A 226,201-nucleotide genomic window follows, 5' to 3' on the forward strand; every position below is an offset into this window, starting at 1 on the left:
CGGCCGGCCGTCGAGCAGGAAATCCGATTCGCCCACCGTGAAGTCGGTCATGCGCCCACCTTCACCCCTGGCGGCGGTCGGCACCATGGACAAAGATCGGCAGCACTTGGACGGAAGAGACGCAGAAGAGGGGGCGTGCAGTGCCGGGCGGAGCGCCGACCTTCCACACCTGGATGCGGTTCTTCACACCGGGCGCCGTCCATCACCGCCTCGGCCTGGTCTGCCTGGGCGTCGGCCTCCAGTACGGCGCCGTGCCCGCCGTCGGCCCGCGGCTGCTCGACGCCCACGTCGCCGTGGTGATCGGCTCAGGCCGGGGCTGGTACCGCACGCCGGACGGGCGCCGTACGACCGTCACCGCGCCCGCACTGGTGTGGCTCACGCCGGGCGTCCCGCACCACTACGGGCCCGACCCGGACAGCGGCTGGGACGAGGGCTTCGTGACCTTCACCGGCCCCGACACCGCGACCTACACGGAACTCGGCTACATCGAGCCCGAGCGGCCCGTGGTGCCCCTCGGGGACTCCGCCGGGCCCCGGGACGTCATCGCCCGTATCGCCCGCGCCGCCCGCCACGGGAACCCCCTTCTGGAGGTCGAGACCGGCGCCGCCGTGCACGAGCTGCTGGTCGCCCTGCGTCGCGCGCGTGCCGACCTCGCGCCCGACGGGGACCCGGTGCTGCAGGCGCTCGCCCGGGACGCCTGCACGGGCATGACCGTCCGCCGACCACCCGGCACGGCATGACGCCCGCCGAATTGCGTACCGCCGTCCGCCGGATCGCAGGGTGCAGCCCCAAGGACTATCTGATCGGCATCCGGCTCGGCCGCGCCCAGGAACTCCTCGCCACCACCGAACTGTCCGTCGCCGCCGTCGCCCGCCGTGTGGGCTACGACGATCCGGCCTACTTCTCCCGCCTGTTCACCCGCCGCGTCGGCATGGCCCCGGTACGGTTCCGCGCCCAGCAGAGCCGGGCCGTCCCCGACGACTGGAACTACGGCCTCGACCCGGACGGCCTCGACCCGGACGTCCTCGACCCGGACGGTCTCGACCCGGACGGTCTCGACCCGGACGGTCTCGACCCAGACGGTCTCGACGGTCTCGACCAGGACGGCCTCCAAAACGACGGCCTCCCCAAAGCCGCCCCTTAGTGATCACACGGCCATCCCCTTAGGGTTGATGCCCATGACCACCAGCAAAACCGGCACCGGTAACGTCGACCCCCCCGTCCGCGCCGAGCTCGGCCGGCTTCGCGACAGCATCGACAACATCGACGCGGCCGTCGTCCACATGCTCGCCGAACGCTTCAAGGCCACCCAGCAGGTCGGCCGCCTCAAGGCGGTCCACAAGCTGCCCCCGGCCGACCCGGCCCGTGAGGCCCGGCAGATCGCCCGGCTGCGCGCCCTCGCCGAGAACGCCAAGCTCGACCCCGCCTTCGCCGAGAAATTCCTGAACTTCATCATCGCCGAGGTGATCAGACACCACGAGTCCATCGCCGAGGACACCGTCGGCGGCCAGGCGGCGGACGGGCACTGACCCGCCGACCCACGGCACCACCGCCGTACGCCCCGAGAGCGCCCCGGCCCCGCCGGGCCACCAGCGGTGACGAGGCGCTCGAACAGGTGGTCAAGGGCCAGGCCGGCCGCACCGCGCCCACCAGCGCGGTCTCGTCCCGCCCCACGTCCGCGGACCGGACATAAGGCGCGTACCACTCCCGCCCCTGTGCGTTGTCGGTGTCATCGGGCAGCATGGCCCGCATGTCCGTACTGACTCGCGACGAAGCGCAGAGCCGCGCCGAGCTCCTCGACGTCCACCGCTATACGATCGACCTCGACCTGACCACCGGGGACGAGACCTTCGACTCCCGAACCGTCATCAGGTTCACGGCCCGATCCGACGGCGACACCTTCGTCGAGATGAAGCCCGTCGAACTGCGCGCCGTCAGCCTGGACGGACAGCCCCTCGACCCCGGGGCACTGGAACAGGACCGGCTGCCCCTGAAGAACCTCACCGCTGGTGAGCACGAGCTGCGCGTCGATGCCACGATGCGCTACTCCCGCACCGGCGAGGGCATGCACCGCTTCACCGATCCCACGGACGACGAGACGTACGTCTACACGCAGCTGTTCCTGGACGATGTGCAGCGCGTCTTCGCCGCCTTCGACCAGCCCGACCTGAAGGCCGTCTTCGAGCTGTCCGTCACCGCTCCCGAAGGCTGGACCGTCATTGCCAACGGGGTCACCGAGCACCTCGGCGAGGGCCGCTGGCGGGCCGCCGCCACCCCGCTGATCTCCACCTACCTGGTCGCCGTCGCCGCCGGCCCCTGGCACTCGGTGCGCACCGAGCACCGTGGCCTGCCGTTCGGCATCCACTGCCGCCGCTCGCTCGCGCCACACCTCGACGCCGACGCCGAGGAGATCCTCGACATCACGCGCGCGTGCTACGACCGCTACCACGAGAAGTTCGACGAGCCCTACCCCTTCGACTCCTACGACCAGGCGTTCGTCCCCGAGTTCAACGCCGGGGCTATGGAGAACCCCGGCCTGGTCACCTTCCGCGACGAGTTCGTCTACCGCTCCGCCGTCACCGACACCCAGCGGCAGACCCGCGCGATGGTCATCGCCCACGAGATGGCCCACATGTGGTTCGGCGACCTCGTCACCCTGAAGTGGTGGGACGACATCTGGCTGAACGAGTCCTTCGCCGAGTACATGGGCTACCAGACCCTCACCGAGGCCACTCGCTTCACCGACACCTGGGTCGACTTCGGCGTGGCCCGCAAGGCCTGGGGCTACGACGCCGACCAGCGCCCCTCCACCCACCCGGTCGCCCCCGACGCCGTCGACGACACCGCCGCCGCCCTGCTCAACTTCGACGGCATCTCCTACGCCAAGGGCGCCTCCGCCCTGCGCCAGCTCGTCGCCTGGATGGGCGAGAAGGACTTCCTCGCCGGCATCAACATCCACTTCCGGCGGCACCGGTTCGGCAACGCCACTCTCGCCGACTTCATCGACTCCCTCGCCGCCGCCACCGAACGCGACGTCCACGCCTGGGCCGACACCTGGCTGCGCACCACCGGCGTCGACATCCTCACCCCGGTCCTGGCCACCGCCCCCGACGGCACCCGCACGCTGACCGTCGAGCGCACCGGCAGCCGCCCGCACCGCGTCAGCGTCGGCGTCTACGACCGGGACCTCGCCGACGAGGGCCGGCTCACCCTGCGCGAGCGCATCGACCTCGACATCCCGCAGACCGCCCCGCATGTCCTCGGCAAGCGCCCCGCGCTGCTCCTGCTCAACGACGGCGACCTGAGCTACGCCAAGGTCCGCTTCGACACCGAGTCCGCCAGGACCGTCCGCGCCTACCTGTCGGGCCTGCCCGACCCGCTCACCCGCGCGGTGGTGTGGAACGCCCTGCGGGACGCGGTCCGCGACGGCGAACTCCCGCCCGCCGCCTACCTGGAGACAGCCCGCGCCCATCTCCCGCGCGAGACCGACCTCGCCCTCGTCCAGGGTGTACTGGCCTTCACCTCCGTGCATGTCGTCGACCGGTACCTCAGGCCGGAGGACCGCCCGGCCGCCCTCGCCACCGTCTCCGCCCTCTGCCGTGACTTCATCCGGCGCACCGAGGACGGCGACAACCCCGGCCTGCGCCTGATCGCCGTACGGCACTTCATCCGCGCGGCCGCCCATCCCGACACCATCGCCGCCTGGCTCGCCGAGGGCACCGTGCCGGGCGGGCCCGAACTCGACCCCGAGCTGCGCTGGCGCATCCTGACCCGGCTCGCCGTCCTCGGCGCCACCGACGAGGCGCAGATCGCCGCCGAGCTGGCCCGCGACCCCAGCGCCAGCGGCCAGGAGGGCGCCGCCCGCTGCCGGGCCGCGCTGCCCGACCCCGAGGCCAAGCGCAGGGCCTGGGAGGCGATGTTCACCTGCGACGACCTGTCCAACTACCTGTTCACCGCCACCGCCCAGGGCTTCTGGCACCCCGAGCAGGCCGACCTGGTCCGGGAGTACGTGCCGCGCTACTACCGGGACGCGGCCGCCGTCGCCGCCCGGCGCGGCCCCGCCATCGCCACCGGCGCCGGCCGCGAGGCCTTCCCCGCCCACGCCGTCGACGCCGAGAACCTCGCCCTGGGCCGGGCCTGCCTGCGCGACGCCGACCCGGTCACGGCGCTGCGCCGCCGCCTGACCGACGAACTCGACGACCTGGAGAGGGCATTGCGGGTCCGCAAGGCGTAGGGCCGCCGACGTAGGACGACACGGGTGCGGCTGGTCCCTGACGATGGTGCGGGGCGGCCCGCCGCGGACAACGTCTTCCTGTACGTCCAGGGCGCCGGCGGCCGGATGCCCGAGTTCCTGGGCGCGGCCCGCACGGCAGTACCCACTTTCGGGTTCTGATCGTTGAACTTTGGGGACGCGCAGACCCAATCCCGTACAAGCTGGAACTCCCCCCGCGGACAACCCCTTTCGGCCGGCGCCCCGAGGAGATCCCATGAGCACGCCGCCCCTCGCGTCCGGACCCCAGGGCCCCGACGCCCTGCGTCCCCTGCTCGACACCGTGCTCGACGCGCTGCGCGAGGGCGGCCGGGCCCGCGGCGGACCGCTGCCCGCGGGCGGACCGGAGGCGGTGGCCGAGCGCGTCGCGGACGCCGTCGGGGACGTACTCCCCGACGACGGCGACCCCGACGCCCTGCGCACGTTGGTGACCGCCCTCGCGGAAGGCGCGGCCGACCCGGCCGACCCGCTGTGCGCGGCGCATCTGCACTGCCCGCCGCTCGCCGTCGCCACCGCCGCCGACCTCGCCGCGAGCGCCCTCAACCCGTCCCTGGACTCCTGGGACCAGGCCCCGGCCGCCTCCGCCCTGGAAGCCATGGTCACCCGCGCCCTCGCCCACGCCATCGGCCTCTCCGACGCCGTGGTCACCACCGGCGGCACCGAGTCCAACCAGCTCGCCCTGCTCCTCGCCCGCGAGGCCCTCGGCGCCGGTGTCCGCCTGATCTGCGGCGCCAACGCCCACCACTCGCTGCCTCGCGCCGCCTGGCTGCTCGGCCTGCCCGACCCCGTCGTGATCCCGGCGCCGAACGGCACCCTCGACCCGGCCGCCCTCCACGACGCCCTCACCCACCTGCCGAAACCGTTCCTCGTGGCCGCGACCGCCGGCACCACCGACGCCGGTCTCATCGACCCCCTCCCCGAGATCGTGGGCCTGTGCGCAGCACACGGCGCCCGGCTGCACATCGACGCCGCCTACGGAGGCGGCCTCGCCTTCAGCGACCGGCACCGGGACAAACTCGCCGGCCTGGAGCGCGCCCACACCGTCACCATCGACCTGCACAAACTCGGCTGGCAGCCAGTCGCCGCCGGCCTGCTCGCCATCGCCCGCCCGGCCGAGTTCCGCGTACTCCACCACCGCGCCGACTACCTCAACGCCGACGACGACACCGAAGCCGGCTACCCCGACCTGCTCGGCCGCTCCCTGCGCACCACCCGGCGACCCGACGTCCTCAAGATCGCGGTCACCCTCAGGACCTTGGGCCGCTCCGGACTCGGCGCACTGGTCGACCAGGTGTGCGCACGGGCGCGTGAGTTCGCGGCGCTGGTCCGGGAGCACCCCGCTTTCGAGCTCTACGACCGGCCGAACATCAGCACGGTGCTGTTCCGCCCCGCCGGAGCCACCGACGACGACGTCGCCGACGCACGGCGCAAGCTGCTGCACGACGGCCGGGCCGTCCTGGGCCGGGCCCGGCTCGACGGCCGGCTCTGGCTCAAAGCCACCCTCCTCAACCCCCACACCCGGCCGGACGAACTGGCCGCCCTCCTCAAACTCGTGGAAGGAACGACGCCCCAATGAGCTCGATGCCCACCCCACCGCACCACGAGCCGGAAGCACCCCGCGACCTGGTCGGCATCGGCGTCGGACCGTTCAACCTCTCCCTCGCCGCACTCGCCCACCCGCTCGCCGAACTGGACGCCGTCTTCTACGAACAGCGCCCCGGCTTCGACTGGCACCCCGGGCTGCTGATCGACGGCGCCACCATCCAGGTCCCCTTCCTCGCCGACCTCGTGACCCTCGCCGACCCCGCCAGCCCCTGGTCGTTCCTCAACTACCTCAAGTCCCGCGACCGGCTCTTCCCGTTCTACTTCGCCGAGCGCTTCCACATCCAGCGCGCCGAGTACGACGCGTACTGCCGCTGGGTCGCCGAGAGCCTGCCAGGGCTGCGGTTCTCGCATCAGGTGGACGCGGTCCGCTGGAACTCCGAACGGGACCTGTTCGAGGTCGACTTCACCCAGCTCGACGCCGAGGGGGAGGCCGAAGCCCTGGGCCGTACGTACGCGAAGAACGTCGTGCTCGGGGTCGGCACGGTGCCCCACGTGCCCGACCCGCTCAAGCCTCTGGTGGAAGCCCCGGGCGTGCCCGTCGTGCACGCGGCCGACTACCTCGACCACCGCGAGGCCTTCCTCGCCGCCGAGCATGTCACCGTCGTCGGGTCCGGACAGTCCGGCGCCGAGGTCTTCCTCGACCTGCTGCGCCACCGCCCGGCGGGCCGGGAGAAGCTGCACTGGATCGGACGCAGCGAGGCCTTCGCGCCCATGGAGTACTCCAAGCTCGGCCTGGAGCACTTCACCCCCGACTACACCCGCTACTTCCACGCCCTCACCGAGCCCGTCCGCGACGGACTGGTCGCCTCCCAGTGGCAGCTGCACAAGGGCATCGACGCCGACACCATCGCCGCCATCCACGACGAGCTCTACCGCCGCACCCTGCACGGCGGCTGGCCCGACGCCGTCCTCACGCCCGGAGTCCAGGTCCGTACAGCCGGACGCATCGCCACCACCAAGATCGAACTCCACCTGGAACACATCCAGCAGGGCAGCCGCTCCCGGCTCGCCACCGACGCCGTCGTGCTGGCCACCGGCTACCGTGAGCGCCCCCTCGGCGGGCTGCTCGCCGGACTCGACCCTTATCTGCGCCGGGACAGCAGTGAACGCCCGTGCGTGGACGACCGGTTCCGCCTCGTCCTCGACTCGTCGGTGACCGGATCGGCGTACGTACAGAACGCCGAGCTCCACACCCATGGCATCGGCTCCCCCGACCTGGGCCTCGCCGCATGGCGCAGCGCCACCATCCTCAACTCCCTCACCGGCAAGGACCCCTACCCGCTGCCCGCCCGCACGGCCTTCACCAGCTTCGGTCTGGAGCGGCCGGAAGAGAGGGTTCCGACGCAGAACGGGCAGCGGCCGAAGCAGCTCACGCCGCTCGCCGACTGAACGAAGGGCGCCGGTCCCGGGACCGGCGCCCTTCGAACCCGTCAGAACACCGGCGTGCCGTCGCGGGTCAGCCTCCAGTCCACCGACGCGAAGTCCTTCGGGTCCAGAACGCCCTTGGCGGTCACCCACTCCGCGATCCGGGTGCGGATCTCCGTCGACTCCGACCACACCTCCTTGGCCGAGGCCACATAGGGGAACGCGCCGCCGCCGTTGGCACGGTAGTTGTTCACCGCGAGCACGAACTGCTGAGCGTCGTCGAGGGCGGCGCCGTCGTAGGTCAGGTTCCTGATCCGGGACCCGGCCGCCTGCGCGATGTCGATCTCGTACCGGAGCCCCGAGACATAGTCGTAGTTGTAGTCGGGACGACTGCCGGCGTTGGTCAGATTCTCCACGTCGACGGTCGCGCCGGCGGCCGTCTGCACGAAGTACTCCGCCGAATACTCCAGGTAGGCGCGGACCTGAGCGCCCGTCATCAGCTTGGCGACCAGCGTGTTGTCGTAGACGTACAGACTCGACAGGTCCCGGATGGTGACATTGCCGGCCGGGATCTCGGACGTCCGCGAGAACGGCGAGGCCTGGGCGATCACCGGGAGTGAGGCGTACTCGGTGCCCGCCAGGGCGGCCTTCACCACGTCCTCCTGGACCTTGGTGATCAGGTCGATGATCGGGGCGTCCTGATAGCGGGCCTCGACCGTGGTGAGCGTCTCGGTCGCGGTACCGACGACCTGGTTGACGTAGGCGACGACCTTGGCGTGCTCGTCCTCCAGCAGCCGGGCGATCCTGGGGTCGTCGGCGACCGTGTTGGAGTTCAGCAGCGAGGCCCCGACCGACTCCACCTCCCACCTGCCCCTGCTGAACACCAGCTCGATGTCGAAGAGGGTGAGGCGCTCCGCATAGCACAGCGGCTCGGAGAGGACGACGGTCTTGCCGGTGGCCTCGTTCGTGACCTTCAGCTCCGGGATCTCCACATGCGCGTGGCCGACCAGGATGGCGTCGATTCCCGGCACCTGCCTGGCCACGTTCGCGGCCGAATTCTCCACGTACGGCACCTGGTCGCCGTAGGACGACGTGCCCGAGGCGCCGGAGTGAGCCGAGACCACCACCACGTCCGCGCCCATCGCCCGCAGCCTGGGCACCCACTTCGCGGCCTGCTCCTCAAGCCCCGGGAAGGCAAGCTTGCCCTGGACAAAGGCCTTGTCCCAGATCGCGATGCCCGGGTTCGTCAGGCCGAGCACGGCCACCTTCACCGGCGGGGCACCCGGGACGTGGAACTTCTTCATCAAGTACGGGGGAAAGGCGGGCCTGAGGGTCTTCGCGTCGACCGCGTTGGCACCGAGCAGCGGGAAACGCAGCTGATCCTCGAACTTGCGCAGGATCTCGATGCCGTAATTGAACTCGTGGTTGCCGAGCGCCGCCGCGTCGTACCCGATCGCGTTCATGGCCTGCGCCATCGGGTGCACCGGACCGCCCTTGGCGGTGATCGGGTCCACCTTGGCGTAGTAGTACGTCAACGGGGTGCCCTGAATGGTGTCGCCGGCGTCCAGCAGCAGGGTGTTGCAGCGGCCCCTCTCCTCGCGCACCCTGTTGACCAGGGTGGAGATCCGCGCGAGGCCCATCGCGTTGCCGGCCTTGTCGGAGTACTCCGCGTCCTTGAAGTAGTCCCAGTTGAAGACGTGCCCATGCAGGTCGGTGGTGCCCATGACGGTGAGGGAGTACCGCTTGGGCTGCTTGGCGGGCTTCGGGGAAGCCTGGGCGGCCTGCGCCGGAGCCGCCGCCGCTCCGGCGATCGCCACTCCCGCCCCGGTGGCGGCGGACTTCTTCAGGAACTTCCGGCGATTCAAGGGCATGTCTTGATCTCCTCGGGAAACGGTCAACGACGCGCGTAGATTCTGTCTTGGACAAGACCGACGGCAACAGGTCCAGGAGGTTGCGATCTGGTGACCCGGCCTGTGAACTCCGCGGCGCACAAACGCGGATGACATGACAGAGTGGCACGTATGACCGCACCCTCACCCGAGGAACGCCGGCCGGCCGGCACGCCCGATGCCCCCCTCCTCGTCGTGTGCGGCGAGGCCGACCTGGAGGTCGAACCCGAACTGGCCCGGATCAGCGTCACGGTGAGCGCCCGAGGCCGCGACCGCCGCTCCACCCTGGACGACCTCACCCGCCGCAACACCGCCGCCCTCGACCTGATCAAGTCGTACGGCGAGGCGGTGGCAAGCCTGTCGACCGGAACCCTCTCCATCGCCCCCGAACTCTCCGAACACGGCCGCGGCGAGCGCGTCCGCAACTACCACGGCCGGGTCCACCTCACCGCCGAGTTCACCGACTTCACCGTCCTCGGCGAACTCACCACCAGACTCGCCGACTTGGAGCTGACCCGCGTCGACGGCCCCTGGTGGTCGCTGCGCCCCGACTCACCCGTGCACGGCGAGGCCCGGCGGCGGGCGGTCACCGAGGCGGTACAGCGCGCCCGTGAGTACGCCGGCGCCCTCGGCACCTCCCTCGCCGCCCTGGTCGAACTCGCCGACACCGGTGTGGAGGGCCCTCGGCCGTACCGGGCGACTTTCGACCGCGGGGTCCGCCGGATGGCGGCCGCCGCCGAAACCACCGAGCCCGCCGAACCCCTCGACCTCGAACCCCCGCAACTGCGCGTAACCGCTCAGGTCAGCGCGCAATTCACGATGGCGCCGCCGGAGCTGTGACCCCGACGCGGATGTTCGGTATATCGAATAGATGAGCGTCGGCATTCCCGCGTACAACAAATGCGAGATGCTCATCGGAGCGGACTCCCGCACAATTCAACACTTGTCAATAGGCCTTCACGCAAAGGTTGTTGGGTCGTCATGTGCGACCAATTCCCTACCCGCCGGTAAGGCCTAGGCTCGAAACATGCGCCGAGCAAAGATCGTTTGTACTCTGGGGCCCGCCACCGACTCGTACGACCAGATCAAGGCCCTGGTCGACGCCGGAATGGACGTCGCCCGATTCAACCTCAGTCACGGCACCTACGCCGAGCACGAGGAGCGCTACCAGCGCGTCCGCAAGGCCTCCGACGAAACCGGCCGCAGCGTCGGCATCCTCGCCGACCTTCAAGGCCCGAAGATCCGGCTCGGCCGCTTCACCGAGGGACCAGTACTCCTCGAACGCGGTGACACCTTCGTCATCACCGTGGAAGAGGACGCCGAGGGCGACCGCGGCCAGTGCGGAACGACCTACGCCAGCCTGGCCGACGACGTCACCCCCGGTGAGCGCATCCTCGTCGACGACGGCAAGGTCTGCCTGGAGGTCACCCACGTCGACGGCCCCCGCGTGCACACCACGGTCGTCGAAGGCGGCATGATCTCCGACCACAAGGGCCTCAACCTCCCCGGCGTCGCCGTCTCCGTCCCCGCCCTGTCCGACAAGGACGAGGCCGACCTGCGATGGGCACTGCGCACCGGCTTCGACGTGCTCGCCCTGTCCTTCGTACGCAGCGGCAAGGACATCGAGGACGTCCACCGCATCATGGACGAGGAGGGCCGCCGCCTCCCCGTCATCGCCAAGGTGGAGAAGCCGCAGGCCGTCGAGAACATCGACGGCATCGTCGCCGCCTTCGACGGCATCATGGTCGCACGCGGCGACCTGGGCGTGGAGATGCCGCTCGAGCAGGTGCCGATCGTCCAGAAGCGCGCCGTCAAGCTGGCCAAACGCAACGCCAAGCCGGTCATCGTCGCCACCCAGATGCTCGACTCGATGATCGACAACTCCCGGCCCACCCGCGCCGAGGCCTCCGACGTCGCCAACGCGGTGATCGACGGCACGGACGCGGTGATGCTCTCCGGCGAGACCAGCGTCGGCAAATACCCCATCGAGACCGTCCGGACGATGGCGAAGATCGTCGAGGCGGCCGAGGAGGACATCCTCGCCAAGGGCCTGCCCCCGCTGACCGAGAGCAACAAACCCCGCACCCAGGGCGGCGCGGTGGCCCGGGCCGCCGCCGAGATGGGCGACTTCCTCGGCGCGAAGTTCCTGGTCGCGTTCACCCAGTCGGGAGACACGGTCCGACGGCTCTCCCGCTACCGCTCGCCGATCCCGCTCCTCGCCTTCACCCCGGAGCCGGCCACCCGCTCCCAGCTCAACCTGACCTGGGGCGTCGAGACCTTCCTCGGCCCGCACGTCGACTCGACGGACAAGATGGTCGACCAGGTGGACGAGCTGCTGCTGAAGTACGGCCGCTGCGAGCAGGGCGACATCGTGGTCATCACGGCGGGCTCCCCGCCCGGAGTCTCCGGCTCCACCAACATGGTCCGCGTCCACCACATCGGGGAGGACGACAGTCCCAAGTAATACCGGTGGGTCCCTGTCAGTGCTTGGGGCCGACGTGGTTGTCCATGAGGGCCACGTCGGCTCTTCTGGCGACGGAGATGTTGTACGGGTTGCCGTGCGTCCACGTGACGCCGAGCCTATCGAGGGTGCTGGTGTAGAGGCCCGGATGTCGTCGGACTTGTTGGTGAAGAAGTAACGCGGATACTCGTACCGCTTGCGCTCTCCGGCGACCACGCGGGTCGTCCAGTTCGTGATCCGGCAGCCGTCGGAGTGGATGAGGCCCCGGATGAACTCCCAGGGGTGGGCGTCGACGATCGCCTGCTGCCAGGGTTCGAGGACGATGGGCCGCTCGTGCTTCTTGCCGGGGCCGTGCTGGGGGAAGAGGCTGGGCCAGTGCGGGTTGTAGCCGACCACCGACACATAGCCTTGGGCCTGTACGCGGTAGGCATGGGCCGAGGGGTTGATCGCGCGCATGGCGGTCTCGCAGGCGTCAATCAGCCCCGGCCACGAGTTTGCGCAGGCGATACGCAGATAGTGGCCGTTCCCGCGGGGATGGGCGCTGATGCAGCCATCTCCGAGATAGAGGCCTAGCAGATAGGCGTAGGCGGCTTCGTTCTCCGGCGGTCCCCGTGGCGGCGGAACCGCCATGCGAGGCAGGGGTTCCAGCCGTACGGTCCAGGAGCGGATTGCGGCTCGCGAGATACCGGTCTCTTGGCTCACGGAATTCAGGCTGCGTCCCTGTGCGACCAGGGAAAGTGCTCGCTCGCGTGTGCTGACGTCGTACATGTGACCACTGTGAGAGAGAGGTCGCGGCGACATGCAGCAAAAAGCGGATGTTCACGAGAACGGGAACATCCGCTTATGGGAGCTACCTTCGAAGCGAAGGAAAAGTGCCCCGGGTGGGACTCGAACCCACACTGTGCGGGTTTTGAATCCGCTGCCTGCTGCCAAATTGGGCTACCGGGGCTAATGAATCGAAGGTTTACCTCGACCCGCAGTGACCCCACCTTACCGCAGCTAGGTAGGCTCTTGTCAGCAGTACCCCTGCCCTGAACGAGGAGCCACCGTGAGCGCCGCCGAGTCGCCCCAGCCCGTCGACGTGCCCGACGACGACAAGTCGCACGTGCCTCCGCTGACGACCCGTGTCGTCATCGCCGAGGACGAGGCCCTGATCCGGCTCGACCTGAAGGAGATGCTGGAGGAGGAGGGGTACAGCGTCGTCGGCGAGGCCGGTGATGGTGAGCAGGCGATCGAGCTCGCCCGCGAGCACCGCCCGGACCTGGTGATCCTGGACGTGAAGATGCCCAAGCTGGACGGTATCTCGGCGGCCGAGAAGATCGCCGAGGAGTCCATCGCCCCGGTCCTGATGCTCACCGCGTTCTCGCAGCGTGACCTGGTCGAGCGGGCGCGTGACGCGGGTGCGATGGCGTACCTGGTGAAGCCGTTCAGCAAGAGTGACGTGGTCCCGGCGATCGAGATGGCGGTGTCCCGCTTCAACGAGCTGAAGCAGTTGGAGAAGGAGGTCGCCGACCTCAGCCAGCGCCTGGAGACCCGCAAGCTGGTCGACCGTGCGAAGTCTGTCCTCCAGACCGAGTACGGCCTGACCGAGCCGGCCGCGTTCCGCTGGATCCAGAAGACGTCGATGGACCGCCGTATGTCGATGCAGCAGGTCGCGGAGGCGGTCATCGCGGACAGCGACGAGAAGAAGTCCAGCAAGGGCTGACGCAGCGCCCGCGTACGACGAGGCCCGCGCCCCGGAGAAGGGGGCGCGGGCCTCGTCGTATCGGATCTGGGTGTCAGTCCTCGCCCAGGTAGGCCTTGCGGACCGACTCGTCGTGCAGCAGGTCCTGTCCGGTCCCCGACAGGACGATGTTGCCGACCTCCATGACGTGCCCCTGGTCGGCCAGTGAGAGCGCGGCCTGTGCGTTCTGCTCGACCAGGAGAATCGTGGTGCCCTGTGACTTCAGTTCCGCGATCGTGGCCATGATCTTCTGCATCATGATCGGCGACAGCCCCATGGACGGCTCGTCCAGCATCAGCAGCTTGGGCTGGGACATCAGCGCCCGCCCCATCGCGAGCATCTGCTGCTCACCGCCGGAGAGGGTGCCGGCGGCTTGCTTTCTGCGCTCACCGAGGATGGGGAAGATGTCGTAGGCGCGCTGGATGTCCTTCTCGATGCCTGTCTTGTCCTTGCGGAGGAAGGCACCGAGTTGGAGGTTCTCGGTGATGGTCAGGCGCGGGAAGATGTGGCGGCCTTCGGGGGAGTGGGCGAGTCCGAGGGCGACGATCTTGTGCGCCGGGACACCGCTCAGCGGCTTGCCCTCGAAGACGATCCGGCCGGAGGCGGGCTTGAGCAGACCCGAGAGGGTGCGCAGGGTCGTCGTTTTGCCGGCGCCGTTGGTGCCGATGAGAGTGACGACCTGGCCGGCTTCCACGCTGAACGAGATGCCCTTGACGGCTTCGATCTTGCCGTAGGCGACTCTGAGGTCCTCGACCTCCAGTAGTGCGGTCACCGGGCCTCTCCCTTGGTGGTGTCGGTGGTGCTGTCCACCTGGGGTTTCGCGTCGGACGGTGCGGCGCTCGCCGCTGCCGCTTCGGCGGCCTCTACCTCGGCGGCCTCCGCCTCGCCGGGGTCGCCCTCGAAGGGCTCGCCCAGGTAGGCGGCGACGACGCGCTCGTCGGCCTGAACGACGTCGGACGTGCCTTCGACGAGCTTCTCGCCCTGGACGAGCACGGCCACGCGGTCGCACAGGTTGAAGATGAACCGCATGTCGTGCTCGATGACGAGGACGGCGATGCCCTTGTCCCGGATGGCGAAGACCAGTTCCTCGGTGGTCCGGGTCTCCTGCGGGTTCATGCCGGCCGTCGGTTCGTCGAGCAGCAGCAGGCCCGGTTCGCTGGCCAGTGCCCGGGCGATCTCCAGCTTGCGCTGCTCGCCGTAGGGCAGGTTGCGCGCGAGGTGGTCGCGCTTGGCGGCGAGGCCGACGAACTCCAGGAGCTCCATGGCCTTCGCTTCGGACTCCCGCTCGGCCTTGCGGAAACCGGGGCCGCGCAGCAGCGCGGACCACAGGCCCTCCTTGGTCCGAGTGTGGCGGCCCACGAGGACGTTCTCCAGGACGGTCATGTTGGCGAAGAGCCGGATGTTCTGGAAGGTACGGGCGATGCCTGCCTGCGTCACCAGGTGCGGCTTGGGCGGCAGCACCTTGCCCTGGTAGGCGACTGTGCCCTCGGTGGGGACGTACAGACCGGTGAGGCAGTTGAAGAAGGTGGTCTTGCCGGCGCCGTTCGGGCCGATGAGGCCGACGATCTCGCCGGTGTTGACCGTGAAGTCGACGGACCGGACGGCGGTCAGGCCGCCGAAGCGCATCGTGACGTCACGGGCTTCGAGTACAGGTGTCGTCATGGTTGCTCACGCCCCTGCCTTGGTGACGGCCGGATCGTCGCTCAGCGTCGCCTGCGCCGGTACGTCGAGCTGGCCGGTCTCGTGGAACTCCAGCTGGCGGCGGCGGTTGGCGATGATGCCCTCCGGGCGGAACCGCATGAGCAGGATCAGCGCGATGCCGAAGGCGAACAGCTCGTAGTTCTGGAGGAACTGGAGTTTCTCCGGGACCAGGTAGAGGACGCTCGCGCCGAGCAGGGGGCCGCTGACGGTGCCCATGCCGCCGAGGACGACGGCGGCCAGCAGGAACGCCGAGTTGGGCGGGGCGGCGCCGGCGAATTGGTAGGGCTGCGGGTTCACGCTGTAGTTGACGTGTGCCATCACGGAGCCGGCGAGGCCCGCGAGGGACGCGCCTAGGGCGAAGGCGATCAGCTTGACGCGGAAGCCGTTGATGCCCATGGCGGTGGCGGCGGTCTCGTCCTCGCGGATGGCGATCCAGGATCGGCCGATGCGGGAGTCGGCGGCACGGGTGAAGACGAGCACGACGATCGCTGTGACGATGAGCATCAGGAACAGGTAGTTGGCGAACCGTCCCAGGGTGAACCCGCCGATGTCGTGTGCCTCACCCAGGTTGAACCCGAAGATGTTGAGGTCCGGGATCTGGGTGATGCCGTTGGGGCCGCGGGTGATGTTCGGTCCGGAGTCGCCGTCGAGGTTGTTCACGGTGATACGGAAGATCTCACCGAAGCCGAGTGTGACGATGGCCAGGTAGTCGCCGCGCAGTCGCAGGGTCGGCGCACCGATCAGCACACCGAAGATCAGCGAGGCGGCCATGCCGGTGAGGGCGGCGGCCCAGAACGGGAAGTGCACACCGGAGAACCGGGAGTACTCCGAGCCGGAGACCAGCGCGGCCGCGTAGGCGCCGACGCCGAGGAATGCGACGTAGCCGAGGTCGAGGAGGCCGGTGAGGCCGACCACGATGTTCAGACCGAGGGCGACGGTGGCGAAGATCAGGATGTTCACGCCGACGTTGGCGTTGTGATCGTCGCTCTGGGTGAAGGGGAAGATCACCGCGGCGACGAAGGCGAGGGCCGAGGCGAAACTCTTGTGCTGGGCCGAGATCGTGGCGTAGCGGTCGACCAGACCGGTGTGGATCAGAGCCCAGACGGCGAAGACGATCAGCAGCAGGAAGCCGATGAAGGTCTCGCTCGCGTCGTTGTCGATGCCGATGCCGTAGGTGAAGGCCACCAGGGCGATCGCAGTGCCGGCGGTGATGATGCCGCGCTCTGCCAGCGGGGACACCGTGGCGGGGCGGGGCTGCTGGGGCTTGGCGAGGTAACCGCGGAAGCCGGTGCCCGGGGCCGGGTGGGGCAGGGCGAGGGCGCCGACGACGGACAGCGCGGAGGCGGCCATCGCCACATAGGCGCCCGGGTCGAGGTTGGCGAGGCCGCCCAGGTCGACGGCGATGGCGATACCGGTGAACCAGCAGACGGTGAACGCCGACAGGGCGGTCAGTAGAACGGGGGAGGTGGCGTTCGCCGGGTTCAGCCAGCGCAGCCCCTTCAGGTTCCACAGGGTGAGCCCCATCAGCAGGGTGAGGGCGCCGCCGACGAGGGCGAGGATCTGCAGTCCCGCGGGGTAGCCGTAGACCGTCAGGTCGCCGGGGAACGCGGACGTCCAGGTCCAGCTGAGGAAGGCGCTGGCGATGGTGCCCACCGCGCCGACGACGATGAGCAGACGGGCGACGGCCTCGGGCAGCGGAACGAGCCCGGCCCCGGCCTTGGCGGTGGTGTCGGTCATGCCGCTCACGCCCTGTCCGCGACGCGTTCGCCCAGCAGACCTTGTGGTCTGAAGAGGAGTACGAGGATGAGGAGGACGAAGGCCCACACGGAGGCCCAGCCGCCGCCGCCGAGTTGCTGCATGCCGGGGACGTTTGCGATGTAGGCGGTGGCCATGGCTTCGGCCACGCCGAGGACGAGGCCGCCGAGCATGGCGCCGTAGATGTTGCCGATGCCGCCGAGGACGGCCGCGGTGAACGCCTTCAGGCCGGCGATGAAGCCCATGTCGTAGGAGACGGAGCCGTACTTGAGCCCGTACGAGACACCGGCGACGGCCGCGAAGAAGCCGCCGATGGCGAAGGCGATGACGATGATGCGGTTGGTGTCGATGCCCATCAGCTGGGCGGTGTCCGGGTCCTGGGCGGTGGCCTGCATGGCACGGCCGGTGCGGGAGAGCCGGACGAAGAGGGCCAGGACCGCCATGCACAGCGGGGCGGCGATGATCAGGAAGACGTCACCGCTCTGCACCGTCACGGAGCCGATGTGCAGCGGACCGAAGGGCAACTGTGGGAAGACCCGGGCGGTCTTGGCGTCGCCGTCGACGTGGTACCAGTTGAAGACCGCCTGCTGCAGAGCGAGCGAGAGGCCGATCGCGGTGATCAGCGGGGCGAGGCGTGGCGCGCCGCGCAGTGGGCGGTAGGCGAATCGCTCGGCGCCGACGGCGATGAGCACGGCGACCAGTGCGCCGCCGATGAGCATCGCCGGCAGGGCAATCCACATGGATATGCCGTCCGGTAGGACGAGGTAGACCGTGAGTGCGCCGAAGCCTCCGGTCATGAAGATCTCGCCGTGGGCGAAGTTGATGAGCTGGACGATGCCGTACACCATCGTGTAGCCGATGGCGATCAGCCCGTACATCGAGCCGAGGAACAGCCCGTTGGCCAGCTGCTGCGGCAGGGTGTTCACCGCGTGGCCTCCATGTGGTGGGGAGAGTCAAGGGGGGCGTAGAAGGCGGGCCGCGCGGTGACGGTGGTCTGCGCCGCGCGGCCCTGGTGGAGCGAGGTGTTCCGGTGGGTTACTTCGGGTTGGCCACGCCGCTCCGGACGGACTTCCACGCACCGTTCTTGACCTGGTAGACGGTCAGCTGCTTGTTCGTGGTGTCGCCGTACTGGTCGAACGCGATCTTGCCGGAGATGCCGTCGAAGGTGTTCTTCTGGACGGCGTCGACGATCTGGGAGCGGGCGTCGTCCGGGGTCTTGCCGTCCTTCACGACCTGGCCGACGGCCTTGATGATCGCGGTGGTGGCGTCGTAGGAGTACGAGCCGTAGGTGCCGTAGTCACCGGGGTACTTCTTCGCCTTGTAGGTGGCGACGAAGTCCTTGGCGGCGGGCAGGGTGTCGACCGGGACGCCGATCGACGTCACCAGGTCGCCCTCGGCGGACTTGCCGGCGGTCTTGATGTAGGTGTCGCTGAACATGCCGTCGCCGCCCAACAGCGGGATGTTGGCGCCCGCGGCCTTGAGCTGCTTGGTCAGCACCTCGGACTCGTCGTACTGGCCGCCGTAGTACAGGATGTCGGCGCCCGAGTTCTTGATCTTGGTGACCAGGGTGGAGAAGTCGCGGTCACCGGTGTTGACGTGGTCGGTGCCGATGACCTTGCCGCCCTGCTTGGCGAACTGCTCCTGGAAGATCTTCGCGAGACCCGCGCCGTAGGTCTGCTTGTCGTCGACGACGAAGGCCTTCTTCTTCTTGGCGACGTTGTAGGCGTAGTCCGCCGCGTAGGCGCCCTGCAGGGCGTCGGTGGTCGCGGTGCGGAAGTACGTCTTGAACGGGCGGGACTTGGTGGTCTGCCAGTTCTTGCCCTGGGTCAGCTCGGGGGCGGTGTTCGACGGGGAGATCTCCACCAGGTTGGCCGTGGCGAAGACCTGCTGCATCTGCGTGGCCACACCGGAGTTGAGCGGGCCGACGACGCCGAGCACGGTCTTGTCGGAGACGAGCTGGGTGGCATTCTGCTGGCCGGTGGCGGGAATCGCCTTGTCGTCCAGCGCCTTGATCTTGAAGGTGACGCCCGGAACGGTCTTGTTCTTGTTGGCGTCGTCGACGGCGATCTGGGCGCCGTACTGGATGCCGAGGCCCGTCGCGGAGTTCTGGCCGGTGAGCGGGGCGTCGACGCCGATCGTGACCGTCACATTGCCGCTGCCGCCGCCCTTGCTGTCGTTGCCGCGGGAGCCACAGGCGGTGAGGGTCAGAGCTCCGGTGGTCAGCACGGAGGTAAGAATCACCAGAGAACGCTGTCGCACAATCGATCCTTTCCACGGGCATGGTCGCTCCTTGAGAGGACGACAGATGCCGCGCCGGTACCGAACTCCCGATGGAGCGGTGACTGGCCGTGACTCTAGGCGCGTGCGTGGAACGTGGAGGAGAGCTTGACCAAGGCTGTGATGCTCTTGTTATGACACGAGGTAATGCAGAGCGGTACAACGTGGGGGGAAAGCAGGAATTCGGTCCGATTCGCCCCGTCCACATTCTGAGAACCCGCAGGACTCGCCATGATTCTTTCAGGCGTCTCGGCGTTTTTGGTCGTTACACGTTTCTGTTGCCGTGGGCGACTTTCGGGACGGTTGAGGCGGGTCGTGAACCAAGAGAACTGGGCGCTTAGGCGAATGCACATTACATGCGTATTACGCAGAGTTACAGCGAGGAAAGAAAGTCAAGGCTTCGGAACTTCTTCGCGTTTCCCGGCGCGGGCGAGGCGGAGAGGCGTCGCCCGCCGGGCCTCTGTCAGGCCTGCGCTGTCTGGACGTGGACCTCGTCGCCTGGGCGCGCGTCCCGCAGCAGGCAGGTGAGCCGGGCCGTGCACACCCGCCCGCCCTCCTCGTCGCTGATCACGATCTCGTACGTCGCCGTGGAACGCCCCCGGTGGACGGGCGTGGCCACGCCGGTGACGAGGCCGGAACGGACCCCGCGGTGATGCGTGCAGTTCAGGTCGACGCCGACCGCGATCTTCGAACTGCCGCCGTGCAGCATCGCCCCGACCGACCCCAGGGTCTCCGCCAGCACCGCGCTGGCCCCGCCGTGCAGCAGCCCGTACGGCTGGGTGTTGCCCTCCACGGGCATGGTGCCGACGACCCGGTCCGCCGAGGCCTCAAGGATCTGCACGCCCATACGCATGCCGAGGTGGCCCGCCGAGAACAGGGCCGGCAGGTCGACGCCGAGCGCGGCGTACTCGTCGATGACCTCCTGCGGGAACTTCACATGCTGCTGCTCGCCCATGGGCAGGCTCCGATCGTCGTACGGCTGTCTCTCCCCTGAGCAAACGCTCAGTCGGCCGTCGATTCTTCCAGACGCACTGAGCGTCTGCTCAGACGGCGGCCGTCGGCTGCTGAGCGCCGCTCTCCAGACGGACCACGACGGACTTGCTGGCCGGGGTGTTGCTGGTGTCGGCGGTCGCGTCGAGCGGCACCAGCACATTGGTCTCCGGGTAGTACGCGGCCGCGCAGCCCCGGGCCGTCGGGTAGTGCACCACACGGAAGCCCGGCGCCCGGCGCTCCACGCCGTCCTTCCACTCGCTCACCAGGTCGACGTACGACCCGTCGGCGAGGTCCAGCGCCCGCGCGTCCTCCGGGTTCACCAGGACCACCCGGCGGCCGTTCTTGATGCCCCGGTAGCGGTCGTCCAGGCCGTAGATCGTGGTGTTGTACTGGTCGTGCGAACGCAGCGTCTGCAACAGCAGCCGGCCCTCGGGCAGTTCGGGGTACTCGACGGGCGCCGCCGTGAAGTTCGCCTTGCCGGTGGCGGTCGGGAAGCGGCGCTCGTCGCGCGGGGCGTGCGGGAGGGCGAAGCCGCCGGGGCGACCAGCAGAATCCGTCACGCGCGCGTTGAAGTCCTCGAAACCGGGGATCACGCGCGCGATACGGTCGCGGACCGTCGCGTAGTCCTTCTCGAACTCCTCCCAGGGAGTGGCGCTGTTGTCACCGAGCACCCGGCGCGCGAGCCGGCACACGATCGCCGGCTCCGACAGCAGATGCGCGCTCGCGGGATCCAGACGGCCGCGCGAGGCGTGCACCATGCCCATCGAGTCCTCCACGGTGACGAACTGCTCGCCGCTGCCCTGGAGATCGCGCTCGGTGCGGCCGAGCGTCGGCAGGATCAGCGCCCGCGCTCCGGTCACGACGTGCGAGCGGTTGAGCTTCGTCGACACGTGCACGGTCAGCCGCGCCCGCCGCATCGCCGCCTCGGTGACCTCCGTGTCGGGTGTGGCGGAGACGAAGTTGCCGCCCATCGCGAAGAACACCTTCGCCTCGCCGTCGCGCAGCGCGCGGATGGCGCGGACGACGTCGAAGCCGTGCTCGCGCGGGGGCGCGAAGCCGAACTCCTTCTCCAGGGCGTCCAGGAAGTCCGGGGCCGGGCGCTCGAAGATGCCCATCGTGCGGTCGCCCTGCACGTTCGAGTGGCCTCGGACCGGGCACACGCCCGCGCCGGTGCGGCCGATGTTGCCGCGCAGCAGAAGGAAGTTGACCACCTCGCGGATGGTCGGGACCGAGTGCTTGTGCTGGGTCAGACCCATGGCCCAGCAGACGATCGTCCGCTCGGAGGCGAGCACCATGCGCAGCGCCTCCTCGATCTCCGTGCGGGTGAGGCCGGTCGCGGCGAGCGTCTCGTCCCAGTCGGCGGTGCGGGCGGCCGACGCGAACTCCTCGTATCCGTGGGTGTGTTCGCGCACGAACTCCTCGTCGACCGCGCCCTCGGTCTCCAGGATCAGCTTGTTGAGGAGCCGGAACAGCGCCTGGTCGCCGCCGAGACGGATCTGCAGGAACAGGTCGGTGAGCGCGGCGCCCTTGAGCATGCCCTGGGGGGTCTGCGGGTTCTTGAACCGCTCCAGGCCGGCTTCCGGGAGCGGATTGACACTGATGATCTTCGCGCCGTTGGCCTTGGCCTTCTCCAGCGCCGACAGCATCCGGGGGTGGTTGGTCCCCGGGTTCTGCCCGGCGACGACGATCAGGTCGGCCTTGTAGAGGTCCTCGAGCAGGACACTGCCCTTGCCGATGCCGATGGTCTCGCTCAGCGCCGAGCCCGAGGACTCGTGGCACATGTTGGAGCAGTCCGGCAGGTTGTTGGTGCCCAGTTCGCGCGCGAACAGCTGGTACAGGAACGCGGCCTCGTTGCTGGTCCGGCCCGAGGTGTAGAAGACGGCCTCGTCGGGGGAGCCGAGGGCGGCGATCTCCTCACCGATGATGTCGAAGGCGCGCTCCCAGCTGACCGGCTCGTAGTGCTCGGCGCCCTCGGCGAGATACATGGGGTGGGTGAGCCGCCCCTGCTGGCCGAGCCAGTAGCCGCTGCGGTGGTGCAGATCGGCGACGGAGTGCTCGGCGAAGAACTCGGGCGTCACCCGCCGCAGGGTGGCCTCCTCGGCCACGGCCTTGGCGCCGTTCTCGCAGAACTCGGCGGTGTGCCGGTGATCGGGGTCCGGCCAGGCGCAGCCGGGGCAGTCGAAGCCGTCCTTCTGATTGACCCGGAGCAGCGTCAGCGCGGTGCGCTTCACACCCATCTGCTGCTGGGCGATGCGCAGGGTGTGCCCGATGGCCGGCAGCCCCGCGGCCGCGTGCTTCGGCTCGGCGACGCGCGGCGCGTCCTGCACCGGATCCACCTGGGGCGGCTTCGTAGCCATCGCACGCTCTCCCTTTTTGCCAGTACTACTGTGCTGTACATCCGATACTCGCACGCGCCGCCGACAACGATGGAGGGCGGGCTCCTGGGAGGGACGGGAGCAATGCTTGCGTCTCCCTGTTGCCAAGCGGCGCCGCCCGGTGGTGCCGAACCGGCCGTACCCCTCCTCGGAGCTGTCCCGTCCTCGGACCTGTCCCGCGACGGCGCCGATCTCACGGCGACCCGAACCGTCGGCCCGCACTGTCAGTGCGGCGTGGCAGGATCGGGGGCGTGGCAGACACAGCATCGAAGAAGACCGACAAGACCCCCGGCGGTACCCGTCCCCGGCTGATGCTCATGGACGGGCACTCGCTGGCCTACCGCGCGTTCTTCGCGCTGCCCGCGGAGAACTTCACGACCGCGACGGGCCAGCCGACGAACGCGATCTACGGCTTCGCGTCGATGCTGGCGAACACCCTGCGTGACGAGGCGCCTACGCACTTCGCGGTGGCCTTCGACGTCTCCCGCAAGACCTGGCGCTCCGAGGAGTTCACCGAGTACAAGGCGAACCGTTCCAAGACCCCGGACGAGTTCAAGGGCCAGGTCGAGCTGATCGGCGAGCTCCTGGACGCGATGCACGCGCAGCGCTTCGCCGTCGAGGGCTTCGAGGCCGACGACGTCATCGCCACGCTCGCCACCCAGGCCGAGGCCGAGGGCTTCGAGGTCCTCATCGTCACCGGCGACCGCGACTCCTTCCAGCTGGTCACCGAGCACACCACGGTCCTCTACCCGACGAAGGGCGTCTCCGAGCTGACCCGGTTCACCCCGGAGAAGGTGTTCGAGAAGTACGGCTTGACGCCCGCCCAGTACCCCGACTTCGCGGCCCTGCGTGGCGACCCGTCCGACAACCTCCCCGGCATCCCCGGCGTCGGCGAGAAGACGGCCGCGAAGTGGATCAACCAGTTCGGTTCCTTCGCCGATCTGGTGGAGCGCGTCGACGAGGTGAAGGGCAAGGCCGGCCAGAACCTCCGCGACCACCTGGAGTCGGTGAAGCTCAACCGCCGGCTCACCGAGCTGGAGCGCCAGGTCGAGCTGCCGAAGGCGGTCGCCGACCTGGAGCGCGCGCCGTACGACCGCAAGACCGTCGCGATGGTCCTGGACACCCTGGAGATCCGCAACCCATCGCTGCGTGAGCGGCTCTTCGCCGTCGACCCGGGCGCCGAGGAGGCCGAGTCCACACCGGTCGCGACGCAGGGCGTGGAGGTGGACGGCACGGTCCTGGGCACCGGCGAGCTGGCCGGCTGGCTCGCCGAGCACGGCACGCTGCCGCTGGGCGTCGCCACCGTCGACACCTGGGCGCTGGGCACCGGCTCGGTCGCCGAGGTCGCGCTGGCCGCGGCCGGGGGAGCGGCGGCCTGGTTCGACCCCGCCGAGCTCGACGAGGCCGACGAGAACGCGTGGGCGGCCTGGCTCGCCGACGCCGCGAGGCCCAAGGTTTTCCACAACGCCAAGGGGGCCATGCGGGTCTTCGCCGAGCATGGCTGGAGCATCGACGGCGTCAGCATGGACACCGCGCTCGCCGCCTACCTGGTCAAGCCCGGCCGCCGCTCCTTCGACCTGGACGCGCTGTCCCTGGAGTACCTGCACCGCGAGCTGGCCCCGGCCGCCGCGGCCGACGGTCAGCTGGCCTTCGGCGCGGACGACGGCGCCGAGGCCGAGGCCCTGATGATCCAGGCCCGCGCGATCCTCGACCTCGGCGACGCCTTCGAGGGCCGGCTCCGGGAGGTCGGCGCGGCGGACCTGCTCCGTGACATGGAGCTGCCGACCTCCGCGCTCCTCGCCCGGATGGAGCGGCACGGCATCGCGGCCGACCGCGCGCACCTCGAAGCGATGGAGCAGATGTTCGCGGGCGCGGTCCAGCAGGCCGTGAAGGAGGCGCACGCCGCGGCCGGGCACGAGTTCAACCTGGGCTCGCCCAAGCAGCTCCAGGAGGTCCTCTTCGGCGAGCTGGCCCTGCCCAAGACCAAGAAGACCAAGACCGGCTACACCACCGACGCCGACGCGCTGGCCTGGCTGGCCGGCCAGACCGACAACGAACTGCCGGTGGTCATGCTCCGGCACCGTGAGCAGGCCAAGTTGCGCGTGACGGTCGAGGGCCTGATCAAGACGGTCGGTTCGGACGGCCGTATCCACACCACGTTCAACCAGACGGTGGCCGCGACCGGCCGCCTGTCCTCCACCGACCCGAACCTGCAGAACATCCCGGTCCGCACCGACGAGGGGCGGGCGATCCGCCGGGGCTTCGTGGTGGGCGAGGGCTTCGAGTCGCTGATGACGGCCGACTACAGCCAGATCGAACTGCGTGTGATGGCCCACCTCTCCGAGGACGAGGGCCTGATCGAGGCGTTCACCTCCGGGGAGGACCTGCACACCACGGTCGCCTCCCAGGTGTTCTCCGTCGGCCGCTCGGCCGTCGACGCGGAGATGCGCCGCAAGATCAAGGCGATGTCGTACGGCCTCGCGTACGGTCTGTCGGCGTTCGGCCTCTCCCAGCAGCTGAACATCGACGCGGGCGAGGCCCGTGCCCTGATGGACACGTACTTCGAGCGGTTCGGCGGAGTCCGCGACTATCTGCACCGCGTCGTCGACGAGGCACGGGCGACGGGCTACACGGCGACGCTCTTCGGCCGCCGCCGCTACCTCCCCGACCTCAACAGCGACAACCGCCAGCGCCGTGAGGCGGCCGAGCGGATGGCGCTCAACGCGCCCATCCAGGGCACCGCGGCGGACATCGTCAAGCTCGCCATGCTTAAGGTGGACGGCGCGCTGCGCGAGGCGGACCTGAAGTCCCGGATGCTCCTCCAGGTCCACGACGAGATCGTCCTGGAGATCGCCCCCGGCGAGCGCGCCGAGGTCGAGGCGATCCTCCGCCGCGAGATGCCCGCCGCGGTCCACCTCAGGGCTCCGCTGGACGTCTCGGTGGGCGTGGGCCCGGACTGGGAATCGGCAGCGCACTAGCCTGCGGCGAGAGCCGACACAGGCCACGTCCCCGGCAGCCGGCAGAGGGCGCGTTCTCTGTCCGGCAGCCGGGAGAGAACGCGCCCCCCGGGGCCCCGGGGGGCGCGCCGCTCCCCGACGCCGCTGACGTGGCGTCCTCTGCCGCCACCCGGCGTAGGTCGGCTCGCCCCGGCAGCCGGCAGGCGCGTCCCCCCGGCGGCCGGCAGGGGGCGCCGCTCCCCGATGCCGCTGACGTGGCGTCCTCTGCTGCCACCCGGCGCAGGTCGGCTCGCCCCGGCAGCTGGCAGGCGCGTCCCTCCGGCAGCCGGCAGAAGGCGCCGCTCCCCGACGCCGGTGAAGCGGCGCCCTCTGCTGCCACCCGGCGTAGGTCCCGTCGCCCCGGCAGCCGGCAGAGGGCGCCACTGCGCGAACACCGGTGGGGTGGCGCCCTCTGCCGCCACCCGGCGCAGGTCGGCTCGCCCCGGCAGCTGGCAGGCGCGTCCCTCCGGCAGCCGGCAGGGGGCGCCGCTCCCCGACGCCGGTGAAGCGGCGCCCTCTGCTGCCACCCGGCGTAGGTCCCGTCGCCCCGGCAGCCGGCAGAGGGCGCCACTGCGCGAACACCGGTGGGGTGGCGCCCTCTGCCGCCACCCCGGACCCTGTCCGCTTACGCCCGCGGCCGCGCTTCATCCCCTTCTCCCAGCGGCCCTCGTTCTTCGCCGCGACGGCGCTCCGCCACGACAGTGGTACCCGACGGTGCCGAACCCGTCGGTCCCGGGACGTCCGGCGCCGCCGGATGACGCCGACGTGGTCACACGCGTCGCGGCGGAAGAAGCGGGGGCCGCTGTCGTCACTCAGCTGGCCCCCGCCAGAACGCCCCGGCCCCCGCCACCGGCAAGGATGCGGGCATGGGTATACGCATGCTTCACGGCCGGACGCCCAAGACCAGGCCCCCGGTCAAGGCCCGCTCCGCCGCGGCCCAGGTAACGGGAGGCCCGTCGGCCCCGCCCCAGGCACCCGGCGCAAGCTCAGCCCGCATCCCCACCGACCTGGCAGTCACCATGCGCAGAGCGGCCACCCGCCTCCGGCGGAGACTCCGCACCCGCCCCGACCCGCGGCAGTGGCTCGACCTCGCTCGCAGCTATCTCGCGCTGCTCCTCAGCGCACTCCCCGGTCTCCGCCGCCCCCGCACCATGCCCGTGTTCGTGGCGAGCCTCACCGAACGGCCGAAGGATTCCGGCGCACGTCGCCGGCCACCGGAGCCGGACGCCACACCCTGACCGCCACGGCGTACCCCAGCACCCCGAGCAGCAGCCCCGCACCCGCTCCGAAGAGCACCGTGGGCAGCAGCTCCCAGGGCTTCGCCGTCGAACCCCAGTACGCCCACCACCGCGTGGCCCGCTGCACCGCGGCGACCAGGGCGCAGCCGGCCATCCCGACCCCGGCCGACCACCGCTCCCGTACGGACAGCAGCGGCACCCCCACCGGCTCCCGGGCCGGGGCCCGCCGTACGGCGCGGACCGCGAACACCGCGAGCACGGCCGCACCCACCGCCGAAGTGCCGTACTGGAGCAGGGTGTACAGCGGCATCCCCGCGACGTTCCGGCCGATCGCCGGGATCAGCCGCGTCCCCCAGCGGTCGTGGTGCGTGAACGCGTCCCAGACGACATGCGTGAGCGCGCCGAGCACGGCGGAGGCGTACCAACGGGCCGCGACCCAGAGGCCGGCACGCGCGCGTGGCGCCCCGCAGCGCAGCAGGGCCGCCGGCCGCCCCTGCCCGGCCAGGGGCACGAGGGCCACGAGCGGCTCCCGAACCAGCATCCACAGCGCCACCAGCACCCAGGAGAAGAGCACGTCCACGGTGAAGACACCGGTGAAGGAGTGCGTGAACTCGCCGAACTCCATCGCGTCCGGCACGGCACTCGCCGCGTAGTAGGTGAGGTCAGGGGCGAAGGACCCCGCGACGAGCACCGGCGGCATCAGCCGCCCGCGCCCGGTCCCGTCGCCGCGCACGGCGGGCAGCACGGCGGCGGCGTGGCTGAGAGTGAACGGCACCGGGCCCCTGGAGCAGTCGTCGGCCGGAGCGCCGAACCGCGATCGCGTACGACAAGTACCCGCGACGCCACCATCGTTCAACGCGGAATGGCCAACTGGTGAAAATCGGGCACTGTCGGGTGTGCGCGGAATGGAAGTTGTCGTAGTGTCGCCTGGGTCGCCACCCCGGTGTGCACCACCGGACGCGCTACCTCATCACTTGAACGAGGTAACAGGGGGCAACCACAGCACCGGGCCACCCGTCACACCAGGGGCGAGCAGACAGACGGAGACGGGCGCTCAGAAGGCGTCCACGGGAGGGGTTCACCTTATGGCGGCGCAATTCGGCAGGCGGCTGCGCAAGGGAGCGGCGACGACCGCCGCGGCCGCGTTGGCGGTAGCGGCTCTGTCCGCGTCCCAGGCACCTGGCGTGACGGCCGGCGACACCGGTCGGCAGTCCAACGCCGGCGCCAGCACCTCCGCACCCGACGAAGCCGGCGCGGTCGACGGCGCCACCGGCAACTCCCCGTACTACACGGACCTGCCGCCGCTCAACAGCCCGAACCCCAGCGCAAGTCCCACCGCCTCCTCGTCGAGCATCGGCACCGCCGTCTCCCGGGGCGCGGCCGAGGCGGGCATACCCGCCACCGTCCTGGACGCCTACAAGAAGGCCGAGGCGGAGCTGCGCGGCTCCGTGCCGGGCTGCAACCTGCCCTGGCAGCTGCTCGCCGCCATCGGCAAGGTGGAGTCAGGCCAGGCCCGCGGCGGCGACGTCGACGCCGAGGGCAACACCCTCCACCGGATCCTGGGCCCGCAGCTCGACGGCAACGGCTTCGCGCTCATCAAGGACACCGACGGCGGCCAGTACGACGGCAACAGCGCGTACGACCAGGCCGTCGGCCCCATGCAGTTCATCCCGTCGACCTGGGCGTGGGCGGGCCGCGACGGCAACGGCGACGGCGTCAAGGACCCCAACAACGTCTACGACGCGGCGCTCGCCGCCGGCCACTATCTGTGCCGCAACGGCTGGGACCTGTCCGTCCAGGCGGACATGAACCACGCGATCCTCAGCTACAACAGTTCCCAGGACTACCTCAACCTGGTGCTGTCCTGGTACGAGTTCTACCGCAAGGGCAGCCACTCGATCCCGAACGGCACCGGCACCCTGCCCAGGCACCGTAGCGACGGCAACAAGCCCGGCAGCGGTTCGGGCTCCGGCGACTCCCCGTCGCCCAGCGCGCCGGGTACGAACACTCCGAAGCCCAACCCGCCGAAGCCGGGCGGCCCGAGCGGGACCCCGTCCCTGCCGCCCACGGCCACCGACACCGTGGACCACCTGGAGGACGCGGGCACCGCCACGCTCACAGCGATGGCCGGCGACGCGTTCACCAAGAAGATCAGCACGCGCGCGGAGACGAAGGCCGGCCGGACCGTCGCCAAGGTCCGCGTCCGCTTCACCATCGTCGGGGACACGGACGCGACCTTCACCGGCGGCGAGAGCCTCGCCACGGTCACCACCGACAGCAAGGGCGTCGCCGTCGCACCGGCGCTCCAGGCGGGCGAGAAGACCGGCGACTTCACGGTCCGCGCCAGTGTGGTCGGCCGTTCGGTGAAGGGCGTCGACTACGCCGCGAGTGTCACCGCGCGCGCCGCCGACACCCTCGCCCTCGCCAGCACCACCGCGCCGACCTGCACCCCGGGCGGCGAGTTCGCCGACCAGGTGCAGGCGAAGGCCACCTACCAGGGCGCCGTCGCCGACCAGGTCGCCGCCACCGCCACGCTCATCAAGTCGGCGGACGACACCAGCGAGAACGACAAGGGCCCGTACTTCAAGGACGCGAACGGCAACGCCGTCCGGACCCTCACGGACCTCCAGACGGACGCGAACGGCCTGCTCACGCTGCCCAAGCTGTACGCGGACGACACCGCCGGCACGTTCCTTCTCCGCATCACCACCACCGGCGGAGCGAGCCTCACCGTCGAACTGACGGTCGCCGCGGCCGCCCCCTCGCCGAGCCCGTCCCCGTCCCCGTCCGACTCCGCGTCGGCCTCTGCCTCCCCGAGCGCTTCCGCCACCTCCTGATGCACGGTCCTACGACGCCGAGGGCGCCCTCCCGCCGACCCGGGACGGCGCCCTTCGCCGTCGTACGACCTGTTCTCATCTCACTCTCGCGTTGCTACGGTGCCCGGACCTGACGAACCATCAGGAAGTCGTTCGGTCGCTGGGAGGCCCCGTATGCCTGCCCTGATCGCCGCCGCGACCGGTCTCACCCTCGCGCTCGCCCTGGTCGTCACCATCGGTGCCCTGGGGTCGCCGGCCGTGGAGACGTCCCCCAAGCCGCTGCTCACGACGGTGCCTTCACATCCGTAACCGCCGCCCCGGGAGGCCGAGATGCGCCGCAAGGCCAGTCTGGTCCTGCTCGCCTGCGCCGTGTTCTTCGCGGCGCTGTCCCCGCTGCTGCGCTGGTACGCCTTCCCGCGCCTGGCCAAGATCCCCGCGAACCAGTACCAGGACATGGTCCTGGTGGCGAAGGACGCCACCCTCCTCTACTACGGCACCACGAAGGCGAAGAAGGCCCACAAGGAGAAACTGCGCGGCGGCACCCTGCTGGGCGGCCGCGCCAAGGTGACCGCCTTCGCCGACGACGTGAAGATGCGCGAGGACTACACCGAGCACACGGTCGCCCTGGTCAAGCACAACCGCACGCTCGTCCTGATGCTGACTTCCTGTCTCCCCTGGGGCTTCCTGTCCCTCGGCATCGCGCTGCTCGCCCTCTCCCTCTGCCTGGAGGCGCTCAGCCGCCGCCCCGCCGATCCGCAGCCCGCACAGTCCACCCCTGCCGAGCCGGTCAGCGCCTGAGCCTGGCGTTCGTGTGCCGGGTGGGCTCGGCGGCGGCGGGATCCTCGGGCCAGGGATGCTTCGGATACCGCCCCCGGAGTTCGGCCCGCACCCCCCTGTACCCCTCCCTCCAGAAGGAGGCGAGGTCGGCGGTGACGGCGACGGGCCGCCCGGCGGGCGACAGCAGATGCACGAGCAACGGCACCCCGGCCACGGCCGGCGACTCCTGCGCCCCGAACATCTCCTGCAACTTCACGGCGAGCACGGGCTGTTCCGGGTTCCCGTAGTCGATCCGGATCCGCGACCCACTGGGTACGACGATCCGCTCGGGCGCCAGGTCATCCAGCCGTCCTGCCTCCCCGATCGCCCACGGCAGCAGCCGCCGGAGCGCCTCCCCGGCGTCGATCCTCCCGAGATCGGCCCGGCGCCGGGCCCGGCCGAGCTCCGGTTCCAGCCACTCGTCCACGCGCGCGTGCAGCACGTCGTCGCAGACGTCGGGCCAGGGCTCCCCGAGGCGCAGCCGGAGGAACGCGAGCCGCTGCCGCAGTACGGCCGCGTCGGGCGTCCACCGCAACAGCCCGAGCCCTTCCTGCCGCAGCCCGTCGAGGAGCGCAGCGCGTACCAGGGCGGGGTCGGCGTCCCGCAGCGGCCGTACCACGAGTTCGATCGCGCCGAGGCGTTCCACGCGCCGCGCGACGACATCCCCGTCCGTCCAGCGGACCTCCTGCTCCTGCGAGTACAGCGAAGCCGCCGCCGACCTGGCCATGCCCTCGTCCACCACCGCGGCGAGCCGCACACGCGCGTGCCCCATGCCGACAGGACGGTCCGCGACGGCCACGGCCAGCCAAGGGGCACCACGCAGCGGGCTGCCGTCACCGAGCTCGGCCCGGGTGCCGGAGGCCATGAGATACGACCCGCCGTCGGCCTTGGCGACGCGCTCGGGGAAGGCGAGAGCGGCGACGGCTCCCACGGCGCGGTCGTCCACCGTGCCGGCCGAGGCGCCCTGGTGGTCCGCCCGGAGCCTGCGTACCTCCGCAAGCCACCGCCCGGCGTAGGCGTCGCCGCCGCGCCGGGCGGCCCGCAGCGCGCCCGCCAGGTCGTCCCCGTACTCCCGCGGAGGTTCCTCGCTCAGCAGTGCGACCACCTCGGCGCCCCCGCCGGGGCCGTCCAGCAACGCACGTCCCAGCCGCGGATGCACCCCCAGCCGGGCCAGCCGCAGCCCCCGTTCCGTGGCCCGTCCGGCGGAGTCGACCGCCCCGATCGCCGTCAGCACCTCCCGCGCCGCCGCCATCGCCCCGCCCGGCGGCGGATCCAGCAGCGCCAGCCCGGCGGCCTCGGGATCGCCCCAGCAGGCCGTCTGGAGCGCGAACGCGGTCAGGTCGGCCACCTTGATCTCCGGCGCCGGAAAGGCCGTCCGACGGGCGTCCTCGGCCTCGGACCAACAGCGGTACACCGCCCCCGGAGCCTCACGCCCGGCACGCCCCGCCCGCTGCCGCCCCGCCGCCCGTGACGCCCGTACCGTGGTCAGCGCGCTCAGCCCGCGCGCGTGGTCGACCCGCGGCTCCCGCGCGAGCCCGGAGTCGACGACCGTCCGGACCCCGGGGACGGTGAGCGACGATTCGGCGACCGCCGTGGCCAGGACCACCCGGCGCCGGTCGCCGGGCGCCAGTACCGCGTCCTGGACGGATGCCGGTGCCCGGCCGTGGACCTGGAGCACCGCCACGTCCCCCAGGTCACCCAACTGGCCGGCCACGCGCGCGATCTCGCCCACGCCCGGCAGGAAGCACAGCACGTCCCCCGGCCGCTCGGCCAGGGCCCGCCGCACCACGGACGCCACATGCGTCAGCAGCGCCGGGTCGACGCGCATCCCGTGCGGCGGCCGTACCGGACGCGCCGGCGGTGCCCACACCACCTCCACGGGGTACGACACGCCGTCCGCCTCGACCACCGGCGCGCCGCCGAGCAGCCGCGCCCACCCCTGCGCGTCCGTGGTCGCCGAGGCGGCCACCAGACGCAGCTCCGGGCGGAGCGTCTCCCGTACGTCCCAGAGGAAGGCCGCCACCGTGTCGGCGTCCAGATGCCGCTCGTGGCACTCGTCGAGGATGACGACGTCCACGCCCGACAGCTCCTGGTCGCGTTGCACGCGCTGCAACAGCACACCGGTCGTGACGACCTCCACGCGCGCGTGCCGGCCCACGACCCGTTCGCCGCGCACGGTGTAGCCGACGCTCCGCCCGACCTGCTCGCCGAGCAGCCAGGCCATCCGGCGGGCCGCCGCGCGGGCCGCGATCCGGCGTGGCTCGGCCACGACCACCCGCCGCGCGGGCCTCTCGTCCAGCAGCCCGGCCAGCGCCAGCGGCACCAGCGTCGTCTTGCCGGTGCCGGGCGGTGCCACGAGGACGGCGGTGCCGTGCCCCTCCAGGGCGTCGTTCAGGCCGGGCAGGGCCTGCCGTACGGGCAGCGCGTCCAGGGCGTCGTAACGGATCACGGCCCCAGTGTCGTACGGCCGGCGAAACATCCTCGCGCGCGTGCGCTCAGTCCCGCTCGCACACGAAGATGGCCGTCCCGGGAAGGAGACTGCCCCGCAGCGGCGACCAGCCGCCCCATTCGGCGGTGTTCCAGGCCGGCCACTCCGGCTCCACCAGGTCGTCGAGCCGGAAGCCCGAGGAGGCGATGTCGCGGACGCGGTCGCCGAGCGTGCGGTGGTGCTCGACGTACACCGCGTGGCCGTCCTCGTCCTGCTCGACGTAGGGCGTGCGGTCGAAGTAGGAGGCGGAGACCGAGAGGCCCTCGGGGCCCGGCTCGTCGGGGAACGCCCAGCGGATGGGGTGCGTCACGGAGAAGACGAAACGGCCTCCCGGGCGCAGGACCCGCCGCACCTCGCGCAGCACCTGCCGCGGGTCGGCGACGAAGGGGAGCGCGCCGTACGCCGAGCAGGCCAGGTCGAAGGAGGCGTCGGCGAAGGGCAGCGCGCCCGCGTCCGCACAGACAAGGGGAAACGATCCGCCTATACGCAGCGCGTGCTGGAGTTGGCGGTGCGAGAGGTCCAGGGCGACCGGGCGGGCGCCCTGGGCGGCCAGCCAGCGCGAGCACTGGGCCGCGCCGGCGCCGATCTCCAGGACGTCCTTGCCCTTGAGGTCCTCCGGCCGGCCGAGCAGCTCCGCCTCCACTTCGTCGAGGCCCTCGGGGCCCCACACGAAACGGTCGTCGCCCAGGAACGTGCCGTGCTCGACCTGGTACTCGTCGGCGTTGCGGTCCCACCAGCCCCGGTTGGCCCGGCTGCTCTCCGCGACCCCGGCGGCACGCCGGGTGGCTTCCGGTTCGGCCTCTGTCCCGCTCTCTGGTCCGGTCTCTGCCCCGGTCTCTTCGAGGTCGAACGAATCGGGCTCTTGGATGATCGGCTCCCTCGTCGTACTCTTCCGTGCAACCCCGTCACGGGTGTGTCACGGACGATGTCTTTCAGGCCTGCGTGGCCTCGTGGGACGGTTCTTCTGCCGGGAATGCGGCGATCCGCCCCGGGTGTGCGCCTTCGCGCATTGACCCTGTCCGGCTGCCCCCGTATGCTACAAGTTGCGCTGCGGGCCTGCGCACCTCAGACGTAGCAGGCTGCGCTCGCATCTGTTGTATGTCCCCTCGGTTTTCGAGGCGCCACCAGTGGTTTTGTGTGGCGCTTCCTTGGCTGTCCGGCTTCATCAGAGCGATACGGGCTCCCGGCGTAGCAGTACCTACGACTTCAATGTCCGTACCGGAGCCCTTTCCCACATGACGAGCAGCACCGAGACCACCGCCACCACCCCGCAGGTTGCGGTCAACGACATCGGTAACGAGGAAGCCTTCCTCGCCGCTATCGACGAGACGATCAAGTACTTCAACGATGGCGACATCGTCGACGGCGTCATCGTCAAGGTTGACCGGGACGAGGTTCTCCTCGACATCGGTTACAAGACCGAAGGTGTCATCCCGAGCCGTGAGCTCTCGATCAAGCACGACGTCGACCCGAACGAGGTCGTCGCCGTCGGTGACGAGATCGAAGCCCTTGTTCTCCAGAAGGAGGACAAGGAAGGCCGCCTGATCCTCTCGAAGAAGCGCGCCCAGTACGAGCGTGCCTGGGGCACCATCGAGAAGATCAAGGAAGAGGACGGCATCGTCACCGGTACCGTCATCGAGGTCGTCAAGGGTGGTCTCATCCTCGACATCGGCCTCCGTGGCTTCCTCCCGGCCTCCCTGGTCGAGATGCGCCGCGTCCGCGACCTCCAGCCCTACGTGGGCAAGGAGCTCGAGGCCAAGATCATCGAGCTGGACAAGAACCGCAACAACGTGGTCCTGTCCCGCCGTGCCTGGCTGGAGCAGACCCAGTCCGAGGTCCGCCAGACGTTCCTCACGACCCTCCAGAAGGGTCAGGTCCGTTCCGGTGTGGTCTCCTCGATCGTCAACTTCGGTGCCTTCGTGGACCTGGGTGGCGTCGACGGTCTGGTCCACGTCTCCGAGCTGTCCTGGAAGCACATCGACCACCCGTCCGAGGTTGTCGAGGTCGGCCAGGAAGTCACCGTCGAGGTCCTCGACGTCGACATGGACCGCGAGCGTGTCTCCCTGTCGCTGAAGGCGACCCAGGAAGACCCGTGGCAGCAGTTCGCCCGCACCCACCAGATCGGCCAGGTCGTGCCCGGCAAGGTCACGAAGCTGGTTCCGTTCGGTGCGTTCGTGCGCGTCGACGAGGGCATCGAGGGTCTGGTCCACATCTCCGAGCTGGCCGAGCGCCACGTGGAGATCCCGGAGCAGGTCGTCCAGGTCAACGACGAGATCTTCGTCAAGGTCATCGACATCGACCTGGAGCGCCGCCGGATCTCGCTGTCCCTGAAGCAGGCCAACGAGTCCTTCGGTGCCGACCCGGCCTCGGTCGAGTTCGACCCGACCCTGTACGGCATGGCTGCCTCGTACGACGACCAGGGCAACTACATCTACCCCGAGGGCTTCGACCCCGAGACCAACGACTGGCTCGAGGGCTACGAGACCCAGCGGGAGGCGTGGGAGCACCAGTACGCCGAGGCGCAGCAGCGCTTCGAGCAGCACCAGCAGCAGGTCATCAAGAGCCGCGAGGCCGACGCTGCCGCTGCCGCCGAGGGTGGCGAGGCTGCCGCTCCGGCCGCGTCGTCGGGTGGGGGTTCGTACTCCTCCGAGGGTGCGGACACCTCCGGTGCCCTGGCCTCGGACGAGGCGCTGGCCGCGCTGCGCGAGAAGCTGGCCGGTGGGCAGAGCTGAACGCTAGCCGCTGGGCTTAGCCGATAACTGAGGGGCCGTACCTTTCGAGGTACGGCCCCTTGGCGTTGGGGGGCTGCCGGGTGTCGTTTGGCTGCGGGCGGTGTGGGGTCGGTCGTGCCGTTCCCCGCGCCCCTTGGGGGGCACGGTGTGGGGCTGGTCGCGCAATTCCCCGCGCGCCTTGGGGGGTTGGCGCTGCCGTCGCTCCGGCGGTCCTGGAAACATGTGAGATACACGAGTAACTGCTGGGCCGTAACGCGGCGCTGGGAGGCTTCCCCGGTCTTCGTTCAAGATCGGAAGAGGAGCCCAGGCATGGCACAGCCTCAGCACAGGTCAGGGACGAGCCGGCGGGCGTTCCTGCGGAATGTCGGTCTCACCGGCGGCGCCGGCACCATGTTCGCCACGATGGGAGCCCTCGGTCTCGCTCCCACCGCCCAGGCCGCCCAGCGCGAACAGCCCTTCCGGGCACCCGGCGCAAGCGACTTCACCCTCACCGGGCGCGCCGCCGCCAGGGTCGTCATCCTCGGCGGCGGCATCGCCGGCCTCGCGACCGCGTACGAACTCGGCAAGGCCGGCTACGACTGTACGATCCTGGAGGCCAGGGACCGTACCGGCGGACGCAACTTCACCGTGCGCGGCGGTGACTCGACCACCGACCTCTACGGCCACACGCAGACCGCGAGATTCGCCGACGGCCACTACATGAACGCCGGGCCGGCCCGAATACCGCAGTGGATGATCACGCTCGACTACTGCCGTGAACTCTGTGTCCCCATCGAGGTCTTCACCAACACCAACGCCGACGCGTACCTCTACAACGAGTCCGCCGGCATGACGAAGCCCGCGCGCTACCGCACCGCCAAGGCCGATGTGTACGGCTATGTCTCGGAGTTGCTCGCCAAGGCCACGAACAAGGGAGCCCTGGACAAGGAGTTGACGGCCACCGACCAGGAACGGCTCGTCGAGTTCCTCAAGGACTGGGGTGAACTCGGCGACAAACTGACGTACGAGGGCGGTGAGCGGCGCGGATACACGACCGTACCGGCCGCCGCGGGCACGCCCGGGGTGCTCCTCGGCGATGTCCCGGCCGCCTCCCAGGTGTTCGCGAGCGGTGTCGGGCGCTACTTCTCCTTCGAGTTCGGCTTCGACCAGGCGATGCTGATGTTCCAGCCGGTCGGCGGCATGGACCGGATACCGAAGGCGCTCACCCGGGCGATCGGCGCCCACCGCGTCCGTACCGGAGCCGTCGTGTCCAAGATCACCGACAAGGGTGACGGCGTCACCGTGACCTACACCCAGGGCGGCCGCACCAAGGTCGTCGACGCCGACTACTGCGTGGCCGCCATGCCGCCCAACATCCTCGCCAAGGTGCCGCACAACCTGGGCTCCGGCGTACAGAGCGCCCTGGAGGCCGTCACACCGTCGTCCGCGGCCAAGATCGGCCTCGAATACCGCTCCCGCTGGTGGGAACTGGACCACCGCATCTACGGCGGCATCACCGAGACCGACCAGGACGTCACACACATCTGGCACCCCTCGTACGGCTTCCACGGCGAACGGGGCGTCCTCATCGGCTACTACAACTACGGCGACGACGCCGACTCCTACGCCGAACTCACCCCGGCCCGGCGCGAACAGCGGGCGGTGGCCGCCGGTGTGAAGATCTACGGCGACAAGTACCGCACCGAGCTGGTCTCCTCCTTCTCCCACCACTGGCGCCAGACCCCCCATCTGGAGGCCGCCTGGCACGACACCCCCGGCGGTCCCGACGACGTGCGCTACAAGCCGCTCAACGAGCCCACCGGCCGGGTCTACTTCGCCGGCGACTGGCTCAGCTACATGGACGCCTGGCAGCACGGCGCGTTCAGTTCCGCGCGGAAGGCGGTGACCGCGCTGCACGCGCGCGTGCTGTCCGCATAGGACGGCGTGCGAGCAGGGTAGGGCGGGTGCGAGCACGCGCACGTGGAAGCGTCATCCGGTGTCCTTGTGCGGAACGCCCGCACACGCGCGCGTGCCCGCTCTCCCGGCATGAGGGATGCGGTGAGTGTCCGCTTGACCAGAGCGTCGGCGGGAATGCCCGCGGCCTGTGCCGCGTTGTCCCGTACGAACACGAGGAGGAGCGGTCACAGTGCTTGATCCGCAGGGTTTGTACGCATGGGAGCCGAAGGGCCTCGCCGTCGTAGACATGGCGCTCGCCCAGGAGTCGGCCGGTCTTGTCATGCTCTACCACTTCGACGGATACATCGACGCGGGCGAGACCGGCGACCAGATCGTCGACCGGCTCCTCGACTCGCTGCCCCACCAGGTCGTCGCCCGCTTCGACCACGACCGGCTCGTGGACTACCGCGCCCGCCGCCCGCTGCTGACGTTCAAGCGGGACCGCTGGACAGAGTACGAGGAACCCACCATCGAGGTCCGGCTGGTCCAGGACGCCACGGGCGCGCCGTTCCTGCTGCTGTCCGGCCCCGAGCCCGACGTCGAGTGGGAGCGCTTCGCCGCGGCCGTACGGCAGGTCGTGGAGCGGCTCGGCGTCCGTCTGTCCGTGAACTTCCACGGCATTCCCATGGGCGTTCCGCACACCCGTCCCGTCGGCATCACGCCGCACGGCAACCGCACCGACCTGGTCCCGGGGCACAGCAGCCCCTTCGACGAGGCCCAGGTGCCCGGCAGCGCCGAGGCACTGCTCGAATACCGCCTCATGGAGTCCGGCCACGACGTCCTGGGCGTCGCCGCGCACGTCCCGCACTACATCGCCCGCTCTGCCTATCCCGACGCCGCCCTGACCGTCGTGGAGGCCATCACGGGCGCCACCGGCCTGGTGCTCCCGGGCATCGCGCACGCCCTGCGCACGGACGCACACCGCACCCAGACGGAGATCGACAGCCAGATCCAGGAGGGCGACGAGGAACTCACCGCCCTCGTGCAGGGCCTTGAACACCAGTACGATGCCGCCGCGGGCGCCGAGACCCGGGGCAACATGCTCGCCGAGCCGGTGGAGATCCCCTCGGCGGACGAGATCGGCCTGGAGTTCGAACGGTTCCTCGCGGAGCGGGAGGGCGACAACTAGGGCCTGTCCGGGCCGGTGTCGGTGGCAGGGCCTAAGCTTCGGGGCATGCTGAAAGTTGGCCTCACCGGCGGGATCGGCGCCGGCAAGAGCGAGGTGTCGCGGCTGCTCGTCGGGCATGGCGCGGTGCTGGTCGACGCGGACCGCATCGCGCGTGAGGTCGTCGAGCCGGGGACCCCCGGCCTGGCGGCCGTCGTCGAGGCCTTCGGGCCGGATGTGCTCGCCGCCGACGGCAGTCTGGACCGGCCGAAGCTGGGCTCGATCGTCTTCGCCGACCCCGAGAAGCTCGCCATACTGAACTCGATCGTGCACCCCCTGGTCGGGGCCCGTTCCCGAGAGCTGGAGAACGCGGCCGCCGCCGACGCGGTGGTGGTCAACGACGTCCCGCTCCTCGCGGAGAACGGCCTGGCGCCGCTGTACGACGCCGTGGTCGTCGTGGACGTCGCCCCCGAGACCCAGCTCGACCGGCTGACACGGCTGCGGGGGATGGCGGAGGAGGACGCACGCGCGCGCATGGCCGCGCAGGCGACGCGCGAGAAGCGCCTGGAGATCGCCGACATCGTGATCGACAACGATGTGCCCCTGGACGTGCTCGAACAGCGCGTCGCGGAGGTGTGGGCCGACCTCGTGCGCCGGGCGCGGGTGTCCGGTCCGAATTAGCGGTCATGCGTCTTCGAAATAGCGGGCACCCGTCCGGGCGTTGAACCGCTTCAGTGAGGGAAGGACTTTGCCGTGCCCGAGACCAGCGGTTCGACCGGACGTACTCCGGAGACGCACGTCATCGACTTCCGTGCCGCCGAGCATCTGCTCAACGCACGGGATCCGCGGGGCGCGGTGAAACTGCTCGACGGAGTGATCGCCGCGCACCCCGAGAACACCGCCGCCCGGCTGCTGCGCGCGCGTGCCTTCTTCGCGGCCGCGCAACTGCGCCCCGCCGAGCTGGAGTTCACCATCGTGCTGGAGCGCGAGCCGGACAACGCGTTCGCGCACTTCGCGCTCGCCCGCACCTACCAACGCCAGGGCCGCGCCGACCTCGCGATACGCCACTTCCGGCTGGCGGCCGCGCTGGACCCGAACCCGGAGTATCTGAAGGCGGCCCGCTTCGACGACGGCACGTGAGCGGACGCTCCTCAGCGCACCCCCGTTGCGACGGCGCGTGAGCGGACGCTTCCAGGGCAGCCCCGGTTCGACGGCGCCCAAGCGGACGCCTGCTCACGGGTGGCGGTGCTGCGGTGGGCGCCCCAGCCGCCGCGGGCGACTACTGTCCGCCGGCCGGTACGCAGGCACATCGCGGCCCGGCTGGTAGTGCGGGCCCTGCCTGATGTGCCTGAGGATCATGGCCATGTCGGCGGTGGCCACCAGCCACAGCACCCCGCAGGCGGCCGCCCAGCCGGGACGGCCGACGAGCGCGAACGCCGCCGTGCCGAAGATCGCCCAGGCCACGCCCCACACACTGAGCCACAACCGCGCCCGCAGCGCACTGCGCGCGGTCGCCGGTTCACTGCCCGTACGCATCGCGCATCACCACTTCCTCTTGCAACGTACTCTTCGACCAGGACGTTCACCAAGGGGGACCCCGCCGTGCTGCCGGACGCCGACGACCTGCCCGATCTGCTCCTCGACCTCGCCGTGCCGCACGAGGACATCAACGAGGTGGTGGCACTGCGGCGGACCGTGACCGCCGATCCCGGAGTACGGACGCTGCTCGCCGAATGCGTCGGCGAAGTGACCGGTGCCCCGGCCGCTACTGCGAGGGCCGGCGGCCCGTCCGGGCTCGGTGAGCTCGCCGCCGCCGCTCCGGCCGCACTGGACGGGTACTTCCTGGTCTACGTCTTCCTCGCCGCGCTGCCCCAAGCCCGCGCCTACCACCACGCGCGGGGCGTCCCCGCCGACGTGTCCCGGCACACGCTCGCCGACCTGGGGCGCGGGATGACGCTGCACCGCAGGCGCTACGGCAAGGGAGGGCTGTCGGCTTTCCAGGCTTCCTGGCTGATCCACCACTTCCGGGGCGAGCTGTACCAGCTGGGCCGGCTGCAGTACGAACGGGCCCGGCTCGGCGAGCACACGGCGCGGGCGGTCACGGCGACGGGAACGGACCAGACCGTGTCCGTGGCTCCGGGGCAGCCCTGTCTGAACCTGCACATACCGGACTATCTCGGGCCGCTGGCCCCGACCGCCTGCGATCGCTCACTGGCCCTGGCGCGGGAGTTCTTCCCCCGGCACTTTCCCGAGGAGGACCACACGATCGCGACCTGCCACTCCTGGCTGCTCGACCCGCAGCTGAGGCGGTACCTGCCGGCGCACTCGAACATCGTCCGCTTCCAGGACCGGTTCCGGCCCGGGTACGAGGACACGGAACCGGTCGACACCACGGCGGTCCGGTTCGTCTTCGGCGACCCGGACCTGCCCGTACGGGACCTGCCCCGGCGCACGTCGGTGGAGCGGGCGGTCGGCGACCATCTGCGGGCGGGCGGCCACTGGTATCTCGGGCACGGGTGGTTCCCGTGGGAACGGTGATGACGGCCGCCGGCCTCTACTGATGTGCCGCCAACTTCCCTTAGGCGGCGCAAAGTTGCCCTCAGACCATGGACTACTCGAACGAGTGAACCGTCGTCGTGCGGGAACGGCCGTGCGACGGCGGGCCGTTGTTCGGGCATGACGGTTGAAATGCGTGAGGGACACGAGGGAACAGGGCCAGGTGCGATCACCCCGGACGGCTGCGCGGTGCAGCTCTACTCGCGTCTGGCCGTGGCGGACGAGCCGGACATCATCCAGGCGGCGGTCCCGGCCGGTGCCCACATCCTGGAACTGGGCAGTGGCGTGGGGCGGATGACCCACGCGCTCCTGCAGCGCGGGTTCAGGGTCACGGCGGTGGACGAGTCGGCGGAGATGCTGGAGCGCGTCCGCGGGGCGCGCACGATACGCAGCACCATCGAAGGGCTCGACCTGGGCGAGAAGTTCGACGTGGTGATGCTCGCGTCGTTCCTGGTGAACACCGGGGACGTGGAGGTGCGCCAGGGCATGCTGCGCACCTGCGCGGCGCATGTGGCGGACGGTGGGTGCGTGCTCATCCAGCGGGAGGGCCCGGACTACCACTCGAACGTGCCGAGGGAGCGGGTCGACCCCAGCGGCTACACGGTGCGGATCGTGTCCGTGGAGCCGGCCGGGGACGGGGTGAACTCGGTGCGCGCGGAGTACGAGTTCACGGACGCGACCTGGACACAGACGTTCCTGGCCCGGCCACTCACCGAGGATCAGTTCAAGGAGGCGCTCGCGCAGGCGGGACTGGGGGTGACCGAGTATCTGACCGAGGACGGGGTGTGGGTGAGGGCGGTACCGGCGACATAGCGAGAGATGGCGAGCCGCCAGGCAATGCTGGCGGCAGTCGATGAGTTTTCCGTCGGCGGCCGGTCTACCTCTGTGACAGCAACAGGGACCGCTTCCCCAGGAGAACCCGATGACCAAGACCACCCCTTCCGTCGCCCTGGCCGCTTCCGCCGCCCCCGTCGTCGCCGAGTCGGCGACGGCCCGCGGCCGCCGTGCCCGCCTGGCCCTGCGTACGTTGCAGGTGCTGCTCGCTCTCTTCTACGGCATCGCGAGCGCGCTGCCCAAGCTGATCGCCCATCCGTCGGCCGTCGACTCCTTCGACAGGATCGGCTGGGGCAGTGCGGGCATGTACACCATCGGCGCACTCGAACTGGCCGGTGCCGTCGCCCTGTTGATACCGGTGCTGGAGTCGGTGGCGGCAATGGCGCTGAGTGCGCTCATGGTGGGCGCGTTCATCGTCCAGCTCACCGTCTTCGACGGCCAGTACGCGGCGACCCCACTGATCTTGATCGTGCCGCTGGCCCTGATCGCCTGGGCCCGGCGCGGACAGAACGCGCGCCTGTGGGGACTCGCGCGGTCACGTGTGTGACGGGCCGCGCCCGCCGAGGCGAGGGCGGAGCCGGGCCTGGCCCGGCCGAGCCCTGTGGAGTCGGCCCCGGTGGATCAGTGCCCGTCGGGGCGCCCGCCGCTCGGCCGGCCCGTCCCGCCCATGCCTCCCATCCCACCGAGGCCGCGCAGCCGTTCCAGCTCGCGGCGATCCCGCTTGGTGGGGCGGCCGGTGCCCCGGTCGCGCAGGCCGATGGGGACGAAGGCCTCGCGGGGCGGGGGCGGCGGGGAGTTGTCGATATAGCACTGGGCGGCCACCGGGGCGCCTACCCGCTTGCGGATCAGACGCTTCACGATCACGACACGCTCCCGCCCCTCGTGGCGCAGCCGTACCTCGTCGCCGACGCGTACGGAGTGGGCGGGCTTGACCCGGTCGCCGTTCACCTGGACGTGCCCGCCCCGGCAGGCGGTGGCTCCCATGGAGCGGGTCTTGATCAGGCGCACGGCCCAGATCCAGCTGTCGATCCGCACGTTCTCACCGGGAGCGGGCCCCGCGGCCTCGGCGGCGGCGATGGCAGCGGCGACGGCAGCGCGGTCGACAGCGGGTTCGGGGGCCTGGGCGGCAGGTGCCTCGGTGCCTTCGGCAGGCACGGCCGAGGCGGTGGTTTCGGTCCCACCGCTCTCGCGCGCCCTGCTCTCGCCCGCGTCCTCAGAAGCCATGTCCCGACCTTAGCCCCCCGAGCCCAGAGAAACGGAGCCGATTTCCCGGACGCCCACCCAGCCCATCGCATCGACCGAATCGATCCCGCACGGCCGGGCCGCCCGGCTCTACCGTGGACCTTGTGCACCGCTCCTCCTTCGACCCCCTCGCCCCGTTGGACCCCCTCACCCGCCTCGATCAGCGCGTCAGTGCCTGCCGCGCCTGCCCTCGCCTGGTCGCCTGGCGGGAGGACGTGGCACGTACCAAGCGTGCCGCGTTCGCCGACTGGACGTACTGGGGCCGGCCCGTGCCCGGCTTCGGGCCGGCCGACGCCCCGCTGCTGATCATCGGCCTCGCCCCGGCCGCGCACGGTGGCAACCGCACCGGCCGGATGTTCACCGGCGACCGCTCCGGCGACGTGCTGTACCAGGCGCTGTACGACGTCGGGCTCGCCTCGCAGCCGACGTCGGTGCGCGCAGACGACGGCCTGCAGCTGTACGGCGTGCGTATCACCGCGCCCGTGCACTGTGCCCCGCCCGCCAACAAGCCGACCCCAGAGGAGCGCGACACGTGCCGGCCCTGGCTGGTCAAGGAGCTGAGGCTGCTGCGTCCCACGCTGCGCGCCGCCGTCGTGCTCGGCGCCTTCGGCTGGCAGGCCGCGCTGCCCGCCTTGGCCGAGGCCGGCTGGAGCGTGCCCCGGCCCCGTCCGGCCTTCGGCCACGGCACCCGGGTCGACCTCGGTGGCCTGGACCTCTTCGGCTGCTTCCACGTCAGCCAGCGCAACACCTTCACCGGCCGCCTCACCCCCGAGATGCTCCGCGATGTGCTGCGGACGGCGGCGGAGGCGGCCGGGCTGCGGTGACAGCAGCGGGCTGCGGCAGGCTGCAGGGCTGCCGCAGGCTCAGACGATGCGGGCCGCTGCCAGCGGGCGGTCGGTGACCGTGTGGCTGCCGGTGGACGCGGACGAGTTGACGCTCCAGCGGTAGCGGGAGAACGCGCCCGTGGCGTTGGAGGCGTACAACATCATGTGGCCGATACCGACGCCCTGGAAGCTCTCGCCGTCCACGTTGCTGACCATGCGGGTGTCGGGGTACTGCGGGTATCTGCTCAGGCCGAAAACGCCGTGCGGGTCGGAGGTGCAGTCGATGATCTCGACGGCGTACTGCGTCTCGTCAGGGAAGTCGGCGACTCCGCTGACAACCCCCTTGACCTCGCGGACCATCACGATGTGCCCGGTGTTCTCCGTGTCCTGCCCGTTGTAGTCGACCGCGATCAGGTCGCCCGGCCGCAGGTCGGTGACCTTGCGGATGGGACGGAAGCGCGGGCCGCCGCTGTTCTTCAGGAAGGCCGAGCAGTAGTCGGCGGCCTCCGGGCCCTTGTCCTGGAAGTACTGGAGGAAGTAGGCGTCGGTCGCCCAGCCGTAGGTGTGCTTGAGCAGCGCCGTGACGAAGGACGAGCAGCGGGCCCGGGCCACCCAGCTCGCGAGGTCGTCCGGGCGGCCCCAGGTGACGGTCGCCGTCGCGTTCATCAGATAGACGTTGTTGGCGCGTGCCGTAGCGCCGCTGATCAGGCCGATCTCGGCGGCGCTCAGGGCACGGCCGTAGGCGCGGACGTCGTCGATCGCGCCCTTGAAGCGGTTCACGTAGGCGCCGTCCCAGCGGGCCCGGCCGATGCTGAAGCCCTGGGTCGCGGCCCAGGACAGGGTGGTGTCCGCGCTGCCTTCCATCGTTCCGTTCACATACAGCTTGATGCTCGTGCCGTCGTCCCATACGCCGGCCAGGTGGGTCCAGACGCCGGACTTGGTGACAGGTGTGGCGCCCAGCGCGGAGATCTTGGCGCTCTGGTCCTCGCTGCGCACCTTGAAGGCCCAGGTCCCGGCCGTGTCGTCGTACTGGAGCAGGAAGCGGCTGGCGCTGCCGCCGTCCTGGCTCACGGCCGTGTACATGTTCGTCAGCACGGCGTCGTCGGCGAGCCGGACCCAGGCCGCGACCGTGAACGGGGCTGTGGTATCCAGGACGGAGCCGGTGGCCGCGTACGCGCCGGAAGTGCCGTCGAAGCCCAGTTCACCGCCCGCCCGCAGACTGGTCCAGCTCGCTCCGGAGCCCAGCGTGACGGGATGCTCCAGGCCTGAGCGGTCGGTGCCGGAGCCGTCCAGCGGCCAGTGCCCGGCCAGCCCGGTCGGTAGATGGCCGGCGGCCAGCATCCGTTGGTACTGCACCAGCTGCTCGGCCTCCGCCAGATGCGGTACGGCGACCGGGGTGAACGGCGTGTCCAGCGGGGCGTCGGCCGCGGCGCTCCCCGTGCCGACCGCCACGCCGGCCACCGCGCCCATCCCCACGAGCGCGGCTCCGCTCAACAGCCCCTGTCTGCTCACCATGGTCATGACCTCCCCGTTTCGATCCGTTCGGATCCTTTTCGGTCTTCGCCGACGATTCGATCTTCACCGGTGCGGAGAACTCTGGGAGATTCCTATGGGAACTGGTGTTCTTGTGGACGGCCGAATTCCGCAGCTGGTGGCCGGTGTCCTCGTCGGCTACTGCCCGGTGTCCTCGCCGAACAGGTGCCGCACCGTCGACCGGTAGTTGGCCTGGACATGGCCGAGCGCGCGGGCGCGGGCGCGGTCGGGGTCGCCGGAGGCGATCGCGTCGTACAACTCGCGGTGTTCGGTGAGGAGCTGCGGCCACTCCTCGTTACGCCGGGTTAGCCAGCGCAGCCGGCCGTCGACCGGTTCCATCACCGAGATGAGCAGGCTGTTGCCGGCCAGGGCCAGGATCCGGTCGTGGAAACGGGTGTTGATGTCGGTGATCGTCTCGGCGTCCCCGGTCCGCGTCGCCGTGGCGGCCCGGTCGAGCATGTCCCGCAGCTCGGTCAGTGCCTGCGGGGTCGCCCGTGCCGCCGCCAGGCCGGCCGCGTACACCTCAAGTGCCTCGCGCAGCTCGAAGAGCTCCTTGACGTCGGTCGGGGTCAGCCGGCGTACGACGGTCCGGCGGGCCGACTCGAAGAGGACGAAGCCCTCGGCGACCAGGGCCCGGATCGCCTCCCGGACCGGCACCCGGGACACTCCGAACCGTTCGGCCAGCTCGCGCTCGACAAGCCGGTCGCCCGGGCCCAGACGCCCCGCGATGATGTCCTGCCGTAGGGTCGCGAGGACGCGCTCGCGCACCGCGCCCAGGGGTTCGATCTTCGTCGTGGGGGATCCCATGAGGCCATCTTCGCCGACCTGAGGGGGCTTTTACGGAGCCGTAACGGGACGGACATCGGTCAGAACGCTTGACGGGAGGACCATGACCCCAGTTTGGTATACCAAACGCGCGCAGTACCCGGCAGTCGTCCTCCTTCCTCCCCGTCCCCGTAGTCCCCGTAGTCCCTGGAGGCCCCGTGTCCCTGGCCGACCGCGCCGAAGCCACCGGCGCACCCGCGTTCGTCCCCGACCCCCGGCTCACCAACGAAGACCTCGCCCCCGCCGAGCAGCGGAACTGGAAGGTCTTCGACCTCTTCGCCATGTGGATGTCCGACGTCCACAACCTCGGCAACTACACCTTCGCCGCCGGCCTGCTGGTCCTCGGCATGAACGTCTGGCAGGTCTTCACCTCCCTCCTCGTCGGCTTCGTGCTCATCTACGTCGGCATGAACTGGATGGGGAGGATCGGCCAGCGCCACGGTGTGCCGTTCCCCGTGGTCAGCCGGATCAGCTTCGGCGTCTGGGGCGCCAACATCCCGGCACTCATCCGGGCCGTGATCGCCATCATGTGGTACGGCATCCAGACCTATCTGGCGTCCGTCGCCGTCAATGTGATGCTGCTGGCGGCCTGGCCCGGCCTCGAGTCCTGGACGCACCACTCATTCCTTGGCCTGGACGCGCTCGGTTGGGTCTCCTTTGTCTCGCTCTGGCTGATCCAGGCGGCGATCATCAGCCGGGGCATGGAGTCGGTCCGCAAGTTCCAGGACTTCTGCGGCCCCGCGATCTGGCTGGTCATGATCGCGCTCGCCGTCTGGATCCTGGCCAAGGCCCACTGGACCATCTCGCTCACCTCCACCCCGCACCCGGTCTCCACCGGTGAGCAGTGGCGGCAGTGGTTCGGCGCGATCGGCCTGATCCTCGCGACCTACGGCACGCTGATGCTCAACTTCTGCGACTTCTCCCGCTTCGCGCCGGACTACCGCACCGTCCGCCGTGGCAACTTCTGGGGCCTGCCCATCAACTCGACGGCCTTCGTGGTCGTCTCCGTGATCGTCACGGCGGGCTCGCTTGAGGTCTTCGGCGAGGCCATCACCGACCCGGCACAGCTGGTCGCCAAGGTCGGCAACACCTGGGTCCTGGTTGTGGCCGCGCTGACCTTCGCGGTCGCAACCATGGGCGTCAACATCGTCGCCAACTTCGTCTCACCGGCGTACGACCTGGCCAACGTCTGGCCGCAGAAGATCAGCTTCAGGGTCGGCGGCATGATCAGCACGGTCGCCGCCCTGGTCGTCACCCCCTGGAACCTCTTCTCCAACCCCACGGTCGTCAACTATTTCCTCGGCGGCCTCGGTGCGTTCCTGGGACCGCTGTTCGGTGTGATCATGGTCGACTACTACTGGGTCAAGCACGGCAAGGTGGACGTCGAGAAGCTGTTCGACGCGACGCCCGGTTCGCCGTACCACTACCGCAAGGGCGTCAACCCGAAGGCGCTGTGGGCGTTCCTGCCGTCGGCGGCGGTCGCGGCGGTGCTCGCGCTGGTGAAGACGTTCAGCGATGTGGCGCCGTACTCCTGGTTCATCGGCACGGCGCTGGCCGCCGGGCTGTACGCGGCGCTCTGCCGCGGTGACCGAGCCGTCGCGCCCCGGGAGGTCTGACGACCGTGCGGATCGTCGTCACCAACTGCAACACCACGCAGGAGATGACCGAGGAGATCGTACGAGGTGCCCGGGCCGCCGCAGGCCCGGGTACCAACGTGACCGGCCTGACCCCGAGTTGGGGCCCCGAGTCGGCGGAGGGCTGGCTCGACAGCTACCTCTCGGCGGCGGCGGTCCTCGACGCGCTGCGGACGTACGACGGTCCGCGGTACGACGCGGTGGTCATGGCCGGTTTCGGGGAGCACGGGCGCGAGGGCGTACGGGAGTTGGTGGACGTACCGGTCGTGGACATCACGGAGGCCGCCGCACATCTGGCGTGTCTGCTGGGGCGCCGGTACGGCGTCGTCACGACTCTGGAGCGGTCCCGCGGGCAGATCGAGGACAGCCTGGAGACGGCGGGGGTGGCCCGCAACTGCGTGGCGGTGGCGGGCACGGGGCTCGGCGTCCTCGATCTCGCGGGTGACCCCGGGCGTACGGAGGCCGCGTTCCTCGCGGCGGCCGAACGGGTCCGGGAGGCGGGCGCCGAGGTCTTGGTCCTCGGCTGCGCCGGGATGACGGGGCTGCAGCGGGTGGTGGGGGAGAAGCTGGGGGTGCCGGTGGTCGACGGGGTCGGCGCGGCGGTGAAGCTGGCGGAGTCGCTGGTGGCACTGGGGCTCACGACCAGCCGGGCGGGGAGCTATGCGAAGCCGCTGGTGAAGAGGCGGATGTGGGGGCGCGGTCCGCATAGCGGCGGTCAAGCGGTGACCTGAGCACCCCGACCACTGAAACCGGAACCCTCACGGGCCCGGCCCACTCGGCCTCGCCGCCTTCGCGACGACGACCTTCGTCCTCAGCGTCTTCAACGCCCACCTGATCACCGAAAGAGCCTGGCGGGGGGCAGCGCGAAGGCGGACGAGGACGACGACAGGCCGACCTTCCTCTGGCTCGGCCGGGTCGACGACAAGTCTCGTCTCCCATCCCTGGTCGCCGGGGACACCCCATGTCGCCAAGGAGATCGGCCCGCTCGCCGGCCCCGGCAGATCCCGGTCATCGCGGAACTCCCCAAGACCGCTCCGGCAAGATCATGCGCCGCCTGCTGAGGAGGAGACTTTGCCTCAGGGCCGCCAGACGTACCGCACATCGGGCTCCCGCTCCTCGTTCGCGCTGCCGTCCGTGAACTCGACGGCGACGAAGCCGTGCCGTTCGTAGAACCGGTGGGCGGGCTTGTTGACCTGGAAGGTCCAGAGCGTGAGCCCGGTGGGGTTGCGCTCTTTCGCCAGAACGACGAACCGGTCACCAATGCCGCGCCCCCGCCAGTCCGGATCGAGATAGAGCTGGGACAGGAGGCCGCCGTTGAGCACCATCATCCCGACGATCCCGTCCCCGTCCCCGTCGACGGCCTCGGCCACCCAGGTCTCACGCGACGGCACGACGATGTCGCGGATATGGACACGCACTTCGTCGTCGGAGCGTGGCCGGACGACGGTGGGCAGGGCGGCGGCGAACGACCGCAGCCAGACATCGGCTGTGGCGGTGGCGTCGGGCCCGGCGGCGCGTCGCAGGATGACGCTCATGCGGGCACCACGGCCGTCGCCGTGATCTCCACCAACTGCCCGGTGTAGCCCAGGCAGGTCACGCCGAGGAGGGTGGAGGAGTGCGGTCCGGCGCTGAGCCCCGACGCCTCGACGACCTCCCATACGGCCGACAGCACCGACGGATCGCTGCTCACGACGTACACGTCCGTCGCCACGACATGCGCCAAGTCGCTGCCCACAGAATGCAGTTGCTCGCCGAGATTCGCGATGACCTGCTCGGCCTGCCGGACCGGATCCCCCGCGCCGACTATCGTCCCCTCGGCATCGAGCGGAACGGCCCCCGCGAGGAAGGCGAGCTTCGTGCCTGCTTCGACGACGGAAGCGTGGGAGTAGGCGGGCGGGGGAAAGAGGGCGGCGGCGGTGACGCGCTGGATCACATCGACTCCTCCGAAGAACTGTCGGCAACCTGCCGATCATCCAGCTCTTCGGCGAGGGCCACACCCGATTTTCCTCTGCCGTGAATTCCCCCACCGCATGAGCGCAGACGACGCGAAGACAACCGCAGGCAGCCGGCTCGCGTTCCCCGGCGCACTGGACGCCCTGCCGGTGTGGTATTCCGGGGCAAATTGCGTTCATAGGAACACGGCTCTCCAGAGCACTTGTCACATCCCCGAAATACGAACGAATCCTTCCGTACGGGAACGCGATCTACGGTGGGAACACCGAAGCCGACAGCCCGGCCACCGTCGTCCGAAGGCACACCCCGCCCTCGCCCGGACAGGAGCCCCGTGTCCCGTCGCGTCGCCCCGCCGCCCTGGCTCGCCCACGCCCTGCGCGCCCAGCGCGGGCCCGTGCCCTGGAGCGCTGTGACGAGAGGGGCGCTGGCCGCAGGGCCGCTACTGCTCGCCGCGGTCGTGCTCCACCCCACCTCTCTCGGTGTCATCGCCGCCATCGCCGCGATGCTCGCCGGGATCAATGACCGGCCGGGCAGCCGACGGGCCGCCGTGCGGCGGCTCGGGGCGCCCGCGACGGCCGGGGCCGTGGGGCTGCTCGTCGGGACGTACGGCGGACAGCACCTCACCGCCGTACCCCTGACCCTGCTGCTCACCGGGCTCGGGCTGGTCGCCGGCGGGATGAGCGCCGTCGGGCCCGCCGCCTCCGGGGCCGGGACGCAGTTACTGGTCGGCGCGGCCGTCGGCGCCGGAATGCCGATCGCCGAGGCGGGCTGGCAGCGGGCTCTCGCCTTCCTCGCCGGAGCCGGGTGGCTGCTGGTGCTGCGGCTTGCCCTGCCCACCCCCGGGGCCATCGCCGGCGACTACCGCTTCGACGGGGAACGGAACGCCGTCGCCGCCGTGTACGACGCCATCGCCGACCTGCTCGAGGTGGTGGGGGGCGAGGGGGCCATCCCCCGGCGGGCCGCCCTCACCGCCGCGCTCGACCATGCCCAGGACGCGCTCACCGGGCCCAGACTGCGGCGGTACGCCAGTTCCGCCGCCGAGCGCCGACTGCACGCGCAGTACGCCGCCGCGCTGCCCCTCGCCGAGGCGGCGACCGCCCTTGCCTGGGCGGATGAGCCGATATCCGAGCGGGCGGCCGAGGGACCCCGGCGGCTCGCCGTCGCGGTCCGGGGCAATGGCAGCACCGGGCCGCTGCCCGCGCCGTCCCGGTCGGCGCCCGCCCTGCGCGCCCTGGACGACGCCCTGCTGCGCGCCGCCGAGGTCTTCGACCGGGTCGAGGGCGCTGAGCATCGGCCGCCCGCCCGGCGCCGCAGCTTGAAGGAGGTGCTGCGGGCCGCGCTCGGCAGCGGCGGGCGGGAGTACGGGCTGCGGGTCGCCCTCTGCTTCGGGGCCAGCGCCGCCATCGCCCAGGCCCTGCACCAGGCTCGCTGGTACGGCGGGCACCAGCACTGGTACTGGCTGCCCGCCACCGCCGTCTTCCTCGTCAAGCCCGACCTCGGGCCGCTCGCCTCCCGGGTGCTGTGCCGGGCCGCGGGGACCGTGCTCGGCGCCCTCGTCTTCGCGGGCTTCGCCGCCGTACTGCCCCGGCCCGAGGGGCTCATCGCGCTGGTGGCCGTCTGCGGAGCGGTCATCCCGGTGTCCACCCGGCACTTCGGCGCCCAGACCGCCGTCGTCACCGTCCTCGTGCTCGCCCTGGTCATAGTCGGTGGCGAACCGCCGGCCTCCGTCAGCCGGATCGGCGACACGCTGCTGGCCTGCGTCATCGTGCTGATCGTGGGGCATCTGCCGATGGCGGGGAAGCGGGGCGGCGGGGTACGGGCCCGGCTCGCGGCGGCCGGGCGTGCCGCGCAGGTCTATCTCGACCACGTACTGAGCGAGTCCGACGACCGCGGCGAACGCTGGGCCCTGCGCCGTGAGGCCTACCGCTCCCTCGCCGAGGCCCGCGCCACGATCGCCCTGGCCGCCGCCGAACTCCCCGCCCTCGCCCGGCACTCCGAGGGCACGGACGCGGTGGCCGCCGTACTCGAACGGCTCGTGGACACCACCACCGCCTGTGCCGTGCAACTCGACGAGACCGGACGGCTCACCGCCCGGCACACTCGGCAACTCGAAGACCTCGCGAGTGAGTTGGAGCGCGGTGGGCGGCGACTCGGGCTCGTGGTGCCGCGGATGCCGGTCGTGGCGTAGGGAACTTGGGCCGCGCAGTACGTCTCAGTCGGCGAACCGCGCCCACACCGGTGCGTGGTCCGACCCGGCGGCCCCCCGCAGCTCCGGGGGATCCTCGCCCACCGACGGCAGGTCCGGCGGCCGGGTGGTGCCCGGCAGGCCCGTGCCCGCCTCCGTCAGACGGTGGACCATGTGGTGGCTGAGGAGGATGTGGTCGATCAGTTCACGGCGGCCGGAGTTGACACGGGAGTAGCGCTGCTCGGCCGGTATCCGCGGGGCTATGTCCCACAGCCGTACGGCGTCGCCCTTGGTGGCGCGTCTGGCGGTCACGTCTGGCGGTGGCGCGGAAAAAAATCTGGGGCCGCACCGATGAGTTCGCCTCCCTCCCGCGGTCACCACCCGGAACCGACCGTCGTACAGGAGGGCCCATGTCGCTTCCGGAGATCGTCTCGCGTGAGCGGTGGCGTGCCGCGCGTGAGGAGTTACTGCTCAAGGAAGAGGCGCTCACGCGCGCGCGGGACGTGCTCAACGCCGAGCGGCGCCGGCTCCCGATGGTCGAGGTGGACCCCGAGTACGTGTTCGAGGGCGGCGACGGCAAGGTCACCCTGCTCGACCTCTTCGAGGGACGGGCCCAACTGATCGCCTACCACTTCATGTTCGCCCCGGAGTGGGAGGCCGGCTGTCCCAACTGCTCCGCGTTCCTGGACCAGATCGGCCACCTCGCCCATCTGCGGGCGCGCGACACCTCGTTCGCGGCGGTGTCCCGGGCGCCGTTCACCAGAATCCTGCCGTTCAAGGCGCGGATGGGCTGGACGCTGCCCTGGTACTCCTCGTACCACAGCGACTTCAACCTCGACTTCGGCGCGACCCTCATGGTCGACGACGAACCGGTCGAACGGCCCGGGATCAGCTGCTTCCTACGGGAACACGACCGGGTCTTCCACACCTACTCCGCCCACGACCGCGGTCTCGACGGACTCGGCTCGACCAGTTCTCTGCTCGACCTGACGGCGCTCGGCCGGCTGCCTGCGGGCAGCGACCGGGTGCGCTATCACGACGAGTACGAGGACTGACACAAGCAGTCACGAAGGTGGCCGAAAGTCAACGGACTCTCACCCTCCGCGCCGGTGGCGTGTCGGCTATGTCTCAGTACCGTCACCGGGCGAGCCATTCGTGTTCTCCAGAGCGTTAACTCCTACAAGTAAGACGCACTTCTGGAGGTGCAGGATGGTGAACGGGCGAACGGTGCTCGAAGGCTTTCCCGCAGGCGGACCGCGAGGATCATGGCCGGCGGAGGAGTTCGCGCACGCGCGGCGACTCGAAGGCATGCCCGCCGAGGTCGTGATGGACCTGGCGACCGACACGTTCCTGGTGATCCTTCGCGGCGGCGACGGAGTCGACGGCTAACCCACCTTCCGGACCGGCACCTTGGTCGTGAACTGGTCCGCCTGGAGCGCGTACAGCTCCGCGTAGACACCGCCGCTCGCCAACAGCTCGTCGGGGGTCCCCGACTCCACCACCCGGCCCTGGTCGAGGACGTGCACCAGATCGGCATGGCGGACCGACGCCAGCCGGTGCGTGATCAGTACGACGGTCTGGCCGCTGCCCGCGAGCGCTCGGATCTTCTCGAAGACCTCCAGCTCGGCCCGGGCGTCCAGGGCGGCCGTCGGCTCGTCCACGATCAGGATGCGCCCGCGCCGGTAGGCGGCCCGCGCGATGCCCAGCCGCTGCCACTGGCCGCCGGACAGCTCGTGCCCGCCGCTGAAGTTGCGGGCCAGCAGGGTGTCCAGGCCGCGCGGCAGATCCTCGACCACCTCCTCCGCGCCCGCCTCCGAGACCGACCTGGTCAGCCGCTCCTCGGTCAGCGGCGCCGCCGAGCGGCCGACGGCCACATTGACCTTGGCCGTGAACGGCCAGCGCTTGAAGTCCTGGGCCAACATCGCGATGCGCTCGGCGAGCCGGTGCCGGTCGGCCTTCGCCGCGTCGACTCCGTCCCACAGGATGCGGCCCTGGTCCGGTTGGTAAAGCCCGGCCAGCAGCTTGACCAGGGTGGTCTTGCCGGAGCCGTTCTCGCCGACCAGGGCGACGATCCGGCCGAGCGGGAGCGTGAGGGTGACGTCGTCCAGGGCGGGGCGGGTGGCATCACCGGGATAGGTGAACGTGACGTTCTCGAAGTGGATCTCCCGCGGATCCTCCGGGAGCGGGTCGCCGCCGATCGGGATCGCCCGCTCGGCCGCCTCGACGTACAGCCGCTCCAGATCGCCCACGAACAGTGCCTCCTCGTGCAGCGTGTTGATCTCCAGCACGAGCGTGTTGAGACTCGCCGAGCCGGTGCGGATCGCGATCACCGCCGTACCGGCCACCGACAGGGCCATCGCCCCGCTCAGCAGCAGCGCGCCGAGCGTCGCGTACGTGGCGACGGTCGCGAGGCCGGTCCAGGCCGCCGCGATCAGGCCGGTACGGGCCGCGAGCCGGGCCAGCCGGGCCTGCTCCGCCTCCGCCGTCTCCGACATCGCCCGGAAGTGCCGCAGCAGGAACGGGCCGACCCCGTGCACCCGGATCTCCGGCGCCGCCTCCGGCTCGGTGAGCAGGGCGCTGATCAGATGGCCGGCGCGGGCGTGCTGCACCCAGGTGTGGAACGACTCGTAGCGGCGCCGGGCGTTGGTCAGGGCGCCCCAGGCGCTGGGAATCGTCATCGTGATCAGCAGCGGCAGCAGGGCCGGGTGAAGCACGGTCAGCACACCGGCCGCCGCGATCAGCGAGATCATCGCGTTCACCACGCGCGTGCCGTACATGATCATGCGGCGGGCCGAGGAGGCGCCGTACTGCGCGGTGTCCAGCAGTTTGTGGAAGGCGTGGTCCTCGATCGCGGCGAGCTCGACGGCCGCCGCGCGCTCCAGGTACATCTCGGTCGCCACCCGCTCGACCTTGGGTTCGAGGCGGCCCGTGGCGTAGGTGGACGCGGCCCGCAGCAGGGCGGCCACGAACATCACGGCGGCCATGATCACCAGGGCGGGGGCGGCGCCGCGCAGCCGTTCCTCGATGGTGCCGGTGCCGATCAGCCGTCCCAGCACGCTGTTCACGGCCAGCAGGCTCACGGCCTGGGCCACACCGATGGCCACCTGCGCGGCCAGCACCACGCGTGTGGCGCCCGGGTCGGCCTGGCGGGACAGTCGCAGGCTCGACATGAGCATGCCGGGCAGACGGGTCACCATCGCGCGGAGGTCCAACTCCAGGAAGGCCTCCCGGTGCTGGTTCCATCCCATGTCGTAGCGGAGCGGCCCCCCGAACAGCAGCCTCTCCGACTCCGACACCTCGGACGCCACCGTGTCCCGCCTCTTCGTCACCGCGTTCCTCCCAGGGCCGTCGACGAACCGCCACTATCGCGGGGCACGGCGGTCATCGGGCAGGGCGTGCGACGGGGCTCGCGGGGCGCGGGGGAGTGCGCCGGGGGTGCGGACCGAGGAGGGGCTGGTTTGCGGAGGGGTTGGCTCGAGGGCGGGGGAGGATGGGCGGGACTGCGGGCGGCCTCGAGCAAGGGCGCGGGCCGAGACCGGTCCTCGGATGGGCGACCGGGACGGTCCTCGCGTCGAACAGGCGGGCCGGGGTGAGCGGCCTGGCGGGGCTTCGGGTGTTGGCGTCTTCGGTGCGGGCGACCGGCTGGGTCTTCGGTGCGGGCGGCCGGCTGGGTCTTCGGTGCGGGCGGCCGGGTGAGTCTTCGGGTCTTCCGTGCGGGCGGCCGGGCGAGTCTTCGGTGCGGCCGACCGGGCCGGTCCTCGGGACGGGCGATCGGGCCGGTCCTCGGGACGGGCGATCGGGCCGGTCCTCGGGTCGAACAGCCGAGCCGGTCTTCCGTCGGCCGGTCACAGCCGAGCCGGTCTTCGTCGGCCGGTCACAGCCGAGCCGGTCTTCCGTCGGCCGGTCACAGCCGAGCCGGTCTTCCGTCGGCCGCCCTCACGCCGCTGTCGGTCGAAGCCGCGCAGCGGTCACCCGCTCAGCGGACCCGACCACTCCGGTGTCGTCCCCGTCACCCGGCACAGGGCGAGGTAGAGCGGGATCGGCGGGGTGTACGGCACCGTGCCGTCGGGGCGGTAGATCAGCCGGGCGGAGCCGGGCAGCGGGGCGCCCGGGCTGTAGTGGGCCGGGACGGGCCAGGTGAGGGCGTAGTCGGAGTCAGACGGGACGATCCACCACCAGCGAGTGCCGTCGGCGTACACACAGCCCACCCGCGGCAGCCGGGGTACCACCAGCGGCCCGAGGCGTGCCGGCACGGCCACCGCGTCGCAGCCCAGCGGTGTCGTCATGCCCTCGGGAACCGGGAGCCTGCGGGTACCGCCCACGGTCGCCGGCCGCTGGCCGCGCTGCAGCCGGACCAGGGTGTTGAGGCCCAGCGACCGGCCGGAACCGGGGACGCCGTTCACGCCTGCCTCCGCCCGGGCACCGGGCGCAGCGCCGCCTCCGACTGCCCCTCTTCCCCGGAACCGGGCGAGGGACGGTGCACCGGGCTGTGCGCGGGCCCGTGGGACGGGTCGCGCGCGGGCCCGCGGGACGAGCCGCGCGACGGGCCCGGGTCGGGGCGGGCGCCCCACCCCAGGTCGTTGCGGGGTTCGGCGCTGTCCCGGGCGGCGTCGGTCTGGCGCGGCAGCTCCGCCCAGACCAGCAGCCCGGAGCCGTGCTCGTGAGCCCCCCAGGCCTGGCACAGCGCCTCGACGAGGAGCAACCCCCTCCCGTGCTCCTCGTCGGGACGCCGTGGGGACGGGTGGGGCTCGTCGGGTGCACAGCCCTCGTCGTGCACGGCTATGCGCACCGTGTCGTCGTGATCGTGCAGCTCGCACACGACGCGACTGCTCGCGGTGTGCACGATCGCATTCGTGACCAGTTCGGAGATGACGAGCATGGCGGTGTCACAGGTTTCCGCGCAGACCGACCAGCCGGTCAGCCGGGAACGCACCAGGCGTCTGGCCTGTGCGGGGGAACCGGGGTGAGCGGCCAGCTCGAACCGGAACCGGCGCTCGGCAGCGCCCCCAGCAGGGTCGAACACCGCGGCAGCGCCGAGACCGAGACGGTCTGCGACGGCGTCTGTTCCTAAGGGCGCGGACGGAATCACGCTTGCCACTATCGCCCCGCCGTGAACACTTGGCAAGAGTCACTCTGAAAAATGCAGAGTGCTGTGTGACGCGGTGAGCGGCCGTGGCACACTGCTCGCAACAGCATGTCGAGCGGCGCCAGTTGGGATCAGTGAGGACCCGGCGGACCGATCCGGCCAATGCGATCGATATGACCCAACCGGACGATTCCGGTCGTTCAGGTCAAGTCGGTCACCTTGTCCGGTCCGGTCGTACCGTCAGATCTTCGAATGAGCCTTCGAATGGCGCCGCTGGGCTGTCAGCATGCCGGTGACGCCTGTAGCCGGGTGGTGCCTGTAGCCGGGTGACACCTGTATGTTGCGGCGGCCGTGCCGCCGGCGAGCGCAAGTGGCGCCCCAGCCAGGGAACTTCGTGGAGGTGGAGCGTGAGCGAGCCGCGGTCCGCGCCGACGGTGGGCCAGGTGGTCCTCGGTCGGCGCCTCCTTGACCTGCGTGAACGCGCCGGGCTCAAGCGCGAGGAGGCCGCCCGTGTGCTCCGCGTGGCGCCCGCCACCGTCCGCCGTATGGAGATGGCCGAGGTCGCCCTCAAGATCCCGTATCTCCAACTGCTGCTGAAGGCCTACGGGGTGACCGACGACGAGGCCGACGTCTTCGTCCGGCTCGCCGAGGAGGCCAACCAGCCCGGCTGGTGGCAGCGGTTCCACGACATCCTGCCGAGCTGGTTCTCCATGTACGTCAGCCTGGAGGGCGCGGCGAGCCTGATCCGCTCCTACGAGCCGCACTTCGTGCCAGGGCTGCTGCAGACCGAGGACTACGCGCGCGGGGTGCTGAAGTCGGGCGCCGTCGGCCAGACCCAGCCGGACGAAATCGAGCGGCATGTCGCCCTGCGCAGGCAACGCCAGGACCTGCTCACCCGTAATGACGCCCCGCGCTTCTGGGCCGTGATGGACGAGACCGCCCTGCGCCGCCCGGTCGGGGGCCCGGAGGTGATGCGCGCGCAGATCGACCGGCTGCTAGAGGTCACGAAGCTGCCCAATGTGACGCTCCAGGTCGCCCCGTTCGCGAGCGGGCCGCACCCGGGGACGTACGGGCCCTTCGTGCTGTTCCGATTCGCCATGCCCGAACTGCCGGACATGGTCTACAGCGAGTACCTGACCGGCGCCGTCTACCTGGACGCGCGTACCGAGGTGGCGACCCACCTCGAGGTCATGGACCGCATGGCGGCGCAGGCCGCCACGGCACAACGCACGAATGAGATCCTCCGGGATCTCCGCAAGGAGCTGTGAATGGATCGCATCAAGACCCAGTCCGGGCCGCGGAACCGCACCGAGCGGATCTACAACGGCATGCCCGCCCGGGAACTGGGCAGCGAGGGCTGGCACAAGCCCTGGAGCGGCGGCAACGGCGGCAACTGCCTGGAGGCGATGAAGCTGGCCGACGGCCGGATCGCCGTCCGCCAGTCGACCGACCCCGACGGACCGGCGCTGATCTACACCACGGACGAGATGACGGCCTTCATCGAGGGCGCCAAGGCGGGGGAGGCCGACTTCCTGCTCTCCTGAAGCTGCTCTCCTCCTTGTTCAACTCCCTTTTCTTGAACTCCCTTCTCTTGGTACTAAATTGATCATTGACAGCGTCAGTCGCTTATGGAGTGCCTCATGACCGGGCAGGACCGTACCGTGATCGACACCAGCAAGCCGCATCCCGCGCGGATGTACGACTGGTATCTCGGCGGCAAGGACAACTACCCGGTCGACGAGGAGATGGGCAAGCAGATGCTGGCCCTCGACCCCCGCGTGCCGGTGATGGCGCGGGTCAACCGCGCCTTCATGCACCGCGCCACCCGGTGGCTGGCCGAGCAGGGCGTACGGCAGTTCCTGGACGTCGGCACGGGCATCCCGACCGAGCCCAACCTGCACCAGATCGCCCAGGGCGTCGCGCCCGAGGCCCGGATCGTCTACTGCGACAACGACCCGATCGTGCTGGCCCACGCGGCCGCCCTGCTGCGCGGCATGCCCGAGGGTGCGACGGAGTACCTCCAGGCCGATGTGCGCGACCCGGCGGCGATCATCGCTGGCACGCGTGAGGTCCTGGACCTCGACCGGCCGGTCGCGCTCTCGCTCGTCGCCCTGCTCCACTTCGTCTCCGACGAGGACGGGGCGCACGAGCTGGTGGGCCGACTGCTGGCCGAACTGCCGTCCGGCAGCTACCTGATGATGACCCACGCCACCGCCGACTTCACCCCGGAGGAGTCGGCGGCGGCCACCGCGAAACTCAAGGCGGCCGGAGTCACCCTGGCGCTGCGCTCCCAGGAGGAGTTCGGCCGCTTCTTCGACGGCCTGGACCTGGTCGACCCCGGCGTCTCGGTGGTCCACCACTGGCGGCCGGAACTGGGCGAGCCGGTGCCGGGGCAGGACGACGGGGTGATTCCGGGGTACGGGGCGGTGGGGCGCAAGCCGTAACCGGGGTCTCGGGGGGAGTTCTCCGGGAGGGGGGAGAGGCCGCCGGCCGGGGTCAGCCCCACGCTCACCTGCGCCGGCGGCGTCCACCTGCCGGCTGACGGCCACCACGGGGAACGGAGGCTGCCGCATCCGGCCGGGGACGCGGCTCAGGCCGAAGTGGGTCGGCCGGTCCAATCGGCCGGTCCAGCGGTACGGCGCCGGGTCCCTGCGCGTCGACCAGTCCAGCACGACGGCACGTCCCGGCGGCGCCGGACCCCCTCGCCACCCCTCGCCTACACGGTCATCGGCCGGTCGTACGGCGATATCGGCCCCGGCAGCTGCGAGCTCCCCGTCAGGTAGCGGTCGACGGTCGCCGCCACCGCCCGCCCCTCCGCGATCGCCCAGACGATGAGCGACTGCCCACGCGCCGCGTCCCCCGCGGCGAACACACCAGGCACGTTCGTGGTGAACTCCGCGTCCCGGGCGATCGTCCCGCGCGGGTCCGTCACCACCCCCAGTTGGTCGATCAGCCCGTCCTTCCGGTCGGGCCCCGAGAAACCGAGCGCGAGCAGCACCATGTCGGCGGGCAGCGTCCGACCGCTCCCCTGCACCGGCCGCCGCGCCGCGTCCACCTCCACCAGGTGCAGCGACTGCACATGCCCGCTCTCGTCGCCGGTGAAGCGAAGCGTCGACGCCGCGAACAACCGCGCGTCCGCGTGCGCCGCGGGCGCCGTCTCCAGGTCCCGCGCCTCCTCGTGCGCCGCCGACAGCCGGTAAATCTTGGGATACGTCGGCCACGGCTCGATGTCCTCGTCCCGCTCCGTTCCCGGCTGCGCGTAGATGTCCAGCTGGGTCACCGACGCGGCCCGGTCCCGCACCGCCGTCCCCAGACAGTCCGCCCCCGTGTCACCCCCGCCCACGATCACCACATGCTTGCCGGCCGCCGACATCGGCGACCGAGCCAGATCCCCAGCGCACACCCGGTTGGCCAGCGGCAGATACTCCATCGCCTGGTGTATCCCGTCCAACTCCCGACCTGGCACCGGAAGTTCCCGCCACGCCGTCGCGCCGGTCGCGATCACCACCGCGTCGTACCGCGCCCGCAGCTCCGCCGCCCCGATGTCCCGCCCCACCGTCACCGACGTACGGAACTTCGTCCCCTCGGCCCGTATCTGCCCCAGTCGCCGCTCCAGATGGTGCTTCTCCATCTTGAACGCGGGGATCCCGTACCGCATCAGCCCGCCGAGCCGGTCGTCCCTCTCGTACACGGCGACGGTGTGACCGGCCCGGGTCAGCTGCTGCGCCGCCGCGAGCCCGGTCGGACCGGACCCGATCACCGCCACGGTCCGCCCGGACAGCCGCTCCGGCGGCCGCGGCGAGGCGAACCCCTCCGCCCAGGCCCGGTCGGCGATGGCGCACTCGACGTTTTTGATCGTGACGGCCGGCTGGTTGATCGCGAGCACACACCCCGCCTCGCACGGCGCCGGACACAACCTCCCCGTGAACTCGGGGAAGTTGTTCGTCGCGTGCAGTCGGTCGCTCGCTGCCAGCCAGTCCTCCCGCGACACCAGGTCGTTCCACTCGGGGATCAGATTGCCCAGCGGACAAGCGTCGTGGCAGAACGGCACCCCGCAGTCCATGCAGCGGTCCGCCTGCTTGCTGATGATGGGCAGCAGCGCCCCGGGGACGTACACCTCGTCCCAGTCCCGGACCCGCTCCTCGACCGGCCGCCGCGGCCACTCCTCCCGCGGCGTGGTCATGAAACCCTTGGGATCGGCCATGGTCGACTTCCTCGTGTGCGTTGCCCCAGGCCGTGCGTCATCGGGCGGCACTCTTTCGGCCACGATACGTCTGCTCGGTTGCGCCCGCAGAGTGGCTGACAGAGCCTTCTGCCGGGGCTTCCTCAGGCGGCAGCCAGCCGGAGGCCGGCCGCGAGCCAGCCGGGTGCCAGTCGGGTGTCAGTTTTCTTCCATGCCTCCCTCAGGACAGGGCCAGTACATAGAGGACCGCCGCCGCGGCCGACGCGAGGGTGCGCACATGGTTCCACTGCGTCCACTCACGCACATACGCCGGCCAGTAGGAGGCGGCCTCCGGGGTGCCCGGCTCCAGCTTGGCCAGCGCCTCGTTCCTGGGCACGTTCGCCACCAAGGTCAGCCCGAAGGAACCGAGCAGATACAGCGCGCTGCCCAGCAGCAGCTCCGTCTTCCCTTCGTCCGGCCACACCACGAACGTCACCACCGCGATCATCGCGCACAGCACCGCCGACCCGGCGAACACCAGCATGAACGCGGGGGTCAGGGCGGCCCGGTTGATCGCGTTCATCGCGGCGACCCCCTGCGCCGGCGGCAACGAGGCCAGCCCGCGCATCACGAAGGTCGAGAACCCGCAGAACACCCCCGCCACCAGCCCGGTGCCCAGTACCCCCAGCAGGACCAGTACGTAATACGGCCCGTCGATCACGACCATCACACTCACTCTCGCTCCTCGCCTTGTGCACCTCCGCCACTCAAGTCAATGCCCACGAGCGACCGCTTCCCATGGCTGTGAAGCACGTCCACATACGCATCCGCCCAAATTCACCCCCCTTCCCCCTCCCGTCCCCGCCTCCGCGCCCGCCCCCACCTCGCTGCCGCGACGGCATCTTTACCGCTCCCGCCGACGCCCCGGCGGCCCCGCCGCGCGCCAACCGGTCGGCTGTCCTGCCCCGCGTCAGCCCGTCAAGCGAATCTCCACCCCGGCCTCCCACTCCCGCAGCACCGCCTCCACCGTCCGCGCGATCCGCCGCCGCGCCTCGTACCGTGGCACCCCGCTCATCAGCAGCTGGTCGTACGACGTGTCCACATGCCGTACCCCCGCCACCACCGCCGAGACCACCGCCCCCTCCGTCAGCGCCCGCCCGGCCGCGGTCCGCCCCACCCGCCCGCTGCCCCGCACCGACGCGTGCGCCGCGATCGCCCGGGCCCGCTCCACCGGGCAGCCCGGGAACAAGCGCAGGATCTCCGCCGCGAAGGCCTTCGTGAACCGCACGTCCTCCGCCGCCCGCCGCTTCGCGTCCCGCGCCCGGCGCCGCCGCCGCGCCTCGGCATCGGCCAGACACCGTGCCTCGGCCCGGGCCAGCGCGGCCTCCTCTACAAGGACACCCTGCCGCTCGTACCGGCTCTTGCGCCGGTTGAACCGCACCACCACCGCCGAGAGCGTGCTCTCCTCCCGCGACCGCCGGGTCAGCGCCGTGTCCCCACACGGCAGGAACACCAGGTGCCCCAGATCGGCACACGCCAGACACCGCGGCGCCCCGTCCTCCAGCACCAGCATCGACAACGGCCCCCGCCGACAGGCCGCACACCGCTTGTGCCGAAGAGGCTGCACAACCAGAAGTCCACCGTGGTGAGGGGGAGTTGCGAGGCGCGTCATATGCGGTTCTTTCCCCTCTCTGGCGACGGATTTCACGTCCGCACGCCGGTGGGCACAGATGCTCGCCGGCTCCCATGCCGACCCCGGTCGCGTTCGCGACGCTGCGAGACGGATCCCGCTACGAGCCCCGGTCGGCGGCAGGGGTCACACGACCGGCGTTCGGCCGGGAATACGGCATGGTCGCCCGCGGCCACACCGCGACTCACGGCACTCGGCATCCTGACGAACCTCACCGGGTGCCGTGCCCCCGGCACCTTCCCGCCCCTGGCCCACACGGCATCATGACCCCGTGCGACTCCAAGCGATCACCTGGGACCGGCTCGCCGAGCGCCTCGCCGAGCGGCTGGTCGTGCTGAAGCCCGCCGACGGGGGTGCCTGGCCGCGTGTCGCCCTCGACGGCGCCCCGGCCGCCCGGCCCGGGGACCTCGCGGAGCGCGTCGCGGAGGCGTTGCGCCTACGGGGCCGGCCGTCGCTCGTGGTGGGCGCCGAGGGCTTTCTGCGCCCCGCCTCGCTGCGTCTGGAGCACGGTCGCCGCGACGCGGAGTCGTACTACGGCGGCTGGTTCGACACCAACGCCCTGTGGCGGGAGGTCTTCGGCCCCCTCGACCCCGGCGGGACCGGCCGTGTCCTGCCCGACCTGTGGGACCCGGCCACCGACCGCGCCACCCGCAGCCCCTATGTGCAACTCCCGCCCGGCGGCATTCTGTTGCTGCACGGGCCGCTCCTGCTGCGGCACTGGTTCCCGTTCGACCTGACCGTCCACCTCCTGCTGTCTCCCGGCGCCCTGCGCCGCCGTACCCCCGAGTCCGAGCACTGGACCCTCCCCGCCTTCGATCGCTACGAAGCCGAGAGCGACCCCGCCGGCACGGCCGACGTCCTGGTCCGGGCCGACGACCCGCGGCATCCGGCGTGGAGCGGCTGAGGCCCCCGGCGGCCGGCCTGACTGAACTGCTTTCAGCGGGCAATACGGCAAACCACATTTTGATGCGCGCGCATATAACTAGGGTGCCCGTATGCCGACCTCCTCGAACACTCCCGTCACCTTCGACGACTCCGTCCGCGCCCTCCTCGACGGCAAGAACTTCGCCAGCGTCGCCACCCTCGGCCCCGGCGGCGCCCCGCAGAACTCGGTGGTCTGGATCAAACGCGACGGGGACACCCTGCTGTTCTCCTCCACCGACGGCCGCCAGAAGGTGCGCAACCTCCGCCGTGACCCCCGCGTCAGCCTCACGGTCTTCGACCTGGCCAACCACTACCACTCGGCCGAGATCCGCGGCACCGCCGAGATCCTCCCGGACGAGGCCAAGCGGCTTCCGTACGAGCTCTCCCACAAGTACCTCGGCATCGACCCGCCCGGAGAGAAGGACGACGAGGTCCGCCTGATCATCAGGGTCGTCCCGCGCAGGATCGTCGCCTTCTCGGCCTGAGGTGACCTCAGGAGGCCACGGAACTCAAAGCCAGCCGTTGCGCCGGAAGCCTCGGTACAGCACCAGACAGGCCAGGGATATAACACCGATGACGAGCGGATAGCCGAACCGCCAGTGCAGCTCCGGCATGTGATCGAAGTTCATGCCGTACACCCCGCACACCATCGTCGGCACGGCGATCACCGCTGCCCAGGCCGTGATCTTCCGCATGTCCTCGTTCTGTGCGACCGTCACCTGCGCCAGATGCGCCTGGAGAATGGAGTTGAGCAGTTCGTCGAAGGACGCGATCTGCTCCTTGGCCCGCATCAGATGGTCGAACACGTCCCGGAAGTACGCCTGTATCTCCGGGGCGATCACCCGTATCGGCCGGGTGGTCAGCTCCTCCATGGGCCGGCCGAGCGGCACCACCGCCCGCTTCAGCTCAAGCAGTTCACGCTTCATCTGGTAGATCCGCCCCGGGTCGGCCCGCGCGCCGTCCTCCGCGAACACGTCCGCCTCGACCTGATCGATGTCGCCCTGCACCGCGTCCGTGACGCTCAGATAGTCGTCGACCACATGGTCCGCGATCGCGTGCAGCACCGCCGCCGGCCCCTTGGCGAGCTGGCTCGGTGTCGCCTCCAGTTCCTCACGCAGCGGCCCCAGTGAGCCGTGCCGGCCGTGCCGCACCGTGATCACGAACTCCTCGCCGACGAACACCATGATCTCGCCGGTGTTCACCACCTCACTGGTCGCCGTCAGCTCCTCGTGCTCGACGTAGCAGACCGTCTTGAACACCGCGAACAACGTCTCACCGTACCGCTCCACCTTCGGTCGCTGATGGGCCTCGACCGCGTCCTCCACGGCCAGCGGGTGCAGGTCGAACAACTCGGCGATGCCCGCGAACTCGCTGTCCGTCGGCTCGTGCAGCCCCAGCCAGACGAACCCCTCGCCCCTCTTGCGCACCCGCTCCACGGCGGAGTGGAGATCGCTGCACTCCGGGACCCGCGCTCCCTTCTCGTACGTCACGCAGTTGACCACGGAGGAGCCCAGCGGGGACCGCGCGTGATGGTTCAGGTCGACGCGGGGCCGCCGCCGGGCCAGCCGCGCCACCTTGCGCAGGCCGCCGTCCCTGCCCAGCCCTGTGACCTTCCGCAGATTCCCTGCCATCGTCATCCGGATCTCCTTGCGTGGATCCCCCCTGCAACGCTTGCGCGCCCTGACGGGCAAGTCTGCCAGCCCTCCGTGAGACCCGGGTAAGCCTGTGGGAGCAGCGAGTTCCGGTTGGTTCCCGCCTGTGGACAACCCGGCTCCCGACGCCTCTTCCCGCCCGCCGACCACGAGTTCCCCGTGTCCGGCGGCCGCACTCCCGCCGTCCCGGAGCGTCGACCGTCCCGGACAACCCGGGCAACTGGGATGATCGCCTCATGACACAAGCCGACGGATACCTCCTCGACAACCGCCAGAGCGAGGCTGGACAGCGCTTCGATGCCTTCGCCACCCTCTTTGACCCCACCACCTTCCGGCACCTTGAGACATGCGGTCTCGGGCCGGGCTGGCGCTGCTGGGAGGTCGGGGCCGGCGGCACGTCCGTGGTGTCCTGGCTGGCCAAGAAGGTCGGACCGACCGGCCAGGTGGTCGCCACCGACATCAACACCTCGCTGCTCGCCACGGCGGGCCGCGCTCCGGTCGAGGTCCGCACTCACGATGTCGGTGCCGAGGAGCCGCCGGGGGAGGGCTTCGACCTGGTGCACGCCCGGCTCGTACTGGTCCATGTCCCTGATCGGGAACGGGCGTTGCGCTCCATGATCAAGGCCCTGCGCCCCGGCGGACGGCTGCTGATCGAGGACGCCGACCCCGCCCTCCAGCCCCTGACCTGCCCCTACGAGTACGGCGCCGAGCAGCAGCTCGCCAACCGCCTGCGCCAGGCCTTCCGCAAGCTCCTCGCCGAACGCGGCGCCGACCTGTCGTACGGCCGCAAACTCCCGCGGCTGCTCCGCGAGGCCGGGCTGCACCACGTGGAGGCCGACGCCTACTTCCCCGTCGCCTCGCCCGCCTGCTCCGCCCTGGAGACCGCCACGGTCCGGCAGATCCGCGACCAGCTCGTCACCGCGGGTCTGGCCACGGACGAGGAGATCGACCAGCACCTGGTCAATGTCGCGGCGGGCAGCATGGACCTCGCCACGGCCCCGATGATCTCGGCGTGGGGCCGCAAGGAATAAGCGTGCCAGTGAGGTGACGCAGCCTTGGGTCGCGGTGCCGTGTCAGCCGTGGACGGGCGGTCTGGCGCCCACACGTTCCACCGCCCTTGCGCCCGCGCGGCAGCCCCGCGCCGCCGCTTCCGCGGGATCCGCGCCGGCGACCAGCGCGGCGAGGAACGCCCCGGTGAAGGCGTCACCGGCGCCCGTGGTGTCCCGGGGCGTCGCCGGTTCGGCCGGAACCCGCGTGAGGACGCCGCCCGCCTCGGCGACCAGCGCGCCGTCCGCCCCCGCCTTGGCTATGACCAGCGGCACATGGCGGCTCAACTCGGCCGCCGCGTCCGCCGGATCGGGCAGCCCCGTCAGCAGACAGACCTCGTCCCGGCTCGGCAGCAGGACGTCCACACCCTCGACGAGCGCCAGGAAGCGGTCCACGCCCAGCGCCACGAGGAACCCGGCCGACGCAGGATCGAGGCTCACCGGTACGCCACGCGCGCGTGCCGACGCCAGTGCCACCGCCACCAGCGCCCGGCTCGGCTCGGAGAACAGCAGATAGCCCGAGAGATGCAGCCGGGCGACCCCGTCGAGCAGCGCGTCCGACCAGTCGGCGGGTTCCAGCCGCAGGGACGCCCCGCTGTCCGTGAGAAAGGTGCGCTCGGCCGAAGCGCCGTTGTCGACCAGGCAGACGACCGTCCCCGTCGCGGCCTCGGGGTCCACCACGAGCCGTGGCCGCACCCCGGCCGCGACCAGCTCCCGCTCGTGCCACTCGGCCGCGTCCGCGCCGACCCGTCCCAGCAGCCGTACGTCCGCGCAGCCCGTGCGGGCGGCCCAGCAGGCCACGTTGGCGCCCGCTCCGCCGGGCACGGTCCGGATCACGGCGGCCGTGTCCGTGCCGGTCGCGAGCGGACCCCGGTGCCGCGCGACGACATCGGTGACGACGTCCCCGACGACCAGCAGCGCGCCCTCTCCGGCTGTCGTCACCCCCTGGCCCACGCCGACGCGATCCGCGCCGCCAGCCGTACGTTGCCGCGCACGGCCGCCAGGTTGGCCTCCAGCGAGGCGCCGTCCGTGTGGTGGACCAGATAGTCGAGCAGGAACGGTGTGACCGCCTGACCGGTGATCCCCTCGGCGTCGCACGCGTGCAGCGCGTCGGCGAGCACACGCGCGTGCAGCGCGGGATCGAGCTGCTGCGCCTCCGGGACCGGATGGGCGACGATCAGTGCCGTGTCCGCCGCGTCGAGCGCGTCCTGCGCTCGCATGACCTCCGCGACCTGCGCCGGGGTCTCCAGCGTCCAGTCGACCGGGTGCCCGGAGTCGGACAGATAGAAGCCGGGGAAACGGTCCGTGCCGTAACCGGCCACCGACACCCCCAGGGTCTCCAGACGCTGCAAGGTCGCCGGCACGTCCAGGATCGACTTCACGCCGGCACACACCACCGTGATCCTGGTGCGAGCCAGCAGGCCCAGATCGGCGGACTCGTCCTGGGTCACCGTCCACTCCTGGTGCACCCCGCCAAGACCGCCCGTCGCGAACACCCGGATGCCGGCCAGTGCCGCCAGCTGCGCCGTCGCCGACACCGTGGTCGCCCCGCTCGCCCCCGCCGCCACGGCCAGCGGCAGGTCGCGATGGCCCAGCTTGCGGATCCCGTCCTCGTTGGCGACCCGCTCCAACTCGTCTTTGGCCAGGCCGACATGAGGCCGCCCGTCCAGCACCGCGATGGTCGCGGGCACGGCACCCTCGCGCCGTACCTCCCCTTCCAGCTCCAGCGCCACCTGGAGGTTGCGCGGGCGCGGCAGCCCGTGCGCGATGATCGTGGACTCCAGAGCCACCACTGCCCGGCCGGCGCCTAGCGCCTCACGGACCTCTTCCGACACCACCAGCACCGCGCTTGCCTCCTGTCCGTCGGTCTTCCCTCATCTCTGGCGGGCGGCGCACCCGGCTAAACGCTTGCGGCAGGTGCGGGACGCCACCAGCCTGGGGCGTATGACGAATCACACGGCACGTCTGGACCACGTCGTCCTCTGGGTCGCCGATCCGGTCGCCGCGGCCGGCTTCTACGAGCGGATGCTCGGCCTGGAGCCCTTGAGGGTCGCCGAGTTCGCTTCAGGAGAGGTGTCTTTCCCCTCCGTACGCGTCAACGAGGAAACGATCCTCGACCTCGCGCCGGTCACCCTCGCCGAGCGCATGCCGGCGCTCCCCGGCTCCGCCGACAGCGCGGGCCACCCGGTGAACCACATCTGTCTGTGCTTGCCGTCCGACGCGTTCGACGCCCTGCGCGCCCGCCTCGCCGAGTATGCCGTCCCCATGACGGACATCGGCCGCGACTCCTTCGGCGCTCGCGGGAAGGCCCCGCGCAACTTCTACTTCCGAGACCCGGACGGCAATGTCGTCGAGGCACGCCACTACGGCTGACCGCCGGCTCCTGCCGCAGTGCCTCAGAACAGCGGCTCGGGCAGGACGCCCTCCAGAGCGAGCAGCTTCCGCTTGGTCTCCCGACCGCCGCCGAACCCGCCGATGCCGCCGTCGCTCTCCACTACCCGGTGACACGGCACGACGACCGGCAGCGGATTGGCGCCCATCGCCGCGCCCACCGCCTGCGCCCCGCCGGGCTGCCCGACCCGCCCGGCCAGATCGCCGTATCCGACCACGGTGCCGTACGGGACACCGGCGGCCAGTTCGCGCAGCACCTGCCGGTTGAAGCCGGAGATCAGCGACCAGTCCAGCGGCAGGTCGAAGTCCTGCCGCTCGCCCGCGAAGTACCCCCGCAGCTGGCGTATCGCCTCGGCCAGCACCGGCGCCCCGGCGTCCTCGACGGCCTCGGCGCCCAGCCGGGCCGTCAGCCGCTCCAGAGTCCGCTCGCGTACCGCGTCCGTGGCGTGGAAGACCACGGTGACCAGGCCCTCGCGGGTCGCCGCCAGCAGCAGCGGACCGATGTCGGTGCCCACGACGGCCCACACCACCCGCTGCTCGTACTGCCCTTCGCTGTCCATGCGCCCCACCGTACGACCCGCCACTGACAACGCCGGCCCGCCCGGTCGCGCTCAGTTCGCGTGCAGCGCGGCCCGTACCACGTCCGGCTTGTTGGTAATGATCCCGTCGACGCCGTAGCCGACGGCCTTCCACGTGGTGGCCGCGTCGTTCACCGTCCAGGTGAAGACGCGCAGCGGCTTGCCGTGCGGGCCGTCGAACGAGTGCACGGAGGTGACATACCCGGCGGAGATCGATCCCACCGACGGGTTGATCAGGTCCGTGAAGCGGGCGTACCGGTGCAGGGCCGCCACGGCCGGCGTGCCGAGATAGCCGGTCGTCACGGCGGGCCGGAGACCGTGCACGATGCGCAGGCTGTCCGCGCTGAAGCTCTGCACGACGATCCGGCCGATGCGCCGGCCGTCCAGCCAGCCCTCGCTTTCCAGCAACTCGAGGATCTGCCGCTCGATGCCCGGGTACAGCTCCGGGTTCTTGATCTCCAGGAGCAGTTTCTCGTGGTTGTGCTCGACCCTGCGCACATATTGCGCCAGTGTCGGCACGCGCGTGCCCGCGTACGAGGGGGAGAACCAGTTGCCCGCGTCCAGCCGGGCGATCTCGGCCGCGGTGAAGTCCTGCACCTTCCAGGGCGCCCGGCCGGGGAAGACCTCTTCGACGTTCGTGGTGCGCTCAAGGCTGTCGTCGTGGACGACGACCAGCCGGCCGTCCTTGGTGCGCTGGACATCGTTCTCGACCCAGGTGAAGCCCAGCGCGGCCGCCGTGTCGACGGCGGCCAGCGTGTTCTCGGGCGCATAGGCGGAGGCACCCCGGTGGGCGAGCACCGTGGGCTCGCGGGGGTCGCCGGCCCGGGCGGCGGGCACGGGGCTCAGCAGGGAGGCCGTTCCCAGGAGCGCTGCGGTGGTGGCGGCAACGGCACGCGCGTGCATGCGTCCCCCTCACGTGGAGCGAATACGGACAGCACAAGACTGACAGCAGGGAGTCAAGAGCGGCCGGGTGCGGGATGGCCACACATTGAATGGAGTTACCCAAGTCCGCTCACCGGTGCCGCACAACTGCGGCAAGGCCGTGTTTCTTTGCCGGAAAATCGTTCGACCATTCCGGTGCGGGTCATACTCTCTGCGTCAACCCTGACCGCTCGGGCGGTCCTGGGACGGGGGCGTAGTCCAAATATTCCGGGATGCAAAGGGTGAGGGGCAGCCACGTATGCAGGGCACGGTCGACGGATTCAGCTACGGGGTCGTCACCCCGCTGGTGGCCTATCTGATGGCCTGCCTCGGCGGTGCCCTCGGGCTGCGCTGCACGACCCGGGCGATGCTGGTGGCCCAGTCCTGGCGGCCCGCCTGGCTCGCCCTGGGGTCGGCGGCGATCGGCTCCGGCATATGGACCATGCACTTCGTCGCCATGATGGGGTTCAGCGTCAAGGAGACGCCGGTCCACTACGACAAATCGATCACCTTTGCGAGCCTCGGCTTCGCCATCGTCATGGTGGGTGTCGGCGTCTTCATAGCCGGCTACCGGGGCGCCACCGGAACCGCGCTCTTCACCGGCGGCACGGTCACCGGCCTGGGTATCGCCTCGATGCACTACCTCGGCATGGCCGGCCTGCGCCTCAACGGGACCCTGGAGTACAACACGGTCACCGTGGGCGCGTCGGTCGTGATAGGGGTCGTGGCCGCCACCTCTGCCCTGTGGGCGGCCGGGCAGATCCGCGGCTTCCTGTGGAGCGTCGGTGCCAGCCTGGTCATGGGACTCGCCGTCAGTGGCATGCACTACACCGGCATGGCCGCCATGAGCGTCCACCTCCACGACTCCGGTGGAACGCCTCCCGGCGACTCGCTCGCCTCCCTGCTCGCCCCCATGTTGATCGGCCCGCTGGGCTTCCTCTGCCTTGCCGCCGTCGTCGTGATGTTCGACCCCACGATGATCATTGGCAGGCCCGACCGGCTCCGTGTGGAGCACAAGCCGGGTGTCCCGGCCGACGAGGTCGCCCACCATCCGAGCCGCCGCCCGCAGCTCAGTATCGGCCGCCAGCAGAGCCACCACAGCTCGCGCACCCCGCAGAATCGCTGATCAGAGCCGGTTGTCAGTGCGGGGTCGTACGGTTGAACCCATGCGGCCCGTTTCCCACATCGAACGTACGGTGGCGCCCTTCGAGGTCGTCAGCCCCTACCAGCCCAGCGGCGACCAGCCGGCGGCCATCGCCGAGCTGGCCAAGCGCGTGGAGGCCGGTGAGAAGGACGTCGTCCTCCTCGGCGCGACCGGCACCGGCAAGTCCGCCACCACCGCGTGGATGATCGAGAAGCTCCAGCGCCCCACCCTGGTGATGGCGCCGAACAAGACACTGGCCGCCCAGCTGGCCAACGAGTTCCGTGAGCTCCTCCCGAACAACGCGGTCGAGTACTTCGTCTCGTACTACGACTACTACCAGCCCGAGGCGTACGTCCCGCAGTCGGACACCTACATCGAGAAGGACTCCTCGATCAACGAGGAGGTCGAGCGGCTGCGCCACTCCGCCACCAACTCGCTCCTCACGCGCCGCGACGTCATCGTGGTCGCCTCCGTGTCGTGCATCTACGGCCTCGGTACACCGCAGGAGTACGTCGACCGGATGGTCCCGCTGCGGGTCGGCGACGAGATCGACCGCGACGAGATGCTGCGCCGCTTCGTCGACATCCAGTACACACGCAACGACACGGCGTTCACCCGCGGCACCTTCCGCGTCCGTGGCGACACCATCGAGATCTTCCCGGTCTACGAGGAGCTCGCCGTCCGCATCGAGATGTTCGGCGACGAGATCGAGGCGCTGTCCACGCTGCACCCGCTCACCGGCGAGATCATCAGCGACGACCAGCAGCTGTACGTCTTCCCGGCCTCCCACTACGTCGCGGGTCCCGAGCGCCTGGAGCGGGCCGTCAACGACATCGAGAAGGAGCTGGGGGAGCGCCTGGCGGAGCTGGAGAAGCAGGGCAAGCTCCTGGAGGCCCAGCGGCTGCGCATGCGCACCACGTACGACATCGAGATGCTCCGCCAGATCGGCAGCTGCTCCGGCGTGGAGAACTACTCGATGCACTTCGACGGCCGCTCGCCCGGCTCTCCGCCCAACACCCTGCTCGACTACTTCCCGGACGACTTCCTCCTCGTCATCGATGAGTCGCATGTCACCGTGCCGCAGATCGGCGCCATGTACGAGGGCGACGCCTCCCGTAAGCGCACCCTCGTGGAGCACGGTTTCCGCTTGCCCTCGGCGCTCGACAACCGGCCGCTGAAGTGGGAGGAGTTCCAGGAGCGGATCGGGCAGGCCGTGTATCTGTCGGCGACCCCCGGCACGTACGAGATCTCCCGCGGGGACGGCGTCGTCGAGCAGATCATCCGCCCCACCGGCCTGGTCGACCCGGAGGTCGTCGTCAAGCCCACCGAGGGCCAGATCGACGACCTGGTGCACGAGATCCGCAAGCGCACCGAGAAGGACGAGCGTGTCCTGGTCACCACGCTCACCAAGAAGATGGCCGAGGACCTCACCGACTACTTCCTGGAACTCGGCATCCAGGTGCGCTATCTGCACAGCGACGTCGACACCCTGCGCCGCATCGAACTGCTGCGCGAACTGCGCTCCGGCGAGTACGACGTCCTGGTCGGCATCAACCTGCTGCGTGAGGGCCTCGACCTGCCAGAGGTGTCCCTGGTGGCGATCCTCGACGCCGACAAGGAGGGCTTCCTGCGCTCCGGCACCTCGCTGATCCAGACCATCGGCCGCGCGGCGCGCAATGTCTCCGGCCAGGTCCATATGTACGCCGACAAGATCACCCCGGCGATGGAGCGGGCCATCGACGAGACCAACCGCCGCCGCGAGAAGCAGATCGCCTACAACACGGCGAACGGCATCGACCCGCAGCCGCTGCGCAAGAAGATCAACGACATCGTCGCGCAGATCGCCCGCGAAGAGGTCGACACCGAACAGCTGCTCGGCTCGGGCTACCGCAAGCAGAAGGACGGCAAGGCTCCCGTTCCCGCCCTGGGCGACAAGGCGGCCAAGGGCGCGAAGGCCGGCAAGGCAGCCAAGGGCAAGGCGAAGGAAGCGGTGCCGACCGACCGTCCGGCAGCCGAACTCGCCGAGCAGATCGAGGAGATGACCGAGCGTATGCGTGCCGCCGCCGCGGATCTGCAGTTCGAGATCGCGGCCCGGCTGCGTGACGAGGTCTCCGAGATGAAGAAGGAACTGCGCCAGATGAGGGAGGCGGGTCTGGCCTGAACCCTGAGCCGCCGCCGGACCCCGGCAAGGGCGCGAAGTGTTGCAACACCGACACAAACCGCGGGCCAGGGTTCGGCACTGTCAGCGGCGCTGCATAGGGTTTTGGACAACCGCGCACTTCGCGGCGACCGGGGACACCGACGAGGGGAAAGCAGCCGTGACCGTCAACATGACCAAGGGTCAGGCCATCAGCCTGGAGAAGAAGGACGGGGGCTCCCTGAGCGCGGTCCGCATGGGTCTTGGTTGGAAGGCGGCGCCCCGGCGCGGGCTGTTCGGCACGCGCACACGTGAGATCGACCTGGACGCCTCGGCTGTGCTGTTCGCCGACAAGCAGCCCGTCGACGTCGTCTTCTTCCGCCACTTGGTGAGCGACGACGGCTCCGTCCGGCACACGGGCGACAACCTCGTCGGCGGCGCGGGGCAGGGCGGCGACGACGAGGCCATCCTCGTCGACCTCGCGCGCGTCCCGGTCCACATCGACCAGATCGTCTTCACCGTCAACTCCTTCACCGGCCAGACCTTCCAGGAAGTGCAGAACGCCTTCTGCCGGCTGGTCGACGAGACCAACGGCCAGGAACTCGCCCGCTACACGCTCGACGGCGGCGGCGAGTACACCGCGCAGATCATGGCGAAGGTGCACCGGTCGGGCTCGGGCTGGACGCTGACGGCCCTGGGCGTGCCGGCCAGGGGCCGCACCTTCCAGGACCTCGTGCCCACCATCCTGCCGGTCCTCTAGGAGGGGCGCCCCGCGGCGCACGACGACACGACACACAGGGGGACATGGGCGATGGCGGCCGAGCTGGTGCGCGGGCAGAACCATCCGCTCTCGCGGAACCGGATCGAGATCCGGATCTCGGCCGACGTGCCGGTCGTGGCCGGGGCCACCCTCGCCGACGACAGCGGCCGGGTGCGGGGCGCCGACCGGGTGGCCCTCCCCGGCGCGCCCACCCTGCCCGGGATCGAGGTCTCCCGGCAGGCTGCCGCCGAACACTGCCTCGCCGTCGACCTCGACGCCCTGCCCGAGGCCGTGCACCGGGTCAGTGTCCTGATCGCTCTGCCCGCCGCGCCCGGCGGCCCGCTCCGCTTCGGCGCCGTCGCCGCGCCGCGCGCCGCGGTCACCGGCCTCGACGGCACCGAGGTCGCCGGTTACACCCTCGCCGGCCTGGACGCCGAGTCGGCGGTCGTGGCCCTGGAGCTCTACCGCCGCCAGGGCGCCTGGAAGGTCCGCGCGGTGGGCCAGGGCTACGCGGACGGCCTCACCGCGCTCCTCGCCGACCAGGGCCTGCACCAGGCCGCCGAACTCGCCTGCGGAATCGAGGAGGCGGTGGCGCGCGGTGCGGCCCGGTCGGTCCCGGTGCGTACGGACACCGACCGCTCCCGTCGTACGGCCGCCTCCGTCACCGGCCCCGATCTTTCCGGCACCGTCGCCGGTTCCCCGTACGACATTCAGTCAGCCGGCGACGGCAGCGATCGGCCGATCCCTTCCGACGGACCCGGCGAGGCGGAGCCGGCGCCCCGCGACGGCCGGTCCCCGGCCTCCGGCGGACCGGCTGCCACCGAGGCCGCCACGTCCGCCGGCGGCCCCATCGACTACACGCATCCCAAGCGCCGCCAGGCATCCTCGCCCACGGCCCCGGCGGCGCCCGCCCCGGCCGACGGACCCGCGCCGCCCGTCGCGGGCGATGCGGCTGGCTGGTCCATGGACGAGCGGCTGTACAACCAGGTCTGGGGCATGTTCGAGGACCTGGCCCGCGCCACCGCCGCGTACCGCAGTGCCGTCGATTTCGCCGAATCGCGCATGGAGAAGGAGCTCGACCAGGTCCTCGCCGACACCCGCAGCCGTCTGGGCTCGGCGGGCGACGACGCACGCGAGGCGGCCCGCGCCCGGCAGGCCCAGCTGATCGACCAGGCCCGGGCGGCCCTCGACCGTGACCTCGCCCAGCTCACCGCCGAGTCCGAGGTCGTCGAGCCCGCTCTGCCACCGGCGTACGCACGCTGGGACAACCCCGTCTGGCACGCCTACCGGGTACCGGTGGAGCCGCCGATGGCCGTGCGACTGGGCGACCTGCACCTCGCGGAGAGCGAGCCGCTGCGCATCCCGATGCTGGTCCGGCTGCCTCTGGAGCGGGGCCTGTGGATCGACAGCGCCCTCACCGCGACACCCGACGGTGCCTTTCCCGACGCCGGTGAGTTGCGGCACCTCGCCCTGCGGACGGCGGTGGCGCTCGCGGCCCGGCTGCTCGCCGTCCATCCGGCGGGGGAGTTGGGCGTGCAGGTCATCGATCCCGCCGGTTCCGGTGCGTCCGCGCTGGCACCGCTGACGGGGACCGGCGTGCTGGCCACGCCACCCGCGACAGGCGCGGCCGGTGTGGCCGACGTGCTCGGACGGCTGACCGAGCGCGTCGACCTGGTGCAGATGGCGGTGCGCGGCGGCGCGGCCGACGCCCTGCCGCCCGGCCTGGACATCTCGCGGCAGCTGCTGATCGTCAACGAATTCCCGCACGGCTTCGACGACCGGGCCATCACCCAGCTGCGCTATCTCGCGGACGAGGGCCCGGACGCCGGGGTCCATCTCCTGCTGGTCGCCGACCGCGAGGACGCCGCCGCCTACGGACCGTTGCTCGATCCGCTGTGGCGTTCACTGATGCGACTCACGCCGGTACCGGACGATCACCTGGCCGATCCGTGGGTGGGACATGCCTGGACGTATGAGCCCTGCCTCGTGCCGGCCGGCAGCCAGGTGCTCCGACAGGTACTCAACCAGGTGGCGATCGCTCACACCAAGCGTATGTAAAACCTCCTGACCAGGCCAGTTAGTCATTCTTTTACCAACTGCTTTACCTTTCCTTGGTGATTCGGGTACTGTTTTCCCCACGGAGGGGAGTACTCCCTGTCTACTGCGGCGTACCCGTCAATACGGATCCGACCGGATCCCGGGGCGTCGGCCCGTCTCGGGTGGAAGAGACCTCCGGCAGCGACGACGCTGACCCTTTGCCATTCACGAACCGGAGGCGCAGTGGATGTATCCGTGACCCTGTGGGTCCTTACCATCTTGGGTCTGGCCGCCCTGATCGGGATCGACTTCTTCATCGGCCGCAAGCCGCACGACGTGTCCGTCAAGGAAGCCGGAATCTGGACCGTCGTCTGGATCGCCCTGGCCGGGCTCTTCGGCCTCGGCCTGCTCCTCTTTGCCGGCGGTCAGCCCGCCGGCGAGTTCTTCGCGGGCTTCATCACCGAGAAGTCGCTGAGCGTCGACAACCTCTTCGTCTTCGTCCTCATCATGGCGAAGTTCGCCGTGCCCTCGCAGTACCAGCAGCGGGTGCTGCTCGTCGGCGTCCTCATAGCCCTGGTCCTGCGGGCCATCTTCATCGCCGCGGGCGCCGCGATCCTCGCCAGCTTCTCCTGGGTGTTCTATCTCTTCGGTGCCTTCCTTATCTGGACCGCCTGGAAGCTGATCCAGGAGGCGCGGGCCGACGAGGAGGAAGAGGAGTTCGAGGAGAACAAGCTGCTCAAGGCCGCGGAGCGCAGGTTCGGCGTGGCCGACCGCTACCACGGCACCAAGCTGTGGATCCAGCAGAACGGCAAGCGGGTCATGACCCCGATGCTGGTCGTGATGCTCGCGATCGGTACGACGGACGTCCTGTTCGCGCTGGACTCCATCCCCGCGATCTTCGGCCTGACGCAGGACCCGTACATCGTCTTCACGGCCAATGCCTTCGCGCTGATGGGTCTACGGCAGCTGTACTTCCTCATCGGCGGACTGCTGAAGAAGCTGGTCCACCTCTCCTACGGTCTGTCGATCATCCTCGGCTTCATCGGCGTCAAACTGGTGCTGCACGCCCTGCACGAGTCCGGCGTCCATGTCCCGGAGATCAGCATCCCGGTGTCGCTCGGAGTCATCTGCGCGGTCCTGATCGTCACCACGATCACCAGCCTGCGGGCCTCCAGGAAGCAGGCGGCGGCCGAGGCGGCGCAGGGCCGGAGCGAAGGCGCTCCGAAGGACAGCATCGACGTCTGACCGCGTCGGACGTAGGAACAACCACCCGGTGGAGCGGCGCGAAGCGCATTGCCGGCCCACCGCTCCCGGTGCTCCGCCACCCGGTGGAGGCAACCGTGACATTCGTCCAGATCATCGACTTCGAGACCGACCGCATCGACGAGATGAAGGCCCTCGCGGACGAGATGCGCAACCAGCTTGCCGGCAGTGAGAACAGCCCCACGCGCCGCCTGATCCTCAAGGACCGCAGCCGGCCCGGCCACTACCTGGGAGTGATCGAGTTCAACTCCTACGAGGAGGCCATGCGAAACAGCGACGACCCCCAGACGAGCAAGTTCGCCGAGCAGATGGCCGGCCTGTGCACCGCACACCGTCCTTCACCGACTGCGACGTCGTGGACATGACCGACTTCACGTAACTGTTCCGACCGACCGCACTCGTACGACCCGGGGGCCGCGCCGCTCCGGCGGCGGGCCCCCGGAGCCCGAATGGGCCGGAATGCGAACGCCGTTCGCCTCTGCCACCATCGCTGCATGATCACTCGGCTCGGGTCGCTCACCACTCAGTGGACGTTCCTGGTGCCGGTGCTCGCGGTCGTCCTGCTCCTGTTCCCTGGGGCCGTGATCTGCCAGGCGTGACCGTCGCGCTCGTGACCGTGATCCTCGCCGGATCAGTGCTGGCCGCCGTCCACCACGCCGAGGTCGTCGCCCACCGGGTCGGCGAACCCTTCGGCTCCCTGGTCCTCGCCATCGCCGTCACGATCATCGAGGTCGCCCTGATCGTCACCCTCATGGTCGACGGCGGCGACAAGAGTTCCACCCTGACCCGGGACACCGTCTTCGCGGCCGTGATGATCACCTGCAACGGCATCGTCGGCCTCTGTCTCCTTGTCGCCTCCCTGCGCCACGGCACCGCGGTCTTCAACCCCGAGGGCACAGGTGCCGCCCTCGCGACCGTGGCCACCCTGGCCACGCTCAGCCTGGTCCTGCCGACCTTCACCACCAGCAGACCGGGCCCGGAGTTCTCCGGCGTCCAGCTGACCTTCGCGGCCGTGTCCTCACTGATCCTGTACGGCCTGTTCGTCGCCACCCAGACCGTGCGGCACCGCGACTACTTCCTGCCGATCACCCGGCAGGGCGAGGTGATCGACGGCGACGACCACGCCCAGGCCCCCTCCGCGCGCACGGCGTGGATCAGCCTCGGCCTGCTGGGCCTCGCCCTCGTCGGCGTCGTCGGACTGGCCAAGGGCGTGTCGCCGACGATCGAGTCCGGCGTGGAGGCGGCCGGCCTGCACCCCGCCGTCGTCGGTGTGATCATCGCCCTGCTGGTACTGCTCCCCGAGACCATCGCCGCCTTGCGCTCCGCCCGCCGCGACCGCGTGCAGACCAGCCTCAACCTGGCGCTCGGCTCGGCCATGGCCAGCATCGGCCTGACCATCCCCGCCGTCGCCCTCGCCTCCGTCTGGCTCTCCGGCCCCCTGCTCCTGGGCCTCGGCGCGACCCACATGCTGCTGCTCGCGCTCACCGTGGTCGTCAGCTCCCTCACGGTCGTACCGGGCCGGGCCACACCGCTCCAGGGCGGCGTCCACCTGGTGCTGTTCGCCGCCTATCTGGAGCTGGCGATCAACCCCTAGACCGCACTCACCCGGTGACCGGCTCGGACGCCGCCACCGGCACCGGGCGCGTCTCCGGCAGCAGCGCGAAGCAGCCGAGGCTCAGCAGCGCGACAGCCGTCAGATACGCCCCCACCGCCCATGGCACCCGCCCGCTGTGCTCCGCAAGCGCCGTCGCCGCGATCGGTGTGAGCGCGCCTCCGAGGACCCCGCCCAGGTTGTAGCCGAAGGCGGCGCCGGTGCAGCGCACCCGGGGCTCGTACAGCTCCGGCAGATAGGCGGCGACGACCGAGAACATGGTGATGAAGGAGACCAGCGCGCCCGCGAACCCCAGGAACATCAGCAGGGGCTCACCGGTCGCCAGCAGCGCGACCATCGGGAACATCCACAGCGTCGAGGCCGCACACCCCACCAGGCACAGCGGCCGCCGCCCGTAGCGGTCGCCCAGCAGGGCCATCACCGGCGTGAGCGAGCCCTTCACCACCACGGCGGCCATGATGCAGATCAGCATGACGGTACGGCTCACCCCGAGCCGGTCCGTCCCGTACGCCAGCGACCAGGTGGTCACCGCGTAGAACACCGCGTACCCGACCGCGAGCGCCCCCGCCGTCAGCAGCACCAGCCGCCAGTGATGCCGTACGACATCGGCGAACGGCACGCGCGCGTGCTCGTCGAGCTCCAGGAACCGGGGGCTCTCGGCGAGCGACGAACGCAGCCACAGCCCGCTCAGCGCCAGCGCTCCCGCCGCCCAGAACGGCACCCGCCACCCCCACTGCGCGAACTGCGCTTCGGACAAAGACGCAGACAGGGCCAGCATCACGCCGTTGGCGAGCAGAAAACCGACGGCCGGGCCGATCTGCGGAAAGCTCGACCACAGGGCGCGCCGCCCGGCGGGCGCGTGCTCCGCGGTCAGCAGCACCGCCCCACCCCACTCCCCGCCGAGCCCCAGCCCCTGCAGGAAGCGCAGCACGAGCAGCAGTACGGGCGCGGCGACGCCGATCGTGCCGTACGTCGGCAGACAGCCGACCGCGACCGTCGAGGCGCCGGTCAGCAGCAGGGACGCCACCAGGACCGGACGCCGGCCACGCCGGTCCCCGATGTGCCCGAACAGCACCGAGCCCAGCGGCCGGGCCACGAACCCCACACCGAACGTCCCGAACGCCGCCAGCGTCCCCGCGAGCGGTGAGAACGTAGGGAAGAACAGCAGCCCCAGGACGAGCGCCGCGGCGGTGCCGTAGACGAAGAAGTCGTAGAACTCGATAGCGGTCCCGGCGAGCGAGGCGGCCGCCAGCCGCAGCATCGAGGGAGCCCTTACAGTGCGTACATCGTGCATGTCGCGACAACTACCCACGGTGACCGTGAGTTACGGGGGCGCACGGCGCCCTTCACGGGCGCCTCGGCGCACCGTGATAAACCGGTCTGAGCCGCGGTCCTCCCAGGGCCGCTCATCATTCGAACGGACCGGAGGAAGCGTGCCCCGCACCCTGGCCAACGCCCCGATCATGATCCTCAACGGGCCCAACCTGAACCTGCTCGGCCAGCGCCAGCCCGAGATCTACGGCTCCGACACACTCGCCGACATCGAGGCCCTCTGCGCCAAGGCGGCGGCCGCGCACGGCGGCACCGTGGACTTCCGGCAGTCCAACCACGAGGGCGAACTGGTCGACTGGATCCACGAGGCGCGCCTGAACCACTGCGGAATCGTCATCAACCCGGGCGCCTACTCGCACACCTCGGTCGCCATCCTGGATGCCCTCAACACCTGTGACGGCATGCCCGTGTTGGAGGTCCACATCTCCAACATCCACAAGCGCGAGTCGTTCCGGCACCACTCCTATGTCTCCCTGCGTGCCGACGGCGTGATCGCCGGATGCGGTGTGCAGGGCTATGTGTTCGGCGTGGAGCGGGTGGCGGCGCTGGCCGGCGCCGCCAACGCCGACGCGTGACGCCTCAGAGCCGACCTGCCTCCACGATCCGCCGCAGGAAGCGCCGGGTGCGTTCCTGCTGCGGGTCACCGAACACCTGCTCCGCGGTGCCGTGTTCCAGTACGACACCGCCGTCCAGGAAGCACACCTGGTCTGCGACGTCCCGGGCGAAGCCCATCTCGTGCGTCGCCAGCACCATGGTCATGCCGTCGTCCTTCAGATCCCTGACCACGGTGAGGACCTCGCCCACCAGCTCCGGGTCGAGGGCGGCGGTGATCTCGTCGAGCAGCAGCAGCCGGGGCCGCACCGCCAGGGCGCGCACGATCGCCACACGCTGCTGCTGACCGCCGCTCAGCCGGTCGGGGTAGGCGCCGGCCTTGCCGCCCAGTCCGAGGCGCTCCAGGAGCTCCCTGGCCCGCTCCTCGGCCTCCGCACGGGAGACGCCGTGCACCCGGCGCGGCGCCAGGGTGACGTTGTCCAGCACGGACATGTGCGGGAAGAGGTTGTACGCCTGGAAGACCACGCCGATACGACGGCGCACCGCGTCCTCGTCAGCGCGCGGGTCGGTGATCTCCTCGCCGTCCAGCCAGATCGCGCCGTCGTCGATCTCCTCAAGGAGGTTGGTACAGCGCAGCAGCGTCGACTTGCCGGATCCGGACGCGCCGATCAGCGCCGTCACCGTGTGCGGGGCGACCTCCAGGTCCACGTCCCGCAGGACCACCGAACCGCCGAAGGTCTTGCGGACGGACTCCATGCGCAGGACAGGTGCGTTGCTCATATGGAACCTCCCTGGGCCTGCTGCCGGTCCATCCTGGCCGTCACCCAGTCCGTGAAGCGGGTCATCGGGATGGTCAGCGCCACGAAGACCAGCCCGGCCACGATGTACGGCGTGTAGTTGAGGCTGCGGCCCACGATGATGTCCGCCGCCCGGACGGCGTCGATCGCACCGCCGATCGACACGAGACCGGTGTCCTTCTGGAGCGACACCAGGTCGTTCAGCAGCGGCGGTACCTGACGCCGTACAGCCTGTGGAAGCACGACGTAGCGCAGGGCCTGCCGGTTCGTGAGGCCGAGCGAGCGGGCCGCCGCGCGCTGCGAGGGGTGGACCGACTCGATGCCCGCGCGGAACACCTCGGCGACATAGGCGGAGTACGTCAGCGTCAGCGCCGTACCCCCCAGCAGCACCGGATCGACCGTCACGCCCTGCAGCCGAAGCGCCGGGACACCCAGCACCACGATCATCAGGTTGATGATCAGCGGCAGCCCGCGGAAGAAGTCGGTGTACGCCGCCGCGAGCGCCCGCAGCGGGAAGAACACCGGCCCGCGCAGCGTACGGGCGATGGCGATCAGCATGCCGAGGACCAGTACGGCGGCACCGCAGACGACCAGCAACCGGACGTTCAGCCACAGTCCTTCGAGGACCTTCGGAAACGCCTCGCGCGCGTACTGCCCGTTGAAGAACGTCTCCTTGGTGCGCGGCCAGCCGGGCGCGTTGACGACGACGAGGTAGAGCACCGCCGCCGTGACCAGCGTGGAGAACGCGGCGACCGCGGTGGCGCGGCGGGCGCGGACGCGCTGGTAGCGCTCCCGCTCCAGCCTTCGTCCGGACGGGGTGTAACCGTCGTCCCCGTGCGCGGACATGCCACTGGTGCCGTCCGCGCCCTCCCGGCCGGACTCGTCCTTCGTGACGGTCACTTGAGCACCGGGGCGTCGACGGCGTCGGAGAGCCACTGCTTCTCCAGCTTCGCCAGGGTGCCGTCCTTGCGCAGCGCGTCGACCGCGCCGGTCACGCACGAGGTCAGCGCGCTTCCCTTGTCGAGGACCAGACCGAACTGCTCGGGCGTGCCGCCCTGGTTCTCGAACTGGCCCACGATCCTGGCGTTCGTCACCTCCGCCGAGGTGATGTAGAACGCGGTCGGGAGGTCGGTGACGATCGCGTCCACCTGGCCGTTCTTCAGCGCCGACTTGGCCTGGTCGTTCTTCGCGTACACGGCGGCCTGCTGCGACGGCTTCACCACATCGGTGATGTAGTCGAGGCTGGTGGTGCCGACCTGCGCGCCCAGCTTCAAGCCCTTCAGACCGGCGACGCTCGTCGCCTTCGCGGCCTTGCTGTCCTTGAGCGCGATGACCGCCTGACGCACGTCGTAGTAACCCGACGAGAAGTCCACGGCCTTCTTGCGCTCGGCGCTGATGGACACCTGGTTGATGTCGAAGTCGAAGGTCTTCACCCCGGGCGCGAAAGCCTTGTTGAACGGCACGCTCTGCCAGACGACCGCGCTCTTGCCGTACCCCAGCCGCTTCGCCACGGCGTACGCGACCGCCGACTCGAAGCCCTCGCCGTTGGCCGGCTTGTCGTCCTTGAACCACGGCGCGTACGCCGGTTCGTCCGTCGCGATCGTCAGCTTGCCGGAGGACCTGGTGCCCAACTTGCCCTGGGCGCAGGTGGTTCCGGCCGACGAGGAGGACGCGCCGGACGCCTTCTCGTCCGGCTGCGGAGCACAGCCGACAGCGGTGGCGACCAGGGCTATGGTGGCGGCGGCGACAGCGCGGCGCAGTGCGCTCGGGGCAGGATGCATGGCGGGAGAGTGGCAGCGAACGCCGCGTCTGTCCAGGTCAAGAGGGTATTTGTCCGCATACTGGGAACCGGTGTTGCGGTCATGTGAACGTTGCCTGTTGCGGCTTGCGAGGTGGACACGGCCGGGGCCGCCGGCCGAGGGCGGGGGAATGGTGACCGGCGGCCCGTACCGCTCAGGAGCCGTCATCCTGTGCGGGGCTGCTACCAGTTGACCGCGCAACGACGCGCGCGGGGAGCGTGCGCTGAGCCCCGCCGCGTGCGAACCGTTCACACGGGGCGCGCGATGGGTCCGCGCGGGGCGTGCGAGGTCTCATGCGCGGGGCGCGGGTGAAGGTGTCTGCGCCGGGAGTGAGTTGAGAACCGGGCGCCGGGCGTGTCGAGGCCCGTATGCCCGGGTGCGCTGAGACCCGTACGCCAGGCTTCGCGCTCACACGCACGGCTCACACGCACGGCTCACACGCACGGCTCACACGCACGGCTCACACGCACGGCTCACACGCACGGCTCACACGCACGGCTCACGCCCATGGCGCGCGCCCCCGGCGCTCACCAACCGCGCCCCCCGGGGCTCACCACCCGCGCGCGTGCCACTCCGGCAGGTGCGGGCGCTCGGTGCCCAGCGTGGTGTCGTTGCCGTGCCCCGGGTACACCCAGGTCTCGTCCGGCAGCACGTCGAAGATCTTCGTCTCGACGTCGTGGATCAGGCTGGCGAACGCCTTCGGGTCCTTACGGGTGTTGCCGACCCCGCCGGGGAAGAGGCAGTCCCCGGTGAAGACGTGCGGATGGCCGTGCGGGTCGTCGTAGACCAGGGCGATGGAGCCGGGGGTGTGGCCGACGAGATGGCGGGCGGTCAGTTCGACCTGGCCGACCCGGATGACATCGCCGTCGTCGACGGGGACGTCAGTGGTGACCGGGATTCCGGAGGCGTCCTCCCGGCCCGCGTACGTCCGCGCGCCGGTGGCGGTGACGACCTCGGCCAGCGCCTGCCAGTGGTCGCCGTGCTGGTGCGTGGTGACGACGGACGCGATGCCGTCGTCACCGATCATCCCCAGGAGTGTCTCCGCGTCGTTGGCCGCGTCGATCAGCAGTTGCTCGTCCGTGGCGCGGCAGCGCAGCAGATAGGCGTTGTTGTCCATCGGCCCGACCGCGATCTTGGTGATCATCAGGTCCTTGAGCTCGTGCACGTCCGCCGGCCCGCCGACCGTCACCTCTCCGCTGTACGTCATGGCGGTCAGCCTATAGGGGGAGTGGTCGGCGAGGTGCCGTGCGCTACAGCGGAGGAAGCGCGGGCAGGGCGCCGCCCCGCACCGTCAGGGCCGAGCCGTCGCGGCGGCCGGCGAGCCAGCCGAGCAGATCGGCGGCGCTTGCCTCGACCGCGATCGGGCCTCCGGGGGCGCCACCGCCCGTCGTCCAGACGCCGCCGCCGTCGCTGCGCAGTCCGGTCGAGGGGACGTCCCGGTGGCCGCCGAAGCGTTCTGCCAGGAAGTCGATCTCCCGTTCGGTGAGCTCCTTCGGAAGATCCTCCAGCTCATAGCCGATCCCGAGGTCGACATGGTGCAGCTCGACTTCGACCCAGCGCCGGAACGGCACCCGTGCCGCCGAGTCCGTGACCCCGCTGCGCAGCTCCACCGTGCGCGTCCAGTCGGCCGGCGCGGCCCCTCTGGCCCGGAAACGGACATCGCTCTCGCGCAGGTCGGCGAGCTGGGCGTCGAGCGGGCGCGGTGCGTCACGGTCGATGTCGGCGTCCCGGGCCACGCCGGAGACGTACATGGGACGTCCCTCGAGGACGTTCGTGAGCGCGTCCGCGTTGCGGGCAAGGTGGGCCAGGACATGACCGACGGACCAGCCGGGCAGCCGTGACGGTCGCGTCACGGACGCGTTGTCCAGTTGGGCGACTGCGGTGAGGAGCCGGTCCGTCGCTTCCTGTACAGACGCCAGGTCATGAGCGTGATCAATCATGGGGCTGACACTAGTCCCGCCACCCCTTCGGGTGAAGGGTTCGCGCGTGGTCCGGGAATCGAATGCGCGTGCTATATCGTCGGTGGTGGCGTCGGGCATGCTGGATGGTCCGGGGTTGTTTACGCATCCAGGAATCCAACCGGCGTTGTCAGTGGCTCCCCCTAGTCTGAGAAGCACGGGGCCCTGCCCCTGTCACTTCTCTCAAGAAAGGTGCGGACCGGCTGTGGCCGACCGTCTCATCGTCCGTGGCGCGCGCGAGCACAACCTGAAGAATGTCTCGCTCGACCTGCCTCGTGACTCGCTCATCGTCTTCACGGGTCTGTCCGGATCGGGCAAGTCCTCCCTGGCCTTCGACACGATCTTCGCCGAAGGCCAGCGTCGCTACGTGGAGTCGCTCTCCTCGTACGCCCGCCAGTTCCTCGGGCAGATGGACAAGCCGGACGTGGACTTCATCGAGGGTCTGTCCCCGGCGGTGTCCATCGACCAGAAGTCGACCTCGCGCAACCCGCGCTCGACGGTCGGCACCATCACCGAGGTCTACGACTACCTGCGTCTGCTCTTCGCGCGCATCGGCAAGCCGCACTGCCCCGAGTGCGGCCGCCCGATCTCGCGCCAGTCGCCGCAGGCCATCGTCGACAAGGTGCTGGAACTGCCGGAGGGGAGCCGCTTCCAGGTGCTCTCGCCGCTGGTGCGTGAGCGCAAGGGCGAGTTCGTCGACCTCTTCGCCGATCTCCAGACCAAGGGCTACAGCCGCGCGCGCGTGGACGGCGAGACCGTCCAGCTCTCCGAGCCGCCGACGCTGAAGAAGCAGGAGAAGCACACCATTGAGGTGGTCGTCGACCGTCTCACCGTGAAGGACACCGCCAAGCGTCGCCTCACCGACTCCGTGGAGACCGCGCTCGGCCTCTCCGGCGGCATGGTGGTGCTCGACTTCGTCGACCTCCCCGAGGACGACCCCGAGCGCGAGCGCATGTACTCGGAGCACCTGTACTGCCCGTACGACGACCTGTCCTTCGAGGAGTTGGAGCCCCGCTCCTTCTCGTTCAACTCGCCCTTCGGCGCCTGCCCCGAGTGCACCGGCATCGGCACGCGCATGGAGGTCGACCCGGAGCTGATCGTCCCGGACGAGGAGAAGTCGCTCGACGAGGGCGCCATCCACCCCTGGTCGCACGGGCACACCAAGGACTACTTCAGCCGTCTGATCGGTGCCCTCGCGGACGCGCTGGGATTCCGCACCGACATCCCATTCGCCGGACTGCCGCAGCGTGCCAAGAAGGCCCTGCTCTACGGCCACAAGACACAGATCGAGGTCCGCTACCGCAACCGGTACGGGCGCGAGCGCCTGTACACCACGCCCTTCGAGGGTGCTGTGCCCTTCGTCAAGCGCCGGCACAGTGAGGCCGAGAGCGACGCCAGCCGCGAGCGCTTCGAGGGCTATATGCGCGAGGTGCCCTGCCCGACCTGTGAGGGCACCCGCCTGAAGCCGATCGTCCTCGCGGTCACGATCATGGAGAAGTCGATCGCCGAGGTCTCGGCGATGTCCATCAGCGACTGCGCGGAATTCCTGGGCGAGCTCAAGCTCAACACACGCGACAAGAAGATCGCCGAGCGCGTCCTGAAGGAGGTCAACGAGCGGCTGCGGTTCCTGGTCGACGTCGGCCTGGACTACCTCTCGCTGAACCGCGCGGCAGGCACGCTCTCCGGCGGGGAGGCCCAGCGCATCCGCCTGGCCACCCAGATCGGCTCCGGTCTCGTGGGCGTCCTGTACGTCCTCGACGAGCCGTCGATCGGCCTGCACCAGCGCGACAACCACCGGCTGATCGAGACCCTGGTCCGGCTCCGTGACATGGGCAACACGCTCATCGTGGTCGAGCACGACGAGGACACCATCAAGGTTGCCGACTGGGTCGTCGACATCGGCCCCGGCGCGGGCGAGCACGGCGGCAATGTCGTGCACAGCGGCTCCCTCAAGGAACTGCTTGCCAACGAGGAGTCGCAGACCGGCCAGTACCTGTCCGGCAAGAAGTCGATCCCGCTGCCCGACATCCGCCGCCCGCATGACCCGTCCCGCCGGCTCACGGTGCACGGCGCCCGCGAGAACAACCTCCAGGACATCGACGTGTCCTTCCCGCTGGGCGTGTTCACGGCCGTCACGGGCGTGTCCGGCTCCGGCAAGTCGACGCTGGTCAACGACATCCTGTACACGCACCTGGCCCGTGAGCTGAACGGTGCGCGGAACGTCCCCGGCAGGCACACACGCGTGGACGGCGACGACCTCGTCGACAAGGTCGTGCACGTCGACCAGTCGCCCATCGGCCGCACCCCACGGTCGAACCCGGCGACGTACACCGGTGTCTTCGACCACATCCGCAGGCTGTTCGCCGAGACCACCGAGGCGAAGGTCCGCGGCTACCAGCCGGGCCGCTTCTCCTTCAACGTCAAGGGCGGCCGCTGCGAGAACTGCGCGGGCGACGGCACCATCAAGATCGAGATGAATTTCCTCCCGGACGTCTACGTCCCGTGCGAGGTCTGCCACGGAGCCCGGTACAACCGGGAGACGCTGGAGGTCCACTACAAGGGCAAGTCCATCGCCGAGGTCCTGAGCATGCCCATCGAGGAAGCCATGAACTTCTTCGAGGCCGTCCCGGCGATCAACCGCCACCTCGCGACGCTGAACGACGTCGGTCTTGGCTATGTCCGCCTCGGCCAGTCCGCGACCACCCTGTCCGGCGGTGAGGCGCAGCGGGTGAAGCTCGCCAGCGAGCTGCAGAAGCGCTCCACCGGGCGCACGGTCTACGTCCTGGACGAGCCGACCACCGGTCTGCACTTCGAGGACATCAGCAAGCTGCTGAAGGTCCTGGCCGGCCTCGTCGACAAGGGCAACACGGTCATCGTCATCGAGCACAACCTCGATGTGATCAAGACCGCCGACTGGGTCGTCGACATGGGTCCGGAAGGCGGTGCCGGCGGCGGACTCGTGGTCGCGGAGGGTACGCCCGAGGAGGTCGCGGCCGTCCCGGCCAGCCACACCGGGAAGTTCCTGCGCGAGATCCTCGGCGCCGATCGCATCAGCGACGCCAGCTCCGTGAAGGCCCCGCGCAAGACGGCGGCGAAGAAGACGGTGGCGGCCAAGTCGACGGCGAAGAGGACGGCGACCGCCACGACCGCCAACAACACGGCCACGAAGAAGGCGGCCGGAGCCACGAGGAAGACGGCGCCCGCGAAGAAGGCGACGAGGGGCCGCAAGGCCTGAGGCCGCCGGCCAACCCGGCCGGACAAATCCAGAGAAGTGCGGCGCCCCGCGGGAACTTCCCGTGGGGCGCCGCTCGTTGCACGATCAGCCGCCCGATCTGCGCGGCGACGACGAACCTTGACTCATCAACAGCGGAATCAGAGGAATCACCGAAAGCGGTGAATCGGCGAGCGAGCAGCCGAACGTCCTCTACAGGTCCCCGAGTTCGGAGGCGTACGGCGGCTCCGCACCCGCCCGGGAACAGGTGATCGCGGCTGCCCGCGCCGCGAATCGCAGCAGCCTTGTCCAGCCGTCGGCGCCCAGTCCCGCGAGCGCCTCGGCGGACAGGGCGTCCTGGGCGGCGAGTCCATGCAGCAGAGCCGCGTTCACGGTGTCGCCGGCGCCGATCGTGTCCACGACGTCGACCTCCTCACCGGGGATGGCGTACACGGTGCCGTCGGGGGTGAAGGCGCTGAGACCGTCACCGCCGTGGGTGACCACCACTGCCGAGGGGCCCGACGCCAGCCACTCGCGCGGGGTGCCGCCCAGCCACAGCGCGTCCTCCTCCGAGAGCTTGAGGAGGGTCACCGAGGGCAGCCAGCTCTTGAAGCGCGCCCGGTAGGCGTCCGGGTCCGTGATCAGACCTGCCCGGATGTTCGGGTCGAGGGCCGTGAACAGACCCTGCCCGGCCGCACCGCGCATCAGTTTCTCGTAGGCGCTCGCCCCCGGTTCCAGGACGAGCGAGAGCGTGCCGAAGGAGACGGCGCGGGTCGTGGCGGGGAGGCCGGCGGGGGCGGTGAACAGGCGGTCGGCGGTGCCGTCGACGTAGAAGGAGTAGGAGGCGGAGCCGCGCGCGTCGATCGTGGCGGCCGCGAGGGTGGTCGGTTCCGGGCCGCGCTCCACCAGGGAGACATCGACACCCGCGCGCCGCAGCCCGTCCAGCAGGGCTTCGCTGAAGGCGTCGTACGAGGTGCGGGAGCAGAACGTGGTGGGGGAGCCGAGGCGGCCCAGGGCCACGGCCGTGTTGTACGGCCCGCCGCCGAGCGCCGGCTGCAGAGGCGCGAGGGCGCCCGTGCCCTGCGGTACCAGGTCGATCAGTGCTTCACCGGCGACGACGATCACGAGAGCGTTCCTTCCTCGGGGTGCTCGGGATGCTGGAGATGCCCGAACTGCGGGACCTGCTGAGAGCGTGCGGACCGCTGACTCGACCGGTCCGACCGGTCCGACCGGCACCGCGCGGTCGCCGCCGCCCCACCGTCCTCCTCCTGGCAGCCGCACGACGTCCGGTGCACGAGGGCGCACGGAAGCCGTACGGTCCTGACGGGCCGGTCGGGGTTGGCCAGCCGGTCGAGGAGCACCCGGACCGCTTCGGCGCCGATCTCTCTGCTGGGCTGGGCGACGGCGGTGAGGCGGGGCGAGAACAGGTCGGCCCAGGCGAAGTCGTCGAAGCAGCACAGGGCGATGTCGTCCGGCACGGACAGGCCGTGTGCGCGCAGGGCGCGCAGGGCGCCGATGGTCATCGCGTTGTTGGCGGTGACAAGCGCCGTGGGCGGCGCGGCCAGCGACAGCAGGGCGGCGGTGGCCTGCTCGGCTCCGGCGGACTCGGAGTTGCCGGGGACAACCAGGCCTTCGTCGAGGGGCAGCCCGGCGGCGGCGAGCCCCTGCCGGTAGCCGGTGATCCGTTCACCGGTGGTGCTGAGCCCGGGCAGCCCCGCGACCAGGCCGATCCGGCGGTGCCCGAGACCGGCGAGGTGGGTGACGAGCCGGGCCGTCGGCTCGGTGCTCTCGGCGCAGACCTGGTCGAAGCGCGGGGCGGCGTCCGCGCGGCCGTCGATCACCCGGTCGAGGAGGACGGTCGGCACGGCGTGCCGGCCGAGGTAGGCGAGGAGTTCGCGCGGGTCGGCGGAGGGCGCGACGATCAAGCCGTCGACGCGGCGCTCGTGCAGAAGCTGGGCGACCTTGCGTTCGTGGACGGGGTCGTCGTGCGGATCGGCGATGAGCAGGCTGTAGCCGCGCTCCAGGACAGCGGCCTCGACGCCTTGGAGGATCCCGGTGAAGTAGGGGTTGCTGATCGCCGACACGGCGAGCCCGATGGAGCGGGTGCGGGAGGTCACCAGGGAGCGGGCGAGGGCGTTGTGGGTGTAGCCCAGTTCCTCGATGGCGTCGAGCACCGCCTGACGGGTGTGGGGCAGCACAGGACGCGTCTCGTTGAGCACATGGGAGACGGTCGCCACGGAGACACCGGCACTCCGGGCGACGTCGGACATGGTGGGCATGGAGCTCCCCTCCTTCGCGTCTCGCCCTTGGGTAAGGTTCTTCGTCCCGCCTGACGAGGCCCCTCGGTTCCCTCCCGGCTGCCACGGGCCTCGGCCGGGAAGCTACCCCACCGGAACCGCCGCGTAAACGCTTACGCAAGCGTTTACGTCCGGTTGGGTGAACTCTCCCAGCTCATACTCGCCCGGCCCCGGGTGCCCCCGCCCTCACACCCGTCTCACCCTCGCCCACAGCCCGACCCACCCCGAAGCGGGACGATCCGCCCAGGTATCGTCGCTCTGTCCCGCCACCGCCCCACCCGCCTGGAGCTCCTCATGCCCGCCCAGCCCTCCGCGAGCCGCCGTACCGTCCTGCGCGGGGCGGCGGTCAGCCCGGTCGCCGGCCTTGGGCTGGCCGCCTGCTCGGCTCCCGGCGGCGGAGCCTCGGCTGACGCGACGCCGACCGCCCCGGTCGACCTCGGAGCCGAGAGCGAGGTCGCCAAGGGCGGCGCGAAGCTCTACCCGGAGCACAACGTCGTCGCCAGCCGATCCGCCGACGGCGCCCTCAAGGCATACAGCACGATCTGCACGCACGCGGGGTGCCCGATCAACAAGCTCCAGGGCACGACGCTGGTCTGCCCCTGCCACGGCAGTGAGTTCGACGCGGTCACCGGAAAGGTGGTGCGACCGCCGGCCACCGAGCCGTTGAACGAGCTGCCGGTCAAGGTCGCGAACGGCCGGATCGTGGCGGGGCCGGGCGCCTGATCGGAGGGGACCCGGGTCAGCGGCGGGTCATTCCCAGTCCCAGCCGATCCCGAGAAGACCCGGCCGTACCCGGGGCTCGACCAGGTGGACGGAGCGATGCAGCCCGCTCAGCGGCAGGGCCTGCCGACCGGTGCGCGGGGCCGCCGCGGAGTGCTGGGCGAACCTGTGGCAGCGCGTGGGCAACGAGTCGGCGGCGAACCGCACCTGGAGGGTGTACTGGCCGCCGGGAAAGCCGAAGTCGCGGACGTACTCGCGGGAGACACCGGCCGTGCCGTCCTCCACGGCGTAGCGGAAGAGAAAGGTGTCTCCGGAGCGCAGGCGGGTGCCGAAGAGAAGCTCGGCGACGAGAAGGCCGGTCTCCGGGTCCGAACGGACGCGTCCGGTGCGGCAGTTCTCCAGGGCGCGCACGGTCATGTGCTGCGGGGCACAGCCGGGGTCGCCGTGGTGCACGGCCACGAAGCGGTCGACGCCGTCCCGGTGGGCGCGCACGATGTGCTGCGATTCACGGGCGGCCAGTTCGCGGTGAGCGCCGATCCGCACGCGCTCGTGGTGGCCCAGCGTGTGCAGACCGCCGTCGAGTGACCAGCCGAGCTCGGCCTGCAGTCGGTCCAGGACGTCGGAGGCCTCGATCAGGGAGCGGTAGGAGCGGGCGGCGGGGCGGCGTACGGCCGGGCCCTGGTCGCTATCGGAGAGCAGCCGGATCAGGGACTCGTCCGGGAGCTGGAGTATCTCCTCCAGTGCGCGGACGGCCCGCAGTGATTCCGGGCGCTGGGGGCGGCGGGCCCCCTGCTGCCAGTAACTCAGGCTGGTGACGCCCACTTTCACCCCGTAGCGCGACAGATGGTGCTGCACGCGCTGAAGCGGCAACCCGCGAGCGGCGATCGCGGCGCGCAGGGCCACATGGAAGGGGCCGCCCCGCAGGGCCGAGTCCAGTTCCGCGGTGGCGACGTCCGCGTGCTGTATGCCGTGCCGCATGCAGGGGGGCCTTTCTCTTATGGCTTCACAACGGCTGGTCAGGCCGTTGGTGCGGGTCCGGGGCCACCCCGTCGGCGTCGGTGCGGCCGCACCTGGGTACGCCGCTTCCGCAGGCCGTCGCTCACGGCCCCGAGTTCCCCCGCATTGAAGCGTGTTGACCAATCCCCGACAACACCTTCGATCGGCCGAGGGCGCCCACCTGGCCGAGGCGTGACCCCGTCGCCGGAAGGTTCGTGCGGGGGAGAGGGCGCCGTTGTCGTCCGGGAGACCGAAGCCTGGTCGCGGGCAGGGCGCCGATTTGGGGAGGAAGCCGCGCAAGGTCCGTTGCGATCGGCTCAACGGCTCCGCGTCGCTCACGGCCCGGGCACGCGTGCGCGGGAAGCCGGGCCGGCTCGCGATGCCACCGAGGTGGCCGATTCCGAGATCGGCTTCCGGGGCGGGCGCCGTCCTGGCGGCCGTGCCCCGGAGCGCGAGGATCTCGATCTGACGGCGGAGAGCCGCACCACGAGTGGCCTGGGCTCGCGCATCGGGGCAGATGCCGCCGCCGTCCCGCGTCCCCCGGACCCCGGCCGGTGCGCCGCGCCTCCGACACCCCGCCGCCTCTGCCCTGTCGGCCCACTGTTCCCGGGTGCTCCGATGCCCCTCTGCCCTGTCAGCCCAGCGTTACCGGAGGTCCGAAGGAAGCCCTCTTTTCCTCAGCGTCCGGGTACCCCGGAGCCCTCTTACCTCAGCGTTCCGGATGCCCCGAGAGCTCTCTGCGCTCGGCGTCCAGGACACCCCAGGAGCCCTCTTCTCCCGGCAGCCCCGCCGTCCGCCGAGCCTCCTCTGCCCTGTCACCCCGCGCTCCCGCGCCCCGCACGCCCCGGCGCCCCTTCCGTCCCCTGCCCCGCATTCCCGGACGCTCGCCGGTCCCGTCGGCCCCGCCGGGGGTTGTCCACAGGCCCGTCGCGGTGTCGGTGCGCGCCAGTAGGGTGTGAGATATGGCCGACCCCTCCAGCTACCGCCCCCAGCCGGGACAGATCCCGGACTCTCCCGGGGTGTACAGGTTCCGTGACGAGCACCGCCGGGTGATCTACGTCGGAAAGGCGAAGAGCCTGCGCCAGCGCCTGGCGAACTACTTCCAGGACCTGGCGAGCCTGCACCCCCGCACCCGGACGATGGTCACCACCGCCGCGTCCGTGGAGTGGACCGTGGTGTCCACGGAGGTCGAGGCGCTACAGCTGGAGTACTCCTGGATCAAGGAGTACGACCCCCGGTTCAACGTCAAGTACCGCGACGACAAGAGCTACCCGTACCTCGCGGTGACGATGAACGAGGAGTTCCCGCGTGTCCAGGTGATGCGCGGTCACAAGAAGAAGGGCGTCCGCTACTTCGGGCCGTACGGCCACGCGTGGGCGATCCGGGACACCGTCGACCTGCTGCTGCGCGTGTTCCCGGTGCGCACCTGCTCCGCCGGGGTGTTCAAGAACGCCGCCCGCACCGGCCGCCCCTGCCTGCTCGGCTACATCGGCAAGTGCTCGGCCCCCTGCGTCGGCCGGATCTCCCCCGAGGACCACCGCGAACTGGCCGAGGAGTTCTGCGACTTCATGGCCGGCCGCACGGGCACCTACCTCCGCCGTCTGGAGAAGCAGATGGCGGTGGCCGCCGAGGAGATGGAGTACGAGCGGGCCGCCCGGCTGCGCGACGACATCGAGGCCCTGAAGAAGGCCATGGAGAAGAACGCGGTCGTGCTCGCCGACGCGACCGACGCCGACCTGATCGCCGTCGCGGAGGACGAGCTGGAGGCGGCCGTCCAGATCTTCCATGTGCGCGGCGGGCGCGTGCGCGGTCAGCGCGGCTGGGTGACGGACAAGGTGGAGGACGTCACCACCGGGGCGCTCGTCGAGCACGCCCTCCAGCAGCTCTACGGCGAGGAGACGGGGGACGCCGTCCCCAAGGAGGTGCTGGTCCCGGCCCTGCCCGACCCGGTCGAGCCGGTCCAGGAGTGGCTCACCGGCCGCCGCGGGTCGAACGTCTCGCTGCGCATCCCGCAGCGCGGCGACAAGAAGGCCCTGATGGAGACCGTGCAGCGCAACGCCCAGCACGCGCTCGCCCTGCACAAGGCCAAGCGCGCCTCCGACCTCACCACCCGCTCCCGGGCCCTGGAGGAGATCGCCGACGCCCTGGACCTGGACAGCGCCCCGCTGCGTATCGAGTGCTACGACATCTCGCATCTCCAGGGCGACGACGTGGTGGCCTCCATGGTCGTCTTCGAGGACGGCCTGCAGCGCAAGAGCGAGTACCGCCGCTTCCAGATCAAGGGCTTCGCCGGCCAGGACGACGTGCGCTCCATGCACGAGGTGATCACCCGCCGCTTCCGCCGCTACCTCGCCGAGAAGGAGAGGACCGGGGAGTGGGTGGAGGACGGCACGGAAAGCGCCCTCACGGACGCCGGCGTATCCCCAGACCCCGGCGTACCCACGGACGCGGACGCCGGCGTCCCCCCAGACACCGGTGCACCCACAGACGCCCGAAACGACAGTGACGGCGTCCCCATCGACGGCTTCAAAGAAGACGACGGCCGTCCCAAGAAGTTCGCCTACCCGCCCCAGCTTGTGGTGGTCGACGGCGGCCAGCCCCAGGTCGCGGCGGCCAAGCGGGCGCTCGACGAACTCGGCATCGACGACATCGCGGTCTGCGGCCTGGCCAAGCGCCTCGAAGAGGTCTGGCTGCCCGAGGACGACGACCCCGTGGTCCTGCCCCGCACCAGCGAGGGCCTCTACCTGCTCCAGCGCGTCCGCGACGAGGCGCACCGCTTCGCCATCACCTACCAGCGCACCAAGCGCGCCAAGCGCTTCCGTGCCAGCCCACTGGACGACGTACCGGGCCTCGGCGAGACCCGCAAACAGGCGTTGATCAAGCATTTCGGCTCGGTGAAGAAGCTGCGGTCCGCCACAATCGAGCAGATTCAGGAGGTGCCCGGGATAGGCCGCAAGACGGCCGAGACCATCGCCGCGGCCCTCGCCCAGGCGGCCCCGGCCGCGCCTGCCGTGAACACGGCCACCGGAGAGATCATGGATGACAGGGAAGACGAGGCGCCCGAGACGACGGCGGACGCCTCGGGGGAGCCCGTACCCGCGGGCGCCCCGGACGATCGACGGGGGCAGGAGAGATGACCGAGCACGACGCACAGCACACAGCCCGGCGAGATCCGGCGTTCAGCGAAACGCAAGGTCCGCCCAAGGAAACGCACAACGAGGCGGGCCAGGATCAGCCGCAGGAAGCGGAGGCGAAAGCGGTCCAGGAAAACGGAGCAGAAGTGAGCACGGACGTCACTCAGGCCGGGGTGCCCGAGGCGGCCATCCCCGAGCTGGTGATCATCTCCGGCATGTCCGGAGCGGGCCGTTCGACGGCGGCGAAGTGCCTGGAGGACCTCGGCTGGTTCGTCGTGGACAACCTTCCGCCGGCCCTCATCCCCACCATGGTGGAGCTGGGCGCCCGCTCCCAGGGCAACGTGGCACGGATCGCGGTCGTCGTCGACGTGCGCGGCCGGCGCTTCTTCGACAATCTGCGCGAGTCCCTGGCCGACCTCGACAGCCGGGGCGTCACCCGCCGGATCGTCTTCCTGGAGTCCTCGGACGACGCCCTGGTCCGCCGCTTCGAGTCGGTGCGCCGCCCGCACCCGCTGCAGGGCGACGGCCGGATCGTCGACGGCATCGCCGCCGAGCGCGAGCTGCTGCGCGAACTGCGCGGTGACGCCGACCTGGTGATCGACACATCCAGCCTCAACGTGCACGAGCTGCGCGCCAAGATGGATGCCCAGTTCGCCGGTGAGGAGGAGCCCGAACTGCGGGCCACCGTGATGTCGTTCGGCTTCAAATACGGCCTGCCGGTCGACGCCGACCTGGTGGCCGACATGCGGTTCCTGCCCAATCCGCACTGGGTTCCGGAGCTGCGCCCCTACACCGGCCTCAACGAGGAGGTGTCGGCGTACGTCTTCAACCAGCCGGGCGCCAAGGAGTTTCTCGACCGGTACGCCGAGCTGCTGCGGCTGATCGCGACCGGATACCGGCGCGAGGGCAAGCGCTATGTGACCATCGCCATCGGCTGCACGGGCGGCAAGCACCGCTCGGTCGCCGTGTCCGAGAAGCTCGCTGCCCGTCTGGCCGCCGAGGGAGTGGAAACCGTAATCGTGCACCGGGACATGGGGCGCGAGTGACCGGACGCACTCCACGGCTGAGCAGGCTGCGACGGGTGGTGCCCGAGAGCCGCGCCGGCCGTCCCGTCGAGGCCCGCGGCGCCCGGCCGCGCCGGCGCGGTGCCCAGCCCAAGGTGGTCGCCCTGGGCGGCGGCATGGGCCTGTCCGCCTCGCTCGCCGCGCTGCGCCGGATCACCGGCGACCTCACCGCCGTCGTCACCGTGGCCGACGACGGCGGCTCCAGCGGGCGCCTCCGTGACGAGCTGGGCGTGCTTCCCCCAGGTGATCTGCGCAAGGCCCTTGCCGCGCTGTGCGGTGACGACGACTGGGGCCAGACCTGGGCCCGGGTCATCCAGCACCGCTTCCAGTCCAAGGGCGAACTGCACGAGCACGCGGTCGGCAATCTGCTGATCGTCGCCCTGTGGGAACAGCTCGGCGACCACGTGCAGGCCCTGGACCTGGTCGGCAAGCTGCTCGGCGCGCACGGGCGGGTGCTGCCCATGTCCGCCGTGCCGCTGGAGCTGCAGGCCCAGGTCAAGGGGCATAACCCGGAGCGGCCGGACGAGGTGGACATCGTCCGGGGGCAGGCCACGGTGGCGCTGACGCCCGGCGAGGTGCAGTCCGTCCACCTGGTGCCGCACGACCCGCCGGCCGTGCCGGAGGCCGTCGAGGCGGTCCTGGACGCGGACTGGGTGGTGCTGGGCCCTGGGTCATGGTTCTCCTCGGTGATTCCGCACCTGCTCGTCCCCGATCTCCTCGACGCGCTCACCGAGACCAGGGCCCGGAAGGTCCTGTCGCTGAACCTCGCACCCCAACCGGGTGAAACCGAAGGCTTTTCACCGCAGCGTCATTTGGAGGTTTTGGGGCGACACGCCCCTAAACTCGCCCTGGACGTGGTGCTGGCCGACGAGGCCGCCGTGCCCGACCGTGACTCGCTCACCGAGGCCGCCAAGCGGCTGGGAGCCGCGGTCGAGCTGGGCCCCGTGGCCCGGACCGACGGATCACCCCGGCATGATCCGGAGCTGTTGGCCGCCGCGTACGACCGTATTTTTCGGATGCATGGAAGGATCGGCCCATGGCGATGACGGCAGCGGTGAAGGACGAGATCTCCCGGCTACCCGTCACCCGGACCTGCTGCCGGAAGGCCGAGGTCTCCGCCATTCTGCGGTTCGCGGGCGGCCTCCACCTGGTGAGCGGGCGCATCGTGATCGAGGCGGAGCTGGACACCGCGATGGCGGCCCGGCGCCTCAAGCGGGACATCCTGGAGATCTTCGGCCACAGCTCCGAGCTGATCGTGATGGCACCCGGCGGACTGCGCCGCGGCTCGCGGTACGTGGTGCGTGTGGTCGCGGGTGGCGACCAGCTGGCCCGCCAGACCGGGCTGGTGGACGGCCGGGGCCGCCCGATCCGGGGCCTGCCCCCGCAGGTCGTCTCCGGGGCGACCTGTGACGCGGAGGCGGCCTGGCGTGGCGCCTTCCTGGCGCACGGCTCGCTGACCGAGCCCGGCCGTTCCTCCTCCCTGGAGGTGACCTGCCCCGGCCCGGAGGCCGCGCTGGCGCTGGTCGGCGCCGCCCGCCGGCTGTCCATCGCGGCGAAGGCGCGTGAGGTGCGCGGGGTGGACCGGGTGGTCGTCCGGGACGGTGACGCGATCGGCGCCCTGCTGACCCGCCTCGGCGCGCACGAGTCGGTGCTGGCCTGGGAGGAGCGCCGGATGCGCCGCGAGGTCCGGGCCACCGCGAACCGCCTCGCCAACTTCGACGACGCCAACCTGCGCCGCTCCGCCCGCGCCGCCGTCGCGGCCGGCGCCCGGGTCCAGAGGGCCCTTGAGATCCTCGCCGACGAGGTTCCCGAGCACCTCGCGGCGGCCGGCCGGCTGCGCATGGAGCACAAGCAGGCCTCCCTGGAGGAGCTGGGCGCGCTCGCCGACCCGCCGCTCACCAAGGACGCCGTCGCGGGCCGGATCCGCCGTCTGCTGGCGATGGCCGACAAGCGCGCGTCCGACCTGGGCATCCCGGGCACGGAGGCCAACCTCAGCGAGGAACTGGCCGACAACCTCGCAGTCTGAGGCACCGTCAGCGCACCGGTTGCCGACGGCCCAAGCGGCCGTCGGCACCGGGATTTGCATCCCTTTTAGGCCACCCTGAACTGTCTATGAGGTCCCCTTGACTCGATCATGGAGTGTCATGAGCCTGGCAGAAGTTCGCCGCCGTGGCGGACCACTGCTAGGGGGGTACATGAGACACAGAGCGAGATCGATCCTCGCTGTCGGCGCGCTCCTGCTCGGCGGAGCCGCACTCGCACCCATGGCCCAGGCGCAGACCGGGGGTTCGGCGAAGCCCGGCCCCGACGAGGTCAAGGTCTACCGCGCCGAGGTCACCAAGAAGCAGATTCCCCTGCTGCTCAAGGCCGGCCAGGACGGCCATGAACTCGGCGACCAGATCACCGGATCCGGCAAGACCGAAGTCGAGGTCTATCTCACCGACGGGCAGGCCCGGACCCTGGAGGAGCAGGGCGTCGACCTCACCGAGCACACCCTGTCGGCCAGGGCGGCGACACGTGTCGAGGACGCCTCCCAGGGAGTGTTCCGCCCGTACAGCGGCAGCGGCGGGCTCAAGGAGGAGATCCTCCGGACCGCGCAGGCCAATCCCGGCCTCACCAAGGTCGAGTCCATCGGCAGGACGATCGACGGCCAGGACATCCTCGCGCTCAAACTGACCAAGGGCGCGAAGAACTCGAAGGACGGTTCGAAGCCGTCCGTGCTGTATGTGTCCAACCAGCACGCGCGCGAGTGGATCACGCCGGAGATGACCCGCCGGCTGATGCACTACTACCTGGACAACTACACGACCGACAAGCGCGTCAAGAAGATCGTCGACGCGACCGAGCTGTGGTTCGTGCTGTCCGCCAACCCCGACGGCTACGACCACACCTTCCAGAACTCCGACACCCGCCTGTGGCGCAAGAACCTGCGGGACGTCAACGGTGACGGTGCCATCAGCACGGGTGACGGCGTCGACCTCAACCGCAACTTCGGCTACAAGTGGGGCTACGACGACGAGGGCTCGTCCCCCAACCCCACCAGCGAGACCTACCGCGGCGCGAGCCCCGAGTCCGAGCCCGAGACCAAGGCGCTGGACGCCTTCGAGAAGCGTGTCGGGTTCTCGTACGGCATCAACTACCACTCGGCCGCCCAGCTCCTCCTCTACGGCGTCGGCTGGCAGGTGGCCACCCCCACCCCGGACGACGTCCTCTACAAGGCGCTCGCCGGTACCCCGGACAACCCGGCGATTCCCGGCTACCGTTCGCAGGTCTCCTCGGAGCTGTACACCACCAACGGCGAGGCGGACGGCCACGCCTCGAACGTCAACGGCATGGCGATGTTCACCCCCGAGATGTCGACCTGCCAGACGGCCTCGAACATCGACCCGAACGATGCCTGGAAGGCCGCCGACTGCCAGTCGGTCTTCAACTTCCCGGACGACGAGAAGCTGATCCAGGACGAGTTCGAGAAGAACATCCCGTTCGCGCTCTCCGTCGCCGAGACCGCCGCCCACCCGGACCAGCCGGTCTCCTCGGTCGGCCTGAGCGCCGCCGACTTCACCCCGGCCTCGTTCGCCACGTCGTACTCGCGCGGCGCCGACCAGGAGGTCTCCGTCGTCGTCCGCAAGGCGATCCGCGACAAGGAGCTGAAGTACCGCGTCAACGGCGGCCGTACGCTGGACATGGCGCTCAAGCCCTGGCAGGGCGGTGAGACCTACGGCGGTGTGGACAACCTCTACTTCGACGAGTTCCGGGCCAAGGTGAAGGACGGCGTACCGGGCGACAAGGTCGAGGTGTGGTTCAGCGGGGAGACGAAGAGCGGCAGGAAGGTCTCCAGCGCACACTTCACGTACACCGTCGCCGCGCGCCCCAAGGCGGACACCCTGGTGGTCGCCGAGGAAGGCGTCGCAGCCACCCAGGCGCAGACCTACGTCGACGCGCTGAAGGCGGCCGGGCACAGGGCGGTCGTCTGGGACGTCGCCACCCAGGGCGCGCCCGACGCGCTCGGCGTGCTGAAGCACTTCAAGACCGTGGTGCACTACTCGGGCACGAGCGGCCCCGGCAACGACACCCAGCTCCAGCTGCGCGCCTATCTCAACGAGGGCGGCAAGCTGATCGAGGCGGGCGAGCTGGCCGGCGGCAGCGTCGACCTCGGCGACGGCACCCCGTCCAACGACTTCAGCCAGTACTACCTGGGCGCCTACTCCCGCACCTCGACCCCCGGGGCCACCGGCTTCACCGGCTCCGGAGCGCTGAACGGCTTCGCCGGGGCCCTGAGCGGTACCTCCGCCAACCCGCTCGACAAGGCCGGGACCTACGCCGTGACCTCCGACGAGCTCTCCGCCGGCACCTACCCCCAGTTCGCCAGCGCGGGCGCGGGCCAGTTCGCCGGGACCGTCAACCCGTACGGGCCGTACGCGGGGTCGTACATGGCGGCTGCCGTCCACACCGACGACGCCTACAAGCGCCTCACCCGCACCATCGACCTCACCGGTGTCAGCGCCCCCGACCAGCCGACCCTGAGCGCCAAGCTGCTCTGGGACACCGAGCCCGGCTACGACCACGCGGTGGTCGAGGCGCACACCGCGGGCGCCGACGACTGGACGACCCTGCCCGAGGCGGGCGGCGCCACCAGCGACGCCGTACCGAGCGAGTGCGGGGCCGGCTTCCTGATCACCGAGCACCCCTGGCTCAAGCACTATCTGACCATCGCGAACAACCAGTGCACAGCGAGCGGCACCACCGGCTCCTGGCACAGCCTCACCGGCGGCTCCGCGGGCTGGCAGTCCGTGAAGTTCGACCTGAGCGCCTACGCCGGGAAGACCGTCGAGATCTCCATCGGCTACCTCACAGACCCGGGCACCGGCGGGCACGGCGTCCTCGTCGACGACGCCTCGCTCGCGGTCGGCGGCGCGGCCACCGAGACCGAGGGCTTCGAAGTCTCACTGGGTCCCTGGAGCGTCACCGGACCGCCCGCGGGCAGCCCGGCCGTCCTCAAGGACTGGGCGCGCACGGGAGCCCTGTTCAAGACGTACGGGGCCGTCACCACCGGCCGCACCGTGCTGCTCGGTTTCGGCCTGGAACAGGTCGGCTCGGCCGCCGAGCGTGCCGCTCTGGTGAAGAAGGCGTTGACGGCACTCGACAACTGACGGCGAGATCACCCGACAAGTGAGCCGACCCGCTCACGAACGAGTGACAACGAGCTGAAATATGGTCGGCATTGCGTGACAAAACGCGGTGATTCGGCCTCCGGTCCGAGGTGGTCCGTACCCCTACTGGCGGGTACGGACCGCCTCGCCGTGTATGGGGCATCTGGATGTCACCTCGGGAGCCTCAGGGAGGTAGGGTCGTGGGTGGTCGGGGACATCCCAAATACAGCTCGCCGGCACCGCATGGCCGGCGTACCAACGAGGAGATCGGTTCGTGACGATCCGCGTAGGCATCAACGGCTTCGGTCGTATCGGTCGCAACTACTTCCGCGCGCTGCTGGAGCAGGGTGCAGACATCGAGATCGTGGCTGTCAACGACCTGGGTGACACCGCGACCACCGCTCACCTGCTGAAGTACGACACCATCCTGGGTCGCCTGAAGCAGGAGGTCACGCACACCGCCGACACGATCACCGTCGACGGTCACACCATCAAGGTGCTCTCGGAGCGCAACCCCGCCGACATCCCGTGGGGTGAGCTGGGCGTCGACATCGTCATCGAGTCGACCGGCATCTTCACCAAGAAGGATGACGCCGCCAAGCACATCGCCGGTGGCGCGAAGAAGGTCCTCATCTCGGCTCCGGCCAAGGACGAGGACATCACCATCGTGATGGGCGTCAACCAGGACAAGTACGACCCGGCGAACCACCACATCATCTCCAACGCCTCCTGCACCACCAACTGTGTGGCGCCGATGGCGAAGGTCCTCGACGAGAACTTCGGCATCGTCCGGGGTCTCATGACGACGGTCCACGCGTACACCAACGACCAGCGCATCCTTGACTTCCCGCACAAGGACCTGCGTCGCGCGCGTGCCGCCGCCGAGAACATCATCCCGACCACCACCGGTGCGGCGAAGGCCACCGCGCTGGTGCTCCCGCAGCTCAAGGGCAAGCTGGACGGCATCGCGATGCGCGTCCCGGTCCCGACCGGCTCGGCCACCGACCTGGTCGTGACGCTTCAGCGTGAGACCACCAAGGACGAGGTCAACGCCGCGTTCAAGAAGGCCTCCGAGGACGGCGACCTGAGCGGCTACCTGGCGTACACCGAGGACCAGATCGTCTCCTCGGACATCGTCGGCGACCCGGCCTCCTGCACCTTCGACTCCTCCCTGACCATGGTGCAGGAGGGCAACACGGTGAAGATCCTCGGCTGGTACGACAACGAGTGGGGCTACTCGAACCGCCTCGTCGACCTCACGGTCTTCGTCGGCAACCAGCTCTGATCGGCCAAGCAGGCACCTCGATGCGGTAGCAGGGCTCGGGCAGCGCACGGTCGCGCCGCCCGAGCCCTGACGCACGTAAGGATCGACCCTGCGTCTACGGTTCGATCAGCCCTCGTACGATCAAGAGCCCTCCTGTAGGAGTCCCCAACCATGAAGACGATCGACGAACTCCTCGCCGAAGGGGTCGACGGCAAGCGGGTCTTCGTCCGCGCCGACCTCAACGTGCCGATGTCCGACGGCCTCATCACCGACGACGGCCGCATCCGTGCCGTCCTGCCCACCGTCAAGGCCCTCGCCGACGCGGGCGCCAAGGTGGTCGTCGCCTCCCACCTGGGCCGCCCCAAGGGCGCCCCGGACCCGAAGTTCTCCCTGCTCCAGGCCGCCGAGCGGCTCGCTGAACTCCTCGGCGCCCCGGTCGCCTTCGCCCAGGACACCGTCGGCCCCGCCGCCCACGACGCGGTGAACAGCCTGCAGCCCGGCCAGGTCGCCGTCATCGAGAACCTGCGGTTCAACGCCGGTGAGACCTCGAAGGACGACACCGAGCGCGGCGAGTTCGCCGACCAGCTGGCGGCCCTCGCGGACGTCTACGTCGGCGACGGCTTCGGCGCCGTGCACCGCAAGCACGCCTCCGTCTACGACCTCCCGGCCCGGCTGCCGCACTACGCCGGCTACCTCATCACCACCGAGGTCGGCGTCCTGAAGAAGCTCACCGAGGACGTCGAGCGCCCCTACGTCGTCGCGCTCGGCGGCTCCAAGGTCTCCGACAAGCTCGCCGTCATCGACCAGCTGCTCGGCAAGGCCGACCGCCTTCTCATCGGCGGCGGCATGGCCTTCACCTTTCTCAAGGCCAAGGGCTACGAGGTCGGCGCCTCCCTGCTCCAGGAGGACCAGATCCCGGCCGTCACCGAGTACATGGAGCGCGCCGAGAAGCAGGGCGTCGAGCTGCTGCTCCCCGTCGATGTCGTGGTCGCCCCCGCGTTCCCGGACCTGAAGGCCAAGACGCCCACCGAGCACACCGTGGTCGACGCGGACCAGATGCCCGAGGGGCAGCTGGGCCTGGACATCGGCCCGAAGACCGGTGCCCTGTACGCGGCCAAGCTCGCCGACGCCGCGACCGTGTTCTGGAACGGCCCGATGGGCGTCTTCGAGCACCCCGACTTCGCCGAGGGCACCCGGGCGGTCGCCCAGGCGCTCGTCGAGTCGAAGGGCTTCACGGTCGTCGGCGGCGGAGACTCCGCAGCCGCCGTGCGCATCCTCGGCTTCGACGAGAACGCGTTCGGACACATCTCGACCGGTGGCGGCGCCTCCCTCGAATACCTTGAGGGCAAGACGCTCCCCGGCCTCGCCGCACTGGAGGACTGACCTACATGAGCACGCGCACGCCGATCATGGCGGGCAACTGGAAGATGAACCTCAACCACCTCGAGGCCATCGCGCACGTCCAGAAGCTCGCCTTCGCCCTGGCCGACAAGGACTACGAGGCCGTCGAGGTCGTCGTCCTGCCGCCCTTCACCGACCTGCGTTCCGTGCAGACCCTGGTCGACGGCGACAAGCTCAAGATCAAGTACGGCGCCCAGGACGTCTCGGCGCACGACTCCGGCGCCTACACCGGCGAGATCTCCGGTCCGATGCTGGCCAAGCTGAAGTGCACGTACGTGGTCGTCGGCCACTCCGAGCGCCGCCAGTACCACTGCGAGACCGACGAGATCGTCAACGCCAAGGCCAAGGCCGCCTACCGGCACGGCCTGACCCCGATCCTGTGCGTCGGCGAGGAGCTGCACGTGCGCGAGGCGGGCAACCACGTCGCCCACACCCTCGCCCAGGTCGAGGCCGGTCTGAAGGACGTCACGGCCGAGCAGGCCGAGTCGATCGTGATCGCCTACGAGCCCGTCTGGGCCATCGGCACCGGCAAGGTCTGCGGTTCCGGGGACGCCCAGGAGGTCTGCGCAGCGATCCGCGGCAAGCTCGCCAAGCTGTACAGCCAGGAGCTGGCCGACCAGGTCCGCATCCAGTACGGCGGCTCAGTCAAGGCCGGCAACGTGGCCGAGATCATGGCGCAGGCCGACATCGACGGCGCGCTGGTCGGCGGCGCCTCGCTCGACGCCGAAGAATTCGTCAAGATCGTGCGCTTCCGCGACCAGTGAGCAGACCTGCGAGTAGGCGCTAGCGACGATCCGTCGTACCCTGGCGGGGCCGAAACTGTTATGAGGAGCGCGTTCGAGGCTTCAGCACCGGGTTCGGCCCCGCAGTCCATCCGTATCCGAGGAAGTTGGTCCAGCCGTGGTTTTGGGGTTCTCGATCGCCCTGATCGTCTTCAGCCTGCTGATGATGCTGCTGGTGCTGATGCACAAGGGCAAGGGCGGCGGTCTCTCCGACATGTTCGGTGGCGGCATGCAGTCCTCCGTCGGCGGCTCCTCGGTCGCCGAGCGGAACCTGGACCGGATCACCGTGGTGATCGGTCTGCTGTGGTTCGCGTGCATCATCGTCCTCGGCATGCTGATGAAGACGAACAGCTGATCCGCGACTCGCACACACGCACAATCCGCACGTAAGGCCCCATGTTCGGTACGCGCACCTGAGCGCCGCCTATCATGGGGCTTGCGTCTAGGCGCGGGGGGCGGTAACTCCCACCACTGGACGCGCGTTGGGCCTTACGTAGACTGAGGCGCTCGCAACGAAGCGACACGCCGACTCGCTTCGCGGCACCATCACGCAGGGAGTTACGACCGTGGCAAGTGGCAACGCGATCCGAGGTAGCCGGGTCGGGGCGGGGCCGATGGGCGAGGCCGAGCGCGGCGAGTCCGCGCCGCGTCTGCGCATCTCCTTCTGGTGCTCCAACGGGCACGAGACGCAGCCGAGCTTCGCCAGCGACGCGCAGGTGCCCGAGACCTGGGACTGCCCGCGCTGTGGCTTCCCGGCCGGTCAGGACCGGGACAACCCACCGGACCCGCCGCGCACCGAGCCGTACAAGACGCACCTCGCGTATGTACGCGAGCGGCGCAGCGACGCGGACGGCGAGGCGATCCTCGCCGAGGCGCTCGCCAAACTCCGGGGCGAGATCTAGAAGTTGGGAACCGGCCGGGTGCCTGAGGGCGCCTGGCCGGAGCTTTCTCCGCGGCCGGGCCCGGCCGTTGTCAGTGGTGCCCTCTACGGTTTGTGCATCGGCGAATCGTGAGGGGGGCGATGATGACGGTGGGGGAGTGGGCACCCGGGTGGCGCGGGGGATTCGGGCGGCTGTGGACGGCCGCCGTGGTCTCCCGCTTCGGGGACGCGCTACGGGCGTCCGCGCTGCCCCTGCTGGCCGCGCGCCTGACCGACGACCCCCTCGCCATCGCCTCGGTGACCGCCTGCGGCTATCTGCCGTGGCTGCTGTTCGGCCTGCTCGGCGGTGCCGTCGCGGACCGGGTGGACCAGCGGCGTGCGATGTGGGCCGTGGACACCGTACGAGGGCTGCTCGTCGCCGCCTTCGCGCTCGCCGTGGGGCTCGGCCACGCCTCGATCCCGCTGCTGCTCCTTCTCGCCTTCGCGCTGACCGCACTCCAGACGCTCTTCGACAACGCGTCCACGGCCCTGCTGCCCGCCCTGGTCGACCGGCAGGCGCTGGGCGGCGCCAACGCCCGGCTGATGACCGGACAGCAGATCGCGGGCGGTCTGCTCGGCGCCCCGCTGGTCCCGCTGCTGCTGACCGCCGGCGCGTTCATGCCCTTCGCCGCCGACGCGACCACCTATCTGGCGGCCGCCGCCCTGGTCGCCTCCCTGCGGACACGGCCGCCGGAGCGGGCGCCGCGCCCGGCCGGCAGCACCCTGCGCACGGAGATCGGCGAGGGCCTGCGCGCGCTGTGGCAGGACAGCGCCCTGCGGGCGGTCTGCGTGGCCACGCTGCTGTGCAACATCGGCATGGGTGCCCTGATCGCCACCCTGGTGCTGCATGTGACGCGCTGGCTGCACGCGGGCAGCGCGGGATACGCGGCGGCCATGACCGCGTACTCGGCCGGCAGCATCACCGGCGGCTTCCTCGCCCAGCGCATCGCCCGCCGTACGGGGCGGGTGCGCGCCCTGCTGATCGCCGGGACCGTCCAGACGGCGTCCCTGGTCCTCATCGGCTCCGTCAGCCACCTCGGCGCCCTCGTCGCCGGCATGCTGCTGCTCGGCGCGATGAACATGGTGTGGAACGTCAACCAGGTCACGCTGATGCAGCAACGCGCACCCGAGTCGATGACCGGCCGGATCGCCTCCGCCTTCCGTACCTCCTCGACGTCCGGAGCGCCGCTCGGTGCCCTCCTCGGCGGAGCCGTCGCCGGGGCGTACGGCCTGAACGGGCCCGCGCTGCTCGCCGCCGTCCTGTTCGGTCTGGCCGTCACCTCGTTGATACCGGTGCGCAAGCCGGACGTACCTGTTGTTGCGCCGGGGGACAACGTGACAGCAGGCCGCGTCCCACGCTGATCAATTAGGTTGGAACCGGCAGCGGGGCAGGCACGTACAGGACAGGTGCAAGGAAGAAGGCTGAAGTCGCACATGAACGCAGACGGCCGTACCAGGCTCAACCAGACGCCCGAGTGGATCGCGCTCGCCAAGCACCGGGAGGAGCTCACCGGCACCCATCTGCGGGATCTGTTCGCCGCTGACCCGGGGCGCGGCACGGGCTACACCCTCCAGGTCGGTGACCTCTACATCGACTACTCGAAGCACCTGGTCAACGACGAGACGCTGCGGCTGCTGCGTGAGCTGGCCGCCGCCACCGACGTCTTCGGCCTGCGGGACGCCATGTTCCGCGGCGAGAAGATCAACATCACCGAGAACCGCGCGGTGCTGCACATTGCGCTGCGCGCCCCGCGCGACGCGGTGATCGAGGTCGACGGGGAGAACGTCGTACCGCAGGTGCATGCGGTCCTGGACAAGATGAGCGACTTCGCCGACCGCGTCCGCTCCGGCGCCTGGACCGGCCACACCGGCAAGCCCATCAAGAACGTCGTCAACATCGGCATCGGCGGCTCCGACCTCGGCCCGGCGATGGCCTACGAGGCGCTGCGCAGCTTCACCGACCGCGACCTCACGGTCCGCTTCGTGTCCAATGTCGACGGCGCCGACCTGCACGAGGCCACCCGCGACCTGGACGCGGCCGAGACGCTGTTCATCATCGCCTCGAAGACGTTCACGACGATCGAGACGATCACCAACGCCACCTCGGCCCGCAACTGGCTGCTCGGCGAGTTGCAGGCCGGTCAGGAGGCCGTCGCCAAGCACTTCGTGGCCCTCTCCACCAACTCCGAGAAGGTCGCCGAGTTCGGCATCGACACGGCCAACATGTTCGAGTTCTGGGACTGGGTCGGCGGCCGCTACTCGTACGACTCCGCGATCGGCCTCTCGCTGATGGTCGCCATCGGCCCGGACCGCTTCCGTGAGATGCTCGACGGCTTCCACCTCGTCGACGAGCACTTCCGTACCGCCCCCGCCGAGTCCAACGTCCCGCTCCTGCTGGGCCTGCTCGGCATCTGGTACGGCAACTTCCACGACGCCCAGTCGCACGCGGTACTGCCGTACAGCCACTACCTCTCCAAGTTCACCGCGTATCTCCAGCAGCTGGACATGGAGTCCAACGGCAAGTCGGTGACGCGGGACGGCAAGGAGGTCGAGTGGACCACCGGCCCGATCGTCTGGGGCACGCCCGGCACCAACGGGCAGCACGCCTATTACCAGTTGATCCACCAGGGCACGAAACTGATCCCGGCGGACTTCATCGGCTTCGCCGAGCCGGTTGCCGAGCTGAGCGGTGAACTCAGGGCGCAGCACGACCTGTTGATGGCGAACTTCTTCGCCCAGACGCAGGCACTGGCGTTCGGCAAGACGGCGGAGGAGGTCCGCGCGGAGGGCGTGCCGGAAGAGCTGGTCCCGCACAAGACCTTCAAGGGCAACCGTCCGACGACCACCATCCTGGCCCGCGAACTGACCCCGTCGGTCCTCGGCCAGCTCGTCGCCCTCTACGAGCACAAGGTGTTCACCCAGGGCGCCGTCTGGAACATCGACTCCTTCGACCAGTGGGGCGTGGAGCTCGGCAAGGTCCTCGCCAAGCGCGTGGAACCGGCACTGACGGAGGGCGCGGAGGTGCCCGGCCTGGACGCGTCGACGAAGGCCCTGGTGGCCAAGTACCGGGAGCTGCGCGGGCGTTAGCCCAAAAACCCGGAAACGGAAGAGCCCGTACCGTCCGCCACGGACCGTACGGGCTCTCCTCAATCCGTTCCCTGTGTGTTTCTCAGGGCGAAGCTGGCGGGTACAGCGAGCGCGGCAGCTGGGCCGCCGCAGCGGCGTCCAGGAGCCACAGGGTGCGCTGGCGGCCCCGGGCGCCCGCTGCCGGGGCCTGGATCTCGCCCGCCCCGGAGAGGGCGATGGCGACCGCCTCGGCCTTGTCCTCGCCCGCCGCCAGCAGCCAGACCTCGCGGGCCGAGCGGATGGCGGGGAGGGTGAGGGTGATGCGGGTCGGCGGCGGCTTGGGGGCGCCGTGGACGCCCACCACCGTGCGTTCCGTCTCCCTGACCGCGGGCAGCTCCGGGAAGAGCGAGGCCACATGGGTGTCCGGGCCGACGCCCAGCATCAGGACGTCGAAGGTGGGCACGGAGCCATGGTTCTCGGGCCCGGCCGCGCGGGCCAGCTCCGCCGCGTAGGCCTCGGCCGCCGCGTCCACGTCCGTGCCCCAGGGGCCGTCCGACGCGGGCATGGCGTGCACGCGCTTCGGGTCCACCGGGACGTGGTCGAGCAGGGCCTCGCGGGCCTGGGTGACATTGCGGTCCGGGTCGCCCTCGGGGAGGAAGCGTTCGTCGCCCCACCACAGGTCGAGCCGGCTCCAGTCGATGGCGTCCCGGGCCGGTGCCGCCGCGAGGGCCGCGAGCACGCCGTTGCCGTTGCGGCCGCCCGTGAGGACCACGGACGCCTCGCCCCGGGAGGCCTGGGCGTCCACGATCTTCGTGATCAGGCGGGCCGCGGCGGCCTGCGCCATCAGTTCCTTGTCGCGGTGCACGACCAGCTGGGGGGTGCTCATTTCGCTGTCGCCTTCTTCGTCAGCGGTGCCTCCGCCGCTTCCGGTGCGGGACCTTCCGCAGCCGCTTCGACGGTGACCGGTTCTCCTTTGGGCGACGGGTCCGGAGCCGAAGCCGGGGTCGCCGTGGCGGCGGTCACCGACGCGTTCAGCCGCTCCACACCGAACCGCAGCGCCGACGCGTAGGTGTCGTCCGGGTCGAGCCGCCGCAGTTCCTCCGCGATCAGCTCGGCCGTGTCCCGCCGATTCAGCGCCACCGCGCGGTCCGGCTGGCCGTCGATGGACAGCGTTGCCAGGGAGCCGTCCGCGCGGTCCAGCGCGATGGGTCCCTCGCTGGTCTCCATCCGGACCGCGGTGAGGCCGGGGCCCGAGGACAGGGAGCGCTTGACGGGGACGTCCAGCCGGTCCGCGAGCCACATCGCCAGCAGCTCGCAGCTCGGGTTGAACTCCTCGCCCTCCACCTCGACGGCCTTGACGTCGCAGATCACCTGGTCCAGGGCCGCCGCCAGCATGGAGCGCCAGGGCGTGATCCGTGTCCAGGACAGGTCCGTGTCGCCGGGGGTGTAGGCGTCCGCGCGGGCGGTCAGCTCACGTACCGGCTGCTCGGAGGAGTAGGTGTCGGTGACCCGGCGCTGGGCGAGGGCGCCCAGCGGGTCCTTCGCCGGGTCGACCGGGGCGTTGACCGGCCACCAGACGACGACCGGCGCGTCCGGCAGCAGCAGCGGCAGCACGACCGAGTCGGCGTGGTCGGCTACCTCGCCGTACAGCCGTAGCACCACCGTCTCGCCGGAGCCCGCGTCCACGCCCACCCGGACCTCCGCGTCCAGCCGGGACGTCGTACGGTCGCGGGGGGAGCGGGAGACGCGCTTGATGACGACCAGCGTGCGCGAGGGGTGCTCGTGCGAGGCGTCGTTGGCGGCCTTCAGGGCGTCGTAGGCGTTCTCCTCGTCGGTGACGATGACGAGGGTGAGCACCATGCCCACGGCGGGCGTGCCGATGGCCCGGCGGCCCTGCACCAGCGCCTTGTTGACCTTGCCGGCCGTGGTGTCGGTGAGGTCTGTCTTCATGGCCGGCGCCAGCTCCGTCCGTCTCGTGCGAGCATCTCGTCGGCCTCGGTGGGACCCCAGGTGCCCGACGGGTACTGCGCGGGCCGGCCGTGCTGGTCCCAGTGCTCCTCGATCGGGTCGAGGATCTTCCAGGACAGCTCGACTTCCTCCGTGCGGGGGAAGAGGTTGGCGTCGCCCAGCAGTACGTCCAGGATCAGACGCTCGTACGCCTCCGGCGAGGACTCGGTGAAGGACTCGCCGTAGGCGAAGTCCATCGACACGTCCCGGATCTCCATCGAGGTGCCCGGCACCTTGGAGCCGAAGCGGACCGTGATGCCCTCGTCGGGCTGGACGCGGATGACGACCGCGTTCTGCCCGAGTTCCTCGGTGGCGGTGTGGTCGAAGGGGGAGTGGGGGGCCCGCTGGAAGACCACCGCGATCTCGGTGACCCGGCGGCCCAGGCGCTTGCCGGTGCGCAGGTAGAACGGCACGCCGGCCCAGCGGCGGTTGTCGATGCCCAGTTTCACGGCCGCGTAGGTGTCGGTCTTCGACTTGCGGTCGATGCCGTCCTCTTCGAGGTAGCCGGTGACCTTCTCGCCGCCCTGCCAGCCGGCCGCGTACTGGGCGCGCACGGTGTGCCTGCCCAGGTCCTCCGGCAGCCGTACCGCGCCGAGCACCTTCTCCTTCTCGGCGGCCAGCGCGTCCGCGTCGAAGGAGGCGGGCTCCTCCATGGCGGTCAGGGCCATCAGCTGGAGCAGGTGGTTCTGGATGACGTCACGGGCGGCGCCGATGCCGTCGTAGTAGCCGGCGCGGCCGCCGATGCCGATGTCCTCGGCCATGGTGATCTGGACGTGGTCCACGAAGGACCGGTTCCAGACCGGCTCGAACATGGTGTTGGCGAAGCGCAGCGCCAGGATGTTCTGGACGGTCTCCTTGCCGAGGTAGTGGTCGATCCGGAACACCTGCTCCGGTTCGAACACCTCGTGGACGACCTTGTTGAGCTCCTCGGCCGACTTCAGGTCGTGGCCGAAGGGCTTCTCGATGACCGCGCGCCGCCAGGAGCCGCCGGTCTGGTCCGCCAGGCCGTGCTTCTTCAGCTGCTGGATGACCACGGGGAAGGAGCTCGGCGGGACGGACAGGTAGAAGGCGAAGTTGCCGCCGGTGCCCTGCGCCTTGTCGAGTTCCTCGATGGTGGAGCGCAGCCGCTCGAAGGCGTCGTCGTCGTCGAAGGTGCCCTGGACGAAGCGCATCCCCTGGATGAGCTGCTGCCAGACCTCTTCGCGGAACGGGGTGCGGGCGTGTTCCTTGACGGCGTCGTGGACCTCGGCGGCGAAGTCCTCGTTGGCCCACTCGCGACGGGCGAACCCGACCAGGGAGAAGCCCGGCGGCAGCAGACCCCGGTTGGCGAGGTCGTACACGGCGGGCATGAGCTTCTTGCGGGAGAGGTCGCCCGTGACACCGAAGATGACCAGACCCGACGGCCCCGCGATACGCGGGAGCCGTCGGTCTGCGGGGTCACGCAGCGGGTTGCTGCTCGACAATTTAGCCCTCCGAGGGGGCCAGGCGCTCCAGCTCCGCCTGGGTCGACTTGAGCAGGTCGTTCCAGGACGCCTCGAACTTCTCGACGCCCTCGTCCTCCAGAACCTGGACCACGTCGTCGTACGAGATGCCGAGCCGCTCGATGGCGTCGAGGTCGGCGCGGGCCTGCTCGTAGGTGCCGGCGATCGTGTTGCCGGTGACGTTGCCGTGGTCCTCGACCGCGAAGAGGGTGGCCTCCGGCATGGTGTTCACCGTGTTCGGCGCCACCAGCTCGTCGACGTACATGGTGTCCTTGTACGCCGGGTCCTTCACACCGGTCGAGGCCCACAGCGGACGCTGTTTGTTGGCACCGGCGCTCTCCAGCGCGCTCCAGCGGTCAGAGGAGAAGACCTCCTCGTACGCCTGGTAGGCGAGCCGGGCGTTGGCGATGGCGGCCTTGCCGCGCAGCGCCTTGGCCTCGTCGGTGCCCAGTTCGTTCAGACGCTTGTCGATCTCGGTGTCCACGCGGGACACGAAGAACGACGCCACCGAACGGATGAGCGACAGGTCGAGGCCGCGCTCCTTGGCCTTCTCGAGACCGGCCAGGTAGGCGTCCATCACCTTGCGGTAGCGCTCAAGCGAGAAGATCAGCGTGACGTTGACGCTGATGCCGAGGCCGATGACCTCGGTGATCGCCGGCAGACCCGCCTCGGTGGCCGGGATCTTGATGAGCGTGTTGGGGCGGTCCACCAGCCAGGCCAGCTGCTTGGCCTCGGCGACGGTCGCCTTGGTGTCGTGCGCCAGGCGCGGGTCGACCTCGATCGAGACCCGGCCGTCCTGGCCGTCGGTCGCGTCGAACACCGGACGCAGGATGTCGGCGGCGTCACGGACGTCCGCCGTGGTGATCATGCGGACGGCCTCTTCGACGGTCACCTTGCGGGCGGCGAGGTCCGAAAGCTGCTGGTCGTAGCCGTCGCCCTGCGAGATCGCCTTCTGGAAGATCGTCGGATTGGTGGTGACGCCCACGACGTGCTGCTGGTCGATCAGCTCGGCGAGGTTGCCGGACGTGATCCGCTTGCGCGACAGGTCGTCCAGCCAGATCGCGACGCCTTCTTCAGAGAGGCGCTTGAGTGCGTCTGTCATGGAATTACATCTCCTACGTGTCGTATATGAGCGTCAGCGCTGGGCGGCGGCGATGGATTCCCGGGCCTTGGCGGCCACGTTCTCGGCAGTGAAGCCGAACTCGCGGAAGAGCACCTTGCCGTCGGCGGAAGCACCGAAGTGCTCCAGGGAAACGATGCGACCGGCGTCTCCGACGTACTTGTGCCAGGTCAGACCGATACCCGCCTCGACCGACACACGCGCCTTGACGGACGGCGGCAGGACGCTGTCCCGGTACCCCTGGTCCTGCTCCTCGAACCACTCCACGCACGGCATGGAGACGACCCGGGTCGGCACCCCGTCAGCCTCCAGCTGCTCGCGCGCCTCGACGGCCACGTGCACCTCGGAGCCGGTGGCGATGAGAATGACCTCGGGCGTCCCGTTCGACGCCTCGAAGAGGACGTAACCGCCCTTGACCGTGTCCTCGTTGGACTCGTACACCGGCACGCCCTGACGGGTCAGCGCCAGGCCGTGCGGGGCACCCTTGCCGAAGACCTTGGTGTAGCGCTTGAGGACCTCGCGCCAGGCGATCGCGGTCTCGTTGGCGTCCGCCGGGCGGACCACGTTCAGACCCGGGATGGCGCGCAGCGAGGCGAGGTGCTCGACCGGCTGGTGCGTCGGGCCGTCCTCACCGAGACCGATGGAGTCGTGCGTCCACACGTACGTCACCGGCAGGTGCATCAGCGCCGAGAGACGGACGGCGTTGCGCATGTAGTCGGAGAAGACGAGGAACGTACCGCCGTAGACACGGGTGTTGCCGTGCAGGGTGATGCCGTTCATCTCCGCGGCCATGGAGTGCTCGCGGATACCGAAGTGGATGGTGCGCCCGTAGGGGTTGGCACCCGGCAGCGGGTTGTCCGCCGGCAGGAACGAGCTGTCCTTGTCGATGGTCGTGTTGTTCGAGCCGGCGAGGTCGGCGGAACCGCCCCACAGCTCGGGGATGACCGCGCCGAGGGCCTGGAGCACCTTGCCGGAGGCGGCACGGGTCGCGACGCCCTTGCCGGGCTCGAAGACCGGGATCTTCTCCTCCCAGCCGGTGGGCAGCTCGCACGCGGCGATACGGTCGAACTCGGCCGCGCGCTCGGCGTTGTTGTCACGCCACAGCTGGAACGACTTCTCCCACTCGGCCTTGGCGGCGGCACCGCGCTCCTGGGCCCGGCGGGTGTGGGCCAGGACCTCGTCGGCGACCTCGAAGCTCTGCTCCGGGTCGAAGCCCAGGACACGCTTGGTGGCCGCGACCTCGTCGTCTCCGAGCGCCGAGCCGTGGGCGGCCTCGGTGTTCTGCGCGTGCGGGGCGGGCCAGGCGATGATCGAGCGCATCGCGATGAAGGACGGCTTGTCCGTCACCTTCTTCGCGGCCTCGATCGCGTTGTAGATGGCGTGCGGGTCCAGGTCGCCGTCCGGCTTCGGGGCGACACGCTGGACGTGCCAGCCGTACGCCTCGTAGCGCTTGACGGTGTCCTCGGAGACGGCCGTCTCGGTGTCGCCCTCGATCGAGATGTGGTTGTCGTCCCACAGCAGGACCAGGTTGCCGAGCTTCTGGTGGCCGGCCATCGAGGACGCCTCGGCGGAGATGCCCTCCTGGAGGCAGCCGTCACCGGCGATGCAGTAGATGAAGTGGTCGAAGGGCGACTCGCCCTGCGGCGCGTCCGGGTCGAAGAGACCACGCTCGTAGCGGGAGGCCATGGCCATACCGACGGCGTTGCCGACACCCTGGCCGAGGGGGCCGGTGGTGGTCTCCACGCCCGTGGTGTGGCCGTACTCCGGGTGACCCGGCGTCTTCGAACCCCAGGTGCGGAAGGCCTTCAGATCGTCCAGCCCCAGGCCGAAGCCGGCCAGGTAGAGCTGCGTGTAGAGGGTCAGCGACGAGTGACCGGCGGACAGCACGAAACGGTCGCGGCCCACCCAGTCGGGGTCTGACGGGTCGTGCCGCATCACCTTCTGGAAGAGGGTGTAGGCGGCCGGTGCCAGGCTCATCGCCGTACCCGGATGGCCGTTGCCGACCTTCTGTACGGCGTCGGCGGCCAGGACGCGAGCGGTGTCGACGGCCCGCTGGTCCATCTCGGTCCAGTCGAGGTCTGTGGTGGTCGGCTTGGTGCTCACCCTGGGTCAGGGCTCCTCTCCACATGTTCGGTTACCGGTCCACGGGCACACGCCCACACCGGCTGCCGGCGCACTGGGTGCCCACCGGCCGCTGTCGAGCCTACCCCCGTAAGGACGTGCGTTTTTTCGAGTGTTTCCAGACTGCCGGGCCTCGCGGGGATCCGCCTCCCGACCGGCCGGGAAGGCATTCGGCACATGAATACGGAGCCGCTCATCTGACTGCTCAATCGAGCCGTCACACCCCTCTCCCGAGACGCCCGCCAACACGACCCCACCCCCGCGAAGGCCGGGGTATGGGCAACGTCTAAAGTGGCGTGGTACGCGCGAGCCTTACCGGGACTTCACAGGGGGAGGCTTGCTGGGATGTCTCTGTCAGGGGTGTGCGTGACGGCCGTCGAATCCCGTCCAGCGGGGGTACTCGGTGCGAGCGAGAGCCCGAGTCACCGGCCGTTCGGGGCCCGTGTCAAAGCTTTCGTGGCGCTGACCAAGCCGCGGATCATCGAGCTGCTGCTCATCACCACCGTGCCGGTGATGTTCCTGGCGCAGCAGGGCGTGCCCGACCTGACGCTGGTGCTGCTAACGTGCGTCGGCGGTTATCTGTCCGCGGGCGGTGCCAACGCGCTGAACATGTACATCGACCGGGACATCGACGCGCTGATGGACCGCACCTCGCAGCGGCCGCTGGTGACCGGCATGGTCAGCCCGCGCGAGTGCCTCGCCTTCGGTATCACCCTGGCGGTCGCCGCCACGCTGTTGTTCGGGTTCACCGTCAACTGGCTGAGCGCCTGGCTGTCACTCGGAGCGCTCCTCTTCTACGTCGTCGTCTACACGATGATCCTCAAGCGCCGTACCTCGCAGAACATCGTGTGGGGCGGCATCGCCGGCTGTATGCCGGTGCTGATCGGCTGGTCCGCCGTCACGGACTCGCTCTCCTGGGCGCCGCTCATCCTCTTCCTGGTGATCTTCTTCTGGACGCCGCCGCACTACTGGCCGCTGTCCATGAAGGTGAAGGACGACTACGCGCGCGTGGGCGTGCCCATGCTGCCGGTCATCGCCTCCAACAAGGTGGTCGCCAGGCAGATCGTCATCTACAGCTGGGTGATGGTCGCGGCCTCCCTCCTGCTGACGCCGCTCGGTTACACCGGCTGGTTCTACACGGTGGTCGCACTGGCGGCGGGCGGCTGGTGGCTCTGGGAGGCGCACGGGCTCCAGAACCGCGCGAAGGCCGAGGTGACGGGCGGGAAGCTCAAGGAGATGCGCCTGTTCCACTGGTCGATCACCTATGTGTCGCTGCTGTTCGTGGCGGTGGCCGTGGATCCCTTCCTGCACTGACCCACATCACACCGCCCTCCCCTCGCCAGTTGATCTACTCGTGAGTAGCATCCTGCTCATGGCAGACACGCAGCAGGTTGACCAGAAGGCCGAGCGCAAGGTCGCGCGCCTCGCCAAGCAGATCAGCACCTTCGCCAAGGCCCATGGGGGCGCCGACGGCCACGTGTCCTACATCGGGGAACGCGGCGCCCGCATCGTCCTGGTCGGCGAGGACGGCGGCTGGGGCGACCTGGTGGCCCCGACGTACGAGATCGCCGAGCAGGCGGTCCGGAAGTCCGGCATCGAGCTCCACGACTCCTTCGACGGCGAGCTCGCGGCGAAGATGACGACGGGACCGTACGAGTGGAAGCGCATGGCCGGCATCCAGATCGGCGGCTGAGCAACGCGCCCCCAAAGGGGCGCGGGGAACGGCGCGACAAGGCCTCACCGGCCCGCAGCCACCCAAACACCTCTACCCCGAGCTGAACCGCGACCTCCATCCCCGTTCACCCGTTAAGACGGTCAAGCAGCCGTCCACAGGGGAGCCCGGATGATCGAAACGCCGTCCCTGGTGGACCAGTACTGCCACGGAGTGCTCCGCACCGAGCTGGGCCTGGGCACCTTCGAGGCCCAGCTCGCCCGCACCGAAGGCCCCCCGGCCGCCGGCACCACCCTCTTCGACACCCAGACCGGTTTCGCGGTACGACGCTGGTGTCCCCCGCTTCTCGGCCTGGAACCGCACTGCCCGCCCGCCCGCTACCTCGCCCGGCGCCGCGAGCTCGGCGTCCTGGAGGCGGGCCGCCGGCTCCTGCGCGGCAGCGGCATCACCACCTACCTGGTGGACACCGGCCTCCAGGGCGACCTCACCGGCCCCGCGGAGCTGGCCTCCACCGGCGCCGCCGAGGCGCGGGAGATCGTCCGTCTGGAGCTTCTCGCGGAGCAGGTCGCCGACACCTCCGGCACCGTCGAGTCCTTCCTCGCCAACCTCGCCGAGTCCGTGCACGGCGCGGCGGCGAACGCGGTCGCCTTCACCTCCGTCGCCGGACTGCGCCACGGCCTCGCCCTGGCCCCCGAGCCGCCCGGACCCGGTGAGGTCAGAGGCGCCGCCGGCCGCTGGCTGGCGGCCCGCAGGGTCGGCGGCGAGCTGACCGACCCGGTCCTCCTACGGCACCTGCTGTGGATCGCCGTGGCCTCCGGTCTCCCGCTCCAGCTGCACGCGGGCCTCGGCGAGCCCGGCGCCCGGATCGACCGTACCGACCCGGTCCTGCTGACGGACTTCGTCCGGGCCACCGCGGGCCTCGGCACCGACCTGGTCCTGCTGCACGGCTACCCTTACCACCGCCACGCAGCCCACCTCGCCGGTGTCTTCCCGCACGTGTACGCCGACTCGGGCGCGGCCCTGGTCCGCACCGGCGCCCGGGCCGCGACGATCCTCGCCGAGATCCTGGAACTGGCCCCCTTCGGCAAGATCCTCTTCTCCAGCGGCGCCCACGGCCTGCCCGAACTGCATGTCGTCGGCGCCCGCCTCTTCCGCGAGTCCCTCGCCCATGTCCTCGGCACCTGGGTCGCCGAGGGCGCATGGTCCCTGGGCGACGCACAGCGCGTGGCCAAGCTGATCGCGGCGGGGAACGCGCAGCGGGTGTACGGGCTGGAGTGAGCCGCACAGACTGAGCGCATCCACGGCCCGCAGGGCCCGGCCGGCCCGGACTACTTGGGGCCGGCCATCGACGCGCTCACGGCGTCGTACGACTGAGCGGGCAGGCCGGTGGCCGTGACGTCGGCGCGTTCCCGCAGGGAGAGCAGGACGCGCAGTACGCCGATCCACACCAGGCAGGAGCCGAACATGTGGAGGCCCACCAGGATCGTCGGCAGGTGCGTGAAGTACTGGACGTAACCGATCACGCCCTGCCCGAGAAGGATCAGGAAGAGGTCGCGGGTGCGGTCGCGCGGCCCCTGGGGGGCGTTGACGCCCCTCAGGAAGAACCAGAGCGCGAAGGTCAGCGAGACCACGATCCAGGCCAGGACCGCGTGCAGTTCGGCGACGCCGTTCCAGCTGACGCCGATGCGCTCCACTTCGCCGGAGTCGCCCGGGTGCGGTCCGGCGCCGGTCACCACCGTGCCCACCGCGATGAGCAGCAGTGACGCGGTCACCAGGGCCCACACCAGCTGCTGCACGGCCTTGCCGACCAGCGGGCGGGGCTCGCCGTCGCCCTCGCGGGTGCGCTGCCACATCAGGGCGGCGACCGTGATGAGGGCGGTCGCCAGCAGGAAGTGCGCGGCGACGGTGTAGGGGTTGAGGCCGACGAGCACCACGACGCCGCCGAGGACCGCGTTGCTCGTCACGATCCAGAACTGCGCCCAGCCCAGCCGGGTCAGGCTGCGCCGGTACGGCTTCTGGGACCGGGCGGCGATGATCGCCCAGCCGACCGCCGCGCACAGCACGTAGGTCAGCATGCGGTTCGTGAACTCGATGGCGCTGTGGTAGCTCAGCGCGGTCGTCGGGGTCAGCGAGCCGGCGGTGCACTCGGGCCAGGTCGGGCAGCCGAGGCCGGAGCCGGTGAGCCGGACCGCACCGCCGGTGACCACGATGACCACCGACATGACGAGTGCGGCGAGGGCCGCGCGCCGGACGGTCCGGGGATCCGGGGTCCAGCGGTCGGCGATGAAGGCGAGCGGGTTGCGCAGAGCCGCTACGGCGTCGGCGGGGGTCAGCTTTGGCACGCGCACCATCGTAGGGTGCCGCTTGTGCATGCGTTCACGAGGGTCACTCCCAGCGGAAGAAACGCCCCGCCGCCCCCAGCGCCACCACCGCCCACACCGCGAGGATCGCCAGGTCGCCCCACGGCATCCCGGTCCCGTGCTGGAGCACGTCCCGCAGCCCGTCCGACAACGCGGAGATGGGCAGCAGACCGAGCACGTCCTGCCCCGTCGAGCCGAACTTGTCCAGCGGCACGATGACCCCGCCGCCCACGAGCAGCAGCAGGAACACCAGGTTGGCCGCCGCCAGGGTCGCCTCCGCCTTGAGGGTGCCCGCCATCAGCAGGCCGAGGCCGGAGAAGGCGGCCGTACCCAGGATCAGCAGGAGCAGGACGGCCAGCGGGTTGCCGTGCGGGGACCAGCCGAGGGCGAAGGCGATCACCGTCAGCAGGATCACCTGGAGGATCTCGGTGACCAGGACCGACGCCGTCTTCGCCGTCATCAGGCCCCAGCGGGGGAGCGGGGAGGAGGCGAGGCGCTTGAGGACGCCGTACCGGCGTTCGAAGCCGGTCGCGATGGCCTGGCCGGTGAAGGCCGTCGACATGACGGCGAGGGCCAGGATGCCCGGGGTCAGGAAGTCGACCGCCCTGCCGGCGCCCGTGTCGACGATGTCCACCGAGCCGAACAGGACCAGCAGCAGCGTCGGGATCACGACCGTCAGCAGCAGCTGCTCCCCGTTGCGCAGCAGCATCTTCGTCTCCAGGGCCGCCTGCGCCGCGATCATGCGAGACAGGGGGGCGGCACCCGGCTCGGGGGTGTAGGTGCCCGTCGCGGTGGTCATGAGCGCAGCTCCTTGCCGGTCAGCTCCAGGAAGACGTCCTCCAGCGTGTGGCGTTCGACCGAGATGCGGTCCGGCATCACCCCGTGCTGCGCACACCACGAGGTCACCGTCGCCAGCAGCTGTGGATTGACCTTGCCGACGACCCGGTACGAACCCGGCGTCAGCTCGGCGGCCGAGGAGTCGGCCGGGAGCGCCTTGAGCAGGGAGCCGACGTCGAGGCCGGGGCGGCCGGTGAAGCGCAGGGTGTTCTCGGCGCCGCCCTTGCACAGCTCCTCGGGGGAGCCCTGGGCGATCACCCGGCCGGCGTCGATGATGGCGACGTCGTCGGCGAGCTGCTCGGCCTCTTCCATGTGGTGGGTGGTGAGGATGACCGAGACGCCGTCGGCGCACAGGTCCCTGACCAGGTCCCAGGTGGCCCGGCGGGCCTGCGGGTCCAGCCCGGCGGTGGGCTCGTCGAGAAAGACCAGTTCCGGACGGCCCACGACGGCCATGGCGAGTGCCAGCCGCTGCTGCTGGCCGCCGGAGAGACGGCGGTAGGGCGTACGGCCGCATCCGCCGAGGCCCAGCCGCTCGATCAGCGCGTCCACGTCCAGCGGACGCGCGTGCAGCTTCGCCACGTGCCGCAGCATCTCCTCCGCGCGGGCGCCCGAGTAGACACCGCCGGACTGGAGCATCACGCCCACTCTGGGGCGCAGCCCGGCGGACTGCCGTACGGGATCGAGGCCCAGGACGCGCACCGAGCCGGAGTCCGGCCTGCGGTACCCCTCGCAGGTCTCGATCGTCGTCGTCTTGCCCGCTCCGTTGGGGCCGAGTACGGCGGTCACACCCGGCAGGGCCACCAGGTCGAGGCCGTCCACGGCGGTTTTGGTGCCGTACCGCTTCACCAGGTCCCGCACCCGGACCACGGGCTCACTTCGCATGGTGACAGAGTCTAAGTACGGCTGCCGTCACCCGGACGGCCGGGTGCTAGATCTCCTCCTCACGGGGTCGATGTACGGCCAGCCATCGCTCGGCGTAGGCCACCGCCTCACTCACGGGGAAGAGCCGGGCCTCGGCCGCGCCGATCTTGCCGCGTACGACGACGGGCCGGTCGCGTTCGAAGTCGTAGCCCAGTTCGTCGAAGCGCTCGGAGGTGATCGACACCTCGGTCACCACCTCCCAGCCGCCGCCCGGGGCGGGCCGGCCGACCCGGACGCGGGGCGACGGTATGCGGTACTCGGCCAGGTGGAAGCTGGTGCAGGTGGCGTAGCCGGTGCCGAGCATGAGCACGCGCGCGTCCAGCTTCTCGAGGCGGGCCAGCGGGCTCTGCTCGCCGAGCCGGCAGTCGGGGGCGTGGCCGTGGACGATCTCGGCCGCGCGGGGACCGACGGCCGCGAAGGAGGTCTGCGGGTGCGCGCTGCGCCGGGCGCCCGGCCAGGTCCGCACGGTCTCCGGGATCACGCCGACCCCGCGCGCGGGGGTGATCCGGGGGTCGTACGGCGGCATGGTCACCCGGATGGTCTCCCACCAATCCTCCGGTACCGGGGGATTCCGCCACACCGCCGGGTCCGAGAGGTCGCCGGTCTGGGTGGGGACAACCAGGGTGCCGTCCGGGCCGAGTGCGTCGAGAAGACCTTGGACGACCGCCACGGGTCCGCCGTTGACCCAGCCGAGGGAGCTGAGCGAGGTGTGCGCGAGGAGGGTTTCACCGGTCTTGACCCCCAGCAGCCGAAGCTGTTTCGCGAGGGTGTCCCGGGTGACAAGAGGGCCGGTCGGAGGGGGTGTGGGCATGGTTCCGGAGTGTTCCGGACGGGGCCTTGTGTCCGCCACCGGATTGCCTGAGAGATGATCGATGAAAGATCGTTCGCGCAGGTCGGATTAGGTATGCCTAAGTGACCCAGGGCACCGTCCGGCCTTCGGGACGCCGCTTGCCTGACTCTGAGGAATTACGCAACAATGGCGTTGTGAAAAACGTCGGCGAGGCTCGGGAGACCCCCACGGGGGCCCCGCAGGAGGAGCTCGCGGCCGGGTTGCGTTCGGATCGCTCGACGCGCAACCGGGTCGCGCGGTCGATCCTGGACCACGGTCCGTCGACCGTCACCGAGCTGGCCGGACGCCTGGGCCTGACCCCGGCGGCCGTACGCCGGCACCTGGACGCACTGGTCGCCGACGACGTCGTCGAGGCACGCGAGCAGCGGGTGTACGGCGCGCGGACGCGCGGGAGGCCCGCCAAGGTCTTCGCCCTCACCGACTGCGGCCGGGACGCCTTCGACCAGTCGTACGACGCACTCGCCGCGGACGCGCTGCGCTGGATCGCCGAGCAGGGGGGCGGTCAGGAGGCGGTCGCCGCCTTCGCGCGGGCCCGGATCGCCGCGCAGGCGAGCGCCTACCGCAAGGCGATCGAGTCCGTGAGCCCCGACGACCGCACGGAAGCGCTGGCCAAGGCCCTGAGCATGGACGGGTACGCTGCAACGGCGCGCAGCGCACCGGTCGGCGAACAGCTGTGCCAGCACCACTGCCCGGTCGCCCATGTCGCGGAGCAGTTCCCCCAGCTGTGCGAGGCGGAGACGGAGATCTTCGCCGAGCTGCTCGGAACGCACGTCCAGCGGCTGGCGACCATCGCGCACGGCGACGGCGTCTGCACGACGTTCATCCCCAAGACATCCACTGACGCATCTGCAAGCACGGCCGGGAGGAACCCCGCATGACTCTCCCCACGGAGACTGCCCACCCTGAGCTGGACGGCCTGGGCAACTACGAATACGGCTGGGCCGACTCCGACGAGGCCGGTGCCTCTGCCAGGCGCGGTCTGAACGAGGACGTCGTCCGCGACATCTCCGGCAAGAAGTCGGAGCCGGAGTGGATGACCAAGCTCCGCCTCAAGGGCCTGAAGCTCTTCGAGAAGAAGCCCATGCCGAACTGGGGCTCGGACCTCTCCGGCATCGACTTCGACAACATCAAGTACTTCGTGCGCTCCACGGAGAAGCAGGCGGAGTCCTGGGAGGACCTGCCCGAGGACATCAAGAGCACCTACGACAAGCTCGGCATCCCGGAGGCGGAGAAGCAGCGCCTGGTCGCCGGTGTCGCCGCGCAGTACGAGTCGGAGGTCGTCTACCACCAGATCCGCGAGGACCTGGAGGAGCAGGGCGTCATCTTCCTCGACACCGACACCGCGCTGAAGCAGCACCCGGAGCTCTTCAAGGAGTACTTCGGGACCGTCATCCCGGTCGGTGACAACAAGTTCGCCTCCCTGAACACCGCCGTGTGGTCGGGTGGCTCCTTCATCTACGTCCCGCCGGGCGTGCACGTCGAGATCCCGCTCCAGGCCTACTTCCGTATCAACACGGAGAACATGGGCCAGTTCGAGCGGACCCTGATCATCGTCGACGAGGGTGCCTATGTGCACTACGTCGAGGGCTGCACCGCCCCGATCTACAAGTCGGACTCGCTGCACTCCGCGGTCGTCGAGATCATCGTCAAGAAGAACGCCCGCTGCCGCTACACGACCATCCAGAACTGGTCGAACAACGTCTACAACCTGGTCACCAAGCGCGCCGTGGCCTACGAGGGCGCGACCATGGAGTGGATCGACGGCAACATCGGCTCCAAGGTGACGATGAAGTACCCGGCCGTCTACCTGATGGGCGAGCACGCCAAGGGCGAGACCCTGTCCATCGCCTTCGCGGGCGAGGGCCAGCACCAGGACGCCGGCTCCAAGATGGTCCACATGGCGCCGAACACGTCGTCCAACATCGTCTCCAAGTCGGTCGCGCGCGGTGGCGGTCGTACCTCCTACCGCGGCCTGGTCGAGATCGGCGAGGGCGCGGCCGGATCCAAGTCGAACGTCCTGTGCGACGCCCTGCTCGTCGACACCATCTCCCGCTCGGACACCTACCCGTACGTCGACGTCCGCGAGGACGACGTCTCCATGGGCCACGAGGCGACCGTCTCCAAGGTCTCCGACGACCAGCTCTTCTACCTGATGAGCCGCGGTCTCTCCGAGTTCGAGGCGATGGCGATGATCGTGCGCGGCTTCGTCGAGCCGATCGCGAAGGAGCTGCCGATGGAGTACGCGCTGGAGCTCAACCGGCTGATCGAGCTGCAGATGGAAGGCGCGGTCGGCTAAGACCGAGCGCCCTTCCCATCAAGCCACATACGGAACGGAAAGCGAGCACTACGACAGCCATGGCTGAGGCTCAGAACTCCCCCACTCTCGGCTCCGCTCGAGCGGGGGGACCCCCACCGGTGGGCTCCACCACCGCCGGCGCCATCGCGGTGGCCGCCGAGTCGACCGTCGCGACGCGCATGAGCGCGCCCCCGTCCTTCGACGTCGCGGACTTCCCGGTCCCGCACGGCCGTGAGGAGGAGTGGCGGTTCACCCCGCTGGAGCGTCTGCGCGGGCTGCACGACGGCACCGCTGTCGCCACCGGCGAGGGCGTGAAGGTCGTCGTCGAGGCCCCCGAGGGCGTCACCGTCACGACCGTGGACCGCGACGACCCGCGGCTCGGCAAGGCCGGCACCCCGGTGGACCGGGTCGCCGCCCAGGCGTACTCGGCGTTCGAGAAGGCCGGCGTGGTCAGCGTCCCCAAGGAGACGACGCTCACCGAGCCGATCCGGATCGCCGTGCACGGCCAGGGCGGCACCGCCTTCGCCCACCAGGTGATCGAGCTGGGCGCCTTCGCCGAGGCCGTCGTCGTCATCGACCACACCGGTGACGCCGTGCTCGCCGCCAACGTCGAATACCTGCTCGGCGACGGCGCCAAGCTGACCGTCGTCTCCGTGCAGGACTGGGACGGCAAGGCCGTGCACGTGGCCCAGCACAACGCCCTCGTCGGCCGGGACGCCTCCTTCAAGTCCGTGGTCGTCACCTTCGGCGGTGACGTCGTACGACTGAACCCGCGCGTCACCTACGCGGGCACCGGCGGGGAGGCCGAGCTGTACGGCCTGTACTTCACCGACGCGGGCCAGCACCAGGAGCACCGCCTGTTCGTCGACCACAACGCCCCGCACTGCAAGTCCAACGTCGCCTACAAGGGCGCGCTCCAGGGCGTCGACGCGCACGCGGTCTGGATCGGTGACGTCCTCATCGAGGCCAGGGCCGAGGGCACCGACACCTACGAGATGAACCGCAACCTGGTCCTCACGGACGGCGCGCGGGTCGACTCCGTTCCGAACCTGGAGATCGAGACCGGCGAGATCGTCGGCGCCGGGCACGCCTCCGCCACCGGCCGCTTCGACGACGAGCAGCTCTTCTATCTGATGGCCCGCGGCATCCCGGAGTACGAGGCCCGCCGACTGGTGGTCCGCGGCTTCTTCGCCGGGCTGGTCCAGCAGATCGGTGTCACCGACATCGAGGAGCGCCTGCTCGCCAAGATCGAGGAGGAGCTGGAGGCCTCGGTCGCATGACCACCTTCGTACGCGTTTGTGGCCTGAGCGAGCTGGAGGACGGCACCCCGAAACGGGTGGAAATCGACGGCACGCCGATCTCGGTCGTCCGCACCGAGGGAGAGGTGTTCGCAATCTACGACATCTGCTCCCACGCCAACGTCTCGCTCTCCGAGGGCGAGGTGGAGGACTGCCAGATCGAGTGCTGGCTGCACGGCTCCAGCTTCGACCTGCGCACCGGCAAGCCGTCCGGCCTCCCGGCCACCCGCCCCGTCCCCGTATACCCCGTAAAGATCGAAGGGGACGACGTGCTCGTCTCCCTCACCCAGGAGTCCTGAGGCACCCATGGCAACGCTTGAAATCCGAGACCTGCACGTCACCGTCGAGGCCGACAACGCCACGAAGGAGATCCTCAAGGGCGTCGACCTCACCGTGAAGCAGGGCGAGACGCACGCCATCATGGGCCCCAACGGCTCCGGCAAGTCGACCCTCGCCTACTCGCTCGCGGGTCACCCGAAGTACACGATCACCGAGGGCACCGTGCTGCTCGACGGCGAGGACGTCCTGCAGATGTCCGTCGACGAGCGCGCCCGCGCGGGCCTGTTCCTGGCGATGCAGTACCCGGTCGAGGTCCCGGGTGTCTCCGTGTCGAACTTCCTGCGGACGTCCGCCACCGCCATCCGCGGCGAGGCCCCCAAGCTGCGCACCTGGGTGAAGGAGGTCAAGGAGGCCATGGAGCGCCTCAACATCGACCCGTCCTTCGCCGAGCGCAACGTCAACGAGGGCTTCTCCGGCGGTGAGAAGAAGCGCCACGAGATCCTCCAGCTCGAACTGCTCAAGCCTAAGATCGCGATCCTCGACGAGACCGACTCGGGCCTCGACGTCGACGCCCTTCGTATCGTCTCCGAGGGCGTCAACCGCGTCCGTGAGACGGGCGAGGTCGGCACGCTGCTGATCACGCACTACACGCGCATCCTGCGCTACATCAAGCCCGACTACGTCCATGTCTTCTCCGCAGGCCGGATCGTGGAGTCTGGCGGCGCCGAGCTCGCCGACAAGCTGGAGGACGAGGGCTACGAGGCATACACGAAGGGCGGCGCATCCGCGTGACACAGCTGCCGGGCCTCCTCGACACCGAGGCGATCCGCAAGGACTTCCCCGTCCTGGACCGACTGGTCCATGACGACAAGAAGCTTGTCTACCTGGACAATGCGGCGACCTCGCAGAAGCCGCGCCAGGTACTGGACGCCCTGAGCGAGTACTACGAGCGCTACAACGCCAACGTCCACCGCGGTGTGCATGTGCTCGCCGAGGAGGCCACGGCGCTGTACGAGGGCGCGCGCGACAAGGTCGCCGAGTTCATCAACGCGCCCAGCCGCGACGAGGTGATCTTCACCAAGAACGCCTCCGAGTCGCTGAACCTCGTGGCGAACATGCTGGGCTGGGCCGACGAGCCCTACCGCGTCGACCACGAGACCGAGATCGTCATCACGGAGATGGAGCACCACTCCAACATCGTGCCCTGGCAACTGCTGGCGCAGCGCACGGGCGCCAAGCTGAAGTGGTTCGGCCTCACCGACGACGGCCGCCTCGACCTGTCCAACGTCAACGAGGTCATCACCGAGAAGACGAAGATCGTCTCCTTCGTGCTGGTGTCGAACATCCTGGGCACGGTCAACCCGGTCGAGGCGATAATCCGGCGTGCCCAGGAGGTCGGCGCCCTGGTCTGCATCGACGCCTCCCAGGCCGCCCCCCACATGCCGCTGGACGTGCAGGCCCTCCAGGCCGACTTCGTGGCCTTCACCGGCCACAAGATGTGCGGTCCGACCGGCATCGGCGTCCTGTGGGGCCGCCAGGAGCTCCTTGAGGACCTGCCCCCGTTCCTCGGCGGCGGCGAGATGATCGAGACGGTGTCGATGCACTCGTCGACCTACGCTCCCGCCCCCCACAAGTTCGAGGCGGGCACGCCCCCGATCGCCCAGGCGGTCGGCCTCGGCGCGGCGATCGACTACCTGAACGCCATCGGCATGGACAAGATCCTCGCCCATGAGCACGCGCTGACCGGCTACGCGGTCCAGCGTCTGCAGCAGGTGCCGGACCTGAGGATCATCGGGCCGACCACGGCCGAGGACCGGGGCGCGGCGATCTCCTTCACCCTCGGGGACATCCACCCGCACGACGTGGGCCAGGTCCTCGACGAGCAGGGCATCGCGGTCCGGGTCGGCCACCACTGCGCCCGCCCCGTCTGCCTGCGGTACGGAATTCCTGCGACCACGCGAGCGTCGTTCTATCTGTACTCCACTCCGGCCGAGATCGACGCTCTGGTCGCGGGCCTGGAGCACGTACGGAACTTCTTCGGCTGAAGGGCGTGAGCTGAGACCGTGAAGCTGGACTCGATGTACCAGGAAGTCATCCTGGACCACTACAAGCACCCGCACGGGCGTGGTCTGAGGGATGGCGACGCCGAGGTGCACCATGTGAACCCAACGTGCGGCGACGAGATCACCCTCCGAGTGAAGTACGACGGCACGACCATCGAGGACGTCTCGTACGAGGGCCAGGGCTGCTCGATCAGCCAGGCGAGCGCCTCCGTACTGAACGACCTCCTGGTCGGCAAGGAGCTGGCCGACGCGCAGAAGATCCAGGAGACCTTCCTGGAGCTGATGCAGTCCAGGGGCAAGCTCGAACCCGACGACGCGATGGAGGACATCCTGGAGGACGCGGTCGCGTTCGCCGGTGTCTCCAAGTACCCGGCCCGAGTCAAGTGCGCCCTCCTGAGCTGGATGGCGTGGAAGGACGCGACGGCTCAGGCGCTGTCCGGCGCGGCCGACGCCGAAAGGAAGACGGCATGACCGACACCGTTGAGATGCAGCCCGCCTCGGAGGAGGAACTCCGCGAGGCCCTGATGGACGTCGTCGACCCCGAGCTCGGCATCGATGTCGTCAACCTCGGGCTGATCTACGGCATCCACATCGACGACGCCAACATCGCGACCGTCGACATGACCCTGACCTCGGCGGCCTGCCCGCTGACGGACGTCATCGAGGACCAGGCCAAGTCCGCCACGGACGGCCTCGTCAACGAACTGCGCATCAACTGGGTCTGGATGCCCCCGTGGGGCCCCGACAAGATCACCGACGACGGCCGCGAGCAGCTGCGGGCGCTCGGGTTCAACGTCTGACACCGCATACCCGAAAGCGGCGGCACCGGGCAGGTGCCGCCGCTTTCGCGTGCTCAGGCCAGGGGATCCACCAGGCGGTACGCCGAGTCCGCGCGGTAGAGGTCGCTGTTCTGGTAGGAGTCCAGCTTCAGCTGGAAGTTCTTGTGGCGCAGGAAGCGGCCGGGGTAGTTCACCGACTCCAGCAGGACCGCGCCGGAGTGGGCCGAGGTCCGGGCGCAGAAGGTGGCGTCCTGGTGGAAGAGGGACGAGCCGTCGCTGCGGTCGGCGCGCAGCAGGAAGTTCCGGTGGCGCAGGTACTTCCCGGCGGACGTCCTGAACGAGTAGCAGGAGCTGTTCGCGAGGCCCTTGACCACGGTGAACGTGGAGTCCTCGCGGCACTCCGGGCCGCGGACCGGGTCGAGCGTCACACAACCGTCGCTCACATGCCAGTAGCGGTCCGGGTAGTTGACCGAGCGGACCGACCGGTGGGCGGCGGACTGCTGTGCGGTGCCGCCCGAACCGCCCGGACTTCCCTTGGGCGGCGAGGACTTGGAGGGCTTCGCGCTGGACGGCGAGGTCTTCGGGGTGGTGCCGGGTGCCGCGGCCGACGCCGTGACGGAAGCGGAGGCGGTCGGCGACGTGGTCAGCATGCCCGACCTGTCCTTCGCGGGGGCGGCCGATCTCGGGAGCCTTCTGAACTGGGCCTGGGCGCCGAGGTGATGGCCGGGCGGACCCATGTCATCTACGCGCGTCGTTCCCTGCCTGTTGATGTTCCGTGCAGGCGCCGTTATGTACGAGCGTACACAGCGTTGCGTACACTCGTACACATGGGATACCTGACGCTCGCCGGCGCCATAGCCGCCGAGGTCGCCGCCACGACGGCGATGAAGTACAGCGAGGGATTCAGCAGGCTCTGGCCCTCGCTGCTGACGGCACTGGGATATGTGCTGTCGTTCCTGCTCCTGGCCGAGACGCTGAAGACCGTGTCGATCGGCACGGCGTACGCGATCTGGTCCGGAGTCGGCACCGCGGCCATCGCCGTGCTCGGCCTGATGCTGTTCGGGGAGGGGCTCAGCCTGGTCAAGCTCGCCGGGATCGTGCTGATCATCGGGGGAGTGGTGGTCCTGAACCTGGGAGGCGCGCACTGATGCCACGCCGTTACGACCCCGAGCGCCGGCAGCGGATCATCGAGGCGGCGATCCGCGTGGTGGGGGAGAAGGGCCTCGCCGGGCTGTCCCATCGCTCCGTCGCCGCCGAGGCGGACGTACCGCTCGGCTCGACGACGTACCACTTCAAGACCCTCGACGAACTGATGGTCGCCGCGCTGCGGCAGGCCAACGAGGGCTTCGCCAAGGTGATCGCCTCGCGCGGGGGACTGGAGGATCCACGGGCCGACCTGGCCACCGAACTCGCGGGCTGGATGGGCGAGTGGCTCGCGGGCGACCGCACGGGAGTGGAACTCGAATACGAGCTCTACCTCGCCGCCCTGCGCCGCCCCGCCCTGCGCCCGGTCGCCGCCGAGTGGGCCGACGACGTGGCCGACCGCCTCGCCCACCGCACCGACCCGGTCACGGCCCGGGCGCTGGTCGCGTTGATGGACGGGATCTGCCTGCAGGTCCTGCTGACGGGGGCGGCGTACGACGAGGCGTATGCGCGGGAGGTACTGGCGAGGGTGATCGGGACCGGCACGTGAGACGCGGTTCGCCTGCATCGACCCGCTCACGTTAGGTTTCTCATCATGACCGACACGAACGTTCGCACCACCGGCGCCGTGGCCGCCGGTCTTGCCACCATCGCCGCCGACGGCACCGTTCTCGACACCTGGTTCCCCGCCCCCGGGCTGGTCGCCGAGCCCGGCCCGGCCGGCACCGAGACGCTGTCCGCCGAGCAGGCCGTGGAACTCCTCGGCGAGGGTGCGGCCCAAGCGATCGGCCCGGACGTCCGCCGCAATGTCGAGGTCGTCGCGGTCCGCACGGTCATCGCCTCCCTTGACGACAAACCGCTCGACACCCACGACGCCTATCTGCGTCTGCACCTGCTCTCGCACCGCCTGGTGAAGCCGCACGGCCAGAGCCTTGACGGCATCTTCGGCCTCCTCGCCAACGTCGCCTGGACCTCCCTCGGCCCGGTCGCCGTCGACGAGATCGAGAAGGTCCGCCTGCACGCCCGCGCCGAGGGCCTGCACCTCCAGGTGACCTCGGTCGACAAGTTCCCGCGGATGACGGACTACGTCGTCCCGAAGGGCGTGCGCATCGCCGACGCCGACCGGGTCCGCCTCGGCGCGCACCTCGCCGAGGGCACGACCGTCATGCACGAGGGCTTCGTCAACTTCAACGCCGGCACGCTCGGCACCTCGATGGTCGAGGGCCGTATCTCGGCCGGCGTCGTCGTCGGCGACGGCTCGGACATCGGCGGCGGCGCCTCCACCATGGGTACCCTGTCCGGCGGCGGCAACGTCATCATCGCCATCGGCGAGCGCTGCCTGATCGGCGCCGAGGCGGGCGTCGGCATCGCGCTCGGCGACGAGTGCGTGGTCGAGGCCGGCCTGTACGTCACCGCGGGCACCCGGGTCACCATGCCCGACGGCCAGATCGTCAAGGCCCGCGAGCTGAACGGCGCCTCCAACATCCTCTTCCGCCGCAACTCGGTCACCGGAGCCGTCGAGGCCCGCCCGAACAACGCGGTGTGGGGCGGGCTGAACGAGATCCTGCACAGCCACAACTGACCATCGGCGGCCGTGACCTGCGGCCGCCTAATCGATCAACGCTCTGACCTGCTGCCGAGCTGTTAGCGGTTGTCGACGTTGGTCATCGTTGAGCGCCCTTCCACGGCCCGAGGACGGCCCGGGGGAGGGCGTTCACTGGCTTCCTCCGGGCGAGGTATCGGCCCATGCTTCCCCGGTCACCGTCATCACCCACGGGAGCAGCAGCGAGCGTGTCGGCGCCGGCAGGGCTGTGGGCTATCGATTGATGGGGATCTCGTAGACGATCTCGCAGTGGGCGGCGGGCACGATGATGTCCGCGGTCTCGACGGGCCGTCCCTGGTCGCTGTAGTAGGTCCGCCGGATGCGGGTGACGAGAGCGGCCTTCTGCACGCCGAGGAGTGATGCTTCCTCGGCGGTCGCCTGCCGGGGCTCGGGTTGCTCACGGCGTGGCTGACGGTGATCCCGATGGCGGCCATGCGGCTGACGACGCCTGTTCCGGCGTGCGGGCCTCCTTCGGGGAGGACGACGAGGGTGCCGGCGGTGAGGTCGTGGGGCTCCCAGCTCGTGGAGAGCTGCACGGGCCTGCCGTCGGCCAGGAACTCGTACGAGGTCCGAACGCACAGGTCGCCCTCGGCGATGCCCAGCCGCGCGGCGATGCCGACGGGTGCGGGGACCTTGACGTCGGTCCGGCTCTCCCAGTCAGGGTCGTGACTGATTTTCCCTTCTGGGCAAGCTGGTGAGGTGTGCGATGCCGAACTGCAAGAGGACAGCAACCGCGGTCATGGCGACGACGGCGCACACCATGAGGGACGGGTTGACCCATGGTGGAACCAGATCGAAGTGCGCATTGCACTTGTTGTGCAGCGGGAAGAACTTCTGCAACTCCGCGGCGTGTGCATCCCTGTACGCCCTGTCGTAGTGCTCGTGATGGACGAACAGGCATGTTTCGCGGACGTCGAGCCCTGTTCTGAACACTCCCCAGATCCATGCCGCGAGGCCCGCGAAGAGCGCGATGGAGCACACACGTGTCCACCACAGTGGGCGCCGCCATGATCGGTCTCGAAGGCCGGTCACGATGCGGAAGAGGTTCCACAGGCTCCACAGCAGCCAGCCGATGAGGACCACTGCGGTGACAAGGGCTCCTACTTGCTTCATTCCGATGTTCTATCCGTCGTCACCGGGCGGCGCGTGCGCGGGCTGCCTTGAAGTACTTCTCATGGTTTGCCTGGTACAGGTACAGCTTGGTGGTCTCCGTTCCCATGCGGGCCAGCAGCGCGTCGACAAAGCCCTGCTAAAAGTTGCTGAGCTTGTCACCGCCGCCAGGGAGGTTCTGGTAGTCCCCCGGAGCCACCACTCCGGCAAGGGTGATGAGTTGGAGCTGAGCGACGGACAGCGTTGCGTCCACCGCGGTCAGGGCGTTGTGCGCGGAGGTCTTGCAGTCGGTGGCGTTGCCCCACCGGTTGGTGAAGTGGTCGTTGAAACGCTTGAGGCCGCCGCCACCGTTGTAGTGGTGGTCCTTCACGGCATCGACGATGGCCTGCCGCCGCTTGCGGCTCGGGCCAGGAGGTACCCGTCGGCGTCCTCGATGAGGTCGTTGAACCCGAACGACGGGTTGACTCCGGGTACGGCGAGCTTGGCGTGGGCGAACTGCAGAGGGTCGGCGTACTCCTGCTCGGAGTTGCGCCAGTCGGCCCAGAACGTCATCAAGTCGCCTGCCCAGCCGCCGACATCGCCCCGTTTGCGGGCTTTTTGTTGTCCGGCTGCGCCGTCAGGAGGTGCGCGTTGACCGTGGCCATCATGTGTTCGGCGCCGAGCTTGTTCGGCAAGAGCGCCCTTCAGCCCCGTCGGCGGGAGGGTGCTCAGCCGTCCTGTGGCAGGGAGGCCCTGAACTCCGCCAGCGCGGTGAAATCGCCCTCCCGGAGGCCGATCCGGGGATTGACGTGGTGGAGCAGGGCCGGGCCGGGATGGTGGGCCCGGACGTACAGTGTGTCCTCCGGGCCCTGCTCGTCGTCCACCCAGGCGAACGGCCGCCCCTCGGCGTACGCGACGATCGCCTCCGTCTTCCAGTGCACCCCGTCCGGCCGCTCCGCCAGCAGGCCCCGGCCGAAGTCGACGTACGGCAGCTCGGGCAGGCCCACCACGGGGGCGATCCAGCGGTTGGCCTCGGCCATCCACGTGGTCGCCCAGCACAGCTCGTAGCCGAGGGCGAGCAGTGCGGGGCCGTGGCCCGGATTCAGCCAGACCCGCAGCGGGCGTCCCGGGCGGACGGTCGCCCGGATCGTCGTATAGCCCTCGGGCCGCCGCTCGGGCTGTGCCGCGTAGGGGTTGAGGGGGCCGTCGACGTCCAGGAACAACAGGGGGCGGCTCACGGGGACAACGTACGGCAGGGGCGCGCGGGCCGTCGGTGAATGTCTCTCGCGCCGCTGAGGCATAGGGGAGCCGCTCCGCACGCTTCGCCGGACGCCGGTCACCCGCCGGCCGACACCAGCTCCTCGCACACCGCCCGCAGCCCGTCGGCCGCCTCCCGGGTGGCGGGCCGCAGCGGCGCCCGCACCGGTCCCGCCGGCCGGCCGAGCGCGGTCAGCAGCGCCTTCGACGTGACCGTGCCCGGCAGGCCCGCGGCCGTCATCGCCTCGATCAACGGCGTGGCCCGCAACTGCAGTTCGGTGGCACGGGCGGTGTCGCCGGCGTCGAACGCGTCGAGGATCGCGGCGACCTGGCCCGGCACGACGTTCGCGACCGTGCTGACACAGCCCGCCGCCCCCACCGCGTACAGGGCGAGGACGTGTTCGTCGCAGCCCGCGTAGTACGCCAGCCCCGTGCGCGCCAGCACCTTCTGGGTGCCGAGGAAGTCATACGAACAGTCCTTCACCGCGACGATCCGGGGGTGCGCGGCGAGCCGGATCAGCGTCTCCGGTTCGATGCGGGTGCCGGTGCGGCCCGGGATGTCGTACAGCATCACCGGCAGCGCGCTCGCGTCCGCCACTTCCAGGAAGTGCGCCTCCAGCGCGTCCTGCGGCGGCCTGCTGTAGTACGGCGACACCACCAGGACGCCGTCCGCGCCCGCCTTCTCGGCCGCACGCGTGAGCCCCACGGTGTGCAGGGTGTCCGCGGTGCCCACGCCCGCCACGAGCGGCACCCGCTCGCCCACGGCCTCCCGGACGGCCTTGATCAGCTCGGCCTTCTCCGAGTCCGTGGTGGTCGGCGACTCGCCGGTCGTGCCGTTCAGCACCAGACCGTCACAGCCCTGAGCCACCAAGTGCGCGGCCAGCCGCATGGCACCGTCGAGGTCGAGGCCCCCCGCCTCGGTGAACGGCGTGATCATCGCGCAGAGGGTGCGGCCGAAGGGGCGGGGCGAGCGGGATGTGTCGTGTGGGTTCGTCATGGGGGTAGTCTCGGCAGCGTGACTGCTTAGCTCCACTTAATTCTTCTACGGATCACGTCTTAGGAACGCTAAGTTATTGCTTTTCTCGGGGCCCGCCGAGGCTCCTGCGTCTACGGCCGGCGGTCCCGCACACCCGCGCGGCTGTGCGACTGCGACTGCGACTTGGGGGCGGCAGCGTACGCGCGCGTACTTCCGTCTCGCTCGCCGGCTTCGCCCGGCTGGCGGCGGGACAGGGCCTGGGGGCCGTCGCAGGGGCGCGGGCCGCGGGCCGCTGCCGGGCCGTTGCCGGCCGTGCGCTTCGGGTTGCCCGAACTCGCGGCGGAGGCTGCCCTGTTGCAGCCCGCCTCGACTGGTTCCAGACCCAGTCGGCCCGGCTCCCGAGCCCGGAACCGAGGTGGGGGAACGTGGTTGACGGTCTGATGGTCACCGTCCTGGGTACCCGAATGTTCCGCAACACCCAGTGCGGACGCCGACGACACCAGGAGGGGTACACCGATGACGGACAGGACCGCACACGGAGCGGGGGCTCGACTGAGCGACACCGCGGGCGCGTTGGCCGCGAAGGCCGATCTCAAGGGCCGCGCCCAGGCTCGCGCCGCCGACCTCAAGGACAAGGCCGGCGCGCTGACCGTGCATCTGCGCGACGGTGCCACCAAGGCCGGTCACGAGGCCCAGGACCGGGCGGCCAAGAGCGGCCACACCGCCCAGGAGCAGGTGACGAAGGCACGGCACGTCCTCCAGGAGGGGGCGGTCAGGACAGGGCACGTCGTCCAGGAGCAGGCGGGGCGGGCCGGTCACCTGGCGTACGACAAGGCCGCCGAGGCGGGGCATGCCGTGGAGAAGGGGGCTCCCCGGCCGGTCGGGCTGATCGTCCGGGCCGCCCTGCGCCACCCCGGGCCGGCGCTGGTCGCCGCCTCCGCCGTGGTCGCCGTCGCGACCGCGGGGATCCTGCGGCGCCGCCGCGACCAGCACCGCTGAGGTTCGGGCCGCGCCACTTTGCTCCATCGCCTCCACCGTCTCACCGAAAACTCCAGCTGTCTGGACAATTTTAGTTTTCGGTGGGACGGTGGAGTCATGCTGGACGTGACCGTGATCGAGGACCCCGAGGCGGCAGCCGTATCCCTGGACCCCATAAGGGCCAGGCTGCTCGCCGAGCTGGCCGCCGCCCCCGCGTCGGCCGCGATGCTGGCCTGCAAGGTCGGGCTGCCCAGACAGAAGGTGAACTACCACCTCAGGGCGCTGGAGCGGCACGGCCTGGTCGAGCTGGCGGGAGAGCGACGCAAGGGCAGTGTCACCGAGCGGCTGATGCGCGCGACCGCCGCGTCGTACGTCATCTCACCGGCCGCCCTGCCCGCCGTACAGCCGGACCCGGACCGGTTCCGCGACCAGCTCTCCGCGCACTGGCTGCTCGCGCTCGGCGCCCGCCTGGTGCGTGACGTCGGCACGCTGATCAACGGTGCCGCCAAGGCCCGCAAGCGGCTGGCGACCTACGCGCTGGACGGCGAGGTGCGCTTCGCCTCCGCCGCCGACCGCGCGGCCTTCGTGCAGGAGCTGACGGCGGGCGTGAGCGCGCTCATCCGCAAGTACGACGCGCCCGGCACGGACGGCCGCGACCACCGGATCGTCGTCGCCCTCCACCCCACGGTCAAGGCCGGGACCCACCCGACGGCGGACACCCACCCCACGGCCGAGACGCACCCCACAGCCGAGACGCACCCCACGGCCGAGACGCACCCCGCGGCCGAGGACCCGCCCGGGGTCACCGACCGGCCCCCGGTCACGGACCGTTCCACCCCCGAACTGGATCATTAGGCAGCAGGAGCCACGACATGTCCAAGGAATTCGAGATCGCCCGCGAGTTCGAGGTCGACGCCCGCCCCGAGGAGGTGTGGGAGGCGATCACGAACGGCACCGGTGGCTATCTGTGGCCGATGCAGCCCCCCGAGCCCCGGGTGGGCGGCGCTGCGGCCTTCGGTTCGACCGTCACCGTCTACGAGCCACCGCACCACCTGGTCATCCGCAGCGAGGACGTCGGTTTCCCCGTCCAGAGCGTCAACCAGCTGGAGCACGTCATCGAGGCGCGGGAGGACGGCCGCCGTGCCTGGGTGCGCTATGTGCACAGCGGGATCTTCACCGACGACTGGGACAACCAGTACGACGGCGCGAGCAGGCACACCGACTTCTATCTGCGCACCCTGCGCGAGTACCTGGTCCACTTCGCGCCCCGCCCCGTCACGTTCGCGCAGCTCAACGGTCCCGGGGCGGCCCAGGCGCCGGATGCCTTCAACGCCGTGGGCCGCGCCCTCGGCCTGCCGGACGACCTCGCCGAGGGCGCGAAGGCGAGCGTCCGGGGGCCCGGCGGGCGGACCCTGGACGCGGTGGTCGACTACCGCGACCCGTACTTCATCGGGCTGCGCACCGACGACGCCCTCGTCCGGTTCTTCGGGCGCAACCACTGGGGCGCCCCGGTCGGCATCAGCATCCACGACTTCGCATCGGACGCCGACGCCGGGGCGAACGAACGCGCCTGGCAGGACTGGCTGAACGGGGTGTTCGGCCAGTCCTGAGCCGCCCGCGCCGACGGCCTACGGGCCTGCGCGCGGCTTAGGGACTTACGGGCGGAAGCGCAGCACCTGCGGGTCGTGGTCGCTGATCTGGTCGTGGAACTCCGAGTTGATGTGCACGCTGTCGTACTCGAAGTCGCCATCGCCCCGGATCTCCCGGCTGATCAGGATCTGGTCCAGGACCTGCTGGTTGCCCTGGTAGTCGTAGGTGTAGCGCTCCTTCGTCGGCAGCGACTGGATCGCCGGCCAGAGCGCGCCACCGCTCTGCAGGATCTTGGTGGTGTCGGAGAAGTCGAAGTCGTTCATGTCGCCGAGCGCGATGACGTCGGCGTTCTTCTGAACGTCGAGGATGCTCTTGACGAACGCGTTGACCAGCGTCGCCTGCGCGTGGCGCTGGATCTCCGAGCCGCGCGTCGGCGGCTGGTACTGCGCGGTCAGACCCTGGTCGCCGCCCTTGGAGTTCAGGTGGTTGGCGATCACGAAGACCGTCCTGCCGCGGAAGACGAACTCGCCGGCCAGCGGCTTGCGGCTGTTGGTCCAGGCGGACTCCGACGGGGCGATCCGGCCGGGGGAGGCCGTCAGCCGCGCCTTGCCGTTCACCTCGGCGACGCCCACCGCGGTGGTGGAGTCGCCGCCCGCGCGGTCGACGAAGGACACCCGCTCCGGGTTGAAGAGGAAGACCTGGCGGATGTTGCCGCCGGGCTCGCCGCCGTCCTGGTCGTTGACCGGGTCGACGGAGCGCCAGTCGTACTTCGGGCCGCCGGCCGCGACGATCGCGTCGATCAGCTTGTTCATCGTCACGTCGGCGGAGACCGTGCCGTTGTCCGTCGCGCCGTTGTCGTCCTGGATCTCCTCCAGGGACACGATGTCGGGCGACTGCAGGTTGTTCACGATCGCGGAGGCGTGCTCCTCGAAGGTGGCGTCCGACGGGTCGAGGTTCTGGACGTTGTACGTGGCGACGGCCAACTCGCCACGCGACTGCTTCTTCGTCGTCTCGCGCTCCAGGCCGCCGCTCTTCAGGGTGCCCATTGCGCTCGCGACGAGGGTGTAGCCGCCGTACTGGTTGAAGTCCATCGGGCCGGTCGTGGCGCCGGTCAGCGTGTCGCCGACGTTCGCCACCGGGAAGTCGGCGGTCGCGCCCAGCGACTGGATCTGCAGACGGCCGGTGTTCTGGTCGTCGTAGGAGGCGTACAGCGAGCCGCCACGGCGGGTGCGGTTCTCGTGCGGCTTCACCGTGACCCACAGCTCGGAGTACGGGTCGGTGGCGGTGACCACACGGGCGTTCGCGACCTGGACGTCCATGCCCTCCAGGGACTCGTAGTAGTCCAGGGCGTACGTCGACGGCTGCAGGGTCAGGCCGTTGATCGAGCCGCTCGCGGCCGTGTCGCCCGCCGCGGTGTACTTGCGCGGCACCGACTTCGCGTCGATCACGACCGGCGCCGGGACGGCGTTGCCGGTGGAGACCGTCGTGACCGTCGGCTTGGTGATCTCGGTCAGCGACTGGTTGCCGGAGGCGGCGCCGCCCGGAACGTACTCGGAGACCGTGCCGGTGACGGTGACGGAGTCGCCGACGGAGACCTTCGGGGTGGAGCCGGTGAAGACGAAGACGCCCTCGCTGGTGGCCGGGTCGTCGTCCGGGGTCGGATCCTGGATCCAGAAACCCTTGGAGGAGCCGTAGGTGCGTGTGGCCGTGACGACGCCGGGGACGTCCGTCACCTTCTGGCCGGCGTACGGCGATATACGCGTGGCGCCCTGGACGTCATGGATGCGCGGCCCCTCGGCCTGGGCGGGCGAGGTGAGGGCGACGGTGGACGCCGCGCTGCAGACGGCGGCGACGGTGAGCGCGGCGAGACGCGCGGAAGACCTGCTCGGCAAGGAAATCCCTCCGGGGACATACAACGGTGCCGGGACGAGGGGGAGTCATGGAATGTACATGACACGCGTAGACAGAGAATGAACACATGTCCTCCCTGCTTTCTACGCGCGTCAATCTCGTGCCTGCCCAGGGGAGTTGTCAAGGTTTCGGCCATGTATGGAAACCGGCGAGGAGATGAACCGGGCGGCATGGGTGGAAATCCGTCTAGGCTGAGCGGTTGAGCCGTACGGCATCCAGATGGTCGTACGGCCGTCGTACGGCGTCCATGTCGTCGTACGACCATTGAGGCGTCCGAGGAGAACCACCCGATGTCAGACAGCTCCCCCCTGCCGCCGGTGCGGTTGTGCCCCGAAGCGGAGCTGGCACGCGCCGCGCTGGCCACGCCGCTGCTCTCCCGGGCCGTCCGGCTCGCCCGCTGGGCCGGACCCGACACCCGCGTCGACGCAGGTGGCGAACTGGCCGAGGAACAGCTCCCGGCCGCCGCCGAGCTGCTCGGGCTCACCGGGGACGACTCCGTCGCGTACGCCGCCGAGGCCTGGCGGGTCGCCCTGGACGCCGGGCTCGTCGAGATCGTCGACGAGGAGACCGGGACCGTGGCTGCGGGGGAGGAGCTGGCGCTGCTCACCGGGGGCTCGCCGCGCGACGTCCTCGCGGTGTGGCTGGCCGCGCTGGAGACCGTGATCGGCGACGCGAGCGTGCCCGACCTGGACGGAATTGTCGACGCGCTCGGCGAGGGCGGTGAGGTCGATTTCTCGTCACTCGGCTGGGACCCCGAGGCCGAGGCGGAATTCCTCGACGGCGTCCTCGGCAACCTGTACCTGCTCACGGTGAGCGAAGGGGGCCCCGGCGAGGCGCCGGTGCCGCTGCCCGCGCTCGCCGCGTCGATGATCGTGCCCAGCGGCATGGGGGAACCGACCAACGACGTTCTCGAACAGGTGTCCGACGCGATGATGCGGCTCGACGACCAGTTCCGGATGCTGGAGCCGGTCGGGCTCGTCGAGTACCAGCCGGTCGACGAGGCGTTCATGGCCGACGTGGAGGAGGAGCCGGCGGCGGGGCCGGTCGACGAGACCGACGTCTCCCGGTACGGCATGGTGCGGCTCACCCCGCTCGGCGCGTACGGGCTGCGGGCGCGGCTGCTGGACGCCGGGTTCCAGGCGCCGGCGGTCGGGGAGCTCGCCGACAAGGGCGCGGACGTCTTGCTCGACGGTACGGCCGCGTTTCCGCAGGGGGCCGCGCAGGCCGAGACCGAGCAGTGGCTGGCCCGCCGTGAATCCCTCGCCGCCGCACGGGAGTTGCTGGCCGCCGCGCGCGGCGCGGACGCGGGGGCGCCGCTGCGCCGGCTGCGCTGCCAGCAGGCGCTGTCCCTGGTCGGCACCGAGGCCGAGCCGGCCCTCCGCGAGGTTCTCGACGACCCCGAACTGGGCGGGCTGGCCAGGGTCTGGCTGGCCGAGCGGGGCGCCGCCGACGTACCGGCGCCCTCGCAGGACATGATCTTCTGGCTGACCATCGACACGCTCGCCGCGCAACTCGCCGCCGAAGGGAACTCGGAGGAACTGCAGGCCCTGGTCGAGGGGTTGGCCCAGCAGCACGCCGGGTTCTTCGCCGAGGCATGGCGGGTGGACCACCCGGACACGGCCGACGTACTGGAGGCGATGGGGCGCCTGCACCCGGACAAGAAGGTGGCGAAGGAGGCCCGGAAGGCAGCGTTCAAAGCGCGGTCGCAGCACGGGGGGTAGGCGGCCGGAGGGGCGGGTTCCTGGGTGAGGTTTTTGGCCACCATGGGGCGGCGCATACGGATTCATGGAACAGATGAAGCCGAAGTCGCCCGAAGTTCAGGCGGCGTTCAGGCGTGGTCGGAAGCGTGTGCGCCGACTTGAGGTCCGCCACCCTCCACGGCACTCCGACCGTCACAGGAGAACACCATGTCGCTCACCCGCAGGGACTTCGCCAGGAAATCCGCGATCACCGGTGCCGGTGTCGCGCTGGCAGGCAGCGTCGGCGCCCTCGCCACCGCGCCGAACGCCCTCGCCTCCACCGAGACCGAGGTGTCCGACCCGGCCGAGGCGGGGCACGGGCACGCCGGTGTCGGCTACGGGCCGCTGCTCCCCGACCCCGACGGCATCCTCGCGCTCCCCGCCGGCTTCGAGTACACGATCATCACGTACAGCGGCAAGACCAAGCTGGAGTCGGGCGAGTTCACCCCCTCCAACCACGACGGCACCTCCACCTTCGACGGCCCCCGCGGCGCCACCCTCCTCGTCAACAACCACGAGCTGAGGGGTCCGCGCGCCGACTGGGACTACCCGGTGCCGCTCACCGAGGGCCTCGTCTACGACCCGGCCGCCGCCGGCGGCTGCACGGTCGTCGAGGTACGGCACGACAAGGTCGCCGAGTGGGTCGGCATCGCCGGCACCTCCACCAACTGCGCCGGCGGCAACACCCCCTGGGGGACCTGGCTCACCTGCGAGGAGACCGAGGACAAGGCCGGCGCCAACGGCATGACCAAGGACCACGGATATGTCTTCGAGGTCGACCCCGAGGACCGCCGGGCCAACAGGGACCCCAAGCCCATCAAGGCCCTGGGCCGGTACGCCCACGAAGCCGTCGTCGTCGACCCCAAGCGCGGCCACCTGTACCTGACCGAGGACGCGTCCAACCCGAACGGCCTGCTCTACCGCTGGAGCCCGCCGGAGCACTTCCACCACGGCCGTGGCAAGCTGCGCACCCTCGCCGATGACGCGGGCACGCTCCAGGCCTTCAGGTGCTTCGATTCCGGCGGCCAGTTCGTCGACGACCTCTCCCGCGCCACCAAGATCGGCACGGTGTACGGCGTCGACTGGTTGGACGTCCCGGACCGTGACGCGAAGACCACCTCGGTCCGCAAGCAGTTCACCACCGGCCAGGTCACCCGCGCCCGCAAGCTGGAGGGCATGTGGTGGGGCGACGGCGGCGCCTACATCGTCTCCTCCTACGCCCGCGCGGAGAGCCCGGTCCAGCACGACGGCGCCGTCTGGTTCTACGACCCCAAGCGCCGCACCCTCACCCTGAAGGTCCTCATCGGCGTCAACCCGGACCCGTCCCAGGAAGGCGACTTCGACGGCCCGGACAACATCACCGTCTCCCCGTACGGCGGCCTGGTCATCGCCGAGGACGGCGAAGGCCTTCAGCACCTGTTCGGCGCCACCGACACGGGCCGCACCTACCCGATCGCCCGCAACGAACTGAACATCGGCACCGCGGAGGCGCCGGAGTACAGCGAGTTCACCGGCGTCACCTTCTCACCCGACGGCCGGACCCTGTACGCCAACGTCCAGACGCCGGGCATCATGCTCGCCATCACCGGGCCCTGGAAGCGGCAGAAGCGCGGCTGATTAATTCGCTCGCTCGTCCCGCGGCACGCCTCCTAAGGTGATGAACGTCCAGGTGCGAAGGCAGGACCTACTTCCACTGATAATGGGGCGGCCGCGGGTTCGAGTCCCGCCACCGGTACAACGCGCCGGTGTAGCTCAGGGGTTAGAGCACCTACGTCGGTTCCGCCGACCTCGAACTCTGGACACCAAAAACTTCATGCACCTCCCGGTGCGTGTGTCACTGAACTCGGGAGGCGCAGCTCATGGTGGGTGTCCGGTGCGCAGGCAGCGGTTACTTCATTGGGATCAGAAGGCTGCGGGTTCGACTCCCGTCATCGGCCTCGGGCCGGTGTAGCTTAATGGATAGAGCATCTGACTAAAGTCCGCCGTCGATTCCTGATCTCGGACACCCTCCTCTTGTTGCGTCTCCTCCCAAACTCCAATGAATTCGGGGGGGGAATTCACCATGGCGCGATTCAACACCAAGGCGGCCCGGGCGCAGCCCACTTCGCGGGTCACCTCGACCGGACGCGTGCTGCGCACCTATCAGGGCGGCCGTGGCCAGGAGCGGGACACGCGTTCCGAGCTTTTTCTGCTCGCCATCTCCCACTTCGTCTCGCAGCGGACCTTTTATGAGACCGGTGCCGACCGCGACAACCGGTACGCGAAGCTCGTACGCGCGCTCGCCGTCACCGATCCGGCCTGGACCGCCGGCCTGCTCGGCTGGCTGCGCGGCGAGGGCAACATGCGGACCGCCTCCCTCGTGGGCGCCGCCGAGTACGTCCACGCACGCCTGACCGCGGGCGCCACCGAGGGCCCCTCGAACCGGCAGGTCGTCGCCTCCGTGCTCCAGCGGCCCGACGAGCCCGGCGAACTGCTCGCCTACTGGACGGCCACCTATGGCCGCGCCGTCCCCAAGCCCGTCAAGCGGGGGGTCGCCGACGCCGTACGGCGGCTCTACCACGGCAAGTCGCTGCTCAAGTACGACACCGCGGCCAAGGGGTACCGCTTCGGCGACATCCTCAACCTGGTGCACGCGGCGCCGGACCCGGACAAGCCGTGGCAGGGCGAACTGTTCCAGTACGCGCTGGACCGGCGGCACCACCCCGACACCGCTGTACCGCCCGCGTCGAGCCCGGTGCTCGCCGCGCACCGTGAGCTGATGGCGCTGCCCGTCGCGCGGCGGCGTGCGGTCGTCACCGAGCCCGGTGGCGCCGAGCGGCTCGCGGCGGCGGGGCTGACCTGGGAGGCGCTGGCCGGATGGCTCCAAGGCCCGATGGACAAGGCGGCCTGGGAGGCCGTGATTCCGTCCATGGGCGCCATGGCGTTGACCCGTAACCTGCGGAACTTCGACGAGGCCGGTGTCTGCGACGAGGTCGCCGCCCACGTCGCGGCCCGGATCAGCGACCCGGCGGAGGTGGCGCGCTCGCGGCAGTTCCCGTTCCGGTACCTCGCCGCGTACCGGCACGCCCCGTCGCTGCGCTGGTCCTACCCGCTGGAGCGGGCGCTCGGTCACTCGCTGGCCGACGTGCCCACGCTGCCGGGGCGGACGCTGGTGCTGGTCGACCGTTCCGGCTCGATGTGGGGGCCGCTGTCCGACCGCTCGCAGCTCAACCGGGCCGACGCGGCGGCGATCTTCGGTGCGGCGCTCGCGCTGCGGGCGGCGGACGCGGACCTCGTCGAGTTCGGTACGACGAGCAAGCGGCTGACGTTCGGCAAGGGCGAGTCGGTGCTGAAGATCCTCGGCCGCTTCGGCTCACTGGGCGGCACCGACACCACCTCGGCGATCCGCTCGCACTACCGGGGGCAGGACCGGGTGCTGATCGTCACCGACGAGCAGTACACATACAGCCGGCACGGCGACCCGACCCAGCAGGTCCCGGCCCACATCCCGGTCTACACCTGGAACCTGGCCGGCTACCGCGTGGGCCACGGCCCGTCCGGAAAGGCCAACCGGCACACCTTCGGCGGCCTCTCGGACGCGGCTTTCCGGATGGTGCCGCTGCTGGAGGCCGCCCGGGACGCCGACTGGCCGTGGGCGGTGGCCTGACCGCCGGACCGGCCACCGGCCGATGAAACGTGGCCCGCACCTTCACGGGGGGTGCGGGCCACACCGTTGCCCCTTACCGCCCCCTGCCCAGTCGCACCCTTGCCCGCGCGCACCCTTGCCCGGGACGGACACTGACATCTAACATTTCAGTTCATGGAGGCCCTGCGACCCCTGCCCCGCACCCTGCTCCGCGACCGTGCCTACGAGGCCATCCGCGATGCCATCGTCACCGGGGAGATCGAACCCGGCGCGGTGGTGCGTGACGCCGAGTTCGCGGAGCGGCTCGGGCTGTCCCGGGCGCCGGTACGGGAGGCGTTCGCCCGGCTCGTCGACGAGGGGCTCCTGGAGAGCAAGCCGCAGAGCTACACCCGGGTCACCCCGGTCGTGGCTGCCGACGTACGGGACGCGGCGGCCGTGGTCGGCGCCATGCACGAGCTGGCCACCCGGGCCGCCGTACCCCGGCTGCGGGACACCGACCTCGACATGATGCGCGGGGCCAACGACCGGTTCGCCGCCGCCGTACACGCCGGTGACGTGGACGAGGCCCTGCGCGCCGACGACGAGCTGCACGACGTACTGATCCGCGTGGCCGGCAACCGCGCGGCCGCCGCCACCGTCGCCCGCTACACCCCGCTCATCCGCCGTCTGGAGCGCCGCCGCTTCGGCGAGGGCGGCTCCTGCCGCTCGGCAGGCCTGCACGAGCGGCTCATCGAGGCGTGCGCGGCCGGTGACCCGCGGGCGGCGGTCCGGGTCACGGCGGACATCTGGCGCACCCTCGCCGACCTGGCCGACCCCGACTGACCCCAGGAGCCTCCATGTCCCTTTCCTCCTACGACCGTTACCCTCTCCTCTTCGGTCCCTCGCCCGTGCATCCGCTGGAGCGCCTCACCGCCCACCTCGGCGGAGCCGCGCTGTGGGCCAAGCGGGAGGACTGCAACTCCGGGATCGCGTACGGCGGGAACAAGACGCGCAAGCTGGAGTACCTGGTGGCCGACGCCCTCGCCAAGGGATGCGACACCTTTGTCTCCATCGGCGGGGTGCAGTCCAACCACACCCGTCAGGTCGCCGCGGTCGCCGCCCGCGCCGGGCTCAAGTGCGTCCTGGTGCAGGAGAGCTGGGTGGAGTGGCCGGACTCCGTGTACGACAAGGTCGGCAACATCCTGATCAGCAGGCTGGCCGGGGCCGATGTGCGCCTGGTCCGGGCCGGGTTCGGGATCGGGTTCAAGGAAAGCTGGGAGGGGGCGCTGCGCGAGGTCGAGGAGGCGGGCGGCAAGCCGTACGCCATTCCGGCCGGCGCCTCGGACCACCCGCTGGGCGGGCTCGGCTTCGCCAACTGGGCGTACGAAGTCGCTGAGCAGGAGCGGGAGCTGGGCGTCTTCTTCGACACGGTGATCGTCTGCTCGGTGACCGGGTCGACCCAGGCCGGGATGGCCGCCGGGTTCGCCGCGCTGGCGGAGGCCGGTGGGCGTGAGCGCCGGGTCATCGGCATCGATGCCTCGGCCAAGCCCGCCGAGACCCGCGAGCAGATCGCCCGCATAGCCCGGCGGACCGGGCAACTGATCGGTGTCAAGCGGGAGCTGACGGTCGACGACATAGAGCTGGACGAGCGTTACCACGCGGGTGTCTACGGCATCCCGGACGAGGCCACCCTGGAGGCGATGTGCCTCGCCGCCCGTACCGAGGGCATGGTCACCGACCCGGTGTACGAGGGGAAGTCGATGGCGGGCCTGGTGGACCTGGTCGTGCGGGGTGAGATCGACGCCGGCTCCACCGTCCTCTACGCCCACCTGGGCGGGCAGCCCGCGCTGAACGCGTACAGCGCGCTGTTCTGACGGACCGGGAGGGCGGCCCCGCGCCCCCCGGAAGGGGCGCGGGGCTGTGCCGCTACAGCGCTTGCGCGCCCGGCTTCACCATGTTCCGGACCGTGCGGGCCTTCACGAAATCGCCCAGTGCTGTCATGTCCCACTCGCCGGAGAACTGGCGGACCACCTTGGCCATCATCACGCCGGTCTGGGCTTCGGCGTTGGTGAGGTCGAAGCGGACCAGTTCCTCGCCGGTCCCGGCGTCCAGGAGGCGGCAGTAGGCCTTGGCGACCTCGGTGAACTTCTGGCCGGAGAAGGAGTTGACCGTGAAGACCAGGCCGGTGACCTCCGGGGGGATCCGGCCGAGGTCGACCACGATCACCTCGTCGTCGCCGCCTCCCTCACCGGTGAGGTTGTCACCGGAGTGCTTGATCGCGCCGTTGAGGATGGACAGCTTGCCGAAGTAGCAGCTGTCGACGTGGTTGCGCTGCGGCCCGTAGGCGATGACCGAGGCGTCCAGGTCGATGTCCTTGCCGCGGAACGCCGGTTCCCAGCCGAGGCCCATCTTGACCTGCGAGAGCAGCGGGCTGCCGCCCTTGACCAGGGAGACGGTCTGGTTCTTCTGGAGGCTGACCCTTCCCTTGTCGAGGTTGATCTTCCCGGCGCCGGGGGCGGGCGGAGTGGGAGGCATCGGTGGGGCCGCCACCGGGGCCGCCGCCGGGGGAGCCGTCGGCTGGGGGGCCGGGGCCGCCGCCGGCTCCTCCACCGTGACGCCGAAGTCGGTCGCGATGCCGGCCAGGCCGTTCGCGTAACCCTGGCCGACCGCGCGGGCCTTCCACGCGCCGTTGCGCAGGTAGATCTCCACGACCACCAGGGCCGTTTCCGTGCCCAGCTGCGGAGGCGTGAACGTGCCCAGGACCGAGCCGTCGTCCGCGTTGCGGATCGTCGCCGTCGGCTCGACGCCCTGGAAGGTCTGACCTGCGGCGTCGGGGCTCGCGGTGACGACGATCTTCTCGATTCCGGGCGGCACGGCGGCCGTGTCGACGGTGATCGCGTCCGGGGACGTACCGCCGCCGGAGCGGTACGTCACACCCGGGCCGTTCGGCTGGTTGTAGAAGATGAAGTCGTCGTCGGAGCGCACCTTGCCGTCGCCGGTGAGCAGCAGGCCCGACACGTCGAGCCGCACCGGGGCGGCGACGTCCACCGCCACCCGGGGGACGGGGAGAGGGATGTTCGAGCCAGGGGTCATAGCTGTCATGCCGGGTGAACGAACGACCCCGCTTTACCGTTCCCTTACCGACGAGCCGCGCCCGCAGTGCCCCCCGATCGGCTCAGGGGACCACGACGATCTTCCGGCCCACCCCCGCCGCGAACTGCTCCAGCGCCTGCGGGTAGCTGTCGAGGGGGAGTCGGTCGCTGATGAAGATCTCCGGGTCCAGGACCCCGTTCGCGAAGAGCTCCGCGGCGCGTTCGTAGCTGTGCAGGACGGCCATGGAGCCCGTGATGGTGATCTCCTGGTTGTAGATGCGGTACGGGTCGATCGTCACCCGGGTCGCGTAGTCGGCGACGCCGAACTGGAGGAACGTGCCCGCCTTCGCCACCCGCTCCAGGCCGTCCTGGATCGCCGCCGCGTTGCCGGTGGCGTCGATCACCACGTCCCAGCCGCGCGGGCGGTCCAGTTCGTCGGCGTTCGCGGCGGAGGCCGAGACGCCGAGCCGGCGGGCGGTCTCCAGGCGGGCCGGGTTCAGGTCGACCACGTCGACGCTGGCCGCCCCGGTCCGCTTGGCGAGTTCCAGCATCATCAGGCCCATGGTCCCGGAGCCGTAGATCAGGACGTGCGCGCCGAGACGGGACTGCAGGACGTCGTAGCCGCGCACCGCGCAGGACAGCGGCTCGACCAGCGCCGCGTCCTGGGTGCGGACGTGTTCGGGGAGCTTCACGCAGTTGGCGACCGGGGCGACCGCGTACTGTGCGGCCCCGCCCGGCACGGTCACGCCGATCGCGGCCCACCGTTCGCAGAGGTTGTTGTGGCCGTCCCTGCAGTAGTGGCACTCGTGGCAGTACAGGGACGGGTCGACCGCGACCTGGTCGCCGATCGCCACCTCGGTCACCTGGGAGCCGACGCCGACCACCTCGCCGGCGAACTCGTGGCCCGGCACGATCGGCAGCTTGGGCGCGAACTCGCCCTGGAGGATGTGGAGATCGGTTCCGCACAGGCCGCAGGCGGCCACTTCCACCACGACCTCGCGGGGGCCCGGTGCCGGGTCGGGGACCTCGGTGACGACGGCACGGCCCACGGACTCGATGACGGCGGCCTTCATTTCACGGCTCCCAACGACAGGCCCTGGACCAGCTTGTCCTGGGCGGCGAACCCCGCGGCGAGTACCGGCAGGGAGACGACGAGCGACGCGGCGCACACCTTCGCCAGGAACAGGCCCTGGCTGGTGATGAAGCCGGTCAGGAAGACGGGGGCGGTCTCGGCGACCACGCCCGTCAGGACTCGGGCGAAGAGAAGTTCGTTCCAGCTGAAGATGAAGCAGATCAGGGAGGTGGCGGCGATGCCGGGCAGGGCGATCGGGGCGACCACGCGCGCGAGGATCGTCGGGAGGCGGGCGCCGTCGATCTGTGCCGCCTCGATCACCGCGACCGGGACCTCGGCGAGGAACGACTGCATCATCCACACCGCGATCGGCAGGTTCATGGAGGTGTAGAGGATGACCAGGAACCAGATGTTGTCCAGCAACCCGGTGTTCTTCGCGAACAGGTAGATCGGCAGCAGACCGGCCACGACCGGCAGCATCTTCGTGGAGAGGAAGAAGAACAGGACGTCCGTCCACTTCTTGACCCGCCGGATCGACAGCGCGTAGGCCGCCGGGAAGGCCAGGACGAGGACGAGGAGGGTCGAGACGATCGAGGCGACCGCCGAGTTGACCAGAGCCGGCCAGGGGCTCGCGCCACCGCCGGCGCCGAAGAACTCGCGGTAGCCGTCCAGGGTGAGGGCGGCGCCGAAGGAGGGCGGGTTGGTCGCCGCGTCCGCTTCGGAGTGGAAGGACGTCAGCGCCATCCAGGCGATGGGGAAGAAGAAGACGATGCCGGCCAGCCAGGCCACCAGACCGATGCTGAGGCCCCGGTGCTGCCGTATGCGAAGGGCGATGGTGCTCATGCGCGGGACACCTCCTCGCGGAACAGGGACGACACCACGCGCAGGGCGAAGGTCGCGATGATGATCGAGCCGATGACGACCAGGACGCCGGCGGCCGAGGCGAGGCCGTTCTCGTGGGCCTGGTAGAAGCTCTGGTAGACGGTGTAGGGGAGGTTGGCGGTGCCGAGGCCTCCGGACGTGATCGTGAAGACCGCGTCGAAGTTCTGGACGATGTAGATACAGCCCAGCAGGGCGCCGAGTTCCAGATAGCGGCGCAGGTGCGGAAGCGTCAGATAGCGGAAGACCTGCCATTCGCTCGCGCCGTCCACCCGGGCGGCCTCGATCTGCTCGGGGTCACGGCTCTGCAGCCCGGCGAGCAGGATCAGCATCATGAACGGCGTCCACTGCCACACCAGCGCGGCCTCGACCGCCAGCAGCGGTGTGCTCGAGATCCAGTCGGGCTGCGGTCCGCCGATGTAGTGCAACAGGCCGTTGAGCAGGCCGTACTCGGGGTTGTAGAGGACGTGCTTCCAGAGCAGGGCCGCGGCCACCGGGACCACCAGGAAGGGGGCGATCAGCAGGGTGCGGACGATGCCGCGGCCGCGGAACCGCTGGTTCAGGAGGAGTGCGAGGGCGAGGCCGATGACCAGGCTGACCAGCACCACCGTGACCGTGAGCAGCACGGTCGTCCACACCGAGTGGCGCAGGTCGGCGTCGGTCAGGACCTGACGGTAGTTGTCGACGCCGGCGAAGTGGCGGGCCTTCGGGTAGAGGGCGTTCCAGTCGAAGAAGGAGATGACCACCGTGGCCACGAAGGGCAGCTGGGTCACGACGATCATGAAGACCAGGGCGGGCAGGAGGGGGGCCCGGGTGGCCCAGGCGCGCAGGCGGGCGGAGGGCGGCCGCGTGGCGCGTGCGGGTGTCGCTGCGTAGGGGGCTGTTGTCGCGGTCATCGTCCCTCGTACTCCTTGGAGATCTTCTCGGCGAGCTGCTGGGACTTCTTCAGGGCCGAGTCGACGGACTGTCGTCCGGCGATGGCCGAACTGATCTCCTGGGAGACCTTGGTGCCGAGATCGGTGAACTCGGGGATGTCGACGAACTGGATGCCGGGCGCGGGGCGCGGCTGGACTCCGGGGTCGTTCGGGCGGGCGCTCTCGATGGCCTCCTTGGTCATCTCCTGGAAGGCGGCGGCCGACTTGACGTAGTCGGGGTTCGTGTAGGTGGACGCCCGCTTGCCGGCCGGGACGTTGGACCAGCCGCTGGTCTTGCCGACCAGTTCCTCGTACTGCTTGCTGGACGCCCAGGAGACGAACTTCCAGGCCTTGTCGGGGTTGCGGGAGGCCTTCTGGATGCCCCAGGCCCAGGTGTAGAGCCAGCCGGAGGACTTGGTCTGTTCCACGGGCGCGGGGGCGTAGCCGAGCTTGCCCTTGACGGGGGAGCCGTCCGCCTCGAGGAGCCCGGCCGCGGAGGTGGCGTCGTACCACATGGCGACCTTGCTCTGGGTCATGTTGTTGAGGCACTCGGCGAAGCCGGACTGGGGGGCGCCGGACTCACCGTGCTTGCGGACGAGGTCGACATAGAACTTCGTCGCCTTCTCGAATCCGGGCGCGTCCAGCTGGGCCTTCCAGTTCTTGTCGAACCAGGTGCCCCCGAAGGTGTTCACGACGGTGGTCAGCGGCGCCATCAACTCGCCCCAGCCGGGCAGGCCGCGCAGGCAGATGCCGCGCATGCCGGACTGGGCGCCGTCCACCTTGGCGGCGAGGTCGGCGACCTGCTGCCAGGTGGGGTGCGCGGGCATCGTCAGGCCCTTCGCCGCCAACACGTCCTTGCGGTACATCAGGAACGACGACTCGCCGTAGAAGGGCTGGCCGTAGAGCTTGCCGTCGCTGGCGGTCAGGGACTCGCGCATCGGCTTGAGGATGTCCTGCTCGTCGTAGCCGGGGTCCTTCGCGACGTACGAGTTCATCTCGTGCAGCCAGCCGTTGCGGGCGTAGATCGGTATCTCGTAGTTGGACAGGGTGGCCACGTCGTACTGGCCGGCCTGGTTGGCGAAGTCCTGGCTGATCTTGTCGCGGACGTCGTTCTCGGGCAGGACGGTGAAGTTGACCTTGATGCCGGTCTCTTTGGTGAAGCGCGGGGCGAGCTTCTGGAGTTCGGTCATCTGGGGGTTGTTGACCATCAGCACATTGATCGAATCGCCGCCGGCACCGGACCCGCCCGCGCCGACCCAGCAGCCGGAGAGCAGCGGGGCGAGCAGCGTCCCTGCGGCGGCCATGGCGAGCGTGGCTCGCGGCCTCCGTCGGCTCGGGGTTCGCATGGATCGCTCCTGGAGGAATTGGGGTATATGGGGCACTACAGAGTGTGAAGAGGTCTTCACGGAGTGAGTTCGCTGTTCGGGGAGTGGTGTGTCAGACCCGGATGACCTGCGGGCCCAGCAGGGCGTAGCGGTGGGCCTCCGCCGTGGGAAGCAGGGTGCTTGTCACGATCGCCTCCAGGGCGCCGACCTCGGCGAATCGGCAGAAGCTGACGGCTCCGAACTTGGTGTGCACGCCCGCGAAGATCGTCCGGCGTGCGGCGCGGACGGCCTGGGTCTTGACCTCGCTGACGGCGGGGTCCGGGGTGGTCAGCCCGTGCTCACGTGAGATGCCGTTGGCTCCAATGTAGGCGAGATCGAGAACGAAGCCGGCGAGCATCTTGGTCGTCCAGTGGTCGACGGTCGCCAGCGTGCCGGCCCGTACCCGTCCGCCGAGCAGCAGGACCGACATGTTCTCGGCCTCGGCGAGCGCGCCCGCGACCGGCAGTGACGCGGTGACCACGGTCAGTGGCCGGTCCGTCGGCAGTGCCTCGGCGATGAGCTGCGGGGTGAAGCCCTCGTCGACGAAGACGGTCTCGGCGTCGCCCAGCAGCTCGGCGGCGGCCGACGCGATCCGCCGCTTCTCCGGCACATGGCTGGTCGAACGGACGGCGAGCGTGGTCTCGAAACCGGCGCTCTCGACGGGGTACGCGCCCCCATGGGTGCGGCGCACCAGGCCGTGGTCCTCCAGGGCGCGCAGATCCCGCCGGATGGTCTCCTTGGCCACGCCCAGGGAGGCGGCGAGAGCGGTGACGTCGACCGAACCTGTGGCGCGCGCGGCCCGCACGATCTCGCGCTGGCGTTCTTCCGCCGTCCCCGAGGTCATCTCGTCACCCACTTCCCTGTGGCATTGCCCGTTCGGGCCATGCAGCAAGTTCTACAGCGGGTGTGCGAGGCTGACCAGGTCTGTTGCGGGCCCGATACTGCCCGTGTGTGCCCGTTTGCCGGGCGGAGTGCCCGCGTCGGACCTGCGCGGCTGCCGGGCGAGGAGTGAGAGCGGGCGGCCCGGATGCCCGAACAGGGCGGCGGGCCGGCCCGTTCGGTGCCCGCCCGCCGCCGTGGGCGATCCTTTTCCGCCGTGTCGCGTGCCGCTCAGTACGGCCAGATGGGCGGGTCGTTGACGAAACGGCCGCCCAGATGGGTATGGGCCGGGTTCTCCGGGTCCAGCTCGCCGTGCTCGGCGATCAGCTTCTCCGCGTACTGCTCGGAGTCGTCCTGCGGCTCGTATCCGAGTGCCCGTGCGGTGGTCAGGTCCCACCACAGGCGGGTGTTGGCGGAGGAGCCGTAGACGACGGTGTGGCCGACCCCCTCGGCGGTCAGGGCCGCGTGGAAGAGGCGGGCGCCGTCGGCGGGGCTCATCCACACCGAGAGCATGCGCACGTCGGTCGGCTCCGCGAAGCAGGAGCCGATGCGGACCGAGACGGTCTCCAGGCCGTGCCGGTCCCAGTACAGCTGGGCGAGGTCCTCGCCGAAGGACTTGGACAGGCCGTAGAAGGTGTCCGGGCGGCGCGGGGTGTCGACCGGGATGAGCGGTCGTGAACCAAGGGGCGTGCCCGTGTGCGGGGCGGGGGTGTAGCCGACCGCGTGGTTGGAGGAGGCGAAGACGATGCGCGGCGCGCCGGCCTCGCGGGCGGCCTCGTACAGGTTGTAGGTGCCCTCGATGTTAGAGCGGAGGATCTTCTCGAACGGCGCCTCCACGGAGATCCCCGCCAGATGGAGGACCGCGTCCACGCCTCGCACCGCCTCCCGCAGCGCGTCCTTGTCGCCGAGGTCGGCGGTGATCGCGTCGGGTTCGCCGTCGATGGGGCGCACATCGAAGAGGCGCAGCTCGTAGCCGTACTGCGGGAGCAGGGACCGCATCAGGGTGCCGAGCCCGCCTGCGGCGCCGGTGAGCAGTAGCGTGCGAGGAGTGGGCATCCGGGGTCTCCTTGGTCGGCATCCTCTGGGTGGTCCAGGAGGTCTCATCCATGTACGGCATTCACATGCATGGACACGCTAGGAGGTGCGGTGTGCCTCGTCAAGTGTGCCGTGGAGTGCGGGAATCGGCTCGGATGTTGGTCGTCTGTCTTCTTGACCGACGCTGAGGGCGCCTCGTAACGTGGTCGCGTTCATGAATATGGACGCTGATCAGGGACATGCATCGGTACGACGATCTGCGTCGACCGCATCGACAGGGAGCGCCCGTGACGCCAGCCCCTCTCGCCGCCCGGCTTCGTGACCCGCGCGGGCCGCTCTTCTTCCCCGTCACGGCCTACGGCCCCGACGGCTCCCTCCACCTCGACGCCTACCGCGAGCACGTCCGCCGGGGCGTCGAGGCCGGCGCCGCGGCCGTGTTCGCCTGCTGCGGCACCGGCGAGTTCCACGCACTGCTGCCGGAGGAGTTCGAGGCCTGCGTGGGCGCGGCCGTGGCGGCGGCCGAGGGCCGGGTACCGGTGATCGCCGGCGCCGGCTACGGCACCGCCCTCGCCGTGCGCTACGCGCGTCTCGCGGCGGCCGCGGGTGCCGACGGCCTGCTCGCCATGCCGCCCTACCTGGTGGTCGCCGGCCAGGAGGGCCTGCTGCGGCACTACCGGGAGGTGGCGGCGGCGACCGATCTCCCCGTGATCGTCTACCAGCGGGACAACGCGGTGTTCACCCCGCCCACCGTCGTCGAACTCGCCCGTACCGAAGGCGTCATCGGCTTCAAGGACGGCCTCGGCGACCTGGACCTGATGCAGCGCATCGTCAGCGCCGTCCGCACCGAGGTCCCGGGCGACTTCCTCTACTTCAACGGCCTGCCCACCGCCGAACAGACCCAGCTCGCCTACCAGGCCATCGGCATCACCCTCTACTCCTCGGCCGTCTTCTGTTTCGTCCCCGAGGTCGCCCTCGCCTTCCACGCCGCCCTGCGCGAGGGGGACAGGGCGACGGTGGAGCGCCTGCTGGACGGCTTCTACCGCCCGTTCGTCGAACTCCGCGCCCAGGGCCGGGGATACGCCGTCTCGCTGGTCAAGACGGGCGTACGGCTGCGCGGTCTGGACGTCGGCGAGGTCCGGCCCCCGCTGCACGAGCCGGGCGAGGAGCATGTGAAGCAGCTCGCCCAGCTGATCGAGCGTGGGTACGCGCTGCTGGAGGAGGGCGCGTGACGGCGTCCACCGGACCCGGAGGACGACGGTTGAAGACGTCGGCGTTCGTCTACCCCTGGGACGTGAACGGGGATCCCGGGGCCCCGGAGCGGATCGCCGCGCTCGGCGTGGACCAGGTGACCCTCGCCTCCGCCTACCACTCCACCCGCGCGCTGACCCCCCGCCATCCCCGCCGCCGTATCGTCACCGCCGAGTACGCGGCCGTGTACTACCCGATGGACGACCGCTGGGCAGACCGCGGGCTCCGCCCGTATCCGGCGGGCGACTGGGCCCCCGGCGACGCCTACGGAGAGGCCGCCGAAGCCCTGACCGGCGCCGGCCTCGAAGTCCACACCTGGGTGATCCTCGCCCACAGCTCCCGCCTGGGCGCCGAGCACCCGGACACCTCGGTCGTCAACGCCTTCGGCGACCGCTACCCCTGGGCCCCCTGCATCGCCCAGCCCGCCACGCGCGCGTACCTGACCGACCTCGCCGCAGAGGCCGCCGTACGCCCGGGCGCGGCCGGCACCGAACTGGAGTCCCTCGGCTGGTACGGCCTCCAGCATCTGCACGCCCACGACAAGACCGCGGGGGTCGCCCTCGGCGACGCCGGCCAGTACCTGATGGCGCTGTGCTTCTGCCCGACGTGCCGCGCCGGGTACGGCGAACACGGCCTGGACGCCGACGAGTTGGCGACGGCCGTACAAGAGGCCCTGGAGCCGCTGTGGCGAGGCGCGGCGGACGACGGCGGATGGCCGGCGGTCGAGAAGCTGCTCGGCGAACCGGTGGCGGCGGCCACGCGCGCGTGGCGCGACGGACAGGCCCGCACACTCCAGGAGACGGCCGTCGCCGCGGTGCGGGCGGCCGCCTCACGGAACTTCCAAGTCCTGCTGCACGCCGACCCGGTGGCCTACCACTGCGGAGCCAACGCAGGCGTGGGTCCCGCGCATGTGCTGTCGGTCGCGGACGGTGTCGTGGTCCCCTGCGCCGGCGGTACGGCCCTGCTGACGCCCTTCGCCGAGCACGCGCGGGAGGACACGGTCCTGGCCGCCAACTTCACGGTCGTCTCCGGGATGGGCGGCAGCCCCGCCACCCTGGCGGCCGACGCGGCCCGGGCACGCCGGCTGGGCGCCACCGAACTGCGGCTGTATCACGCCGGGTTGGCGTCCGACGACGACTTGGCGGCGGTGCGGGAGGCGCTGCGCTGAGCCAGTGACCCGGCGGTGGCCAGCAGCGCACCGCCGAGGGCCACCAACAGCAGCCGGTGGTCGACGAGTTCCACGAGGGCGGCCCCGACGGCCAGCCCGATCACGTTCGGTGTGAACATCAGCGTGTCGGCGGTCGCGGTCGCCCGCCCCAGCGCCGCCGCCGGGACCTCGCGCTGTACGGCGGTGTAGGCGGCGATCAGCACACACGGCAGCCCGAGCCCGCCCGCCGCGCTGCCCGCCAGCACCACCGCGTCGTACGGCACCGCCCGCGCGGCCACCGCGACCGCCGTCAGCGCGATGCCGTACGCCGCGAACCGGCGCTCGCCGCAACGCCGCAGGGCGGGCCCGGAGACCAGCCCGACCGCGACCGAGCCGGCGCCCTGGACGGCGTACATCACGCCCGTGTAGGCGGGCGAGCGGCCGAGGGCGTCCACCACCGCGTAGTTCAGACTGCTGCCGAGCGAGGCGAGGCACATGGTGGCGCCACCGGCGCGGACCAGCGGGCGCAGGGCCGGGTGCCCCCACAGCAGCCGGACGCCTTCGACGGTCTGCCGCCGCCAGTCGCCGTCCGTCGGCTCGGGGCGATCCTCGCGCACCCGGAGCAGCGCGCACACCCCCGCCGCCAGCACGAAGGTGCCGGCATCCAGCAGCGCCACGCCCGGCCCGCCGTACGCCGTGTACAGCGCGGCGCCGGTCAGCGGGGCGACCAGCTTCATGCCCTCGCGGGCGGTCGTCCGCAGCCCGTTGAAGTCGCCGCGGAGGGCGGGGTCGACGGCGGCGGAGACCAGGGCGGAGTTGGCCGCGTCCTCGACGACGCCTGCCGCGCCGTAGAGGACGAGGACGGTGAAGAGGAGCCAGACGGAGGCGGCCGAAGCGACCCTCCAGAGGGGGAGAAGGAGGACGGCGAGGGCGAGGTTCATCCGGATGAGCAAGGGCTTGCGGCGGACGCGGTCGGCGAGGGTGCCGAGGGCGGGGCCGAGGAGGGTGGGGGCCCACAGCGCGGCGGTGCACAGCGCGGCGAGGCCGTCGGAGCCGGTGAGGTCCTTGACCCAGACGCCCGACACGAGCCAGAGCGCGGAGCTTCCGAAGCCGGAGACCACGACGCTGGTGAGACAGAGGCCGGCGTTGCGGTCGCGGAGCAGGCGGATCACGGTCCAGGAGGTGTTCATGCCTGGTCATCGTGGGTCTAAGGCGGGGTGGCCGGGATCGGGAAGGTGCCTTAGAAGGGCCAGGTATGTCGCCTGCCGGGGTCCGGACTCCTGGACCGTGGCGGATCGATGAGTTTCGGCGGCCGGCGCGGTCTACCTCCCGAAGGAGACGACTCGGACGACCGGGTCGGTGAACCGGGAGGCGACGCAATGACTGACACGACCATGATCGACCTGGGTCCGCAGGCGAGAATCGTGGCGGAACTCGCGGAACGGGTGACGGACGAGCAGCTCACGGCCTCCACCCCGTGTCCGGACTACGCCGTCCGCCATCTGCTGGGCCATGTGGCGGGGCTGTCCATGGCCTTCCGGGACGCGGCCCACAAGAACCTGGGGACCACGACCGACCACCGCCCCGATGCCACCCTGCCGGAACTCGGCGCGGGCTGGCGGCAGGAACTGCCCAAGGCACTCGACGCACTGGCACAGGCCTGGCTGGAGCCGTCCGCGTGGAGCGGTATGACCCGCGCGGGCGGGATCGACCTGCCGGGCGAGGTGGCGGCGGCGGTCGCCGCCGACGAACTGGTCATCCACGGCTGGGACCTGGCCCGGGCCACGGGCCAGGAGTACACCCCGGACCCGGCGGCGCTGGAGGCCGCGTACGGCTTCCTGCGGGCGGCGGCCCAGGCCGACCGGGGCCCGTTCGGCCCGCTCGTGCCGGTACCGGAGAGCGCGCCGTTGCTGGAGCGGGTGGTGGGGCTGAGCGGCCGGGACCCGGGCTGGAAGCCGTAGGGCGACTGGGCTGGAACCCGTACCGGGACTCTGACGATGAGCGGGCGGTGAGCCGGATCCGTACCCTCCTCGCCATGCCATTGAGCCTCACCGTCCTCGGCACCGCTGCTCCGTAAGTACCCCCGGCCCGGCCGCCCGTGCTCCGGGTACCTGCTGCGCGGCGGGGCTGCCGAGGTGTGGGTGGACACGGGGGCGGGGACCTTCGCGGAATTGCAGCGGCACACGGATCCGGCCTGGCTCACGGCAATCTGGATCTCGCATCTGCACGCGGACCACAGCGCGGATCTGCCGGCCGCCGCGTACGCGTACGCCTTCGGCGGACTGACGCCGCCCACACCGGTACCGGTCTACGCCCCACAGGGGTGCGCGCAACGGCCGGCGGGCTTCTTCGGCCGGCCGGATCCGGGCTTCCTCGGCGGGGTGTTCGGCTTCCGGCCGCTGTACGACGGGCATATGGTCCAGCACTGGAACCTCCGGCCGGCCACGCGGGCGGTGGCCCACGACACCGAGGTCTACGGGCTGCGCGCGGAAGGCCAGGGGAGCGTACTGGCGTACTCCGGGGACAGCCGCCCCTGCGACGCGCTGACCGAACCGGCTGCTCGCGCGGATCTCTTCCTGTGCGAGGCCGACCGACGAGCGTCGCGATGGCGAACGCGTCCATCTGACGCCGGAGGATGCGGAGCCAGGGCGCAGCGCCCGCCTGAGGCTTTGTCAGAAGCATTGACGAAACGCAGCCGCCCTCCTACCTTCGTCCGCGTCGTACCTCGTACGTCATATATGAGACGCGATACGCGAGATCAGAAACGTCAGATCGGCTCCCGGAGCTGATATGTGACCCCGAGAGGCGCGCATGACCTCTGTGCCCATGCCCATGCCCATGCCCATGCCCATGCCGATCCCGTCCCGGACGCAGTATGTGCTGGACGCGATCAAGCACCGCATCCTCAGCGGGCAGCTGACGCCCGGTCAGGCGCTCGTGGAGACCGAGCTCGCCGCGCAGTTCGGGGTGTCGAAGACCCCCGTGCGGGAGGCGCTCAAGACCCTCGCGGGGACCGGGCTGGTCGTGATGAGCCAGTACAAGGGGGTCACGGTGCGCATGGTGGACGCGGACATGGCCCGCGAGGTCCACGACGTACGGCTCCTTCTCGAACCCGAGGCCCTCAGGCGGGCCGTCAGGACAGGCGCCTCCCTCGACGCCGCCCGCGACGCGCTCACCCGCGCCGACGACGCGACCGACACCGCCGAACGCTCCCTCGCGAACCGGGACTTCCACCGCGCCCTCTATCTCCCGTGCGGCAACCCGCTCCTCGGCCGGATGCTCGACGAGGTCCGGGACCAGGCCGCCCTGGTCTCCGCCGTCGCCTGGGCCGCCTCCCCCTCCTGGGAACAGGAGGCCGGCGAGCACCGCGAGATCCTGCGGCTGGCGCTGGAAGGCGACGCCGACGGCGCCGCCCGCGCCCTGCACGCCCATATCGCGTCCTTCGTCGAGCGCGCATACCCGGAAGCCCAGGCAGAGGAAGGCCAGGAATGAGCAGCGTGGCGTTCGAGACCCAACGGACCGCACTGGCCGACGTGGTGGCCATCCCGGTGACCCCCTTCGCCGAGGACGGCAGCGTCGACCAGGACACCCACCGGGCCCTGCTGCGCCGCATCCTCGACGGCGGGATCCGCACCCTCACCCCCAACGGCAACACCGGCGAGTTCTACGCCCTCAGCCCCCAGGAGCGGCGGCTCATCACCGAGTTGACCGTCGACGAAGCCGGTGAGCGGGCCACCGTCCTCGTCGGTGTCGGACATGACGTGCCGACCGCCGTCGCCTCGGCCCGGCATGCCCGGGAGCGCGGCGCACAGATGGTCATGGTCCATCAGCCCGTCCACCCGTACGTCTCGCAGGGCGGCTGGGTCGACTACCACCGCGCCATCGCCGAGTCCGTGCCCGAACTGGGCGTCGTCCCCTACGTCCGCAACGCCCAGCTCCCCGGCGTCCGCCTCGCCGAACTCGCCGACGCCTGCCCCAACGTGATCGGCGTCAAGTACGCAGTCCCCGACGCCGCGAAGTTCGCCGCCTTCGCCCGCGACGCCGGTCTCGACCGCTTCGTCTGGGTCGCCGGGCTCGCCGAGCCCTACGCGCCCTCCTACTTCTCCGCCGGCGCCACCGGCTTCACCTCCGGCCTGGTGAACGTCGCCCCGGCCGTCTCGCTGAACATGATCGAAGCGCTTCGATCCGGCGACTACCCGGCCGCCATGAAGGTCTGGGAGCAGATCCGCCGCTTCGAGGAACTGCGCGCGGCCAACGGCTCCGCGAACAACGTCACCGTCGTCAAGGAGGCCCTCGCCTCCCTCGGCCTCTGCCGCCGCGACGTCCGCCCGCCCAGCAGGCAGCTGCCCGAGGACGAGCGCGCCGAGGTCGCCGCCATCACCTCCGGATGGTCCCTGTGAGAAGGCCCGAGGAACTCCGCAGCCACCAGTGGTACGGCACCGAAGGGCTCCGCCCCTTCAGCCACCGCGCTCGCACCCGCCAGCTCGGCTACCTCCCCGAGGAGCACCTCGGCAAGCCGGTCATCGCGATCCTCAACACCTGGTCGGACATCAACCCCTGTCATGTGCACCTCCGTGACCGGGCGCAGGCCGTCAAGCGGGGCGTCTGGCAGGCCGGTGGCTTCCCGCTGGAGTTCCCGGTCTCCACGCTCTCCGAGACCTTCCAGAAGCCGACTCCCATGCTCTACCGCAACCTCCTCGCCATGGAGACCGAGGAACTGCTGCGGTCGTATCCGGTCGACGGAGCCGTGCTGATGGGCGGCTGCGACAAGTCCACCCCCGCCCTCCTCATGGGTGCCGCCTCCGTCGACCTGCCGGCCGTCTTCGTACCCGCGGGCCCGATGCTCCCCGGCCACTGGCGCGACGAGGTCCTCGGCTCCGGCACCGACATGTGGAAGTACTGGGACGACAAGCGCGCCGGTCTGATCGGTGACTGCGAGATGTCGGAGCTGGAGAGCGGGCTGGCCCGTTCGCCCGGTCACTGCATGACGATGGGTACGGCCTCCACGCTCACCGCCGCCGCGGAGGCGCTGGGTGTCACGGTCCCGGGCGCGTCCAGCATCCCGGCCGTCGACTCGGGACACGACCGCATGGCAGCCAGGGCGGGGATGCGGATCGTCGAACTCGTCCACCAAGACCGACGGCTCTCCAGCCTCCTCACCTCCGACGCCTTCGAGGACGCGGTGACGACCGTCCTCGGCCTCGGCGGCTCCACCAACGCCGTCATCCACCTCATCGCCATGGCCGGCCGGGCCGGAGTACGGCTCACCCTGGACGACTTCGACCGCGTCGCCCGCACCGTGCCCGTCCTCGCCAACGTCCGCCCCGGCGGCCGGACGTACCTCATGGAGGACTTCCACTTCGCGGGCGGCCTCCCGGGCTTCCTCTCCCGCATCCCCGACCTGCTCCACCTCGACCGGCCGACGGTGTCGTACGACACCTACCGCGAACAGCTCGCCGGCGCCCAGGTGCACAACGACGACGTCATCCGGCCCCGCGACAACCCCGTGGCCGCCGAGGGCGGAGTCGCCGTGCTGCGCGGCAACCTCTCTGCCCGGACGGTGCCGTCATCAAGCACATCGCCGCCGAGCGGCATCTCCTCAAGCACACCGGGCCCGCCGTCGTCTTCGACGACTACAGGACCATGCAGCGCACCCTCAACGACCCCGCCCTCGGCATCACCGCCGACAGCGTGCTGGTGCTGCGCAACTCCGGGCCCAAGGGCGGTCCGGGCATGCCCGAGTACGGCATGCTGCCCATCCCCGACCACCTGCTGAAGCAGGGCGTGCGGGACATGGTGCGGATCTCCGACGCCCGGATGAGCGGCACGAGTTACGGCGCCTGCGTGCTGCACATCGCGCCCGAGTCGTACATCGGGGGGCCGCTCGCCCTGGTTCGCACCGGGGACTCCATCACCCTGGACGTCGACGCCCGCACCCTCCAGCTCAACGTGGACGACGAGGAGCTGGCGCGGCGCCGGGCCGAGTGGACCCCACCGCCCGTGCGCTACGAGCGGGGCTACGGCGCGCTCTACGACCAGCAGATCACCCAGGCCGACACCGGCTGCGACTTCGAGTTCCTCGCCCGGCCGGGAGAGGTCCCGGACCCGTACGCGGGCTGACCGCAGCATTCGGGTCGACGGACGCGAGCAGCACGTACAACGCCCGCAGTTCCAGCGGGACGCTGCCCGCGACCACCTTCCTGACGACGGGCAGCACCACCATCGGAGCCACCACGGACTGACCCGGAAATCCGGAACCATTCCCTCCATCGCGCTTGACCCGGTTTTTGCCTGTGGGTGAGGTATCGATCAGGCAACGGGTCTCGCGCCCACCGGGGTGACGCGCGTAGAACTCCTGTCATGCATAAGTCACTTCGTCTCGCGGCGATCACCGCCGCCTGCGCGGTCGCCGGCGGCGCCCTCTACGGCGCCGGTGCCGCCACCGCCGGCCAGTCGACCGCGAACTCCACCCACGAGCCCTACAACATCGGGCTCCTGGTGAAGGACATCGACAGCTACTACGGCACCGCCGCCGACGCCAACGGCGTCTACCAGGCGTCGCCGGCCAGCCCGTACGCCGAGGACCTGGCGCGTCTCGACCAGGACGCCGAGCGGTACATAGACCGGGCCGCGCGCAAGGCCCACCGCAAGGGCGAGAAGCCCGCGGTCGTCTTCGACATCGACGACACGCTGCTGCTCAGCCTCGACTACGAGAAGCGCTACAACTACACATACAACTCCGCCACCTGGGCGGCCTACGTCAACAAGGCCGACCGCCCGGGCGTCTTCGGCAGCGCCGAACTCGTCCGGTACGCGGAGAAGAAGGGGGTCGAGGTCTTCTACAACTCCGGTCTCAGCGAGGCGCAGCGCACCGCCGCCGTCGAGAACCTGAAGAAGACCGGCGCCGACGTGAACCTCGACGCCGGGCACATGTTCCTCAAGAACGCGGCCAACCCGCCGTCGTACCTGAGCGGTTGCGCCACCGCGGGCAGCTGGACCTGCACCACCGTGCAGTACAAGTCCGGCACCCGCGCGCACATCGAGAAGGACCTCGGGTACGAGATCATCGCCAACTTCGGCGACCAGTACTCGGACCTGGACGGCGGCCACGCGGACCGCACGTACAAGCTGCCGAACCCGACGTACTTCGTGTCGTAGGCCGTAGTCGGAACAGACGGCAACCCGTTCCGGTCGCGGTGGCGACTGGGAGACAGAAACGGGCCGGGGCGGCGCCTCGGCCCGTTTCGCCCCCTCGGCGTCCGTGTCATGCGAATGACAGGTGAATCGGCATGCGAACGTCGGGAGGAACCTTCCGGCGGGATCCGGAGCGTAGCAGTGATCTTTTCGTGTGCGTCGTACGGGGGTTCGGTGGCGGTGCGGTGCGCCGGAGTCCATCAGGCCTGATTCCGTAACACGGAGAAAACCTGAAACCGGTTCGTCGCGGGAACAATCCGTCCAGCATCCGCACACGATCGCTCAGGCAACGAGGAGTACGACCATGTCCGAGTCGCAGAAGGTGGACGAGCGGCCAAGTGCCGCGCCACCTGCCGGGAACACCGTCGACCGGTTCTTCAAGATCTCCGAACGGGGGTCCAGTTTCGGCCGGGAGATACGCGGCGGCTTCGCCACGTTCTTCACCATGGCCTACATCCTCGTCCTGAACCCGATCATTCTCGGCAGCGCCAAGGACAAGTTCGGCCACACCCTCGACACCGGCCAACTGGTCACCGCCACCGCGCTGGTGGCCTGTGTGATGACGATCATCATGGGCGTCGGCGGCAACCTGCCGCTGGCCATCGCGGCCGGCCTCGGCCTCAACGCCGTCGTGGCCTTCCAGCTGGCGCCGCTGATGAGCTGGTCCGACGCGATGGGCCTGGTCGTCCTCGAAGGCGTCCTGATCTGTGTGCTGGTGGTGACCGGTCTACGGGAAGCGATCATGAACGCGATCCCGCAGCAGATGAAGCAGGCCATCGGTGTCGGCATCGGTCTGTTCATCGCCTTCATCGGCTTCGTCGACGCCGGGTTCGTCAGCCGGATCCCGGACGCCGCGAACACGACCGTGCCGGTGCAGTTGGGCGCCGTCGGCCGGCTCACCGGCTGGCCCGTACTGGTCTTCTGTCTTGGCGTGCTCCTGACCATCGCGCTGGTCGCGCGCAAGGTGAAGGGCGCGATCCTGATCAGCATCGTCACCATGACCGTCGTGGCGATCGTCATCGACTCGTTCGCCGACATCAAGAGCTGGGGCCTGACCACGCCGAAGGTCCCCGACAAGATCGTCGCCCCCCCCGACTTCGGACTCGTCGGTCACTTCAGCCTGTTCGGCGGCTTCGCCGAGGCCGGTGTCCTCACCGCCGTGCTGCTGGTCTTCACCCTGATCCTGTCCGACTTCTTCGACGCCATGGGCACGATCGTCGGCATCAGCGCGGAGGCCGGGCTGCTGGACGACAAGGGGCAGGTGCCCGGCATCGGGCGGGTGCTGTTCATCGACGGCGCGGCGGCGGTCGCCGGCGGTGTCGGCTCGGCCTCCTCCAACACGGCGTACATCGAGTCGGCGGCAGGGGTGGGGGAGGGCGCGCGCACCGGCTTCGCCAACCTGATCACCGGCGGCCTGTTCGGCCTCGCGCTCTTCCTCACGCCGCTGCTGACCATCGTGCCGCTCCAGGCGGCGGCACCCGCCCTGATCGCCGTGGGCTTCCTGATGATGACCCACGTCAAGCACATCGACTGGGACAGGTACGAGATCGCCATCCCGGCGTTCCTGACGATCGCCGCGATGCCGTTCACCTACTCGATCACCGACGGCATCGGGGCGGGGTTCCTGGCCTATGTGGTGATCAAGACGGTGCTGGGGAAGGCGAAGGAGGTCCACTGGCTGCTGTGGGCCGTCTCGGCGTTGTTCCTGGTGTACTTCGCGATTGATCCGGTGGAGCAGGTGCTGGGTGTGAAGTAGGAAGGCCGCGCGACCGGCAGCGGATTGCGTCGCGGCCGGTCGCGCCCACGCGGGCGGAGCCGTACATTCACACAGCCCCGCGCCCCTTGCGGGAGCGGTCTATTTCAGCGCCGCCTGCATCATCGCCTTCGCCACCGGCGCCGCCAGACCGTTGCCGCTGACCTCCGACCGTGCCGCGTCCGACTGCTCGACCAGTACCGCCACCGCGACCTCCTTGCCGGTGCTGTCGGACTTGCCGTAGGACGTGAACCAGGCGTACGGCGTCTTGGAGTTGTTCTCGCCGTGCTGGGCGGTGCCCGTCTTGCCGCCCACCGTCACGCCGCCGATCCGCGCGTTCGTACCGGTGCCGGCCTCGACGACCGTCTGCATCGCGGACTGCAACTGTGCGGCCGTGCCGGAGCTGACGATCTGCTCGGTGCTGGTGCCGCCGTCGTAGTCCTTGAGCACATCGGCACCGCTGTCGGTGATCTGCGAGACCATATGCGGCGAGACCAGCTTGCCGTCGTTGGCTATGGCGGCCGACACCATGGCCATCTGGAGCGGGGTCGCCGTGACGTCGAACTGGCCGATGCCGGAGAGGCCGGTCTGGGCCTTGTCCATGCCCGACGGGTAGACGCTCGGGTAGGCCCGCACCGGGATGTCCAGCTTGTCGTCGTTGAAGCCGAACTTCTCGGCCATCGCCCGCACCTTGTCCTGGCCGAGGTCGACGGCCATCTTGCCGAAGACGTTGTTGCACGAGTAGCGCAGGGCCGTGCGGATGGAAGCGTTCTGGCAGGGTGCCGTGGTGCTCTCGTTCTTCAGTGGGGTTGTCGTGCCCGGCAGGGTGTACGGGATCGGGCTGTCGGTCTTGTCGTCGACGTTCGCGTACAGCCCGTCCTCCAGGGCGGCCGCCGCGACCACCAGCTTGAACGTCGAGCCCGGCGGCAGCGGCTGCCGTAGCGCCCGGTTGGTGAGCGGCTTGTCCGGGTCGGCGTTGAGCTTCGTCCAGGCCGTGCCGGCCGTGTTGGCATCGGTGAGCGAGGAGGGGTCGTACGACGGCGTGGACACGACCGCGAGGATCTTGCCGGTCTTCGGGTCGATCGCGACCGCCGCCCCCTTCTTGTTGCCGAGTTCCTTGTAACCCGCCTTCTGGACGGCCGGGTCGATCGTCGTGATCACGTTGCCCGGGCCGGAGCGTTTGCCGGTGATCGTGTCCATGGCCGTCTTCAGCCGGCTGTCGGTGCCGTTGAGCAGGTCCTGATAGATGCCTTCCAGCTGGGTCGGGGCATAGCTCTGCGAGGCGTAGCCCGTCACGGCCGCGTACAGCTTGCCGTTCGTGTACGTGCGCTTGTACTTGAGGTCGCTGTTGCTCAGGGTCCGCGCCGAGCCGGTGATCGACTCACCGGCCACGACGATGTTCCCGAGCGGCTGCGAGTACGTCTCGATCGCGTTGCGCCGGTTGTCCGTGTCGTCCGCGAGGGCCTGGCCGTCGTAGAACTGCACCCATGTCGCCCTGACCAGCAGAGCGATCACGAGCAGCAGCGCGAAGACGGACGCCCGCCTGATCGTCTTGTTCATCCCGCTCAGACAGACGAGCGAAGGCGGGGCGTTCGTTCCCGTACGGGCGGAATTCTCATGATCCGCTCATACGGGTTCCCGCGGAGGTTCGCACGGACCCCTCGCGGGATCAGAGCCGTCGGGTCGCCAGCGTCAAGCGGTCCCGGGCGTCGAACAGGGCGTCCTTGATCATCTGTTCGTGGGCGGGGGTGAGGCGGGCCACCGGGACCGAGCAGCTGATCGCGTCGCGGGCCGGGGTGCGGTAGGGGATCGCCACACCGAAGCAGCGCAGCCCGAGCGTGTTCTCCTCGCGGTCGATCGCGAAGCCCTGCTCGCGGATCTGGTGGAGTTCCTCGATGAGCTTCTCGCGGTCGGTGATCGTGTGCTCGGTGAGTGCCGGCAAGGTCTCCGGCAGCAGCTTGCGGACCTGCTCGTCGGTGTGGGTGGCGAGCAGCGCCTTGCCGAGGGAGGTGGAGTGCGCGGGGAGACGGCGGCCGACCCGGGTGAAGGGGCGCAGATAGTGCTGGGACTGGCGGGTGGCCAGGTAGACCACGTTCGTGCCGTCGAGGCGCGCCAGGTGGATGGTCTCCGTCGTGTCGTCCGACAGCCGGTCCAGGGTCGGGCGGGCCGCCGCGACCACCTCGTCGCCGTCGATGTACGACGTGCCGACCAGCAGGGCCCGGACCCCGATGCCGTACCGCGTACCGGTCGCGTCCGTCTCCACCCAGCCCAGCTCCACCAGGGTGCGCAGCAGCATGTAGAGGCTGGACTTGGGATATCCGACGGCCTCCTGGACCGCCGCGAGGGAGTGCATACCGGGCCGGCCGGCGAAGTACTCGAGCAATTCCACGGTCCGCACCGCGGACTTGACCTGCGCTCCGCCGCCTGTCTCGACTGCCGACATCGCCCTTGACCCCTTCGTTGGACGAGAAACCGAGGATATAGTCTCCAACGGCAAGTTCATCATCAGAGACAGCGTTCAGTATATCGAACGTCCCTGGTGAATGACCCGGATACTGCGGCACAACCAACTCATGGAGGGACCCGCGGTGGCAGCAGCACCAGTCTGGAGTGTCGACCCGCGCACCGGGAAGCAGCGTGAACAGGTTGCGGTGGAGGCCACAGCCCAGGAGGTGGATGCCGCCGTCACGGCCGCGCACGCCGTACGCGGCTCCCTCGCCGACCGCACGGTCCGCGCCGCCTTCCTGCGCTCCGCCGCCGCCGGACTCGACGCGGCCAAGAACCACCTCGTAGAGGTCGCCGACGCCGAGACCGCGCTCGGCCCGGTCCGGCTCACCGGTGAGCTCGCCCGCACCGCCTACCAGTTGCGGGCCTTCGCCGACATCGTCGACGAGGGCGCCTTCCTCGACGTCATCATCAACCACCCCGACGCCACCGCCACCCCACCCATCCCCGACCTGCGCCGCTACAAGGTCCCGCTGGGCGTCGTCGCCGTCTACTCGGCCTCCAACTTCCCCTTCGCCTTCTCGGTCGCCGGCGGCGACACCGCGAGCGCGCTGGCCGCGGGCAACCCGGTCGTCGTCAAGGCCCACCCCGACCACCCGGGCCTGTCCGAGCTGGTCGCCAAGATGCTGCGCCGGGCCGCGGCCGAACACGGCATCCCCGCCACCGTGCTCGGCCTCGTGCACGGCTTCGAGGCCGGTATCGAGCTGATCAAGCACCCGCTGATCGCCGCGGCCGGCTTCACCGGATCGGTACGGGGCGGCCGTGCGCTCTTCGACGCGGCCGCCGCGCGTCCGGTCCCGATCCCCTTCCACGGCGAGCTGGGCTCCCTCAACCCCGTTCTCGTCACGGAGGCCGCGGCCGCCGAGCGCGGCGGGGAGATCGGCACCGGGCTCGCCGGGTCGATGACGATGGGTGTCGGCCAGTTCTGCGTGAAGCCGGGCCTGGTGCTGGTGCCGGCCGACGCCGCCGGTGACGGCCTGGTCAAGTCCCTCACGGACGCCGTCAGCGACACCGACGCGGGGGTGCTGCTCGACCACCGCATGCGGGACAACTTCGTCGCCGGGGTCGCCGAACGCACCGAACTCCCCGACGTGGAGAGCCCCGTGACACCGGGGGCGGGCGGCGAGCACACCGTCAGCGCGGGGTTCCTCACCGTGCCGGCGAGCAGGCTGGCCGAGGAGGGGGCGTACGACCTGCTCCTGGAGGAGTGCTTCGGTCCGGTGACCGTGGTGGTTCGTTACGAGAACCGCGACGAGGCGACGGCCGTGCTGTCACGGCTGCCGGGAAACCTCACGGCGACGGTTCATGTCTCCGCCCAGGAGGCCGCGGGAGAGGGGCTCGGGCCGGAGCTCCTGGCGGAGCTGACGCCGCTGGCCGGTCGCGTGCTGGTGAACGGGTGGCCGACGGGGGTTGCGGTGGCCGCGGCGCAGCACCACGGTGGGCCGTACCCGGCCACCACCTCGACGTCTACTTCCGTCGGCGGTACGGCGATTGAGCGGTGGCTGCGGCCGGTGGCCTATCAGGGGGCGCCGTCGGCTCTGCTGCCGCCGGAGTTGAAGGACGAGAATCCGCTGGGGCTTCCTCGGCGGTTCAACGGGGTTCTGGAGCGGTAGCGCCCGCCTTGGGGCGCGCCTGCGCGCGTACCTCGAATACTTCAGCTGACACAATCTGACCATGGACGTGGAACTTCCCGAACTTCCTTTCCCTCTCCGTACCTACGGGCCCGACGGGCACTGGTTCTACGAAGACGGCGTGCTCACCGGGTGGGCCGGGGCCCGGCAGGACCGGTTTGTGTCGCCCACCGGGGAAGCCCTGGATCCCGCCTCGGACGCGCCCCGCCTGCTCGGGGCGCCCGAGGGGGACTTCCAGCTGATCGCCCGGGTCACCGTCGGGTTCGGTGCCGCCTTCGACGCCGGGGTGCTGTACGTCCACGTCGGTAACCGGGCCTGGGCCAAGCTCTGTCTGGAGAACTCCCCGGACGTCCCCACCGTCTGCACGGTGGTCACCCGGGGCCACTCCGACGACGCCAACGCCTTCACGGTGGAGGGGAGTTCGGTCTGGCTGCGGATCAGCCGGACCGGGCGGGCGCTCGCCTTCCACGCCTCCCGCGACGGCAAGAAGTGGGTCTTCGTACGGCTGTTCACGCTGGGCGGCGAGAAGGAGACCGAGGGCGCGCTGGTCGGGTTCATGACCCAGTCGCCGATGGGGGAGGGGTGTGTGGTGACGTACGACCACATCGAGTTCAGGACCGACTGGCCGGCCGACCTCCGCGACGGAAGCTGAGCCAGAAGGTCGCGGCGAACAGACCCGCCCCCAGCGCCAGGCTCGCCCGCATCCCGGTGGCGAACCCGCCGTCGACCAGTGCTCCGAACACCGCGATCCCGAGTCCGCCGGCCACCTGCCGCGCCGTGTTGAGCACCCCGGCCGCCAGGCCCGCCCGCTCGGCCGGTACGGCGTCCATCATCACCGCGGTCAGCGGCGGCACGGTCAGCGCGCAGCCGAGCGCCACCGGGACGAGCAGGACCGCCACCAACGCGGCGGACGTGCCGGGACCGACGGACAGCAGGCCCAGCAGGCCGGCCGCGGCCAGTGCCTGGCCGATCAGCATCGGCAGCCGCGGGCCGTAGCGGCCGGCCAGCTTCCCTGACACCACGTTGGTCACTGCGATCAGCCCGGACATCGGCAGGAACAGCAGCCCGGTGTAGAGCGCCGAACGCCCCTGGACCTGCTGGAAGAAGAGCGAGAAGAGGAACACCACGCCGTAGAAGGCCACGCTGCACGCCGCCCCGGCCGCCACGGACACCCGTACCGCCCGGTCCCGGAACAGGCCGAGCGGAACGACCGGGTGCGGCTGCCGGCCCTCGACGCGGACGAACAGGACGGTGGCCGCGACCGCAACGGCGAGGGCCGCGAATCCCTTCGTACCGCCCTCGATGACCGCGAAGGTGAGGGCGGTCAGCGCGATCACGGCCGTGAGCTGGCCGGGCAGGTCCAGGGGTGCCGGGCGGCGCTGCGAGCGCGGTGCGCGGACCAGCAGGAGCAGCGCGGCCGCGCCCAGGGGCAGATTGATGAAGAAGATCCCCCGCCAGTCCCAGACCGTGGTCAGCGCGCCGCCCGCCACCGGGCCCAGCGCCACCGCGACGGAGCCGCCCGCCGCCCACAATGCCACCGCCTTCGCGCGCCGTGCGGGGTCGGCGTACGCCTGCCGTACCAGGGACAGCGACGCGGGCAGGACGACAGCCGCCGCCACGCCCTGCACCACCCGCGCCCCGACCAGCACCGGGAGGGTCGGCGCCAGACCGCAGGCCACCGAGGCGACGGTGAAGAGGGTGACCCCGAGGGCGTACGCCCGGCTCGCCCCGGCCCGGTCCGCGAACGCGCCGGTGGAGAGCATCAGGGCGGCGAAGGCCAGTGTGTAGGCGTCCACCACCCACTGCAGCCCGGACAGGCCGCCGTCGAGTGCGGTGCCGATCGCGGGCAGGGCCACGTTCACCACGGACGCGTCGAGCGTGATCAGCGCGAAGCCCAGCAGGGCGGCGGTCAGGGTCAGGGCGGGGGTGTGCTCCTGCTGTCCCTTCTTCAACTCGCCTTTTTCGACGGAGTGTTGGGTGGACCGTAGGGTCTGGTTGGTTGGCATGGCTCCATGCTGCTGATCTCGGTCGGCGTACAGTAGTGGCCTGAACGCCATGCATCCGGAGGTTCTGGCCATGCTGCGTGTCGCGGTCGTCGCGTCCCCGCCCGTGTCGATGTTCAACCTCGCCATCCCCGAGCTGCTGCTCGACAAGGTCGAGGTCGACGGACGGCCCGGCTACGAGGTGGTGATCTGCGCGCCCGACCCCGGTCCCGTACCCACCACGGGCGGCCTGGACCTGCACGTCCCGCACGGCCTGGAGGCGCTGCGGGGAGCCCACACCGTGATCGTGGCGGGCACCGGCGGGCTCTACTCGCCGGACCCGCGGGTGCTGGCGGCGCTGCGCGAGGCGGCCGAGGCGGGGGTGCGCATCGCCTCCATCTGCACCGGCGCCTTCTCGCTCGCCGAGGCCGGACTGCTCAAGGGCCGCCGGGCGACCACCTATTGGGCGCACGCCGACGAACTCCGCCGCCGGCACCCCGACGTCGATGTCCAGGGTGACGTCCTGTACACCCAGGACGGCCCGTTCCTCACCTCCTCCGGCTACGCCGCCGGCATCGACCTGTGCCTGCACCTCATCCGCACCGACCACGGCGCCGCCGTCGCCAACGAGGTCGCCCGCCTCGCCCTGGTCGCGCCAGTACGGCCCGGCGGCCAGACCCAGTTCACCCACACCCCGCTGCCGCCCGAGCGCGGCACCGCCTGCGCGGACACCCGCGGCTGGGCCATGCGCAACCTCGACAAGCCGCTCACCCTCACCGAGCTGGCCCGGCACGCCGGAGTCTCCGTGCGCACCCTCACCCGCCGCTTCCACGCCGAGAGCGGGGTCAGCCCGCTGCAGTGGCTGCTGCACCAGCGGATCGAACGGGCCAGGGAACTGCTGGAGACCAGCACTCTCCCCATGGACCAGGTGGCGGCCGCCTGCGGCCTCGGCACCGCCGACTCGCTGCGCGCCCACCTGGTGCGCCGCACCGGCCTCACCCCGAGCAGCTACCGCGCCCAGTTCAGCCGGCACGGAACCGGCGCGGACGCGGCCACGTCCTCCGTTGCATGATCCATGAGCGTGTGAAGGGGCTCCGCGTGATCCGTACGGCCCTGTCCGCCGAGGCGGAGAGGATCGCCGCGCTGCACCGCCGGGCCCGGTCGACGTACTACCCGGACGGCCTCCCGGACGACGGCACCGACTGGACGGCGGCCTGGCGGAAGGCCGTCGAGCGGCCCGACGGCCATGTGCTGTGCGCGGTCGAAGCGGGCGTGATCACCGCCGTCGCCTCCTTCCGCACCCCCGACGGCGCGCCCGCCGAAACGGTCGAGCTGTTCCAGTTCCACGTCGACCCCGGCCACTGGCGGGCCGGTATCGGCAGCGCCCTGCACACCGCCTGTCTGGAGCAGTGGCGGGCCGACGGCAAACGGACGGCCGTCCTGGAGGTGCACGCCGACAACCGGCGGGCCCGGACCTTCTACACCCGCCGCGGCTGGGGGCCGGACCCGGAGCACCCGCCCGCCGACGGTGACCACCACCTGCGTCTGCGGTACGCGATGGGCGGGGAATGAAGCGGGCTGTTTGAAGGTTCAGACAGCCGGAAGACGTCTGACAACCTGGAGAGCCAAAGACATGCGCGTCGAGATCTGGAGCGACATCGCCTGCCCGTGGTGCTACGTGGGCAAGGCCCGCTTCGAGAAGGCGCTCGCGGCCTTCCCGCACCGCGACGAGGTGGAGGTCGTCCACCGCTCCTTCGAGCTGGACCCCGGCCGCGCCAAGGACGACGTCCAGCCGGTGCTCGCCATGCTCAGCAAGAAATACGGCATGAGCGAGGCGCAGGCCCAGGCCGGCGAGGAGAACCTGGGCGCCCAGGCCGCGGCCGAGGGCCTCGACTACCGGACCCGCGGCCGCGACCACGGCAACACCTTCGACATGCACCGGCTGCTGCACTTCGCCAAGGAGCGGGGCCGGCAGGACGAGCTGATCCAGATCCTGTACCGGGCTAACTTCGCCGAGGAGCGCTCCCTCTTCACCGAGGGCGCCGAGCGGCTCGTCGAGCTGGCCGTGGCGGCCGGGCTGGACGCGCAGGACGTGCGCGCGGTGCTCGCCGACCCGGCCCGCTACGCCGACGACGTCCGCGCCGACGAGCGCGAGGCCGCCCAGCTCGGTGCGAACGGGGTGCCCTTCTTCGTCCTCGACCGCAAGTACGGGGTCTCCGGCGCCCAGCCCGGCGAGGTGTTCACACAGGCGCTCAGCCAGGCCTGGGATGCGCGTTCCCCGTTGAAGCTCATCGACGAGGGTGGCGCCGAGGCCTGCGGGCCGGACGGGTGCGCGGTCCCGCAGCACTGAGAGCCCCAGGTCAGGACGGTCGTATAAGCAGTGCTTAGCGGTTCCGCGTAAAAATTCGCAATGGACGGGGGGTTCCGTGGGCCGCAGAGTGGAGCCATGGAGACCACGGAGACGTTCGAGAGCCTCGTCCGCGCCGAGTTCACCCCGAAGAGCACCTATCTCAACACCGCCAGCAACGGCCTGCTGCCGGCCCGTACCGTCGCCGCCCTGCACGAGGCGGCCCTGCTGCGGGCCGAGGGCCGGCCTCTGACCTCGCTGTACGAGGACGTGGAGGCCTGCCGGGCAGCGTACGCCCGGCTCGCCGGCGTCCCGGTGACCCGGGTCGCGGTGGGCGCCTCGGTCGCCGCGCACACCGGTGTGATCGCGGCCTCGTTGCCCGCCGGCGCCGAAGTCCTCACCGCCGACGACGACTTCACCTCCGTGCTGAACCCGTTCCACGTCCGCGGCGACCTCAAGGTCCGCTCCGTGCCGCTGGAGCGGATCGCCGAGTCCGTCCGCCCCGGCACCGCGCTGGTCGCGGTCAGCGCGGCCCAGTCCGCCGACGGGCGCGTCGCCGACCTGCCCGCTCTGCGGGAGGCCGCCCGCGAGCACGGGGCGCGTACCTACGTCGACTTCTCCCAGGCCGCCGGCTGGCTCCCGATGGACGCCGACGGCTACGACTTCACCGCCGCGGTCTCCTTCAAGTGGCTGCTCGGCCCGCACGGCACCGCCTTCCTCGTGGTCCCCGAGGACTTCGGCGGGCTGACCCCGCTGCTCGCGGGCTGGGTCGCGGCCGAGGAGCCGTGGGACAGCTGCTACGGCCCGGTCGCAGAACTCGCCCACTCCGCACGGCGGTTCGACCTCACCCATGCCTTGTTCACGTTCGCGGGCCTGCGTCGCTCCCTCGATCTGATCGAGGAACTCGGGGTGGCCGCCGTGCACGCGCACGACGTCGCCCTCGCCGACCGGTTCCGGGCCGGGCTCGCGGCCCTCGGCCACGCGCCGGTGCCCGCCCCGGGTTCGGCGATCGTCTCGGTGCCCGGACTCGGCGGCCGCCAGCCCGAACTGAGCCGCGCCGGCATCGAGGTCTCCAACCGCGCGGGCAACCTGCGGGCCGCCTTCCACCTGTACAACACCGGCGCGGACGTGGACCGTCTGCTGGACGTGCTCGGCGGCTGACACGACCGGGCCGGGACCCCGTCCCACGGGAGGTCCCGGCCCGGCCGTTCAGAGGGACGTCACTTCACGGGCGTGAAGTCCCTGGCCCCGATGAACTCAGGTCGGCGTACCGGTGCCGAGAACGGCTCCACCGCCGCGTTCTCCACGCTGTTGAACACGATGAAGACGTTGCTGCGCGGGAACGGCGTGATGTTGTCGCCGGAGCCGTGCATGCAGTTGCAGTCGAACCAGGTCGCCGAACCGGCCCTGCCCGTGAACAGCTTGATGCCGTACTCGCCCGCCATCGCGGTCAGCGCCTCGTCCGACGGCGTGCCCGCGTCCTGCATCTGCAGGGACTTCTTGTAGTTGTCCTCGGGCGTGGCGCCGGCGCAGCCCAGGAACGTCCTGTGCGAGCCCGGCATGATCATGAGCCCGCCGTTGGTGTCGTAGTTCTCGGTCAGCGCGATCGAGACCGACACGGTCCGCATGTTCGGCAGCCCGTCCTCGGCGTGCCAGGTCTCGAAGTCCGAGTGCCAGTAGAAGCCGCTGGCCCCGAACCCGGGCTTGACGTTGATCCGCGACTGGTGGACGTACACGTCCGAGCCGAGGATCTGCCGGGCCCGGCCGACCACCCGCTGGTCGCGCACCAGGTTCCCGAACACCTCGCTGATCCGGTGCACCTCGAAGACGGACCGGATCTCCTTGGACTTCGGCTCGACGATCGACCGTTCGTCGGCCCGGATCGCCGGGTCGGAGACGAGCCGCTCCAGCTCCCGCCGGTACACGGCGACCTCGTCGTCCGCGATGAGCTGGTCGATGGCCAGGAAGCCGTCCCGCTCGAACGCCTCCAGTTCGTCCGTGGCGATCGGCCCGGCCGCACCGGGTGCCGACCAGACGACGGGGTCCTTGCGGGGAACGGAGACCTCGACCGGGCCACGGCTCGGGTACAGGTCGGTGATCGTGGTCATGGGTCAGCCCTCCTCCGTCAGCAGGGGATAGACGCCGTTCTCGTCGTGGTCCTCCCGGCCGGTGACCGGCGGGTTGAACACGCACAGGCAGCGGAAGTCGTCCTTGACGCGCAGCGTGTGCCGCTCGTGCCCGTCGAGGAGGTACATGGTGCCGGGCGTGATCGTGTACGACGTCCCGGTCTCGTGGTCGGTCAGCTCGGCCTCGCCCTCGACGCAGACGACGGCCTCGATGTGGTTGGCGTACCACATCGTCGTCTCTGTGCCCGCGTAGAGGATCGTCTCGTGCAGCGAGAAGCCGACCCGCTCCTTGGCGAGGACGATGCGTTTGCTCTCCCAGGTCCCGGACGCGGCCTTGACATGCCGGTCGGTGCCTTCGGTCTCCTTGAACGAACGGACGATCACGGTGGTGTTCAGCCTCCTGGCTTGATCCTGGTCAGACGGTTTCCCGGACGGCCCGGGCGAGGATGCTCAGCCCCTCGTCCAGCTCGTCCGGGCTGACGGTCAGGGCGGGGAGGAGTTTGACGACCTCGCTCTCCGGCCCTGACGTCTCGATGAGCAGCCCGAGTTCGAATGCGCGCTTGGCGATCCGTCCGGCCCGGGCCTTCTCGTGGAACTCCACGCCCCACACCAGGCCCCGTCCCCGGTACTCCCGCACATCGGCGAGGTTCTCCTCGACGATCGCGATGAGCCCCTGCTCGACCTGCTCGCCCTTGGCCCGGGTCTGCTTCTCCATCGCCGGGCCGTCGGTCCAGTAGGTCTCCAGGGCGGCGGTCGCGGTGACGAAGGCGGGGTTGTTGCCGCGGAAGGTGCCGTTGTGCTCGCCCGGCTCCCACACGTCCAGCTCGGGCCGGAACAGGCACAGCGACATGGGCAGCCCGTAGCCGCTGATGGACTTCGACACGGTGACGATGTCGGGGACGATCCCGGCCTCCTCGAAGGAGAAGAAGGCGCCGGTCCGCCCGCAGCCCATCTGGATGTCGTCGACGATCAGCAGCATGTCCTGCCGCTCGCACAGCTCCTTGAGGGCGCGCAGCCACTCGGGGCGGGCGACGTTGATGCCGCCCTCGCCCTGCACGCTCTCCACGATCACCGCGGCGGGCTTGTTGAGCCCCGACCCCTGGTCCTCGAGCAGCCGCTCGAACCACAGGAAGTCCGGCACGGTCCCCTCGAAGTAGTTGTCGAACGGCATCGGCGTCCCGTGCACCAGCGGGATCCCGGCACCGGCCCGCTTGAACGCGTTGCCGGTGACGGCGAGCGATCCGAGGGACATCCCGTGGAAGGCGTTGGTGAACGACACGATCGCCTCGCGCCCCTTCACCTTCCGCGCCAGCTTCAGCGCGGACTCCACGGCGTTGGTGCCGGTCGGCCCGGGGAACATGACCTTGTACGGCAGGTCGCGCGGCCGCAGCACCAAGTCCTGGAAGGTCTGCAGGAACGACCGCTTGGCGGTGGTCGACATATCGAGGCCGTGGGTGACCCCGTCGCGTTCCAGATAGTCCAGCAACGCCCGTTTCAGCACGGGGTTGTTGTGGCCGTAGTTGAGTGATCCGGCGCCGGCGAAGAAGTCCAGGTACTCGTGGCCGTCCTCGTCGTACATCCGGCTGCCCCGGGCCCGGTCGAACACGGTGGGCCAACCGCGGCAGTAGCTGCGGACCTCGGATTCCAGGGTCTCGAAGACGCTCAGGTCGGGCTGGGTGATGGTCACGGCGGGGCTCCTCAGTGCGATGTGGGGGTCAAGGGGCCGATGCGGTACAGGACTTCGGGGTCGTGCGGACCGTCGGGGAACTCGCCGGCCTCGAACAGCACCGTGCGCTCGACGACGGCGCCGTGCCGGGCGGCGTACGAGGTGAACAGCCGATCGGAGGCGGTGTTACCGGGCGTGATGGTGGTCTCGACGGTGGTGAGCGGCCGTTCGGCGCCCACCCGCGCCGTGAGCCCGTCCAGCAGTCGCGCCGCGACACCCCGCCCGCGCTGCGCGGCGTCCACGGCCACCTGCCAGACGAGCAGCGTGTCCGGCCGGTCCGGCCGGGTGTATCCGGTCACGAACCCGACGGGCTCGCCGTCCGCGCCGCGCGCCACCGCCGACGTGCCGGCGAAATCCCGGCACCACAGCAGATAGCTGTACGAGGAGTTCAGATCGAGGCTTCCGGAATCCCTTGCGATACGCCACAGGGCGGCGCCGTCGGTCACCATCGGGCGCTCGACGATCAGGTCTGCTTGTGGGGCAGTCATGCGGATTGAATTTAGCGAGGCAAATGCAAAAAAGCACGGCAGGGGTTGTTGTCAGCCCGACCTGCAGCGTCTATATGTCCCGATATGCCCCACCACAAAGCGGACAAATGGCCCTGCTGTGTGGAGTGCGTCACAGGGATGAAACCTGGATGAAATTCCCCCGGTTTAGCTCCGCAAAAAGCGGGCAGAAGACTCGGGTAAGCCATCGACCGAAAGGGAATTCGGAATTTCCTTGAATTCAGGCTTTGATAACGGCGTGCATACGCTCCCGCGGGATACCGGCGGGAGCGTGGTACGGCGCCTACCGCCAGCCGGACTCCACCGCCCGCAGGGCCCCTTCCGGGTCCACCGTCAGACCCCGCTTCGCCAGCCCCGCGCCCAGCGCGGCCAGGCTCGACCGGACCGCGCCCACCGTCGCGTCCACCCCGTAGTGGTTCACCCGGATCATCTCCGCGGCCAGCGCGCCCCCGCCCGCGGCCAGCGGCAGCGTGCCGTCGGCCGCCAGGGCCTCGGCGACCAGCTCGGACGCCGTCACCCCCGACGGCACCCGCAGCGTCGTGGCGACCGGCGCCGCGTCGGACTCCTCGTACACATAGGGCTCCAGGCCGCCGCCCAGGGCCACCGCCCCGGCGCGGGTGGCCAGCGCGGCCGCACGGTGACGGCGCATCACCGTCTCCAGGCCGTCGGCCTCGATGCGCTCCAGGCAGGCCTCCAGTGCCAGCATCTCCAGCTGGGCCGGCGCGTGCAGCAGCGCCTTGCGGCCGCCGTCGACCCAGCGCTCCTTCCAGTCCAGCAGCGACAGATACGACCTGCGCGGGGCCTGCGGGTTCGCCGCCATCCGGGCCCAGGCCCGCTCGCTCACCGACACCGCCGAGACACCGGCCGGGCCGCCCATCGCCTTCTGTGCCCCGATCACGCACAGGTCCACGCCCCAGGCGTCAGGCAGCACCGGCTCGGCTCCGACCGAGGCGACCGCGTCCAGGTAGAAGAGGGCGCCCTGCTCCCGCACGACCGGACCGATCTCCGCGACCGGGTTGGTGTTGCCGGTCGCCGCCTCCGCGTGCACCAGGGAAACGAAATCGATCTCCGGGTGCTCGGCGAACGCCTCCCGGATCCGCGCGGCCGTCACCGCGGTGTGGAAGGGCACCGCGAGGTCGATCACCGTCGCGCCGCAGTCCCGGAGCCAGTTCCCGAAGGTCTGTCCGTACGGGCCGGTGATCACGTTCAGCGCGGTCGTCCCCGGCCCGGCCGTCGCCCTGATCGCACCCTCCAGCGGCAGCAGCGCCTCGCCCTGCATGATCACCACGTCCTGCCGGGTGTCCAGCAACCGCGCCACACGGTCCTCGATGGCGGCGAAGTGCGCGGCGCTCAGCGGGGGCAGATCGAGGAAGGGGTGGGTCACGGCGGTGCTCTCTTCGCTCATGGGGGCAGATCAGCATGAGGGTAACCGGCACCCCTCCCACCGCTGGGACCGGCGACTTCTTAGGCCGGGCCGTCTCACGGCCATCGGTTTGGTTTGAGATACCCAAACATCTCCTTATAATCGGAACCCGTAATCGGAATCCAAAGCTTCACCACAGACTCAGGAGGTCTCGTGACCACGCTCCTCGGGCGCCGCCGGGCTCGCGCCCTGGCCGCTGCCACCGCCGCGGCCGGGCTGGCCCTAGTGGCCGGCTGCACGTCGAGCGGGAACGGCTCCAGCGCCTCCAGGACGGCCGCGGGCGGGGTCGAACTCGTCAAAGCCGGCCAGCTCACCACTTGCACCCACCTGCCGTACCCGCCGTTCCAGTCGGAGATCGACGGCAGGGTGCAGGGCTTCGACGTGTCCATGATCGACCTCGTCGGCAAGAACCTCGGCGTGAAACAGGTGGTGTTCGACACGCCGTTCGAGAACTTCAAGACCGGCGCCTTCCTCAACTCCGGCCAGTGCGACCTGGCGGCGGCCGGTATGACGATCACCGCCGAGCGCAAGAAGAACGTCGACTTCTCCGACCCCTACTTCGACGCCACCCAGGCCCTCCTGGTCGCCAAGGGGAGCGGTATCACCTCGCTCGCCGACGCCAAGGCCAAGAAGGTCCAGCTGGGCACCCAGGCACAGACCACCGGCGAGGACTACGCGAAGGCGCAGGGCTTCGACCCGGTCTCCTTCGAGTCCTCCGACGCCGTCCTCAACGGCCTGCGCACCGGCCAGGTCAAGGCGGTCGTCATCGACTACCCGGTGGTCCAGGGCTGGCTGAAGGACAAGGCCAACGCCGCCGCCTTCCAGGTCGCCGGGCAGATCAACACCGGTGAGCAGTACGGCTTCACGGTCAAGAAGGGCAACACCAAGCTCCTCGCCGCCGTCAACAAGGCGATCGCGGACTCCAAGGCCGACGGCACGTACAAGAAGCTGTACGAGAAGTGGATCGGTCCCTACGCCGCTGCCACGGCAGACGGGACGTCGACCGCGTCCCCCGCCGCCTCATGAGCGCCGGCACGGACGTACAGCCCCAGCCCACCAAGAAGGGCCTGACCCGCCGCCAGAAGCGCCGGTTGTCGCGCGGTGTGCAGTATGTCGTCTTCGTCGCCGCCGTGATCGCCTTCGCGGTCGGCGCCGACTGGGGCCGGCTGAAGAACCAGTTCGCCCAGTGGGGCATCGCCCAGCAGATGTTCCCCGACGTCATCACACTGGCGCTGAAGAACACCGTCCTCTACACGGTGTCCGGCTTCGCCGTGGGCCTGGCCCTCGGCATGGTGATCGCGCTGATGCGGCTGTCCTCCGTCGGCCCCTACCGCTGGCTGGCCGGCGTCTACATCGAGATCTTCCGCGGCCTGCCCGCCCTGCTGATCTTCATCTTCATCGGGGTCGCGGTCCCGCTCGCCTTCCCCGGCACGGAGATCGTCGGCGGCACCTACGGCAAGGTGGCCCTGGCCCTCGGCCTGGTCGCCGCCGCCTACATGGCCGAGACGATCCGCGCGGGCATCCAGGCGGTCCCCAAGGGCCAGCTGGAAGCGGCCCGTTCACTGGGATTCTCCCCGGCCCGCGCGATGATCTCGATCATCATCCCGCAGGCGTTCCGCATCATCCTCCCGCCGCTCACCAACGAGTTGGTCCTGCTGTTCAAGGACTCCTCCCTGGTCCTGTTCCTCGGCGTCACCCTGGAGGAGCGAGAACTGTCCAAGTACGGCCGCGACCTGGCCAGTACGACCGCCAACTCCACACCGATCCTCGTCGCCGGCCTGTGCTACCTGCTGGTCACGATCCCGCTCGGCTTCGTGGTGCGCCGCATGGAGGCGAAGGCCCAGGAGGCCGTCAAATGAGCCGACCCGAGATCGAGGTGAAGGGCCTGCACAAGTCCTTCGGCGACAACGAGGTGCTGCGCGGCATCGACCTGGAGATCGGCCAGGGCGAGGTCGTGTGTGTCATCGGCCCGTCGGGCTCCGGCAAGTCCACGTTGCTCCGGTGCGTCAACCTTCTTGAAGAACCCACCCAGGGCCAGGTGTTCGTCGGCGGCACGGAGTTGACGGACCCCGATGTCGACATCGACGCCGTACGCCGCCGTATCGGCATGGTCTTCCAGCAGTTCAACCTCTTCCCGCACCTCACGGTGACCGAGAACCTCACGCTGCCGCAGCGCCGGGTCCTGAGGCGGGACAAGGCGACGGCGGCGCGGGTGGCCGCCGAGAACCTCCAGCGCGTGGGCCTCTCGGAGAAGGCGGACGCCTACCCCGCCTCCCTCTCCGGCGGCCAGCAGCAGCGCGTGGCGATCGCCCGTGCGCTGTCGATGGGCCCCGAGGTGATGCTCTTCGACGAGCCGACGTCGGCGCTCGACCCGGAACTGGTCGGGGATGTGCTGGCGGTGATGCGGATGCTGGCCGGGGAGGGCATGACCATGATGGTGGTCACCCATGAGATGACCTTCGCGAGGGAGGTCGCCGACCGGGTGGTCTTCATGGACGCGGGAGTCGTCGTCGAGGACGGCACGCCGGACCAGGTCATCGGCAACCCGGCCCACGACCGCACCCGGCACTTCCTGTCCCGGCTGCTCGACCCGGCCATGGCCCAGGTGGAGGAGGAGTCCTCCGACCAGGTGGGCGGGGCCGGCTGACGGTGCCGTGTGCGAGGGTCCGGCCGGCCCGGACACGGCCGAAGCCGCCGGTGCCGGGACCGGGCGGAGAGGGACTCCCGGCCGTCCTAGGCTGATCCCCATGAGTGATCGAGCGGTGCTGCACGTGAAGGGCCGGGTCCTTGCGGGACCCGAGGACGTCCGTGACGAGCTGTGGGTGGTGGACGGCCGTGTGTCCTACGACCGTCCCGCCGGCGCCCGTGACGTCCGGACCGTCGAGGGCTGGACGCTCCCCGGCCTCGTCGACGCCCACTGCCATGTCGGCCTCGGCCCGCACGGCCCGGTCGACGCGGCGACGGCCGAGAAGCAGGCCCTCACCGACCGCGAGGCCGGCACCCTGCTGATCCGGGACGCCGGGTCGCCCTCGGACACCCGCTGGGTCGACGACCGCGAGGACCTCCCGAAGATCATCCGGGCCGGCCGGCACATCGCCCGAACCCGCCGCTACATAAGGAACTTCGCGCACGAGATCGAGCCGGAGGACCTGACCGCGTACGTCGCCCAGGAGGCCCGGCGCGGCGACGGCTGGGTCAAGCTGGTCGGCGACTGGATCGACCGCGACCTCGGCGACCTGGCCCCCAGCTGGCCGCGGGACGCGGTGCAGGCCGCGATCGGGGAGGCGCACCGGCTGGGCGCCCGGGTCACCGCCCACTGCTTCGCCGAGAACTCGCTCCAGGACCTGGTCGAGGCCGGCATCGACTGCATCGAGCACGCGACGGGCCTGACCGAGGAGCTGATCCCCCTCTTCGCCGCGCGCGGTGTCGCCATCGTCCCCACCCTCGTCAACATCGCCATCTTCCCGCAGCTCGCGGCGGGCGGAGACGCCAAGTTCCCGCGCTGGTCGGCCCATATGCGCCGGCTCCACGAGCGCCGCTACGACACCGTCCGCGCCGCCTACGACGCCGGCATCCCGGTGTACGTCGGCACGGACGCCGGCGGCACCCTCGCCCACGGCCTGGTGGCGGGCGAGGTCGCCGAGCTCGTCACCGCCGGGATCCCGCCCGTGGACGCGCTCGCGGCGACCAGCTGGGCGGCCCGCGCCTGGCTCGGCAGGCCCGGCCTGGAGGAGGGCGCACCGGCGGACCTGGTGGTGTACGAGAGCGACCCGCGCGCGGACGTACGCGTCCTCGCATCCCCCCGCCGGGTGGTGCTGAACGGGCAGGTCGTCGAGTAAAGGAACGCCTGCGCCTGGCGACTCGAATGCCTGCACGGAAAGTCCACTATTGAGTGAAGTGACGCAGGATCGCTGCCCGTTCACCCACAGTGCGTAATTCTTGGCGGGTCCCGAGCAAGTTTCCTCTGGGGGTCCCACCACCTTGAACAGCGACACATTCCGTATGCCCGCCCGCCGTCTCGCGACCGTCGCGACGGCCACCGTCCTGGTCGCCGGTCCCGCGGCCCTGGCCGGCGCGGGCACCGCACACGCGACCACCGACCAGGGTCGCGCGAGCGCGGTCGTACTCCGCACCGGCCTGGACGTCTCCCTCCTCAACAAGACCGTGAACGTCCCGCTCGCGGTCTCCCTGAACGAGGTCCGGGCACCGCAGAGCGCCGACCGGACCGCGCTGACCGCCACCCTCGACGGAGTGGACGGCGGCAAGCCGTTCAGCGTCCTCGGCGCGGACGTCGCCTCAGCGAAGGCGACGGTCTCCGACAGCCGGGCCGAGGGCTCGGTCCACCTCGCCCACGCCCGGCTGCACCTGCCGGGTCTGCCCCTGCTGTCCCTCGTCGAACTCGACACCGTCACCTCCAAGGCCACCTGCGAGACCGGCAAGCAGCCGGTGGCCTCCGCCAACGTGCTCGGCGCCGTCACGGTGCTCGGCAAACGGGTGACGCTGAGCGCGGGCGGCCCCACCGACGTCAAGGTCCCCGGCGTCGGCGAGGTCCGCCTCGATCTGTCCAAGCGCGAGACGACGTCGAGCACGGCGGCGGCCAGCGCCCTCGAACTCAAGGTCTCCGTGAACCCGCTGAAGCTGAACGTGGCCGACGTGGAAGGAACGTTGACCCTGGCGAAGGCGACGTGCGAGACCCCGCCGGATCCCGCTGATCCGGTGGCCGACGTCAAGCCGCAGGGCGCCCCTGTGAAGGAGACGAAGCTGGCGGAGACGGGCGGGAGTTCGATGACGCCGTATGTGGCGGGCGGCGCGCTCGCGCTCGTAGCGGCCGGTGGAGGAGCGGTCGCTTTGGCCCGGCGGAGGCGCTAGTTGGCTCACGGCCTGCTGCGAAAGTCCCGCCTGCCCCGCGACGCCCGGCACGCACTCTCGCCGCACCGGGCACAAACCCAAGTACGTCCAGTACGAGGGCTGCACCCGGCACTCCCCCAGCCTCCGGCCGGGGGGACCCCCAGAGCACGCACCGGACGCCGCGGGGGCCCGCCCTCCGGGCGGACGACGGGACTTTCGCAACAGGCCCTGGGGCGCGGGGCGGTAGTCGATGTGCGGCTACCGCCCCGCGGGCGCGATCAGCCACCGACGACCGGCACCCGGCAACGGCACGCGGTTCCCGCTCCCGTCAGCCGCGTATCAACGTCAGTGCCTGATCAAGCGCCTGCAGAAACCCGTTCACCGTCACCCGATCCCGCACAGCGATCCGCACCCACTCCTCATCCAGCCCGGGAAACGTGTCCCCCCGCCGCACCGCATACCCCAGCACGCGCAGATGCCGGCGCACGGCGGCGGCCCCCGGCATCCGTACCAGCACGAACGGCCCCTCCGCGGGCCCCACCACCCGCACCCCCTCCGGCGCGAACTCCTCAAGCCCCGCCACCAGATGGGCCCGGTCGGCCGCTCCCCGGTGCGCCGCGTGCGCCGCCTCCGCCAGCGCGCGCGGCGCCACACACGCCTCGGCCGCCACCAGCGCCGGCGCCGACACCGGCCACAACGACTGAGCCCGCGCCAACTCGGCGATGATCTCCGGTGCGGCCAGCACATAGCCGACCCGCAGCCCGGCCAGCCCCCACGTCTTCGTCAGACTGCGCAGCACCACCAGCCCCGGCACATCGGTCCGCCCGGCCAGCGCCTTCCGCTCACCCGGCACCGCGTCCATGAACGCCTCGTCGACCACCAGCGTCCGCCCGTGCCGGGCGAGCCCGGCGATGGCATCGGCGGGATGCAGCACCGACGTCGGGTTGGTGGGATTGCCGATCACCACCAGGTCGGCGTCCGCCGGAACGGCCGCCGGATCGAGCCGGAACCCGTCCGACTCCGCCAGCAGCACCCGGTCGACGGTGTGCCCGGCGTCCCGCAGCGCCGCCTCCGGCTCGGTGAACTGCGGGTGCACCACCACCGGCCGGCGCACCTTCAGCGCACGCGCCAGCAGCACGAACGCCTCCGCCGCGCCCGCCGTCAGCAGCACCTGCTCCACCGGCAGCCCGTGCCGCGCCGCGACCGCCGCCCGCGCCGCCCGCCCGTCGGGATAGGCCGCGAGACCGCCCAGCGACCCGGCGATCCGCTCCCGCAGCCAGGCCGGGGGAGTGCCGGCCCGCACATTGACCGCGAGGTCGACCAGCGCGGAACCGTCGTCACGGACCTCGGCGTCGCCGTGGTGCCGCAGATCGTGGCGGCCTCCGGAGTCCCCGGAACCGTCGTCAGTGCGCATGCGCGTGTCCGCCGTGATGGTGGGGGTGACCATGGTGGTGGCCGTCGTCGTCGGGGTGGAAGTGGGGCTGCTGCGGCAGCCCCACCTTGTCCTCGAAACCGGGCAGCGCGATCCGGTACACACACGAGTCGCAGTTCATCCGCACCTCGTCCGCGGCCGCCTCCCGGTACCGCTCCATCACCAGGTCGAGCAGCTCCGGCTCGGGCCCGATGACGTCCGCCGAGCCCACCCCGACCTCGGGGTGCGCGGCCGCCCAGCCCTCGGTCTGCTGCCGTACCCGTTCCGGCAGGATCCCGGTGAACAGGAAGTACGGGAGTACCACGATGCGGCGCGCCCCCAGTTTCAGACACCGGTCCAGTCCGCCCGGCACGTCCGGCGCCGCCAGCGACACGAACGCCGTCTCCACACCGGCGTATCCGCGCCCCTCCCACAGCAGCCGCGCCGCCTTGTGCACCTCGGCGTTGGCGTCGGGGTCCGTCGAACCCCGGCCCACCAGCAGCACGGTCACGTCCGCCCGGTCCATCGGGGCGCGCGCCTCGCCGGCGCCCAGCGCCTCGTCCACGCGCCGCTCCAGGACGGCCAGCAGCGAGGGGTGCGGGCCCAGCGGACGCCCGTACGTGTACGAGATCCCCGGGTGCCGCTCCTTCTCCCGCGCCAGCGCGGCCGGGATGTCGCCCTTGGCGTGCCCGGCGGAGACCAGCATCAGCGGTACGGCGGCGAAGCGCCGTACTCCCCGTTCCACCAGCTCGGTCACCGCCTCGCCCAGCGGGGGCGGGGACAGCTCGATGAAGCCGCCGGCGACGGGCAGTTCGGGGTGGCGGCGCCCCAGCTCCCGTACGAAGTCACGGAACGCCTCGGCTCCGGCGTCGTCCCGGGTGCCATGGCCGGCGATGAGCAGGGCGGGCGGGGTGGTCACAGGGTCTCCTCGGAAGTGGGGTGGTACAGCAGGGCGTTGAGCGCGGCGGCGGCGACCGCCGAGCCGCCCTTCTCGGACACGTTGCTCACGGCGGGCAGCCCGCTCGCGCGCAACGCGGCCTTGGACTCGGCCGCGCCGACGAAACCGACGGGCAGACCGATGACGAGCGCGGGGGAGGCGTCCAGCGTCAGCAACTCCTCCAGGGCGGTCGGTGCACAGCCGATCACCCACAGGGCGCCGGGCCCTACCTCCTCGTGGGCGAGCCGGACGGCGTGCGCCGAACGGGTCAGCCCAGCACCGGACTTGGCGTCCTTCAGCCGGCACACGGTCTGCCGGCGGGTGATCCCGGCGGCGACCATCTCCACGTCCACGACGACCGGCGCCCCGGCGTGCAGCGCCGCATGCGCCCTCACCAGATCGCCCTCGTCGGTCACCAGGTCGGCCGCGTACTCCAGGTCGGCGGCGGAGTGGACGACCCGCTCCACGACGGCACGGGTCAGCGGCGGGAAGTGCGAGGTGCCGAGGCGGGCGCGCAGCCGCCGGAACGACTCCTGCTCGATGGGGTGGACGACCCGGTTCACCTGTCCTCCTCCGGAGCGCTCTCCTGCCAGCGGTAACCGCGCGGGGTGACCATACGCCCGGCGATGTTCCGGGTCGCCGTGTTGCCCACGGTCACGACGGTCATCATGTCGACCCACGCCGGGTCCAGCGAGCCCAGGGTGGTCACACGGCTCGACTCGTCGGGGCGCGAGGCGTTGCGTACGACACCGACCGGCGTCGTCGGCTCACGGTGCTCGGCGAGGATCGTGAGCGCCTTCGGCAGCTGCCAGTCACGGCCCCGGGAGCGCGGGTTGTAGAAGGTCACCACGATGTCCGCGGCGGCGGCGGCCCGCACCCGGCGCTCGATGACCTCCCACGGTGTGTGCAGGTCGGACAGGCTGATCGAGACATGGTCGTGGCCGAGCGGCGCACCCAGGATCGCCCCGGCGGCGAGCGCCGCGGTGACACCCGGAACGCCGATCACATCGATGTCGTCGGAGGCCTCGGCGAGCGCGGGGGAGGCCATCGCGTACACACCGGCGTCCCCGCTGCCGATCAGTGCCACTGCATGCCCGGCCCGCGCCTCGGCCACCGCCGTCCGCGCCCGCTCCTCCTCGGCCCCGAGCCCGGACTCGAGGATGCGAGTACCGGGCCGCAGCAGGTCGCGGATCTGGTCCACGTACTGGTCGAGCCCGACGAGCACGGAGGCGCGCCGGAGTTCGGTCTTGGCCCGCGGTGTGAGCAGATCGCGGGCGCCGGGTCCGAGCCCGACGACCGCGAGCCGGCCGCGCGCGGCACGTCGTACGACGGCACAGGTCGCCATGGCGGCCCGCGCACTCGACTTACGCTTGGGGACGAGGAGTTCGCCCCCGCGCACAAGAGCGGCGGCTTCCGCGACGGACGGGGTGCCGACGGCGGCCAGGGGCGCGTCGGACGGGTTGGGCACCTCCACACCGGCCAGCTTCTCAGCGGAGTACGTCACCAGCGGGACCCCGAGCCGTGCGGCCGCCTCGACGATGCCGGGCTCCTCGGCCTTGGCGTCGACGGTGGCCAGTTCGGCGATGCTACGAGGAGAGAGTCCCGCGTCCCGCATGGCCCCCTCGACGAGCGTGAGCACCTCGTCGACGGGAGCACCCTTGGAGGCGCCGACACCGACGACGAGGGACGGCGGGCGCAACAGCACTTCGTGCTCGGCGGGTTCGACCGCGCGGTCGGTCAGCCGGACCGCGTACACCCCCTCCTCGGTGAGCGGCAGTGGCGGCAGTGGCCACGTCAACTCGGCCAGCAGGGCGACCGGTTCACCGTCCAGCAGCGCCCTCGACACGGCCGCCACCGAGCCCTCGACGGGGAAGCCGAGGGTGTCGAGGCCGGGCAGTCCGACGGAGTCCGTCGCGGTGGTCACCACCGGCTGCGCGGCCAGCACCTCGCCCACCTCCCGGGCGAGTTCGTTCGCGCCGCCCGCGTGCCCGCCGACCAGGGACACGGCGAACCGCCCACCCTCGTCGACGCACACCACCCCCGGGTCGGCCGACTTCTCGCCCAGCAGCGGGGCGATCAGCCGTACCACCGCACCCGTGGCCAGGAAACACACCAGTTGCCCGCACTCCGCGAACGCGGACCGCACGGCGTCCCCGACCGGACCGTCGTACACCCGCGTGCGGTCCGGCCACGCCGCGGCCAGCCGGTCGCGCGCCGCCGCCCCCGCCGCGGTGGCGGAAATGAGGCCGATCACAGAGCAACTCCTTCTTCGGAAACGGGGATTCTGGTCCCCCACAGCAGGAACACCGGATTGGCCGCCGCCAGCCGGGTCACGTCCCCCGGCAGCGGCGCGAGACGCGACGACTGCAACAGCACCCCGTCGCAGGAGAACCCGGCACCGGTCAGCGCCTCGCGCGCCGCCGGTACCCGGTCCAGGGCGGCCAGCGCGATCACCACCGTCCGCCGGGCACGCAGCGCGCAGGCGCTGACGACGGCGGGCAGTTCACGGCCCCCGCCGCCGATGAACACGGCGTCGGGATCGGGCAGTTGGGCCAGGGCATCCGGCGCCGTACCGTTCACCACGTCCACGTACACGCCGTGCGCCCGCGCGTTGGCGGCGATCCGCTCGACCCCGTCCGCCGTCTTCTCCACGGCGACGACGGCCGCCCCGAGGCGCGCACACTCCACCGCCACGGACCCGGAACCCGCGCCGACGTCCCAGACCAGGTCGCCGAGGTGCGGCCCGAGCCGGGCCAGCGCCAGCGCCCGTACCTCGAACTTGGTGATCATCGAGTCGCGGTGCGTGAACTCCCGCTCGTCCAGCGCCCATCGGGTAGGCCCGGCAGGCGCCCCGGCGACGGTACGCACCGCACCGAGGGCCCGAGCCTCGTCCAGACACAGCACCACACTGACGTCCGCTCCCCAGTCCCGGCCGGCGGCCTCGGCGGGCGTGACCCACTCCACGCGCTCCCGATCCGGATCACCGAGCGCGCTCGCCACGACGAGCCGCCGGTCCACCGGCAGGGCAGCCCCCAGCTCGGCCGGGCCCGCCCCCGGCCCCGTCAGCACCGCCACCTTCGGACGCGCCCGGCACACCTGGACCGCCGTACGCGGCTCCCGCCCGTGCGCGCTCACCACCACCGCGTCGTCCCACGGCAACCCGATCCGCGCGAACGCGGCGGCGACGGACGACACCCCGGCCCGCACCTCCAGCCGCTCCGACCCGAACCGCTCGGCCAGCGCCCGCACGATCCCGAAGAACCCGGGGTCGCCCGAGGCCAGCACGACCACGGACCGGTCCTTGCCGACGTACTCCTCGATGGCGTCGAGCGCGGGTGCCAGCGGCCCGAGGACGATCCGTTCGGCGGTCTCCGGCAGCCGTACGGCGTCCAGGTGCCGCCGCCCGCCGACCACCAGCTCGGCCCCGGCCAGCGCCTCCGGCGGCAGCGGCGCCCCCGTCCCCGTACCGAAGACCGTGATCACGTACTCGCCCCCCGCTCACGCAGGGCCCGCCGGGCCTCCGGGTCGGCCTTGCGGAAGCCATGGAAGTGGCCGGGGTGATAGAGGTGCGAGCGGGTGCCGTGGGCGTCCAGGGCGGGACCGACCAGGAAGAGGGTGTGCTTCCAGAGCTTGTGCTCCTTGACCGTCTCCTCCAGCGTGCCGATCGTGCACTTGACGACCAGCTCCTCCGGCCAGGTCGCCTGGTAGGCGACGACGACCGGCGTGGACGTCGGATAGCCGCCCTCCAGCAGCTCCCGCACCAACTGCCCGCTGCGCGCGGCGGACAGGAAGATCGCCATGGTGGTGCCATGCCGGGCGAACTCCCGTACCTCCTCACCCGGCGGCATCGGCGTCTTGCCGCCGCCCAGCCGGGTGAGCACGACGGACTGGGCGACCTCGGGAATGGTCAGCTCGCGCTGGGCGAGCGCGGCGACGGCCGAGAAGGAGGACACGCCCGGCACGATCTCGACCTCGACGCCGATCCCGGCACACCGGTCGACCTGCTCCTGCGTACCGCCCCACAGGGCCGGATCGCCGGAGTGGATACGGGCGACCCGCAGCCCCTCCGCCCGCGCCCGCTCGTACACGGCGACGACGTCCTCCAGGGACATCGTGGCCGAGTCGAGGATCTCCGCGTCCTCGCGCGCGTGCTGGAGGACCTCCGCCTGGACCAGGCTCGCGGCCCAGATCACGACATCGGCCTCGGCGATCGCGCGCGCGGCCCGGAACGTCAGCAGGTCGGCGGCGCCGGGGCCGGCACCGACGAAGGTCACCTTGCCGGTGGGGGCAGCGGCATCGGCCATGGGATATCGGTCCTCTCTGGACAAAGGGTGTTACGGGTGCTGCTGGATGTGCGCTGGGCCGGGTCGATCGGATAGCAAGGGCACATGGCGGTCTTCGTCGCGCTCTGCGCGTTCCTGATGACGCTGGCCGGCGGCTGGACGGCGCAGCGCGTGACCGACCGTCGCCATCTGGTTCTTGGCCTGGCCGGCGGCCTGATGCTCGGGGTGGTCGGCCTCGACCTGCTGCCGGAGGCGCTGCACGCGGCCGGCCGGGAGATCTTCGGCGTACCGGCCGCCCTGCTGCTGTTCGTGGCCGGCTTCCTGCTGGCCCATCTGGTGGAACGCACACTGGCCCTGCGCCAGGCCGCGCACGGCGGCGACGAGCACCGCTGCATTGCTCCGCCTACGGGGCGCCTCAGCCCGTGTCGAACGGCCGACCGTGCTCAGCCCTCCGGGCCTTCGCGCGCTCCCACGCTCGAAGGCGCTCGCGCGGAGGGGCCCCCGTGCCCGCTCGACACCGGCGCGCCCCTGCGGCTCCACGAGCACCGGGCGCCCGAGGTGGGACTGACGACGGCCGGCGCGATGGTCGGCCACAGCGCGATGGACGGCGTGGCGATCGGCGCGGCCTTCCAGGTGGGCGGCGGCATGGGTGCGGCGGTCGCGCTGGCCGTGATCGCGCACGACTTCGCGGACGGCTTCAACACGTTCACCATCACGAGCCTGTACGGCAACGCGCGCCGCCGGGCGACAGGGATGCTGGTCGCCGACGCCTGCGCGCCCGTCCTCGGCGCCCTGTCCACTGCCTTCTTCACCATTCCGGAGACCGTGCTCGGCGGCTATCTCGGCCTCTTCGGCGGCGTCCTGCTCTACCTGGCCGCCGCCGAGATCCTCCCCGAGGCCCACCACGAACACCCGGCCCGCTCGACCCTGCTGTGCACTGTGGCCGGCGCGGCCTTCATCTGGCTGGTGGTGGGCATCTCGGGTTGACGCCATCACAGCTTCCCGCCTCTGCCACCGTCCCGGCGCGGGGGCGCGATGAGCGTGGAGAGGTACGGCAGCGGGGCGCCGTCGAGTTCGGCGGCGGGCCGGATGGACTCCTCGTCCAGGCCCAGTGCCGACCCCCACACGGCGTCCTCGACCCGCCCGGTCTCCCGCAGCGCCTCGGCGACGGCACCGGCCTGGCGCCCGAACTTGTACGCCACGACCGTCCCCGGCCCGCTCAGCGCGTCCTTCAGCACCTCGGCACCCGCCGTCACCGGAACCAGGGTCAGCGGCTCGGTCCCCTCGGTGAGCACGGCCCCGGAGCGGGCGGCGAGGTCCTGCATGGCGGTGATACCAGGCACGGTCTCCACGACCACGTCCGGCAGCAGCCCGGCGATGGTCTGCGCGAGATAGGTGAACGTCGAATAGACGTTTGGATCCCCGATGGTGGCAAATGCGACCACCCCATGCCCACGCAGCAACTCCGCGACCTTGGTGCCCGCCGCGTCCCAGGCGGCCGCCCGCCGCCCCCGGTCACTGCGCTCGTTCAGCGCGAACACGACCCGGACGACCTTCTCCGTGCCGACGTAGTGCAGCACGGTCGCCTCGGCCCGCCCCCGCTCCCCGGTGTCCATCACCGGCACCACGACGACATCGGCCGCGCGCAGAGCGTTGACCCCCTTGACGGTCACCAGCTCGGGATCACCGGGCCCCACCCCGACTCCGATCAACCTGCTGCTGCTCATGACGTCCGGCACCTCTCCACGAACATTCGGGCCACACCGGGCTCGGACGCCCAGTGCGTGTGCAGATAACTCGCGTGCACACCCCGCTGTACAAAACCCTCGACACGCGGCCGGGCGGCACGCACACCCCACGCGGGCGCCGCGCCGGCCCCCGGCTCGACCGCGGTCCGGTGAAACTCATGCCCCCGCATCCGCGTCCCGGTGACGGCCAGCACACTGTCGCTCACGGCGACGGCGTCCCGGTAGCCGAGAGTCAGCCGCTCGGTCATCCGCGCACGGACATCCAGCACGCCGCACATCGCAAGCCCGTCCAGCTCCCGGCACAGGTAGAGCAGCCCGGCACACTCGGCGGCGACCGGAGCACTGCTCTCTGCGAGGGCGGTGACGGCTTTCCGCAGAGGCTCGTTGGCGGACAGCTCGGAGGCGTAGACCTCGGGGAAACCTCCGCCGATGACCAACCCACGTGTCCCGTCGGGCAGTTGTTCGTCCCGCAGCGGGTCGAAGGGCACGACTTCGGCCCCGGCGGCAACGAGCAGTTCGGTGTGCTCGGCGTAGCAGAAGGTGAAGGCGGCCCCGGAGGCGATCGCAACGACAGGCCTGCCACTCAGCCCGTCTGGGGGTACCCCCTCTGGGGGAGTTTGAGGACGCGGCCCTTCAGGCCGAAGCGGGGGTCCGGGGGCGGCAGCCCCCGGAGGCGGGGTCGAAGGGGCAGAGCCCCTGGAGGACGGGACGGGCAGGGGCGGCGGGGGCGAGGAAACCAAGGCCGCACCCGCATCCCAAGCCGCATCCTCCACCGGCCCCGCACTCCCCGCCAACCCCAGCAGCCCCTCCAGATCACACCCCCGCTCCACCTGCGCCGCCATCGCCGCCACCGCGTCCACCGCCTCGGCCCGCCGCTCGGCGACCGGCACCAACCCCAGATGCCGAGACGGCGTATCCACCTGAGCCACCCGGCGCAGCGCCCCGAACACCGGCACCCCGGAAGCCTCCAGCGCCTCCCGCAGCAGTTCCTCGTGCCGGTCCGACGCCACCTTGTTCAGGATCACGCCCCCGACCCGCACCCCCGGATCCCAGGACGCGAACCCGTGCACCAGCGCCGCCACCGACCGCGACTGCGACGACGCGTCCACGACCAGCACCACCGGCGCCCGCAGCAGCTTCGCGACATGGGCGGTGGACGCCAGTTCACCTTCCCCGGCGGCCCCGTCGTACAGCCCCATCACGCCCTCGACCACGGCAATGTCGCAGCCCCGCGCACCGTGCGCGAACAGCGGCCCGATCAGCTCCGGCCCGCACAGATACGCGTCGAGGTTCCGTCCCACCCGCCCGGTCGCGAGCGCGTGGTAGCCGGGGTCGATGTAGTCCGGCCCGACCTTGTGCGAGGACACGGCGAGCCCCCGCGCGGCGAACGCGCCCATCAGCCCCGTGGCGACGGTGGTCTTGCCGCTGCCGGACGACGGCGCGGCGACGACCAGCCGAGGGACGGAAGAAGTCACCACTCGATGCCCCTCTGCCCCTTCTGCCCCACGTCCATCGGATGCTTGACCTTGGACATGTCGGTGACGAGGTCGGCGAAGTCCACCAGCTTCCCGGGCGCGTTCCGCCCGGTGATCACAACATGCTGGGTCCCGGGCCGGTTCCGCAGCACCTCGACGACCTCGTCGGTGTCCACCCACCCCCAGTGCATGGGGTACGCGAACTCGTCGAGCACGTACAGCCGGTACGTCTCGGCCGCCAGGTCCCGCTTGACCTGCTCCCAGCCCTCCCGGGCCTTCTCCTCATTGTCCATCTGGGCATCCCGCTGCACCCAGGACCAGCCCTCGCCCATCTTGTGCCAGGCGACGGTCCCGCCCTCCCCGGAGTCCCCGAGGACGCGCAGCGCCCGCTCCTCGCCGACCTTCCACTTCGCCGACTTGACGAACTGGAACACCCCGACGGGCCACCCCTGGTTCCAGGCGCGCAGCGCGAGCCCGAACGCGGCGGTGGACTTGCCCTTGCCGACCCCGGTGTGCACGACGACAAGAGGCCGGTTACGGCGCTGACGAGTCGTCAGTCCGTCGTCCGGCACGACACTCGGCTGCCCCTGCGGCATTACGCGGCCCTCCTCTGCACGTCCTTCACCAGCCCGGCGATCGAGTCCGCCCGCAACTCGTCGAGCGTCACCCCCGTACCGCCCAGCTCACCGGCGAGCTGCCCGGCGAGCCCCAGCCGCACCGGCCCCGACTCGCAGTCCACGACCACCGAGGCGATCCCGTCGGCCGCGAACAGCCGGGCCGCCCGCCCGGCGAGGGCGACCGGTTCCGGCCCACCGGTCGCGCGCCCGTCCGTCACCAGGACCACCAGCGCCCGCCGCGCCGGATCCCGCAACCGCTCCACCCGCAGCACGTCATGCGCCTTGAGCAGCCCGGCGGCGAGGGGCGTACGACCCCCGGTCGGCAGCGACTCAAGGCGGGCCGCGGCCGCGTCCACGGACGACGTCGGCGGCAGCGCCACATCGGCCGCCGCCCCCCGGAACGTCACCAGTCCCACCTTGTCCCGCCGCTGGTACGCATCGAGCAGCAGCGACAGCACGGCCCCCTTCACGGCGCTCATCCGCTGCCGGGCCGCCATCGACCCGGACGCGTCGACCACGAACAGCACGAGGTTCCCCTCGCGGCCCTCCCGGGTCGCCTGCCGCAGATCGTCCCGGCGGACGACCAGCCCCGGCCCGGACCGCCCGCGTGCCCGCTGGTGCGGGGCGGCGGCCTGCACGGTCGCCGCCAGGTGCAGCTTGGTCAGGGCACCCCGCGGCCGCCGCGCGCCCGTCGTACGCCCGTGCTCGGTCCGCGCACGGGAGCGCCGCCCGGCCGCGCCCGCACCGATCCCCGGCACGGTCAGCACCTTGGTGCGGAAGGGCTCGGCGGCCCGCGTCGGGGGCTGCTCGCCCGAGCCGCCACCGGAGGCCTGCGGTTCGCCGCCCTTCCCGGCCTCGGGCCGCGCACCCGTGTCGCCGCCCTGGGGGCCGTCGTCGTCGGGTGCCGGCCGGCCGCCGCCCCCGCCGGGGCCGTCCGGATAGGGATCGTCGTCGCCGGACTCGCCGGACTCCCCGGAGAACTCCTCCAGCGTCTGGTCCAGCTTGTCCTCGTCGAGTCCCGGCGCGTCAAAGGGGTTGCGGCGCCTGCGGTGCGGCAGCGCGAGCAGCGCAGCCTGCCGGACGTCCTCCGCGAGCACGTCCGTCCGCCCGGCCCACGCGGCCAGCGCGGTCGCCGTCCGCGCCATCACGATGTCGGCGCGCATCCCGTCGACCTCGAAGGCCGCACAGGTCGCCGCGATCTGCCGCAGCGCCCCGTCGCCCAGCCGCACCGACCGCAGCAACGCCCGCGCCGCCACGATCCGTTGCCGTACGGCGGCCTCCTCGTCGGCCCAGCGCGCCGCGAAACCCGCCGGATCGTCGTCGTAGGCGAGCCGCCGGCGTACGACCTCCACCCGCTGGTCGGGCTCGCGCGAGGCGGCCACCTCCACCGTCAGACCGAACCGGTCCAGCAACTGCGGCCGCAGCTCGCCCTCTTCGGGGTTCATGGTGCCGACCAGCAGGAACTTCGCCGCGTGCCGTACGGAGACACCCTCGCGCTCCACGTACGAGGCGCCCATCGCGGCCGCGTCCAGCAGCAGATCGACCAGGTGGTCGTGGAGGAGATTGACCTCGTCGACGTAGAGGATGCCCCGGTGCGCATCGGCCAGCAGGCCCGGCTCGAAGGCCTTCACGCCCTCCGCCAGGGCCCGTTCTATGTCGAGGGCGCCGACCAGCCGGTCCTCGGAGGCGCCCACCGGCAGTTCGACCATGCGCGCCGGGCGGGACTCGAAGGCACCCGGCTCGTGCGGCCCGTCCGGGCAGGCCGGGTCCGGGGCGGCCGGGTCGCAGGAGAAACGGCAGCCGGCGACGACGTCCACGGCCGGCAGCAGCACCGACAGGGCACGCACGGCGGTGCTCTTCGCGGTGCCCTTCTCGCCGCGCACCAGCACTCCGCCGACCGCCGGTGACACGGCGTTCAGCAGCAGCGCCAGCCGCAGGTCGTCCTGACCTACGACGGCGCTGAAAGGGAACGGGGTGCTCACGCTGCGATCACTCCTTCGGGTGAGCCATGGGAGATCGGTAGGGGCGCAGAATGCGGGGGTGTCAAGGTCAAGGTCTGCTCCCTGCGGTCGCGGGGGTGTTCCGACGTAGTCCGCTCTGCGGTTCTCGTCCATGCAGTGCTCCCCGCCGGCGCGGGGTTCCTGGAGGTGCTCACGCGTCTCCCTCCAGGTCTCCCTCAAGTTCGAGGTAGGTCGCCCGGAGCCGGTCCAAGGTCTCTTGGTCCGGCTCCGCCCAAAGGCCGCGGTCCGCCGCTTCCAGCAGGCGCTCGGAAATGCCCCTCAGCGCCCACGGGTTGGACCTTCGCATGAACTCCTGGTTCTCCGGCGAGAACACATACTCGGACGCGAGCTTCTCGTACATCCAGTCGTCCACGACCCTGGCCGTGGCGTCGTACCCGAAGAGGTAGTCGACGGTCGCCGCCATCTCGAAGGCGCCCTTGTACCCGTGCCGGCGCATGGCCGCCATCCAGCGCGGATTGACCACCCGGGCCCGGAAGACGCGGTGGGTCTCCTCGCCGAGGGTACGGGTCCGCACCTGGTCGGGCGTCGCCGAATCACCCACGTACGCCTCGGGGTTGGCGCCGGTCAGATGGCGCACCATCGCGACCATGCCGCCGTGGTACTGAAAGTAGTCGTCGGCGTCGACGAGATCGTGCTCGCGGGTGTCCACGTTCTTCGCGGCGACGGCGATCCGCTTGAACGCGGTCTCCATGTCCCCCCGTGCAGCCCGCCCGTCGAGCCCGCGCCCGTAGGCGTAACCGCCCCAGACCGCGTACACCTCGGCGAGGTCCGCGTCGGAGCGCCAGTTGCGCGCGTCGATCAGCGGCAGCAGGCCCGCGCCGTACGCGCCGGGCTTGGAGCCGAAGATACGGGCGGTGGCGCGCCGCCGGTCACCGTGCTCGGCGGTGTCCTCGTCGGCGTGCGCCTTCACGTAGTTCCGCGTGGCGGGTTCGTCCAGCTCGGCGACCTCGCGCACGGCGTCGTCGAGCAGCCCGACCACGTGCGGGAACGCGTCCCGGAAGAACCCGGAGATGCGGACCGTGACGTCGATGCGCGGCCGGCCCAGTTCGTCGAGGGGAACCACCTCGAAGCCGGTCACGCGCCGCGACGCCTCGTCCCACACCGGACGGCAGCCCAGCAGCGCCAGGATCTCGGCGATGTCGTCGCCCTGGGTGCGCATCGCGGAGGTGCCCCATACCGTCAGCCCGACGGACTTCGGGTACTCGCCGGTGTCCTGGAGGTACCGCTGCACGAGCGAGTCCGCGAGCGACTGGCCGACCTCCCAACTCAGCCGGGACGGAATGGTCTTGGGGTCGACCGAGTAGAAGTTCCGGCCGGTCGGGAGCACGTTGACCAGCCCGCGCGTCGGCGAACCGGAGGGACCAGCGGGAACGTAACCGCCGTCAAGTGCCTTGACGATGTGGCCGATCTCGTCCGTGGTGCGCGCCAGCCGGGGTACGACCTCGTCGCAGGCGAACTCCAGCACCGCGACGGCGTCCGGGATTTCGGTGCCGAGAACCTCCCGTACCAGCGGGCGGCTCTCGGTGACGGTCCAGTCCCGCTGCTCCATGCCCTCCGCGACCCGTCGGCACAGCTGCTCCAGCAGGTCGATCGCGTCGGCGGCCGTACGCGCCGGACCCTCCACGAGATCCGTCAGCTCCACCGGCACCTTCACCGGCGCGCCGGGCTCGGCCAGCAACTCCTTCTCGCTGAGCCCGAAATGGGCCGCCAAGGAGGCCCGGAGCCCCGGCAGCGCGTTGGCCTGCCCGCCCCACACCTGCGAGGCACGCAGCACGGCCAGCACCAGGTTCACGCGCGGCTCGCCGACCGGCCCGCCGCCGAGAATGTGCAGGCCGTCGCGGATCTGCACGTCCTTGATCTCGCACAGATAGCCGTCGATGTGCATGACGAACTCGTCGAAGTCGGCGTCGTCCGGCTGGTCGTCCACATGCAGGTCGTGATGCAGCTCGGCCGCCTTGACCAGGGTCCAGATCTGCGCCCGCACGGCCGGCGCCTTGGCCGGGTCCAGGTCGGAGACCAGCGCGTACTCGTCGAGCAGCTGCTCCAGCTTGGCCAGGTCGCCGTAGGTGTCGGCACGGGCCATCGGCGGGACCAGATGGTCGACCACGGTGGCGTGACCGCGCCGCTTGGCCTGGGTGCCCTCGCCCGGGTCGTTGACGATGAAGGGGTAGATCAGCGGCAGGTCACCGAGGACCGCGTCCGGCGCACAACCGGCGCTCAGCCCGAGTCCCTTGCCGGGCAGCCACTCCATCGTGCCGTGCTTGCCCATGTGCACGACCGCGTCCGCGCCGAAGCCCCCCTCCGATGTTGCAGCCTCCAACCACCGGTAGGCGGCCATGTAGTGGTGCGACGGCGGCATGTCCGGGTCGTGGTAGATCGCGATCGGGTTCTCGCCGAAGCCGCGCGGCGGCTGGATCATCACGACGACGTTCCCGAACCGGAGGGAGGCGAGGACGATGTCCTCCCCGTCGACGTAGAGGGAGCCCGGCGGCTCGCCCCACGCCTCCGTCATCGCGTCCCTGAGCTCCGGGTCGAGCTTCCCGAACCACGCCCGGTAGTCCGCGAGCGGCACCCGCGCGGGCGCGGCGGCCAGCTGCTCCTCGGTCAGCCACTCGACGTCGTGCCCACCGGCCGCGATGAGTCGATGGATCAACTCGTCGCCGCCGGCCGGGTATTCGCTGACGCCGTAATCGGCCTCCTTGAGCGCGTCCAGCACCCGCACCGCCGACGCGGGGGTGTCCAGACCGACCGCGTTGCCGACCCGCGAGTGCTTGGTCGGGTACGCGGTGAACACCAGCGCGACGCGCTTCTCCGCATTCGGCTTGTGCTTCAACTGCGCGTGCCGTACGGCGATTCCGGCGACGCGTCCGGCCCGCTCGGGGTCGGCGACGTACACCGGTACGTCGTCCGGGCCCTGCTCCTTGAAGGAGAACGGCACGGTGACCAGACGGCCGTCGAACTCCGGGATCGCGACCTGCATCGCCGCGTCCATGGGGGAGAGGGCGGCATCGGACTCGTCCCAGGCCTGCCGGGAGGAGGTCAGGCAGAGGCCTTGCAGCACGGGGACGTTAAGATCGGCGAGCGCCCCGACGTCCCAGGCCTCCTCGTCACCGCCGGCCGAGGCCTGCGAGGCGTGGGTGCCGCCGGCGGCCAGGACGGTGGCGACCAGCGTGTCAGCCCCGGCGAGGATCTCGTACAGCCCGGCGTCCGCCCCGCGCAGCGAACCGCAGTACACCGGAAGGGCGTTGGCGCCGCGCGCCTCGATCGCGTCGCACAGGGTGTCCACGAAGGCGGTGTTGCCGCTCAGTTCGTGGGCCCGGTAGAAGAGCACCCCGACCGTGGGGCGGCCTTCCTGGATCTCGTACGAGCCGTGCACCCCGAACTCGGGCATCTTCTGCGGCTCGGTGAACCCCTCGCCGGTCAGCAGCACGGTGTCGGACAGGAACCGGGACAGCTCCAGCAGGTTCGCGGGGCCGCCCTCGACGAGGTAGCGCAGCGCCTCCGCGACCACACCCGCCGGCACCGACGACTCGGCCATCAACTCGGCGTCCGGCACGGCCTCGCCGCCAAGGAGCACGGTCGGCACACCGGACGCCTTGAGCGCGGCGAGCCCGTCCTCCCAGGCACGCTTGCCGCCGAGCAGCCGTACGACGGCGATGTCCGCGCCCTCGATCAGCGCGGGCAGCTCCTCGGCGACGTCGACGCGCGTCGGATTGCCGATCCGGTAGTCCGCACCGGAGGCGGCCCGGGCCGCCAGCAGATCGGTGTCCGCGGTCGACAACAACAACACAGTGCTCATGCGGGCGCTCCCGGTGGGATGAAAGGCAGTCCTTGCGGCGCGCCCGACTCGATGAGCCGCCAGAGCGCGTCGGTGTCCGCGTGCTGTTCGATGAGGTCGCCGAGCCGGTCCAGCTGCTCCTCGCGCAGCGCGGCGAACGAGGTGCCGGGGGCCGGCACGAAGCGGCGGCCCGAGGCGGCCGCGACCTCGCGCAGGAAGGCCCGGCGGAAACCGTCCGACTCCAGGGAGCCGTGCCAGTGGGTGCCCCAGGTCTGCCCGACCCGGCAGCCATCCAGGAAGGGCTCTCCTCCGGTCACTTCGGCGACCCCGTGATGGATCTCGTACCCCTCGACCCGCTCGCCGAGGGCCTCCCCGACGGGCCGGGTGAGGGTCTTCTCCCGGGCGAACCGCACCCGTACCGGCAGCACTCCGAGCCCCGCCACGTGCCCGCGCCGGCTCTCGACCTCGTCCTCGATGTGCTGCCCGAGGACCTGGAAGCCACCGCAGATGCCGAGCACGGGCCGATGTTCGGCGGCCCTGCGCCGCAGCGCGTCCGCGAGTCCCCGCTCCCGCAGCCACTCCAGGGCCCGGACCGTCCCCCGGGTCCCCGGGACCACGACGAGATCGGCGTCGGCGAGCTCCTCCGGCCGGTCCACGAACCGCACCACGACACCCGGTTCGGCGGCCAGCGCGTCCACGTCCGTGAAGTTGGACATCAGGGGGATCGCGCAGACGGCGACCCTCAGCACGTCCTCGCCGACCGGCGGGGCTACGTTCGACTCGCGGACGGTGCCGCGCACGCGGAGCCCGTCCTCCTCGTCGATCCCGAGGCCGTGCCGGAACGGCAGGACGCCGTACGTCCGCCGCCCGGTGAGCCCGTGGAGCATGTCGAGGCCGGGCTCCAGCAGGGAGACATCCCCCCGGAACTTGTTGACGAGGAACCCGGCGACGAGGGCCTGGTCCTCCGGCGAGAGCAGGGCGACGGTGCCGAAGAAGGAGGCGAACACACCCCCGCGGTCGATGTCACCGACGATGAGCACGGGCATCCGCGCGTTGCGCGCGATCCCCATGTTCACGATGTCGGTCCGGCGCAGATTGATCTCCGCCGGACTGCCCGCCCCCTCACAGATCACCGCGTCATACTTGCCCCGCAACTCGGCGAGACAGTCGAGCACGGTCCCGAGCAGCCTCTGCTGCCGCCCGCCGTGGTACCCGCGCGCACTCAGCTCGCCGACCGGCTTCCCGAGCAGCACGACCTGACTGCTCTGCTCGCCACCCGGCTTGAGCAGCACGGGGTTCATGAGCGCGGTCGGCTCGATCCGGCAGGCCTGCGCCTGCATGGCCTGTGCCCGCCCGATCTCGGCGCCCTCGCGTGTGACGAACGAGTTGAGGGACATGTTCTGGGCCTTGAACGGCGCCACCTTGACCCCCTGCCGCGCCAGCCACCGACAAATGCCGGCGGTGACGACACTCTTCCCGGCGTCGGAGGTGGTGCCGGCCACGAGGAGACCTCCGCCGTTCATGACGCCCTTCCCGAGAACGACGCCCGCAGCAGGGACCCGGCCGCGCCGACCACCAACGCCAGCCAGCCCACCCGCCGTGACAACCGCACGGCACGATCGATGTCCGAGACCTCCACCGCACGCCCCTCCCCGTTCAGCACAGGCCGATGCTCGACCCGCCCGCCGTACGACAGAGACCCGCCGAGCCGTACCCCCAACGCCCCCGCGAACGACGCCTCCACCGGCCCGGCATTGGGACTCGGATGCTTCGCCGCATCAGCACGCCAGGCCCGTACGGCCCCCCGGCCGTCACCCCCGGCCACGGCGGCCAGCACGGCGGTGAGCCGGGCCCCCGGCCAGCCCGCCACGTCGTCCAGCCGCGCCGAAGCCCACCCGTACCGCCGGTACCGGGCCGACTTGTGGCCCACCATGGCGTCCAGGGTGTTGACGGCCCGGAACCCGAGCAGCCCCGGCACCCCGCCCACGGCCCCCCACACCAGCGCACCCACGACCGCGTCACTCGTGTTCTCGGCGACGGACTCGACGACGGCCCGGGCGATCCCGTCGGCGTCCAAGGACTGCGGATCCCGCCCGCACAGATGCGGCAACCGGGCGCGGGCCGCCTCGACATCGCCGGCCTCCAGGGCGCGCCCGATGGCGCCGGCCTCGCGGGCGAGTGAAGTGCCCCCGACGACGGCCCAGGTGGCGATCGCGGTGAGCGCGACAGAAGCGGCGGTGGACGGTCGTACGAGCCGCTGGGCCAGGGCACCCACAGTCATGGCGCCGCCGGCGCACACCGCGGTGTGCAGGGCACCCCACCCGCGGTGGTCCCGCCACAGCACCTGTTCGACGGCCCCGGCCGCCCGCCCGAACGCGGCGACCGGATGCCCCCGGCGCGGATCGCCGAGCAGCAGATCGCCGAGAAGGCCGGCGGCGGCGCCGTACGCGAAGACGCGACCGGCACCCATCGGCTCAGCCGGCCGCGGGGTCGGGGACGGGCCGGGTACTCAACCTCGATCGGCAGCCGCGCATGGCGATATGTCCTCACTCAGGGTGTCCACGCCCTGGTTCGACGAGAACGGCGGTGAGAGTTCCTGGCTCCCGGGGATCGCTACCCCGGTGACAGTGGCGGGACCGCGCCGGATTCACACCGGCTTCCTCTCTTGCCGCCGTACTTGGCTCCGGAAGTCCACCACGCCCCCGGAAGACCCGTCAACTTGCCGTTGACCTGCGAGGGGAGTGTGTGGGAAGGCCCACACCGGGGGTCCGGTGGGGCCTGTTGGGCGTGCCGCCTTCGCTGATCAGGCCTTCGCCACGATCAGATGGATGCCGTACGCCACGGCGGCCGCGCAGGCCGCGAAGCAGAGGTAGGCGGCGGTCACGGCCAGGGCCGCGGAGTTGCCCTGGGCCGTGGCGCGTTCGCGGGCGGAGAGGCCCTTGATGCCGAGGGTGAAGAGGGCCACCATGCCCACGGTGACCATGAGGCTGACGCCGAAGACGGAGCCGATGGCTGCCCAGTCGATGTTCATGTCGGTTCTTCCTCGGGGGTCAGACGGTGGCGGCCGGGTCGGTGGCGGCGGCCGGGGCGGGGGACGGGATCGTGGCGGTGAGGTCGTCGGTGACCGTGCCCGCCGGCGGCGGGGTCACGGCGGCGATCGCCGTGGTCACCACGCCGGCCGGCTCCGCGCCGTCGGTTTCGTTGACGTTGGCGCTGTCCACGACCTCGCGGCGGGACAGCTTCCAGATCGCGGCGCTGGAGGCGACGAGGAAGACGGCGACGACCGCCGTGCCCCAGCCACCGAGGTCCGTCACGGACTCGGCGATCGCGCCGACGACCGCGGCCGCGGGAAGGGTGAGCACCCAGGCGACGACCATGCGGGTCGCGGTGGACCAGCGGACCGTGCCGCCCTTGCGGCCCAGACCCGCGCCCATCACGGAACCGGAGACGACGTGCGTGGTGGAGAGGGAGAAGCCGAGGTGGGAGGAGGCCAGGATGGCGGTGGCCGCGCTGGTCTGGGCGGCGAAGCCCTGCTGCGGCTGAAGGTCGGTCAGGCCCTTGCCCATGGTGCGGATGATGCGCCAGCCGCCGATGTAGGTGCCGAGCGCGATGGCGAGGCCGGCGGAGAGGATGACCCAGGTGGGAGGGTTCGAGCCGGGGGCGATGGAGCCGGCCGCGATCAGCGCGAGGGTGATGATGCCCATCGTCTTCTGCGCGTCGTTGGTGCCGTGCGCGAGCGAGACCAGGCCGGCGGAGGCGATCTGGCCGGCCCGGTAGCCCTTGCGGGTGGCCTCGGCCTCGGCGTTCCTGGAGAGCGTGTAGGAGAGCCGGGTGGAGAGCATCGCCGCGATGCCCGCGACGACGGGGGCGGCGACCGCCGGGAGCAGGACCTTGGTGACCAGGACGTCGCCGTGGACCGCGCCGAGCCCGGCGGAGGCGACGGTGGCGCCGATCAGACCGCCCATGAGGGCGTGCGAGGAACTGGAGGGCAGGCCCACCAGCCAGGTCACCAGGTTCCAGAGGATCGCGCCGACCAGGGCGGCGAAGATGACCTCGGGGCGGATGCCGTTCTCGTCTACGAGACCCTTGGAGATCGTGTTGGCGACCTCCACGGAGAGGAAGGCGCCCACCAGGTTGAGCGCGGCGGACATGGTCACCGCGATCTTGGGCTTGAGCGCGCCGGTCGAGATGGTCGTGGCCATCGCGTTGGCGGTGTCGTGGAAACCGTTCGTGAAATCAAACGCGAGTGCGGTCACCACCACAATCGCGAGGATCAGCGAGAAGCTTTCCATTTACCCAGGCAATCTTGAGAGGTCATCGGCCGTTGGACCCTAGGAAACCTGAATGAACGGAAGATGAACTGGAGTCGTCTCGGTGGTGTCTGGGATCGACTTCGGGGGTATGCAAGGGCGGCGACCAGCGAGGCCGCCATCCCGTTTCCGGTCCGGCGGCCCGGTCGCCCCTTGGCTAGTAGCCCCTGGCGAACGACTTCAGCCGGCTCGCCGACGCGTTGAAGAGATTCTGGTCACCCGGCGGGCTGCCGCTGTTGTCGTACTGCCAGAAGGTCCAGTGCGACCAACCGGCCGGCAGCGCTCCCTCGTCCGCCGAGCCGTGCCGGGCGATCCACAGGGCGTGGCTCGCGGCGAAGGCGCTGCTGCCGCCGGTGCAGAGGTTCCACCAGTGGGTGGTCGTGTAGATCACCGGCCGCCGGCCGGTCTGCCGCTTCAGCTCGTCACTGAAGGACCTGATCCACTTGACCATCGTGGAGTGACTCAGCCCATAGCACCTGTGCTTCTTGTCGCACGGGTTGTACTCGACGTCGAGCGCGGGCGGCAGCGTCCAGCCGTCCGCTGTCCAGGCCCCGCCGTGGCTCACGAAGGACGCGGCCTGCCGGGCGCCCGACGACTTGTTCGGCAGGGCGAAGTGGTACGCCCCGCGCATGATTCCGGCCTTGCGTGAACCGTTGTACTGCTGGCCGAAGTACGGGTTGCGGTAGGTGGTGGACTCGGTGGCCTTGACGTAGACGAACTTGGCGCCTTTCGCCTTGGCGCTCGGCCAGTCGACGTTCTTCTGGTGCGAGGAGACGTCGTGCCCCTTCGACAGGCTCGCCGCGGACGCCGGCGTCCCGGCGAACGCGGCTCCGGCCCCCGCCAGGGCGAGCGCCGCCACGGCCGCCGCGAGAACGCGGGCGCGGTGACGGTTGCGGTGGCGGTACGACGGAGAGCGGTCACGGGCCATGTTTCCCACCGGAATGGCAACGTGCACGAAAAATCGTCCAGAGATTATGGGAAGATCGGCCTATGCCCGACGATCTTCTGCCAAGCCATGAAATGGGAATCCTTGAGGTGATTTGCGCTCTACTGGATTCGGGACGTCCGGCTTAAAGTGCCCCACCGCGCAGGCCGGTTGAGGCGCCGCCTGACAGGATCGGGCCATGGCTGAGCAACGGCGCGACGAGCGTGACGGACGGGGTGCACGCAGCGGCGCACAGGGTGTGTCGGAGCCGGGAAGGCGGGATGTACGCGCGGAGGAGGCGAGCGCCTGGCGGGAACTCGTCGCCACGGCCCGCCGCACGGTGACCGACGGACTGGTCGTCGGCACCTCCGGCAACGTCTCGGTCCGCGTCGCCGACACCGTGCTGGTCACACCGTCGGGCGTGCCGTACGACCGGCTCACCCCCGACGACGTGACGGGCGTCGACCTCACCGGCCGCCAGGTGCTGGGCACCCTGGTCCCGACCAGCGAACTGCCCCTGCATCTCGCCATCTACGGCAGCACGGACGCCGGTGCCGTCGTGCACACCCACGCCGTGCACGCGACGGCCGTCTCCACGCTCGTCCCCGAGCTCCCGGCGATCCACTACATGTCCGCCGCGCTCGGCGGCGCCGTCCGGGTTGCCCCGTATGCGACCTACGGCACCGACGAGTTGGCCGAGAACATACTCCGCGCCTTGACCGACCGCTCCGGCTGCCTCCTCCAGAACCACGGCACGATCACCTACGGCACCACCCTGACCCAGGCCTACGACCGCACGGCCCAGCTTGAGTGGATGTGCCGCCTGTGGCTGACCGCGTCCTCGGTACCCGGCCTGACCCCGAGCCTGCTGTCAGCGGAACAGGTGGCGGAGGTGGGGGAGCGGCTGCGGGGGTACGGGCAGCGGAAGCGCTGAGGCCGACGGGGAACCCGCCCGCACCCTCTCGAAAACTCCTCCCAGCGCCCCAAGTGATCCGATCTCCTCCTCCCCCCACTGGCCGTCGCCGAAGTCCGCCCCGACACTGGACAGGTGCGCCCAGTCAAAGTCACCGCCGCCGCCGTCGGTGCCGTACTCGCCGCCGGCGCGGCCAGCGTGGCCGCGGGGCGGTACGCCAGTGACGCCGCGCTGAAAGCGCCGCCCGGCCGGCCCCTGCCGACCGAGCCCCGGCTCACCGTGCACGGCACCGCGCCCGGCCGCATCGCCCTCACCCGGGACCTCGCCTCACTGCGCCCCGGCACCTACGGTCTGGCCGGCGACGGCTCGCACGCGGTCGTCGGCGCCGTCCTGGAGTCCGCCGCCGACACCGCCGACACCGTCGTACGGCGGCTGGAACGCGTCACCCACGGCACCTTCGAAACCGGCGACAAGGTCTGGCTCACCCCCAACATCCACATCGGCAACCCGGGCACGGCGCTGGGACTGGACCACTCCGACGTCGACATACCCGGCGAACTCGGGTCACTGCCCGCCTGGTTCGTGCCCGGCTACCGGGACACCTGGGTGATCGCGGTGCACGGCCTCGGCACCACCCGTGAGCTCGCCATGAACGTCATGCCGTTACTGCACGGCCGGCGCCTGCCCGTCCTCGCCCTCGCCTACCGCGGCGACCTCGGCGCCCCGCGCCCCCCGGACGGCCTGAACCACCTCGGCCAGAGCGAGTGGCGCGACCTGGACGCGGCGATCCGCTACGCCGTGCGCTACGGCGCCCGCCGTGTCGTGCTCTACGGCTGGTCCACCGGCGCCACCATGGCGCTGCGCGCCGCCGTCCACTCGGCACTGCGCGAGCGCGTTTCCGGGCTCATCCTGGACTCGCCGGTGCTCAGCTGGGAGGCCACCCTGCGCGCGCTCGCCCGGGCCCGGCACACCCCCGAGCCGCTGCTGCCGCTCGCGGTGCGCGCCGCCGAGGGCCGCGCCGGCCTGCACGCCGACCGCGTCGGTGAACCCGTCGACCCGGCGCAGCTCACCGTGCCCACCCTGATCGTCCACGGCCCGGACGACACGGTGGCCCCCTGGACGTACTCCCGCCGGCTCGCCGCCCGGCGCCCCGACCGCATCGCCCTGCACACCGTGCCGGACGCCCCGCACAGCGCGATGTGGAACGCCGACCCCAAGCAGTACGAGGAGCGGCTGCGCCGGTATCTCACACCCCTGATGTGATGTTCGTGATATCGGCAGATGTCCCCCTCTCATGTGCCATAGCATGCTTGAAGTGATGTCGCCCTCATATGCATCCCTTCTCGGGTCCCACCCCGACACAGGTCGGAGGCCCTGATTCCAGCCGACCCCGGAGATTCCGTTTAAGGCCGTACCACTGGCCTGAACATGTCTCCTCGCCTCTTCTCGGGTCCCGTGCGTTGGCCAGCCCCGTCGCCCGCCGTGACATTCCGTTTGGGTTTTCGGACCGGCAACCGGAAGACTGCACCCGTGACGTCCCGTATCCCGCGCGACTCAAGGCTTCGACTCGTCCGAACGCGACCCCTGGCCGCCGCCCCCCGAGCGATGAACCAGCGGCCCGCGCGCCGCCCCGCACCCCGCCCGCCCGAGGGCACCCCGGCCCCCGCCGAGCTGGCCAGAATGGCGCGGTTCGGGCTGGCCGGAGCGGCCCGAGTCGCCTACTGGGCCGACACGGCCCTCGGTCCGGGCAGCGACAGTGCGACCGCCGACGGCAAGGCCACTCTCTCCGAGGCGTCCGCCGAACGCGCGTCCGCCGATCTGGGCCTGACCGCTGCTCAGATCCGCGCCGACTGGGACACCGCCCGGCTCGCCGGCCTGGTCGAGGTGCACGGCGACAGCGCCCGCCCCGGCTGGCGACTGCGTGCCTGGGACCGCGACGACAGCGCCGTGCTGCGCGGCTGGGTCGCACTCTTCGACGCCTGGTCGCTCGCCTACCCCGAGCCCGCGGAGTTCGAGGCCTCCGCCGTCGCCGAGGTCGTCTCGGCCATGCCCCAGGTGCTCTCCTTCCTCCAGCTGTCCGCCGGTCCCGTCCCGGTCGAGCAGCTCCTGGACCTGCTGCGGCAGCGGGTCACCGAACTGCGCACCGAGCGCTGCGAGGTCCCCTACGACACGGAGACCGCGAGCGGCACCGGGTCGGCCGTTCCCGTCGCCGCCCTGCCCGCCGCCCGCAGCGGCCCGGCGAACCGCGCACCGGCCGAGGACCCCGCCCCCGCCGAGAACGCCGAGCTCGCTCCCCTCCTCGACTGGGCCCTGCACGCGCTCGCCTCCGTCGGCGCGCTGACCTACGGCGTCGGCCACGCCACCCTCACCCCGCTGGGCAGCTGGGCGGTCTGGGTCAAGCTGGAGCAGATCTGCGTGGCCGCGCAGAGCCCCGCCGGGAACATCGAGGTCGCCGCCGAGGAGATGCTGCGCGGCTGCGCCCAGCTCCGCCCCAACGCGGCCCGCGCCGAGTACCGCGCCTGGCTCGCCGCCCGCCCCGTCGGCAGCGCCGTCGCCGAACTCGTCGCCGCCGCCCGCGGCGAGGACGCGCTGCTGCGCGGCCTCGCCTTCGAGGCGCTGCGCGTGGTCGGCGCCCCCGCCGAACCGGACGTCCGCGCGGTCGTCGACGAACCGACCCTGCGGCCGTACGCCCTGCTGTGGCTGGCCGAGCACGACGGGGTCGACCCGGAGGACGCCCACGAGGTGCTCACCCGCGAAGAGGCCACCTGGCTGTGGGTGGACACGGCCGCCGCGGTCGCCGACCACGGCGAGGCGCCGATGCTGGTCCGCCATCTGGAGTCGGCGCTGCAGCCCACCGTCCCCGCGCTGCTCGACGAGGTGCGTGCCGTCGGCCATCCGCGCACCGTGCAGGTCCTGGTCGCCCTCGCCGCCGCCCACCCCGACCCGGCGCTCGCCAAAGCCGTCCGCCGGGCCGCCTTCCAGGTGCACACCGGCGGATGACGCCAGGGGCGGGCCGGGTGGGTCAGGCCGCTATCTCCGGGGCGTATGTGCCGAAGCTCCAGATGTTCCCCTCGACGTCCCGGGCCATGTAGTCCCGCGAGCCGTAGTCCTGGTCCGTCGGAGGCATCAGGATCTCGGCGCCGTGATCCACGGCCCGCTGGTGGTGTGCGTCGACATCGTCCACGACGATGTACACCCCGGTCGGTCCAGCGCCCTCCATCGCCGCGTCGAAACGGCCGCCGCGGCCCTTGGAACCCAGCATGATCGCGCCGTTGCCCTGCACCAGCTCCGCGTGCAGCACCATGCCGTCCTCCCCCTCGTACACCGACAGCTCGGTGAAGCCGAAGGCCTCCGTCAGTTGCTTGATCGCCGCCTTCGCGTCCGCGTACAGCAGCGTCGGATAGATGCTCGGCCGTCCGCCGGTCGTGCCCGCCATGCCGATCACTCCCTTGTGAGCCAGTCCCCCGAAAGCCGTCTCTCCGGCCTGCTGCGCAGTCTTGCACCCGGCACTGACAACGCCCCCGGCCCGCGCTGACGGCGCAGGCCGGCGGCCCAGCGGTTCACCGGAAGGTGTTGCACTGCCCCATGTCCCCGGTCCGGTACCCCTGGTAGAACCACTGCTGCCGCTGCCGCGCCGACCCGTGCGTCCAGGTCTCCGGCGTCACACGCCCCTGGAACCGCTCCTGGATCCGGTCGTCGCCCACGGCCGCCGCCGCGTCGAGTCCGTCCCGGATGTCGGCGTCCGTCAGGCTGGTGATCAGGGGCCTGCCGGTCGACTCGTCCTTCGTGGTCGTCGCGTGCCGCGCCCACACCCCGGCGTAGCAGTCGGCCTGGAGCTCCACCCGCACCGAATTGCTGTTCACGCCGGTCAGGTTGTCCTGCGACCTGCTCAACGTGCCCGTCAGGTCCTGCACATGGTGCCCGTACTCGTGCGCCACGACGTACGCCTGGGCGAACGGCCCGCCGCTCGCCCCGAACTTGGACCGCAGCTCGTCGAAGAAGCCCAGGTCCAGATAGACCTTCCGGTCACCCGGGCAGTAGAACGGCCCGACCGCCGAGGTCGCCGCCCCGCACGCGGTGCCGACCTGCCCGCTGAAGAAGACCGTCGGGGAGTTCGTGTAGGTGCCCCGGCGCTGCTGGAACTCCTGCTTCCAGAAGTCCTGCACGCTGTTGACCACCGCCACCATCCTGCAGTCCTCCCTGGTGTTCGCGTCCCGCCCGGTACGGCAGCTCTGCTGCACCTGCGCCAGCGAGGACGAGGTGGGCGCGGGCGAGCTGTCACCGGAGGAGAGGCCCAGCTGATCGGGGCCGATACCGAGGAACAGCGCGAGGAGCAGCGCGATCAGGCCTGCCAGGCCGCCGCCGATGGTCGCCTTCCCGCCCGGAACGCGGCTGCCGCGCACGTCCTGGACCTCTGAGGTGTCCAGGTTCGCGTCGTCGTCGAACTGCATGGGGCACCGCCTTCTGCTCGCACCCGTCCCCTGCCTCACCTTGAGCCATCCCCGCCGTCACTTCGCGCCGATGGCCGGACGAACGCCCGATCGGGCGACGTCCCGCCCCGCCCCCGCGTCACGCCCGCCCGTGCCTCGCGGGCGTGGCTACGCTCTGCGCCTGATCCATGGGACAAGGGCGCCCGGTCGGGCACCGAAGGGGGGAGCGCGGTGCCCGTTCTGCCACACGGGAGCACCCCACCGCCCACCCCCGGCACCTTCGCACCCCCCGCAGCCGCCACCCCCCACGACGAGCCCCCTCCAGCCGGCGGCTCCCCGATCTCCGCTGCGGATGGCCTGCGGGCGCCGGTCTCCGCAGCCGATGGTTTCCGGGGCGAGCCCCCTTCAGCCGGCGGCTTCCGGGCGCCGGTCTCCTCTGCGGATGGCCGTCGGGCGCCGGTCTTCGCTGTGGACGGCGTGCGGACCCCGGTCTCCGCAGCCGATGGTTTCCGGGGCGAGCCCCCCCGTTCAGCCGGCGGCCTCCGCCCCCCGGTCCCCGCTGCGGACGGTTCCCGGGACGAGGCCCTTGCCGCGGACGTCCTCCGGGCCTCGGTATCCGCCGCGGACGTCCTTCGGGCGCCGGTCCCCGCTGCGGACGGTTCCCGGGACGAGGCCCTTGCCGCGGACGTCCTCCGGGCCTCGGTATCCGCCGCGGACGTCCTCCGGGCCTCGGTATCCGCTGTGGACGGGCTCCGGGCCCCCGTCTCCGCTGTGGACGGGCTCCGGAAGCAGGCCGGCGGTCTGCCTGCGGACCTCCTTCCCCGCGAGCTCCTCACCCGTCGCCTCCTTCCCGTCGCCCTTGTCCTTCTCCTGGTCGGCGCACTCCTCGGGGCGGTTCAGCAGAGCCGACCCGCCCCCTACGGCGACCACCTCACCCCCGGGCCGACCGCGCACACCGCACGCGCGCGTGGGGAGGTCGTCGAGGCGTACGACGGGCGGACCCTGCGATGGCGGTACGCGCGCGTGGGGCGCCGTCCGCTCAGCGTGCTGCCCGCGCGCGGGCATGCGATCGCCGTCTGGGACGACGGGCTCGTCACCGACACCGACGGCCGTTCCGTGCGCTGGCACCGAGCCCTGCCCGCGGCCACCGACTGGCTCCGGCGACAGGGCGGCGCCGGCGTCCTGCGCCCTCTCGGCCGCGGCATCCTCGCGGTCGTCACCCCGGCCCGCATCGCCGCGTACCGCACCGCCGACGGCGACCTGCGCTGGGTACTGCCCGCCCGCGCGGGCTGCGCGTTCCGCCCCGAACGTGCCCTTCGTCACGGCGCCGCCCTGCTCGTCGCCCAGCCCTGCGCGCACGGCGCATGGACCGCGCAGCTCATCGCCGTGGACGACCTGGGCCCGATCGCCCCGCACCGCACACCCCTCGGCAACGACCTCCCCGGCACCCGCCCCGAACACCCGCACGCAGAAAAAGCGCTTGCGCCACCCCGTTAGACTTGGCCCATGGCCATTCTCCTCGCGCATTAGACGGCGGGAACGTCCTCAGCCGTCCACCCGTCGAACCCCGTCCGCCCTGGAGTCTGTCCGTGATCTCCGCCTCCGGTATCGAGTTGCGCGCCGGTGCGCGCGTCCTCATCGAGAACGCCACCTTCCGCGTCGCCAAGGGCGACCGCATCGGCCTGGTCGGCCGCAACGGCGCCGGCAAGACCACCCTCACCAAGGTCCTGGCCGGTGACGGCATCCCCGCCGCGGGCACCGTCACCCGCTCCGGCGAGGTCGGCTACCTCCCCCAGGACCCCCGTACCGGCGACCTCGACGTCCTCGCCCGCGACCGCGTCCTCTCCGCGCGCGGCCTCGACGTACTGATCCGCAAGATGCGTGACAACGAGCAGCGCATCGCCAACGGCCAGGGCGCCACCCGCGAGAAGGCGCTGAGGCAGTACGAGCGCCAGGAGACCGAGTTCCTCACCAAGGGCGGGTACTCCGCCGAGGCCGAGGCCGCCACCATCGCCGCCGCGCTCAACCTGCCCGACCGGGTGCTCGGCCAGCCCCTGCACACGCTCTCCGGCGGTCAGCGCCGCCGTATCGAGCTGGCCCGGATCCTGTTCTCGGACGCGGACACGCTCCTGCTGGACGAGCCGACCAACCACCTCGACGCGGACTCGATCGTCTGGCTGCGGGACTACCTGAAGACGTACCGCGGCGGCTTCATCGTGATCTCCCACGACGTCGACCTGGTCGAGACAGTCGTCAACAAGGTCTTCTACCTTGACGCCAACCGCTCCCAGATCGACGTCTACAACATGGGCTGGAAGCTCTACCAGCAGCAGCGCGAGGCCGACGAGAAGCGCCGCAAGCGGGAGCGCGCCAACGCCGAGAAGAAGGCGGCCGCGCTGCACTCGCAGGCCGACAAGATGCGCGCCAAGGCCACCAAGACGGTCGCCGCCCAGAACATGGCCCGCCGCGCGGACAAGCTGCTGGCCGGCCTGGACGCCGTCCGCGTCTCCGACAAGGTCGCCAAGCTCCGCTTCCCGGACCCGGCGCCCTGCGGCAAGACCCCGCTGACCGCCGAGGGCCTGTCGAAGTCGTACGGCTCGCTGGAGATCTTCACCGACGTCGACCTGGCCATCGACAAGGGCTCCCGGGTGGTCATCCTCGGCCTCAACGGCGCCGGCAAGACCACGCTGCTGCGGCTGCTCGGCGGTGTCGAGCAGCCCGACACCGGCCAGGTGATCGAGGGCCACGGCGTCAAGCTCGGCTACTACGCCCAGGAGCACGAGACCCTGGACCCGGACCGCACGGTCCTGGAGAACATGCGCTCGTCCGCCCCCGACATGGAGCTCGTCGAGGTCCGCAAGGTGCTGGGCTCGTTCCTGTTCTCCGGCGACGACGTCGACAAGCCGGCCGGTGTCCTCTCCGGCGGCGAGAAGACCCGGCTGGCCCTGGCCACCCTGGTCGTCTCCTCGGCGAACGTCCTGCTCCTCGACGAGCCGACCAACAACCTCGACCCCGCCAGCCGCGAGGAGATCCTCGGCGCGCTGCGCACCTACAAGGGCGCGGTCGTCCTCGTCACCCACGACGAGGGCGCCGTCGAGGCTCTCCAGCCCGAGCGGATCATCCTGCTCCCCGACGGTGTCGAGGACCTGTGGGGCGCCGACTACGCGGACCTGGTCGCCCTCGCCTGATAACCGGTCCTCTGAGAACCGGTCCTCTGAGAACCGGTCCTGTCACCCTTGCTTGATCGAATGCCTGATCCACTGGCTATGGATCATTCGGCTTATCGGTGATCCATCATCTGTGTGAGATCTCCTCGTATCGAGGTGTGTCATGCATCGATTTCGCGGCCGATCCCTTTGTCGACAAGGGGTCGGCCGCTTCTCGTGCCTGACCTGGCACTTCGCGGAAGTACCCGTTCGGCCTCATGGGCAACCCTTGCCGGAATCATGGATTCCACTTGTGGGGATGCACTCCTGTCGTCACAACGATGTCTTACGGACCTTGCCGAATGGGTGGCCATCGCGCCCCGGAGGGGTGATCATGAGGGGACCAGAGCGCACTTCCCATGAGGAGGCACGGGTGGCCGAGACTCTGAAGAAGGGCAGCCGGGTAACCGGCGCCGCGCGCGACAAGCTCGCGGCAGACCTGAAGAAGAAGTACGACTCCGGTGCGAGCATTCGGGCACTGGCCGAGGAAACCGGCCGCTCGTATGGCTTCGTCCACCGGATGCTCAGCGAGTCGGGTGTCACGCTGCGTGGGCGTGGCGGGGCGACGCGGGGCAAGAAAGCCGCGTCCTGACCCCGGGCGGCCCATCGGCTTCGATGGTGGCCACCCGGTCGGTCAGGTGATCGACCGGGTGGTTACTGTGCAGTCACTTAGCATGCCGTACGGCAATGCGTGATGACCGCACACATCGGAGGCGCCCCATGGCTTCGCCCGACCAGGACCTCGCTCCTGTTCTCGACAAGGACGGCGTACGGCTCACCGTCGACGACGCGCTCGCCACGGTGACGCTGACCAACCCGGCCAAGCGCAACGCCCAGAGCCCCGCACTGTGGCGGGCGTTGGCCGAAGCCGGGCGGTCGCTGCCGGGGTCGGTCAGGGTTGTCGTGCTGCGCGGTGAGGGCCAGTCCTTCTCCGCGGGCCTCGACCGGCAGATGTTCACGCCGGAGGGGATCCCGGGCGAGCGGACCTTCGCCGAACTCGCGCGCCGCGACGACGCCGGGCTCGACGCGACCATCGCCGAATTCCAGGAGGCGTTCACCTGGTGGCGGCGCAACGACATCGTGTCGATCGCCGCCGTGCAGGGCCACGCCATCGGGGCCGGCTTCCAGTTGGCCCTCGCCTGTGATCTGCGTGTCGTCGCGGACGACGCGCAGTTCGCCATGCGCGAGACCAGCCTGGGGCTGGTGCCCGACCTCGCGGGTACGTATCCGCTGGTCTCCCTCGTCGGCTACGCCCGAGCGCTGGAGATCTGCGCGACCGGGCGGTTCGTGCAGGCCGAGGAGGCGGTGACGTCGGGGCTCGCGAACCTTGCGGTCCCGGGCGCCGAACTCGACGCCGCGGTGCGGGACTTGGCCGCGGCGCTGTTGGCCGCGCCCCGGGACGCGGTGGTGGAGACCAAGGCGCTGCTTCGGGGTGCGGGTGACCGGACGTACGACGAGCAGCGCGCTGCCGAGCGGCAGGCGCAGGCTCGGCGGCTGCGGGACCTCGCCGGGGTGGGAGAGTAGATCGACGTGGGCCGGTGGGGCCAGTCGCCCGCACCCGGCGGTAGCCGCGTGTCGATACAGCCCCCACGCCCCAGAAGAGGCGCTTCAATCGATAAGGGCGCTTCAACCGCTGCTTGTCACTTCGCCGCTTGTCACTTCACTGCTGTCACATCGACGCTTGTTACAAGGACGGCCACCGTCGGCTGATCGTCCAGCTCCCCGCTGACCGCCGTACGGACCCGCCGGGCCACCTCCACGGCTGGCGGGCCGCAGGCCACCGCCACCTCCACCCGCACATGCCGGCGCGGCAACGCGGCCTCGAAGTGCACCTCCCGGCTCAAGGCCCCCGTCACCCGCGCCACCCCCGGCACCGCCAGGGCCGCCGCCGTCACCCTTGCCCCGTCCGGATCGGTGCCCTCCCGGACCGACGGCGGCCGAGGCGGACGTACGACTTCTGACTCCGTGCCGTCCGCCTCCAGCAGGTCGGTCACCCGCAGGTCCACCTCGGCCACCGCCAGCCCGAGTTGTGCCGCCGCCGTGACCGCCAGAACCCGGCGCAGTCGGGCTGCCGTGGCCGGCAGCGGCTCGGCGGCCGTCGCCGCGAAGTCCGCCGACAGAAGCAGCGGTCCCGGTGGCACGGCACCGGGCGGTGGCGGCACGGCGGGTTCCGGTACGTCCTCCGAATCCGACGGCGCGATCCGTACGGCCCCGAGCCGCACCCCCGGCACCTGGGCCGCCGCCCGGCGCAGCACCGCGTCGGCCGCCGCCTCCGTGAGCCACGCCCCGTCGTGCGGCCCGCCCAGCGGGAGCAGTCTGCCGTAGCCCAGGGGGTGCCGCACCGCGTCTGTCCATCGGTCCGCCGTCATTGCTCCAGCCTGCCGCATCACCGGGGCACGACAGGGCATCCCCACTTACCGTGGTCGCAGGACGACGACCGGAAGGGGCACGCGGCGATGACGGAGATGACGGCGGAGCCGGAGAAGGACCCGAAGGACCCGACGGTACAGACCCGGAAGACCGTCAGGCGCGGTGGCGGTGACCCCTCTACCCGCGGACGGACCACGATCGCCGACGGTGTGGTGGAGAAGATCGCCGGACTGGCGGCCCGGGACGTCGTCGGCGTGCACGCGATGGGCAGCGGACTCGCCCGCACCTTCGGTGTGGTGCGCGACCGGGTGCCGGGCGGCTCCAAGTCGGTCACCCGAGGGGTGAAGGCCGAGGTCGGTGAGGTGCAGACCGCGCTCGACCTGGAGATCGTCGTGGACTACGGCGTGTCGATCGCCGACGTGGCCCGCGCGGTGCGGGAGAACGTGATCGCGGCCGTGGAGCGCATGACCGGGCTCGAAGTGGTCGAGGTCAACATCGCGGTGAGTGATGTGAAGCTGCCCGAGGAAGAGGAAGAGGAGCCGGAGACCCGGCTCCAGTGACGGCTGAGGGGAGCGCACCATGAACCTGGCCGTGGTCGGCATGATCGCCGGCATGGCGCTGGGCTTCGCCGGATACTTCGGCGGCTTCGGAGCCTTCCTGCTGGTGGCGGCACTGGGCGCCATCGGGTTCGTCGTCGGCAGGTTCGCGGAGGGCGACCTCGAACTCGGCGACTTCTTCCGCGGCCGCGACGACCGGCGTGACCGGCGGCGATGACCACCGCGAGCAGGGAGACCCGCAGACCCCCGACGGCCGTGGCGCCCGGCGAGCGCGGGGCCATCCGGATCGCCGACCGGGTGGTGGCGAAGATCGCGGCGCAGGCGGCCCGCGAGGTCGTCGGCCCCCTCCCGAAGGACGCCGTGCCCCCGCACGCCACGGTGGCGGTCTCCCACGACACCGCCCGCGTCCGTGTCCACCTGGAACTGGGCTATCCGTCCGACATCGGCGCCCGGTGCGCGGCCGTGCGTCGACATGTGGTCGAGCGGGTAGGCGCGTTGGTGGACATGGAGGTGCGGGAGGTCGTCGTCCACGTCGAACGGCTGCACCCGGCCCAGACCCAGGGGAGGGCGTGATGAGCACCGAGCAGACACAGGTCATCGAGAAACCACCCGAGGCCGCGCCACCCCCGGCCGGCCACGCGGCACGCTTCTGGTCCGCGCGCCGCACGCCCGCGGCCGTGGGCGCCGTCCTTCTCCTATTGACGGCGGGCGCCTTCCTGTACGACATCGCGGCCGTACGGGCCCACCATCCTGCGATGCACTGGCGCCGCGAACTGGCCCGGCAACTCGCCGAGCAGCCCCTCGACAGCACCTGGGTCCTGGTGGGCGCGGGCATCGCCGTCGCCCTCGGCGTGTGGCTGCTGGCCCTGGCCGTCACGCCCGGCCTGCGGCACGTTCTGCCGATGCGCCGCACCCACCCCGACGTCCGCGCCGGGCTGCGCCGCGACGCGGCCGCCATGGTGCTGCGCGACCGGGCCATGGAGATCTCGGGCACACGCCGGGTACGCGTACGACTGCACCGCTCCCGCGCCCGTGTCCTCGCCGTCTCCCACTTCCGTGAACTCGACGAGGTCAAGGCCGACCTGGACACGGCACTCACCGACGCGATCCACGGCCTGGGGCTGGCCCACCCGCCCAGGCTGGCCCTGCGCGTCATCCGCCCCGACCGGAAGGGATGAGCGATGCTCACGGCGATCAACCGCGTACTGACCGGTCTGGCGGGCCTTGTGCTCCTCGCCCTGGGCGGTGCGGTCCTGGCCGTCGGGCTCGGCGCCCCGGCCCCCTCCTGGTGGATCCACGACGGCCGTCACGACGTCCTCCTCACCACCGCCGAACGCACCCGCTGGCGCGACGCCGGCTGGTGGTGGCCCACGGTCCTGGCCGCCCTCGCGGTGCTGCTCCTGCTGTCCCTCTGGTGGCTGAGCGCACAGCTGCGCCGCCGCCGACTGACCGAGATCCTGGTGGACACCGGAGACGGCGAGGGCGCGTTGCTGCGCGGCAGGGCCCTGGAGACGGTCCTGGCGACCGACGCGGCCCAGCAGCAGGGCGTCGCCCACGCCCAGGCGGTATTGAGGGGCAGGCGCACGGCTCCGGAGGTACGGGTGTGGCTCCAACTGCGTCCGGACGTGCCACCGCGCCAGGCCCTGGACGACCTCACCACGCAGGCACTGGCCCACGCCCGGGACTCGGCGGCCCTGAAGAAACTCCCGGCGGTGGTCCGGCTGACGTCAGTGAAACACCGCGCGGAAAGGGTCACCTGAAACACTGTCCAGCGGACCCACGGGAATCTCCGCCGGCGGAACCGGGTTCCTTCCCGTTGCGACGATCACAACGGGAAGGGGACGGCAGCCGATGAGCCTTCGTCAGTTCGAGTACGCCCTGGCCGTTGCCGCGGAGGGCTCGGTGACGGCGGCGGCGGAGCTGCTGCATGTCGCTCAACCGTCGGTGTCCCAGCAGATTCGCGGCCTGGAGCGGGAACTCGGCGTGGAGCTGTTCGCCCGCACGCCGACCGGACTGGTGCCCACCGCGGTCGGCCGCGCGTTCCTGCGCGAGGCGGAGGTCGCGGTGAGCGCGTGGCGGCGGGCGAGGGCGACGGCGCGGGCCGGTGCCGATGAGCTGGTGGGCGAGCTGGTGGTCGCGGTGCAGATGGGCTTCGGCACACGGCAGCTGCCGAGCGCGCTGGGCGGGCTGCGCCGCCGCTTCCCGCGGCTGGAGGTCACCGTCTTCGAGGAGCCGAGCTCCGCCGAGCTGGACCGGCTGTGCCGCCGGGGCGTGCTGGACCTCGCTTTGATGGCGGCGTGCGAGCGGAGCCCGGCCAACGCCCACCACCTCGGCGACGAGGAGTTCGTCGTGGTGCTGGGCGCCGGTCACCGGCAGCTCGCCAAGGACCGGGTCGAGCTGCGCGAACTGGAGGGCGAGCCCTGGGTGAGGTTCGACCGTGACAGCGCGCTCGACGGCGTGCTGCTGAGTGTGCTGCGGGACAACGAGCTGACCCCGGCCACGGCCGCCCGCGTGTCCCAGACGGCGACGGCCGTGCGCTGGGCCGCCCACGGGCTGGGGGTGACGCTCGTCCCGGCCTCCGCGGTGCCCCACGGTCACGAGCACCTCGTGCGCCCGGTGTTCCCGGCGGTGTCCCAGCCCGTCATCGCCGTGGTCCCGCACGGCGCGGGACCGGCGCAGACTTCTCTGCTGGAACTCCTGCGCAAGGAGACCTGGTCCGAGTCCGCTTTCTTCTCACCGCAATCCTGACGGCCGATAAGAAGCCGGGCGCCGCAGAATTCCTTTTGTCGAAGCCCGCGTTCCGGAATGCCCTCGACGTCAACCCCTGGGGAATTCGCCGCCGTCCACGACGAGATTACTTCCGGTCAGCCAGCTCGCCCGGTCGGATACGAGGAACAGCACCGCGTGGGCGATGTCGTCGGGCCGGCCGTCGCGTCCCAGCGGCGTGGTGTCGTCGGCGTTGGTCTGGCTCGGCGCCAGGCCCAGGCGCGCCCACTGCTCCCGCGTCTCCTCGCCGCCGGGGGTGGCGACTCGGCCCGGAGTCACGGTGTTGACGCGGATCCCGAACGGGGCCTGCTCCAGGGCCAGTCCCCGGCTGTAGTTCTCCAGCGCCGCCTTCGCCGCCGTGTAGTGCAGGAACGGTGCCACCGGGGTGAGCACCGCGGCCGAGGAGACATGCACGATCACCCCCGAACGCCGTTCCCGCATCCCCGGTACCAGCAGCGAGTCCAGCCGTACCGACGCCAGGTAGTTCAGGTCCAGCGCGTCCTGCCACTCCTCGTCGGGGATGGCCGAGCTGGCCTGGTGCGGTCGCTCCCCACCCGCGTTGTGGACCAGGACGTCCACCCCGCCGAGCACCTCCCGCGCTGCCGCGGCGAGCGCCTCCGCGCCGGCCCGTGTCCGCACGTCGGCCTGCACGAAGGCGGCCCCCTCCGGCACCGTGCCCGTCGCCGACCTGGCGGTCGTGAGCACCTCGGCGCCCGCGTCCAGGAGCCGGCGGACGACGGCCGCTCCGATTCCGCGAGAACCACCCGTGACCAGGGCCCGCTTTCCCGCGAGTTCTCGCGTTCCCGATCCGTTCTCGATTGTGGCCATGCCACCGGTCCTCTCGATCGCGTGTGAGTCCGCTCGACAGAAAAAGAATCGACGTGCGCAGAGCGCGAATACTCGGAGAAATCGCGGTGAGCACGCCGTCGAGCTGTTTCACGGTACGTATAGAAAAGAACCAGAGGCAAAGACCAAATATCAGCAGGTGCTATAGGGAACCCCTATGGCGTCCCGGGCGCAGGGTCCGGACCGTCAGAACCCGTGCCGCATCCCACCGTCGACAGGCACCATGATCCCCGTCAGGTAGGACGCCCCCGGCGACAGCAGAAACGCGCCCACGCGCCCGAACTCCTCCGGCGTCCCGTACCGCCGCAGCGGAATCCGTGACTCGTTCTCCATCCGCGTGGCCTCGGGGTCGGCCGACAGCGCGTCCAGCTCCCGCACCCGGTCCGTGTCGATCCGCGACGGCAGCAGCCCCACCACCCGAATCCCGCGCGGCCCCAACTCGTCCGCCAGCGACTTGGCGAAGCCGGCGAGCCCCGGCCGCAGCCCGTTCGAGATCGTCAGCCCGGGAATCGGCTCGTACACCGAACCGGACAGCACGAACCCGATGACACCGCCCTCCTCCAACTCGGCCGCGGCCGCACGCGCGAGCCGCACCGCGCCCAGGAACACCGACTCGAACGCGGCCTGCCACTGTTCGTCCGTGTTGTCGGCGAGAAACCCGGCCGGGGGCCCGCCCACACTCACGAGAATGCCGTCGAAACGCCCGAACTGCTCACGCGCCGCCGAAATCACCCGCGCCGGCGCATCCGCATCCGCGTTGTCGACGGCGATACCCGCCGCGTTCGGCCCCAGCTCGGCCACCGCCTCGGCGACCCGCTTCTCGTCCCGTCCGGTCACCACGACCTTCGCCCCGTCGGCGACCAGCTCGCGCGCGGTCGCGTTGCCCAGCCCGCGGGTCGCTCCGGTGACGACGTACACCCGGTCCTTCAGTCCAAGATCCATGGTCCCTATCCTGCCTCGTCGCCACCGAACAGTGTGAGGGCGGTGTTGACCAGCCCGATGTGGCTGAACGCCTGCGGGAAGTTGCCCAGCTGGCGTTGGAGCTGCGGCTCGTACTCCTCGGCGAGCAGTCCCACGTCGTTGACGAGTCCCACCAGCCGTTCGAACAGTGCCTTCGCCTCGTCGGTACGGCCCGTCATGTGCAGCGCGTCGGCGAGCCAGAACGAGCACGCCAGGAAGGCGCCCTCGCCGCCCGGCATTCCGTCGACGCCGATCGCGTCGGTGTCGTAGCGGCGCAGGAAGCCGCTCTGGCCCAGGTCGTCGCGGATCGCGTCCACCGTGCCGATCACCCGCGGGTCGTCCGGCGGCAGGAAGCCGAAACGGGGGATCAGCAGCAGGGCGGCGTCGAGTTCGCGCGAGCCGTAGTACTGGGTGAAGGTGTTGCGTTGTGGGTCGTAGCCCTGCTCGCACACCTCCCGGTGCACCTCGTCGCGGAGCGCGCGCCAGCCCTCCAGCTCGCCCTCCAGCTCCGCGTGCTCCTCCAGGGTCCGTACCGCGCGGTCCGCGGCCACCCACACCAGCACCTTGGAGTGCACGAAGTGCCGGCGGCCGCCGCGCACCTCCCACAGGCCCTCGTCCGGCTGGCGCCAGATCTTCTCCAGGAACTTCATCAGCGAGCACTGGATGGCCCACATATGCGGCCTGGTGGACAGGCCGGCGCTGCGGGCCAGTGACAGCGAGTCCATGACCTCGCCGTACACATCCAGCTGGAGCTGGTCGACGGCGCCGTTGCCGACGCGTACCGGCCGGGAGTCGGCGAAGCCGGGCAGCCAGGGCAGTTCGAACTCGGGCAGCCGGCGTTCGCCCCCGAGGCCGTACATGATCTGGAGGTCCGCCGGGTCACCGGCGACCGCGCGTACCAGCCAGTCGCGCCAGGCCTCGGCCTCCTTGTGGTAGCCGGCGGACAGCAGGGCGCCGAGGGTGAGGGTGGAGTCGCGCAGCCAGCAGAAGCGGTAGTCCCAGTTGCGGACCCCGCCCAGCTCCTCGGGCAGCGAGCTGGTGGCGGCGGCGACGATACCGCCGGTCGGCGCGTAGGTGAGTGCCTTGAGGGTGATCAGGGAGCGCATCACCGCCTCCCGGTGGGGGCCTTCGTAGGTACAGCGGGCGGCCCAGCGCCGCCAGCCGGTGACGCTGGAGCGCAGCGCCTCGTACGGGTCCACGAGCGGCGGCCGCCGCTCGTGCGAGGGGTGCCAGGTGAGCACGAACGCGACCCGCTCGCCCTCCGCGACGGTGAACTCCGAGTGCGTGCCGAAGTCCTCGCCCCAGGTCCGCACGGACGGTTCGCTGCGCAACCACACCGCGTCCGGCCCGGCGACGGCGACCCGGTTCCCGCCCGAGCGGCGCATCCAGGGGATGACCGAGCCGTAGTCGAAGCGGATACGGAGCGTGCTCTGCACGGTGACGCGGCCGCTGACGCCCTCGATGATGCGTACCAGGTCGGGCGCGTGCTCGCGCTGGGGCATCAGGTCGGTGACACGGACCGTGCCCTCGGCGGTCTCCCACTCGGTGTCCAGGACCAGCGTGTCGGGCCGGTAGGCGCGCCGGGTGCACGTGGTGGCGTCCTTGGGGGCGATCCGCCAGTGGCCGTTGTCCTCGTCGCCCAGGAGCCTGGCGAAGCAGGCCGCCGAGTCGAACCGGGGCAGGCACAGCCAGTCGACGGAGCCGTCCCGGCCGACCAGCGCCGCGGTCTGTTCGTCGCCGATGAGGGCGTAGTCCTCGATACGTCGGTCCACGGATTCCAGTTTCCCGGCGCGTCGGTGGGCCAATCAGGCGATGCGCCGGGGGAGTGACCCGGCGCTCAGACGGCGGCCGCCGGTTCCGCTTCCGCCGCGGCCTCCTCCTTCGCCGCCTCCTCGCGGGTGCGGGCCTCACGGCGGACCAGCACGAACCAGCCGTAGGGGACGCCCGCGGCGAACAGCCACCACTGGATCATGTACGCGTAGTTCAGCGGGGCGTCTTCCTTGCCCGGGTCGGAGATCTGCTCCGGGGTGTCGCCCTTGGGCTGGGGCGAGGTCTGCTGGATGTAGCCGCCCAGCACCTGCTTGCCGAGCCGGCGCGCCTGCTCCTCGCTGTTGATCAGCATGATCTGCCGGTCGGGCAGGCCCTTGATGTCCTTGATGCCGCTCGCCGCGGTGGTCTCGTCGGGCATCAGCCGGCCCTGGACGGTGACCTGGCCGGCCGGCGGGGCCGGGATCTTGGGGAACGCGGTCTGGCTGGGGCCGTCGGAGGGGATCCAGCCCCGGTTGACCAGCAGCACCTTGCCGCCGGCCAGCACGAAGGGGGTGAGGACGTGGTAGCCGACCTTGTCGTCGGAGCTGGTGCGGCGGCGGACGACGACCTCGTCGGCGGTGTCGAAGGTGCCGGTCGCGGTGACGGTGTGGTACCGCTCCTTGCGGGTCACCGCGTGCCCCGGCTCGGTCACCCGCTCCACGGGCACGGGCTTGGCATGGAGCGCCTCGGCCACCAGCGCGTTACGGGCGCTGCGCTCCTCGTACCGGTGCTTCTGCCAGAACCCGAGCCGGATCATCGTGGGAATCAGAAGCAGCGAGATCAGGGTGAGGATCACCCACTGCCGGGTCAACAGGAAGCGGTGCACCCCACGACCGTACAACTCGGTCGTGGGGCGCGATCGGGCGGGTACCGGGTCGGTACGGTTCGGTACCGGGTCACACGCGGTCGACGATGCCCGGCTTCCCGGCCTCCCGGGCGCAGCAGTACCACTGGTTCCCGGCCTCGACGCCCTGGCCGATGATCGACACCTCGCAGTGCTCGCAGACGGGGGCCATGCGGTGGATCGCACAGGAGAAGCAGTCGAAGACATGGACTCTCCTCTATGAAGTAGCCGGTACCTCAAAGAGGGGTGGGTGAATGGCGGTTATGACGAACGCTGAGTGGCTTGAGCACTGGCTGTCACGGGCGCCAGTGCTGTCGGAGGATGCTGTGGACGACATCCGGCACGTTCTTACGGCCGCGGGAGACGACGAAGACTGCTC

201 protein-coding genes, 1 tRNA gene, 9 pseudogenes and 1 riboswitch (1 of these 212 running past the window's edge) are annotated in these 226,201 nt (G+C 70.7%); of the genes and pseudogenes, 113 read left to right on the forward strand and 98 right to left on the reverse strand.

Translation table 11 applies throughout. The annotated features are described in order from the left end of the window. Window positions 1-51 (reverse strand): annotated as a pseudogene (locus ABZ396_RS09490) (beta-galactosidase family protein) (it extends 1,739 nt beyond the left edge of the window). 122 nt (window positions 52-173) lie between these two features. Here ABZ396_RS09490 and ABZ396_RS09495 point away from each other — a divergent pair. The 6 genes and pseudogenes from ABZ396_RS09495 to ABZ396_RS09520 all read left to right on the forward strand — a co-directional run. Then, window positions 174-1,027, forward strand: a pseudogene (locus ABZ396_RS09495) (AraC family transcriptional regulator); the annotation flags it as partial. A 151-nt stretch (window positions 1,028-1,178) separates the two neighbouring features. Further along, window positions 1,179-1,529 carry a chorismate mutase gene (locus tag ABZ396_RS09500; RefSeq protein ID WP_358914320.1) on the forward strand — a complete coding sequence of 117 codons (351 nt, stop codon included), beginning with the start codon at window positions 1,179-1,181 and terminating at the stop codon, window positions 1,527-1,529. A gap of 221 nt (window positions 1,530-1,750) precedes the next feature. Next, window positions 1,751-4,234 (forward strand): aminopeptidase N, encoded by a 2,484-nt coding sequence (gene pepN, locus ABZ396_RS09505; protein WP_358914322.1) that lies wholly within the window; start codon window positions 1,751-1,753, stop codon window positions 4,232-4,234. A 24-nt stretch (window positions 4,235-4,258) separates the two neighbouring features. Next, complete coding sequence (locus ABZ396_RS09510; RefSeq protein WP_358914324.1) at window positions 4,259-4,393, forward strand: hypothetical protein; 135 nt, start codon at window positions 4,259-4,261, stop codon at window positions 4,391-4,393. Window positions 4,394-4,487: 94 nt separating this feature from the next. After that, on the forward strand, window positions 4,488-5,846 hold the full coding sequence (locus tag ABZ396_RS09515) for an aminotransferase class V-fold PLP-dependent enzyme (RefSeq protein WP_358914326.1): 1,359 nt from the start codon (window positions 4,488-4,490) through the stop codon (window positions 5,844-5,846). A gap of 5 nt (window positions 5,847-5,851) precedes the next feature. After that, entirely contained in the window at window positions 5,852-7,264 is a 1,413-nt protein-coding gene (locus tag ABZ396_RS09520) for a SidA/IucD/PvdA family monooxygenase (RefSeq protein ID WP_358914773.1), read from the forward strand. 41 nt (window positions 7,265-7,305) lie between these two features. Here the strand turns inward: ABZ396_RS09520 and ABZ396_RS09525 are convergent, their stop codons facing one another. Further along, window positions 7,306-9,111 (reverse strand): 5'-nucleotidase C-terminal domain-containing protein, encoded by a 1,806-nt coding sequence (locus tag ABZ396_RS09525; protein ID WP_358914328.1) that lies wholly within the window; start codon window positions 9,109-9,111, stop codon window positions 7,306-7,308. A gap of 150 nt (window positions 9,112-9,261) precedes the next feature. Between ABZ396_RS09525 and ABZ396_RS09530 the strand changes: the two genes are divergently transcribed. Then, window positions 9,262-9,969 carry an SIMPL domain-containing protein gene (locus tag ABZ396_RS09530; RefSeq protein ID WP_358914330.1) on the forward strand — a complete coding sequence of 236 codons (708 nt, stop codon included), beginning with the start codon at window positions 9,262-9,264 and terminating at the stop codon, window positions 9,967-9,969. 187 nt (window positions 9,970-10,156) lie between these two features. After that, window positions 10,157-11,593, forward strand: a complete 1,437-nt coding sequence (gene pyk / locus ABZ396_RS09535; RefSeq protein ID WP_358914331.1) for a pyruvate kinase — start codon at window positions 10,157-10,159, stop codon at window positions 11,591-11,593. A gap of 16 nt (window positions 11,594-11,609) precedes the next feature. Here the strand turns inward: pyk and ABZ396_RS09540 are convergent. Continuing rightward, window positions 11,610-12,358: pseudogene (locus tag ABZ396_RS09540) on the reverse strand (helix-turn-helix domain-containing protein). Window positions 12,359-12,463: 105 nt separating this feature from the next. Beyond that, window positions 12,464-12,539: transfer RNA gene (locus ABZ396_RS09545), tRNA-Leu, on the reverse strand. A 99-nt stretch (window positions 12,540-12,638) separates the two neighbouring features. On the opposite strand from ABZ396_RS09545, the gene ABZ396_RS09550 reads away from it, so the two are divergent. Then, window positions 12,639-13,295 carry a response regulator gene (locus ABZ396_RS09550; RefSeq protein WP_358914333.1) on the forward strand — a complete coding sequence of 219 codons (657 nt, stop codon included), beginning with the start codon at window positions 12,639-12,641 and terminating at the stop codon, window positions 13,293-13,295. A gap of 73 nt (window positions 13,296-13,368) precedes the next feature. Here ABZ396_RS09550 and ABZ396_RS09555 read toward each other — a convergent pair whose 3' ends face one another. The 7 genes from ABZ396_RS09555 to ABZ396_RS09585 form a co-directional block, all read right to left on the reverse strand. Further along, entirely contained in the window at window positions 13,369-14,085 is a 717-nt protein-coding gene (locus tag ABZ396_RS09555; RefSeq protein WP_358914334.1) for an ABC transporter ATP-binding protein, read from the reverse strand. After that, window positions 14,082-14,975, reverse strand: coding sequence for an ABC transporter ATP-binding protein (locus ABZ396_RS09560; protein ID WP_358914336.1), 894 nt, complete (start codon window positions 14,973-14,975; stop codon window positions 14,082-14,084). The genes ABZ396_RS09555 and ABZ396_RS09560 overlap by 4 nt, the downstream gene beginning before the upstream one ends. Before the next feature lie 6 nt (window positions 14,976-14,981). Then, entirely contained in the window at window positions 14,982-16,751 is a 1,770-nt protein-coding gene (locus tag ABZ396_RS09565; RefSeq protein WP_358914338.1) for a branched-chain amino acid ABC transporter permease, read from the reverse strand. A gap of 5 nt (window positions 16,752-16,756) precedes the next feature. Then, window positions 16,757-17,695, reverse strand: coding sequence for a branched-chain amino acid ABC transporter permease (locus tag ABZ396_RS09570; protein ID WP_358914340.1), 939 nt, complete (start codon window positions 17,693-17,695; stop codon window positions 16,757-16,759). Window positions 17,696-17,804: 109 nt separating this feature from the next. Then, window positions 17,805-19,013, reverse strand: coding sequence for a branched-chain amino acid ABC transporter substrate-binding protein (locus ABZ396_RS09575; RefSeq protein ID WP_358914775.1), 1,209 nt, complete (start codon window positions 19,011-19,013; stop codon window positions 17,805-17,807). A gap of 496 nt (window positions 19,014-19,509) precedes the next feature. Then, the gene (locus ABZ396_RS09580; protein ID WP_358914341.1) at window positions 19,510-20,001 is read right to left on the reverse strand and encodes a hotdog fold thioesterase; all 492 of its coding nucleotides are present in this window, start codon (window positions 19,999-20,001) and stop codon (window positions 19,510-19,512) included. An 88-nt stretch (window positions 20,002-20,089) separates the two neighbouring features. Continuing rightward, window positions 20,090-22,396, reverse strand: a complete 2,307-nt coding sequence (locus tag ABZ396_RS09585; RefSeq protein ID WP_358914343.1) for an FdhF/YdeP family oxidoreductase — start codon at window positions 22,394-22,396, stop codon at window positions 20,090-20,092. Window positions 22,397-22,665: 269 nt separating this feature from the next. Here ABZ396_RS09585 and polA point away from each other — a divergent pair, with 269 nt between their 5' ends. Continuing rightward, window positions 22,666-25,392 carry a DNA polymerase I gene (gene polA / locus ABZ396_RS09590; RefSeq protein WP_358914345.1) on the forward strand — a complete coding sequence of 909 codons (2,727 nt, stop codon included), beginning with the start codon at window positions 22,666-22,668 and terminating at the stop codon, window positions 25,390-25,392. Window positions 25,393-26,583: 1,191 nt separating this feature from the next. Here the strand turns inward: polA and ABZ396_RS09595 are convergent. Beyond that, window positions 26,584-27,423 carry a DUF4184 family protein gene (locus tag ABZ396_RS09595; protein WP_358914347.1) on the reverse strand — a complete coding sequence of 280 codons (840 nt, stop codon included), beginning with the start codon at window positions 27,421-27,423 and terminating at the stop codon, window positions 26,584-26,586. A gap of 310 nt (window positions 27,424-27,733) precedes the next feature. Between ABZ396_RS09595 and ABZ396_RS09600 the strand changes: the two genes are divergently transcribed. The 3 genes from ABZ396_RS09600 to ABZ396_RS09610 all read left to right on the forward strand — a co-directional run bounded on the left by ABZ396_RS09600 (window position 27,734) and on the right by ABZ396_RS09610 (window position 30,262). Next, on the forward strand, window positions 27,734-29,485 hold the full coding sequence (locus ABZ396_RS09600; protein ID WP_358914348.1) for a lytic transglycosylase domain-containing protein: 1,752 nt from the start codon (window positions 27,734-27,736) through the stop codon (window positions 29,483-29,485). A 153-nt stretch (window positions 29,486-29,638) separates the two neighbouring features. Beyond that, window positions 29,639-29,773, forward strand: coding sequence for an SPW_0924 family protein (locus tag ABZ396_RS09605; RefSeq protein WP_358914350.1), 135 nt, complete (start codon window positions 29,639-29,641; stop codon window positions 29,771-29,773). A 21-nt stretch (window positions 29,774-29,794) separates the two neighbouring features. Then, window positions 29,795-30,262, forward strand: a complete 468-nt coding sequence (locus ABZ396_RS09610; protein WP_358914352.1) for a porin PorA family protein — start codon at window positions 29,795-29,797, stop codon at window positions 30,260-30,262. Here the strand turns inward: ABZ396_RS09610 and hrpB are convergent. Together hrpB and ABZ396_RS09620 are read right to left on the reverse strand one after the other, a co-directional pair. Next, window positions 30,252-32,729: an ATP-dependent helicase HrpB gene (hrpB, locus tag ABZ396_RS09615; RefSeq protein WP_358914354.1), complete on the reverse strand. Its 2,478-nt coding sequence runs from the start codon at window positions 32,727-32,729 to the stop codon at window positions 30,252-30,254. The two genes, ABZ396_RS09610 and hrpB, sit on opposite strands and share 11 nt — an antisense overlap. Window positions 32,730-32,775: 46 nt before the next feature. Further along, window positions 32,776-33,639, reverse strand: a complete 864-nt coding sequence (locus tag ABZ396_RS09620) for a class I SAM-dependent methyltransferase (RefSeq protein ID WP_358914776.1) — start codon at window positions 33,637-33,639, stop codon at window positions 32,776-32,778. A 364-nt stretch (window positions 33,640-34,003) separates the two neighbouring features. Here ABZ396_RS09620 and rpsA point away from each other — a divergent pair, with 364 nt between their 5' ends. The 5 genes from rpsA (at window position 34,004) to ABZ396_RS09645 (ending at window position 39,680) form a co-directional block, all read left to right on the forward strand. Next, window positions 34,004-35,500, forward strand: coding sequence for a 30S ribosomal protein S1 (rpsA, locus tag ABZ396_RS09625; protein ID WP_358914356.1), 1,497 nt, complete (start codon window positions 34,004-34,006; stop codon window positions 35,498-35,500). A gap of 309 nt (window positions 35,501-35,809) precedes the next feature. Further along, window positions 35,810-37,417: a flavin monoamine oxidase family protein gene (locus tag ABZ396_RS09630; protein WP_358914358.1), complete on the forward strand. Its 1,608-nt coding sequence runs from the start codon at window positions 35,810-35,812 to the stop codon at window positions 37,415-37,417. Window positions 37,418-37,625: 208 nt separating this feature from the next. Continuing rightward, window positions 37,626-38,564: a PAC2 family protein gene (locus ABZ396_RS09635; protein WP_358914360.1), complete on the forward strand. Its 939-nt coding sequence runs from the start codon at window positions 37,626-37,628 to the stop codon at window positions 38,562-38,564. 45 nt (window positions 38,565-38,609) lie between these two features. Beyond that, the gene (gene coaE, locus ABZ396_RS09640; RefSeq protein ID WP_358914362.1) at window positions 38,610-39,221 is read left to right on the forward strand and encodes a dephospho-CoA kinase; all 612 of its coding nucleotides are present in this window, start codon (window positions 38,610-38,612) and stop codon (window positions 39,219-39,221) included. A gap of 72 nt (window positions 39,222-39,293) precedes the next feature. Next, window positions 39,294-39,680, forward strand: coding sequence for a tetratricopeptide repeat protein (locus ABZ396_RS09645; protein ID WP_358914364.1), 387 nt, complete (start codon window positions 39,294-39,296; stop codon window positions 39,678-39,680). A gap of 93 nt (window positions 39,681-39,773) precedes the next feature. Here the strand turns inward: ABZ396_RS09645 and ABZ396_RS09650 are convergent, their stop codons facing one another. Then, complete coding sequence (locus tag ABZ396_RS09650) at window positions 39,774-40,076, reverse strand: DUF6343 family protein (RefSeq protein ID WP_358914365.1); 303 nt, start codon at window positions 40,074-40,076, stop codon at window positions 39,774-39,776. A gap of 66 nt (window positions 40,077-40,142) precedes the next feature. Between ABZ396_RS09650 and ABZ396_RS09655 the strand changes: the two genes are divergently transcribed. From ABZ396_RS09655 to ABZ396_RS09665, 3 genes are all read left to right on the forward strand, one after another. Then, entirely contained in the window at window positions 40,143-41,078 is a 936-nt protein-coding gene (locus ABZ396_RS09655) for an acyltransferase domain-containing protein (protein WP_358914367.1), read from the forward strand. 150 nt (window positions 41,079-41,228) lie between these two features. After that, window positions 41,229-41,909 carry a class I SAM-dependent methyltransferase gene (locus ABZ396_RS09660; RefSeq protein ID WP_358914369.1) on the forward strand — a complete coding sequence of 227 codons (681 nt, stop codon included), beginning with the start codon at window positions 41,229-41,231 and terminating at the stop codon, window positions 41,907-41,909. A 109-nt stretch (window positions 41,910-42,018) separates the two neighbouring features. Next, window positions 42,019-42,477 carry a DoxX family protein gene (locus ABZ396_RS09665; protein ID WP_358914371.1) on the forward strand — a complete coding sequence of 153 codons (459 nt, stop codon included), beginning with the start codon at window positions 42,019-42,021 and terminating at the stop codon, window positions 42,475-42,477. 74 nt (window positions 42,478-42,551) lie between these two features. Here ABZ396_RS09665 and ABZ396_RS09670 read toward each other — a convergent pair whose 3' ends face one another. Further along, window positions 42,552-43,154 (reverse strand): RNA-binding S4 domain-containing protein, encoded by a 603-nt coding sequence (locus ABZ396_RS09670; protein WP_358914373.1) that lies wholly within the window; start codon window positions 43,152-43,154, stop codon window positions 42,552-42,554. 155 nt (window positions 43,155-43,309) lie between these two features. On the opposite strand from ABZ396_RS09670, the gene ABZ396_RS09675 reads away from it, so the two are divergent. Further along, entirely contained in the window at window positions 43,310-43,996 is a 687-nt protein-coding gene (locus tag ABZ396_RS09675; RefSeq protein ID WP_358914778.1) for a uracil-DNA glycosylase, read from the forward strand. A gap of 39 nt (window positions 43,997-44,035) precedes the next feature. Here ABZ396_RS09675 and ABZ396_RS09680 read toward each other — a convergent pair whose 3' ends face one another. Continuing rightward, window positions 44,036-45,511, reverse strand: coding sequence for a LamG domain-containing protein (locus tag ABZ396_RS09680; RefSeq protein ID WP_358914375.1), 1,476 nt, complete (start codon window positions 45,509-45,511; stop codon window positions 44,036-44,038). 156 nt (window positions 45,512-45,667) lie between these two features. Then, on the reverse strand, window positions 45,668-46,336 hold the full coding sequence (locus ABZ396_RS09685; RefSeq protein ID WP_358914377.1) for a GntR family transcriptional regulator: 669 nt from the start codon (window positions 46,334-46,336) through the stop codon (window positions 45,668-45,670). Window positions 46,337-46,512: 176 nt separating this feature from the next. Between ABZ396_RS09685 and ABZ396_RS09690 the strand changes: the two genes are divergently transcribed. Both ABZ396_RS09690 and ABZ396_RS09695 read left to right on the forward strand, forming a co-directional pair. Then, window positions 46,513-47,970: an NCS1 family nucleobase:cation symporter-1 gene (locus ABZ396_RS09690; RefSeq protein ID WP_358914379.1), complete on the forward strand. Its 1,458-nt coding sequence runs from the start codon at window positions 46,513-46,515 to the stop codon at window positions 47,968-47,970. Between the two features lie 5 nt (window positions 47,971-47,975). After that, window positions 47,976-48,719, forward strand: coding sequence for an aspartate/glutamate racemase family protein (locus tag ABZ396_RS09695; RefSeq protein ID WP_358914381.1), 744 nt, complete (start codon window positions 47,976-47,978; stop codon window positions 48,717-48,719). Window positions 48,720-49,064: 345 nt separating this feature from the next. On the opposite strand, the gene ABZ396_RS09700 is transcribed toward ABZ396_RS09695, so the two are convergent. Continuing rightward, window positions 49,065-49,523, reverse strand: a complete 459-nt coding sequence (locus ABZ396_RS09700; protein WP_358914383.1) for a GNAT family N-acetyltransferase — start codon at window positions 49,521-49,523, stop codon at window positions 49,065-49,067. Next, complete coding sequence (locus ABZ396_RS09705) at window positions 49,520-49,921, reverse strand: RidA family protein (RefSeq protein WP_358914385.1); 402 nt, start codon at window positions 49,919-49,921, stop codon at window positions 49,520-49,522. The genes ABZ396_RS09700 and ABZ396_RS09705 overlap by 4 nt, the downstream gene beginning before the upstream one ends. 351 nt (window positions 49,922-50,272) lie before the next feature. On the opposite strand from ABZ396_RS09705, the gene ABZ396_RS09710 reads away from it, so the two are divergent. Then, complete coding sequence (locus ABZ396_RS09710) at window positions 50,273-52,129, forward strand: FUSC family protein (protein WP_358914386.1); 1,857 nt, start codon at window positions 50,273-50,275, stop codon at window positions 52,127-52,129. A gap of 24 nt (window positions 52,130-52,153) precedes the next feature. Here ABZ396_RS09710 and ABZ396_RS09715 read toward each other — a convergent pair. Further along, window positions 52,154-52,417: pseudogene (locus ABZ396_RS09715) on the reverse strand (endonuclease); the annotation flags it as partial. 119 nt (window positions 52,418-52,536) lie between these two features. On the opposite strand from ABZ396_RS09715, the gene ABZ396_RS09720 reads away from it, so the two are divergent. Together ABZ396_RS09720 and ABZ396_RS09725 are read left to right on the forward strand one after the other, a co-directional pair. Beyond that, on the forward strand, window positions 52,537-53,181 hold the full coding sequence (locus ABZ396_RS09720) for a DUF899 domain-containing protein (RefSeq protein ID WP_358914388.1): 645 nt from the start codon (window positions 52,537-52,539) through the stop codon (window positions 53,179-53,181). A gap of 154 nt (window positions 53,182-53,335) precedes the next feature. Beyond that, on the forward strand, window positions 53,336-53,515 hold the full coding sequence (locus ABZ396_RS09725; protein ID WP_358914390.1) for a hypothetical protein: 180 nt from the start codon (window positions 53,336-53,338) through the stop codon (window positions 53,513-53,515). Here ABZ396_RS09725 and ABZ396_RS09730 read toward each other — a convergent pair. From ABZ396_RS09730 to ABZ396_RS09740, 3 genes are all read right to left on the reverse strand, one after another. After that, entirely contained in the window at window positions 53,512-55,374 is a 1,863-nt protein-coding gene (locus tag ABZ396_RS09730; RefSeq protein WP_358914780.1) for an ABC transporter ATP-binding protein, read from the reverse strand. The two genes, ABZ396_RS09725 and ABZ396_RS09730, sit on opposite strands and share 4 nt — an antisense overlap. 720 nt (window positions 55,375-56,094) lie before the next feature. After that, the gene (locus ABZ396_RS09735) at window positions 56,095-56,529 is read right to left on the reverse strand and encodes a hypothetical protein (RefSeq protein WP_358914392.1); all 435 of its coding nucleotides are present in this window, start codon (window positions 56,527-56,529) and stop codon (window positions 56,095-56,097) included. After that, on the reverse strand, window positions 56,526-57,251 hold the full coding sequence (locus ABZ396_RS09740; RefSeq protein WP_358914394.1) for an ATP-binding protein: 726 nt from the start codon (window positions 57,249-57,251) through the stop codon (window positions 56,526-56,528). The genes ABZ396_RS09735 and ABZ396_RS09740 overlap by 4 nt, the downstream gene beginning before the upstream one ends. A 368-nt stretch (window positions 57,252-57,619) precedes the next feature. On the opposite strand from ABZ396_RS09740, the gene ABZ396_RS09745 reads away from it, so the two are divergent. From ABZ396_RS09745 to ABZ396_RS09755, 3 genes are all read left to right on the forward strand, one after another. Then, the gene (locus tag ABZ396_RS09745; protein WP_358914396.1) at window positions 57,620-58,480 is read left to right on the forward strand and encodes a helix-turn-helix transcriptional regulator; all 861 of its coding nucleotides are present in this window, start codon (window positions 57,620-57,622) and stop codon (window positions 58,478-58,480) included. Next, the gene (locus ABZ396_RS09750) at window positions 58,481-58,756 is read left to right on the forward strand and encodes a DUF397 domain-containing protein (RefSeq protein WP_358914398.1); all 276 of its coding nucleotides are present in this window, start codon (window positions 58,481-58,483) and stop codon (window positions 58,754-58,756) included. Window positions 58,757-58,852: 96 nt separating this feature from the next. Next, complete coding sequence (locus ABZ396_RS09755; RefSeq protein WP_358914400.1) at window positions 58,853-59,656, forward strand: SAM-dependent methyltransferase; 804 nt, start codon at window positions 58,853-58,855, stop codon at window positions 59,654-59,656. A gap of 272 nt (window positions 59,657-59,928) precedes the next feature. Here ABZ396_RS09755 and ABZ396_RS09760 read toward each other — a convergent pair whose 3' ends face one another. The 3 genes from ABZ396_RS09760 to ABZ396_RS09770 form a co-directional block, all read right to left on the reverse strand. Further along, window positions 59,929-61,416 (reverse strand): glutamate synthase subunit beta, encoded by a 1,488-nt coding sequence (locus ABZ396_RS09760; RefSeq protein WP_358914402.1) that lies wholly within the window; start codon window positions 61,414-61,416, stop codon window positions 59,929-59,931. Window positions 61,417-61,615: 199 nt separating this feature from the next. Further along, entirely contained in the window at window positions 61,616-62,095 is a 480-nt protein-coding gene (locus tag ABZ396_RS09765) for an anthrone oxygenase family protein (protein ID WP_358914782.1), read from the reverse strand. 249 nt (window positions 62,096-62,344) lie between these two features. After that, entirely contained in the window at window positions 62,345-63,046 is a 702-nt protein-coding gene (locus ABZ396_RS09770) for a DUF2293 domain-containing protein (protein ID WP_358914404.1), read from the reverse strand. Window positions 63,047-63,335: 289 nt separating this feature from the next. Here ABZ396_RS09770 and ABZ396_RS09775 point away from each other — a divergent pair, with 289 nt between their 5' ends. Both ABZ396_RS09775 and ABZ396_RS09780 read left to right on the forward strand, forming a co-directional pair. Then, entirely contained in the window at window positions 63,336-63,968 is a 633-nt protein-coding gene (locus ABZ396_RS09775) for a uridine kinase (RefSeq protein ID WP_358914406.1), read from the forward strand. A gap of 91 nt (window positions 63,969-64,059) precedes the next feature. Continuing rightward, the gene (locus ABZ396_RS09780) at window positions 64,060-64,473 is read left to right on the forward strand and encodes a PPOX class F420-dependent oxidoreductase (RefSeq protein WP_358914407.1); all 414 of its coding nucleotides are present in this window, start codon (window positions 64,060-64,062) and stop codon (window positions 64,471-64,473) included. Window positions 64,474-64,497: 24 nt separating this feature from the next. Here ABZ396_RS09780 and ABZ396_RS09785 read toward each other — a convergent pair whose 3' ends face one another. Continuing rightward, complete coding sequence (locus ABZ396_RS09785) at window positions 64,498-65,625, reverse strand: magnesium and cobalt transport protein CorA (RefSeq protein WP_358914409.1); 1,128 nt, start codon at window positions 65,623-65,625, stop codon at window positions 64,498-64,500. A 251-nt stretch (window positions 65,626-65,876) separates the two neighbouring features. On the opposite strand from ABZ396_RS09785, the gene ABZ396_RS09790 reads away from it, so the two are divergent. Continuing rightward, window positions 65,877-66,671 (forward strand): methyltransferase domain-containing protein, encoded by a 795-nt coding sequence (locus tag ABZ396_RS09790; protein WP_358914411.1) that lies wholly within the window; start codon window positions 65,877-65,879, stop codon window positions 66,669-66,671. Between the two features lie 42 nt (window positions 66,672-66,713). On the opposite strand, the gene ABZ396_RS09795 is transcribed toward ABZ396_RS09790, so the two are convergent. Together ABZ396_RS09795 and ABZ396_RS09800 are read right to left on the reverse strand one after the other, a co-directional pair. Further along, window positions 66,714-67,628 carry a PfkB family carbohydrate kinase gene (locus tag ABZ396_RS09795; RefSeq protein ID WP_358914413.1) on the reverse strand — a complete coding sequence of 305 codons (915 nt, stop codon included), beginning with the start codon at window positions 67,626-67,628 and terminating at the stop codon, window positions 66,714-66,716. Next, window positions 67,625-68,530: a pseudouridine-5'-phosphate glycosidase gene (locus tag ABZ396_RS09800; protein ID WP_358914415.1), complete on the reverse strand. Its 906-nt coding sequence runs from the start codon at window positions 68,528-68,530 to the stop codon at window positions 67,625-67,627. Before ABZ396_RS09800 ends, ABZ396_RS09795 begins: the two co-directional genes overlap by 4 nt. Before the next feature lie 100 nt (window positions 68,531-68,630). On the opposite strand from ABZ396_RS09800, the gene ABZ396_RS09805 reads away from it, so the two are divergent. Further along, window positions 68,631-69,059 carry a VOC family protein gene (locus tag ABZ396_RS09805; protein ID WP_358914417.1) on the forward strand — a complete coding sequence of 143 codons (429 nt, stop codon included), beginning with the start codon at window positions 68,631-68,633 and terminating at the stop codon, window positions 69,057-69,059. 23 nt (window positions 69,060-69,082) lie between these two features. On the opposite strand, the gene ABZ396_RS09810 is transcribed toward ABZ396_RS09805, so the two are convergent. Both ABZ396_RS09810 and ABZ396_RS09815 read right to left on the reverse strand, forming a co-directional pair. Continuing rightward, on the reverse strand, window positions 69,083-69,637 hold the full coding sequence (locus ABZ396_RS09810; RefSeq protein WP_358914419.1) for a methylated-DNA--[protein]-cysteine S-methyltransferase: 555 nt from the start codon (window positions 69,635-69,637) through the stop codon (window positions 69,083-69,085). A gap of 51 nt (window positions 69,638-69,688) precedes the next feature. Then, a complete protein-coding gene (locus tag ABZ396_RS09815) occupies window positions 69,689-70,558 on the reverse strand; it encodes a glycerophosphodiester phosphodiesterase family protein (protein ID WP_358914421.1) in 870 nt (289 codons plus the stop codon). 277 nt (window positions 70,559-70,835) lie between these two features. On the opposite strand from ABZ396_RS09815, the gene ABZ396_RS09820 reads away from it, so the two are divergent. From ABZ396_RS09820 to ABZ396_RS09850, 7 genes and pseudogenes are all read left to right on the forward strand, one after another. Then, window positions 70,836-71,702, forward strand: a complete 867-nt coding sequence (locus ABZ396_RS09820) for an MHYT domain-containing protein (protein ID WP_358914423.1) — start codon at window positions 70,836-70,838, stop codon at window positions 71,700-71,702. 40 nt (window positions 71,703-71,742) lie between these two features. Next, a complete protein-coding gene (uvrB, locus tag ABZ396_RS09825) occupies window positions 71,743-73,881 on the forward strand; it encodes an excinuclease ABC subunit UvrB (protein ID WP_358914425.1) in 2,139 nt (712 codons plus the stop codon). A 157-nt stretch (window positions 73,882-74,038) separates the two neighbouring features. Next, the gene (locus tag ABZ396_RS09830) at window positions 74,039-74,617 is read left to right on the forward strand and encodes a TerD family protein (protein ID WP_358914427.1); all 579 of its coding nucleotides are present in this window, start codon (window positions 74,039-74,041) and stop codon (window positions 74,615-74,617) included. 51 nt (window positions 74,618-74,668) lie between these two features. Further along, a complete protein-coding gene (locus tag ABZ396_RS09835) occupies window positions 74,669-76,675 on the forward strand; it encodes a TerD family protein (protein WP_358914429.1) in 2,007 nt (668 codons plus the stop codon). A gap of 222 nt (window positions 76,676-76,897) precedes the next feature. After that, window positions 76,898-77,899: a TerC/Alx family metal homeostasis membrane protein gene (locus tag ABZ396_RS09840; RefSeq protein ID WP_358914431.1), complete on the forward strand. Its 1,002-nt coding sequence runs from the start codon at window positions 76,898-76,900 to the stop codon at window positions 77,897-77,899. 95 nt (window positions 77,900-77,994) lie between these two features. Next, window positions 77,995-78,282: a hypothetical protein gene (locus ABZ396_RS09845; RefSeq protein ID WP_358914433.1), complete on the forward strand. Its 288-nt coding sequence runs from the start codon at window positions 77,995-77,997 to the stop codon at window positions 78,280-78,282. A 129-nt stretch (window positions 78,283-78,411) separates the two neighbouring features. Then, a pseudogene (locus tag ABZ396_RS09850) lies at window positions 78,412-79,511 on the forward strand (ionic transporter y4hA). Window positions 79,512-79,518: 7 nt separating this feature from the next. On the opposite strand, the gene ABZ396_RS09855 reads toward ABZ396_RS09850, so the two are convergent. Then, on the reverse strand, window positions 79,519-80,790 hold the full coding sequence (locus ABZ396_RS09855; RefSeq protein WP_358914435.1) for an MFS transporter: 1,272 nt from the start codon (window positions 80,788-80,790) through the stop codon (window positions 79,519-79,521). Window positions 80,791-80,962: 172 nt separating this feature from the next. Between ABZ396_RS09855 and aroQ the strand changes: the two genes are divergently transcribed. Beyond that, window positions 80,963-81,436: a type II 3-dehydroquinate dehydratase gene (gene aroQ, locus ABZ396_RS09860; protein WP_358914437.1), complete on the forward strand. Its 474-nt coding sequence runs from the start codon at window positions 80,963-80,965 to the stop codon at window positions 81,434-81,436. 4 nt (window positions 81,437-81,440) lie between these two features. Here the strand turns inward: aroQ and ABZ396_RS09865 are convergent, their stop codons facing one another. The 5 genes from ABZ396_RS09865 to ABZ396_RS09885 form a co-directional block, all read right to left on the reverse strand. After that, on the reverse strand, window positions 81,441-82,193 hold the full coding sequence (locus ABZ396_RS09865; protein ID WP_358914439.1) for an amino acid ABC transporter ATP-binding protein: 753 nt from the start codon (window positions 82,191-82,193) through the stop codon (window positions 81,441-81,443). Next, window positions 82,190-83,110 (reverse strand): amino acid ABC transporter permease, encoded by a 921-nt coding sequence (locus tag ABZ396_RS09870; RefSeq protein WP_358914441.1) that lies wholly within the window; start codon window positions 83,108-83,110, stop codon window positions 82,190-82,192. The genes ABZ396_RS09865 and ABZ396_RS09870 overlap by 4 nt, the downstream gene beginning before the upstream one ends. Then, entirely contained in the window at window positions 83,107-83,991 is an 885-nt protein-coding gene (locus ABZ396_RS09875) for an ABC transporter substrate-binding protein (protein WP_358914443.1), read from the reverse strand. Before ABZ396_RS09875 ends, ABZ396_RS09870 begins: the two co-directional genes overlap by 4 nt. Before the next feature lie 568 nt (window positions 83,992-84,559). Next, complete coding sequence (locus ABZ396_RS09880; RefSeq protein WP_358914445.1) at window positions 84,560-85,216, reverse strand: MBL fold metallo-hydrolase; 657 nt, start codon at window positions 85,214-85,216, stop codon at window positions 84,560-84,562. A 43-nt stretch (window positions 85,217-85,259) separates the two neighbouring features. After that, window positions 85,260-85,949 (reverse strand): maleylpyruvate isomerase family mycothiol-dependent enzyme, encoded by a 690-nt coding sequence (locus ABZ396_RS09885; RefSeq protein ID WP_358914447.1) that lies wholly within the window; start codon window positions 85,947-85,949, stop codon window positions 85,260-85,262. A gap of 223 nt (window positions 85,950-86,172) precedes the next feature. On the opposite strand from ABZ396_RS09885, the gene uvrA reads away from it, so the two are divergent. Beyond that, window positions 86,173-89,202: an excinuclease ABC subunit UvrA gene (uvrA, locus tag ABZ396_RS09890; protein ID WP_358914449.1), complete on the forward strand. Its 3,030-nt coding sequence runs from the start codon at window positions 86,173-86,175 to the stop codon at window positions 89,200-89,202. A 189-nt stretch (window positions 89,203-89,391) separates the two neighbouring features. Here the strand turns inward: uvrA and ABZ396_RS09895 are convergent, their stop codons facing one another. Next, window positions 89,392-90,303 carry a carbohydrate kinase gene (locus tag ABZ396_RS09895; protein ID WP_358914451.1) on the reverse strand — a complete coding sequence of 304 codons (912 nt, stop codon included), beginning with the start codon at window positions 90,301-90,303 and terminating at the stop codon, window positions 89,392-89,394. Further along, on the reverse strand, window positions 90,300-91,457 hold the full coding sequence (locus ABZ396_RS09900) for a LacI family DNA-binding transcriptional regulator (RefSeq protein WP_358914453.1): 1,158 nt from the start codon (window positions 91,455-91,457) through the stop codon (window positions 90,300-90,302). The genes ABZ396_RS09895 and ABZ396_RS09900 overlap by 4 nt, the downstream gene beginning before the upstream one ends. A gap of 312 nt (window positions 91,458-91,769) precedes the next feature. Between ABZ396_RS09900 and ABZ396_RS09905 the strand changes: the two genes are divergently transcribed. After that, complete coding sequence (locus ABZ396_RS09905) at window positions 91,770-92,198, forward strand: Rieske 2Fe-2S domain-containing protein (RefSeq protein ID WP_358914455.1); 429 nt, start codon at window positions 91,770-91,772, stop codon at window positions 92,196-92,198. Between the two features lie 27 nt (window positions 92,199-92,225). On the opposite strand, the gene ABZ396_RS09910 is transcribed toward ABZ396_RS09905, so the two are convergent. Beyond that, the gene (locus tag ABZ396_RS09910) at window positions 92,226-93,173 is read right to left on the reverse strand and encodes a hypothetical protein (RefSeq protein WP_358914457.1); all 948 of its coding nucleotides are present in this window, start codon (window positions 93,171-93,173) and stop codon (window positions 92,226-92,228) included. Window positions 93,174-94,153: 980 nt separating this feature from the next. Here ABZ396_RS09910 and uvrC point away from each other — a divergent pair. The 12 genes from uvrC to pgi all read left to right on the forward strand — a co-directional run bounded on the left by uvrC (window position 94,154) and on the right by pgi (window position 109,992). Next, window positions 94,154-96,328 (forward strand): excinuclease ABC subunit UvrC, encoded by a 2,175-nt coding sequence (gene uvrC / locus ABZ396_RS09915; protein WP_358914458.1) that lies wholly within the window; start codon window positions 94,154-94,156, stop codon window positions 96,326-96,328. After that, window positions 96,325-97,371 carry an RNase adapter RapZ gene (rapZ, locus tag ABZ396_RS09920; RefSeq protein ID WP_358914460.1) on the forward strand — a complete coding sequence of 349 codons (1,047 nt, stop codon included), beginning with the start codon at window positions 96,325-96,327 and terminating at the stop codon, window positions 97,369-97,371. The genes uvrC and rapZ overlap by 4 nt, the downstream gene beginning before the upstream one ends. Then, window positions 97,368-98,435, forward strand: coding sequence for a uridine diphosphate-N-acetylglucosamine-binding protein YvcK (gene yvcK / locus ABZ396_RS09925; RefSeq protein ID WP_358914462.1), 1,068 nt, complete (start codon window positions 97,368-97,370; stop codon window positions 98,433-98,435). The genes rapZ and yvcK overlap by 4 nt, the downstream gene beginning before the upstream one ends. Then, window positions 98,426-99,415: a DNA-binding protein WhiA gene (gene whiA / locus ABZ396_RS09930; protein ID WP_358914464.1), complete on the forward strand. Its 990-nt coding sequence runs from the start codon at window positions 98,426-98,428 to the stop codon at window positions 99,413-99,415. Before yvcK ends, whiA begins: the two co-directional genes overlap by 10 nt. A gap of 169 nt (window positions 99,416-99,584) precedes the next feature. Continuing rightward, window positions 99,585-102,539: a M14 family zinc carboxypeptidase gene (locus tag ABZ396_RS09935; protein WP_358914466.1), complete on the forward strand. Its 2,955-nt coding sequence runs from the start codon at window positions 99,585-99,587 to the stop codon at window positions 102,537-102,539. Between the two features lie 274 nt (window positions 102,540-102,813). Continuing rightward, window positions 102,814-103,824, forward strand: coding sequence for a type I glyceraldehyde-3-phosphate dehydrogenase (gene gap / locus ABZ396_RS09940; RefSeq protein ID WP_358914468.1), 1,011 nt, complete (start codon window positions 102,814-102,816; stop codon window positions 103,822-103,824). Window positions 103,825-103,974: 150 nt separating this feature from the next. Next, entirely contained in the window at window positions 103,975-105,186 is a 1,212-nt protein-coding gene (locus ABZ396_RS09945; protein ID WP_358914470.1) for a phosphoglycerate kinase, read from the forward strand. A gap of 5 nt (window positions 105,187-105,191) precedes the next feature. Next, complete coding sequence (tpiA, locus tag ABZ396_RS09950) at window positions 105,192-105,968, forward strand: triose-phosphate isomerase (protein WP_358914472.1); 777 nt, start codon at window positions 105,192-105,194, stop codon at window positions 105,966-105,968. A gap of 142 nt (window positions 105,969-106,110) precedes the next feature. Beyond that, on the forward strand, window positions 106,111-106,341 hold the full coding sequence (gene secG, locus ABZ396_RS09955; protein ID WP_351733361.1) for a preprotein translocase subunit SecG: 231 nt from the start codon (window positions 106,111-106,113) through the stop codon (window positions 106,339-106,341). A gap of 211 nt (window positions 106,342-106,552) precedes the next feature. Then, complete coding sequence (locus ABZ396_RS09960; RefSeq protein WP_003976875.1) at window positions 106,553-106,888, forward strand: RNA polymerase-binding protein RbpA; 336 nt, start codon at window positions 106,553-106,555, stop codon at window positions 106,886-106,888. Window positions 106,889-107,007: 119 nt separating this feature from the next. After that, a complete protein-coding gene (locus ABZ396_RS09965) occupies window positions 107,008-108,267 on the forward strand; it encodes an MFS transporter (protein WP_358914474.1) in 1,260 nt (419 codons plus the stop codon). Window positions 108,268-108,339: 72 nt separating this feature from the next. Then, a complete protein-coding gene (gene pgi / locus ABZ396_RS09970; protein WP_358914476.1) occupies window positions 108,340-109,992 on the forward strand; it encodes a glucose-6-phosphate isomerase in 1,653 nt (550 codons plus the stop codon). 82 nt (window positions 109,993-110,074) lie between these two features. On the opposite strand, the gene pgl is transcribed toward pgi, so the two are convergent. Genes pgl through tkt form a run of 5 tightly spaced genes read right to left on the reverse strand, consistent with a single transcriptional unit; the run spans window position 110,075 to window position 116,682 of the window. Continuing rightward, window positions 110,075-110,857, reverse strand: coding sequence for a 6-phosphogluconolactonase (gene pgl / locus ABZ396_RS09975; RefSeq protein ID WP_358914477.1), 783 nt, complete (start codon window positions 110,855-110,857; stop codon window positions 110,075-110,077). After that, window positions 110,854-111,921, reverse strand: a complete 1,068-nt coding sequence (gene opcA / locus ABZ396_RS09980; RefSeq protein ID WP_358914478.1) for a glucose-6-phosphate dehydrogenase assembly protein OpcA — start codon at window positions 111,919-111,921, stop codon at window positions 110,854-110,856. Before opcA ends, pgl begins: the two co-directional genes overlap by 4 nt. Beyond that, window positions 111,918-113,441, reverse strand: a complete 1,524-nt coding sequence (zwf, locus tag ABZ396_RS09985; RefSeq protein WP_358914480.1) for a glucose-6-phosphate dehydrogenase — start codon at window positions 113,439-113,441, stop codon at window positions 111,918-111,920. Before zwf ends, opcA begins: the two co-directional genes overlap by 4 nt. A gap of 1 nt (window position 113,442) precedes the next feature. Next, complete coding sequence (gene tal, locus ABZ396_RS09990) at window positions 113,443-114,561, reverse strand: transaldolase (RefSeq protein ID WP_358914482.1); 1,119 nt, start codon at window positions 114,559-114,561, stop codon at window positions 113,443-113,445. 33 nt (window positions 114,562-114,594) lie between these two features. Then, a complete protein-coding gene (tkt, locus tag ABZ396_RS09995) occupies window positions 114,595-116,682 on the reverse strand; it encodes a transketolase (RefSeq protein WP_358914483.1) in 2,088 nt (695 codons plus the stop codon). Between the two features lie 363 nt (window positions 116,683-117,045). Here tkt and ABZ396_RS10000 point away from each other — a divergent pair, with 363 nt between their 5' ends. The 3 genes from ABZ396_RS10000 to ABZ396_RS10010 all read left to right on the forward strand — a co-directional run bounded on the left by ABZ396_RS10000 (window position 117,046) and on the right by ABZ396_RS10010 (window position 119,650). Next, the gene (locus tag ABZ396_RS10000) at window positions 117,046-118,014 is read left to right on the forward strand and encodes a heme o synthase (protein ID WP_358914485.1); all 969 of its coding nucleotides are present in this window, start codon (window positions 117,046-117,048) and stop codon (window positions 118,012-118,014) included. A 58-nt stretch (window positions 118,015-118,072) separates the two neighbouring features. Continuing rightward, window positions 118,073-118,393 carry a hypothetical protein gene (locus tag ABZ396_RS10005; protein ID WP_358914487.1) on the forward strand — a complete coding sequence of 107 codons (321 nt, stop codon included), beginning with the start codon at window positions 118,073-118,075 and terminating at the stop codon, window positions 118,391-118,393. Window positions 118,394-118,543: 150 nt separating this feature from the next. After that, window positions 118,544-119,650, forward strand: a complete 1,107-nt coding sequence (locus ABZ396_RS10010) for an amidohydrolase family protein (RefSeq protein WP_358914489.1) — start codon at window positions 118,544-118,546, stop codon at window positions 119,648-119,650. A 50-nt stretch (window positions 119,651-119,700) separates the two neighbouring features. Here the strand turns inward: ABZ396_RS10010 and ABZ396_RS10015 are convergent, their stop codons facing one another. From ABZ396_RS10015 to ABZ396_RS10030, 4 genes are read right to left on the reverse strand one after another with little or no spacing between them, the layout of a single operon-like run. Further along, a complete protein-coding gene (locus tag ABZ396_RS10015; protein WP_358914491.1) occupies window positions 119,701-120,723 on the reverse strand; it encodes a COX15/CtaA family protein in 1,023 nt (340 codons plus the stop codon). A gap of 34 nt (window positions 120,724-120,757) precedes the next feature. Continuing rightward, window positions 120,758-121,531, reverse strand: coding sequence for an ABC transporter permease (locus ABZ396_RS10020; RefSeq protein ID WP_358914493.1), 774 nt, complete (start codon window positions 121,529-121,531; stop codon window positions 120,758-120,760). Continuing rightward, window positions 121,528-122,451, reverse strand: a complete 924-nt coding sequence (locus tag ABZ396_RS10025) for an ABC transporter ATP-binding protein (protein ID WP_358914495.1) — start codon at window positions 122,449-122,451, stop codon at window positions 121,528-121,530. Before ABZ396_RS10025 ends, ABZ396_RS10020 begins: the two co-directional genes overlap by 4 nt. A 46-nt stretch (window positions 122,452-122,497) precedes the next feature. Further along, window positions 122,498-123,301 (reverse strand): AAC(3) family N-acetyltransferase, encoded by an 804-nt coding sequence (locus ABZ396_RS10030; RefSeq protein ID WP_358914497.1) that lies wholly within the window; start codon window positions 123,299-123,301, stop codon window positions 122,498-122,500. A 173-nt stretch (window positions 123,302-123,474) separates the two neighbouring features. Between ABZ396_RS10030 and ABZ396_RS10035 the strand changes: the two genes are divergently transcribed. Genes ABZ396_RS10035 through ABZ396_RS10070 form a run of 8 tightly spaced genes read left to right on the forward strand, consistent with a single transcriptional unit; the run spans window position 123,475 to window position 130,076 of the window. After that, complete coding sequence (locus ABZ396_RS10035; protein ID WP_358914499.1) at window positions 123,475-124,218, forward strand: metalloregulator ArsR/SmtB family transcription factor; 744 nt, start codon at window positions 123,475-123,477, stop codon at window positions 124,216-124,218. After that, window positions 124,215-125,636, forward strand: coding sequence for a Fe-S cluster assembly protein SufB (gene sufB, locus ABZ396_RS10040; protein WP_358914501.1), 1,422 nt, complete (start codon window positions 124,215-124,217; stop codon window positions 125,634-125,636). The genes ABZ396_RS10035 and sufB overlap by 4 nt, the downstream gene beginning before the upstream one ends. A gap of 59 nt (window positions 125,637-125,695) precedes the next feature. Continuing rightward, window positions 125,696-126,916, forward strand: a complete 1,221-nt coding sequence (gene sufD / locus ABZ396_RS10045; protein WP_358914503.1) for a Fe-S cluster assembly protein SufD — start codon at window positions 125,696-125,698, stop codon at window positions 126,914-126,916. Beyond that, on the forward strand, window positions 126,913-127,233 hold the full coding sequence (locus ABZ396_RS10050) for a bifunctional 3-phenylpropionate/cinnamic acid dioxygenase ferredoxin subunit (protein ID WP_358914504.1): 321 nt from the start codon (window positions 126,913-126,915) through the stop codon (window positions 127,231-127,233). Before sufD ends, ABZ396_RS10050 begins: the two co-directional genes overlap by 4 nt. A 7-nt stretch (window positions 127,234-127,240) precedes the next feature. Continuing rightward, window positions 127,241-128,005, forward strand: coding sequence for a Fe-S cluster assembly ATPase SufC (gene sufC, locus ABZ396_RS10055; protein WP_358914506.1), 765 nt, complete (start codon window positions 127,241-127,243; stop codon window positions 128,003-128,005). After that, a complete protein-coding gene (locus tag ABZ396_RS10060) occupies window positions 128,002-129,258 on the forward strand; it encodes a cysteine desulfurase (RefSeq protein ID WP_358914507.1) in 1,257 nt (418 codons plus the stop codon). The genes sufC and ABZ396_RS10060 overlap by 4 nt, the downstream gene beginning before the upstream one ends. An 18-nt stretch (window positions 129,259-129,276) precedes the next feature. Further along, entirely contained in the window at window positions 129,277-129,747 is a 471-nt protein-coding gene (sufU, locus tag ABZ396_RS10065; protein WP_358914509.1) for a Fe-S cluster assembly sulfur transfer protein SufU, read from the forward strand. After that, a complete protein-coding gene (locus tag ABZ396_RS10070) occupies window positions 129,744-130,076 on the forward strand; it encodes a metal-sulfur cluster assembly factor (RefSeq protein ID WP_358914511.1) in 333 nt (110 codons plus the stop codon). The genes sufU and ABZ396_RS10070 overlap by 4 nt, the downstream gene beginning before the upstream one ends. Window positions 130,077-130,129: 53 nt before the next feature. Here ABZ396_RS10070 and ABZ396_RS10075 read toward each other — a convergent pair whose 3' ends face one another. Then, on the reverse strand, window positions 130,130-130,705 hold the full coding sequence (locus ABZ396_RS10075; protein WP_358914512.1) for an AbfB domain-containing protein: 576 nt from the start codon (window positions 130,703-130,705) through the stop codon (window positions 130,130-130,132). A gap of 177 nt (window positions 130,706-130,882) precedes the next feature. Here ABZ396_RS10075 and ABZ396_RS10080 point away from each other — a divergent pair, with 177 nt between their 5' ends. The 3 genes from ABZ396_RS10080 to dapD are packed head-to-tail and all read left to right on the forward strand — an operon-like array spanning window position 130,883 to window position 132,780. Next, window positions 130,883-131,203: a multidrug efflux SMR transporter gene (locus ABZ396_RS10080; RefSeq protein ID WP_358914514.1), complete on the forward strand. Its 321-nt coding sequence runs from the start codon at window positions 130,883-130,885 to the stop codon at window positions 131,201-131,203. After that, window positions 131,203-131,748, forward strand: a complete 546-nt coding sequence (locus tag ABZ396_RS10085) for a TetR family transcriptional regulator (RefSeq protein ID WP_358914516.1) — start codon at window positions 131,203-131,205, stop codon at window positions 131,746-131,748. Before ABZ396_RS10080 ends, ABZ396_RS10085 begins: the two co-directional genes overlap by 1 nt. 45 nt (window positions 131,749-131,793) lie before the next feature. After that, a complete protein-coding gene (gene dapD, locus ABZ396_RS10090; RefSeq protein ID WP_358914518.1) occupies window positions 131,794-132,780 on the forward strand; it encodes a 2,3,4,5-tetrahydropyridine-2,6-dicarboxylate N-succinyltransferase in 987 nt (328 codons plus the stop codon). A 234-nt stretch (window positions 132,781-133,014) separates the two neighbouring features. Here dapD and ABZ396_RS10095 read toward each other — a convergent pair. The 6 genes and pseudogenes from ABZ396_RS10095 to dapA all read right to left on the reverse strand — a co-directional run. Then, a pseudogene (locus ABZ396_RS10095) lies at window positions 133,015-133,460 on the reverse strand (UTRA domain-containing protein); the annotation flags it as partial. Then, entirely contained in the window at window positions 133,459-133,914 is a 456-nt protein-coding gene (locus ABZ396_RS10100; protein ID WP_358914520.1) for a hypothetical protein, read from the reverse strand. The pseudogene ABZ396_RS10095 and the gene ABZ396_RS10100, both read right to left, overlap by 2 nt. 136 nt (window positions 133,915-134,050) lie before the next feature. Further along, window positions 134,051-134,281 (reverse strand): hypothetical protein, encoded by a 231-nt coding sequence (locus tag ABZ396_RS10105; protein ID WP_358914522.1) that lies wholly within the window; start codon window positions 134,279-134,281, stop codon window positions 134,051-134,053. Beyond that, complete coding sequence (locus ABZ396_RS10110; protein WP_358914523.1) at window positions 134,278-134,463, reverse strand: hypothetical protein; 186 nt, start codon at window positions 134,461-134,463, stop codon at window positions 134,278-134,280. The genes ABZ396_RS10105 and ABZ396_RS10110 overlap by 4 nt, the downstream gene beginning before the upstream one ends. A gap of 155 nt (window positions 134,464-134,618) precedes the next feature. After that, window positions 134,619-135,128, reverse strand: coding sequence for a hypothetical protein (locus ABZ396_RS10115; RefSeq protein WP_358914525.1), 510 nt, complete (start codon window positions 135,126-135,128; stop codon window positions 134,619-134,621). A 98-nt stretch (window positions 135,129-135,226) separates the two neighbouring features. After that, window positions 135,227-136,144: a 4-hydroxy-tetrahydrodipicolinate synthase gene (gene dapA, locus ABZ396_RS10120; RefSeq protein WP_358914527.1), complete on the reverse strand. Its 918-nt coding sequence runs from the start codon at window positions 136,142-136,144 to the stop codon at window positions 135,227-135,229. 495 nt (window positions 136,145-136,639) lie between these two features. Between dapA and ABZ396_RS10125 the strand changes: the two genes are divergently transcribed. The 3 genes from ABZ396_RS10125 to ABZ396_RS10135 all read left to right on the forward strand — a co-directional run bounded on the left by ABZ396_RS10125 (window position 136,640) and on the right by ABZ396_RS10135 (window position 138,711). Further along, window positions 136,640-137,122: a hypothetical protein gene (locus ABZ396_RS10125; protein ID WP_358914529.1), complete on the forward strand. Its 483-nt coding sequence runs from the start codon at window positions 136,640-136,642 to the stop codon at window positions 137,120-137,122. Between the two features lie 96 nt (window positions 137,123-137,218). Then, window positions 137,219-137,956 carry a helix-turn-helix domain-containing protein gene (locus ABZ396_RS10130; protein WP_358914531.1) on the forward strand — a complete coding sequence of 246 codons (738 nt, stop codon included), beginning with the start codon at window positions 137,219-137,221 and terminating at the stop codon, window positions 137,954-137,956. A gap of 17 nt (window positions 137,957-137,973) precedes the next feature. After that, on the forward strand, window positions 137,974-138,711 hold the full coding sequence (locus tag ABZ396_RS10135; RefSeq protein WP_358914533.1) for an SRPBCC domain-containing protein: 738 nt from the start codon (window positions 137,974-137,976) through the stop codon (window positions 138,709-138,711). Between the two features lie 45 nt (window positions 138,712-138,756). Here ABZ396_RS10135 and ABZ396_RS10140 read toward each other — a convergent pair whose 3' ends face one another. Next, complete coding sequence (locus ABZ396_RS10140; protein WP_358914534.1) at window positions 138,757-140,583, reverse strand: endonuclease/exonuclease/phosphatase family protein; 1,827 nt, start codon at window positions 140,581-140,583, stop codon at window positions 138,757-138,759. 309 nt (window positions 140,584-140,892) lie between these two features. On the opposite strand from ABZ396_RS10140, the gene ABZ396_RS10145 reads away from it, so the two are divergent. The 5 genes from ABZ396_RS10145 to ABZ396_RS10165 all read left to right on the forward strand — a co-directional run bounded on the left by ABZ396_RS10145 (window position 140,893) and on the right by ABZ396_RS10165 (window position 147,819). Further along, complete coding sequence (locus tag ABZ396_RS10145) at window positions 140,893-142,323, forward strand: hypothetical protein (protein WP_358914536.1); 1,431 nt, start codon at window positions 140,893-140,895, stop codon at window positions 142,321-142,323. 186 nt (window positions 142,324-142,509) lie between these two features. Continuing rightward, window positions 142,510-143,958: an alkaline phosphatase PhoX gene (locus tag ABZ396_RS10150; protein WP_358914538.1), complete on the forward strand. Its 1,449-nt coding sequence runs from the start codon at window positions 142,510-142,512 to the stop codon at window positions 143,956-143,958. Between the two features lie 445 nt (window positions 143,959-144,403). Next, a complete protein-coding gene (locus ABZ396_RS10155) occupies window positions 144,404-145,987 on the forward strand; it encodes a TROVE domain-containing protein (RefSeq protein WP_358914540.1) in 1,584 nt (527 codons plus the stop codon). Between the two features lie 153 nt (window positions 145,988-146,140). Then, window positions 146,141-146,788, forward strand: coding sequence for a GntR family transcriptional regulator (locus ABZ396_RS10160; protein ID WP_358914542.1), 648 nt, complete (start codon window positions 146,141-146,143; stop codon window positions 146,786-146,788). A 14-nt stretch (window positions 146,789-146,802) separates the two neighbouring features. Beyond that, on the forward strand, window positions 146,803-147,819 hold the full coding sequence (locus ABZ396_RS10165; RefSeq protein ID WP_358914544.1) for a 1-aminocyclopropane-1-carboxylate deaminase: 1,017 nt from the start codon (window positions 146,803-146,805) through the stop codon (window positions 147,817-147,819). A 52-nt stretch (window positions 147,820-147,871) separates the two neighbouring features. On the opposite strand, the gene ABZ396_RS10170 is transcribed toward ABZ396_RS10165, so the two are convergent. From ABZ396_RS10170 to ABZ396_RS10200, 7 genes are all read right to left on the reverse strand, one after another. Then, the gene (locus ABZ396_RS10170; protein WP_358914546.1) at window positions 147,872-149,038 is read right to left on the reverse strand and encodes a TerD family protein; all 1,167 of its coding nucleotides are present in this window, start codon (window positions 149,036-149,038) and stop codon (window positions 147,872-147,874) included. 82 nt (window positions 149,039-149,120) lie between these two features. After that, complete coding sequence (locus tag ABZ396_RS10175) at window positions 149,121-150,110, reverse strand: zinc-dependent alcohol dehydrogenase family protein (protein WP_358914548.1); 990 nt, start codon at window positions 150,108-150,110, stop codon at window positions 149,121-149,123. Beyond that, the gene (locus tag ABZ396_RS10180) at window positions 150,107-150,952 is read right to left on the reverse strand and encodes a carbohydrate ABC transporter permease (RefSeq protein WP_358914550.1); all 846 of its coding nucleotides are present in this window, start codon (window positions 150,950-150,952) and stop codon (window positions 150,107-150,109) included. Before ABZ396_RS10180 ends, ABZ396_RS10175 begins: the two co-directional genes overlap by 4 nt. Next, complete coding sequence (locus tag ABZ396_RS10185) at window positions 150,949-151,884, reverse strand: sugar ABC transporter permease (RefSeq protein ID WP_358914552.1); 936 nt, start codon at window positions 151,882-151,884, stop codon at window positions 150,949-150,951. The genes ABZ396_RS10180 and ABZ396_RS10185 overlap by 4 nt, the downstream gene beginning before the upstream one ends. Next, window positions 151,881-153,248 carry a sugar ABC transporter substrate-binding protein gene (locus ABZ396_RS10190; RefSeq protein WP_358914554.1) on the reverse strand — a complete coding sequence of 456 codons (1,368 nt, stop codon included), beginning with the start codon at window positions 153,246-153,248 and terminating at the stop codon, window positions 151,881-151,883. The genes ABZ396_RS10185 and ABZ396_RS10190 overlap by 4 nt, the downstream gene beginning before the upstream one ends. Window positions 153,249-153,339: 91 nt before the next feature. Continuing rightward, window positions 153,340-154,110, reverse strand: a complete 771-nt coding sequence (locus tag ABZ396_RS10195) for a DeoR/GlpR family DNA-binding transcription regulator (RefSeq protein WP_358914556.1) — start codon at window positions 154,108-154,110, stop codon at window positions 153,340-153,342. A gap of 266 nt (window positions 154,111-154,376) precedes the next feature. Continuing rightward, complete coding sequence (locus tag ABZ396_RS10200) at window positions 154,377-155,201, reverse strand: NAD(P)-dependent oxidoreductase (protein WP_358914558.1); 825 nt, start codon at window positions 155,199-155,201, stop codon at window positions 154,377-154,379. Window positions 155,202-155,467: 266 nt separating this feature from the next. Here ABZ396_RS10200 and ABZ396_RS10205 point away from each other — a divergent pair, with 266 nt between their 5' ends. Beyond that, window positions 155,468-156,409 (forward strand): 5-dehydro-4-deoxyglucarate dehydratase, encoded by a 942-nt coding sequence (locus ABZ396_RS10205; RefSeq protein ID WP_358914560.1) that lies wholly within the window; start codon window positions 155,468-155,470, stop codon window positions 156,407-156,409. A 29-nt stretch (window positions 156,410-156,438) separates the two neighbouring features. Beyond that, a complete protein-coding gene (locus ABZ396_RS10210) occupies window positions 156,439-157,596 on the forward strand; it encodes a hypothetical protein (protein ID WP_358914784.1) in 1,158 nt (385 codons plus the stop codon). On the opposite strand, the gene ABZ396_RS10215 is transcribed toward ABZ396_RS10210, so the two are convergent. Further along, a complete protein-coding gene (locus ABZ396_RS10215; RefSeq protein ID WP_358914562.1) occupies window positions 157,539-158,765 on the reverse strand; it encodes an MFS transporter in 1,227 nt (408 codons plus the stop codon). The two genes, ABZ396_RS10210 and ABZ396_RS10215, sit on opposite strands and share 58 nt — an antisense overlap. 189 nt (window positions 158,766-158,954) lie before the next feature. Here ABZ396_RS10215 and ABZ396_RS10220 point away from each other — a divergent pair, with 189 nt between their 5' ends. The 8 genes and pseudogenes from ABZ396_RS10220 to ABZ396_RS10255 all read left to right on the forward strand — a co-directional run bounded on the left by ABZ396_RS10220 (window position 158,955) and on the right by ABZ396_RS10255 (window position 166,525). Further along, a complete protein-coding gene (locus tag ABZ396_RS10220) occupies window positions 158,955-159,536 on the forward strand; it encodes a TIGR03086 family metal-binding protein (RefSeq protein WP_358914564.1) in 582 nt (193 codons plus the stop codon). Between the two features lie 74 nt (window positions 159,537-159,610). Then, window positions 159,611-160,215, forward strand: a pseudogene (locus ABZ396_RS10225) (MBL fold metallo-hydrolase); the annotation flags it as partial. A 204-nt stretch (window positions 160,216-160,419) separates the two neighbouring features. Then, complete coding sequence (locus ABZ396_RS10230) at window positions 160,420-161,067, forward strand: GntR family transcriptional regulator (protein ID WP_358914786.1); 648 nt, start codon at window positions 160,420-160,422, stop codon at window positions 161,065-161,067. Next, entirely contained in the window at window positions 161,064-161,975 is a 912-nt protein-coding gene (locus ABZ396_RS10235; protein ID WP_358914566.1) for a dihydrodipicolinate synthase family protein, read from the forward strand. Before ABZ396_RS10230 ends, ABZ396_RS10235 begins: the two co-directional genes overlap by 4 nt. Next, window positions 161,963-163,695: pseudogene (araD, locus tag ABZ396_RS10240) on the forward strand (L-arabinonate dehydratase). Before ABZ396_RS10235 ends, araD begins: the two are co-directional and overlap by 13 nt. Then, window positions 163,695-163,817 (forward strand): annotated as a pseudogene (locus ABZ396_RS10245) (pectate lyase); the annotation flags it as partial. The pseudogenes araD and ABZ396_RS10245, both read left to right, overlap by 1 nt. A gap of 118 nt (window positions 163,818-163,935) precedes the next feature. Further along, entirely contained in the window at window positions 163,936-164,733 is a 798-nt protein-coding gene (locus ABZ396_RS10250) for an HAD family acid phosphatase (protein ID WP_358914568.1), read from the forward strand. Between the two features lie 340 nt (window positions 164,734-165,073). Then, window positions 165,074-166,525 carry an NCS2 family permease gene (locus ABZ396_RS10255; RefSeq protein ID WP_358914570.1) on the forward strand — a complete coding sequence of 484 codons (1,452 nt, stop codon included), beginning with the start codon at window positions 165,074-165,076 and terminating at the stop codon, window positions 166,523-166,525. Window positions 166,526-166,624: 99 nt separating this feature from the next. Here ABZ396_RS10255 and ABZ396_RS10260 read toward each other — a convergent pair whose 3' ends face one another. Beyond that, on the reverse strand, window positions 166,625-168,082 hold the full coding sequence (locus ABZ396_RS10260) for a penicillin-binding transpeptidase domain-containing protein (RefSeq protein WP_358914571.1): 1,458 nt from the start codon (window positions 168,080-168,082) through the stop codon (window positions 166,625-166,627). A gap of 109 nt (window positions 168,083-168,191) precedes the next feature. Next, entirely contained in the window at window positions 168,192-168,965 is a 774-nt protein-coding gene (locus ABZ396_RS10265) for an IclR family transcriptional regulator (RefSeq protein WP_358914572.1), read from the reverse strand. A gap of 145 nt (window positions 168,966-169,110) precedes the next feature. On the opposite strand from ABZ396_RS10265, the gene ABZ396_RS10270 reads away from it, so the two are divergent. After that, complete coding sequence (locus ABZ396_RS10270; RefSeq protein WP_358914573.1) at window positions 169,111-170,640, forward strand: aldehyde dehydrogenase (NADP(+)); 1,530 nt, start codon at window positions 169,111-169,113, stop codon at window positions 170,638-170,640. Window positions 170,641-170,701: 61 nt separating this feature from the next. Then, the gene (locus ABZ396_RS10275) at window positions 170,702-171,310 is read left to right on the forward strand and encodes a DUF1349 domain-containing protein (protein ID WP_358914575.1); all 609 of its coding nucleotides are present in this window, start codon (window positions 170,702-170,704) and stop codon (window positions 171,308-171,310) included. On the opposite strand, the gene ABZ396_RS10280 is transcribed toward ABZ396_RS10275, so the two are convergent. Next, a complete protein-coding gene (locus ABZ396_RS10280) occupies window positions 171,270-172,664 on the reverse strand; it encodes an MFS transporter (protein WP_358914576.1) in 1,395 nt (464 codons plus the stop codon). The two genes, ABZ396_RS10275 and ABZ396_RS10280, sit on opposite strands and share 41 nt — an antisense overlap. 49 nt (window positions 172,665-172,713) lie before the next feature. Here ABZ396_RS10280 and ABZ396_RS10285 point away from each other — a divergent pair, with 49 nt between their 5' ends. The 4 genes from ABZ396_RS10285 to ABZ396_RS10300 all read left to right on the forward strand — a co-directional run bounded on the left by ABZ396_RS10285 (window position 172,714) and on the right by ABZ396_RS10300 (window position 176,148). Further along, on the forward strand, window positions 172,714-173,712 hold the full coding sequence (locus ABZ396_RS10285; protein WP_358914577.1) for a helix-turn-helix domain-containing protein: 999 nt from the start codon (window positions 172,714-172,716) through the stop codon (window positions 173,710-173,712). After that, window positions 173,709-174,212, forward strand: a complete 504-nt coding sequence (locus ABZ396_RS10290) for a GNAT family N-acetyltransferase (RefSeq protein WP_358914579.1) — start codon at window positions 173,709-173,711, stop codon at window positions 174,210-174,212. The genes ABZ396_RS10285 and ABZ396_RS10290 overlap by 4 nt, the downstream gene beginning before the upstream one ends. Window positions 174,213-174,273: 61 nt before the next feature. Beyond that, window positions 174,274-174,990: a DsbA family oxidoreductase gene (locus ABZ396_RS10295; RefSeq protein ID WP_358914581.1), complete on the forward strand. Its 717-nt coding sequence runs from the start codon at window positions 174,274-174,276 to the stop codon at window positions 174,988-174,990. 96 nt (window positions 174,991-175,086) lie between these two features. After that, the gene (locus ABZ396_RS10300; RefSeq protein ID WP_358914583.1) at window positions 175,087-176,148 is read left to right on the forward strand and encodes an aminotransferase class V-fold PLP-dependent enzyme; all 1,062 of its coding nucleotides are present in this window, start codon (window positions 175,087-175,089) and stop codon (window positions 176,146-176,148) included. A 59-nt stretch (window positions 176,149-176,207) separates the two neighbouring features. Here the strand turns inward: ABZ396_RS10300 and thpD are convergent, their stop codons facing one another. The 5 genes from thpD to ABZ396_RS10325 all read right to left on the reverse strand — a co-directional run bounded on the left by thpD (window position 176,208) and on the right by ABZ396_RS10325 (window position 180,750). Further along, window positions 176,208-177,095: an ectoine hydroxylase gene (gene thpD, locus ABZ396_RS10305; RefSeq protein WP_358914585.1), complete on the reverse strand. Its 888-nt coding sequence runs from the start codon at window positions 177,093-177,095 to the stop codon at window positions 176,208-176,210. A gap of 3 nt (window positions 177,096-177,098) precedes the next feature. After that, window positions 177,099-177,497: an ectoine synthase gene (locus tag ABZ396_RS10310; RefSeq protein WP_358914587.1), complete on the reverse strand. Its 399-nt coding sequence runs from the start codon at window positions 177,495-177,497 to the stop codon at window positions 177,099-177,101. Window positions 177,498-177,528: 31 nt separating this feature from the next. Beyond that, window positions 177,529-178,800, reverse strand: a complete 1,272-nt coding sequence (ectB, locus tag ABZ396_RS10315; RefSeq protein ID WP_358914588.1) for a diaminobutyrate--2-oxoglutarate transaminase — start codon at window positions 178,798-178,800, stop codon at window positions 177,529-177,531. 11 nt (window positions 178,801-178,811) lie between these two features. Further along, complete coding sequence (ectA, locus tag ABZ396_RS10320) at window positions 178,812-179,327, reverse strand: diaminobutyrate acetyltransferase (RefSeq protein WP_358914590.1); 516 nt, start codon at window positions 179,325-179,327, stop codon at window positions 178,812-178,814. 301 nt (window positions 179,328-179,628) lie between these two features. Further along, a complete protein-coding gene (locus ABZ396_RS10325; RefSeq protein ID WP_358914592.1) occupies window positions 179,629-180,750 on the reverse strand; it encodes an aminotransferase class V-fold PLP-dependent enzyme in 1,122 nt (373 codons plus the stop codon). A 171-nt stretch (window positions 180,751-180,921) separates the two neighbouring features. Between ABZ396_RS10325 and ABZ396_RS10330 the strand changes: the two genes are divergently transcribed. The 5 genes from ABZ396_RS10330 (at window position 180,922) to ABZ396_RS10350 (ending at window position 185,637) form a co-directional block, all read left to right on the forward strand. Beyond that, window positions 180,922-181,794: a transporter substrate-binding domain-containing protein gene (locus tag ABZ396_RS10330; protein WP_358914594.1), complete on the forward strand. Its 873-nt coding sequence runs from the start codon at window positions 180,922-180,924 to the stop codon at window positions 181,792-181,794. Further along, window positions 181,791-182,627, forward strand: coding sequence for an amino acid ABC transporter permease (locus ABZ396_RS10335; RefSeq protein WP_358914595.1), 837 nt, complete (start codon window positions 181,791-181,793; stop codon window positions 182,625-182,627). The genes ABZ396_RS10330 and ABZ396_RS10335 overlap by 4 nt, the downstream gene beginning before the upstream one ends. After that, on the forward strand, window positions 182,624-183,415 hold the full coding sequence (locus tag ABZ396_RS10340) for an amino acid ABC transporter ATP-binding protein (protein ID WP_358914597.1): 792 nt from the start codon (window positions 182,624-182,626) through the stop codon (window positions 183,413-183,415). The genes ABZ396_RS10335 and ABZ396_RS10340 overlap by 4 nt, the downstream gene beginning before the upstream one ends. A gap of 100 nt (window positions 183,416-183,515) precedes the next feature. Further along, on the forward strand, window positions 183,516-184,607 hold the full coding sequence (locus ABZ396_RS10345) for an amidohydrolase family protein (RefSeq protein WP_358914599.1): 1,092 nt from the start codon (window positions 183,516-183,518) through the stop codon (window positions 184,605-184,607). Window positions 184,608-184,749: 142 nt separating this feature from the next. Beyond that, complete coding sequence (locus ABZ396_RS10350; RefSeq protein ID WP_358914601.1) at window positions 184,750-185,637, forward strand: SCO1860 family LAETG-anchored protein; 888 nt, start codon at window positions 184,750-184,752, stop codon at window positions 185,635-185,637. 307 nt (window positions 185,638-185,944) lie between these two features. Here ABZ396_RS10350 and cobC read toward each other — a convergent pair whose 3' ends face one another. Genes cobC through cobM form a run of 6 tightly spaced genes read right to left on the reverse strand, consistent with a single transcriptional unit; the run spans window position 185,945 to window position 192,268 of the window. After that, window positions 185,945-187,030, reverse strand: a complete 1,086-nt coding sequence (cobC, locus tag ABZ396_RS10355; protein WP_358914603.1) for an Rv2231c family pyridoxal phosphate-dependent protein CobC — start codon at window positions 187,028-187,030, stop codon at window positions 185,945-185,947. Beyond that, a complete protein-coding gene (locus tag ABZ396_RS10360; RefSeq protein ID WP_358914604.1) occupies window positions 187,020-187,946 on the reverse strand; it encodes a sirohydrochlorin chelatase in 927 nt (308 codons plus the stop codon). Before ABZ396_RS10360 ends, cobC begins: the two co-directional genes overlap by 11 nt. Beyond that, window positions 187,943-188,527, reverse strand: coding sequence for a precorrin-8X methylmutase (locus ABZ396_RS10365; RefSeq protein ID WP_358914606.1), 585 nt, complete (start codon window positions 188,525-188,527; stop codon window positions 187,943-187,945). The genes ABZ396_RS10360 and ABZ396_RS10365 overlap by 4 nt, the downstream gene beginning before the upstream one ends. Continuing rightward, window positions 188,524-190,218 (reverse strand): precorrin-3B C(17)-methyltransferase, encoded by a 1,695-nt coding sequence (cobJ, locus tag ABZ396_RS10370; protein ID WP_358914608.1) that lies wholly within the window; start codon window positions 190,216-190,218, stop codon window positions 188,524-188,526. Before cobJ ends, ABZ396_RS10365 begins: the two co-directional genes overlap by 4 nt. Continuing rightward, entirely contained in the window at window positions 190,215-191,447 is a 1,233-nt protein-coding gene (cbiE, locus tag ABZ396_RS10375) for a precorrin-6y C5,15-methyltransferase (decarboxylating) subunit CbiE (RefSeq protein WP_358914610.1), read from the reverse strand. The genes cobJ and cbiE overlap by 4 nt, the downstream gene beginning before the upstream one ends. Beyond that, window positions 191,444-192,268, reverse strand: a complete 825-nt coding sequence (cobM, locus tag ABZ396_RS10380) for a precorrin-4 C(11)-methyltransferase (protein WP_358914612.1) — start codon at window positions 192,266-192,268, stop codon at window positions 191,444-191,446. Before cobM ends, cbiE begins: the two co-directional genes overlap by 4 nt. An 84-nt stretch (window positions 192,269-192,352) precedes the next feature. Here cobM and ABZ396_RS10385 point away from each other — a divergent pair, with 84 nt between their 5' ends. Then, entirely contained in the window at window positions 192,353-193,234 is an 882-nt protein-coding gene (locus tag ABZ396_RS10385) for a ZIP family metal transporter (protein ID WP_358914613.1), read from the forward strand. Window positions 193,235-193,239: 5 nt separating this feature from the next. Here the strand turns inward: ABZ396_RS10385 and cobI are convergent, their stop codons facing one another. The 10 genes from cobI to ABZ396_RS10435 form a co-directional block, all read right to left on the reverse strand. Then, window positions 193,240-193,986, reverse strand: a complete 747-nt coding sequence (gene cobI, locus ABZ396_RS10390; RefSeq protein WP_358914615.1) for a precorrin-2 C(20)-methyltransferase — start codon at window positions 193,984-193,986, stop codon at window positions 193,240-193,242. Next, a complete protein-coding gene (locus tag ABZ396_RS10395; protein WP_358914617.1) occupies window positions 193,971-195,473 on the reverse strand; it encodes a cobyrinate a,c-diamide synthase in 1,503 nt (500 codons plus the stop codon). Before ABZ396_RS10395 ends, cobI begins: the two co-directional genes overlap by 16 nt. Next, window positions 195,467-196,066, reverse strand: coding sequence for a cob(I)yrinic acid a,c-diamide adenosyltransferase (gene cobO / locus ABZ396_RS10400; RefSeq protein ID WP_358914619.1), 600 nt, complete (start codon window positions 196,064-196,066; stop codon window positions 195,467-195,469). Before cobO ends, ABZ396_RS10395 begins: the two co-directional genes overlap by 7 nt. Continuing rightward, the gene (locus ABZ396_RS10405) at window positions 196,066-198,069 is read right to left on the reverse strand and encodes a putative cobaltochelatase (protein ID WP_358914620.1); all 2,004 of its coding nucleotides are present in this window, start codon (window positions 198,067-198,069) and stop codon (window positions 196,066-196,068) included. The genes cobO and ABZ396_RS10405 overlap by 1 nt, the downstream gene beginning before the upstream one ends. Window positions 198,070-198,238: 169 nt before the next feature. Then, on the reverse strand, window positions 198,239-201,907 hold the full coding sequence (gene cobN / locus ABZ396_RS10410) for a cobaltochelatase subunit CobN (protein WP_358914621.1): 3,669 nt from the start codon (window positions 201,905-201,907) through the stop codon (window positions 198,239-198,241). After that, the gene (locus tag ABZ396_RS10415) at window positions 201,904-203,409 is read right to left on the reverse strand and encodes a cobyric acid synthase (protein ID WP_358914623.1); all 1,506 of its coding nucleotides are present in this window, start codon (window positions 203,407-203,409) and stop codon (window positions 201,904-201,906) included. Before ABZ396_RS10415 ends, cobN begins: the two co-directional genes overlap by 4 nt. Then, entirely contained in the window at window positions 203,406-204,356 is a 951-nt protein-coding gene (locus ABZ396_RS10420; RefSeq protein ID WP_358914625.1) for a cobalamin biosynthesis protein, read from the reverse strand. The genes ABZ396_RS10415 and ABZ396_RS10420 overlap by 4 nt, the downstream gene beginning before the upstream one ends. Before the next feature lie 99 nt (window positions 204,357-204,455). Continuing rightward, window positions 204,456-204,598, reverse strand: a riboswitch (cobalamin riboswitch). 91 nt (window positions 204,599-204,689) lie between these two features. Beyond that, window positions 204,690-204,917 (reverse strand): hypothetical protein, encoded by a 228-nt coding sequence (locus ABZ396_RS10425; protein ID WP_358914627.1) that lies wholly within the window; start codon window positions 204,915-204,917, stop codon window positions 204,690-204,692. Window positions 204,918-204,936: 19 nt separating this feature from the next. Further along, window positions 204,937-206,178, reverse strand: coding sequence for an inorganic phosphate transporter (locus tag ABZ396_RS10430; protein ID WP_358914628.1), 1,242 nt, complete (start codon window positions 206,176-206,178; stop codon window positions 204,937-204,939). A gap of 175 nt (window positions 206,179-206,353) precedes the next feature. Continuing rightward, the gene (locus ABZ396_RS10435) at window positions 206,354-207,124 is read right to left on the reverse strand and encodes a lysozyme (RefSeq protein ID WP_358914630.1); all 771 of its coding nucleotides are present in this window, start codon (window positions 207,122-207,124) and stop codon (window positions 206,354-206,356) included. Window positions 207,125-207,320: 196 nt separating this feature from the next. Between ABZ396_RS10435 and ABZ396_RS10440 the strand changes: the two genes are divergently transcribed. From ABZ396_RS10440 to ABZ396_RS10450, 3 genes are all read left to right on the forward strand, one after another. After that, window positions 207,321-208,055: a class II aldolase/adducin family protein gene (locus tag ABZ396_RS10440; protein WP_358914631.1), complete on the forward strand. Its 735-nt coding sequence runs from the start codon at window positions 207,321-207,323 to the stop codon at window positions 208,053-208,055. 114 nt (window positions 208,056-208,169) lie between these two features. Then, the gene (locus tag ABZ396_RS10445; RefSeq protein WP_358914633.1) at window positions 208,170-209,297 is read left to right on the forward strand and encodes an alpha/beta fold hydrolase; all 1,128 of its coding nucleotides are present in this window, start codon (window positions 208,170-208,172) and stop codon (window positions 209,295-209,297) included. A gap of 342 nt (window positions 209,298-209,639) precedes the next feature. Beyond that, the gene (locus ABZ396_RS10450; RefSeq protein ID WP_358914635.1) at window positions 209,640-211,034 is read left to right on the forward strand and encodes a hypothetical protein; all 1,395 of its coding nucleotides are present in this window, start codon (window positions 209,640-209,642) and stop codon (window positions 211,032-211,034) included. Window positions 211,035-211,056: 22 nt separating this feature from the next. Here ABZ396_RS10450 and ABZ396_RS10455 read toward each other — a convergent pair whose 3' ends face one another. The 3 genes from ABZ396_RS10455 to ABZ396_RS10465 all read right to left on the reverse strand — a co-directional run bounded on the left by ABZ396_RS10455 (window position 211,057) and on the right by ABZ396_RS10465 (window position 213,394). Further along, window positions 211,057-211,470, reverse strand: a complete 414-nt coding sequence (locus ABZ396_RS10455) for a VOC family protein (protein ID WP_358914637.1) — start codon at window positions 211,468-211,470, stop codon at window positions 211,057-211,059. 124 nt (window positions 211,471-211,594) lie between these two features. Then, entirely contained in the window at window positions 211,595-212,485 is an 891-nt protein-coding gene (locus tag ABZ396_RS10460; RefSeq protein WP_358914639.1) for a neutral zinc metallopeptidase, read from the reverse strand. A 507-nt stretch (window positions 212,486-212,992) separates the two neighbouring features. Then, window positions 212,993-213,394, reverse strand: coding sequence for a hypothetical protein (locus tag ABZ396_RS10465; protein ID WP_358914641.1), 402 nt, complete (start codon window positions 213,392-213,394; stop codon window positions 212,993-212,995). Window positions 213,395-213,487: 93 nt separating this feature from the next. Between ABZ396_RS10465 and ABZ396_RS10470 the strand changes: the two genes are divergently transcribed. The 4 genes from ABZ396_RS10470 to ABZ396_RS10485 all read left to right on the forward strand — a co-directional run bounded on the left by ABZ396_RS10470 (window position 213,488) and on the right by ABZ396_RS10485 (window position 217,194). Continuing rightward, window positions 213,488-213,961 (forward strand): hypothetical protein, encoded by a 474-nt coding sequence (locus ABZ396_RS10470; protein ID WP_358914643.1) that lies wholly within the window; start codon window positions 213,488-213,490, stop codon window positions 213,959-213,961. A 92-nt stretch (window positions 213,962-214,053) separates the two neighbouring features. After that, the gene (locus ABZ396_RS10475; protein WP_358914645.1) at window positions 214,054-215,652 is read left to right on the forward strand and encodes an ABC-F family ATP-binding cassette domain-containing protein; all 1,599 of its coding nucleotides are present in this window, start codon (window positions 214,054-214,056) and stop codon (window positions 215,650-215,652) included. A 391-nt stretch (window positions 215,653-216,043) separates the two neighbouring features. After that, a complete protein-coding gene (locus tag ABZ396_RS10480; protein WP_046727957.1) occupies window positions 216,044-216,262 on the forward strand; it encodes a helix-turn-helix domain-containing protein in 219 nt (72 codons plus the stop codon). Between the two features lie 128 nt (window positions 216,263-216,390). Then, entirely contained in the window at window positions 216,391-217,194 is an 804-nt protein-coding gene (locus ABZ396_RS10485; RefSeq protein ID WP_358914647.1) for an enoyl-CoA hydratase/isomerase family protein, read from the forward strand. 131 nt (window positions 217,195-217,325) lie between these two features. On the opposite strand, the gene ABZ396_RS10490 is transcribed toward ABZ396_RS10485, so the two are convergent. After that, window positions 217,326-218,039 carry a nucleopolyhedrovirus P10 family protein gene (locus tag ABZ396_RS10490; protein ID WP_358914649.1) on the reverse strand — a complete coding sequence of 238 codons (714 nt, stop codon included), beginning with the start codon at window positions 218,037-218,039 and terminating at the stop codon, window positions 217,326-217,328. Between the two features lie 87 nt (window positions 218,040-218,126). On the opposite strand from ABZ396_RS10490, the gene ABZ396_RS10495 reads away from it, so the two are divergent. The 6 genes from ABZ396_RS10495 (at window position 218,127) to ABZ396_RS10520 (ending at window position 221,345) form a co-directional block, all read left to right on the forward strand. Next, window positions 218,127-218,600: an Asp23/Gls24 family envelope stress response protein gene (locus ABZ396_RS10495; protein WP_358914651.1), complete on the forward strand. Its 474-nt coding sequence runs from the start codon at window positions 218,127-218,129 to the stop codon at window positions 218,598-218,600. A gap of 19 nt (window positions 218,601-218,619) precedes the next feature. Further along, window positions 218,620-218,814: a hypothetical protein gene (locus ABZ396_RS10500; protein WP_358914653.1), complete on the forward strand. Its 195-nt coding sequence runs from the start codon at window positions 218,620-218,622 to the stop codon at window positions 218,812-218,814. Further along, a complete protein-coding gene (locus ABZ396_RS10505) occupies window positions 218,811-219,170 on the forward strand; it encodes a hypothetical protein (protein ID WP_358914654.1) in 360 nt (119 codons plus the stop codon). Before ABZ396_RS10500 ends, ABZ396_RS10505 begins: the two co-directional genes overlap by 4 nt. Next, window positions 219,170-219,775, forward strand: coding sequence for a DUF6286 domain-containing protein (locus ABZ396_RS10510; RefSeq protein ID WP_358914656.1), 606 nt, complete (start codon window positions 219,170-219,172; stop codon window positions 219,773-219,775). The genes ABZ396_RS10505 and ABZ396_RS10510 overlap by 1 nt, the downstream gene beginning before the upstream one ends. A 3-nt stretch (window positions 219,776-219,778) precedes the next feature. After that, a complete protein-coding gene (gene amaP, locus ABZ396_RS10515) occupies window positions 219,779-220,357 on the forward strand; it encodes an alkaline shock response membrane anchor protein AmaP (protein ID WP_358914658.1) in 579 nt (192 codons plus the stop codon). A gap of 91 nt (window positions 220,358-220,448) precedes the next feature. Next, complete coding sequence (locus ABZ396_RS10520; RefSeq protein WP_358914660.1) at window positions 220,449-221,345, forward strand: LysR family transcriptional regulator; 897 nt, start codon at window positions 220,449-220,451, stop codon at window positions 221,343-221,345. Between the two features lie 69 nt (window positions 221,346-221,414). Here the strand turns inward: ABZ396_RS10520 and ABZ396_RS10525 are convergent, their stop codons facing one another. The 4 genes from ABZ396_RS10525 to ABZ396_RS10540 all read right to left on the reverse strand — a co-directional run bounded on the left by ABZ396_RS10525 (window position 221,415) and on the right by ABZ396_RS10540 (window position 225,804). Continuing rightward, window positions 221,415-222,191 carry an SDR family oxidoreductase gene (locus ABZ396_RS10525; RefSeq protein ID WP_358914662.1) on the reverse strand — a complete coding sequence of 259 codons (777 nt, stop codon included), beginning with the start codon at window positions 222,189-222,191 and terminating at the stop codon, window positions 221,415-221,417. A gap of 204 nt (window positions 222,192-222,395) precedes the next feature. Then, entirely contained in the window at window positions 222,396-223,151 is a 756-nt protein-coding gene (locus tag ABZ396_RS10530) for an SDR family oxidoreductase (protein WP_358914664.1), read from the reverse strand. A gap of 5 nt (window positions 223,152-223,156) precedes the next feature. After that, a complete protein-coding gene (locus ABZ396_RS10535) occupies window positions 223,157-224,941 on the reverse strand; it encodes a glycoside hydrolase family 15 protein (protein ID WP_358914667.1) in 1,785 nt (594 codons plus the stop codon). Window positions 224,942-225,006: 65 nt separating this feature from the next. Continuing rightward, entirely contained in the window at window positions 225,007-225,804 is a 798-nt protein-coding gene (locus ABZ396_RS10540; RefSeq protein ID WP_358914669.1) for an SURF1 family protein, read from the reverse strand. Window positions 225,805-226,201: the final 397 nt, after the last annotated feature.

The sequence above is a fragment of the Streptomyces sp. NPDC005866 genome (assembly GCF_040629895.1).
Lineage (GTDB): Bacteria > Actinomycetota > Actinomycetes > Streptomycetales > Streptomycetaceae > Streptomyces.

What these genes read in the sequence shown, in the direction of transcription:
- ABZ396_RS09500 (WP_358914320.1), top strand. Translation starts at nt 1,179, where the DNA reads ATGACCACCAGCAAAACCGGCACCGGTAACGTCGACCCCCCCGTCCGC.
- pepN (WP_358914322.1), top strand. Translation starts at nt 1,751, where the DNA reads ATGTCCGTACTGACTCGCGACGAAGCGCAGAGCCGCGCCGAGCTCCTC.
- ABZ396_RS09515 (WP_358914326.1), top strand. Translation starts at nt 4,488, where the DNA reads ATGAGCACGCCGCCCCTCGCGTCCGGACCCCAGGGCCCCGACGCCCTG.
- ABZ396_RS09520 (WP_358914773.1), top strand. Translation starts at nt 5,852, where the DNA reads ATGCCCACCCCACCGCACCACGAGCCGGAAGCACCCCGCGACCTGGTC.
- ABZ396_RS09525 (WP_358914328.1), bottom strand. Translation starts at nt 9,111, where the DNA reads ATGCCCTTGAATCGCCGGAAGTTCCTGAAGAAGTCCGCCGCCACCGGG.
- ABZ396_RS09530 (WP_358914330.1), top strand. Translation starts at nt 9,262, where the DNA reads ATGACCGCACCCTCACCCGAGGAACGCCGGCCGGCCGGCACGCCCGAT.
- pyk (WP_358914331.1), top strand. Translation starts at nt 10,157, where the DNA reads ATGCGCCGAGCAAAGATCGTTTGTACTCTGGGGCCCGCCACCGACTCG.
- ABZ396_RS09560 (WP_358914336.1), bottom strand. Translation starts at nt 14,975, where the DNA reads ATGACGACACCTGTACTCGAAGCCCGTGACGTCACGATGCGCTTCGGC.
- ABZ396_RS09565 (WP_358914338.1), bottom strand. Translation starts at nt 16,751, where the DNA reads ATGACCGACACCACCGCCAAGGCCGGGGCCGGGCTCGTTCCGCTGCCC.
- ABZ396_RS09580 (WP_358914341.1), bottom strand. Translation starts at nt 20,001, where the DNA reads ATGGGCGAGCAGCAGCATGTGAAGTTCCCGCAGGAGGTCATCGACGAG.
- ABZ396_RS09585 (WP_358914343.1), bottom strand. Translation starts at nt 22,396, where the DNA reads ATGGCTACGAAGCCGCCCCAGGTGGATCCGGTGCAGGACGCGCCGCGC.
- ABZ396_RS09600 (WP_358914348.1), top strand. Translation starts at nt 27,734, where the DNA reads ATGGCGGCGCAATTCGGCAGGCGGCTGCGCAAGGGAGCGGCGACGACC.
- ABZ396_RS09605 (WP_358914350.1), top strand. Translation starts at nt 29,639, where the DNA reads ATGCCTGCCCTGATCGCCGCCGCGACCGGTCTCACCCTCGCGCTCGCC.
- ABZ396_RS09610 (WP_358914352.1), top strand. Translation starts at nt 29,795, where the DNA reads ATGCGCCGCAAGGCCAGTCTGGTCCTGCTCGCCTGCGCCGTGTTCTTC.
- rpsA (WP_358914356.1), top strand. Translation starts at nt 34,004, where the DNA reads ATGACGAGCAGCACCGAGACCACCGCCACCACCCCGCAGGTTGCGGTC.
- ABZ396_RS09630 (WP_358914358.1), top strand. Translation starts at nt 35,810, where the DNA reads ATGGCACAGCCTCAGCACAGGTCAGGGACGAGCCGGCGGGCGTTCCTG.
- coaE (WP_358914362.1), top strand. Translation starts at nt 38,610, where the DNA reads ATGCTGAAAGTTGGCCTCACCGGCGGGATCGGCGCCGGCAAGAGCGAG.
- ABZ396_RS09650 (WP_358914365.1), bottom strand. Translation starts at nt 40,076, where the DNA reads ATGCGTACGGGCAGTGAACCGGCGACCGCGCGCAGTGCGCTGCGGGCG.
- ABZ396_RS09660 (WP_358914369.1), top strand. Translation starts at nt 41,229, where the DNA reads ATGCGTGAGGGACACGAGGGAACAGGGCCAGGTGCGATCACCCCGGAC.
- ABZ396_RS09665 (WP_358914371.1), top strand. Translation starts at nt 42,019, where the DNA reads ATGACCAAGACCACCCCTTCCGTCGCCCTGGCCGCTTCCGCCGCCCCC.
- ABZ396_RS09670 (WP_358914373.1), bottom strand. Translation starts at nt 43,154, where the DNA reads ATGGCTTCTGAGGACGCGGGCGAGAGCAGGGCGCGCGAGAGCGGTGGG.
- ABZ396_RS09680 (WP_358914375.1), bottom strand. Translation starts at nt 45,511, where the DNA reads ATGGTGAGCAGACAGGGGCTGTTGAGCGGAGCCGCGCTCGTGGGGATG.
- ABZ396_RS09685 (WP_358914377.1), bottom strand. Translation starts at nt 46,336, where the DNA reads ATGGGATCCCCCACGACGAAGATCGAACCCCTGGGCGCGGTGCGCGAG.
- ABZ396_RS09700 (WP_358914383.1), bottom strand. Translation starts at nt 49,523, where the DNA reads ATGAGCGTCATCCTGCGACGCGCCGCCGGGCCCGACGCCACCGCCACA.
- ABZ396_RS09720 (WP_358914388.1), top strand. Translation starts at nt 52,537, where the DNA reads ATGTCGCTTCCGGAGATCGTCTCGCGTGAGCGGTGGCGTGCCGCGCGT.
- ABZ396_RS09725 (WP_358914390.1), top strand. Translation starts at nt 53,336, where the DNA reads ATGGTGAACGGGCGAACGGTGCTCGAAGGCTTTCCCGCAGGCGGACCG.
- ABZ396_RS09730 (WP_358914780.1), bottom strand. Translation starts at nt 55,374, where the DNA reads ATGGGATGGAACCAGCACCGGGAGGCCTTCCTGGAGTTGGACCTCCGC.
- ABZ396_RS09750 (WP_358914398.1), top strand. Translation starts at nt 58,481, where the DNA reads ATGGATCGCATCAAGACCCAGTCCGGGCCGCGGAACCGCACCGAGCGG.
- ABZ396_RS09755 (WP_358914400.1), top strand. Translation starts at nt 58,853, where the DNA reads ATGACCGGGCAGGACCGTACCGTGATCGACACCAGCAAGCCGCATCCC.
- ABZ396_RS09760 (WP_358914402.1), bottom strand. Translation starts at nt 61,416, where the DNA reads ATGGCCGATCCCAAGGGTTTCATGACCACGCCGCGGGAGGAGTGGCCG.
- ABZ396_RS09770 (WP_358914404.1), bottom strand. Translation starts at nt 63,046, where the DNA reads ATGACGCGCCTCGCAACTCCCCCTCACCACGGTGGACTTCTGGTTGTG.
- ABZ396_RS09780 (WP_358914407.1), top strand. Translation starts at nt 64,060, where the DNA reads ATGCCGACCTCCTCGAACACTCCCGTCACCTTCGACGACTCCGTCCGC.
- ABZ396_RS09785 (WP_358914409.1), bottom strand. Translation starts at nt 65,625, where the DNA reads ATGACGATGGCAGGGAATCTGCGGAAGGTCACAGGGCTGGGCAGGGAC.
- ABZ396_RS09790 (WP_358914411.1), top strand. Translation starts at nt 65,877, where the DNA reads ATGACACAAGCCGACGGATACCTCCTCGACAACCGCCAGAGCGAGGCT.
- ABZ396_RS09805 (WP_358914417.1), top strand. Translation starts at nt 68,631, where the DNA reads ATGACGAATCACACGGCACGTCTGGACCACGTCGTCCTCTGGGTCGCC.
- ABZ396_RS09810 (WP_358914419.1), bottom strand. Translation starts at nt 69,637, where the DNA reads ATGGACAGCGAAGGGCAGTACGAGCAGCGGGTGGTGTGGGCCGTCGTG.
- ABZ396_RS09815 (WP_358914421.1), bottom strand. Translation starts at nt 70,558, where the DNA reads ATGCACGCGCGTGCCGTTGCCGCCACCACCGCAGCGCTCCTGGGAACG.
- ABZ396_RS09820 (WP_358914423.1), top strand. Translation starts at nt 70,836, where the DNA reads ATGCAGGGCACGGTCGACGGATTCAGCTACGGGGTCGTCACCCCGCTG.
- uvrB (WP_358914425.1), top strand. Translation starts at nt 71,743, where the DNA reads ATGCGGCCCGTTTCCCACATCGAACGTACGGTGGCGCCCTTCGAGGTC.
- ABZ396_RS09835 (WP_358914429.1), top strand. Translation starts at nt 74,669, where the DNA reads ATGGCGGCCGAGCTGGTGCGCGGGCAGAACCATCCGCTCTCGCGGAAC.
- ABZ396_RS09855 (WP_358914435.1), bottom strand. Translation starts at nt 80,790, where the DNA reads ATGCTGCGGCTGGCGGCCGCCTCGCTCGCCGGGACCGCTATCGAGTTC.
- ABZ396_RS09865 (WP_358914439.1), bottom strand. Translation starts at nt 82,193, where the DNA reads ATGAGCAACGCACCTGTCCTGCGCATGGAGTCCGTCCGCAAGACCTTC.
- ABZ396_RS09875 (WP_358914443.1), bottom strand. Translation starts at nt 83,991, where the DNA reads ATGCATCCTGCCCCGAGCGCACTGCGCCGCGCTGTCGCCGCCGCCACC.
- ABZ396_RS09880 (WP_358914445.1), bottom strand. Translation starts at nt 85,216, where the DNA reads ATGACGTACAGCGGAGAGGTGACGGTCGGCGGGCCGGCGGACGTGCAC.
- ABZ396_RS09885 (WP_358914447.1), bottom strand. Translation starts at nt 85,949, where the DNA reads ATGATTGATCACGCTCATGACCTGGCGTCTGTACAGGAAGCGACGGAC.
- ABZ396_RS09900 (WP_358914453.1), bottom strand. Translation starts at nt 91,457, where the DNA reads ATGCCCACCATGTCCGACGTCGCCCGGAGTGCCGGTGTCTCCGTGGCG.
- ABZ396_RS09905 (WP_358914455.1), top strand. Translation starts at nt 91,770, where the DNA reads ATGCCCGCCCAGCCCTCCGCGAGCCGCCGTACCGTCCTGCGCGGGGCG.
- ABZ396_RS09910 (WP_358914457.1), bottom strand. Translation starts at nt 93,173, where the DNA reads ATGCGGCACGGCATACAGCACGCGGACGTCGCCACCGCGGAACTGGAC.
- uvrC (WP_358914458.1), top strand. Translation starts at nt 94,154, where the DNA reads ATGGCCGACCCCTCCAGCTACCGCCCCCAGCCGGGACAGATCCCGGAC.
- rapZ (WP_358914460.1), top strand. Translation starts at nt 96,325, where the DNA reads ATGACCGAGCACGACGCACAGCACACAGCCCGGCGAGATCCGGCGTTC.
- whiA (WP_358914464.1), top strand. Translation starts at nt 98,426, where the DNA reads ATGGCGATGACGGCAGCGGTGAAGGACGAGATCTCCCGGCTACCCGTC.
- ABZ396_RS09935 (WP_358914466.1), top strand. Translation starts at nt 99,585, where the DNA reads ATGAGACACAGAGCGAGATCGATCCTCGCTGTCGGCGCGCTCCTGCTC.
- ABZ396_RS09945 (WP_358914470.1), top strand. Translation starts at nt 103,975, where the DNA reads ATGAAGACGATCGACGAACTCCTCGCCGAAGGGGTCGACGGCAAGCGG.
- tpiA (WP_358914472.1), top strand. Translation starts at nt 105,192, where the DNA reads ATGAGCACGCGCACGCCGATCATGGCGGGCAACTGGAAGATGAACCTC.
- ABZ396_RS09965 (WP_358914474.1), top strand. Translation starts at nt 107,008, where the DNA reads ATGATGACGGTGGGGGAGTGGGCACCCGGGTGGCGCGGGGGATTCGGG.
- pgi (WP_358914476.1), top strand. Translation starts at nt 108,340, where the DNA reads ATGAACGCAGACGGCCGTACCAGGCTCAACCAGACGCCCGAGTGGATC.
- pgl (WP_358914477.1), bottom strand. Translation starts at nt 110,857, where the DNA reads ATGAGCACCCCCCAGCTGGTCGTGCACCGCGACAAGGAACTGATGGCG.
- opcA (WP_358914478.1), bottom strand. Translation starts at nt 111,921, where the DNA reads ATGAAGACAGACCTCACCGACACCACGGCCGGCAAGGTCAACAAGGCG.
- tal (WP_358914482.1), bottom strand. Translation starts at nt 114,561, where the DNA reads ATGACAGACGCACTCAAGCGCCTCTCTGAAGAAGGCGTCGCGATCTGG.
- ABZ396_RS10000 (WP_358914485.1), top strand. Translation starts at nt 117,046, where the DNA reads ATGTCTCTGTCAGGGGTGTGCGTGACGGCCGTCGAATCCCGTCCAGCG.
- ABZ396_RS10005 (WP_358914487.1), top strand. Translation starts at nt 118,073, where the DNA reads ATGGCAGACACGCAGCAGGTTGACCAGAAGGCCGAGCGCAAGGTCGCG.
- ABZ396_RS10010 (WP_358914489.1), top strand. Translation starts at nt 118,544, where the DNA reads ATGATCGAAACGCCGTCCCTGGTGGACCAGTACTGCCACGGAGTGCTC.
- ABZ396_RS10015 (WP_358914491.1), bottom strand. Translation starts at nt 120,723, where the DNA reads ATGGTGCGCGTGCCAAAGCTGACCCCCGCCGACGCCGTAGCGGCTCTG.
- ABZ396_RS10020 (WP_358914493.1), bottom strand. Translation starts at nt 121,531, where the DNA reads ATGACCACCGCGACGGGCACCTACACCCCCGAGCCGGGTGCCGCCCCC.
- ABZ396_RS10025 (WP_358914495.1), bottom strand. Translation starts at nt 122,451, where the DNA reads ATGCGAAGTGAGCCCGTGGTCCGGGTGCGGGACCTGGTGAAGCGGTAC.
- ABZ396_RS10030 (WP_358914497.1), bottom strand. Translation starts at nt 123,301, where the DNA reads ATGCCCACACCCCCTCCGACCGGCCCTCTTGTCACCCGGGACACCCTC.
- sufB (WP_358914501.1), top strand. Translation starts at nt 124,215, where the DNA reads ATGACTCTCCCCACGGAGACTGCCCACCCTGAGCTGGACGGCCTGGGC.
- sufD (WP_358914503.1), top strand. Translation starts at nt 125,696, where the DNA reads ATGGCTGAGGCTCAGAACTCCCCCACTCTCGGCTCCGCTCGAGCGGGG.
- ABZ396_RS10050 (WP_358914504.1), top strand. Translation starts at nt 126,913, where the DNA reads ATGACCACCTTCGTACGCGTTTGTGGCCTGAGCGAGCTGGAGGACGGC.
- sufC (WP_358914506.1), top strand. Translation starts at nt 127,241, where the DNA reads ATGGCAACGCTTGAAATCCGAGACCTGCACGTCACCGTCGAGGCCGAC.
- ABZ396_RS10070 (WP_358914511.1), top strand. Translation starts at nt 129,744, where the DNA reads ATGACCGACACCGTTGAGATGCAGCCCGCCTCGGAGGAGGAACTCCGC.
- ABZ396_RS10075 (WP_358914512.1), bottom strand. Translation starts at nt 130,705, where the DNA reads ATGCTGACCACGTCGCCGACCGCCTCCGCTTCCGTCACGGCGTCGGCC.
- ABZ396_RS10080 (WP_358914514.1), top strand. Translation starts at nt 130,883, where the DNA reads ATGGGATACCTGACGCTCGCCGGCGCCATAGCCGCCGAGGTCGCCGCC.
- ABZ396_RS10085 (WP_358914516.1), top strand. Translation starts at nt 131,203, where the DNA reads ATGCCACGCCGTTACGACCCCGAGCGCCGGCAGCGGATCATCGAGGCG.
- dapD (WP_358914518.1), top strand. Translation starts at nt 131,794, where the DNA reads ATGACCGACACGAACGTTCGCACCACCGGCGCCGTGGCCGCCGGTCTT.
- ABZ396_RS10100 (WP_358914520.1), bottom strand. Translation starts at nt 133,914, where the DNA reads ATGAAGCAAGTAGGAGCCCTTGTCACCGCAGTGGTCCTCATCGGCTGG.
- ABZ396_RS10110 (WP_358914523.1), bottom strand. Translation starts at nt 134,463, where the DNA reads ATGACGTTCTGGGCCGACTGGCGCAACTCCGAGCAGGAGTACGCCGAC.
- dapA (WP_358914527.1), bottom strand. Translation starts at nt 136,144, where the DNA reads ATGACGAACCCACACGACACATCCCGCTCGCCCCGCCCCTTCGGCCGC.
- ABZ396_RS10125 (WP_358914529.1), top strand. Translation starts at nt 136,640, where the DNA reads ATGACGGACAGGACCGCACACGGAGCGGGGGCTCGACTGAGCGACACC.
- ABZ396_RS10130 (WP_358914531.1), top strand. Translation starts at nt 137,219, where the DNA reads ATGCTGGACGTGACCGTGATCGAGGACCCCGAGGCGGCAGCCGTATCC.
- ABZ396_RS10135 (WP_358914533.1), top strand. Translation starts at nt 137,974, where the DNA reads ATGTCCAAGGAATTCGAGATCGCCCGCGAGTTCGAGGTCGACGCCCGC.
- ABZ396_RS10145 (WP_358914536.1), top strand. Translation starts at nt 140,893, where the DNA reads ATGTCAGACAGCTCCCCCCTGCCGCCGGTGCGGTTGTGCCCCGAAGCG.
- ABZ396_RS10150 (WP_358914538.1), top strand. Translation starts at nt 142,510, where the DNA reads ATGTCGCTCACCCGCAGGGACTTCGCCAGGAAATCCGCGATCACCGGT.
- ABZ396_RS10155 (WP_358914540.1), top strand. Translation starts at nt 144,404, where the DNA reads ATGGCGCGATTCAACACCAAGGCGGCCCGGGCGCAGCCCACTTCGCGG.
- ABZ396_RS10160 (WP_358914542.1), top strand. Translation starts at nt 146,141, where the DNA reads ATGGAGGCCCTGCGACCCCTGCCCCGCACCCTGCTCCGCGACCGTGCC.
- ABZ396_RS10165 (WP_358914544.1), top strand. Translation starts at nt 146,803, where the DNA reads ATGTCCCTTTCCTCCTACGACCGTTACCCTCTCCTCTTCGGTCCCTCG.
- ABZ396_RS10170 (WP_358914546.1), bottom strand. Translation starts at nt 149,038, where the DNA reads ATGACCCCTGGCTCGAACATCCCTCTCCCCGTCCCCCGGGTGGCGGTG.
- ABZ396_RS10175 (WP_358914548.1), bottom strand. Translation starts at nt 150,110, where the DNA reads ATGAAGGCCGCCGTCATCGAGTCCGTGGGCCGTGCCGTCGTCACCGAG.
- ABZ396_RS10180 (WP_358914550.1), bottom strand. Translation starts at nt 150,952, where the DNA reads ATGAGCACCATCGCCCTTCGCATACGGCAGCACCGGGGCCTCAGCATC.
- ABZ396_RS10185 (WP_358914552.1), bottom strand. Translation starts at nt 151,884, where the DNA reads ATGACCGCGACAACAGCCCCCTACGCAGCGACACCCGCACGCGCCACG.
- ABZ396_RS10190 (WP_358914554.1), bottom strand. Translation starts at nt 153,248, where the DNA reads ATGCGAACCCCGAGCCGACGGAGGCCGCGAGCCACGCTCGCCATGGCC.
- ABZ396_RS10195 (WP_358914556.1), bottom strand. Translation starts at nt 154,110, where the DNA reads ATGACCTCGGGGACGGCGGAAGAACGCCAGCGCGAGATCGTGCGGGCC.
- ABZ396_RS10200 (WP_358914558.1), bottom strand. Translation starts at nt 155,201, where the DNA reads ATGCCCACTCCTCGCACGCTACTGCTCACCGGCGCCGCAGGCGGGCTC.
- ABZ396_RS10215 (WP_358914562.1), bottom strand. Translation starts at nt 158,765, where the DNA reads ATGAACACCTCCTGGACCGTGATCCGCCTGCTCCGCGACCGCAACGCC.
- ABZ396_RS10220 (WP_358914564.1), top strand. Translation starts at nt 158,955, where the DNA reads ATGACTGACACGACCATGATCGACCTGGGTCCGCAGGCGAGAATCGTG.
- ABZ396_RS10230 (WP_358914786.1), top strand. Translation starts at nt 160,420, where the DNA reads ATGCCCATGCCGATCCCGTCCCGGACGCAGTATGTGCTGGACGCGATC.
- ABZ396_RS10235 (WP_358914566.1), top strand. Translation starts at nt 161,064, where the DNA reads ATGAGCAGCGTGGCGTTCGAGACCCAACGGACCGCACTGGCCGACGTG.
- ABZ396_RS10250 (WP_358914568.1), top strand. Translation starts at nt 163,936, where the DNA reads ATGCATAAGTCACTTCGTCTCGCGGCGATCACCGCCGCCTGCGCGGTC.
- ABZ396_RS10255 (WP_358914570.1), top strand. Translation starts at nt 165,074, where the DNA reads ATGTCCGAGTCGCAGAAGGTGGACGAGCGGCCAAGTGCCGCGCCACCT.
- ABZ396_RS10260 (WP_358914571.1), bottom strand. Translation starts at nt 168,082, where the DNA reads ATGAACAAGACGATCAGGCGGGCGTCCGTCTTCGCGCTGCTGCTCGTG.
- ABZ396_RS10265 (WP_358914572.1), bottom strand. Translation starts at nt 168,965, where the DNA reads ATGTCGGCAGTCGAGACAGGCGGCGGAGCGCAGGTCAAGTCCGCGGTG.
- ABZ396_RS10275 (WP_358914575.1), top strand. Translation starts at nt 170,702, where the DNA reads ATGGACGTGGAACTTCCCGAACTTCCTTTCCCTCTCCGTACCTACGGG.
- ABZ396_RS10280 (WP_358914576.1), bottom strand. Translation starts at nt 172,664, where the DNA reads ATGCCAACCAACCAGACCCTACGGTCCACCCAACACTCCGTCGAAAAA.
- ABZ396_RS10285 (WP_358914577.1), top strand. Translation starts at nt 172,714, where the DNA reads ATGCATCCGGAGGTTCTGGCCATGCTGCGTGTCGCGGTCGTCGCGTCC.
- ABZ396_RS10290 (WP_358914579.1), top strand. Translation starts at nt 173,709, where the DNA reads ATGATCCATGAGCGTGTGAAGGGGCTCCGCGTGATCCGTACGGCCCTG.
- ABZ396_RS10295 (WP_358914581.1), top strand. Translation starts at nt 174,274, where the DNA reads ATGCGCGTCGAGATCTGGAGCGACATCGCCTGCCCGTGGTGCTACGTG.
- ABZ396_RS10300 (WP_358914583.1), top strand. Translation starts at nt 175,087, where the DNA reads ATGGAGACCACGGAGACGTTCGAGAGCCTCGTCCGCGCCGAGTTCACC.
- thpD (WP_358914585.1), bottom strand. Translation starts at nt 177,095, where the DNA reads ATGACCACGATCACCGACCTGTACCCGAGCCGTGGCCCGGTCGAGGTC.
- ectA (WP_358914590.1), bottom strand. Translation starts at nt 179,327, where the DNA reads ATGACTGCCCCACAAGCAGACCTGATCGTCGAGCGCCCGATGGTGACC.
- ABZ396_RS10325 (WP_358914592.1), bottom strand. Translation starts at nt 180,750, where the DNA reads ATGAGCGAAGAGAGCACCGCCGTGACCCACCCCTTCCTCGATCTGCCC.
- ABZ396_RS10335 (WP_358914595.1), top strand. Translation starts at nt 181,791, where the DNA reads ATGAGCGCCGGCACGGACGTACAGCCCCAGCCCACCAAGAAGGGCCTG.
- ABZ396_RS10340 (WP_358914597.1), top strand. Translation starts at nt 182,624, where the DNA reads ATGAGCCGACCCGAGATCGAGGTGAAGGGCCTGCACAAGTCCTTCGGC.
- ABZ396_RS10345 (WP_358914599.1), top strand. Translation starts at nt 183,516, where the DNA reads ATGAGTGATCGAGCGGTGCTGCACGTGAAGGGCCGGGTCCTTGCGGGA.
- cobC (WP_358914603.1), bottom strand. Translation starts at nt 187,030, where the DNA reads ATGCGCACTGACGACGGTTCCGGGGACTCCGGAGGCCGCCACGATCTG.
- cobM (WP_358914612.1), bottom strand. Translation starts at nt 192,268, where the DNA reads ATGGCCGATGCCGCTGCCCCCACCGGCAAGGTGACCTTCGTCGGTGCC.
- ABZ396_RS10385 (WP_358914613.1), top strand. Translation starts at nt 192,353, where the DNA reads ATGGCGGTCTTCGTCGCGCTCTGCGCGTTCCTGATGACGCTGGCCGGC.
- cobO (WP_358914619.1), bottom strand. Translation starts at nt 196,066, where the DNA reads ATGCCGCAGGGGCAGCCGAGTGTCGTGCCGGACGACGGACTGACGACT.
- cobN (WP_358914621.1), bottom strand. Translation starts at nt 201,907, where the DNA reads ATGAGCACTGTGTTGTTGTTGTCGACCGCGGACACCGATCTGCTGGCG.
- ABZ396_RS10415 (WP_358914623.1), bottom strand. Translation starts at nt 203,409, where the DNA reads ATGAACGGCGGAGGTCTCCTCGTGGCCGGCACCACCTCCGACGCCGGG.
- ABZ396_RS10420 (WP_358914625.1), bottom strand. Translation starts at nt 204,356, where the DNA reads ATGGGTGCCGGTCGCGTCTTCGCGTACGGCGCCGCCGCCGGCCTTCTC.
- ABZ396_RS10425 (WP_358914627.1), bottom strand. Translation starts at nt 204,917, where the DNA reads ATGAACATCGACTGGGCAGCCATCGGCTCCGTCTTCGGCGTCAGCCTC.
- ABZ396_RS10430 (WP_358914628.1), bottom strand. Translation starts at nt 206,178, where the DNA reads ATGGAAAGCTTCTCGCTGATCCTCGCGATTGTGGTGGTGACCGCACTC.
- ABZ396_RS10435 (WP_358914630.1), bottom strand. Translation starts at nt 207,124, where the DNA reads ATGGCCCGTGACCGCTCTCCGTCGTACCGCCACCGCAACCGTCACCGC.
- ABZ396_RS10440 (WP_358914631.1), top strand. Translation starts at nt 207,321, where the DNA reads ATGGCTGAGCAACGGCGCGACGAGCGTGACGGACGGGGTGCACGCAGC.
- ABZ396_RS10450 (WP_358914635.1), top strand. Translation starts at nt 209,640, where the DNA reads ATGAACCAGCGGCCCGCGCGCCGCCCCGCACCCCGCCCGCCCGAGGGC.
- ABZ396_RS10455 (WP_358914637.1), bottom strand. Translation starts at nt 211,470, where the DNA reads ATGGCGGGCACGACCGGCGGACGGCCGAGCATCTATCCGACGCTGCTG.
- ABZ396_RS10460 (WP_358914639.1), bottom strand. Translation starts at nt 212,485, where the DNA reads ATGCAGTTCGACGACGACGCGAACCTGGACACCTCAGAGGTCCAGGAC.
- ABZ396_RS10485 (WP_358914647.1), top strand. Translation starts at nt 216,391, where the DNA reads ATGGCTTCGCCCGACCAGGACCTCGCTCCTGTTCTCGACAAGGACGGC.
- ABZ396_RS10490 (WP_358914649.1), bottom strand. Translation starts at nt 218,039, where the DNA reads ATGACGGCGGACCGATGGACAGACGCGGTGCGGCACCCCCTGGGCTAC.
- ABZ396_RS10495 (WP_358914651.1), top strand. Translation starts at nt 218,127, where the DNA reads ATGACGGAGATGACGGCGGAGCCGGAGAAGGACCCGAAGGACCCGACG.
- ABZ396_RS10500 (WP_358914653.1), top strand. Translation starts at nt 218,620, where the DNA reads ATGAACCTGGCCGTGGTCGGCATGATCGCCGGCATGGCGCTGGGCTTC.
- ABZ396_RS10505 (WP_358914654.1), top strand. Translation starts at nt 218,811, where the DNA reads ATGACCACCGCGAGCAGGGAGACCCGCAGACCCCCGACGGCCGTGGCG.
- ABZ396_RS10510 (WP_358914656.1), top strand. Translation starts at nt 219,170, where the DNA reads ATGAGCACCGAGCAGACACAGGTCATCGAGAAACCACCCGAGGCCGCG.
- amaP (WP_358914658.1), top strand. Translation starts at nt 219,779, where the DNA reads ATGCTCACGGCGATCAACCGCGTACTGACCGGTCTGGCGGGCCTTGTG.
- ABZ396_RS10520 (WP_358914660.1), top strand. Translation starts at nt 220,449, where the DNA reads ATGAGCCTTCGTCAGTTCGAGTACGCCCTGGCCGTTGCCGCGGAGGGC.
- ABZ396_RS10525 (WP_358914662.1), bottom strand. Translation starts at nt 222,191, where the DNA reads ATGGCCACAATCGAGAACGGATCGGGAACGCGAGAACTCGCGGGAAAG.
- ABZ396_RS10530 (WP_358914664.1), bottom strand. Translation starts at nt 223,151, where the DNA reads ATGGATCTTGGACTGAAGGACCGGGTGTACGTCGTCACCGGAGCGACC.